This window comes from Bradyrhizobium sp. th-b2, assembly GCF_000426785.1.
In the GTDB taxonomy this organism is placed as follows: Bacteria; Pseudomonadota; Alphaproteobacteria; order Rhizobiales; family Xanthobacteraceae; genus Bradyrhizobium; species Bradyrhizobium septentrionale.
The window spans coordinates 1-180,376 of record NZ_AUGA01000016.1 but is presented as its reverse complement, the minus strand read 5'-3'; the positions used below and the strand labels follow the sequence as shown (position 1 = coordinate 180,376).

At 64.4% G+C, this 180,376-nt stretch carries 164 protein-coding genes, 3 tRNA genes and 6 pseudogenes; 83 read left to right on the top strand and 90 right to left on the bottom strand.

The genetic code is table 11. The annotated features are described in order from the left end of the window. Positions 1–249 (top strand): hypothetical protein (locus K359_RS64030; protein WP_210164111.1); only part of this gene is annotated, 249 nt, incomplete at its 5' end. Positions 250–275: 26 nt separating this feature from the next. On the opposite strand, the gene K359_RS0120610 is transcribed toward K359_RS64030, so the two are convergent. Next, positions 276–362: transfer RNA gene (locus K359_RS0120610), tRNA-Leu, on the bottom strand. A gap of 148 nt (positions 363–510) precedes the next feature. On the opposite strand from K359_RS0120610, the gene K359_RS0120605 reads away from it, so the two are divergent. Beyond that, positions 511–1,479, top strand: coding sequence for a complex I NDUFA9 subunit family protein (locus tag K359_RS0120605; protein WP_029081041.1), 969 nt, complete (start codon positions 511–513; stop codon positions 1,477–1,479). A gap of 158 nt (positions 1,480–1,637) precedes the next feature. Here the strand turns inward: K359_RS0120605 and K359_RS0120600 are convergent, their stop codons facing one another. Further along, positions 1,638–2,444, bottom strand: coding sequence for an undecaprenyl-diphosphate phosphatase (locus K359_RS0120600; RefSeq protein ID WP_029081040.1), 807 nt, complete (start codon positions 2,442–2,444; stop codon positions 1,638–1,640). Between the two features lie 263 nt (positions 2,445–2,707). Between K359_RS0120600 and K359_RS0120595 the strand changes: the two genes are divergently transcribed. From K359_RS0120595 to K359_RS0120585, 3 genes are read left to right on the top strand one after another with little or no spacing between them, the layout of a single operon-like run. Next, positions 2,708–3,400, top strand: coding sequence for a glutathione S-transferase family protein (locus K359_RS0120595; protein ID WP_029081039.1), 693 nt, complete (start codon positions 2,708–2,710; stop codon positions 3,398–3,400). After that, positions 3,349–4,539, top strand: a complete 1,191-nt coding sequence (gene queG, locus K359_RS0120590; RefSeq protein ID WP_029081038.1) for a tRNA epoxyqueuosine(34) reductase QueG — start codon at positions 3,349–3,351, stop codon at positions 4,537–4,539. The genes K359_RS0120595 and queG overlap by 52 nt, the downstream gene beginning before the upstream one ends. Before the next feature lie 34 nt (positions 4,540–4,573). Further along, positions 4,574–5,371, top strand: a complete 798-nt coding sequence (locus K359_RS0120585; RefSeq protein ID WP_029081037.1) for an acyl-CoA thioesterase domain-containing protein — start codon at positions 4,574–4,576, stop codon at positions 5,369–5,371. A gap of 109 nt (positions 5,372–5,480) precedes the next feature. Here K359_RS0120585 and K359_RS0120580 read toward each other — a convergent pair whose 3' ends face one another. Both K359_RS0120580 and K359_RS0120575 read right to left on the bottom strand, forming a co-directional pair. After that, positions 5,481–5,948: a nuclear transport factor 2 family protein gene (locus K359_RS0120580; RefSeq protein ID WP_029081036.1), complete on the bottom strand. Its 468-nt coding sequence runs from the start codon at positions 5,946–5,948 to the stop codon at positions 5,481–5,483. A 142-nt stretch (positions 5,949–6,090) separates the two neighbouring features. Beyond that, the gene (locus K359_RS0120575) at positions 6,091–6,906 is read right to left on the bottom strand and encodes a carboxylesterase (protein WP_029081035.1); all 816 of its coding nucleotides are present in this window, start codon (positions 6,904–6,906) and stop codon (positions 6,091–6,093) included. Positions 6,907–7,133: 227 nt separating this feature from the next. Here K359_RS0120575 and infC point away from each other — a divergent pair, with 227 nt between their 5' ends. The 3 genes from infC to rplT all read left to right on the top strand — a co-directional run bounded on the left by infC (position 7,134) and on the right by rplT (position 8,866). Continuing rightward, a complete protein-coding gene (gene infC, locus K359_RS0120570) occupies positions 7,134–7,673 on the top strand; it encodes a translation initiation factor IF-3 (protein ID WP_029081034.1) in 540 nt (179 codons plus the stop codon). Positions 7,674–8,230: 557 nt separating this feature from the next. Beyond that, a complete protein-coding gene (rpmI, locus tag K359_RS0120565) occupies positions 8,231–8,431 on the top strand; it encodes a 50S ribosomal protein L35 (protein WP_008539890.1) in 201 nt (66 codons plus the stop codon). Positions 8,432–8,506: 75 nt separating this feature from the next. Further along, on the top strand, positions 8,507–8,866 hold the full coding sequence (rplT, locus tag K359_RS0120560) for a 50S ribosomal protein L20 (RefSeq protein WP_029081033.1): 360 nt from the start codon (positions 8,507–8,509) through the stop codon (positions 8,864–8,866). A gap of 63 nt (positions 8,867–8,929) precedes the next feature. Here rplT and K359_RS0120555 read toward each other — a convergent pair whose 3' ends face one another. After that, the gene (locus K359_RS0120555) at positions 8,930–9,322 is read right to left on the bottom strand and encodes a hypothetical protein (protein ID WP_198031160.1); all 393 of its coding nucleotides are present in this window, start codon (positions 9,320–9,322) and stop codon (positions 8,930–8,932) included. A 260-nt stretch (positions 9,323–9,582) separates the two neighbouring features. Between K359_RS0120555 and pheS the strand changes: the two genes are divergently transcribed. The 4 genes from pheS (at position 9,583) to K359_RS52510 (ending at position 15,327) form a co-directional block, all read left to right on the top strand. Further along, complete coding sequence (gene pheS, locus K359_RS0120550) at positions 9,583–10,665, top strand: phenylalanine--tRNA ligase subunit alpha (RefSeq protein ID WP_029081031.1); 1,083 nt, start codon at positions 9,583–9,585, stop codon at positions 10,663–10,665. 280 nt (positions 10,666–10,945) lie between these two features. Then, positions 10,946–13,354, top strand: coding sequence for a phenylalanine--tRNA ligase subunit beta (gene pheT, locus K359_RS0120545; protein ID WP_029081030.1), 2,409 nt, complete (start codon positions 10,946–10,948; stop codon positions 13,352–13,354). 288 nt (positions 13,355–13,642) lie between these two features. Further along, entirely contained in the window at positions 13,643–14,419 is a 777-nt protein-coding gene (locus K359_RS0120540; protein ID WP_029081029.1) for a sulfite exporter TauE/SafE family protein, read from the top strand. 32 nt (positions 14,420–14,451) lie between these two features. Beyond that, positions 14,452–15,327, top strand: coding sequence for an MBL fold metallo-hydrolase (locus K359_RS52510; protein ID WP_245284672.1), 876 nt, complete (start codon positions 14,452–14,454; stop codon positions 15,325–15,327). Positions 15,328–15,880: 553 nt separating this feature from the next. Here the strand turns inward: K359_RS52510 and K359_RS0120530 are convergent. Beyond that, positions 15,881–17,293 carry an NAD(P)/FAD-dependent oxidoreductase gene (locus K359_RS0120530; protein ID WP_029081028.1) on the bottom strand — a complete coding sequence of 471 codons (1,413 nt, stop codon included), beginning with the start codon at positions 17,291–17,293 and terminating at the stop codon, positions 15,881–15,883. A gap of 198 nt (positions 17,294–17,491) precedes the next feature. Between K359_RS0120530 and K359_RS52505 the strand changes: the two genes are divergently transcribed. Further along, entirely contained in the window at positions 17,492–18,373 is an 882-nt protein-coding gene (locus tag K359_RS52505; protein WP_245284671.1) for a YiiX/YebB-like N1pC/P60 family cysteine hydrolase, read from the top strand. A 4-nt stretch (positions 18,374–18,377) separates the two neighbouring features. Here the strand turns inward: K359_RS52505 and K359_RS0120520 are convergent, their stop codons facing one another. Continuing rightward, positions 18,378–20,576, bottom strand: coding sequence for a TonB-dependent receptor (locus K359_RS0120520; protein ID WP_371261173.1), 2,199 nt, complete (start codon positions 20,574–20,576; stop codon positions 18,378–18,380). A 146-nt stretch (positions 20,577–20,722) separates the two neighbouring features. Between K359_RS0120520 and nikR the strand changes: the two genes are divergently transcribed. Continuing rightward, entirely contained in the window at positions 20,723–21,160 is a 438-nt protein-coding gene (gene nikR, locus K359_RS0120515; protein ID WP_029081026.1) for a nickel-responsive transcriptional regulator NikR, read from the top strand. Between the two features lie 103 nt (positions 21,161–21,263). On the opposite strand, the gene K359_RS0120510 is transcribed toward nikR, so the two are convergent. Then, a complete protein-coding gene (locus K359_RS0120510; protein ID WP_029081025.1) occupies positions 21,264–22,211 on the bottom strand; it encodes a hydroxymethylglutaryl-CoA lyase in 948 nt (315 codons plus the stop codon). Between the two features lie 7 nt (positions 22,212–22,218). Next, a complete protein-coding gene (locus K359_RS52500) occupies positions 22,219–23,388 on the bottom strand; it encodes a CaiB/BaiF CoA-transferase family protein (RefSeq protein ID WP_035976824.1) in 1,170 nt (389 codons plus the stop codon). 171 nt (positions 23,389–23,559) lie between these two features. Between K359_RS52500 and K359_RS0120500 the strand changes: the two genes are divergently transcribed. The 3 genes from K359_RS0120500 to K359_RS0120490 all read left to right on the top strand — a co-directional run bounded on the left by K359_RS0120500 (position 23,560) and on the right by K359_RS0120490 (position 26,911). Continuing rightward, on the top strand, positions 23,560–24,483 hold the full coding sequence (locus K359_RS0120500) for a LysR family transcriptional regulator (RefSeq protein ID WP_029081024.1): 924 nt from the start codon (positions 23,560–23,562) through the stop codon (positions 24,481–24,483). A 183-nt stretch (positions 24,484–24,666) separates the two neighbouring features. Beyond that, positions 24,667–26,079: an MFS transporter gene (locus K359_RS0120495; RefSeq protein ID WP_029081023.1), complete on the top strand. Its 1,413-nt coding sequence runs from the start codon at positions 24,667–24,669 to the stop codon at positions 26,077–26,079. A gap of 79 nt (positions 26,080–26,158) precedes the next feature. After that, positions 26,159–26,911, top strand: coding sequence for a sulfate transporter family protein (locus K359_RS0120490; RefSeq protein ID WP_029081022.1), 753 nt, complete (start codon positions 26,159–26,161; stop codon positions 26,909–26,911). Here K359_RS0120490 and K359_RS0120485 read toward each other — a convergent pair. The 6 genes from K359_RS0120485 to nth all read right to left on the bottom strand — a co-directional run bounded on the left by K359_RS0120485 (position 26,908) and on the right by nth (position 33,810). Beyond that, positions 26,908–28,476 carry a DHA2 family efflux MFS transporter permease subunit gene (locus tag K359_RS0120485; RefSeq protein ID WP_371261172.1) on the bottom strand — a complete coding sequence of 523 codons (1,569 nt, stop codon included), beginning with the start codon at positions 28,474–28,476 and terminating at the stop codon, positions 26,908–26,910. The two genes, K359_RS0120490 and K359_RS0120485, sit on opposite strands and share 4 nt — an antisense overlap. Beyond that, complete coding sequence (locus K359_RS0120480) at positions 28,473–28,985, bottom strand: isoprenylcysteine carboxyl methyltransferase family protein (RefSeq protein WP_029081020.1); 513 nt, start codon at positions 28,983–28,985, stop codon at positions 28,473–28,475. The genes K359_RS0120485 and K359_RS0120480 overlap by 4 nt, the downstream gene beginning before the upstream one ends. Continuing rightward, positions 28,982–30,043, bottom strand: coding sequence for a type III polyketide synthase (locus tag K359_RS0120475; RefSeq protein WP_029081019.1), 1,062 nt, complete (start codon positions 30,041–30,043; stop codon positions 28,982–28,984). The genes K359_RS0120480 and K359_RS0120475 overlap by 4 nt, the downstream gene beginning before the upstream one ends. Before the next feature lie 165 nt (positions 30,044–30,208). Then, positions 30,209–31,837 carry an MFS transporter gene (locus K359_RS0120470; protein ID WP_029081018.1) on the bottom strand — a complete coding sequence of 543 codons (1,629 nt, stop codon included), beginning with the start codon at positions 31,835–31,837 and terminating at the stop codon, positions 30,209–30,211. Beyond that, positions 31,824–32,975 (bottom strand): HlyD family secretion protein, encoded by a 1,152-nt coding sequence (locus tag K359_RS0120465; RefSeq protein ID WP_029081017.1) that lies wholly within the window; start codon positions 32,973–32,975, stop codon positions 31,824–31,826. The genes K359_RS0120470 and K359_RS0120465 overlap by 14 nt, the downstream gene beginning before the upstream one ends. A gap of 64 nt (positions 32,976–33,039) precedes the next feature. Beyond that, positions 33,040–33,810 carry an endonuclease III gene (gene nth, locus K359_RS0120460; protein WP_029081016.1) on the bottom strand — a complete coding sequence of 257 codons (771 nt, stop codon included), beginning with the start codon at positions 33,808–33,810 and terminating at the stop codon, positions 33,040–33,042. Positions 33,811–33,832: 22 nt separating this feature from the next. Here nth and K359_RS0120455 point away from each other — a divergent pair, with 22 nt between their 5' ends. Together K359_RS0120455 and K359_RS0120450 are read left to right on the top strand one after the other, a co-directional pair. Then, positions 33,833–34,408 (top strand): DUF2244 domain-containing protein, encoded by a 576-nt coding sequence (locus K359_RS0120455; protein WP_029081015.1) that lies wholly within the window; start codon positions 33,833–33,835, stop codon positions 34,406–34,408. A gap of 131 nt (positions 34,409–34,539) precedes the next feature. Continuing rightward, positions 34,540–35,436, top strand: a complete 897-nt coding sequence (locus tag K359_RS0120450) for a bifunctional helix-turn-helix domain-containing protein/methylated-DNA--[protein]-cysteine S-methyltransferase (protein ID WP_029081014.1) — start codon at positions 34,540–34,542, stop codon at positions 35,434–35,436. 139 nt (positions 35,437–35,575) lie between these two features. Here K359_RS0120450 and K359_RS0120445 read toward each other — a convergent pair whose 3' ends face one another. The 8 genes from K359_RS0120445 to dnaK all read right to left on the bottom strand — a co-directional run bounded on the left by K359_RS0120445 (position 35,576) and on the right by dnaK (position 42,755). After that, the gene (locus K359_RS0120445; protein ID WP_029081013.1) at positions 35,576–36,202 is read right to left on the bottom strand and encodes a 2,3-bisphosphoglycerate-dependent phosphoglycerate mutase; all 627 of its coding nucleotides are present in this window, start codon (positions 36,200–36,202) and stop codon (positions 35,576–35,578) included. Positions 36,203–36,248: 46 nt separating this feature from the next. Beyond that, complete coding sequence (dapB, locus tag K359_RS0120440) at positions 36,249–37,061, bottom strand: 4-hydroxy-tetrahydrodipicolinate reductase (RefSeq protein ID WP_029081012.1); 813 nt, start codon at positions 37,059–37,061, stop codon at positions 36,249–36,251. Positions 37,062–37,193: 132 nt separating this feature from the next. Next, positions 37,194–37,490 carry a DUF1330 domain-containing protein gene (locus tag K359_RS0120435; protein ID WP_029081011.1) on the bottom strand — a complete coding sequence of 99 codons (297 nt, stop codon included), beginning with the start codon at positions 37,488–37,490 and terminating at the stop codon, positions 37,194–37,196. 22 nt (positions 37,491–37,512) lie between these two features. Beyond that, positions 37,513–38,223, bottom strand: coding sequence for an orotidine-5'-phosphate decarboxylase (pyrF, locus tag K359_RS0120430; protein WP_029081010.1), 711 nt, complete (start codon positions 38,221–38,223; stop codon positions 37,513–37,515). Positions 38,224–38,229: 6 nt separating this feature from the next. After that, the gene (locus K359_RS0120425) at positions 38,230–38,808 is read right to left on the bottom strand and encodes an NADPH-dependent FMN reductase (protein WP_029081009.1); all 579 of its coding nucleotides are present in this window, start codon (positions 38,806–38,808) and stop codon (positions 38,230–38,232) included. A gap of 52 nt (positions 38,809–38,860) precedes the next feature. Continuing rightward, on the bottom strand, positions 38,861–39,463 hold the full coding sequence (locus tag K359_RS0120420) for a class I SAM-dependent methyltransferase (protein WP_029081008.1): 603 nt from the start codon (positions 39,461–39,463) through the stop codon (positions 38,861–38,863). A 95-nt stretch (positions 39,464–39,558) separates the two neighbouring features. Continuing rightward, positions 39,559–40,692 (bottom strand): molecular chaperone DnaJ, encoded by a 1,134-nt coding sequence (dnaJ, locus tag K359_RS0120415; protein ID WP_029081007.1) that lies wholly within the window; start codon positions 40,690–40,692, stop codon positions 39,559–39,561. A 161-nt stretch (positions 40,693–40,853) separates the two neighbouring features. After that, the gene (gene dnaK / locus K359_RS0120410; RefSeq protein WP_029081006.1) at positions 40,854–42,755 is read right to left on the bottom strand and encodes a molecular chaperone DnaK; all 1,902 of its coding nucleotides are present in this window, start codon (positions 42,753–42,755) and stop codon (positions 40,854–40,856) included. Between the two features lie 602 nt (positions 42,756–43,357). On the opposite strand from dnaK, the gene K359_RS0120405 reads away from it, so the two are divergent. Beyond that, entirely contained in the window at positions 43,358–44,293 is a 936-nt protein-coding gene (locus K359_RS0120405; protein ID WP_029081005.1) for a hypothetical protein, read from the top strand. 96 nt (positions 44,294–44,389) lie between these two features. Then, the gene (gene pncA / locus K359_RS0120400) at positions 44,390–45,100 is read left to right on the top strand and encodes a bifunctional nicotinamidase/pyrazinamidase (RefSeq protein ID WP_029081004.1); all 711 of its coding nucleotides are present in this window, start codon (positions 44,390–44,392) and stop codon (positions 45,098–45,100) included. Between the two features lie 9 nt (positions 45,101–45,109). On the opposite strand, the gene grpE is transcribed toward pncA, so the two are convergent. Together grpE and hrcA are read right to left on the bottom strand one after the other, a co-directional pair. Further along, positions 45,110–45,715: a nucleotide exchange factor GrpE gene (gene grpE / locus K359_RS0120395; protein WP_029081003.1), complete on the bottom strand. Its 606-nt coding sequence runs from the start codon at positions 45,713–45,715 to the stop codon at positions 45,110–45,112. 162 nt (positions 45,716–45,877) lie between these two features. Beyond that, positions 45,878–46,966, bottom strand: a complete 1,089-nt coding sequence (hrcA, locus tag K359_RS0120390) for a heat-inducible transcriptional repressor HrcA (protein ID WP_029081002.1) — start codon at positions 46,964–46,966, stop codon at positions 45,878–45,880. 170 nt (positions 46,967–47,136) lie between these two features. Here hrcA and rph point away from each other — a divergent pair, with 170 nt between their 5' ends. The 3 genes from rph to hemW are packed head-to-tail and all read left to right on the top strand — an operon-like array spanning position 47,137 to position 49,656. Continuing rightward, positions 47,137–47,850 carry a ribonuclease PH gene (gene rph / locus K359_RS0120385; RefSeq protein ID WP_021078183.1) on the top strand — a complete coding sequence of 238 codons (714 nt, stop codon included), beginning with the start codon at positions 47,137–47,139 and terminating at the stop codon, positions 47,848–47,850. Between the two features lie 11 nt (positions 47,851–47,861). Beyond that, the gene (gene rdgB / locus K359_RS0120380; protein ID WP_029081001.1) at positions 47,862–48,497 is read left to right on the top strand and encodes an RdgB/HAM1 family non-canonical purine NTP pyrophosphatase; all 636 of its coding nucleotides are present in this window, start codon (positions 47,862–47,864) and stop codon (positions 48,495–48,497) included. Next, positions 48,484–49,656: a radical SAM family heme chaperone HemW gene (gene hemW / locus K359_RS0120375; protein WP_029081000.1), complete on the top strand. Its 1,173-nt coding sequence runs from the start codon at positions 48,484–48,486 to the stop codon at positions 49,654–49,656. The genes rdgB and hemW overlap by 14 nt, the downstream gene beginning before the upstream one ends. Positions 49,657–49,848: 192 nt before the next feature. Here hemW and K359_RS0120370 read toward each other — a convergent pair whose 3' ends face one another. Beyond that, positions 49,849–51,063 carry a penicillin-binding protein activator gene (locus K359_RS0120370; protein WP_029080999.1) on the bottom strand — a complete coding sequence of 405 codons (1,215 nt, stop codon included), beginning with the start codon at positions 51,061–51,063 and terminating at the stop codon, positions 49,849–49,851. Between the two features lie 217 nt (positions 51,064–51,280). Here K359_RS0120370 and rsmI point away from each other — a divergent pair, with 217 nt between their 5' ends. The 5 genes from rsmI to K359_RS0120345 all read left to right on the top strand — a co-directional run bounded on the left by rsmI (position 51,281) and on the right by K359_RS0120345 (position 55,287). Next, complete coding sequence (gene rsmI / locus K359_RS0120365) at positions 51,281–52,234, top strand: 16S rRNA (cytidine(1402)-2'-O)-methyltransferase (RefSeq protein ID WP_029080998.1); 954 nt, start codon at positions 51,281–51,283, stop codon at positions 52,232–52,234. Beyond that, a complete protein-coding gene (locus K359_RS0120360; protein WP_029080997.1) occupies positions 52,221–52,604 on the top strand; it encodes a YraN family protein in 384 nt (127 codons plus the stop codon). Before rsmI ends, K359_RS0120360 begins: the two co-directional genes overlap by 14 nt. Before the next feature lie 30 nt (positions 52,605–52,634). Next, on the top strand, positions 52,635–53,582 hold the full coding sequence (gene gshB, locus K359_RS0120355; protein WP_029080996.1) for a glutathione synthase: 948 nt from the start codon (positions 52,635–52,637) through the stop codon (positions 53,580–53,582). Between the two features lie 285 nt (positions 53,583–53,867). Beyond that, a complete protein-coding gene (locus K359_RS0120350; protein WP_029080995.1) occupies positions 53,868–54,839 on the top strand; it encodes an MBL fold metallo-hydrolase in 972 nt (323 codons plus the stop codon). Positions 54,840–55,050: 211 nt separating this feature from the next. Further along, positions 55,051–55,287, top strand: a complete 237-nt coding sequence (locus tag K359_RS0120345) for a hypothetical protein (protein WP_029080994.1) — start codon at positions 55,051–55,053, stop codon at positions 55,285–55,287. A 54-nt stretch (positions 55,288–55,341) separates the two neighbouring features. On the opposite strand, the gene K359_RS63335 is transcribed toward K359_RS0120345, so the two are convergent. Continuing rightward, positions 55,342–55,488, bottom strand: coding sequence for a hypothetical protein (locus K359_RS63335; protein ID WP_165127004.1), 147 nt, complete (start codon positions 55,486–55,488; stop codon positions 55,342–55,344). Between the two features lie 16 nt (positions 55,489–55,504). Between K359_RS63335 and K359_RS64485 the strand changes: the two genes are divergently transcribed. Continuing rightward, on the top strand, positions 55,505–56,176 hold the full coding sequence (locus K359_RS64485; RefSeq protein ID WP_245284670.1) for a DUF3800 domain-containing protein: 672 nt from the start codon (positions 55,505–55,507) through the stop codon (positions 56,174–56,176). A gap of 537 nt (positions 56,177–56,713) precedes the next feature. After that, positions 56,714–57,361: pseudogene (locus K359_RS52495) on the top strand (magnesium chelatase domain-containing protein); the annotation flags it as partial. 189 nt (positions 57,362–57,550) lie between these two features. Here the strand turns inward: K359_RS52495 and K359_RS52490 are convergent. Further along, positions 57,551–58,741, bottom strand: a complete 1,191-nt coding sequence (locus K359_RS52490; RefSeq protein ID WP_084518460.1) for a recombinase family protein — start codon at positions 58,739–58,741, stop codon at positions 57,551–57,553. On the opposite strand from K359_RS52490, the pseudogene K359_RS52485 reads away from it, so the two are divergent. From K359_RS52485 to K359_RS0120310, 3 genes and pseudogenes are all read left to right on the top strand, one after another. Next, positions 58,699–59,610: pseudogene (locus tag K359_RS52485) on the top strand (YifB family Mg chelatase-like AAA ATPase); the annotation flags it as partial. The gene K359_RS52490 and the pseudogene K359_RS52485 sit on opposite strands and share 43 nt — an antisense overlap. Positions 59,611–59,809: 199 nt before the next feature. Further along, entirely contained in the window at positions 59,810–60,328 is a 519-nt protein-coding gene (locus K359_RS52480; protein WP_051346221.1) for a hypothetical protein, read from the top strand. A gap of 103 nt (positions 60,329–60,431) precedes the next feature. Further along, entirely contained in the window at positions 60,432–62,693 is a 2,262-nt protein-coding gene (locus K359_RS0120310; RefSeq protein WP_029080992.1) for an ATP-binding protein, read from the top strand. Between the two features lie 184 nt (positions 62,694–62,877). Here K359_RS0120310 and coaA read toward each other — a convergent pair whose 3' ends face one another. The 7 genes from coaA to hisB form a co-directional block, all read right to left on the bottom strand. Continuing rightward, the gene (coaA, locus tag K359_RS0120305) at positions 62,878–63,834 is read right to left on the bottom strand and encodes a type I pantothenate kinase (protein WP_029080991.1); all 957 of its coding nucleotides are present in this window, start codon (positions 63,832–63,834) and stop codon (positions 62,878–62,880) included. Positions 63,835–63,869: 35 nt separating this feature from the next. Then, the gene (locus K359_RS0120300) at positions 63,870–64,193 is read right to left on the bottom strand and encodes a phosphoribosyl-ATP diphosphatase (RefSeq protein ID WP_029080990.1); all 324 of its coding nucleotides are present in this window, start codon (positions 64,191–64,193) and stop codon (positions 63,870–63,872) included. Positions 64,194–64,302: 109 nt separating this feature from the next. Further along, complete coding sequence (gene hisF, locus K359_RS0120295) at positions 64,303–65,079, bottom strand: imidazole glycerol phosphate synthase subunit HisF (RefSeq protein ID WP_029080989.1); 777 nt, start codon at positions 65,077–65,079, stop codon at positions 64,303–64,305. Positions 65,080–65,090: 11 nt separating this feature from the next. Further along, entirely contained in the window at positions 65,091–65,822 is a 732-nt protein-coding gene (gene hisA, locus K359_RS0120290; protein WP_029080988.1) for a 1-(5-phosphoribosyl)-5-[(5-phosphoribosylamino)methylideneamino]imidazole-4-carboxamide isomerase, read from the bottom strand. Further along, complete coding sequence (gene hisH / locus K359_RS0120285; protein ID WP_029080987.1) at positions 65,819–66,469, bottom strand: imidazole glycerol phosphate synthase subunit HisH; 651 nt, start codon at positions 66,467–66,469, stop codon at positions 65,819–65,821. Before hisH ends, hisA begins: the two co-directional genes overlap by 4 nt. Continuing rightward, positions 66,466–66,996 (bottom strand): DUF2628 domain-containing protein, encoded by a 531-nt coding sequence (locus K359_RS0120280; protein WP_029080986.1) that lies wholly within the window; start codon positions 66,994–66,996, stop codon positions 66,466–66,468. The genes hisH and K359_RS0120280 overlap by 4 nt, the downstream gene beginning before the upstream one ends. Positions 66,997–67,083: 87 nt before the next feature. Continuing rightward, entirely contained in the window at positions 67,084–67,677 is a 594-nt protein-coding gene (gene hisB / locus K359_RS0120275) for an imidazoleglycerol-phosphate dehydratase HisB (RefSeq protein ID WP_029080985.1), read from the bottom strand. A gap of 244 nt (positions 67,678–67,921) precedes the next feature. Between hisB and hslV the strand changes: the two genes are divergently transcribed. The 5 genes and pseudogenes from hslV (at position 67,922) to K359_RS0120250 (ending at position 72,206) form a co-directional block, all read left to right on the top strand. Continuing rightward, the gene (hslV, locus tag K359_RS0120270; RefSeq protein WP_024583062.1) at positions 67,922–68,479 is read left to right on the top strand and encodes an ATP-dependent protease subunit HslV; all 558 of its coding nucleotides are present in this window, start codon (positions 67,922–67,924) and stop codon (positions 68,477–68,479) included. Positions 68,480–68,481: 2 nt separating this feature from the next. After that, a pseudogene (locus K359_RS52475) lies at positions 68,482–68,968 on the top strand (GNAT family N-acetyltransferase). Beyond that, positions 68,965–69,561, top strand: a complete 597-nt coding sequence (locus K359_RS0120260; RefSeq protein WP_029080984.1) for a DUF2585 domain-containing protein — start codon at positions 68,965–68,967, stop codon at positions 69,559–69,561. Before K359_RS52475 ends, K359_RS0120260 begins: the two are co-directional and overlap by 4 nt. Before the next feature lie 61 nt (positions 69,562–69,622). Further along, complete coding sequence (hslU, locus tag K359_RS0120255) at positions 69,623–70,927, top strand: ATP-dependent protease ATPase subunit HslU (RefSeq protein WP_029080983.1); 1,305 nt, start codon at positions 69,623–69,625, stop codon at positions 70,925–70,927. Positions 70,928–71,075: 148 nt separating this feature from the next. Continuing rightward, entirely contained in the window at positions 71,076–72,206 is a 1,131-nt protein-coding gene (locus K359_RS0120250; protein ID WP_035976805.1) for a hypothetical protein, read from the top strand. Positions 72,207–72,224: 18 nt separating this feature from the next. On the opposite strand, the gene K359_RS0120245 is transcribed toward K359_RS0120250, so the two are convergent. From K359_RS0120245 to K359_RS0120235, 3 genes are read right to left on the bottom strand one after another with little or no spacing between them, the layout of a single operon-like run. After that, complete coding sequence (locus K359_RS0120245) at positions 72,225–72,815, bottom strand: Smr/MutS family protein (protein WP_029080981.1); 591 nt, start codon at positions 72,813–72,815, stop codon at positions 72,225–72,227. Next, the gene (locus K359_RS0120240) at positions 72,812–74,428 is read right to left on the bottom strand and encodes an MltA domain-containing protein (protein ID WP_371261171.1); all 1,617 of its coding nucleotides are present in this window, start codon (positions 74,426–74,428) and stop codon (positions 72,812–72,814) included. Before K359_RS0120240 ends, K359_RS0120245 begins: the two co-directional genes overlap by 4 nt. Next, complete coding sequence (locus K359_RS0120235) at positions 74,406–75,110, bottom strand: Tim44/TimA family putative adaptor protein (RefSeq protein ID WP_029080979.1); 705 nt, start codon at positions 75,108–75,110, stop codon at positions 74,406–74,408. The genes K359_RS0120240 and K359_RS0120235 overlap by 23 nt, the downstream gene beginning before the upstream one ends. Before the next feature lie 422 nt (positions 75,111–75,532). Here K359_RS0120235 and secB point away from each other — a divergent pair, with 422 nt between their 5' ends. Beyond that, entirely contained in the window at positions 75,533–76,021 is a 489-nt protein-coding gene (secB, locus tag K359_RS0120230) for a protein-export chaperone SecB (protein ID WP_029080978.1), read from the top strand. 146 nt (positions 76,022–76,167) lie between these two features. On the opposite strand, the gene dnaQ is transcribed toward secB, so the two are convergent. Genes dnaQ through K359_RS0120210 form a run of 4 tightly spaced genes read right to left on the bottom strand, consistent with a single transcriptional unit; the run spans position 76,168 to position 79,015 of the window. Beyond that, a complete protein-coding gene (gene dnaQ, locus K359_RS0120225; RefSeq protein ID WP_029080977.1) occupies positions 76,168–76,890 on the bottom strand; it encodes a DNA polymerase III subunit epsilon in 723 nt (240 codons plus the stop codon). Between the two features lie 28 nt (positions 76,891–76,918). Further along, on the bottom strand, positions 76,919–77,518 hold the full coding sequence (gene coaE, locus K359_RS0120220) for a dephospho-CoA kinase (RefSeq protein WP_029080976.1): 600 nt from the start codon (positions 77,516–77,518) through the stop codon (positions 76,919–76,921). 41 nt (positions 77,519–77,559) lie between these two features. After that, the gene (locus tag K359_RS0120215) at positions 77,560–78,168 is read right to left on the bottom strand and encodes a Maf family protein (RefSeq protein WP_029080975.1); all 609 of its coding nucleotides are present in this window, start codon (positions 78,166–78,168) and stop codon (positions 77,560–77,562) included. Between the two features lie 10 nt (positions 78,169–78,178). Beyond that, positions 78,179–79,015 (bottom strand): pyruvate, water dikinase regulatory protein, encoded by an 837-nt coding sequence (locus K359_RS0120210; protein WP_029080974.1) that lies wholly within the window; start codon positions 79,013–79,015, stop codon positions 78,179–78,181. 457 nt (positions 79,016–79,472) lie between these two features. Here K359_RS0120210 and hemJ point away from each other — a divergent pair, with 457 nt between their 5' ends. After that, positions 79,473–79,895, top strand: coding sequence for a protoporphyrinogen oxidase HemJ (hemJ, locus tag K359_RS0120205; protein ID WP_029080973.1), 423 nt, complete (start codon positions 79,473–79,475; stop codon positions 79,893–79,895). Positions 79,896–80,145: 250 nt separating this feature from the next. Further along, complete coding sequence (gene rho, locus K359_RS0120200; protein WP_021078151.1) at positions 80,146–81,411, top strand: transcription termination factor Rho; 1,266 nt, start codon at positions 80,146–80,148, stop codon at positions 81,409–81,411. A gap of 143 nt (positions 81,412–81,554) precedes the next feature. Here rho and K359_RS0120195 read toward each other — a convergent pair whose 3' ends face one another. Beyond that, positions 81,555–81,794: a hypothetical protein gene (locus K359_RS0120195; RefSeq protein WP_245284669.1), complete on the bottom strand. Its 240-nt coding sequence runs from the start codon at positions 81,792–81,794 to the stop codon at positions 81,555–81,557. Between K359_RS0120195 and mnmE the strand changes: the two genes are divergently transcribed. The 5 genes from mnmE to K359_RS0120170 all read left to right on the top strand — a co-directional run bounded on the left by mnmE (position 81,694) and on the right by K359_RS0120170 (position 87,858). Next, on the top strand, positions 81,694–83,019 hold the full coding sequence (gene mnmE / locus K359_RS0120190) for a tRNA uridine-5-carboxymethylaminomethyl(34) synthesis GTPase MnmE (protein ID WP_029080971.1): 1,326 nt from the start codon (positions 81,694–81,696) through the stop codon (positions 83,017–83,019). The two genes, K359_RS0120195 and mnmE, sit on opposite strands and share 101 nt — an antisense overlap. 259 nt (positions 83,020–83,278) lie before the next feature. Then, the gene (gene mnmG, locus K359_RS0120185) at positions 83,279–85,189 is read left to right on the top strand and encodes a tRNA uridine-5-carboxymethylaminomethyl(34) synthesis enzyme MnmG (protein WP_029080970.1); all 1,911 of its coding nucleotides are present in this window, start codon (positions 83,279–83,281) and stop codon (positions 85,187–85,189) included. A 91-nt stretch (positions 85,190–85,280) separates the two neighbouring features. Then, positions 85,281–85,946 carry a 16S rRNA (guanine(527)-N(7))-methyltransferase RsmG gene (gene rsmG / locus K359_RS0120180; protein ID WP_029080969.1) on the top strand — a complete coding sequence of 222 codons (666 nt, stop codon included), beginning with the start codon at positions 85,281–85,283 and terminating at the stop codon, positions 85,944–85,946. Between the two features lie 31 nt (positions 85,947–85,977). After that, entirely contained in the window at positions 85,978–86,829 is an 852-nt protein-coding gene (locus K359_RS0120175; protein WP_029080968.1) for a ParA family protein, read from the top strand. 141 nt (positions 86,830–86,970) lie between these two features. Continuing rightward, entirely contained in the window at positions 86,971–87,858 is an 888-nt protein-coding gene (locus tag K359_RS0120170; protein WP_029080967.1) for a ParB/RepB/Spo0J family partition protein, read from the top strand. A gap of 123 nt (positions 87,859–87,981) precedes the next feature. Here K359_RS0120170 and holA read toward each other — a convergent pair whose 3' ends face one another. The 3 genes from holA to leuS are packed head-to-tail and all read right to left on the bottom strand — an operon-like array spanning position 87,982 to position 92,202. Beyond that, positions 87,982–89,013: a DNA polymerase III subunit delta gene (gene holA, locus K359_RS0120165; protein WP_029080966.1), complete on the bottom strand. Its 1,032-nt coding sequence runs from the start codon at positions 89,011–89,013 to the stop codon at positions 87,982–87,984. Positions 89,014–89,021: 8 nt separating this feature from the next. After that, positions 89,022–89,579 (bottom strand): LPS assembly lipoprotein LptE, encoded by a 558-nt coding sequence (lptE, locus tag K359_RS0120160; RefSeq protein WP_029080965.1) that lies wholly within the window; start codon positions 89,577–89,579, stop codon positions 89,022–89,024. Beyond that, complete coding sequence (gene leuS / locus K359_RS0120155) at positions 89,566–92,202, bottom strand: leucine--tRNA ligase (RefSeq protein ID WP_029080964.1); 2,637 nt, start codon at positions 92,200–92,202, stop codon at positions 89,566–89,568. Before leuS ends, lptE begins: the two co-directional genes overlap by 14 nt. 1,106 nt (positions 92,203–93,308) lie before the next feature. Here leuS and K359_RS0120150 point away from each other — a divergent pair. The 3 genes from K359_RS0120150 (at position 93,309) to K359_RS0120140 (ending at position 96,062) form a co-directional block, all read left to right on the top strand. After that, positions 93,309–93,809, top strand: a complete 501-nt coding sequence (locus tag K359_RS0120150; RefSeq protein ID WP_029080963.1) for a hypothetical protein — start codon at positions 93,309–93,311, stop codon at positions 93,807–93,809. A gap of 523 nt (positions 93,810–94,332) precedes the next feature. Further along, the gene (locus K359_RS0120145; protein WP_029080962.1) at positions 94,333–95,484 is read left to right on the top strand and encodes a DUF937 domain-containing protein; all 1,152 of its coding nucleotides are present in this window, start codon (positions 94,333–94,335) and stop codon (positions 95,482–95,484) included. A gap of 83 nt (positions 95,485–95,567) precedes the next feature. Beyond that, entirely contained in the window at positions 95,568–96,062 is a 495-nt protein-coding gene (locus tag K359_RS0120140) for a hypothetical protein (protein ID WP_029080961.1), read from the top strand. 61 nt (positions 96,063–96,123) lie between these two features. Here the strand turns inward: K359_RS0120140 and K359_RS57305 are convergent, their stop codons facing one another. Beyond that, positions 96,124–98,493 carry a metallophosphoesterase gene (locus tag K359_RS57305; RefSeq protein ID WP_084518457.1) on the bottom strand — a complete coding sequence of 790 codons (2,370 nt, stop codon included), beginning with the start codon at positions 98,491–98,493 and terminating at the stop codon, positions 96,124–96,126. Positions 98,494–98,890: 397 nt separating this feature from the next. Further along, positions 98,891–99,013 (bottom strand): hypothetical protein, encoded by a 123-nt coding sequence (locus K359_RS65830; protein ID WP_256375168.1) that lies wholly within the window; start codon positions 99,011–99,013, stop codon positions 98,891–98,893. Positions 99,014–99,152: 139 nt separating this feature from the next. Between K359_RS65830 and K359_RS57300 the strand changes: the two genes are divergently transcribed. From K359_RS57300 to K359_RS0120115, 3 genes are read left to right on the top strand one after another with little or no spacing between them, the layout of a single operon-like run. Beyond that, the gene (locus K359_RS57300; protein WP_051346220.1) at positions 99,153–100,259 is read left to right on the top strand and encodes a catalase; all 1,107 of its coding nucleotides are present in this window, start codon (positions 99,153–99,155) and stop codon (positions 100,257–100,259) included. Next, the gene (locus K359_RS0120120) at positions 100,207–100,968 is read left to right on the top strand and encodes a hypothetical protein (protein WP_156928575.1); all 762 of its coding nucleotides are present in this window, start codon (positions 100,207–100,209) and stop codon (positions 100,966–100,968) included. Before K359_RS57300 ends, K359_RS0120120 begins: the two co-directional genes overlap by 53 nt. Next, the gene (locus tag K359_RS0120115; protein WP_156928574.1) at positions 100,965–102,392 is read left to right on the top strand and encodes a hypothetical protein; all 1,428 of its coding nucleotides are present in this window, start codon (positions 100,965–100,967) and stop codon (positions 102,390–102,392) included. The genes K359_RS0120120 and K359_RS0120115 overlap by 4 nt, the downstream gene beginning before the upstream one ends. An 81-nt stretch (positions 102,393–102,473) precedes the next feature. Here K359_RS0120115 and K359_RS0120110 read toward each other — a convergent pair whose 3' ends face one another. Both K359_RS0120110 and K359_RS0120105 read right to left on the bottom strand, forming a co-directional pair. Further along, positions 102,474–105,794, bottom strand: a complete 3,321-nt coding sequence (locus K359_RS0120110; RefSeq protein ID WP_245284668.1) for an AAA family ATPase — start codon at positions 105,792–105,794, stop codon at positions 102,474–102,476. Between the two features lie 121 nt (positions 105,795–105,915). Continuing rightward, on the bottom strand, positions 105,916–107,607 hold the full coding sequence (locus K359_RS0120105; protein ID WP_029080956.1) for a diguanylate cyclase: 1,692 nt from the start codon (positions 107,605–107,607) through the stop codon (positions 105,916–105,918). Positions 107,608–107,715: 108 nt separating this feature from the next. On the opposite strand from K359_RS0120105, the gene K359_RS0120100 reads away from it, so the two are divergent. Then, positions 107,716–108,420, top strand: coding sequence for a YggS family pyridoxal phosphate-dependent enzyme (locus K359_RS0120100; protein WP_029080955.1), 705 nt, complete (start codon positions 107,716–107,718; stop codon positions 108,418–108,420). A 231-nt stretch (positions 108,421–108,651) separates the two neighbouring features. Here K359_RS0120100 and K359_RS52460 read toward each other — a convergent pair. Further along, a pseudogene (locus K359_RS52460) lies at positions 108,652–109,436 on the bottom strand (2-keto-4-pentenoate hydratase). 103 nt (positions 109,437–109,539) lie between these two features. Next, entirely contained in the window at positions 109,540–110,079 is a 540-nt protein-coding gene (locus tag K359_RS0120090) for a L,D-transpeptidase (RefSeq protein ID WP_029080954.1), read from the bottom strand. 240 nt (positions 110,080–110,319) lie between these two features. On the opposite strand from K359_RS0120090, the gene K359_RS0120085 reads away from it, so the two are divergent. Further along, positions 110,320–111,006: a response regulator transcription factor gene (locus tag K359_RS0120085; RefSeq protein WP_016841446.1), complete on the top strand. Its 687-nt coding sequence runs from the start codon at positions 110,320–110,322 to the stop codon at positions 111,004–111,006. A gap of 57 nt (positions 111,007–111,063) precedes the next feature. After that, on the top strand, positions 111,064–111,504 hold the full coding sequence (locus K359_RS0120080; RefSeq protein WP_029080953.1) for a Crp/Fnr family transcriptional regulator: 441 nt from the start codon (positions 111,064–111,066) through the stop codon (positions 111,502–111,504). Between the two features lie 146 nt (positions 111,505–111,650). Here K359_RS0120080 and K359_RS0120075 read toward each other — a convergent pair whose 3' ends face one another. The 4 genes from K359_RS0120075 to K359_RS0120060 form a co-directional block, all read right to left on the bottom strand. Then, positions 111,651–112,466, bottom strand: coding sequence for an exodeoxyribonuclease III (locus K359_RS0120075; RefSeq protein ID WP_029080952.1), 816 nt, complete (start codon positions 112,464–112,466; stop codon positions 111,651–111,653). Positions 112,467–112,616: 150 nt separating this feature from the next. Continuing rightward, positions 112,617–113,423 (bottom strand): outer membrane lipoprotein carrier protein LolA, encoded by an 807-nt coding sequence (locus K359_RS0120070; RefSeq protein WP_035976813.1) that lies wholly within the window; start codon positions 113,421–113,423, stop codon positions 112,617–112,619. 127 nt (positions 113,424–113,550) lie between these two features. Next, complete coding sequence (locus tag K359_RS0120065; protein WP_029080950.1) at positions 113,551–116,025, bottom strand: DNA translocase FtsK; 2,475 nt, start codon at positions 116,023–116,025, stop codon at positions 113,551–113,553. Between the two features lie 16 nt (positions 116,026–116,041). Continuing rightward, positions 116,042–117,268 (bottom strand): aminotransferase class I/II-fold pyridoxal phosphate-dependent enzyme, encoded by a 1,227-nt coding sequence (locus K359_RS0120060; RefSeq protein WP_029080949.1) that lies wholly within the window; start codon positions 117,266–117,268, stop codon positions 116,042–116,044. A gap of 180 nt (positions 117,269–117,448) precedes the next feature. Here K359_RS0120060 and K359_RS0120055 point away from each other — a divergent pair, with 180 nt between their 5' ends. Next, positions 117,449–117,922, top strand: coding sequence for an NUDIX hydrolase (locus tag K359_RS0120055; protein WP_029080948.1), 474 nt, complete (start codon positions 117,449–117,451; stop codon positions 117,920–117,922). Positions 117,923–118,253: 331 nt separating this feature from the next. Here K359_RS0120055 and K359_RS0120050 read toward each other — a convergent pair whose 3' ends face one another. The 8 genes and pseudogenes from K359_RS0120050 to K359_RS0120010 all read right to left on the bottom strand — a co-directional run bounded on the left by K359_RS0120050 (position 118,254) and on the right by K359_RS0120010 (position 124,145). Continuing rightward, positions 118,254–118,658 (bottom strand): GFA family protein, encoded by a 405-nt coding sequence (locus tag K359_RS0120050; protein ID WP_029080947.1) that lies wholly within the window; start codon positions 118,656–118,658, stop codon positions 118,254–118,256. Between the two features lie 210 nt (positions 118,659–118,868). Continuing rightward, positions 118,869–120,317 carry an ammonium transporter gene (locus K359_RS0120045; protein ID WP_029080946.1) on the bottom strand — a complete coding sequence of 483 codons (1,449 nt, stop codon included), beginning with the start codon at positions 120,315–120,317 and terminating at the stop codon, positions 118,869–118,871. A 39-nt stretch (positions 120,318–120,356) separates the two neighbouring features. Further along, entirely contained in the window at positions 120,357–120,695 is a 339-nt protein-coding gene (locus tag K359_RS0120040; RefSeq protein WP_029080945.1) for a P-II family nitrogen regulator, read from the bottom strand. Positions 120,696–121,011: 316 nt separating this feature from the next. After that, positions 121,012–121,613 (bottom strand): annotated as a pseudogene (locus K359_RS52455) (ATP-dependent Clp protease proteolytic subunit). 38 nt (positions 121,614–121,651) lie between these two features. Continuing rightward, positions 121,652–122,008: an SRPBCC domain-containing protein gene (locus K359_RS0120030; RefSeq protein WP_029080944.1), complete on the bottom strand. Its 357-nt coding sequence runs from the start codon at positions 122,006–122,008 to the stop codon at positions 121,652–121,654. Further along, positions 122,005–122,319 carry a helix-turn-helix transcriptional regulator gene (locus K359_RS0120025; protein WP_029080943.1) on the bottom strand — a complete coding sequence of 105 codons (315 nt, stop codon included), beginning with the start codon at positions 122,317–122,319 and terminating at the stop codon, positions 122,005–122,007. Before K359_RS0120025 ends, K359_RS0120030 begins: the two co-directional genes overlap by 4 nt. 66 nt (positions 122,320–122,385) lie before the next feature. Further along, positions 122,386–123,708, bottom strand: coding sequence for an ammonium transporter (locus tag K359_RS0120020; RefSeq protein ID WP_029080942.1), 1,323 nt, complete (start codon positions 123,706–123,708; stop codon positions 122,386–122,388). Positions 123,709–123,806: 98 nt separating this feature from the next. After that, entirely contained in the window at positions 123,807–124,145 is a 339-nt protein-coding gene (locus K359_RS0120010) for a P-II family nitrogen regulator (RefSeq protein WP_029080941.1), read from the bottom strand. Positions 124,146–124,474: 329 nt separating this feature from the next. Here K359_RS0120010 and K359_RS0120005 point away from each other — a divergent pair, with 329 nt between their 5' ends. Both K359_RS0120005 and K359_RS66200 read left to right on the top strand, forming a co-directional pair. Next, positions 124,475–125,365, top strand: coding sequence for a DUF4339 domain-containing protein (locus K359_RS0120005; protein WP_029080940.1), 891 nt, complete (start codon positions 124,475–124,477; stop codon positions 125,363–125,365). A gap of 126 nt (positions 125,366–125,491) precedes the next feature. After that, entirely contained in the window at positions 125,492–126,052 is a 561-nt protein-coding gene (locus K359_RS66200; RefSeq protein ID WP_029080939.1) for a GYF domain-containing protein, read from the top strand. A gap of 30 nt (positions 126,053–126,082) precedes the next feature. On the opposite strand, the gene tesB is transcribed toward K359_RS66200, so the two are convergent. After that, on the bottom strand, positions 126,083–126,943 hold the full coding sequence (gene tesB, locus K359_RS0119995; protein ID WP_029080938.1) for an acyl-CoA thioesterase II: 861 nt from the start codon (positions 126,941–126,943) through the stop codon (positions 126,083–126,085). Positions 126,944–127,134: 191 nt separating this feature from the next. On the opposite strand from tesB, the gene K359_RS0119990 reads away from it, so the two are divergent. After that, the gene (locus K359_RS0119990; protein ID WP_029080937.1) at positions 127,135–128,355 is read left to right on the top strand and encodes a ubiquinone biosynthesis hydroxylase; all 1,221 of its coding nucleotides are present in this window, start codon (positions 127,135–127,137) and stop codon (positions 128,353–128,355) included. Between the two features lie 12 nt (positions 128,356–128,367). Here K359_RS0119990 and K359_RS0119985 read toward each other — a convergent pair whose 3' ends face one another. The 3 genes from K359_RS0119985 to K359_RS0119975 form a co-directional block, all read right to left on the bottom strand. Beyond that, the gene (locus tag K359_RS0119985; protein WP_029080936.1) at positions 128,368–129,282 is read right to left on the bottom strand and encodes a S9 family peptidase; all 915 of its coding nucleotides are present in this window, start codon (positions 129,280–129,282) and stop codon (positions 128,368–128,370) included. A gap of 63 nt (positions 129,283–129,345) precedes the next feature. Continuing rightward, positions 129,346–129,543, bottom strand: a complete 198-nt coding sequence (locus tag K359_RS0119980) for a Trm112 family protein (protein ID WP_029080935.1) — start codon at positions 129,541–129,543, stop codon at positions 129,346–129,348. A gap of 106 nt (positions 129,544–129,649) precedes the next feature. After that, the gene (locus tag K359_RS0119975; RefSeq protein ID WP_029080934.1) at positions 129,650–130,186 is read right to left on the bottom strand and encodes a TetR/AcrR family transcriptional regulator; all 537 of its coding nucleotides are present in this window, start codon (positions 130,184–130,186) and stop codon (positions 129,650–129,652) included. Positions 130,187–130,279: 93 nt separating this feature from the next. On the opposite strand from K359_RS0119975, the gene K359_RS0119970 reads away from it, so the two are divergent. The 5 genes from K359_RS0119970 (at position 130,280) to K359_RS0119950 (ending at position 134,942) form a co-directional block, all read left to right on the top strand. Then, positions 130,280–130,630: a hypothetical protein gene (locus K359_RS0119970; protein ID WP_029080933.1), complete on the top strand. Its 351-nt coding sequence runs from the start codon at positions 130,280–130,282 to the stop codon at positions 130,628–130,630. Between the two features lie 123 nt (positions 130,631–130,753). Continuing rightward, on the top strand, positions 130,754–131,176 hold the full coding sequence (locus K359_RS0119965; RefSeq protein ID WP_029080932.1) for a PaaI family thioesterase: 423 nt from the start codon (positions 130,754–130,756) through the stop codon (positions 131,174–131,176). Between the two features lie 161 nt (positions 131,177–131,337). Continuing rightward, entirely contained in the window at positions 131,338–133,872 is a 2,535-nt protein-coding gene (locus tag K359_RS0119960) for an EAL domain-containing protein (RefSeq protein WP_035976811.1), read from the top strand. 220 nt (positions 133,873–134,092) lie between these two features. Further along, complete coding sequence (locus K359_RS0119955; protein WP_156928573.1) at positions 134,093–134,377, top strand: PepSY domain-containing protein; 285 nt, start codon at positions 134,093–134,095, stop codon at positions 134,375–134,377. A gap of 10 nt (positions 134,378–134,387) precedes the next feature. Further along, positions 134,388–134,942, top strand: a complete 555-nt coding sequence (locus K359_RS0119950; RefSeq protein WP_029080929.1) for a cytochrome b/b6 domain-containing protein — start codon at positions 134,388–134,390, stop codon at positions 134,940–134,942. 107 nt (positions 134,943–135,049) lie between these two features. On the opposite strand, the gene K359_RS0119945 is transcribed toward K359_RS0119950, so the two are convergent. Together K359_RS0119945 and trxA are read right to left on the bottom strand one after the other, a co-directional pair. Then, positions 135,050–135,724 carry an LON peptidase substrate-binding domain-containing protein gene (locus K359_RS0119945; protein ID WP_029080928.1) on the bottom strand — a complete coding sequence of 225 codons (675 nt, stop codon included), beginning with the start codon at positions 135,722–135,724 and terminating at the stop codon, positions 135,050–135,052. A gap of 30 nt (positions 135,725–135,754) precedes the next feature. Further along, entirely contained in the window at positions 135,755–136,675 is a 921-nt protein-coding gene (gene trxA / locus K359_RS0119940; protein ID WP_029080927.1) for a thioredoxin, read from the bottom strand. Positions 136,676–137,039: 364 nt separating this feature from the next. On the opposite strand from trxA, the gene K359_RS64475 reads away from it, so the two are divergent. The 6 genes from K359_RS64475 (at position 137,040) to K359_RS0119910 (ending at position 144,110) form a co-directional block, all read left to right on the top strand. Continuing rightward, complete coding sequence (locus K359_RS64475; RefSeq protein WP_029080926.1) at positions 137,040–137,282, top strand: hypothetical protein; 243 nt, start codon at positions 137,040–137,042, stop codon at positions 137,280–137,282. Between the two features lie 109 nt (positions 137,283–137,391). Further along, positions 137,392–137,466 (top strand) — tRNA-Gly (locus tag K359_RS0119930). Positions 137,467–137,691: 225 nt separating this feature from the next. After that, positions 137,692–138,351, top strand: a complete 660-nt coding sequence (locus K359_RS0119925) for a DUF2865 domain-containing protein (RefSeq protein WP_245284667.1) — start codon at positions 137,692–137,694, stop codon at positions 138,349–138,351. 468 nt (positions 138,352–138,819) lie between these two features. Continuing rightward, the gene (locus K359_RS0119920) at positions 138,820–141,711 is read left to right on the top strand and encodes a calcium-binding protein (protein WP_029080924.1); all 2,892 of its coding nucleotides are present in this window, start codon (positions 138,820–138,822) and stop codon (positions 141,709–141,711) included. A 352-nt stretch (positions 141,712–142,063) separates the two neighbouring features. Next, positions 142,064–143,341 carry a sorbosone dehydrogenase family protein gene (locus K359_RS0119915; RefSeq protein ID WP_029080923.1) on the top strand — a complete coding sequence of 426 codons (1,278 nt, stop codon included), beginning with the start codon at positions 142,064–142,066 and terminating at the stop codon, positions 143,339–143,341. 190 nt (positions 143,342–143,531) lie between these two features. Beyond that, entirely contained in the window at positions 143,532–144,110 is a 579-nt protein-coding gene (locus K359_RS0119910; RefSeq protein WP_029080922.1) for a cytochrome c, read from the top strand. Between the two features lie 68 nt (positions 144,111–144,178). Here the strand turns inward: K359_RS0119910 and panE are convergent, their stop codons facing one another. The 4 genes from panE to K359_RS0119890 all read right to left on the bottom strand — a co-directional run bounded on the left by panE (position 144,179) and on the right by K359_RS0119890 (position 147,944). After that, positions 144,179–145,099: a 2-dehydropantoate 2-reductase gene (gene panE, locus K359_RS0119905; RefSeq protein ID WP_029080921.1), complete on the bottom strand. Its 921-nt coding sequence runs from the start codon at positions 145,097–145,099 to the stop codon at positions 144,179–144,181. A gap of 109 nt (positions 145,100–145,208) precedes the next feature. Beyond that, on the bottom strand, positions 145,209–145,814 hold the full coding sequence (locus K359_RS0119900) for a 2-hydroxychromene-2-carboxylate isomerase (RefSeq protein WP_029080920.1): 606 nt from the start codon (positions 145,812–145,814) through the stop codon (positions 145,209–145,211). Positions 145,815–145,924: 110 nt separating this feature from the next. Continuing rightward, on the bottom strand, positions 145,925–147,229 hold the full coding sequence (locus K359_RS0119895; RefSeq protein ID WP_051346225.1) for an MATE family efflux transporter: 1,305 nt from the start codon (positions 147,227–147,229) through the stop codon (positions 145,925–145,927). Positions 147,230–147,356: 127 nt separating this feature from the next. Continuing rightward, positions 147,357–147,944 carry a DUF2239 family protein gene (locus K359_RS0119890; RefSeq protein ID WP_029080918.1) on the bottom strand — a complete coding sequence of 196 codons (588 nt, stop codon included), beginning with the start codon at positions 147,942–147,944 and terminating at the stop codon, positions 147,357–147,359. 41 nt (positions 147,945–147,985) lie between these two features. Between K359_RS0119890 and K359_RS0119885 the strand changes: the two genes are divergently transcribed. Together K359_RS0119885 and K359_RS0119880 are read left to right on the top strand one after the other, a co-directional pair. Continuing rightward, positions 147,986–148,651 (top strand): glutathione S-transferase family protein, encoded by a 666-nt coding sequence (locus K359_RS0119885; protein WP_029080917.1) that lies wholly within the window; start codon positions 147,986–147,988, stop codon positions 148,649–148,651. A 91-nt stretch (positions 148,652–148,742) separates the two neighbouring features. Then, positions 148,743–149,078, top strand: a complete 336-nt coding sequence (locus K359_RS0119880; protein WP_029080916.1) for a GIY-YIG nuclease family protein — start codon at positions 148,743–148,745, stop codon at positions 149,076–149,078. A 6-nt stretch (positions 149,079–149,084) separates the two neighbouring features. Here the strand turns inward: K359_RS0119880 and K359_RS0119875 are convergent, their stop codons facing one another. The 3 genes from K359_RS0119875 to ggt all read right to left on the bottom strand — a co-directional run bounded on the left by K359_RS0119875 (position 149,085) and on the right by ggt (position 153,380). Next, positions 149,085–149,981: an NAD(P)-dependent oxidoreductase gene (locus tag K359_RS0119875; protein WP_029080915.1), complete on the bottom strand. Its 897-nt coding sequence runs from the start codon at positions 149,979–149,981 to the stop codon at positions 149,085–149,087. 182 nt (positions 149,982–150,163) lie between these two features. After that, positions 150,164–151,462, bottom strand: a complete 1,299-nt coding sequence (locus K359_RS0119870; protein WP_029080914.1) for an MFS transporter — start codon at positions 151,460–151,462, stop codon at positions 150,164–150,166. A 172-nt stretch (positions 151,463–151,634) separates the two neighbouring features. Further along, positions 151,635–153,380, bottom strand: coding sequence for a gamma-glutamyltransferase (gene ggt / locus K359_RS0119865; protein ID WP_029080913.1), 1,746 nt, complete (start codon positions 153,378–153,380; stop codon positions 151,635–151,637). Between the two features lie 125 nt (positions 153,381–153,505). Between ggt and K359_RS0119860 the strand changes: the two genes are divergently transcribed. Continuing rightward, a complete protein-coding gene (locus tag K359_RS0119860; RefSeq protein ID WP_029080912.1) occupies positions 153,506–154,885 on the top strand; it encodes an MFS transporter in 1,380 nt (459 codons plus the stop codon). A 105-nt stretch (positions 154,886–154,990) separates the two neighbouring features. On the opposite strand, the gene purH is transcribed toward K359_RS0119860, so the two are convergent. The 3 genes from purH to K359_RS0119845 all read right to left on the bottom strand — a co-directional run bounded on the left by purH (position 154,991) and on the right by K359_RS0119845 (position 160,049). Beyond that, positions 154,991–156,583, bottom strand: a complete 1,593-nt coding sequence (gene purH / locus K359_RS0119855; protein ID WP_029080911.1) for a bifunctional phosphoribosylaminoimidazolecarboxamide formyltransferase/IMP cyclohydrolase — start codon at positions 156,581–156,583, stop codon at positions 154,991–154,993. 250 nt (positions 156,584–156,833) lie between these two features. Continuing rightward, the gene (locus K359_RS0119850; RefSeq protein WP_051346216.1) at positions 156,834–158,585 is read right to left on the bottom strand and encodes a heparinase II/III family protein; all 1,752 of its coding nucleotides are present in this window, start codon (positions 158,583–158,585) and stop codon (positions 156,834–156,836) included. 117 nt (positions 158,586–158,702) lie between these two features. Then, positions 158,703–160,049: an RsmB/NOP family class I SAM-dependent RNA methyltransferase gene (locus K359_RS0119845; protein WP_029080909.1), complete on the bottom strand. Its 1,347-nt coding sequence runs from the start codon at positions 160,047–160,049 to the stop codon at positions 158,703–158,705. Positions 160,050–160,238: 189 nt separating this feature from the next. On the opposite strand from K359_RS0119845, the gene K359_RS52450 reads away from it, so the two are divergent. Together K359_RS52450 and K359_RS52445 are read left to right on the top strand one after the other, a co-directional pair. Then, positions 160,239–160,490, top strand: coding sequence for a DUF1674 domain-containing protein (locus K359_RS52450; RefSeq protein WP_084518456.1), 252 nt, complete (start codon positions 160,239–160,241; stop codon positions 160,488–160,490). A gap of 68 nt (positions 160,491–160,558) precedes the next feature. Next, positions 160,559–161,160 (top strand): annotated as a pseudogene (locus K359_RS52445) (thermonuclease family protein). A 90-nt stretch (positions 161,161–161,250) separates the two neighbouring features. Here the strand turns inward: K359_RS52445 and K359_RS0119830 are convergent. Further along, a complete protein-coding gene (locus K359_RS0119830; RefSeq protein ID WP_029080908.1) occupies positions 161,251–161,766 on the bottom strand; it encodes a L,D-transpeptidase in 516 nt (171 codons plus the stop codon). 383 nt (positions 161,767–162,149) lie between these two features. Then, positions 162,150–164,090, bottom strand: coding sequence for an acetate--CoA ligase (acs, locus tag K359_RS0119825; RefSeq protein WP_029080907.1), 1,941 nt, complete (start codon positions 164,088–164,090; stop codon positions 162,150–162,152). Positions 164,091–164,927: 837 nt separating this feature from the next. On the opposite strand from acs, the gene K359_RS0119820 reads away from it, so the two are divergent. Continuing rightward, positions 164,928–166,100, top strand: a complete 1,173-nt coding sequence (locus tag K359_RS0119820) for a DNA topoisomerase IB (RefSeq protein ID WP_029080906.1) — start codon at positions 164,928–164,930, stop codon at positions 166,098–166,100. Between the two features lie 159 nt (positions 166,101–166,259). On the opposite strand, the gene K359_RS0119815 is transcribed toward K359_RS0119820, so the two are convergent. Then, on the bottom strand, positions 166,260–166,673 hold the full coding sequence (locus K359_RS0119815; RefSeq protein ID WP_029080905.1) for an EVE domain-containing protein: 414 nt from the start codon (positions 166,671–166,673) through the stop codon (positions 166,260–166,262). Positions 166,674–166,826: 153 nt separating this feature from the next. Continuing rightward, entirely contained in the window at positions 166,827–167,954 is a 1,128-nt protein-coding gene (locus tag K359_RS0119810; RefSeq protein ID WP_029080904.1) for an alpha/beta hydrolase, read from the bottom strand. 250 nt (positions 167,955–168,204) lie between these two features. On the opposite strand from K359_RS0119810, the gene K359_RS0119805 reads away from it, so the two are divergent. Beyond that, on the top strand, positions 168,205–168,969 hold the full coding sequence (locus K359_RS0119805) for a haloacid dehalogenase type II (RefSeq protein WP_029080903.1): 765 nt from the start codon (positions 168,205–168,207) through the stop codon (positions 168,967–168,969). Here K359_RS0119805 and K359_RS0119800 read toward each other — a convergent pair whose 3' ends face one another. After that, positions 168,970–169,950, bottom strand: coding sequence for an NAD(P)H-dependent glycerol-3-phosphate dehydrogenase (locus K359_RS0119800; RefSeq protein WP_029080902.1), 981 nt, complete (start codon positions 169,948–169,950; stop codon positions 168,970–168,972). A gap of 13 nt (positions 169,951–169,963) precedes the next feature. Next, positions 169,964–171,037, bottom strand: a complete 1,074-nt coding sequence (gene tsaD / locus K359_RS0119795; protein ID WP_029080901.1) for a tRNA (adenosine(37)-N6)-threonylcarbamoyltransferase complex transferase subunit TsaD — start codon at positions 171,035–171,037, stop codon at positions 169,964–169,966. Between the two features lie 197 nt (positions 171,038–171,234). On the opposite strand from tsaD, the gene K359_RS0119790 reads away from it, so the two are divergent. The 4 genes from K359_RS0119790 (at position 171,235) to K359_RS0119775 (ending at position 175,312) form a co-directional block, all read left to right on the top strand. Beyond that, positions 171,235–171,966, top strand: a complete 732-nt coding sequence (locus K359_RS0119790) for a uroporphyrinogen-III synthase (protein WP_029080900.1) — start codon at positions 171,235–171,237, stop codon at positions 171,964–171,966. A gap of 121 nt (positions 171,967–172,087) precedes the next feature. After that, positions 172,088–173,344, top strand: coding sequence for a COG4223 family protein (locus K359_RS0119785; protein WP_029080899.1), 1,257 nt, complete (start codon positions 172,088–172,090; stop codon positions 173,342–173,344). A gap of 20 nt (positions 173,345–173,364) precedes the next feature. Then, entirely contained in the window at positions 173,365–175,128 is a 1,764-nt protein-coding gene (locus K359_RS0119780) for a heme biosynthesis protein HemY (protein WP_029080898.1), read from the top strand. A 108-nt stretch (positions 175,129–175,236) separates the two neighbouring features. Next, a tRNA-Thr gene (locus K359_RS0119775) sits at positions 175,237–175,312 on the top strand. Positions 175,313–175,643: 331 nt separating this feature from the next. Here K359_RS0119775 and K359_RS0119770 read toward each other — a convergent pair. The 4 genes from K359_RS0119770 to K359_RS0119755 all read right to left on the bottom strand — a co-directional run bounded on the left by K359_RS0119770 (position 175,644) and on the right by K359_RS0119755 (position 179,570). Then, positions 175,644–176,552: an RES family NAD+ phosphorylase gene (locus tag K359_RS0119770; protein ID WP_245284666.1), complete on the bottom strand. Its 909-nt coding sequence runs from the start codon at positions 176,550–176,552 to the stop codon at positions 175,644–175,646. 121 nt (positions 176,553–176,673) lie between these two features. Then, on the bottom strand, positions 176,674–177,618 hold the full coding sequence (locus K359_RS0119765) for a sce7725 family protein (protein WP_029080896.1): 945 nt from the start codon (positions 177,616–177,618) through the stop codon (positions 176,674–176,676). A 6-nt stretch (positions 177,619–177,624) separates the two neighbouring features. Further along, positions 177,625–178,518, bottom strand: coding sequence for a sce7726 family protein (locus K359_RS0119760; protein ID WP_029080895.1), 894 nt, complete (start codon positions 178,516–178,518; stop codon positions 177,625–177,627). A 476-nt stretch (positions 178,519–178,994) separates the two neighbouring features. Continuing rightward, entirely contained in the window at positions 178,995–179,570 is a 576-nt protein-coding gene (locus K359_RS0119755) for a hypothetical protein (RefSeq protein ID WP_029080894.1), read from the bottom strand. Positions 179,571–179,770: 200 nt separating this feature from the next. Here K359_RS0119755 and K359_RS0119750 point away from each other — a divergent pair, with 200 nt between their 5' ends. Next, on the top strand, positions 179,771–179,992 hold the full coding sequence (locus K359_RS0119750) for a hypothetical protein (RefSeq protein ID WP_029080893.1): 222 nt from the start codon (positions 179,771–179,773) through the stop codon (positions 179,990–179,992). The last annotated feature ends 384 nt before the right edge of the window (positions 179,993–180,376 follow it).

The following is a 180,376-nucleotide window of genomic DNA, read 5'->3' as shown; positions in this document are numbered from 1 at the left end:
AGATTGATGATCTGGTCGAGCCGCGCCCGGAAAAAATCGTTCGCTCCCGTCGTTTTGTGCTTCTTCGGCCGCATCGTGCCCTCCGATGCGGACAGGGAATCATGCTTCGCCCGTCGAGGGAATCTCGAAAACGAAATTGCAAGCTTCCGATGCACAAAACACCAAAACCTTGCAATCTCAGAACGTCATTCCAGCCAAATTACGATTCCAGATCAGTCGCCTGGAAGCTTCTTAACGGGCGACTGCTGAGCGATTTCAATCGCTTAAAAAGGGGGTGGTGCCCAGGAAAGGACTCGAACCTTCACGGCCGTTAAGCCACTGGCACCTGAAGCCAGCGCGTCTACCAATTCCGCCACCTGGGCATGTGGAGCGGCTTAGTAAGGATCGGTTACGCGCTTGTCAAATTCGGGTTTGGAAATTCAAATAGCCTGTACAGGATTGGGCTGATGGCGTATCGCGAGAGGCGCTAAATGCGCTCAATCGCTCTCGAATCCGGCAGGAATTTACCTCATGGCATCGAACCTGGAAACGCTCGTCACGGTCTTCGGCGGATCGGGTTTTCTGGGACGGAACGTGGTCCGGGCGCTGTGCAAGCGCGATTACCGCGTGCGAGTCGCGGTGCGACGGCCTGAACTGGCCTTCCATCTGCAGCCGCTCGGCGGCGTCGGGCAGATTCATGCGGTCCAGGCCAACGTGCGCTACCCGGCTTCGGTCGAGGCGGCGATGCGTGATTCGCATATCGCCATCAATCTGGTCGGCATCCTGGCCGAGGGCGGCGGCCAGAGCTTTGACGCCGTGCAGGTGAAGGGCGCCGAGACCATCGCCAGGGCGGCGGCCACCGCCGGCGCCCGGATGGTCCACGTCTCGGCGATCGGGGCCGACGAGAATTCGCTGTCGGGCTATTACCGCGCCAAGGCGGCCGGCGAGACCGCGGTGCAGGCGGCCTTGCCACAGGCCACCATCATGCGGCCGTCGCTGCTGTTCGGGCCGGAGGATCAGTTCACCAACCGCTTTGCGGCGCTGGCGCGGATGTCGCCGGTCCTGCCGCTGGTCGGCGGCGGCACTGGCAAGCTGCAGCCGACCTATGTCGCCGACGTCGCCGACGCGGTGGCCGATGCCGTCGACGGCAAGGCGAAGCCGGGCGCGACCTACGAGCTCGGCGGCCCTGAGGTGCTGACCATGCGTGAGGTGATGGAGATCATCCTCCAGATCACCCAGCGCGACCGCATGCTGGCGCCGCTGCCGTTCGGCCTCGCCAAGCTGCAATCGTATGTCCTGCAATTCGCGCCGGGCCCCTTCACGCTGACGCCGGACCAGGTCGCGATGCTGCGTTCGGACAATGTGGTGTCGGATGCCGCCAAGGCCGCCGGGCTCACTTTCGCCGGCCTCGGCATCACGCCTGATTCGATGGAAGCGATCGCCCCGCAATATCTCTGGCGCTTCCGCGCGACCGGGCAGTTCCAGAAGAAGAGCGCGTAACCCTCTCTCCACACGTCGTCCCGGCCAAGCGAAGCGCGAGCCGGGACCCATAACCACGAATGTCCAAGGTGTACAGCGCTGAGGCCACAGCCCTGCGCCACTGAGCGAATGGTGGTTATGGGTGCCTGCTTTCGCAGGGACGACGAGCGGAGTTGTCCTTACCGCCCCATCGCCAGCGCGATCAGGCCGAGGGTGCCGACGATCACGCGCCACCAGGCAAAGAACGTGAAGCCGCGGCGGGTGACGAAGTTGAGGAACGCCCGCACCACGATCATCGCCGTGATGAACGACACCACGAAGCCGACCGCGATCACGCTGAGATTGTCCGACGTGAAGTCGGCGCGGTTCTTGTAGAAATCATAGGCGAACGCGCCGACCATGGTCGGGATCGCGAGGAAGAACGAGAACTCCGCCGCCGAGCGCTTGTCGGCGCCGAGCAGCATCGCGGCCACGATGCTGGCGCCGGAGCGCGACACGCCGGGGATCATCGCCAGGCACTGCGCGACGCCGATCCAGAAATACATCAACAGCGGGAACCGGGTCGCATCGTCCTCGTACACCTTGAGATCGAGCTGATCGACCCAGAGCAGGACGGCGCCGCCGACGATCAGCGTGAAGCAGACCACCCACGGATTGAACAGGAATTCCTTGATGTATTTGCCGGCGATCAGGCCGATCACGACGGCGGGCAGGAACGCCACCAGCACGCCGATCACGAAGCGGCGATCGTCGGGATTGGAGAACATGCCGAGCGCCACGCGCCACAGCTTGACGAAATACAGCGCGACGATCGCGAGGATCGCACCGAGCTGAATCAGGATCGCAAAACTCTTCCAGAAATTGCCTTCGCCGAGATTGAAGAAGCGTTCCGCGAGCAACAGGTGGCCTGTCGAGGAGACCGGCAGGAACTCTGTGACGCCCTCGACGATGCCGAGAATCACCGCTCGCAGCATATCCGTCATCATGATGTGGCCTGCCCTGTGTGGAAAACGGGATTCTTCTCGCTTATTCGCACATTGGCCGCAATCGCAAAAAATCGTCAAACAATGGGTTACCTGACCGATTTGCTGGGCTATAGCGTTTTTGTGACCCGCACCATCTGCGGGGGTGGCTACCGGTTTGCGTGCTGACGCGACATAGAGACGACCGGAGCAGGTCTGGCCAAATTGCAGGCTCAGGTCACACAGGTTGATGGTTTCTTAATCGCCGCGGAACTACCAAGGGCTTCATGTACACGCTGTATCACCATCCGTTCTGTCCGCATTCGCGATTCATTCGCCTCGTGCTCGGCGAGTACGGGCTCGATCTGCGGCTGGTGGAGGAGCGGGTGTGGGAGCGGCGCGAGGCGTATCTCGCGCTCAATCCGGCGGCAACCACGCCGGTGCTGATCGCCGAGGGCTTTCCGCCGGTTCCGGGCGCGCCTGTGATCGCCGAATATGTCGATGAGGCGCACGGCCTCGATGCCGGCGAGCGGCGGCTGCTGCCCACCTCGACCGCCGAGCGCGTCGAGGTGCGCCGGCTGATGGCGTGGTTCAACGAGAAATTCTTCGAGGAAGCCTCCAACCCGCTGGTGACCGAGCGGATCTACAAGCGCTTCATGAGCGAGGACAATGGCGGCGGCCCGCCGGCCCCCGACATCATGCGCGCCGCCAAGGTCAATGTGCGCTATCATCTGAGCTATATCGGCTGGCTCGCGAAGACCCGGAACTATCTCGCCGGCGACCGCCTCACCTACGCGGACCTCGCCGCCGCGGCGCACCTTTCGGCGATCGACTATCTGGGCGACGTGCCATGGAGCGAGGACGACGCAGCAAAGGCGTGGTACGCGCGGGTGAAATCCCGCCCGTCGTTCCGCCCGCTGCTCAGCGAATGGCTGGCGGGGGTGCCGGCGTCGCGGACCTATGTGGACCTCGACTTCTGAACCCGGCGGTCCGGCTCTCTCCTGCCGATCTCAAGGCGGCACTGACGCGCGAGGCGCTCGCGCTCGGCTTCGATGCCATCGGCTTCACCGGCCCTGACGCGACGGGCGAGGCCGGGAAATACTTCCACGAGTTCCTCAACTCCGGCGGCCATGGCGACATGGACTGGCTCGCCGCCAATCCGGAGCGGCGCGCCGATCCGCGCGTGCTGTGGGGCGGTGTGCGCTCGATCATCATGCTCGGCGTCAACTACGGGCCGGACGACAATCCGCTAAAAATTCTCGAGCGTCGATCGCATGGCGCGATCTCGGTTTACGCGCAGGGCGACGACTATCACGACGTGATCAAGAAGCGGCTGAAGACACTGGCGCGCTGGCTCGCTGCTGCGACCGGCGACGAGGTGAAAGTGTTCGTCGATACCGCCGCCGTGATGGAGAAGCCGCTGTCACAGGCCGCCGGCATCGGCTGGCAGGGCAAGCACACCAATCTGGTGTCGCGCGAGTTCGGCTCGTGGCTGTTTCTCGGCGCGATCTATTCCGCCACCGAACTGCCGAGCGACTCCAGCGAAGCCGATCATTGCGGCAGCTGCCGCGCCTGCCAGGACATCTGTCCGACCGCGGCGTTTCCGGCCCCCTACAAGCTCGATGCACGGCGCTGCATCTCGTATCTGACGATCGAGAACAAGGGCCCGATCCCGCACGAATTCCGCAAGAGCATCGGCAACCGCATCTATGGTTGCGACGATTGCCTCGCGGTGTGTCCGTGGAACAAGTTCGCGCAAGCGGGACGCGAGCAGAAGCTTGCCGCGCGTGACGCCTTGCGCGCGCCCGCGCTCGGCGAGCTGGCGCGGCTCGACGATGCCGCTTTTCGCGCGCTGTTCACGAAGTCGCCGGTCAAGCGCATCGGCCGCGACCGCTTCATCCGCAATGTGCTGATCGCGATCGGCAATTCGGGCGATGCAAACCTCGCCGGCGAGGCGCGACGCCTGCTCGACGATGCGAGCCCACTGGTGCGCGGCGCCGCAGTGTGGGCGCTGTCGCAATTGATCGCGCCCGATGCGTTCGCGGCGCTGTCGTCACGCGCCGGCGGCGAGCCCGACGTCAGCGTGCAGCAGGAGTGGCGCGCGGCAGCGGCCTCTTGATTTCATCGCGGCATTCCCATCATGGTCGACAACCATGACAAACCAGCCCTTCTTCACCAGGCACGGCGACGGCTTCATGCCGACGGCTGTTGCGAATGGACCTTGGAGCCCGGAATCGATGCATGGCCGCGTCGTGATCGGCCTGCTCGGCTTCGTCATCGAGGAGCGTCACGGCTCCGACGATTTCATCCCCGCGCGGCTCACGGTCGACATGTTCCGGCTGCCCAACATCACGACGCCGGTCGAGGTGACGACCAAACTTGTCCGCGATGGGCTCCGCATCAAGGTGATCGAGGCCGAGTTTGTCTCCGGCGGCACCAGCATGGCGCGCGCCTCCTGCCAATTGTTGCGCCGGACGGAAAATGCGCCGGGCAATGTGTGGTCGCCGCCGAACTGGACGGTGCCGGCGCCCGCGGAGATTCCGAAGCCGGCCGATCCCAGGCTCGGCATGAACGGCAAATGGGAGACGCGGCCAATTGTCGGCCATATGAGTTCACTCGGCGAGCGCCGGCTCTGGATGAGCGAGGTGCGCGAGCTCGTCGCCGGCGTGAAGATGACGCCGTTCGTCCACGTCGCGACCGGCGCGGATTTCGCGAGCCCGTTCGCCAATGCCGGCGACCAGGGGCTCGGCTACATCAACAGCGACGTCACGATCTATCTGCACCGTTTGCCGGTGACCAACTGGATCGGCTTCGAGGTCGTCAACCACCGCGCCACCGACGGCGTCGCGATCGGCGAATGCTGGCTCTATGACGAGAAGGGCCCGATCGGCACGTCGACCGTGGCGGCGCTGGCGCAGCGCAAGCCGATGACCAATCCGCCGCCGCCGTAAGCTCTCACCGCCGTCATTGCGAGCGAAGCGAAGCAATCCATGGCTCCGCTTGCTGAGGCATGGATTGCTTCGTCGCTTCGCTCCTCGCAATGACTGCTGATGGCCTGACTCAGGCCAAATGTAGCTTCATCTCCGGCCGCGCCCTCAGCGCGGCACCCTGCTTGCCGACGATCTTGGCGATACGTTCCGGCGCAAAATTCAGGTCGACGAAGGCCGGCGCGGTGTTGGCGACCTCGTGATATTCGGTGATCTTGCCGTCGTGCAGCCGCATGATCGCGACGCCCTCGAACATCGCCCGCGCCCCCTTGGCTTCCGGCAAGGTCGAGCGATAGCTGAACGTGTAGCGCGCATAGAGCGTCGCGCCGTCAGAGACGGGATCGTGCATGACCCAGCGGAAATCGGTCGCGGTCCGGTAGAACCAGTCATCGATCATCTCGGCGATTTTGGCGTGGCCCTTGAACGCGCCGTAGAACACGTCGTGATAGACGCCGTCCTCGGTGAAGAGGCTTGCAAACGCCTCGCCGTTGCGCTGCTCGACCGCGTCGCAGAACGCGCGCAGCATGTTCGTTGTGTCCATTGGCGTTTCTCCCAACCACATCTGTCATGCCCCGCGCAGGCGGGGCATCCAGTATTCCAGAGCAGTTGCCTTGAATCGAGGGGCCGCAGCGTACTGGATCATCCGCTTTCGCGGATGATGACATCGTACAAGACGCAAAACCTTAGCCGATCTCCGCCACCGCGGCGATGATCCGCGCGATGTCCTGCGGCCGCGACAGGCGGTGGTCGCCGTCCTGGATCATGGTCAGCACCACGTCCTCTGCCGGCAGGCGGTGCACGAGCGCGAAGGCGTGCTTCCACGGCACGTCGGGATCCTGCGCGCCCTGCAGGATGCGCACCGGACAGCCGACGTCGATCTTGCTGCCGAGCAGCAGATGATTGCGGCCCTCCTCGATCAGGTTGCGGGTGATCGGATAGGGCGAGCCGTCGCCATAGTCCGACGGCCGCAGCCACAGGCCCTTGGTCTCGATCTCGGCGCGAATCTCCGGCGGGAACGCCTTCCACATCAGCTCCTCGGTGAAGTCGGGCGCCGGCGCGATCAGCACGAGACCGGCGAGCGACGCACGGCCGCCGCCGCGCCTTGCAATCTCGCGGGCCAGCAGCAGCGCCATCCAGCCGCCCATCGAGGACCCGATCACGACCTGCGGCCCGCTGCAGAACTGCGAGAACACAGCAAAGCTCTCCTCGAGCCAGCGGCCGATCGTGCCGTCGGCGAAATCGCCGCCGGATTCGCCATGGCCGGAATAGTCGAACCTGGTGCAGCCGCGGCCGTGCTCGGCCGCCCATGCGTCGAGCGCGATCGCCTTGGTGCCGGTCATGTCGGACTTGAAGCCGCCGAGCCAGAACAGCCCGGGCGCGCCAATTGCGCCGCCGGGAGCGGCACCGGCACGGGCGCGGACCGCGATCCGGCGTGCTCCACTGCCCTCGCCGACCTCGATAAAGGCGGGTTCCTGCCCGGATGCGGCGGTTTGGCTCATGGTTCGGTCACTCGCGTGTCAGACATCTGCTTTTCAATCGTCGCGCGGCACCGGTCAACGGCGGCAAGCCCGCCTTGCGGAGCCGATGCACCCGCTATATCTGCCGGGCGTGGCGAAAATGCCTCGCAATTGACGGTTTTGCCGCTTAGAAAGCGAGTTCGCTTGCCCGTTGCAGCATCTTGCTTCAAAATATCCGCCTTCCCTTTCACAACTTTGGAGAGTTACCCATTCGCCGTCCCAATAGAGCCCCGCCCACAGTCGCCAAAGACGGGCCGCGCACCAATGATGAGATTCGCAACGCGCAGATCCAGCTGATCGATGCCGCCGGTGTCAACCAAGGCACCGTCGAAACCATGGTGGCCATCAAGATGGCCATGGAAGCCGGCATGGACCTCGTCGAGATTTCGCCGAATGTCAGTCCTCCGGTCTGCAAGATCATGGACTACGGCAAGTACAAATATTCCGCGCAGAAGAAGGCCGCCGAAGCCCGCAAGAAGCAGAAGGTCGTCGAGATCAAGGAGATCAAGCTCCGCCCGATGATCGACGATCACGACTATGACGTGAAGATGCGCGCCATGCAGCGCTTCTTCGAGGAAGGCGACAAGGTCAAGATCACCTTGCGCTACCGCGGTCGTGAGATGGCGCACCAGGAGATTGGCACCAAGCTTCTGGACAAGGTGAAGGCCGACGTGGCCGAGTTCGCCAAGGTCGAGCAGGACGCGAGGTTCGAGGGCCGCCAGGTCGTGATGGTGCTGGCGCCGCGCTAGTTCGAGTTAATCGATTTGTTGAAATGAAACGGCCCGTCGGGATCGCCCGGCGGGCTGTTTCGCATTTGACGGGCTTTCGTAGCCCGGATGCAGCGAAGCACAATCCGGGAGAAGTGCATCCGCGGGCGCACCGCCCCGGATTTCGCTCCGCTCCATCCGGGCTACGACGCTTTGCCCGATGGTGCCAACCTCCCCTTGAAAAGTGGAGGTCGCTTTGCTCGTCAGAGCAAAGCGGGTGGGGATCTGCTCTCTCCACGAGCGGCGGCGTCTGCGGCTGGACCCCCATCCCGGCCTTCCCCCTTTCAGGGGAAAGGAGACGATAGATTTGCCGCCAGTTCCCACCCGCCGGTTCCATCCCGCAAAACGTTGCAAAACCGCCGATCCTCTGGCATAAGCCGGGCCTTCGCCGCCCGGCTGATCAAGGGCTGCCGTGGCGACGTATCGTGCAGGTTCTTTCAATTCGGAAAAAACCATAGCACTTCCAACGCTCTAACGAGCATTTTAGCCGGCCGGACGCCTCTCGGGGCGATTTTCGTGCTGTGCAGTAGGAGAGCCAAATGCCCAAGTTGAAGACCAAGTCGGGCGCTAAAAAGCGCTTCAAGGTGACTGCCACTGGCAAAGTCATGCACGCCCAGCGCGGTAAGCGCCACGGCATGATCAAGCGGACGAAGAAGCAGATCCGTCAGCTCCGCGGCACCCGCGTGCTGTTCAAGACCGACGGCGACAACGTCAAGAAGTACTTCTTGCCGAACGCCTGATCGCTGATCCGCTTGAACCCCGCCGCAACTGTGCGGCGCCCCGTCACCTCTTCTTAGATCTCAAGGATTTCCGTCATGTCTCGCGTCAAACGCGGTGTGACCTCTCACGCCAAGCACAAGAAAGTCTTCAAGGCCGCCAAGGGCTATTACGGCCGCCGCAAGAACACGATCCGCACGGCCAAGCAGGCCGTCGAAAAGGCCGGCCAGTACGCCTTCCGCGACCGCAAGCGCAAGAAGCGCACCTTCCGCGCGCTCTGGATCCAGCGCATCAACGCCGCGGTCCGTCCGTTCGGCATGACCTACAGCGTGTTCATCAACGGCCTGTCCAAGTCGGGCGTCGTCGTCGACCGCAAGGTGCTGTCGGATCTCGCGATCCACGAGCCGGTTGCGTTCCAGGCGATCGCCGAGAAGGCCAAGGCCGCGCTGGCGGCCTGATCCGAGCATGATCCGGAAAAGTGGGTACCGGTTTTCCGATCAGATCATGCTCAAATGAAAGGCCTAGCGGGCTTTCGGGCCCGCGTTTAGCGCCTTGTGCGAATAGCGCTGGGCGACTTCCGCCCGGCAGAACGCTGTGAACGAGATGTACATGGTGCCGGATTGATTCCGGTACTCGCGGTCGCAGACCTGCATCTTGTGCTGGTACGCCCGCTTCGGCGCGCCCTTGAGGCCGGACAGGAAGTCCGCTTCGCATTTCTTCTCGACGGCGGCGCCGAGCAGGACGTCGCCGCTCGCCCCGAACTCGCAGACCCGAAACACCTTCATCGCGCCGTCACAGCTGCGCTGGGCGTTGATGGTGTCGACGATCTCGTCCTGGGTCATCGACTTGTCCATGCAAACCGCCGCCAGCACCGGTGTGGCTGATATCGACATGATGGCGGCCAAAGTGGCCATGGCAACTCGGGCAGCGGTCAGGCGGGGTCTCAAGGGCATCGGGCGGTCTCCTCACATCCCACTTGGGTAGCCTCCCCCGCGCGCGGGGTTCAACCCTGCCGGTCATATGCCCGAAATGACCGGCTTTTTGCTTGACGTTACGGCCTTCGGGCGGCGACAACCCAGCCGAATTTTTGGCGCATGGTCCGCAGTGGCGAGCACCGGTTCGGGTACCGGTTTGTCCCGCCAGATCATGCGCCGCTCAAGCGCAGGAATTGACCGTGTCCGACCTCGCAACGCTCGAAAAGTCCATTCTCGACCAGATCACCGCAGCCGGTGACGAAGCCGCCCTCGAGGCGGTGCGCGTCTCAGCCCTCGGCAAGAAGGGCTCGATCTCGGCCTTGCTCGCCACTCTTGGCAAGATGTCGCCGGAGGAGCGCAAGACCGAAGGCGCCAGGATCAACCTCGCCAAGGATGCGGTGACCCAGGCGCTCGCAGCCAGGCGCGACGTACTAAAAGCGGCCGCGCTCGATGCGCGCCTCGCCGCCGAGACCATCGACGTCACGCTGCCGCTGCGCGAGGCGCCGGCGGAGACCGGCCGTATCCATCCGCTGAGCCAGGTGTTCGAAGAGGTCAACACCATCTTCGCCGACATGGGATTCGCCATCGCCGACGGTCCCGACATCGAGACCGACGACTACAACTTCACCAAGCTGAACTTCCCGATCGGCCATCCGGCGCGCGAGATGCACGACACCTTCTTCTTCAATCCGAAGGAGGACGGCTCGCGCATGCTGCTGCGGACCCACACCTCGCCGGTGCAGGTGCGCACGATGCTGACCCAGAAGCCGCCGATCCGCGTGATCTGCCCCGGCCGCACCTATCGCATCGACTCGGACGCGACCCACACGCCGCAATTCCATCAGGTCGAGGGCCTCGTGATCGACAAGGGCTCGCATCTCGGCCACCTCAAATGGATCCTGCACGAGTTCTGCAAGGCGTTCTTCGAGGTCGACCACATCAACATGCGGTTCCGGCCGTCGTTCTTCCCGTTCACCGAGCCGTCGCTCGAGGTCGACATCCAGTGCCGCCGCGACAAGGGCGAGATCCGCTTCGGCGAGGGCGAGGACTGGATGGAGATTCTCGGCTGCGGCATGGTGCACCCGAACGTGCTGCGCGCCTGCGGCAGCGATCCCGACGTCTACCAGGGTTTTGCCTGGGGCATGGGCATCGACCGCATCACGATGCTGAAATACGGCATCGCCGATTTGCGCCAGCTGTTCGAGAACGACGTCCGCTGGCTCAACCACTACGGCTTCAAGCCGCTCGACATCCCGACGTTTGCGGGGGGATTGAGTTCGTGAGTCTCGTTCTCTTTGGCCCAGCAACGGCTCTCTCCGTTCCCTCCCCCCTTGTGGGGGAGGGTCAGGGAGAGGGGTGGCCGCGGGCGCTGAACGGACTCGCTGACCTGGACATCTCCGCGAGCTCTTTTCGCTTCGCTGCTGCAGAGGCAACCCGCAGAACGACGTCTTTCCGAGCAAGCGGCTTACCCCTCTCCCCAACCCTCCCCCGTAAGGGGGGAGGGAGCTCTGGCGCCGGCGCTAGCATCACAGTCACCACCAACAAGAACCGAGGCATGCAGCCGTGAAGTTCACCCTCTCCTGGCTGAAGGAACATCTCGAGACCGACGAGCCGCTCGACAAGCTCGCCGACAAGCTCACCATGATCGGGCTCGAGGTCGAGAACATCGAGGACAAGGCGAAGGCGCTCGCTCCGTTCACCATCGCGCGCGTGATCTCGGCCGAGCAGCATCCGAATGCCGACCGGCTGCGGGTGTGCATGGTAGACACCGGCGACGGCGGTGCGCCGGTGCAGGTGGTGTGCGGCGCGCCGAATGCGCGGGCCGGGCTGATCAGCGTGTTCTCAGCCCCCGGCACCTATATCCCGGGCAAGAACATCACGCTCGGCGTCGGTACCATCCGAGGCGTCGAGAGCCGTGGCATGCTGTGCTCGGCGGCCGAGTTGCAGATCTCCGAGGATCACGACGGCATCATGGAGCTGCCGGCCGACGCACCGCTCGGCAAGGGCTATGCCGACTGGGCAGGGCTCGGCGATCCCACCATCGAGATCAACCTGACGCCGAACCGGCAGGACTGCGCCGGCGTGCACGGCATCGCGCGCGACCTGTCCGCCGCCGACATGGGCAAGTTCAAGGACCAGGGCATCAGGCAGATCAAGGGCGAATTCCCCTGCCCCGTCCAGGTGAAGGTGGAAGACACCACGCTGTGCCCGGGCTTCGCGCTGCGGCTGGTGCGCGGGGTGAAGAACGGCCCGTCGCCGGAATGGCTGCAGAAGCGGCTGACCTCGATCGGCCTGCGTCCGATCAACGCGCTGGTCGACATCACCAACTTCATGACCTACGACCGCGCCCGCCCGCTGCACGTATTCGACGCCAAGAAGGTGACGGGCAACCTCACCGTCCGCCGCGCCAAGGACGGCGAGACGCTGCTCGCGCTCGACGGCCGGACCTACACGCTCGACAACAATGTCTGCGTGATCGCGGACGAGCACGGCGTCGAATCGCTCGCCGGCATCATGGGCGGCGAGGCATCCGGCTGCGACGACAATACCACCGACGTGCTGATCGAATCGGCGCTGTGGAACGAGATCAACATCGCGCAGACCGGCCGCAAGCTCGGCATCAATTCGGATGCGCGCTATCGCTTCGAGCGCGGCGTCGATCCGGCCTTCATGGTGCCCGGGCTCGAGCTCGCCACCAAACTGGTGCTGGAGCTGTGCGGCGGCACGCCGTCCGAGAACGTCGTGGTCGGCAAGCAGTTCGGCGAGGACCGCGTCATCGACTTCCCGCTCAGCGAGGTGAAGCGCCTTGCCGGCATCGAGGTGCCGCTGGTCGAGGTGAAGCTGATCCTCACCCGGCTCGGCTTCATGCTGGCCGGCAACGGCCCCGTGGTGAAGGTCGCGGTTCCGTCCTGGCGCACCGATGTGCACGGCAAGGCCGACATCGTCGAGGAGATCGTGCGCATCGTCGGCGTCGACAAGGTGCCGATGACGCCGTTCGAGCGTGGCGAGGAGCCGCGCAAGCCGGTGCTGACGCCGATGCAGCTGCGCACCCGCCGCGCCAAGCGCGCGCTCGGCGCGCGCGGCATGGTGGAGGCCGTGACCTGGTCGTTCATCACCAATGACGCGGCAAAGCTGTTCGGCGGCGGCCAGAGCGAGCTCGTGCTCGCCAACCCGATCGCAGCCGATCTCTCCGACATGCGGCCGAGCCTGCTGCCCGGCCTCGTCGCCGCGGTTCAGGCCAACATCAACCGCGGCTATCCCGACGTCGCGCTGTTCGAGGTCGGCCAGGTGTTCCGCGGCGACCGGCCGGAAGACCAGCTGGTGGCCGCCTCCGGCGTGCGCCATGGCTATGCCTCGACAAAGGGAGCGGGCCGTTCCTGGACCGGCTCGGCGACAGCGGACGCAATGGACGGCAAGGCCGACGCCTTCGCCGTGCTGGCGGCCGCCGGCGCGCCGATGCAGGCGCTGCAGATCGTCCCCGGCGGCCCCGCCTGGCTGCATCCAGGACGCTCCGGCACCATCCAGATCGGCCCGCAGAACGTGCTCGGCACCTTCGGCGAGCTGCATCCGCGTGCGGCCGAGGCGCTTGGCGCCGATGGTCCGATGATCGTGTTCGAGGTGATCCTCGAGCGCATCCCGGAAGGCAAGCAGAGGGCAACGCGCGCCAAGCCGCTGCTGGAGTTCTCGGCCTTCCAGCCGGTGTCGCGCGACTTCGCCTTCATCGTCGACCGCAGCGTCAAGGCGGGCGACATCGTCCGCGCGGCGCAAAATGTCGACAAGAAGCTGATCACGGCCGTCACCGTGTTCGACGTCTATGAAGGCAAGGGCATCGATCCCGACAAGAAGTCGATCGCGATCGCAGTGACGATCCAGCCGCGCGAGAAGACCATGACCGACCAGGAGATCGACGCCGTCGCCGCCAAGGTCGTCGCCGAGGTGACCAAGAAGACCGGCGGCACGCTGCGGGCGTGATGCCGCAAGGCAGGCTGCGCGACCCCCTCTCCCGCTTGCGGGGGAGGTGGATCGGGAATGTACGCGGACCTATCACCGTCACCCTGAGGAGGCCGCGTAGCGGCCGTCTCGAAGGGTCGACGGCCCGACTGTGGCCGATTCATCCTTCGAGGCTCGCTCCGCTCGCACCTCCAGCGACAAAGGCGAAGCCTTTGCGCGGGGATGACGGTTCTCACAGAGCTGAAGCTGTATTTGTATCGCTCGATGCGCGCGCAAGCCAGGCAACCGATTGTACCCCTCACGTTCCACATGACCCCCTTCACCCTCCTCCCCTCCGACATCTCGACCAGCATCGCGCTCGCGATCTGCGCGATCGCGTTCGTGTCGGGCACGGCGCGCGGCTTCTCCGGGTTCGGCTCGGCGCTGATCTTCATGCCGCTCGCAAGCAGCGTCGCGGGGCCGCGGCTGGTGGCGGCGCTCCTGCTCATCATCGATTTCGTCGCTGCCGCGCCGCTGCTGCCGAATGCCTGGACCCATGCCGACCGCAAGGCAACCGCGGTGATGGTCGCCGGCGCGCTGGTCGGCGTTCCGATCGGTACGTACTTCCTGACGGTGCTCGAGCCCGTGACCACGCGCTGGATCATCTCCGGCTTCGTCGCGGCACTGCTCGCGCTGCTGCTGTCGGGCTGGCGCTACCACGGCAAGGATCACGCCGCGCTGTCGGTCGGCGTCGGCGGCCTCTCGGGCTTTTGCAGCGGACTTGCGCAGACCGGCGGCCCGCCGATCGTCGCCTACTGGCTGGGCCGCCCGATCTCGTCGGTGATCTCCCGCGCCAACATCGTGCTGTTCTTCGGCGCCTCGGATCTCTTCTCGCTGGTGAGCTACTGGTTCACCGGACTGATCACGATCGAGTCGATCAAATTCTCGCTGATCGTCGGTCCCGTTTACGGCATCGGCGTCTGGTTCGGCGCCTCGCTGTTCGGCAAGGCAAGCGAGCAGGTGTTTCGCGCCATCTGCTACGCGCTGATCGCGGCGGCCGTCATCGTCGGCCTGCCTGCGCTTGATGGCATCTTGCGCGGCGGCTAGGCTCGAATTCAGAAAAGACCGAGGAGGAAACGATGATCGATCGCCGCAATGCATTGAAACTGGCGCTCGGCAGCGCCGCCATGCTCGCGTCGCCCGTGCGCGCGCAGGGTACAAAGCCGCACACCCGCATCGTGTTCCTCGGCACCAAGGGCGGCCCCCGCGTCGGCAACGGCGCCTCCAATCCGGCCAATCTGGTCGTCGTCAACGACACCCCGTTCGTGATCGATTGCGGCATGGGCGTCAGCCGTCAGATGGTCAGTGCCGGCGTGCCGATCCCGTCCGTGAAGTACATCTTCATCAGCCACCATCATTCCGATCACAATCTGGAATACGGCAATCTGTTCTACAACGCCTGGGCGGCCGGCCTCTCGACGCCGATCCATTCGTTCGGCCCCAAGGGCATCGAGGCGATGACCAGGCACTATTGGGAGCTGAACAAGTTCGACGTCGAGACCCGGATCGAGGACGAAGGCCGGCCCGATCCGCGAAAACTGCTGATCGCGAAAGACATCACCGACGATGGCGTGGTGCTGAAAACGCCTGATGTTACCGTCACCGCGTTCCGCACGCCGCATCCGCCGATCACGGACAATTTCGCCTACAAGTTCGAGACCCCGGACGGCACGATCGTGTTCTCCAGCGACACCGCCTACAATCCAAAGCTCGCCGAGTTCGCCAGGGGTGCCGACGTGCTGGTGCACGAATGCCTCTACATCCCCGCGGTCGATCGGCTGGTCGCCAAGACCAAAAACGGCGCGACGCTGAAGAAGCATCTGCTCGACAGCCACACCTCGACCGAAGACGTCGGCCGCATCGCAGCCGCCGCCGGCGTCAAGACGCTGGTGCTGAGCCACTCGTCCCCGGCGACGATCCGCTCGTCACCGACGACGACTGGACGCGGGACGTGACGACGAATTTCAAGGGCCGGATCGTGGTGGCAAAGGATCTGATGGAGCTGAAGCTGCCGGTGTGAAGGGCGGCCGGTGTCTCCCCGCAAAACGCGAAGGCGCTTCTGCGGGGACGGTGACAAAAAGCCAAGTCTCGCCGGGGAGAGCACGAAGTAAGCCGTAGAACCATCGCGCAGGGGAAGCCGGGTCGTTTCCGGCTACACCTGTGGTCCTACCCCCGTGCTTTTTTTGTTGCGCGGGGAACATGGGTGCGATCGGCGCCCGGCTTTCCCTGCGCCCTCTGATCGAAGAGCGGCGAAACGAGCGGCAAAACTCGGGCAAATCATGTCGCGAGGATGCGGATGTATGCTCATTCAACACATTCGCTGTCGTCCTGGCGAAAGCCAGGACCCATTACTCCAAATGAGAATAGTTGCACGATGCTGGGGCAACGATCCCGTTCATCACCAAATTCGGTGGCTATGGGTCCTGGCTTTCGCCAGGACGACACTGGTTATTGCGGCAGCTCTCTCTACTTCAACTTCCGCTCGCGATGCCTGATCTCATCGAAAGATCAATTCATCGGCCCGGCGGAGCGATGCGGCGCGCGCTTCCGCTGCTTTGGCGCCGGCGCTGCTGGCTCCGGCGCCGCATCCTTCAGTGCGCCGATCCGGCGCAGCGCGGCATCGGCGGCGCGCTCGCCGCTGTCCCAGGCGCCATCGACGGTGCCCCACAGCGTCTCATGGGTGGCTTCGCCGGCGAGATACATCGCGCCGATCGGCTCGGTCAGGATCTTGCGGGAGAACTGTGCGCCGGGCACTGCTGCCGACATCGCGCCGAGGATGAAGGGCGATGCATTCCAGCGCGTCGCGCTGGTCTGCTTCACCGCAGCGCCGACCTCGCTGCCATAGAGCTTGGTCAGCCATTCCACCGCGAACGCGGACATTGCCTTCTCGCCCTGCGCCGACAGATCGCGGCCGAAGGACCCAGCGACGTCGATCGTGCACAGCGAGGAGCCGGCGATATTGCCGTAGAGCAGCGCCGTCCTGGTCGAATTGCTCTGCTCGATAATGACGTCGTCGCGCGACAGTCCGAGCGGATTGCCAGGGAGCTGCAACGCGATGCGGTCGTAGCTGCCGAGGCTGAGCTTAGCTGCGGCATCGAGCGCACGCTTCGGGAGCTCCGGCACGAACTTGATATTGCCGCTCGCGAGCACATTGCTCGAGACGGTGACGATGGCGGCGCGCGCGGTGATCTTGCCTGTGGGCGTCTCGACCATCACGTCGCGATTGCTCCACAGCATGCGCTGCGCCGGCGTCGAGAGCACCGTCGGCAGCTGCTCGGCAAGCTTGGCGATCAGCGTGCCGAGCCCCTGTCGGCAGGCGATCGCGGTGTTGCGATCCTGCGCGCGCACCTTGTCGACGGCGGAGAGGTCCTTCAGATCCTTGCCGCTGAAATTGGCGCCAAGCAGGAATTCCGCGGTTCCGGCCCAATCGCCGAGATCCTTCGGCATCGCCGCGGCGCAGGCGATATCGGCCTTGCGCGACGCGTCGTCGACGGCGCGGTTGGCGCGCACCAGCGCCGCCAGGAATTCCTCGGTCTCGCCCGGGCGGGCGTAGCGCCGGCCGATGCGAATCTTCTGGCCTGCGGGCGCCGTGACGATGTCGAGGCCCGCGGAGCGGGCCAGCCGGATCATCGGATTGGTCTCGGGATTGTGCATCCAGCGCGCGCCACGGTCGAACGGCACGCCGAATGTCGATGCATCGGTCTGGCAGCGGCCGCCGACCTGGCCCGCCGCCTCCACCACGATCACCTTGCGGTTGGCGGCGACGATCCTCCGCGCCGCGGCAATGCCCGCGGCACCCGCGCCGATCACGACGATGTCAGCCTCGCGCGGCGGCGGCGCGGCAAGCACCCGGCCGCCCAGCACAGGCGCCAGCGCGATACCTGCGGACGCCGACAGGAAATCGCGGCGGGTCACTGTCATGACATAGCTTCTGGCATGGTTTCCGGGGACTTGCAGAAAACGGGAACGCTTCGCGAACTGTGCCGCATCTCACCGACCGCAGCAACCATCATGGTAAATCAATCATGATTGATCCGCTGATGGCATGAACTAAATTGCAACGGCTTGCGATCATGATTAGGTCAACACAAGCGGTCGTAGAACCGCTGGGGGGAATCCATGGGCTTAATGCTCGATACCGTCGGTAAATGGATCGCGGGGTACCTGCAGAAGGAAGTCCCCGGTTACGAGCCGTTCACGCCGAGCGACCCGGACCATCTGCGGGGCATCATGCAGCCCGGCGATGTGCTGCTGGTCGAAGGCAACAACCGGATTTCCGGCATCATCAAATACCTCACGCAATCGACCTGGTCGCACGCTGCACTCTTTGTCGGACCGATCGACGGTGCGTTCGAGCCTGACGGCGAGCAGCATGTGCTGATCGAGGCCAATATCGGCGAGGGCGTGACCTCGGCGCCACTGTCGAAATATCTGTCCTATCACACCCGCCTCTGCCGTCCGGTCGGCCTGTCGTTCGAGGACCGCACCACGGTGTGCCGCTACGCCATCAACCGGATCGGCTTCGGCTACGACACAAAGAACATCGTCGATCTCGCGCGCTTCCTGTTTCCGCTGCCGATCCCGCAGCGCTGGCGCCGCCGCATGATCGCGTTCGGCTCCGGCGATCCGACCAAGATCATCTGCTCGGCGCTGATCGCGCAGGCGTTCGACGCCGTGCGCTATCCGATCCTGCCCAAGATCACGCGCGCCGCCAGCCGCAAGGCGCGCCGCGAGATCCTGCATATCCGCGATTCCTCGCTCTACATGCCCCGCGACTTCGACATCTCGCCCTATTTCGAAGTCGTCAAACCCACCATCGTGCACGGTTTCGACTACACGGCCCTGCACTGGGCCGACAAGCAGAAGCCGCTCCAGGAGGTAGCGGGCGAATTCAGTGTGTTTCCAGAATCTAAGTCGCCGCCGCTTGTTCCTGAAGCGATTGACGAAGAGACGGCGCTTCCGGCTGCGGAAGTGACTGCGGCAGAGGCCGCGCCGGGGTGAGCGTTCAAAACGTCGCCGCCAGCGTCAGCCTCACGGCAAGCGGTTCGGCGGGATGCACATGGCGGTCGGCGACGCCGTCGATCGGTTCGCCCGGCAGCCGCGACAGATAGTAATATTCGATCTGGTTGGTCTGTGCGTTGAAGAGATTGAGGACGTCGAGCTGCAGCCGCATCCCGTTGTCGAATTTGTAGCCGGCGCGGGCGTTGACGATGAACGACGACAGCGAGCGGACGCGATCATCCTCGATCAGCGGGCGCGGGCCGAAATAGCGGGCGCGCAGGCTGCCGAACCAGCCGCTCTCCCGGCCGAAAGTGACGCCGCCGCTGGCGACCCATGCTGGTGCGCCGGGAATGAAATTGCCGACCGGATCGAAATCGGTAAAACGGGCGCGGGTATAGGCGAGGTCGAAATCGAGGCTCATCCACGGCGAGAGCTTGTACTGATTGGTCCACTCGACGCCGACCCGCCGGCTCGGCCGGCTCGGCTCGGTGGTGCCGGCATCGCCGACGAACAGCAGCTCGGAATCGAAGTCGAGCACGAACACCGCGAGCGACGAGGTCAGGCCTTCGATCGCCTTGGTGCGGATGCCGAGCTCGGCGCCCTTCGAGCGCACCAAAAGCGGCACGCGATCGAGCGGCGTGACCTTGTCGTTGGGATCGACCGTGATGGTCGCGCCCCTGATGTCATTGGAGTGCAGGCCGAAGCCGGCATTGCCGTAGAACTCGGTCTTGCCCCAGGGACCGAGCACGATGCCGGCCTTCGGGCTCGTCATCGCCGCCTGCGCGTTGCCGGAATTCTGCGGCGTGTCGCTCAGCACGTGGCCGGCGAAATAATCCTCGCGGATGCCGACGGTGGTGCGCAGCCAGTCGGTCCAGCGCGCGGTCGTATCGGCCCACAGCCCGACGCTGCCCTCCTGGACCTGGTCGTTGCGCACGGTGGAGAGGATCTCGCGCTGCGCGGTCTTGAACAGGCCGACATTGATGTCGTCGTAGCGGGTCTGCACCCCGACCCGCGTCTGGGTGTCGATGCCGGCGACACTGATATCAACGGCGTGGCTGGCGTCGATGCCATAGACGGTGCGCCTGTCGGTCTGGCTGAACTGGTCGCCATTGACGGGATCGTCGAGAAAATAGGTGAAGTCGTTGTAGAGCTGCAGCGAGGAGCGGATCACATAGGCGTTGAGTTTGGTCTGCCCGTACTCGCTCGCCTGCGCCCAATTGCCCGACAGGCTGAAGCGGCTGGAGGTGCCGCCGTCGGTCGGATTGAGCGAGCCGTAGCGGTCGATCAGGCCCTGGTCGATCGCGCGCTGCGCCACCTGGTCGGTCGAATTCCAGCCATTGGAATAGGCCATCGCGGTCAGCGAGAAGCCGTCGGTCGCGGTACCCCGGCTGTAGCGCAGCACGCCGTTCAGCTTGCGGATGTCGTCGGGCACGTCCCACGGGCCGTTATATTTGTTGGCCTCGAAGGCTGCGAGCATCGTGCCGTCACCGACCTTGGTCGAGCCCGCGGCCATCGCGCGCTGATAGCCGAAGCTGCCGGCGGTCAGCTCCACGATGTTCTTCGGCAGCCTGCTCAGATAGTTGATGTCGACGGCGCCGGCGGAGGCGAAGTCGCCTTTGTCGGCGTAGTACGGACCCTTGCGGACATCCATCGACTGGATCAGCTCCGGGATGAGGAAGTTGATGTCCGCGTAGCCCTGGCCGTGACCATGGGTCGGCATGTTGACCGGCATGCCGTCGACGGTGATGGCGAGATCGGTGCCGTGGTCGAGATTGAAGCCGCGCAGGAAATACTGGTTGGCTTTGCCTTCGCCGGAATGCTGGGTGACGATCAGGCCCGGCACCGCCTCCAGAACTTCGCCGACGCGCGAGACCGGCCGTGCATTCACTTCGTCGCCGCTGATCTGCCGCGCACTGGCTGCCGTCGGCTGCAGGCTGGAAGACACCGTTGCGGAGCCGCCGGTGATTCCGTTGGTCGCAGAGGTGGACTGGCTCGGTTGCGGCGCGGCTGGCACGCGGCCGCCGGCGGCGACATGGTGCGGACGCTGGGACGGCTTGGCGTGTTTGGGCTTCGCCTGATCGGGCGACGTCACCGTCACCGGTGGCAGCTGGCCGGGCGCGTCGACGGTTTGCGCTTCGGCAGCGGGCGCAAAGGCTGCAATGGATGCGGCGGCGGGAAATATCCGCCATACAGTCCGACGCAACGCCCGTGCCCCCGCATGATACCTGCTACAGTCACGCGACGACCGCACCAGCCCAACCAACCCGGCGACGCGACGCTAGCAAGCACGGTATGACGTTACAAGAAAAATGTCATACCGCCGCGGCGGCCTGCCAACACGGATAGTCCATGCAACGCATCACCATCACCATCGAGGATGATCTGCTCGCGGAGATCGACGCCGCCGCCGCGGCGCGCGGCTATCAGAACCGCTCCGAGATCATCCGCGACCTGGCGCGCGCCGGCCTGCAGCAGAGCGCGGAGGAAACGCCGTCAGGGCAATGCGTCGCGGCGCTGGTCTATGTCTATGATCACGCCGCGCGCGACCTGTCGAAGCGGCTGGTGCAGAATTTTCACGGCCATCACGACCTGTCGCTGGCGACGCTGCACGTCCATCTCGACGACGACAGCTGCCTGGAGGTGACGGCGCTGAAGGGCGCCAGCGGCGAGGTCCGGCATTTCGCCGATCACATCATCGCCGAACGCGGCGTGCGTTACGGCCACGTCGTGATGATCCCGACCGCCCCGGACAAGAAGCCGCGCAAGCGCGGGCATCGGCATGATTGAACTTCGTAGCCCGGATGGAGCGCAGCGCAATCCGGGGCCTTGCGTCCGCGGATGGACCGTCCCGGATTTCGCTTCGCTCCATCCGGGCTACGCAATGAATTTGCTACGCCGCCCTCGCCTTGGTGCCGCTCGGCAGACCGGCGCGGGCGAGGCCGCCATAGAGCGCTTCGCCCGGCATCTCGGATTTCAGGATCGCGCGCACCGCGATCAGCCGGTCGAGATCGATGCCGGTCGAAAATCCCTTGCTCTCGCAGAGGAAGACGAGATCCTCGAACACGACATTGCCGGTGGCACCCGGTGCGAACGGGCAGCCGCCGAGGCCGCCGAGCGAACCGTCGAGCACGCGGGCGCCCTCGTCGAGCGCGGCGGAGGCGTTGGCGATGCCCATGCCGCGGGTGTCGTGCAGATGGACACAGACCGGCTTCGATCCGGCGATCTTGACCGCGCCCCGCGTCAGCTCGCCGACCTGCTTCGGCCCCGCATAGCCGACGGTATCGGCGATTGCGACCATGTCGACGCCGGCCTCGTACAGCTTCTCGGTGAGGCGCAGCACCTCCCTAGGATCGACGGCACCGACGATCGAGCAGCCCAGCGCCATCGAGATCGCGGCATTGACCACGGGCTTGTGCGCGCTGGCGTCGCGCAGCTCGCAGAGCCGCTTGATGTTCTCGATCGCGGACTCGCGCGAGCGGTTGGCATTGGCCTGGCTGTGCTCCTCGGTCGCCGACGCCACGGAGGCGATCTCGGCGACGCCGGAGGCCAGCGCCTCGTTGACGCCGCGCTCGTTCAGCGCCAGCGCGACGCCGTGCGCGCCAGGCAGCGCGGCAATGGTCGTGACGACGTCGCGGACATCGACGAACTGCGGAAAGGTTTTTGCCGGCAGGAACGAACCGACCTCGAAATGCCGGACGCCCGCGGCATATTCGTCGCGCACCCAGCGCTGCTTCGCCGCGGTCGACGGGAATGTCTTGACGAGCTGCAAGCCGTCGCGCAGGCCGACTTCCCGCAAGGTTACCTTGTCGTTGGGATAGATATCGTGGACGCGGGTCATGTCAGCCTCACGCAGCGTTTCCGGTTGATGAAATCTTTTGTTGTGCGAGCTCGGCGCGGACCGCGTCGGTATCGGCGCCAAGCACCGGCACTCTCAATCCTTCGCCGATATTGCTACCGTTCCATTCGACCGGCAGCGCGGGGACGCGGAACGGCTTGTTGTCGGCGTTCACGTTGTTGACGAGGCCGCCGGGCCGCAGCACATGCGGGTCCTGCAACAAATCTTCGGGCCGGTTGATCGGCGAGAAGCAGATGTTGAGCGCGTCGAGCCTCGCCGACAGATCGGCCACGTTCCAGCCTTTGATCACCTCGGCGACACGCGGAATGATCCGGTCGCGCGCCATGATGCGGTCCGTAGTGGAGCGCAGCGTCGGATCGTCGGCGAATTCCGTCAGGCCAAACTCGCGGCAGAAGCTCTGCCAATGACCTTCGGTGACGACCCCGATGAAGATGCGATCGCCGCCGGCGGCATCGAAGATGTCGTAGATCGGCCAGGCATGCTCGCGCTCCGGCATCGAGCGCGGCTTACGCCCGGTCATCTCGTACTCGACCATGTGCTGGGCGACCAAGAACAGGCAGTTCTCGAACAGGCCGATGCGAATATCCGCGCCGTTCCTGTTGCCGCCCCGCTTCTGGTAGAGCGCGGCCAGGATCGAGATCACACCGAACATGCCGCCCATGATGTCGTTGGCGGAGGAACCGACGCGCTGCGGTTTGTCGCGTGTGCCGGTCATCGCCGCGAGGCCCGACATCATCTGCACGACCTCGTCGAGCGCCGGGCGATGATCGTAAGGGCCGGACAGAAAGCCCTTGTGGCCGGCGATGATCAGCTGCGGATATTTCGCGCGCAGCTCCTCGGCGCCAAGACCCTGCTTGTCGAGCTGGCCGTCGCGAAAATTCTCCAGGAACACGTCGGCGCCGGCGAGCAGCCGGTGCATCGTGTCGCGGTCCTCGGGCTTTGCGAAATCCAGCACGACGCTGCGCTTGCCGCGGTTGAACAGCGGGAAGAACGACACGCCCATGCCGCCAAGCGAGCGGGTCTTGTCGCCGGCGGGGGGTTCGACCTTGATCACCTCGGCGCCGAGTTGCGCAAGGATCATCCCGCAGGTCGGCCCCATCACCATGTGGGTCATCTCGACGACCCTCACGCCCTCCAGCGGCAGTCCGCTCCTGGTCATCGGTTTCTCCGTGCTCGTTGCGCTCTTGTTCTGACGCGTTTTCTTCACGCGAACCGGTGTCCACTTCGCTCGAAAACGCTTTGCTATCGGCGCAGGTTAGGCTTCCGCACGCTATCTGAAAAATATAATCTGTCGAATAGTGTATTCGCGGTTCTAGAACGCTGAGCCCTCATGGATTCGCGCCAGCTTCGCTATTTCATCGCGGTTTACGAGCAGCGCAACCTGTCGCGGGCGGCGGATCAGGCCAATGTCGCGCAATCCGCGCTGAGCCATCACATCGCCAATCTCGAGGCGGAATTCGCCACGCCGCTGTTCGAGCGCAAGCCGCGCGGCATGGAACCAACCGCGGCGGGCGAGCGGCTCTATGAGCATGCCCGCATCATCCTGCGAGCGATGGCGGCGGCCGAGCGCGAGATCAAGGAAGGCGGCAGCGCGATTGCCGGTGAGATCTCGATCGGCATGGCCAATTCCGGGATGAAGGCGATCGGCGTGCCGTTGATGCGGACGGTGCTGACGAAGTATCCGAACCTGAAGCTGGCGCTGACCGAAAGTCTCTCGGGCGCGACACTGCTGCATTTGATGAGCTCGGAGGTCGACCTGGCGCTGGTCTACAATCCGCCCTCGGAAAAGGATCTGATCGCCGAGCCGGTGCTGGAGGAGCAGATGTTCTGCGTCGGTACCGAGAAATTGATCGGCAAGAAGGGACCGATCACGTTCGAGCAGGTGGCCCAGCTGCCGCTGATCCTGCTCCGGCATGGGCTGTCGGCCCGCGCCCTGCTGGACGACCCCGTGCCGCTGAAGCGGCTGGAGGCCAACGCCATCCTGCATCTCAATTCGACCAGCGGCATGATCGGCGCCTTGACCGCGGGCCTCGGCTGCACGATCGCGACGACGCACTTCGTGCGGGAGCCGTTGCAGGCGGGGGCGCTGGTCGCACGCGAGGTGATCGAACCCAAGCTGAGCCGCACGCTCTATCTGTGCCGCCTGCGCAACCGGCCGATGACCTATGTCATGGAGGAGATGTGCCGGCTGATCCGCTCCCTGATCGCCGAACAGGTCGGGCGCGGCGCCTGGGAGGCCACGCTCCTGATCTAAAGCGCTTTCGAGAGCAGTCGGCACCGGTTCGCGTGAGGAAAGCGCGTCAGAAACAGCGCTATCGAAAATATCGAACGATTCCTTCGATATGTTCGTCTGGATTTCTGGCTTCCGGCTGCCAAACATGCGTGACCGGCACGACCTCACAAGAAGGGCGGCCGTCGACCATACGGGAGGATCATCATGAGCGCCGTCGAACTCGGCTCGGTTGCCGATCTCGCCAACACGACAGTCGGGCCCGACGAGATTTCGCGGCGGCTCGAGGTGCTGCCCACCTCCGCCTATGTCTGGCGGCTGGTGATCCTGCTCTCGCTCGGCGGCTGCTTCGAGATCTATGACCTGTTCTTCACCGGCTACATTGCGCCGGGCCTCGCCCGCAGCGGGCTGATGACCACAACGACGCAGGCCTTCTTCGGCTTCTCCGGCATCGGCGCGTTCGTCGCCGCGACCTTCGCCGGTCTCTTCATCGGCACCTTCTGCCTCGGCTTCCTCGCCGATCGTTACGGCCGCAAGGCCGTCTTCACCTATTCACTGCTGTTCTACAGCGCGGCCTCGATCATCATGGCGTGCCAGACCACGCCGGGCGGCCTGTTGCTGTGGCGCTTCGTCGCCGGAATCGGGATCGGCATCGAGATCATCACCATCGACGCCTACATCACCGAGCTGGTGCCGAGCTGGATGCGCGGCCGGGCCTTTGCGATCAACCAGGCGGTGATGCTGTCGGCGGTGCCGATCGTCGCCGCACTTGCATGGTGGCTGGTGCCGCTCACGCCTTATGGCATCGACGGCTGGCGCTGGGTCGTGCTGATCGGCGCGGCCGCCAGCATGGTGATCTGGGTGCTGCGGCTCTACGTGCCGGAAAGCCCGCTCTGGCTGGCCAGCCACGGCCGCGTTGCCGAGGCAGAGAGGATCATGCGGACGCTCGAGGCCTCATCGGGTGCGGCTGCTCCGCGCCCCGCCCCCACGGTCGCGATGGTGCCGGCACGTGCGCCGGGCAGGACCGGCTACGCCGACCTGTTCAGGCCGCCTTACGCCTCGCTCGTCGTGCTGTTCATGATCTTCAATTTCTGCCAGGCGTTCGGCGTCTACGGCTTTTCCAACTGGGTTCCGGCGCTGCTGGTCGAGAAGGGCATCAACGTCACCAAGAGCCTGCAATATTCCTTCATCATCGCCTTCGCCTATCCGCTGGCGCCGCTCTTGGCCGCGACCTTTGCCGACCGCTTCGAGCGCAAATGGATCATTTGCGGCGCGGCCGCCGCAATCTCGGTGTTCGGCCTTGCGTTCGCGCAGCTCACCGAGCCGGTGCTGCTGATCGCCAGCGGCGTGCTGGTGACGGGGGCCAACATGACGCTGTCCTACGCTTACCACGCCTATCAGACCGAGGTATTCCCGACCGCGATCCGGGCCCGCGCCGCGGGGCTGGTCTATTCGATGAGCCGGCTCAGCGCGACCTTCTCCGGCTTCATCGTGGCGTTCATGTTGAAGGAGGCCGGCGTCAGCGGGGTGTTCGGCCTGATCACCGCGGCGATGCTCATCGTGATCGTTGCTGTCGGTGTCTGGGGACCCAACGTCCGCGGCAAGCCGCTCGACGCCTGATCGCGACATAAACGGCACTTGCCGAAGCCATATTGGGTGTCTACCTCTGCGCTCGTCATTCTGCAGAGGTAACCCAGTCATGTTGGACGCCGCCGTCAAGGCGCTTTCGCAAATCCTGTCGCCGCCGATGCGCACGATCCTGTGGCGTTCGATCGGGCTTGCGCTGGTGCTGATCACCGTGCTGGCGATCGGCTTGCAGCGGCTGCTGAGCTGGTTTGCCGATACTGGCGAGCTCTGGGCCGAAGGCATACTCGGCCCCAACTTCCATTCCACGCTGCACGTGCTGTCCTGGATCATCTCGATCTCGGCAGGGCTCGGCGTCGTGCTCGGCGGCATCTTCCTGATGCCCGCGATCACCTCGCTGGTGGCGAGCCTGTTTGTCGACGGCGTCGCCGACCATGTCGAGCGCGAGCACTATCCGGCCGACCATCCCGGCACGGCGCTGCCGGTCACGGTCGCAACGATCGAGGGCGTCAAGACGGCGCTGCTGACGATTTTGGTCTACCTGGTCGCGCTGCCGTTCGTGCTGTTCGCGGGCGCGGGCTTCATCATCTTCTTCATCGCGACCGCTTGGCTGCTGGGTCGCGAATATTTCGAGCTTGCGGCGATGCGGTTCCGCTCGCCTGATGACGCCAAGGCGATGCGCAAGGAGAACGCGGCGACGGTGTTCACCGCCGGCCTGTTCATTGCGGCCTTCGTCTCGATCCCGATCGTCAATCTGGCGACACCGCTGTTCGGCATGGCGTTCATGGTGCACATGTACAAGCGGCTGTCAGGTCCCCGGCGCGAGGTGATCGAGCCGGCACGGCGAAGCAACGTGCCCTCCATCTAGGCCGCATCCGGAGGCACCTGCAGTGATGCGGGTGTCCGATCGCGCGCCAATGGCACCAGCAGCAGCCCCACGATCGCCACGCCGGCGAGCATCGCCCATGCCTCGTTGACGGTGAGCGCCAGCGATGCCCGCTCGACCAACGGCCGGATGAACGCGATTGTCGCTTCATCCGGCGGCCCCGGCAGACGGTCGATCAACAACTTCGGATCGAGCCCGATCGCCTGCGCCGCGCTGACATCGCCTGCCAGCAACCGCGCACGGAAGTCCTCGCCATAGATCGAGCTTCGCCCGTAGAGGATGGTGTCGATCAGGGCGATCCCGATCGCGCCACCCAGATTGCGCATCAGGTTGAACAGTCCGCTGGCGTCTGCGACTTCCGCCTCCGGCAGGGCGCCCAACGCAATACGCGTCGGCGGCAGCAGGCAGAACATGATCGCGACGCCGCGCACGATCTGCGGCCAGAACATCTCGTCGAAATCCGCCGTGCGGGGCTGAAACGCGCTGAGGCCGAGACCGAGCGCGAACAAGGCGAAGCCCGCGCCGGTCAACCACCGCGCGCCGATGCGGCTTTCGAGGATTGCCGCGAGCGGCGCTGCGATCAGCTGCGCAACTCCGGTGACCAGCATGATCGTGCCGATCTCGAAGGCATCATGGCGGCGGACGAAGCCGAGAAACACCGGCATCAGATAGGTCGATCCATAGAGGCCGATGCCGAGACAGAAGCTCAGGGCGCAACCGACCGCGAACGAACGCCGCTTGAATAGGGTCAATTGTGCAATCGGATACGCTGCGCGGAGCGTGCGTCGGATCAGCAGCGCCATCCCGGCAATGCTTCCGATCAGCAAGCTCACGCAAAGCATCGAGAGCCAGCCGCGTTGCGGCGCTTCCTTCAGACCGATCATGAAGCTTGCGAGCGCCGCCGCGAGCAGGACAAGCGCCCCTTCGTCCAGCCTGGAGAACGTGCGGAGCTGCATGCCCTGCTTCGGGAGCAGCAACGATGTGACCGAAGCCGCAATTATTCCGGGGACAACATTGATCAGGAACAGCCACGGCCACGACCAGGTCTGCGTGATCCAGCCGCCGACGACGGGCCCAATGGTCGGTGCAAGCACCGCGACGACGCCGCCGATCGTGGTGGCCACCGCATGAAGGCGCACCGGGAACAGCATGAACACGGCGGAGAACACCGCGGGGATCAGCACGCCGCCGGAAAATCCCTGCAGCACGCGAAATACCAGCAGCACGGCAAAGCCGCCGCTGAAGGCGCAGCCGACGGACGCGACGGTGAACAGGCTGACGGCGATGACGAACAGCCATCGCAACGACAGCGCATGCGTGAACAATCCGGTCAGCGGAATCGCGATCACCTCCGCGATCAGATAGGCGGTCTGGATCCAGCTCATCGCGGCCGGCGAGATCGCAAGCGCGCGCTGGATCGTCGGCAACGAGGTCGCGACGACCTGGATGTCGAGGATCGCCATGAACATGCCGAGGCACATCAGCAGAAAGCCGGCCCAGGTCGCAGCCGATGGGCTGTCGGTGCAGTGCTCCGCCCGGCCGCTCATGGCGTGCCTGGGCGCGGCCAGTCCGATACGAAGAGCGCGCGGCTCTCGGCGCGAATCCGGATGGCAAGCACCGCGAGATTGAGGGCGGTGAAAATCAACGCCACCACCGGCAGATGCAGCGCGAGTGGCAGCAGCGCGATTTCACCGACGACGACGGCATAGTTTGGATGCGGGAAAAGCCGATAAGGCCCGGACGCGACCAGCGGCGCGCCCGGCAGCACGATGATCCGCGTGGTCCATCGCGGCCCGAGCGCGGCTAGCACCCACAGCCGCAGACCTTGCAGCAGCAGAAAGGCCGCGAGCGCGGCCAGATTGACGTCCTGGTCGCGGCCCCAGATCCACAGCGCGATCAGCCAGCCGGCATGAAGCAGCACAATGAGCGGGTAGTGATTGGCGCCGACCTCGATCGCGCCTTGCGCCAGCAGCCGCGCCGTGTTGCGACGCGCCAGGACCAGCTCGCCGAGACGTTGCAAGGTGACCAGGACAAGGATGATCGAAGCGAAACTCACGCCGCGTGCCTGAGCGCAACGCAGCTGAGGGTGAAGCCCGGCCCGAGCGCCGTGAGCAGCGAGCGGGGCGGCAATCCCTTGGCGCGGGCGCGTTCGAGGACAAAGAGAGCCGTCGGGGCCGACATGTTGCCGCATGCGGCGATGACGTCGCGCTCGTGATCGAGGCACCCCTGATCGAGCTTCAGCGCCCGCTCCAGCGCGGCGATGACCTTGGTGCCGCCGGGATGGCAGAGGAAGCGATCGATATCGTCGGCCGTCAGCTGCATCCGCGCCAGAATTTCGGCAACGGCCGGCCCAAGGTTGTCGCGGACAAAATCCGGAATGGTGCGCTGAAAGACGACGCCGAATCCTTCCGGATCGACCGTCCAGCCCATGATGTCGAGCGTATCAGGCCACAGCTTTTCGCCGGTCGCCTCGATCCGCGTCGCCCCGCCGTCGCCGGCGCGCAGCACGATCGCGGCGGCGCCATCGCCGAACAGGCTGGCGGCCACGATATTCGCCTTGGTGAGTTCGTCGTGCCGAACCGCGAGCGTGCAGAGCTCGAGCGCGACCAGCAGCACGTTGGCACCCGGCCGCGCTTCCGCCAGCCTCGATGCGATCGACAGGCCCGACACGCCGCCGGCGCAGCCGAGGCCAAACACCGGCACGCGCGACACATCCGTTCGTAGCCCGAGCTTGCCGGCGACGCGCGCATCCAGCGTCGGCGTGGCGATGCCGGTCGAACACACCGTGACCACGATATCGATGTCGCTGCCGGTCAGGTCGGCGCGGGTGATCGCCTTGCGGGCGACGTCGACATACAGCGCCTCCGCCCCCTCGAGAAAGGCTTGCGTCCGCTCCGGCCAACTGCGCCGTTCGAGATACCATTCGATCGGCTTCACGCCATAGCGACGCTGAATGCCGGTGTTGGCGAACAGGCTGGAGAGCGTCTCGAATTCGGGATAGCGGTCGGCCAGAAGGTTTCGCGCGGCCTGCAGGACTTGTCCCTGGTGGAATCGATGTGGTGGAACCGCGGTCGCCATGGCAACAAGCGCGGCCGTCTGCAGTCTCTCGGTCATCGTGGCTCCAGTTCCCCCCGCTTGTGGAACCACGCGATTAGCAAAATATTTCATGCGCCTACGACACAGGTGGATGCACTGCATTCACTATAAATTGAACCCTGCGGCGCCATCCGCTGCGAGGTCTGCGCCGCGCTTTCGCAATCAAGACTGCGCCGACGTCGATCAGGAAGCGGCTGTGCCGAACTTGCGCATCACGTTCTTCACGAAGCCGAACGGCACCGGCGACAGCGGGCCAGGCGGTGCGCGCTTGATCAGGGCGACCAGGAACAGCGCCAGCATCGCGAGCCAGAAGCAGAGCCAGAAGCCGTCAATATAGGCGAGCGTGTTGGCCTCGCGCTGCACCAGCGCCGCGAGCGTGCCTACAGCGCGGCCCGTCGCCGCTCCGATGCCGTGGCCGGAAAATTCCTCGGTCAACCGCTGCAGCCGGTGCACGACGTCTGCATCGCCGCTCTGAACGTATTGCCCCAGATAGTTCGAGTGGATCTGCTCGCGAACCCGCAGCCAGGTGCCCATCAGCGCGATGCCGATCTCGGCGCCGCCGAGCCGGCAGATCTGGATATAGGCCGCGAACGCCGTCGCCCGTGACGGATCGGAGTTCGACAGCGCCATCATGATGATCGGCAGCAGCGTGAGCGCCTGCCCGACCGACAGCAACAGCACGATGCCGACAAAATCCTCCCGCGCCCAGACGTGGCTCAGCTGGGTGCCCCAGAGATTGGCGGCCGCGAACGCCGAGAAGCCGAGCACCACGACGACGCGCGGATCGAGGTGGCGAAGCAGGACAATCGAAACCGGCACCAGCACGAACATCGGCAGCGCGCCGTAGGTGAACAGCAGCACGCCCGACTGCTCCGGCCGCAGCGCCGTGATGGTGCCGAGAAAATTCGGCACCAGCGACGAGTTGGACAGGCTCGTCAGAGTGTACAAGATGATGACAATCAGTGAGAGCCCGATGTTGCGCGAGAATAGGATGTTGAAATGCGCCCAGGGCTGGCGTACCAATGTCTCGTTAATCATGAAGCCGACGATCAATAGCCCGCCGCCGATCAGGAGCGCCATCACGGTGCCGGACTCCAGCCAGTCCAGCCGGTTGCCCTGATCGAGCCCGGCATAGACCATCGAGACCCCGGCGCCGAGCAGCAGCATGCCGCCCCAATCGGCATCGCGCACCAGGTCACGATTGACGGGCTCGTTCGGCGTGCCGAGATAGACCATCAGGCCCATCAGCGGCGCGACCACCGCGCCCTGCCAATACAGCCATTGCCAGCCGAGGTGCTCGACATAATAGCCGACCAGCGAGCTCGACGAGTCCAGCGCGAAACCGACACGGATCGAATACATCGCGATCGCCGGCAGCCACCAGCGGATCGGCAGGTTGCGCAGGATGATCATCAGGGTCGCCGGCACGAAGGTGCCGAGCAACATGCCGTGCGCGACGCTGAGCGCGATCAACGTCGTGTAGTCGCGCACGAACGGAATGATCAGCGAGACCACGGCGTAGATCAGGCTCGGGATCCCGAGCACGCGCCGCAGCCCGAACGCGGTGGCGAGCCAGGCCACTGCGGGTGCGACGAAGATCTGCGAGCCGATCGCGGCGGTCGAGAGCCAGGCACCCTCGTCGAAGCTGAGCGAGAACGCGCCGCGCAGGTCGGGCAACCCGACTGTGGTCAGGCGGCTGTCGAAGTTCGCCAGGAACGCGCCGAGCAGCACCGCGACCACGGCGAACAGCGGATAGCGCGCGACGTCGCCCCGCGAGACCGGACCATGACCGCGGTCGTCACTTTCCGCCATTGGCGACCGCCTCGCCGGTGTTGATCCGCGTCACGACCGACATGCCCGGCAGCAGGCGCTCGAGCAATGGCTGGTTCTTCTCGAACTGGATACGCACCGGGATGCGCTGCACCACCTTGGTGAAGTTACCGGTGGCGTTGTCGGGCGGCAGCAGCGCGAATTGCGATCCGCTCGCCGGCGCGATCCGCTCGACGACGCCGCGCAACCTCTCACCGGCGAATGTATCCACGGTGACCTCGACCGGCTGCCCCGGTCTGACGTTGGTCAGCTGGGTTTCCTTGTAATTGGCGATCACGTAGACGTTCGGCAGCGGCACGACATTGATCAGATTGGTGCCGATGTTGACATAGTCGCCCGGCTGCACCTGGCGCTCGCCGGTGACGCCGTCGAACGGCGCGACGATCTTGGTGTATCCGAGCTTGAGCCTGGCCGACGCGAGCAGCGCCTTGGCGGCATCGAGATCGGCGGCGCGCTGCTTCTTGGTGCCCTGCAGGACCTCGAGCTGATGGCGCTGCGCCGCGATCACCGCGCGGCTGGCCTGCACGTCGGCCTCCGACTTGGCATAGGATGCGGTTGCCTGCTCGAGCCGCTGCCGCGTGCCGGCATCGGTTTGCGACAGCGACTGCTGACGCTCTTCCTCCTGGCGAGCCAGCGTCTGCTGCGCTTCCGCGGATAATCGCGAGGCCTCGGCCTGCGCGATGGTCGCGTATTGCAGCTCGACCTGATTGTTGAGGTTGTCGAGCGCGGCCTGCGCGCCGACCACGCCGGCCTCGGCCTGCGCTACCTGCGCCTGGTAGTCGGCGGGATCGATCTGCACCAGGAGATCGCCGGCCTTGACGCGCTGGAAATCGGAGATAGCGACGGTCAGGACTTCGCCGGACACGCGGCTGGAGAGCTGGGTCAACTCGGCCCGCACATAGGCATCATCGGTGGTCTGGATCGTGGCGCTGCCGACCCACGCGTCCCAGCGCGTGGTCGCCACCGCGACGAAGGTGAGCGCGGCGAGCACCGCAAACAGCGGAATGGCGAAGCGGCCCCAGAAACTGTTCGCCGCAGGCTGCGGCTTGGCTGGCGCCGGTACCGGTGCGGGCGCGGTCTGGCTGGCTTGCGACGGACCGCCCTGAACCTGCTCTGTCACACCTCACTCCCTCGGTTACGCCGGAACGCGAGACAACCGGTTAGCACATGATGACGATCATGGCTCAGACGGTCTTTTCCGGCCACCGGCAAAGATCATTGATCAGACATACATCGCAACGCGGCCCGCGCGCGAGGCAGGTATAGCGGCCATGCAGGATCAGCCAGTGATGGGCGTGCAGCAAGAACTCCGCCGGGATCACCTTCTCGAGTCCGAGCTCGACCTCGAGCGGCGTCTTGCCGGGCGCGAGCCCGGTGCGGTTGCCGACGCGAAACACATGGGTGTCGACCGCCATCGTGTGTTCGCCGAATGCCATGTTGAGCACGACATTCGCGGTCTTGCGACCGGCACCGGGCAATGACTCGATCTCGGCGCGCGTGCGCGGCACCTCGCTGCCGAATTCGGCGATCAACTTCTCAGAAAGCGCGATGACGTTCTTGGCCTTGTTGCGATAGAGCCCGATGGTCTTGATGTACTCGCGGACTTTGTCTTCGCCGAGCGCAAGCATCTTCTCCGGCGTGTCGGCGATCGCAAACAGCGCCCGTGTCGCCTTGTTGACGCCGGCGTCGGTCGCCTGTGCCGACAGCACCACCGCAACCAGCAGCGTGTAGGGGTTGAGATGCTCGAGCTCGCCCTTCGGCTCGGGATTGGCTTTGCGGAACCGGTCGAAGGCCTCGTAGACCTCCGCCGCCGTCCACGGCTTTGGTTTGGCGGCCTTCTTGGCCGCCGTCTTTGCCGCGCGGTTGGGCAGCGGCTTTGGCGTTTTCGCGGCCTTCTTCGGTGCGGACCGAACGCTTGATGAGCTGGCGCGTTGAGAGCGGATGATTTTGGCCATGAACGGGATATACTGATACGTCATGACCGCAGGCAACGACTTTGATCCGAGCGACGACCTCAGGGCCAGTAACGTTGAGACTGGTGACCTCGAGGCTGATGACGTCGGGGCCGAGCCAAAGCTGTTCTCGGCATTGCTGACGCCGCACCGCTCGCTGAACCGCACGGGCTTTATCGTGCTGATGTCGTTCGTCACCGTGGTCAGCTTCATCGCCGGCGTGGTGTTCTGGTGGCTGGGCGCCTGGCCGATCTTCGGCTTCTTCGGGCTCGACGTGCTGGTGATCTACTGGGCGTTCAAGGTCAATTTCCGTACCGCCAGAGCCAGCGAGGAGATCACGGTGACGCCGTCGGAACTGCGGGTCCGCCGGATCAGTCACCGCGGCCATGTGGCGGAATGGGTGCTCAATCCGCTCTGGGTGCGGTTTGAGCAGATCTCGCACCAAGAATTCGGCATCGAGCGGCTTTATCTGGTGTCCCGGGGCCGCCGGGTCAGCATCGGCAGATTCCTCAGCCCCGATGAAAAGGCTAGCTTTTCCAAAGCCTTGACGGCTGCGCTGAACACCGCGAAACGCGGCCCGACCTACAACCCCATCGCTTGAGTAAGCTCATTTGAGCATGATCCTGTCGGAAAACCGGTCCCCACTTTGCGCTAACGCGGCCGTACCGGTCCGGATCATGCTTGTCGGAAATCGGGTGGTTTGGATGCGCCATGGCTCCTAAATCAGACACCATGATGACACTCGCCATACATGACCAGCGCCTGGCCAAGCCGGGCCCCCAGAACGCCGCGCTGCGCGACTATGATTCGGTGCGGCGCGCCATCGCGTTCATCTCAGAGCACTGGCGCACACAGCCGACCATCGAAGCGATGGCCGATGCCGCCGCGGTCACGCCGGATGAATTGCACCATCTGTTCCGCCGCTGGGCCGGGCTGACGCCAAAGGCTTTCATGCAGGCGCTGACCCTGGATCACGCCAAGAACCTGCTGCGCGATTCCGCAAGCGTGCTCGACGCCGCGCTCGACTCGGGTTTGTCGGGACCGGGACGGCTGCACGATCTGTTCGTCACGCATGAGGCGATGTCGCCGGGTGAATGGAAGACCGGCGGCGGCGGCATGACGCTGCGCTACGGCTTCCATCCCTCGCCGTTCGGCACCGCGATCGTGATCGCAACGGACCGCGGGCTCGCGGGGCTTGCCTTCGCCGATCCCGGCGACGAGCAGACCTCCTTTGCCGACATGAAGCGGCGCTGGCCGAACGCGACCTTTGTCGAGGACACCGACGGCACCACCGCATTGGCGCAGCGCGTGTTCGATACAAGGTTGTGGCGGGCGGACCAGCCGCTGCGCGTCGTGCTGATCGGCACCGACTTCGAGGTGCGGGTGTGGGAAACGCTGCTCAAGGTGCCGATGGGGCGCGCGGTGAGCTATTCCGACATCGCCTGCAAGATCAGCAACCCGAAGGCCTCGCGCGCCGTCGGCGCCGCGGTCGGCCGCAACCCGGTGTCGTTCGTGGTGCCCTGCCATCGCGCACTCGGCAAGAGCGGCGCGCTGACCGGCTATCACTGGGGCATCACCCGCAAGCAGGCAATGCTCGGCTGGGAAGCCGGCCAGGTGGGGTTGCACTAAGGTAAGCCGTTCCCGGTCCCGTCACCCTGAGGAGCGCGAATCGCGTCTCGAAGGGTCGACGGCCCGACTGGTGGCCGTGCATCCTTCGCGACGCCGCTACGCGGCTCCTCAGGATGACGGGACGAGCGGATTGATCGCTTCAGCTACCCGCCAGATCGACCTTGGATGCAACGGTGGAATCGGCGTTGAGCCGATAGACCACCGGAGCGCCGGTCGCGAGCTCGCGCTTGAGGATCTGCTCCGGCGAAAGCTTCTCCAGCACCATGATCAGCGCGCGCAGCGAATTGCCGTGGGCGGCGACCAGCGTGCGCTGGCCGCGCAGCACGCCGGGCAGGATCTCCTGCACGTAATAGGGCAGCGTGCGCGCCAGCGTATCCTTCAGGCTTTCGCCGCCGGGCGGCGGCACGTCGTAGGAACGGCGCCAGATCAGGACCTGATCCTCGCCCCACTTCTTGCGGGCATCATCCTTGTTGAGGCCAGAGAGATCGCCGTAATCGCGTTCATTGAGCGCCAGATTCTCCGTGGTCGGCAGGTCGGTCTGGCCGATCTCGGCGAGCATCAGCTTCAGCGTGTGCTGCGCGCGCGTCAGGTCGGAGGTGAAGGCGACATCGAACGACAGGTCCTGCGCCTTCAGCTTGCGTCCGGCGTCCTTGGCCTCGGCGATGCCCTGCTCGGTGAGATCAGGGTCCTTCCACCCGGTGAACAGGTTCTTCAGATTCCATTCGCTCTGACCGTGACGAACGAGCACAAGAAGACGATCACTCATTTCAGATTCCGTTTCGCTAAGCTGGATTTGATCTCGTCGGGCGATCTCAGTCGCTCAACCCGAGCACGTCGGCCATCGAGTACATGCCGGGCTTCTTGCCATGCGCCCACAGCGCTGCCTTCAGCGCGCCCTGTGCGAACAGCGCGCGGTCCTCGGCATGATGCGACAGTGTGATGCGCTCCGAGGGACCGGCAAAGATCACGCTGTGATCGCCGGCCACGGTGCCGCCGCGCAACGAGGCAAAGCCGATATCGCCCGCACGCCGCGCACCGGTCAGGCCATCGCGGCCGCGCGCCCAATGCTGATCGAGCGCGATCTTGCGTCCGGCAGCGGCGGCTTCGCCGAGCATCAGGGCGGTGCCCGACGGCGCGTCGATCTTGGACTTGTGGTGCATCTCGAGAATTTCGATGTCAAAACTCTGGTCGAGCGACTGCGCGACGCGCTTGACCAGCGCGGCGAGCAGATTGACGCCGAGGCTCATATTGCCCGACTTCACGACGATGGCGCGGTTCGTGACGCTCCGGATCACCGCATCGTCGGACTGCGACATGCCGGTGGTGCCGATGACATGGACAAGGCCGCGCTCGGCCGCGATCGCGACATTGGCGATGGTCGCGGCCGGTACGGTGAAATCCAGGATGCCGTCGGCGCCCGCCGACATCGACCACAGATCGGCCGACAGCGCGACGCCATTGGCGGGAAGGCCTGCGAGCACGCCGGCGTCCTTGCCGAGCAGCTCCGAGCCCGGCGCTTCCAGCGCGCCGACCAGCACCGCCCCCGGGGTTTCGGAAATCACCCGCGTCAGCGTGCGGCCCATCCGGCCGCCCGCTCCCGCAACAATCAGACGCATGTCAGCCATGGCTCACCTCTGCAGGCCGTATAAAGCATGATCCGGAAAAGGGGAAACCGCTTTTCCGAGCCGAAATCATGGCTCCAACGGACGAATCCCACGGCTGTTCCCGGCAATCGAACCGGCGGCTTGGTGTCCGGGCTACGGGCTGTCGTGCCCCTCGATGATGATGAGGTCGGCGATCGAATGCGGCTGCCGCACCTTGAGGTTGGCCTGGTATTCCGGCGAGTTGTAGCAGGCGAGCGCGGTCTGATAATCCGCGAATTCGATCACGACGTTGCGCGAGCGGCTCTGGCCCTCGACGCCGGTGAACTTGCCGCCGCGAACAATGAACTTGCCGCCGAATTTCTGGAAGATCGCCGGGTTGGCCGCCATATAGGGCTTGTAGCCCTCCTCATTGTGAACGTCGACGCGTCCAATCCAGTATCCCTTCGCCATCTCTGTTCTCCCTCGTTGTTGTTCAGGCGAGCGCCTCGGCGATTTCGGCGTGAATGGCTTCGGCGGCGGCCTTCGGATCGGCGGCTTCCATCACCGGACGCCCGACTACCAGATAGTCAGCGCCGGCGGCGATCGCACGGGCCGGCGTCATGATGCGCTTCTGGTCGCCTGTCGCGGAGCCGGCGGGGCGGATGCCCGGCGTCACCAGGTTCATCCGATCGCCGACGATCTTGCGCAAGGCTGCGGCTTCCTCGGGCGAGCTGACAAGGCCGTCGACACCGAGCGCCTGCGCCTGCCTGGCGCGCGCTTCGACGAGATCGGAGACGCTGAGGCCGTAGCCCGCGGCCTGAAGATCGTTGTCGTCGTAGGAGGTCAGCACCGTCACCGCGAGGATCTTCAGGGTAGAGCCGGCGCGTGCCTCGACTGCCGCCTTCATGGTCTGCGGATAGGCATGCACGGTGAGGAAGGTGGCGCCGAGACCGGCGACGCTTTCGACCCCGCGCGCGACCGTATTGCCGATGTCGTGCAGCTTGAGGTCGAGAAACACCTTCTTGCCGCCGCCTGCGAGCTGCTTCGCGAGCGTGAGGCCGCCGGCATAACCGAGCTGATAACCAATCTTGTAGAACGTGACGCTGTCGCCGAGCCTGTCGATCATCGCCTCGGCGCTAGCGACGGACGGCAGATCGAGCGCCGCAATCAACCGGTCTCTTGGAGCGATCTTGGCTGGCTGCATGTCACCTCACATCATGCGTTGGGAATGGTCGACCAGCTGCCGCACCAGCGCGCGCATCGCGTCGATGTCGGCCTGGTGCTTCAGATGATCCATATCGTCATAGGCCTGCTCGGCGAATGACAGCGCGAGCTGGCTCGGGATCACGGTCGCGTGGCATGCCGTCAGGATCAGGCGCAGCGCCGCCAGCGCGCGCGTGCCGCCGAGCCGGTTACCGGATGCCGCTGCGATCGCGAAGGCGCGGCCATGGAACACCTGGCCGCGGGCCTCGTGCGGATCCTGCACGCGGCTCACCCAGTCGATCGTGTTCTTCACCAGCGCCGGCACCGAGGAATTGTATTCCGGCGTCACGATCAAGACGCCATGATGGGCGCCGATCATCCGCTTCAAATTGACGGCGTGCTGCGGCACGCCCGATTTCGCCTGCAGGTCGCCGTCGTAGATCGGCAGCGGAAAATCGCCGAGCGAGATGCGCGTGACGTCGACCCCCAGCTGCGCGAGCTCCTGCGCCAGCACGGCAGCGAGCTTCGTATTGAGCGAGCCGGATCGAAGCGATCCCGGGATCACGAGGATTTTCAGCGCGGACATTTTCGAAATCGCGGTTAGGGCGCGCGCCGCCCGGCGCGACACCGCAGGGCGATCAGCCCTTGCGATACACCCAGACCCGCGCGGGCGGAAGGTTCATCCAGATCCGCTCGGACGCCTCTGTGGACACGCCGGGCAGCGACTTCGGAATCGGGGGCACCACCGAATAGGTGAACTGCACGAAGGGCGCACCGGGGGCAAGCGCCAGGAAGGCGTCGCGGACCAGCCTGAGGCGGGTCAGCATCGGCTTGGTGACCAGCGGCAGGCCGGAGACCATCGCGGAGGCAGGAGACTTCAGCACCTCCCACAGCGTATCGCGAAGCCTGTAGGCGTCACCCTGGACCACCCTGGCCTGCGGATAGCGTTCGCGCAGCAATGCGCAGAAACCGGGATTGTATTCGACCAGCACGAGCCGCTTTTGATCGACGCCATGCTCGATCAGCGCGTTGGTGATCGCCCCGGTGCCGGGTCCGAGTTCGACCACCGGCCCTTCCGCATCAGGATCGACATATTGCGCCATGGTGCGAGCAAGCAGCCGTCCTGACGGCATCACCGCGCCCATATGCAGCGGCTTCTCGATCCATGAACGGAGAAAACGAACCTCGTCGTCGAGACGGAGGGGCTTCTTCGACGCACGCACGGACGATTGCAGGGGCATGTCGCTACCAGGCGGGACCGCACAATCGAGCGGTTGTCAGAAAACGGTCATAAAGACGTATAGATCGAAGCCGTTACGGTCAAGCGCGACGACAACTACTGGGTGGTGCGGTTTCCGAAGAAGTCCTTGACCTTAGAGAAGAAACCCGCTGCCTCCGGCTGGGTTGCACCGGACGACAGCTTTTCGAACTCCATCAGCAATTCCTGCTGCTTCTTCGTCAGATTCTGCGGCGTTTCGACCACGACCTGGACATACATATCGCCGGTCTGGCGCGAGCGGAGCACCGGCATACCCTTTGATGCGATGCGGAATCGCCGACCCGACTGGGTGCCGGAGGGCACCTTCACCTTGGTCTTGCCCTTGTCGATGGTCGGCACCTCGAACTCGCCGCCGAGTGCTGCAGTGACCATCGAGATCGGCACGCGGCAGTGCAGGTCGGCGCCATCGCGCTGGAAGAACTGATGCGTGGTCAGCGACAGGAAGATGTAGAGGTCGCCGGGCGGGCCACCGCGGACACCGGCCTCGCCTTCGCCGGCGAGACGAATGCGGGTGCCATCCTCGACTCCCGGGGGAATGTTGACCGACAGCGCGCGGTCGCGCGTCACCCGGCCGGAACCGGCGCAGGAGGTGCAGGCGTCCTCGATCATCTGACCGCGGCCCTGGCAGCCGGGGCAGGTCCGCTCCAGCGTGAAGAAGCCCTGGGCCTGCCGGATACGGCCGGCGCCACCACAATGCGAGCAGGTCTTCGGCTTGGTGCCGGCCTTGGCGCCGGTGCCCGAGCAGGATTCGCAGGTGACCGAGACCGGGATCTCGATCTGCGCGGTCTTGCCCTGGAAAGCGTCCTCGAGCGTGATCTCCATGTTGTAGCGCAGGTCGGCGCCACGCTCGCGGCCGCCGCCGCCGCGGCGTTGCCCGGCCATGCCGAACAGGTCCTCGAAAATGTCGGAGAAGGACGAGGCGAAGCCGGCGCCGAAGCCGGGACCGCCGCCGCCCATGCCCTGCTCGAAGGCGGCATGGCCGAAGCGGTCATAGGCGGCGCGCTTGTCGCCGTCCTTCAACACCTCATAGGCTTCGTTGATTTCCTTGAACCGGACCTCGCTGCTGGAGTCGCCCGGATTCTTGTCCGGATGCCACTTCATCGCGAGCTTGCGGAAAGCCGTTTTCAGCTTGGTCTCGTCCGCGTTCCGCTCGACCTCGAGGGTCTCGTAATAGCAGCGCTTGGTCGACATCCTTCAATTCCGTCCGGAGTTCATCGCCATCGCCAAGGATTGCGCCTGCAAGGATTGCGCCTGTCTGGAAGATGCAGCGATCGCCTTAAAGAAAAATGACCCCCACTCCTCCGAGACGCATCGCGTGCTCTTTGGTGCGAGGGTCATCATCTCAAACCCGCTTAAGCAGATTTCTTGTTGTTCTTGTCGTCGTCGACCTCGGTGAACTCCGCGTCGACGACGTCATCCTTGGCAGCGTCCTTGGCCGCATCGGCCTCGGCCTGCTGCTTGTACATGGCCTCGCCGAGCTTCATCGAAGCCTGCGCCAGCGTGTTGGTCTTGGCCTTGATTGCCTCGGCGTCGTCGCCCTTCAGCGCTTCCTTGAGGTCGCTGACGGCGTCCTCGATTGCGCGGCGGTCGGTGTCCGGGATCTTCGAGCCGTGCTCGGCCAAAGCCTTCTCGGTCGAATGAACCAGGCCGTCGGCATGGTTCTTGGCGTCGACTGCCTCGCGGCGCTTCTTGTCCTCGGCCGCATTGGCCTCGGCGTCCTTGACCATCTTGTCGATGTCGGCTTCGGACAGACCGCCGGATGCCTGGATCCGGATCTGCTGTTCCTTGCCGGTCGCCTTGTCCTTGGCCGAGACGTTGACGATGCCGTTGGCGTCGATGTCGAAGGTCACCTCGATCTGCGGCATGCCGCGCGGAGCCGGCGGAATGCCCATCAGGTCGAACTGGCCGAGCATCTTGTTGTCGGCCGCCATTTCACGCTCGCCCTGGAAGACGCGGATGGTGACGGCGCCCTGATTGTCTTCGGCCGTCGAGAACACCTGGCTCTTCTTGGTCGGGATCGTGGTGTTGCGGTCGATGATGCGGGTGAACACGCCGCCCAGCGTCTCGATGCCCAGCGACAGCGGGGTCACGTCGAGCAGCAGCACGTCCTTGACGTCGCCCTGCAGCACGCCAGCCTGGATCGCAGCGCCGATCGCGACGACTTCGTCGGGGTTGACGCCCTTGTGCGGCTCCTTGCCGAAGAACTGCTTCACCACTTCCTGGATCTTCGGCATGCGGGTCATGCCGCCGACCAGCACCACTTCGCCGATCTCGCCGGCGGTCAGGCCGGCATCCTTCAGCGCCTTGCGGCACGGCTCGATGGTCTTCTCGACCAGGTCGGCCACCAGCGCCTCGAACTTGGCGCGGGTCAGCTTCATCGTCAGATGCTTCGGACCGGTCTGGTCAGCCGTGATGAACGGCAGGTTGATTTCGGTCTGCGTGGTCGACGACAGCTCGATCTTGGCCTTTTCAGCGGCCTCCTTCAGGCGCTGCAAAGCGAGCTTGTCGTTGCGCAGGTTGATGCCCTGCTCCTTCTGGAACTCGTCGGCCAGATAACCAACAAGGCGCATGTCGAAATCTTCACCGCCGAGGAAGGTGTCGCCGTTGGTCGACTTCACCTCGAACACGCCGTCGCCGATCTCGAGGATCGAGACGTCGAAGGTGCCGCCGCCGAGATCGTACACGGCGATCGTGCCGGTCTTCGACTTGTCGAGACCGTAGGCGAGCGCGGCAGCGGTCGGCTCGTTGATGATGCGCAGCACTTCAAGGCCGGCGATCTTGCCGGCGTCCTTGGTGGCCTGACGCTGCGCGTCGTTGAAATAAGCGGGCACCGTGATAACGGCCTGCTCGACCTTCTGGCCGAGATGCGCCTCAGCGGTCTCCTTCATCTTCTGCAGGATGAAGGCCGAGACCTGCGAGGGCGAATAGGTCTTGCCATCGGCTTCGACCCAAGCGTCGCCGTTCGATGCCTTGACGATCTTGTAGGGAACGAGCTTCTTGTCCTTCTCGACCATCGGGTCGTCATAGCGGCGGCCGATGAGGCGCTTCACCGCAAAGAACGTACGCTCGGGATTAGTCACCGCCTGGCGCTTCGCCGGCTGGCCGACGAGGCGCTCGCCATCGTCAGTGAAAGCAACGATTGACGGCGTCGTCCGCATGCCTTCCGCGTTCTCGATCACCTTGGCGTTTTTGCCATCCATAACGGCAACGCACGAATTCGTCGTGCCGAGGTCGATCCCAATGACCTTACCCATGGTTTTGATATCCTCATTTGTTGCGGCAGGTTGGTTGGGCCCTGACGGCGCTCCGTACCGAACCCCCAGACGTTCACATACTCGCGATATTGCGACGGTGAGCCTGATATAGGAGAGAGGGTCCTGCCCGCAAGGACTGGACGCAACGTTGAGGCCTGAAAAGACTGACGTTTGAAAGATTGTGTCAGCCCGACTGCGGCGCCGGTTCAGGCCCGAAGCAAGCCCCGAGACAGGCCCAAGCTACGCCCAAGCCAAGTTAACAAATCGGCAATGATTTAGGTCGCCAACGTCCGCCGCGCGACGTCACCGCTGTTGAGTGAACACTCACAAACGTCGTATGCGAGACCGGCGCACGGCCGAGGCGCGCTGTTTGGCCGCTGGCCCGCCGCAGGCGGTGGGCTCGCGGAAACGTCGGGAAGCTGAAAAGTGCCAGCCAATCAGGGCGAAAAGCCCATGGAATCGAGCCCGCGGGCCCTGAGCGGAGATTTGGTGGCCTGTTGCAGGGTCATCAAAACCGCTAAAAGCGGTCCGACTGAAAGAGGCCACCCAGCCCTGCACCGGGCCCGTTGCGCGGCCACCAAGCAAAACCGGTAGATCCCCCCATGACGCCTTTTCGAGTTCTCGTTGCGGTTGCCTTGCTGATTGCTGCCACCTGTCGTGGCTTCGCCGCCGACGTGGTGTTTCCGCCGGGCGCGCATGTCGGAATGAAGCCGCTGGTGGGCCTCAACCGGGCCAAGTCGTTCATCGGCTTCGAGACCGAGGACCAGGGCGTGAAGGTCCTGATCGCCGACCTGCCCGCGGACGCCTACGCCGAGGTCGTGAACGCGTTCAAGGCCAATCCCGCCGGCACCGGGAATATCAAGCCCGAGAGCCTCGATACGCCGGCCGGCCTCGCCTACTACACCGTGGAGAGTGCGCGCGACGGCGCCAGCAATGTGCGGCGCTATTCCATGATCCTGCCGGGGCCGACCTTCTCCGGCTATGTCGCGGTGCAGGTGCCGGAGAACGCGAGCAAGATCTACACCGACGACGCCGTGCGGCAGATGTTCGCCACCGCCCAGATCCGCAACGAGGTGCCGGTCGACGAGCAGCTCGGCATGATGCCGTTCAAGGTCACCGAGCTCAGTGGTTTCAAGAATATCCGCATGCTGGCGCCGGGCGCGGCACTGCTGATGGCCGACGGCGACGAGAAGGCCCTCGAGACCAAGCCCTTCTTGCTGCTTGGCATCATCGGCTCGGCCCCGGCCACACCCGATGATCGCGGCCGCTTCGCCCAGCAGATCGCGACCACCATCCCCGGCGTGCGCGACGGGCGGATCACCATGTCCGAGCCGATCCGGATCGACGGCCAGGCCGGCTTCGAGACCCGGATCGACGCCGTCAGCGGCAAGGACAACACCCCGGTGACCATCGTGCAGTGGCTGCGGTTCGGCGCGCAAACCTCGATGCGCATCATCGGCAGCTCGCCGCGTACCGATTGGGAGAAGGCCTTCCCGCGCTTCCGCGCGGTGCGCGACGGCATCCAGCCGCGCGGCTGATCTCTTTCGTAGAGCCCTCCGAAAAATCGGACTTTCGCAGCTCCACGAACGGAACTAGCCTCCTCGCGCGATATCACACAAAGCGAGGAGGGCGCGATGTTGGATCGACGACGGATTGTTGCAGGCTTTGGCACGATGGCGCTCGCGACGCTGGTTCCCAGGAATCTCTGGGCCGCCGCGATCAAGCCCGACGACGGCTCCGCGCTGCTCGTGATCGACGTGCAGAACTGCTTTCTGCCCGGCGGCAGCCTCGCGGTGAAGGACGGCGAGCAGGTGGTGCCGGTGATCAACAAGATCGCCAAGAGCTTTGCCAATGTGGTGATGACGCAGGACTGGCACACGCCCGGACACGTCTCCTTTGCCTCAACCCACTCCGGCAAGAAGCCGTTCGAGACCATCGACCTCGCTTATGGCAAGCAGGTGCTGTGGCCCGATCACTGCGTGCAGGGCACCGACGGCGCCTCGCTGTCGAAGGAACTCGCGATCCCGCAGGCCGGGCTGATCATCCGCAAGGGATTTCACAAGGACGTCGACAGCTACTCCGCCTTCACCGAGGCCGACGGCAAGACCACCACCGGGCTTGGCGCCTACCTGACGGCGCGCAAGATCAATCGCGTGTTCGTCGCCGGGCTCGCCACCGATTTCTGCGTGGCCTGGACCGCGCTCGATGCGCGCAAGGCCGACTTCGAAACTTATGTGGTGGAGGATGCCTGCCGCGGCATCGACACCCAGGGATCGTTGGCCAAGGCCTGGGCCGATATGGACAAGGCCGGCGTCAAGCGGATCCAGTCGTCGGATATCGCGTGAGACATTGGATCAGGCGGTGATGTCGGCGCCTGGGGCGGCCTTGGCGCCGCCCTTGGAGACACCGACCAGTGCCGGACGCAGGATGCGCTCGCCGATCATGTAGCCGGCCTGCACGACCTGCACCACGGTGCCCGACGGCACCGACGTGTCCGGCACTTCGAACATCGCCTGCTGGAAGTTCGGATCGAACTTCTCGCCGATCGGGTCGAACTTCTTGACGCCGTTCTTTTCCAGCGTGTTGAGCAGCGAGCGCTCGGTCAGCTCGACGCCTTCGAGCAGCGCCTTCAGGCCGGGATCGGCCGCTTCCTTGGTCTCGGCCGGCACTGCGTCGAGCGCGCGCTGCAGATTGTCGGCGATGTCGAGCACGTCACGGGCGAAGCCGGTGATGCCATAGGTCTTGGCGTCGGCAACCTCGCGGCGGGTGCGCTGACGGAGGTTCTCCATCTCGGCCAGCGTGCGTAGCGTCCGGTCGCGCGCCTCGGCGAGTTCCTTGGTCAGCGCCTCGACCGATCCCACCTCGGGATCGTCAGGCATGATGTAGGGCTTCGAGACCACGGGCTCACCCGTCGGCGCCGAATTCTCGGTGTTGTCATTGGCCCGGTTCGGATCGGTCATGGCTTGCCTTCTCGAAAACTCGCGTCGGTTCAAATCTTGGGGATTGCTGCCCGGGATATCGTGCTTTGAGCGGCGAAAATCAAGCGCAACATACCGGTTAGGGCCAGCGCACCTCCACTTCGCGTCAAGAAACCCGTCAAATAAAACCGAATTTCGCTCCGATCAGCCGCCCAGCATCTTGCTGACGATGCGCGCGGCATAGTCGACGGTCGGGATCACCCGAGCATAGTTCAGCCGCGTCGGTCCGATCACGCCGAGCACGCCGACGATCCGACCCTGGGCGTCGCCGTATGGCGCGATGATGGTCGAGGAACCCGACAGTGAGAACAGCTTGTTCTCCGAACCGATGAAAATCCGCACGCCCTCGCCGCGTTCGGCGCGGCCGAGCAGATCGATCACGCCGCGCTTGGTCTCGAGATCGTCGAACAGCGACTTGATGCGCTCGAGATCGTCGAGCGCGTGCAGATCCTCGAGCAGATTGGCGTGGCCGCGCACGATCAGCTGGCGATCCTCGTTCGCGCCGCCGGACCAGCTTGCGATGCCGGCCGCGACCACCTTTTGTGTGAGCTGATCGAGCTCGGCGCGGTTTTGCGTCAACGCCGTCTCGAGCTCGAGCCGCGCTTCGGCCAGCGTCCGGCCGCGGATCCGTGCATTGAGGAAATTGGTCGCTTCGGTCAGCGCCGAAGATGGAACGCCCGGCGGCAGCGCCAGCACCCGGTTCTCGACCTGGCCGTCTTCGCCGACCAGCACGACCAGCGCCTTCTCCGGCTCCAGCCGCACGAATTCGATGTGCTTCAGCCGTGCATTCGACTTTTGCGTCAGCACCACCGCCGCGGCGCGAGTCAGCCCCGACAGCTGCGTCAGCGCTTCGCCAAGCGCCGCCTCGACGGATTGCGCACGGCCGACGGCAGCCAGCTGGGTCTGGATCGACTGACGCTCGGCCTCGGTGAGGTCGCCGACCTGCATCAGGGCGTCGACGAAGAAACGCAGGCCGAGTTCGGTCGGCAGCCGGCCCGCCGAGGTGTGCGGCGCATAGATCAGGCCGAGCTGCTCGAGGTCCGACATCACGTTGCGGACCGAGGCCGGCGACAACGGTAATGCGATCAGACGCGAAATGTTGCGCGAGCCGACCGGCTCACCGGTCGCAAGGTAGCTCTCGACGATTTGACGAAAAATATCGCGCGATCGCTCGTTGAGCTGGGCGAGCCCCGCATGCGGTGCGATCAGGCCAATCGGATCGTGATGAGTCACACTCCAGTCCCTCACAATTACTGCCTAATCTGTCGCTCCGGGAGGCCGGTGACAAGCATGCATTCAGCCCCCCGGTACCGGGCCAACCCGGGGCCGAAAACCCTTGCCGCTGCCCGTTCCCCCTCCTACAAGCACGCCCAGCCATATATCTCGGATTTTTGGAGGATTTCATGCGGCCAAGCCGCCGTGCGCCCGATGAACTGCGTCCCGTGTCGCTGGAACGCGGCGTCGTAAAATATGCCGAGGGTTCCTGCATGGTGAAATTCGGCGACACCCATGTGCTGGTGACCGCCACGCTGGAAGAGCGGCTGCCGCCCTGGCTGAAGGGTCAGGGCCGCGGCTGGGTGACCGCCGAATACGGCATGCTGCCGCGCGCCACCCTGGAACGCACCCGCCGCGAGGCCTCCGCCGGCAAGCAGGGCGGCCGCACGGTCGAGATCCAGCGGCTGATCGGCCGCTCGCTGCGCGCGGCCGTCGATCTGGAGGCGCTCGGCGAGCGCCAGATCACGGTCGATTGCGACGTCATCCAGGCCGATGGCGGCACCCGCACCGCTTCGATCACCGGTGCCTGGGTGGCACTGGCCGACTGCATCAACTGGATGAAGACCCGCAACATGCTGAAGACCAACGTGTTGCGCGATAATGTGGCGGCGATCTCCTGCGGCATCTACCAGGGCACGCCGGTGCTCGATCTCGACTATGCCGAGGACTCCGAGGCCGACACCGACGCCAATTTCGTCATGACCGGCGACGGCCGCATCATCGAGGTGCAGGGCACCGCCGAGAAGACGCCGTTCTCGCAGGACGAGTTTCTGGCGCTGATGGCGCTGGCGCGCAAAGGTGTCGCGCGTCTGGTCGACTTGCAAAAGATCGCGGTGGCGTAGTCAGATTGGTCATGCATCGCCGAATCACCGGAAGGCTCGTCATCGCCACCCATAATCCCGGCAAGCTCGCCGAGATGCGGGAACTGCTGGCGCCGCATGGCGTGGAGGCGGTGTCGGCCGGCGAGCTTGGCCTCGCCGAACCCGAGGAGACCGGCGACAGTTTTCGCACCAACGCGGCGATCAAGGCGATCGCCGCGGCGAAGGTGACCGGACTGCCGGCTTTCGCCGACGATTCCGGCCTCGTGGTCGACGCGCTCGACGGCGCACCCGGGATCTACTCGGCGCGCTGGGCCGGCGAAGGCAAGGATTTCATGGCGGCGATGACGCGGATCGAGCGCCTGCTGCAGGAGCGCGGCGCCACCGCGCCGGACCGGCGAAGTGCGCATTTCGTCTCCGCCCTGTGCGTGGCCTGGCCGGACGATCACCTCGAAGAGGTCGAGGCCCGGGTCGATGGAACCCTGGTCTGGCCGCCGCGCGGCACCGCCGGCTTCGGCTACGATCCGGCCTTCCTGCCCGACGGCTACGCGCGGACCTTTGGCGAGATGACCAGCATCGAGAAGCACGGCCTGCCGCCGCTCGGACTCGGACTGTCGCATCGCGCCCGCGCCTTCGTGAAGCTCGCGGAGATCTGCCTTGAGCCACGCTGAACGAGCAGCCCCTCAACGAAAGGCGTTTGGCGTCTACGTGCACTGGCCGTTCTGCCTGTCGAAATGCCCGTATTGCGATTTCAACAGCCACGTGCGGCATGCGCCCGTCGACGAGGAGCGCTTCGTGCGCGCCTTCGCCCGCGAGATCGAGACCACGGCCGCGCGGGCGCCGGGGCGCGAGGTCACTTCGATCTTCCTCGGCGGCGGCACGCCTTCGCTGATGCAGCCGCAGACCGTCGGCGCCGTGCTCGATGCGATCGGCAAGCACTGGTCGGTGGCGCGCGATGTCGAGGTCACGCTCGAGGCCAATCCGACCAGCGTCGAGGCGACGCGCTTTCGCGGCTATCGCGCAGCCGGCGTCAATCGCGTCTCGCTCGGCGTGCAGGCACTGGATGACGCATCGCTGAAGGCATTGGGCCGCCTGCACACCGCGCGGGAAGCGCTCGACGCGGTTGCGATCGCGCGAAGCGCGTTCGACCGTTACTCGTTCGACCTGATCTATGCGCGGCCCGACCAGACGCCGCAGATGTGGGCTGATGAGTTGAAGCAGGCGATCTCGGAAGCGGCCGAACATCTGTCGCTCTATCAGCTCACGATCGAGGAAGGCACGCCATTCTTCGGGCTGCACGCCGCCGGCAAATTGCAGACGCCGGATGAAGCGACCGCGCGCGCTCTCTACGACGTGACGCAGGAGGTCTGCGCCCGCGAGGGATTGCCGGCCTACGAGATCTCCAATCACGCCCGCGCTGGCGCGGAGTGCAAGCACAACCTCGTCTACTGGCGCGGCGAGGAATATGCCGGCATCGGCCCCGGCGCGCATGGCCGGCTCGACATCGACGGTGTCAGGCACGCGACCGCGACCGAGCGGCGCCCCGAGGCGTGGCTGTTGAATGTCGAGGAACGCGGTCACGGCGTCGTCACCGATGACGGCCTCAACAGCGAAGAGCGCGCCGACGAATTTCTGCTGATGGGGCTGCGGCTTGCCGAGGGCATCGATCCCAAGCGCTATGCGGCACTGTCCGGACGCCAGCTCGATCCGCACCGGATCGCGATGCTGCGCGAGGAAGGCGCGATCGACGTCGATGCCGACGGACGGTTGCGCGTCACGAAGTCGGGATTCCCGGTGCTCGACGCGGTCGTCGCGGATCTCGCCGCCTAGAGCCTATCCCGTTCCGATGAATCGGAACGGGGCTCTAGATTCTTGTTTTGACGCGTTTTCTTCACGCGAACCGGCATCCACTTCGCTCGAAAACGCTCTGCGTGCACGCTGCCAAAATATCGAAAACAACCCCATGCAAAGTAGCTGGCGGGTGCCGGCGCTCGACAAGGCAGCTTGGCCGCCTGACGAAAACTAAGCCCCAAAACTCTTCGGCGAGCCCGCAACCGGCGTGCCGCCGCCGGACGCCACTTTCATGACCGCAAGGCCGCGTTCATTGGTGCCGTCGGAGCGGAAGCGGAACAGGCCGTCGATGCCGGCAAAGCCGGATGGATTGGTGAGCGTCTCCGGCGCGAAGCGCTGCGCGCCTTGGGTGCGCGCCAGCGCCGCCATCAGCGCGACGGCATCATAGGCCAGCGTCGCGGTACGCACCGGCTCGCCGCCATATTTGGCACGATAACGGCCGGCGAAGCTGCGGAAGCCGGACGGATCGGGCGCGGCGTAGAGGCCGCCCTGCAGCACGGGGCTCGCGAACACCCGCGGATTGTCCCACAGTCCGGTGCCGAGCAGCTGGATGTTGCGCAGGTTGGCGCCGGCCGCGGTCAGCGCATCGGCGGTCGCGACGACCGAATCGCCATCGTCGGCGATCAGCAGCGCATCGGCCTGGCCGAGCGCCTGCGCCACGGTCCGCGTCGGCGTTGCGCGATCGGCGCCGTATTTCTCGAATGCGACGACGCGGCCGTTCTTGCGGCCGACCGCCTGCTTGAACGCGGCCTCGACCACATTGCCATAGGCGTTGTCGGGTACCATCGCAGCGAACGAGCGCTTACCGATCCCGGCGGAATAATCGACGATGCGATTGATGTCGGACTCCGGCAGGAAGCTCAGCAGATAGACGCCGCGCCCGGCCACGCTTGAATCGGTGGAGAATGCAATCACTGAGGTTCCGCGCGGCCGCGTCAGTTGCGCGACGGCTGGCACCGAGCCCGCGAACAGTGGTCCCAGAATGATCTCGGCGCCTTCGGACAGCGCCTGCTGGGCACCCTGCGCCGCGCCTTGCGAACTGCCGCCATCGTCCTTGATCAGAAGCTGAATGTTCGGGTTCTGGAATTCCGCCAGCGCCATTTCGGCGGCGTTCCGCATCGACTGGGCGGCGAGCCCGGCATTGCCGGACGCCGACAGCGGCAGGATCAGCCCGATCTTGACTTGCCCGGTACCGACGGCTTGCGGCTGTTGCTGCGGGCCGGCGGGCCCTGCATCCTGGCCGCCGCCGAACGGGCTGGAAAACTGGCTCAGGCTTTGCTGGATTCCGGAGCAGGCCGACAGCAGCGGCGCGCCCAGGATGAGGCCAAGCGCAGTCCGCCGGGTCGTGCCCGACGGCGGGGACTTGGGGTGGTGCGGGCCTTCCATCGTCTCTCTTCTCTTGACCGACCATGATCGGCCAGGACTCCATCCAGCTCTGATGAGGCGGGTGGATTCAGGCATATTGTCGGCGAATAGTTAACCGGAACAAAAGGATTATGGCCCCGCGGCGCCGTTGCCGCGACCCACATTTCCGGAGCAGCGACCTTCAAGCAACACCCCTGCGGGTGTGGCGCAAGCGCTGCCATCCCTCTAGATTGGCATTATGCGCGCAAAAGCCAGTTCCCTCCACAGTCCGGACGCCACGGCGGGCACAGCGGCCAAAACCTTTTCGATCGGCGGCCAGCTGCTGGCCGCGCCAAGCGCTACGCCCGGGCTCCATCTGGTCGCGACCCCGATCGGAAATCTCTCCGACATCACCCTGCGCGCGCTGGAGACGCTGGCGGGCGTCGACGTCATCGCCTGCGAGGACACCCGAATTACGCGCCGGCTGACCGAGCGTTACGCGATCGCGGCCGAGCTTGCGCCCTATCACGAGCACAACGCCGCGCAGGCGCGGCCGAAGATCCTGGAGCGGCTGGCGCAGGGCGCCTCGATTGCGCTGGTCTCGGACGCCGGCACGCCGCTGATCTCAGATCCCGGCTTCAAGCTGGTGCGTGAGGTCTGCGCCGCCGGGCATGCCGTCATCGCCGTGCCGGGGCCGTCGTCGGTGTTGACGGCGCTGTCGGTCGCGGCGCTGCCGACCGACCGGTTCTTCTTCGAGGGATTTTTGCCAACGAAGGAGCACGCGCGCCGCGCGCGGCTCACCGAGCTGGCGCGGATCGATGCGACGCTCGTGATGTTCGAATCGGGCAATCGCGTGCAGGACACGCTGCGTGATCTCGCCGCGATCATGGGCGGGCGCGATGCCGCAATCTGCCGCGAGCTGACCAAGCTGCATGAAGAGGTCAAGCGCGCCCCCGTCGCCGAGCTTGCGGCAGGCGCCGATGCGTTGGAGACACGCGGCGAGTTCGTGCTGGTCGTCGGACCGCCGGCCGATGATGCCGGAGTGATGGACCAGGACGCGCTCGACGATCTGCTGCGCGCCCAGCTCGCCCGCGGCAGCGTCAAGGATGCGGTCGCGCACGCGGTCGAACTGTCGGGCCGGCCGCGCCGCGAGGTCTATGCCCGCGCCCTCGAGCTTTCGAAAACCGCCGGGGGCGGCGATGGCGAAGAGTGACAGCGCCTCGCCCGAGCGCGTCGCGGCGTTCCGCACCGGCATATCGGCCGAAAGCCGCGCCGCAGCCCTTTTGATCGCCAAAGGCTATCGCATCCTGGCAAGACGCTTCCGCACCCCCTATGGCGAGATCGACCTGGTGGTGCGGCGGCGCAATCTCCTCGCGTTCGTCGAGGTCAAGGCTCGCGCCAGCCTCGATGACGCCGCCTATGCGGTGACGCCGCGCCAGCAGCAGCGCATCGTCAATGCCGCCCAGGCCTGGCTGATGGCGCATCCCGAGCATGCCGAATTTGATCTCAGATTCGACGCCGTGCTGATTGCGCCGAAGAGCTTACCGCGCCATCTGTTAGCGGCATTCGACGCCAGCCCTTAAAGTTACCTCCAGACCTCGCGGGATACGCTTATGAAATTGAAGATCGCCGTCCAGATGGATCCCATCGCGCGCATCAACATCCGCGGCGATTCCACGTTTGCGCTGCTGCTCGAAGCCCAGAAGCGCGGCCACGGCATTTCCTATTACACGCCAGATAAGCTGTCGCTGCGCGGCGAGGAGCTGGTGGCGCCGGTGCAGTCTCTCGCCGTGCGCGACGAGGTCGGCAATCACTTCACGCTGGGCGAGCCGAAGCGCGAGGCGCTCAATGGCTTCGACGTGGTGCTGCTGCGGCAGGACCCGCCGTTCGACCTCGCCTATATCACCTCGACCCATTTCCTCGAGCGCATTCATCCGAAGACGCTGGTGGTCAACGACCCGGCCAGCGTGCGCAACGCGCCGGAAAAGCTGTTCGTGATGAATTTCCCGCAGCTGATGCCGCCGACCCTGATCTCGCGCGATCTCGACGAGATCAACGCATTCCGCGATCAGCATGGCGCCGTCGTCATGAAACCGTTGCACGGCCATGGCGGCGCCGCGGTGTTCCGCGTGATGCCGCAGGACATGAATTTCGGCTCGCTGTTCGACATGTTCTCGGTCACCTTCAAGGAGCCCTGGGTGATCCAGCGCTTCCTCCCCGAGGTGAAGCATGGCGACAAGCGCATCATCCTGGTCGACGGTGAGTTCGCCGGCGCCGTCAACCGCGTGCCGGCGCCGGATGACCTCCGCTCCAATATGGTGCGTGGCGGCGCGGCCGCGGCGACCGAGCTCTCGGATCGCGAGCGCGAAATCTGCGCCACCGTCGGGCCCGCGCTGCGCGAACTTGGCCTGCTGTTCGTCGGCATCGACGTGATCGACGGCAACCTCACCGAGATCAACGTCACCTCGCCGACCGGCATCCGCGCCATTCAGCGGCTCAACGGCCCCGATGTCGCGGCCAAGGTCTGGGATGCCATCGAGAAGAAGCGCGCCGCCAAGTAACCCTCCCTTGTGCGCCGCACATGCCGGCTGAATTCTAAAGCGCGATGAGATTGAGTTGAATCATCATCGCGCTTTAGCTTCTTGTTTGAGCATGATCTTTTCGGAAAACCGCGTCACACTTTTCCGGATCATGCCTTAGCCAGCGTTCGCCCCGTAGCGTTCGCCTTATTCTTCTTGCCAGCTTGCGCGGGCGAGGGCAGCATTCTCTTGCCTGCGTCAGGTCAAGCGGCGGGTCAACGCGCGGGCAACAACGCGAAAATCTCAAAAAAATGTGGAGGAAGACGTATGACGCTCAATGTCTCACGACGATCCTTACTCGCACTCGGTGCCGGTCTCGGCGCCAGCACTCTCCTCGGCGGCACGGCAAAGGCGCGCGCTCCCAAACTCGGCACGCAGACACCCTATTGGCATCGTTTCATGCTCGGTGAAGTCGAAGTGACGGTCGTATCCGACGGCCCGCTGCCGCTCGGCGACCCCTCCGGCACCTTCACCGGCGTGCCGAAGGAAGAAGTGAAGAAGATGCTGTCCGACAACTTCCTCTCGCCCGACAATGTCGTGCTCGAGCAGAACTCGCCGATCGTCAACACCGGTGACAAGCTGATCCTGTTCGATACCGGCATGGGCACGTCGCAACTGTTCGGCAAGACCACCGGCCGGCAGCAGAAGAGCATGAAGGAAGCCGGCATCAAGCCGGAAGACATCGACGCCGTGGTGCTGTCGCACGCGCATATCGATCATATCGGCGGCATCGTCGATGCCGACAACAAGCCGCTATTCCCGAACGCGCAGTATTACATCGCTCAGAGCGATCTCGAGTTCTGGACCGACGAAGGCAAGATGGGCAGTCCGTTGAAGGACTTTATCGTGCACGCCCGCAAGAACCTGCTGCCGGTGCGCGACCGCATCGTATTCTTCAAGGATGGCCAGGAATTCCTGCCCGGCGTGCAGGCGATCGCGGCGCCCGGCCACACCGTCGGCCACACCATCTTCATGGTGAGCTCGGGCGGCAAATCCTTCGCCTTCCTCGGCGACCTCTCGCATCACGCGGTGCTGCTCCTGGAGCGACCGCGGATGGAATTCTCCTACGACACCGATCCGAAGCAGGCGGCGGCCTCGCGGGTCAAGCTGCTGGAGATGCTGGCCGCGAACAAGACCGCGGTGATGTCCTATCACTTCGCCTGGCCGGGCTACGGCCATGTCGCCAAGGTCGGCGAGGGCTTCCACTACTATCCGGAGCCGATGCAGATGATGCTGTGACGGCGGCGCATCCGGGGCGGCGCGCGTCGCCCCGGACGTTCTCTTAATGTTCTTGCGTTGGGCGGCGGAATTGTGCACTTTGCACACCCATCCCGTAGATAAGCGTGGATTTCCAGTGGCTTGAGTCAGATTCAGTTTTGCGAATTTCCGGTTCCGGATCATGAGTCCCATAGGTTGTTACAACCGAATCGGCTCAACCGGAGATTCGTAGATGGCTGGCTCAGCCCACCCTCATGACATCGTCAACCCGATAATCATCGACGACATCACGCCGTCGTCGGTCGCGGCGCTATCCGATCCTCATGCACCCGACAAAATCGTCGTCAAGTTTCAGGCCCTACCGCCGGGCGAGACCAATCTACGAACGTTTCTATTCTACGTGGATCCATTCGACGCGACGGTATTACTTGAATCACTGTCGAAGCGCCTGAAGGGGCCAGCCAGTTAGCTGCTCGGCAACAGCCGACTGCAAGACGATGGAAGGTCGCCCTTATCAGCAAAGTCATTTGCCGCGCCTTGCCTTTTTAGGCGAAGGCTTCTGCTTCGCGATCTTGCCCAGCCTCTCGTTGAATCGCTTTTCGCTGTCGTCCGATTCGAGGTCGCGGGCGGCTTGCTTAAACTTCTCGATCTGAGACTTTTTGACAGCCATGCCTAAAGTTTCCTACGTGGCGTACATTGACGAATCCGGCGACGATGGAGTCGCTAGCGTTCGTCCGATTGACCCCAATGGTGCGAGCGAATGGTTCGTTCTCTCCGCCTTAGTCGTCCGCGCGGAAGCCCAGGGCGAGACCGTTTGGGTGCGCGACATTCTAAAGCAGATTCGCCTAGAACAGCGCCGGACCCTGCATTTTCAGCCCCTAGACGATTGGCGGCGCGCAATGGTTTGCGCCAGCATCGCCAAGTTGCCAGTTCGCTGCTTTGCGGTCATCTCGAACAAAGCCAATAGGCGAGCATGGCGTCTATCCGCGCTCCGTGGAGAGCTATCGTCGGTCTCCGACCTGATGGAGAAGACTTACGCCGTCTTGAGTGCGGGCGGGTCGCCTGAGTTCGTCGCGGGTATGCACGGCTACCGGAACAAGAAGGCGGAAGCTGCTTCGGTGCTTGCTGGCCGAACCTGGTTCTACTGGTGGATTACACGGCTCCTACTGGAGCGCGTAGCCGTGATTGAGTTGGTAATAGGCGCTATGTGGCTGTTCGGTACTGTCAACCCGGCGGTTTTCGCTGTGCTGACGATTGGCCTGCCCGTACTGGCTCTGACTGTGGCTCTGCCAATAGTGTTGTTGATCCGGTCCAATCGTTCTTCAACTCAAAACAGGCCGCCCTCAAATTTGAACTAGCCACTATTGCCCGAAACAGGCCAGTACCAAAAAGTGAGGCAGGCCCCCGGACCCTGAGGACACCGCTGGTTTGTAGTCCCACCCTCAAGGTGAGGCATCCATACGGCTGTCACGCAAAGCGTGACTCGGGTTACTTCCGGCGTTGCCTGCCTCGTGATTTTGTACCAGATTCCGGCTTTTGAATCAAGTAGTTAGATAACCTATTGACCGCGAATCACTTTTCGCGCCGCGAGAAATCGAACGCTAGCTGTACGCCCTTAGCGCGCATTCGATTTCGCCCGCCTCTCCAGCTTACCGGGCCGGTGAGCGATCAGCGGCACGATACGTGAGTCGCTTGCCGGTCGCACGCCATCGGTCCCTCAATCGGGTGCCACGTCCCTCCGGCAGGATCAGCGAGAGATTGCGTGTCCTAGCGGAGCCGGATTTCGGCTCGGCGGCGCATCTGGGGACGGCGCGCGTCGCCCCCGGATGTTCCCTTAATGTTCTTGCGCTGGGCGGCCCGCTCCGCTACCTTGGGTGGCGGAAGATAGGGGCAGCATGGTCCAGCGGGTTTCTACCGTCGCTTTCGAGGGGATCGAGGCTCGCGCGGTCGACGTGCAGGTGCAGGTCGCGCCCGGACTGCCGGCCTTTGCGATCGTAGGCCTCCCCGACAAGGCGGTGTCGGAGGCGAGGGAGCGGGTGCGCTCGGCGCTGATCGCCTCTGGCCTCGCACTTCCAGCCCGCCGCATCACCGTCAACCTAGCGCCCGCCGACCTGCCCAAGGAAGGCAGCCATTACGACCTGCCGATCGCGCTCGGCCTGATGGCGGCGATCGGAGCGATCCCGCCGGATGCGCTCGGTGGCTTCACCGTGCTCGGCGAGCTCGGGCTCGACGGCTCGATCGCGCCGGTGGCGGGCGTGCTGCCTGCTGCGATCGGCGCCAATTCGCGCGACGAGGGATTGATCTGCCCGGCCGCCTGCGGCTCGGAAGCCGCCTGGGCGAGCCCGGACATCCAGATCATCGCAGCTCACTCGCTGATCCAGATCGCCAATCACTTCAAGGGCACGCAGCTGCTGTCACGCCCGCAGCCGAAGGTGCATGAGCGCGAGGAGACGCTTCTGGACCTGCGCGACATCAAGGGCCAGGAGAGTGCCAAGCGCGCGCTCGAGATCGCGGCCGCCGGCGGGCATCATCTGCTGAAGTTATAGGCAATTAACCCCCATTGATGCACACACGTACTCTTGACTGAATTGCAGTCTCGATTTCCGACTCGACCGGTCTTCGGAGAATGTATCGCGCTATGACTCTCAAAACGCTCCCCGACACAGTGTGGTCGAGCATAAAGGCCGCAAGTGGCCTGCCCGACGAAGCTCGCGAGAAAGTGGCGACGGCTATCAACAGTTACGAGCGCCCTCACCCTCAAGCCTCTTCCGCGTCTCTGCGTCTTCAGTCGCGTTTAGAATGCTTTCGAGATCGAGTTCCTGAACAAACGCGAGAAACGATGCTTCAAAGTCCTGATATCGCCACCTCGTCGCGCTGCATCCGCGGCCGCGCTGAGCATTGCTGCAGACTAGGTAGGTGCCGCCACGCGTTCCTGAACCTTTGTTTTCATATGCAACGGTCGAATGGCAATACGCGCATTGCGCCAAACCCGTGAACAGGTTTGTGTAGCCGGGTCCTTTGCGACCAGCCCCGCCGAGCTTCCGTTGTGATCGCGAATGCTGGGCCTGAAAGAAGAGCTCCTCTGAGATAATCGTAGGGTAGTAGCCCTCGATAGGCTCTCCTTCAGGGACGCGTTTGCCGTCGACTTTGATATGCGGCTGGAACTCGCCGAGGACGGCACGATTTTCCAAGGTCTTTGCGAGGTAGGATCTGTGCCAACCGTTCTTTCCTTCGAACGCCGATATGCCGGCCCTATTGAGCCGAGTAGTTATCGAGTACATCCCTAAGCCGGCCGCCGAGTCGGCAAAAATCTGCCGAACGATCTCCACCCGTTCAGGGACAAGCTCGTACGATCGGCGATCTACCGAGAGCCGAAGCCACGCAGGGCACCGGGCGGTCATGGGCTGGCCTTCGGCGGCCTTCTTCCGTTTGTTCTTCCACGCCGCGCCAACCCTCATACTTTTAGTCTTTGATTCTTCGTGGGCGCGCTCCATGATTACCAACGAGGTGATCATGTCGACGAGGTTGGTAGTCTTGGCTCGATAAACCCTGTTGTCAGCGAGCGTCACGAGGTTGATCCCCGCTTGCACGATGCTGAGAAACAGCGTGTGCGCCGGCAGGATTTCCTCCCGGCTAAGCCGGTCCAGCGACTCGACCAGTAGGTATGAGTCGCGTTCGACTGAACCCGCCCTTACAGCAGCCAGGAACTGGCCCAGGGCGCCCTCCCGAACATTCGCGCCCTTGAACGCTGAGATGCCGATATCTTCGAGCTGGGCATCGTCCGCGAGTTCTAGGCCATGCTGTTCCGCATAGGCCTTGGACGCTTCAAGCTGTCGCCGCCGGCTATCGCCCTTTGCGCTAGAATCGAGGACGGATAATTGGACATAATATCCTGATGATCGGCTCGCCCGGCGCCGGCAAATCGATGCTGGCGGCGCGGCTGCCCTCGATCCTGCCGCCGCTGTCGCCGTCGGAGCTGCTCGAAGTCTCGATGATAGCCTCCGTCGCCGGCGAGATCCGCGACGGCGCCCTGACCGCGCGGCGCCCGTTCCGCAGTCCGCATCACTCGGCCAGCATGGCGGCGCTGACCGGCGGCGGCATGCGCGCCAAGCCCGGCGAGATCTCGCTCGCCCATCAGGGCGTGCTGTTCCTCGACGAGTTGCCGGAGTTCGATCCGCGCGTGCTGGATTCGCTGCGGCAGCCGCTGGAGAACGGCGAGGTCTCGGTGAGCAGGGCCAACCATCGCGTCACCTATCCGGCGCGCTTCATGCTGGTCGCGGCCATGAACCCGTGCCGCTGCGGCCACGCCTATGAGCCCGGCTATTCCTGCAAGCGCGGCCGGCTCGACCGCTGCACCGCCGACTACCAGATGCGGATTTCCGGCCCGCTGATGGATCGCATCGATCTGCGGATCGAGGTGCCGGCGGTGACTGCGGCGGATCTGATCCTGCCGCCGCCTGCGGAGGGTTCGGCCGAGGTCGCCCGGCGCGTCGCGGCCGCACGCGACATCCAGCTCGCGCGTTACGCGGCGGCCGGCATGCCGAATGTCCGCACCAATGCGGAAGCGCCGAGCTCGCTGCTCGAGACCATCGCGCAGCCCGACGCGCATGGACAGAAGCTGCTCCGCGAGGCGGCCGACACCATGCACCTCACCGCGCGAGGCTATCACCGCGTGCTGCGGGTGGCGCGCACGCTCGCCGATCTCGACGGCGCCGAGACGATCGGCCGGCTGCACCTCGCCGAGGCGCTGTCCTATCGTGCATTGGCCGACGATTTGCGCCGCGCGGCGTAGCGTTTTCCGGCGAAGCCTGTCCCGCACTTGATGCGGGATGGGCACCGGTTCGCATGAAGAAAACGCGTCAGAACCGAAGCTCTCTCCCGTTTTCCGCCCGATGCCCGCCGCGTCAACGCGGCAGTAACCACTCTCATTTACGCTCCGCAAACCATAAGCACCGCGATCCGCGGCGCGCTTGGGTCGAGCGAGTTGTGTCATGTTGCGTTTGAAGATTCTGGCCTCGGTGGTCCCGCTTGCCGTGGCCGCGGTATTTGCCCGCGCGGAATTGCTGCCGGGTCCCCGGCCCTGCATCGAGGTCGGCGGCGCAACGATGCAGATCGCATCGATCTCCTGGCTGGCCCAGCTTCACGTCGGCTTCACCGACGATCCCGGCCTTGCCACGGTCCGAGTCCAGATCGCCGACAGCGCCGAGGCCGCCGACTTCACCGTAATCGACGACATCGACGATGCCGAGGCCGGCGCCTGCGAAAGCAACGCCGTGCCGCAGCTGATCGGGATTTCCGGCAATCCCTCGGCGAGCGATCCGGTAATCTACCTTTCGCATGACGGTCCGTCGGACTATCGCGTCTTCGTGCAGTCGAAGACGTTTTCGGCCCGCGATGCCGCGGCCCTGATCGTCAGCGCCCGCGGCGAACACCGCCGCCTCGAATCCGCGTCGCTTGCACCTCGCGCGCCCTCCGCCGCTCGGGTCCTGGCAGAGTTAACCCTCCGCTAACCCTGTTCCGAGGGCACCGCGAAACGGCCACCAACTTCAAGCACTTTGCAATGTGACCGACGCATCGTCATCGGCAGTTCAAGCACTCTCAGGGCCACCATTGATGGGGCGTTTCTTCCGGATCAAGTTGCGCCTTCGCCGCTTCCTGCGGCGCCATTCCTGGGTCGCGACGATCGTCCGGTCCTTCACGATCTTCTCCATCGCATTCGGCAGCGCCTTCGGGTTCATCTCGGGCGCCCTCTCGCAGCAAAGCGGCTATGACCCCAATGCATTCGCGATCGGGGTCAGCTTCCTGTTCGCGCTGGCCTGCCTCTGGATCGTGACGCTCGGCATCCGCCTGCGGCTGATGCGGCGGAGGTTGCGCACCATCGCCATGCACAATGAGGCGATGGCCGACCGCAACTGGGAACTGCAGGAAGCCGAACAGCGCGCCTCTACCCTGTTCGAGGCGCAGGACGATTTGATCGTGCTGCGCGACCTCGACGGCCTCATCACCTACGCCAACGACGCCTATTGCGAACTGGCGCAGTCCTCCCGCAGCGAATTGATCGGCAGCACCGCCACGCTCAAGCTGCTCGAACAGGGCGACACCGCGCTCGAAGCCAACGGTACGCGGGTCTACGACCAGAAGATCGAAGGCCCGTTTGGGCCGCGCTGGATCGCCTGGCGCGAGGGTCTTGTGCGCAACGATGCCGGCGCGCCCGCGGAGATGCAGAGCGTCGGTCGCGACGTCACCGACCGCACCGAGAGCGAGCGGGCACTGGCCGAAGCGCGCGATCAGGCTGACGCCGCCAACCGCGCCAAGTCGCGCTTCCTGGCGATGGCGAGCCACGAGATCCGCACCCCGCTGAACGGCATCATCGGCATGAGCGGATTGCTGATGGACACGCAGCTGACGCCGGAGCAGACGACCTACGTCAAGGCGGTCAAGACCTCCGGCGACGCGCTGCTGGCGCTGATCGAGGAGCTGCTCGACTATTCCAAGATCGAAGCCGGCAAGATCGATCTCGAGCACCGCGCCTTTGCGCTCTCCGGCCTGATCGAGGACATCACCGAGCTGCTGGCGCCGCGCGCGCAGGCCAAGGGCATCGAGATCGCCGCCTATGTCGACGAGCGGCTGCCGATGCAGGTGGCCGGCGACGCCGCACGGCTGCGTCAGGTGCTGCTCAATCTCGCCGGCAACGCCATCAAGTTCACCGCGAGCGGCGGCGTGGCGCTGATCGTCGAGCCCGGCATCTGGCCGAACGAGATCAGCTTCCTGGTCCGCGACACCGGCATCGGCATCGCACCGGAAGCGCAGCAGCGCATCTTCCGGGAGTTCGAGCAGGCCGACGACCGCATCGCGCGCAGCTATGGCGGCACCGGCCTCGGACTTTCGATCAGCGACCGCATCGTCAAGCGAATGGGCGGCCGCATCACGCTCGCGAGCACGCCGGGCTCGGGCTCGACCTTCGAGGTATCGATCCCGCTCGCCGCCGCCGACACCGGCGAGGCCAACAGCTTCGCCGCGCCCGACCTCGCTGGCCAGTCGATCATGCTGGTCGCGCCGCACAGCATCGAGGTCTCGCTGATCTCGCGGCGCTTGCAGCGCTGGGGTGCGCAGACCTGCATCGTGTCGGACACCGGTGTCGCCGAGGCGCTGTTGCCGGAACGAAGCTGGCACGCCGTCCTGATCGACCACACGCTCGGCGCGCCGGCGATGGAGGCGTTTGCCCGCGCGGCGCGCCTGCATGCGACCCACTGCATCGTGATGTTCACGCCGGCGACGCGGCAGGAGCTTTCGGCCTCCGAGACGGCCATGTTCACCGGCTATCTGGTCAAGCCGCTGCGCGCGGCCTCGCTCGCCACACGCTTGATCGCGTCGCCCGAGATCGCGGCACCGAGCCTTGTCGGAGATCAAAGCCTTGCGATCGAGGCGATGGCCGAGCCCGCACCCGCGGCGGCCGCACCGCCGGACAAGGGGCTCTCGATCCTGGTCGCCGAGGACAATGAGATCAACGCGCTTTTGATGCGCTCGCTGCTCACGAGGCTCGGCCACAACGTGGTCATCACCACCAATGGCGAGCAGGCGATGGAATCCTGGCTCTCGGCGACATCAGCCGGCACGCCCTATGATCTCGTGCTGATGGACATCCAGATGCCCCGCCTCAACGGCATCGAGACCACCAAGCAGATCCGCGGCCATGAGGCCGGCCAGTCCGGCCGCCGGACCCCGATCCTGGCGCTGACCGCCAACACACTGGTGGAGGACCGCTATGCCTGCTTTGAAGCCGGCATGGACGGTTTTCTGATCAAGCCGCTCGACCGCGAGAAGCTGCAAGAAGCGCTGGCGGGCCTCGCCGCCACGCGGCATATCGCGGCGTAGTCCACAAACTCCGCGTCGTCCCTGCGAAAGCAGGGACCCATAGTCACAGGTGTCTGTAATCTACAAGGCTGTGGCCGCAGCGGGTCGCAAAACCAAATTCGGTGGTAATGGGTCCCTGCTCCCGTGCGCAATTGCGCACTAGGCAGGGATGACGGCTGTGATGTGACCTGCTTACTCCGAAACACTATAGCCGGCGCAGCGCGACCGACTGCACCACGTGGTCGGCGCCCTTCTTGAGGATCAGCGTCGCGCGCGGGCGGGTCGGCAGGATGTTGTCCTCGAGATTGGCGAGGTTGGTGCGCTCCCAGATCGCGATCGCAGTCGCGGTCGCTTCCTCGTCCGACAGCGGCGCATAGCGGTGGAAATAAGACCTTGGATCGGTGAACGCGGTATCGCGCAGCGCCAGGAAGCGCTTGATGTACCACTGCCGCAGCGCGGCCTCGTCGGCGTCGATATAGACCGAGAAGTCGAAGAAGTCGGAGACGAACGGCACCGCCTTGCCGTCGCGCGGCAGCCGCCCGGTCTGCAGCACGTTGACGCCCTCGACGATCAGGATGTCCGGCTGGTCGATCTCGACCCATTTGTTCGGCACGATGTCATAGGTCAGATGCGAATAGACCGGCGCGCGCACGCGGCGCCGGCCCGCCTTGATGTCGCTGAGGAACGACAGCAGCGTCGGCAGGTCGTAGCTTTCCGGAAAGCCCTTCTTCTGCATGATGCCCTGCCGCTCGAGCACGGCATTCGGAAACAGGAAACCGTCTGTCGTGATCAGATCGACCTTCGGCCGCGGCGACCAGCGCGCCAGCAGCGCCTGCAGCACGCGGGCGGTGGTCGACTTGCCGACGGCGACCGATCCGGCGACGCCCACGATGTAGGGCATCTTGCGGTCGCGGATGTTGAGGAACTGGCGCTGCGAATAATACAGCCGCTGGGTCGCATCGACATAGATCGACAGCAATCGCGACAACGGCAGATAGATGTCCTCGACCTCCTGCAAATCGAGACGGTCGTGCATCGAACGCAGACGGTCGAATTCGCCGGGCTCGAGCGTCATCGGCGTATCGTCGCGCAGATGCGACCATTGCTGGCGCGTGAAGGTGCGATAGGGGTTGTATTGCTGATCTGGTGCCCGGATGTCCATGAGGCTGCCCCTCTCAATGCGCTCGGTCATGTGCGCTAGTCGCGCTTGCGCGACGCTTTCTCTTCCAGTCCCGACATCGAGGTGCGCTTCTCCAGCGCGGCCTCGACATCCTCCAGCTTCACGCCGCGTGATTTCAACAGAACCAGCAGGTGAAATACGAGATCGGCACTTTCCGCGATGAGATGATCGCGGTCATTCTCGACCGCGGCGATCACGGTCTCGACCGCTTCCTCGCCCAACTTCTTGGCGCAGTGCTCCGCGCCCTTGTCGAGCAGCTTGCGGGTGTAGGACGCCTCGCCGCCCGCTGCAGCGCGGGCGTCGATGGTGGCGGCCAGATCGTGGACCGTGAAACGCGACATCAACTCAACTCAAGCAAGAGCGCCGGCACCGCTTTTGTGCCATCCCTAGGTGAGGACTTAGCATTTTTGTGACAAGGAGTCCCAGATCACTCTGTTTCCGGACCACGCTCTACGGATCGAGGCGCATCGGCAGGCCGGCGCGCACCATGTGATCCTTGGCTTGGCGGATGGTAAATTCCCCGAAGTGGAAGATCGACGCGGCCAGCACGCCGGTGGCATGACCCTCGCGGACGCCATCAACCAGGTGATCGAGATTGCCGACGCCACCGGACGCGATGACCGGTACGGGAACACTGTCCGCGATCGCCCGGGTCAGCGGCAGGTCAAAGCCCTGCCTGGTGCCGTCGCGGTCCATCGAGGTCAGCAGGATTTCGCCGGCGCCGAGCGAGACGACCTCCTGGGCATATTCGATAGCCTCGATCCCGGTGGCATTACGCCCACCATGGGTGAAGATCTCCCAGCGGTCGGAGCCGCCGGCGCGCTTGACCCGCTTGGCGTCGATCGCGACCACGATGCATTGCTCGCCGTACTTCTCGGCCGCTTCCTTGACGAATTCGCGCCGGCTGACCGCCGCCGAATTGATCGAGACCTTGTCGGCGCCGGAGCGCAGCAGGGTCTTGATGTCGTCGACGGTGCGGACCCCGCCGCCGACGGTCAGCGGCATGAAGCAGGCCTCCGCCGTCCGCCGCACCACATCCAGCATGATGCCGCGGTTTTCATGGGTGGCGGTGATGTCGAGGAAGGTGAGCTCGTCGGCGCCGGCGGCGTCATAGGCGATCGCTGCCTCCACCGGATCGCCGGCGTCGCGCAAATCGACGAAGTTGACGCCCTTGACCACGCGCCCGTCCTTGACGTCGAGGCAGGGGATCACGCGAACCTTGAACATATCTCTGTCTCCTAGGCGGCCGCGCGGATCAGCTTGAGCGCGGCAGCGGGATCAAGCCGCCCGTCATAGAGCGCGCGGCCGACGATGGCGCCGGCGAGCTTTTTCGCGCGCGGCTCCAGCAGTGCCTTGACATCATCGATTGAGGCAAAGCCGCCGGAAGCAATCACCGGAATGGAAATGCGATCGGCAAGCGCGATGGTCGCCTCGAGGTTGAGGCCCTTGAGCAGGCCGTCGCGGGCGATGTCGGTGAAGATGATCGCCGCGACCCCGGCATCCTCGAAGCGCTGCGCGATCTCGAGCGCCGTCACATGCGAGGTCTCGGCCCAGCCTTCGACCGCGACCTTGCCGTCGCGTGCATCGAGGCCCACCGCGACCCGGCCGGGGAATGTCTTCGCCGCACCCTTCACGAGCTCGGGATCGCGCACCGCGGCGGTGCCGATGATAACGCGGGTGATGCCCTTGTCGAGCCAGGCCTCGATGGTCTTGAGGTCGCGGATACCGCCGCCGAGCTGCACCGGCATGGTGACGGCCTTCAGCATCGCCTCCACCGCATTCGCATTCATCGGCTTGCCGGCGAAGGCGCCGTCGAGATCGACGACGTGGAGATATTCGAAGCCCTGCGCAGCGAAGCTCGCCGCCTGCGCCGCCGGATCGAGATTGAACACGGTGGCGCGCGCCATGTCGCCCTGCTCCAGGCGCACGCACTGGCCGTTCTTCAGATCAACCGCTGGAAAAAGAATCACGGCTTCCACTTCAAGAAATTCGAGATCAAAGCGAGGCCGAAGCGCTGGCTCTTCTCGGGGTGAAACTGGGTGCCGATCGCGGTGTCCTTGCCGACGATCGCGGTCACCGGCCCGCCATAGTCGGCGCGCGCCAGCACGTCCGCCTCGCTGGCGGCGTTGAGGTGATAGGAGTGCACGAAATAGGCGTGACGCCCCTTCGGCCCGAGCGGCAGCCGCTCCAGCACCGGATGCTCGCGCACCATGTCGAGCGTATTCCAGCCCATATGCGGGACCTTCAGGCTCTCGTCGCGCGGCGCGATCTTCTCGACATCGCCTGCGATCCAGTTGAAGCCCTCGGTGATCACATGCTCCTTGCCGCGTGTCGCCATCAGCTGCATGCCGACGCAGATGCCGAAGAACGGCCGCGCCTTGACCCGCACCGCTTCGGTGAGCGCTTCCAGCATGCCGTCGACCGCGTCGACGCCGCGGCGGCAATCGGCGAACGCGCCGACACCGGGCAGCACGATACGATCGGCGCGATACACCGCATCGGGATCGCGCGTCACCTTGATGGCTTGCGGATCCTCCATGCTGCGCGCGGCGCGCTCAAACGCCTTGGCCGCCGAATGCAGATTGCCGGAGCCGTAATCGATGATTGCAACCGTCATCGCGATCCCCCTGGCTCTGGAAACAATCCGATAATGCCGCCCTGCGGCATCGGCGGCGGTTTTGAGAATGACTGGCCGGGAACGTCCCGGGTCGGCGGCGGCGCGCCGCGATCCACCGACCGCTGATCATTGACGACGCCGCGATGCCGCGCGCTCCAGCGCTCGAAGAAGCGGTGCTCGGCGGCCAACACATTGTCGGCCACGACGATGTCAAGCTGGCGCCATTTGCGCCGCGACAGGGTCCAGCGTTGCACGGTCGCGGCCTCCAGCCCGAGCAACAGCATCAGCACCAGGTCGACGAAGAAGATCGCGCCGCGGCCGACGCCAAGCTTGGCCAGGGCGAAATCGATCGCAAAGGTCAGCACGAGCCAGCCGATCAGCGCCAACCAGAGCCTGTTCCAGGCCAGCCAGATCACGCCCGCAACCGCGGCCCAGAAATGGAAGCCGTCGCGCACGAAGACGATTTTATCGGCCGCCGAAAGATCGGCGCCGTTGGCCACGGGGGCATGCACTGTATAGACCGGCATCGAACGCTCCGCCGAGGATGGACTCTACTTAACGGCATGATCTTCCGGAAAACCGGCACCACCTTTTCCGGATCATGCACCCGGAGATCAGCCGCCGAGCTGACCCTTGGTCGAGGGCACTTCGCCCTGGGCACGCGGATCGATCGCGACCGCCGTCCGGAGCGCCCTCGCCAAACCCTTGAAACAGGATTCGGCGATATGGTGGCTGTTCTCGCCATATAGGGTCTCGACGTGGAGAGTCACGCCGGCGTTCATCGCGAAGGCGTTGAACCATTCGCGCACCAACTCGGTGTCGAACTCGCCGATCTTGTCGCGGGGGAATTCGGCCTTGAACACCAGTACCGGACGGCCGGAAATGTCGATCACGACGCGCGACAGCGTCTCGTCCATCGGCATGTGGATCGAGGCGTAGCGGGTGATGCCGGCCATGTTGCCGAGCGCCTGCTTCACGGCCTGCCCGAGCGCGATCCCGACGTCTTCGGTGGTGTGGTGGTAATCGACATGGAGATCGCCGTCCGCCTTCACCGTGATGTCGATGCGCGAATGGCGGGCCAGGAGGTCGAGCATATGGTCGAAGAAGCCGATCCCGGTCGAAACCGTGGATACGCCTGCTCCGTCGAGGTTGACCGTCACCTCGATGTCGGTCTCCTTGGTCTTGCGCTTGATGGTTGCGGTGCGCATGAAGATTAAGCTTTCCCGTGCCGAAAACGCCGGTCTTTTAACAGGCTGATGTCACCTTCGCTACTGCGGGATGACCTCGAAATGCCCCAACTTCGGACCATGGTGACCCAAATTCCTTGTCGATTTAGTTCTGACGCGTTTTCTTCACGCGAACCGGGGCCCACTTCGCTCGAAAACGCTCCGATTTCGCCCGATTGTAACCCCCTGCCCGACCGCCTAAATCTGCCCGGAAGAGAGGTAACCTATGCAAGCATCCCAAAATGAGCTGCCGGTCTGGCATGGCACCACGATCTGCACGGTCCGCAAGGGCGGCAAGGTGGTGATCGGCGGCGACGGGCAGGTCTCGATCGGCCAGACCGTGATCAAGGCCAACGCCAAGAAGGTTCGCCGGATTGGCAAGGGCGACGTGATCGGCGGCTTTGCCGGGGCCACCGCCGACGCCTTTACCCTGTTCGAGCGGCTGGAAAGCAAGCTGGAGCAATATCCGGGGCAGCTGACCCGGGCGGCCGTCGAGCTCGCCAAGGACTGGCGGACCGACCGCTATCTGCGCCGGCTGGAGGCCATGATGATCGTGGCCGACAAGGACGTCTCCCTGGTGCTGACCGGTACCGGCGACGTGCTGGAGCCCGAGTCGGGCGTCATGGCGATCGGTTCCGGCGGCAATTATGCCCTCGCCGCCGCCCGCGCCCTGGTCGACACCGACAAGGATGCCGAAACCATCGTCCGCCGCGCGCTCGATATCGCCGCCGATATCTGCGTCTACACCAACCGGAACGTGACGATCGAGACGATCGGCGGCTGAGCATGGCCGGCTCCTTCAGCTTCCGACCAATGACGCGTGGACGACCTGCCGCAGATCAGGCGGTGGCTGGCGTTGCCGCATGTCCGGGAATGGTGGGGCGATCCGGCCGAGCAATATGCGCTGGTCAGCGGCGACCTCGACGAGCCGGCAATGGACCAGTTCATCGTCGCGACCGAGGAGGGCGATATCGGCTACATCCAGTGCTATGATCTGACGGCGTGGAATTCCGGCTTCGGCACGCATCCGGCCGGCACGCGCGGCATCGATCTCTTCATCGGCGAGCCGACGATGATGGTGGGCGGCCGCGGCTCGGCGCTGATCCGCGCCTTTGTCGACGAGCGACTGGCGCAAGGCGCGCCACGCATCGTCACCGATCCCGATCCGGAGAACCCGCGCGCGATCCGCGCCTATGAGAAGGCCGGCTTTCAGAAGCTGCGCATGGTCGAGACGCCTGACGGTCCGGCGCTTCTGATGGCGCGCGACGCATGACGCTCGCGCGCAACCCCGTCACCGGCATTTCAGCTTGGCAATGGCTGGCGATCGCGGCCGCGGTGCTCGCGCTGCAGGCGGCGCTGCTCCATGCGATGGGCCGCTTGCCGATCTGCGCCTGCGGCTATGTCAAACTCTGGCACGGCACGGTGCAGAGCTCGGAGAATTCGCAGCACATCGCCGATTGGTACACGCTGTCGCATGTACTGCACGGCCTGCTGTTCTACGGCCTGACCTTCCTCCTGCTGCCGCGCCTCACCTGGCCGGGGCGGCTGATTGTCGCGATGCTGATCGAGGGCAGCTGGGAGCTCGTCGAAAACTCCAACTGGATCATCGAGCGCTACCGCGCCGGCACCATCTCGCTGGACTATTATGGCGATACCATCGTCAATTCGGTATCGGACACGCTTGCGATGGTTTTAGGCTTCCTGCTGGCGCGCAAGCTGCCGATCGCCGTAACCGTCGCGCTCGGCGTCCTGTTCGAAATCGTGATGCTGCTCCACATTCGCGACAATTTGACACTGAACATCACCATGCTGATCCACCCGTTCGAGGCGATCAGGCAGTGGCAGGCAGGGCCGCCCATCCTTTAGCGGATCATGCCTTGGCAGACCGCCGCTTGCCGAGACCGCGATTTCAACCTAGCTAGAGCCAATGACCGACTTCTCCCCCCGCGAAATCGTTTCTGAACTAGACCGCTTCATCGTCGGCCAGACCGACGCCAAGCGCGCAGTGTCGATTGCGCTGCGCAACCGCTGGCGGCGTCTGCAGCTTGCCGGTTCCCTGCGCGAGGAGGTTCTGCCCAAGAACATCCTGATGATCGGGCCGACCGGCGTCGGCAAGACCGAAATCGCGCGGCGGCTGGCCAAGCTTGCCGGCGCGCCGTTCCTCAAGGTCGAGGCGACCAAGTTCACCGAGGTCGGCTATGTCGGCCGCGACGTCGAGCAGATCGTCCGCGACCTCGTCGAGGTGGCGATCGCGCAGACCCGCGAGCGCAAGCGCAAGGACGTCCAGGCCCGTGCCCAGCTGGCCGCCGAGGAGCGTGTGCTGGATGCGCTGGTCGGCCCGGGATCGAGCCCGGCGACGCGGGAGTCGTTCCGCAAGAAGCTGCGCGCCGGCGAGCTCAACGACAAGGAAATCGAGATCGAGACGCAGTCGGGTGGCAGCGGCATGCCGATGTTCGAGATCCCCGGCATGCCCGGCGCCCAGATGGGTGCAATTTCGCTCGGCGACATCTTCGGCAAGATGGGCGGCCGCAGCAAGACCCGCCGCCTGACGGTGGAAGGCTCGCACGAGATCCTCGTCAACGAAGAATCCGACAAGTTGCTCGACACCGATCAGCTGGTGCAGGAGGCGATCAGCGCGGTCGAGAACAACGGCATCGTCTTCCTCGACGAGATCGACAAGATCTGCGTGCGCGAGAACCGCCAGGGCGGCGACGTCTCGCGCGAGGGTGTGCAGCGCGACCTGTTGCCGCTGATCGAGGGCACCACGGTCTCGACCAAGCACGGCGCGGTCAAGACCGACCACATCCTGTTCATCGCCTCGGGCGCGTTCCACATCGCCAAGCCTTCGGACCTCTTGCCCGAATTGCAGGGCCGCCTGCCGATCCGCGTCGAGCTGCAGGCGCTGTCGCGCGACGACATGCGCCGGATCCTGACCGAGCCGGAAGCGTCGCTGATCAAGCAATATGTCGCGCTGTTGAAGACCGAGGGCGTCACGCTCGACATCACCGACAGCGCGATCGACGCGCTGGCCGACGTCGCGGTCGCGGTCAATTCCACGGTCGAGAACATTGGCGCGCGGCGGCTGCAGACCGTGATGGAACGGGTGCTGGACGAGATTTCCTTCACCGCGCCCGATCGCCACGGCGAGACCATCCAGGTCGACGCCGACTACGTCACCAAGCATGTCGGCGACCTCGCCAAGAACGCCGATCTGAGCCGGTTTATTTTGTAGGCAGTACAGCTAAAATCGTCGTCCCTCCGAAAGCAGGGACCCATAACCACCGGCGCCCGTTGTTGAAGCAAGCTGCAGCCCCAGCGTTCCTCAAACGCAGACTTGTGGTTATGGGTCCCGGCTCGCGCTTCGCTTGGCCGGGACGACAATGAGTTTGAACGTGGGACGGTGGCAAAACCCCTGGCGCTTGATGCTGGCCGTCAACGCGGCTGTGCTGGTCGGGGTGTTCCTGCACAAGATCGCGCTGCCGCCCTTCGTCCCCTACATCCATCTGCTGGTCGATTATCATTACGGCTTCACCAAACGCGCGCTGGTCGGCGCGATCGTCTCGCTGTTCACCGACAAGGTGCCGGTGTGGCTGGTGTTCGCGCTGGCCGGCGCGATCTGGCTGATCACGCTTGGCCTGTTCATCAGGCTGTTTCAGCGGACATTCGGCTTCGACGACGCGCATTGGCCGCTGTTCGTCTTCATTGCGGGATCGCCGTTCTTCCTGAAGAATTTCATGCACACGCTCGGCCATTTCGACATCTATGGCTGCGCGCTCGCGATCGTGCTGCTGCTGATCCCGGCACGCTCGGTCGTGTACGTGGTGATCGCGGCGCTGTTCTCGATCCTGCTGATCCTGGTCCATCACATCTTCGTCCTGATGTATGTGCCGACGATTGCCGCCATCGTTGTGCTGCGCTTCTACCTGATGCAACGCGTGACGCCGCGGAACGCCGCCATCGGACTCGTGGCGCTTGCCGCGGTCGGCATCCTGTTCCTGGTTGCGCAGTTCGCCGGCACGATCGACGTGCCCTATGACGAGTTCATCCGCCATCTGCAAAGCCGGATGGCCGATCCGTCGCGGACCGACCTGCTGGAGTTCGGCTATATCTGGTACCAGCCGCTGTCGAAAGAGTTCGCCGACACCTGGGCGCGCATGCCCTCGAACATCCTCGGCGTTCCGGTCTTTGCCCTCTTGATCGGGCTGCACGCACCGCTGTGGCGCTATTTCGCACGGCTGATCGAAGCGCTCGCGAGCGAACTGCATCGTCGGATCGTGATGTCAGCGCTCGCCGCGATCAGCGCCGGCTATTTCGTGATGTTCGTGACCGTGTTCGACTATTCGCGCTGGATCTCGAATTGGGCGGTCTGCATGTTCCTGATGCTGCACGCCGTGAAGATGCTGCCGACGGCGAAGGACGTGCCGCTGATCTCCTCAGACGATCGCAAGACGACGATGTCAGGCTGGATCGTCACGCTGATCCCGCGCGTTGGGATCGTCCGGCCGTTCTGATCTTTCCGTCGATCGTGCTCAGCGCGCGCGCCGGACGCGCACATAAAGCGCGCCTTCGCCGCCATGGCCGATATGCGCTTCCTCGAAGCCGACCACCAGCGAGCGGAATTCCGGCAGGCTGAGCCATTCCGGCACCTGGCGGCGCAGCACGCCGCGTTCGGAATCGAGCCCGCCGACCTTGCCCTTGCCGGTGATGACGAGCACGAAGGTGAGCCCGTCGCTGTGCGCGCGTTGCAGGAAAGTGAACAGCACGCGATGCGCGCGGATCTGCGTCATGCCGTGGAGATCGAGCCGGGCATCGATCTCCTGCCGGCCACGCGACAGCTTTGCCCGCTCGCGGCGGCCGATCGGTGCCAGCGGCGGCGCTTGCGGGCGCGGCGGCGGCGCAGCCTTGACTGAATTGACCGGCTTGACCGGAATGGGTTTCGCCGCGGCGTGATGGGTGGCCGGGTCAGAGGCAGCGGCATGTGCCTTGGCAGCGGCCGGTCGCTTGCGCAGCGGCTTGACCTGTTTCGCCACGCTCTCCCAGAGCGCACGCTCCTCTTCGCTCAGCGCACGCTTGCGCCGCGACGGAGCGGACAGATCGGGGATCGGCGCGGGTCGTTTCATTGATCGCGGTGATGGCGAGTGCGCCGATAGCGCCGCTTCTCCGGTTGCGGAATGTCAGGCCGGGCTACCGGCAACGGCACCGGTTCTGCCACAGGCGCCGCCTGTGCAACAGAGGTCGTTGCAGCCGGCGCCGGAGACACGGCATCTTTCGCGGCCGAGGTCTGGGCGGCATGATTGGCCGCGTCTTTCGTCGGCCCCTTGGCGAGGCCTGCCGTCGGCACATCCGCAGCCTTCGCCGCCGGCTGGTCCTTCTGCGGATCGGTCTGCGGAAACAGTTTTGCGATCCTGGCCGAGGGCCGTTCGTCCGGGATCGGCAGCTTGTGGCCGCGCGCGACGGGGTCGAGACCCCTGGGCACCAGCATGACGAACTGCATGTTGTGCCGCAGCCGGCCCGAGACCTTGCCGGCGTCGGCGCCGGCGCCGAAATAGAGATCGGCGCGCGCCGGGCCGACGATCGCCGATCCGGTGTCCTGCGCGATCATCAGCCGGTGGAACGGCGTCTTCGATTGCTCGGAATCGATCGGCAACTCGCCGGCGATGAAGAACGGCGTACCGTAGACATGCAGCGCCTTGTCGACTGCGATCGAGCGGCCCGGCGTCAGCGGCACGCCCTGCGCGCCGACGGCCTCGTCCTTGTCGGACAGCGGGACCTGCCGGAAGAACACGTAGGAGCGGTTCGACCGCCGCAGCTCGTTGGCACCGTCAGGGTTCTGCTCCATCCACTCCCTGATTTTCTGCATTGACATCTGGTCCTTCGGGATGATGCCACGATCGATCAGGGCGCGGCCGACCGCCGTATAGGGAAAGCCGTTATGCGCGTCGTAATTGATGCGCAGCGTGGTGCCGTCCTCGAACTTGATCCGCGCCGAGCCCTGGATCTGCGCGAACAGGAGATCGGTCTGGCTCTTCAGCCAGGCGAGCTCGAGCCCGCGGCCGGCGATCGCGCCATCCTCGATCTGGGCGCGGTCGTAATAGGGCACGAGCTTGCGGCGGCCGATCTTGCGGTACACCGCGCCGCCATTGGGCAGGCCAACGGAGTCCTGCGTCTTGCCGCGCACGAACAGGTTGGAGGGGCGGCGATAGACCGGAACGTTGTAGACGTCGGTCCGGGTCCGCGATCCCTCGAGCACCGGCTCGTAGTAGCCGGTGACGAAGCCGGCGTCCTCGCCGAGCCGCGAGATGCGCAGCGGGACGAAATTCTGCTCGAAGAACTCCTTGGCCTTGACGCCGTCGCCGAGCTCGAGCCCCTTGGCGATCCGGCAGGGATCGCGCAGCGAGCTGCCGAGCGCCTTGGAGTCCGCCGGCGCGCCCTGCTGGGCCGCGATCGGCTTGCAGCTGGTGCGAAACGCCTTGTAGGCGGCAAGATGGTCGTCGTCGCTCCAGCCGGAGACATTGGCCCAGGCGAGCGGCTCATACTGGCTGCCGCTGACCTGCAGCGGCAATTCCAGATTGGGATAGGGGATCGGGTGAGAATGCTCGTGCCGCGGCGGCGGGTGCCGGCTCGACCGGTAACGCGCGGCGATCGCCGCGGTAGAGCACAGCACCGCGAGCGCGCAGCACGCGACGGCGAGGCGCCCGTAGCTGAGATGTTTAGTGAGCGCTTCCAGTGCCAACCAGCTTCCAATTCGGATCGCGGGAAGTCGAGTCGCGGGCGAATGTCCAGATGTCGGTGATGTCGGCGACCTTGTCCGGGCTGCCGTCGACGATGGTGCCCGCCTTGTCGCGCGTCACCGAGATCATCTGCGACACGAAACGGACGGTGAGCTGGGTCGAGCGATCGCGCGCCTCGGCGCTGACGATCTCGGCCTTGTCGATCGAAACGAACCGCGTCTCGGTCTTCTGCTCGTGCTTCTCGCGATCCTTGATCGCGGTCTCGAAGCTTTCATAGACCTCGGTCGACAGCAGGTCGCGCAGCGCGCGGCGATCGCCATTGGCGAAGGCCAGCACGATCATTTCATAGGCCGAGCGGGCGCCTGAGAGGAAATGCTGCGGATCGAACGAGGGGTCCTGGACAGCAACAGCGTCGAGACCCTGCGCGAGCGGCGTGCCCGGTTCGGCAGTGCCCTTCCAGCGGTCGGAAGGTTCCGCCGGCTCGGCTGACGGCACCGGCGGTGGCTGGTCGATGACCGATCCCGGCATCGGCACGACGTTGTTATCCTGGCCACGCTGCAAGACGTTGGGAGCGGCGCGATCATAGGGCGGCCGCTCGCTTCCTGTGCGCTGTCCGAGAACGCTGCGCAGGCGCAGGAAGATGAACACGGCCAGCGCCAGGAAGATGATGGTGTAGATATCCACGTCGAATTCGCTTTCTGGTCTCTGCCGGCAACCGGCCGGGGGTCAAAGCGTTCCCGGTCGGGAACGGCAGAGATTACATCACCGTTTGAGTCCGCAGCATGTAGGCACGAAACTATGCCCGGCCAATGGCGCTTTTTGGCACGGGCAAGTGTAGCGCGTTTTAACCCCGGGGGGAAACCCGTTCCTTTCAGGAAATCGCGCATCTTCAATAATTTAGGAAGCTGTTAAGAGATTGGGCGGAGTTGCGCCGGCAGCGCTTTGCCAAGGAATTTGGCCGCACCCCCGCCCCGGCGCGCTCGCTCGTCCTGCTTGTGGACCGAGCCGGGCCTATGATAGCCACTCGCCCGGCATCGGCATTCCCAACACCTTAACGCGTGCCGTCGGACACTCTGTCCATCGAGCGCTGCTCCAGGAGACATTTCATGACCAATGGCAACGGCGCCCCCGTCGAACAGGCCCCTCCCCAGCTCAACGTGCTGGCGCAGTACACCAAGGACCTGTCGTTCGAGAACCCGAATGCGCCCGCCTCGCTCGGCCAGCAGCAGCAGCAGCCGGCGATCAACATTCAGATCAACGTCTCCGCCAACAACCTGTCGGAAAACGAGTACGAGGTGATCCTTTCAGTCGAGGGCAAAGCCGAGACGGCGGGCAAGGTGATGTTCAGCTTCGATCTCGCCTATGCCGGTGTGTTCCGGATCGTGAATGTGCCGAAGGAGAACCTGCACCCGCTGGTCATGATCGAGTGCCCGCGGCTGCTGTTCCCGTTCGCCCGCGAAATCGTCGCGACCTCGGTCCGCGACGGCGGCTTCCCGCCCCTTTTGCTCGACCCCGTCGATTTCCTCGGTCTCTACCGTCAGAACATGGAGCGCCAGGCCGCCGCCCAGGCCGCCTCGGGCGTCAAGCCGAGCTGATCCGGAAAGTTCGAGAGACTTACCCCGTCATCCTGAGGAGCGCGAAGCGCGTCTCGAAGGATCGACGGGCCACCGGCTGGGCCGTTCATCCTTCGAGACGCCGCTTCGCGGCTCCTCAGGATGACGGAAATCGCAGTACTGTCTGATCAAGCCGCCGGGGCTTCAGCTGGCGCTGGCGGCGGCAGATAATCATTCCAGAGCGGCTTGTCGCCGAGCGTGGCAACGAAGGCCCGATGGGCTTCCCGATCCGCGTCAGTGACGCGCGCCAGCAGCGGGGTCTCGCGCTGCCGCCGCGGCGAATCACCATGGCTGCCCGCGCGCGCATCGGAGGTTTCCGACGCCAGGATGAGCTGCGACTGCCGCGCCCCGATCAGGTCGATATAGACCTCGGCCAGCAACTCGGAGTCGAGCAACGCGCCGTGCTTGGTGCGGCGGGAATTGTCGATCTGATAGCGCGAGCAGAGGTCGTCGAGCCGGTTCGACACGCCGGGATGCTTGCGGCGCGCCAGCAGCAGCGTGTCGACCAGCCGGTCCTTCGGGATCACCTTCCGCTTGATGCGATCGAGCTCGGCATTGATGAAGCTGATGTCGAACGACGCGTTGTGGATCACCAGCGGCGTATCGCCGATGAAGGCCAGGAAATCGTCGACCACTTCGTTGAACAGCGGCTTGGAGGCCAGGAACTCGGTCGACAGCCCGTGCACGGCGAACGCTTCCGCCGGCATGTCGCGCTCGGGATTGATGTAGACGTGGTAGGTCTGACCGGTCGGCATGCGGTTGAAGATCTCGACGCAGCCGATCTCGACCAGCCGGTCGCCGCGCAGCGGATCGAGGCCGGTGGTTTCGGTATCGAGAACGATTTCGCGCATGATTTGAAGCAATCCGAAAAGCGGCGAATCAGGTGCGCCGCTTCGGCATCTTAGCAACCTCGGCCAGAATGTCGCGGATACGCGCCCGCACCGGATCAAGTCCGTGCGAGGTATCCACGATGAAATCCGCGCGCTTGCGCTTCTCAGCGTCCGGCATCTGCTTGGCGATGATGGCGTCGAGCTTGGCGGCATCCATGGTGCCGCGGGCCAGCACGCGCTCGCGCTGCAATTCCGGCGAGGTCGTCACGACCACGACGGCATCGACGCGCTTCTCGCCGCCGGTCTCGAACAGCAACGGTATGTCGACGACGACGATGGGTGCACCTGCCGCCTCAGCATCGGCAAAGAATTTCTGCCGCGACGCGCCGAGCATCGGATGCACGATCTGCTCGAGCTGCTTTATCGCTGCAGCGTCGTGCACCACGCGCGCCGACAGCTTGGCGCGGTCGACCTTGCCATTGGTGGTGGTGCCGGGAAAAGCGGCTTCGATCGCCGGCGCGGCTTCGCCTTCGTAGAGTTGATGCACGGCCGCATCGGCGTCGTAGACCGGCACGCCGGCCTCGATGAATAATTTGGCCGTGGTGGATTTCCCCATCCCGATCGAGCCGGTCAGTCCAAGAATCAGCATCGTATCAACATCGGTTCAGCATCTCTCCGTCACCATGCGCCTCACACCGCGAGCAGCTTCTCGCGGCGCAGGAACGCAAGCAGCGACAATAGCGGCAGGCCGAGAATGGTGAAATGGTCGCCATCGATCCGCTCGAACAGATGCACGCCCAGACGCTCAAGCTGGTAGGCGCCGACGCTGGTCGTCACCGACGCCCCGGCCTCGTCGAGATAGGCCTCGATTTCGCCGGCCGCGAGCCGCCGCATCGTCATGCGGGCCACGCTCACATCGTCGAACAGGGCCCTTCCGTCACGCGCCACCGCGACGGCCGAATGTAGCTCGTGGGTCTGCCCGGCGAGCAGGCCGAGCTGCTCGGCGGCCTGCGCGCGGCCGGCAGGCTTGCTGAACATCCGCTGCCCCAGTGCCAGGGTCTGATCGGCGCCGACGACATATTGGCCCGGCTTCTGCCTTGAAATGAACAGCGCCTTCTCGCGCGCGAGCAGCGATGCGATCTCGCCCGGCGCGGAAAGGCCGGAATCCTTCTGCACCGCGCGTTCGTCGATGTCGGCAGGCAGCGCCTCGAAATCGAGCCCGGCGTTTTCGAGCAGCATCTTTCGCGCGCGGCTTTGCGACGCGAGGATCAGCTGCTGGGGGCCGCGCCAAATGCTCATCGTGCTTTGATCACTCCGACGGCCGCGCGCGCTGGCGGTCGTTATAGAGTTTCATGATCGCGGCCGCCGTCTCCTCGATCGAACGCCGCGTCACGTCGAGCAGCGCCCAGTTGAATTTCGCGCTCAGCCGGCGGGCAAAGGCGACCTCGTCGGCCACCGCCTGCTTGTCGATATAGGTGTCGTTGTCACGGTCGCCCATGGTCAGCAAGCGGTTCTGCCGGACCTGGATCAGGCGCTCCGGCGTCGCATGCAGGCTGACCACCAGGGGCTTCTTCAGGGTCTCGAGCTGGTGCGGCAACGGGATGCCCGGCACCAGCGGCACATTCGCGGTGCGGATGCCGCGGTTGGCGAGATAGATCGAGGTCGGCGTCTTCGAGGTACGGGACACGCCGACCAGGACAACGTCGGCGTCCTCGAGGCCTTCGACATGCTGACCGTCGTCATGGATCATCGTGTAGTTCAGCGCGTCGATCCGGGCGAAATACTCCGCGTTGAGCACGTGCTGCGCGCCGACGCGGCCGGTCGTCGCGGCCCCCAGATACGCCTCGAACAACTGCATCACCGGCCCGATGATCGACAGGCTCGGAACGTTGATTTCCTTGCACTTGCCCTCGAGCCGGCCGACCAGGTCCTTCTCCAGCAGCGTGAACAGGACGATGCCGGGCGATTCCTCGATCTCGTCGAGCACGCGATCGAGCTGCTTCTGGCTCCGCACCAGCGGATAGACATGCTCGACCGCAGTGACGTTGGCGTATTGCGCGGCAACCGCGCGCGCCACCGTGATCAGCGTCTCGCCGGTCGAATCAGACACCAGATGCAGGTGGAAATAGTTGGAGGTCGTCGGCACCAGAGCCCCTGTCTATCCTGTGAATCCCTGTGGAGGTCGAGGAGAAGAATCCGGGTCCGCCGCCCGGCCCCTGTATATCTCGCCCCTTTCTTCACAGCACTGCCGAAAAGGACAACTTGACGTCATGGCAAGGATGATAGTGAACCGGTGTGGATTTGTCTCTTGATAAGCTGGCCACCGAGGTGCGCAACCGATTGAGGAGAGGAACAGATTCCGGATACCAGTCTCCACCGGCCGCAATGTTGAGGGATGTGAACAAGCCCGCAAGAACCGCTGGATCGCGTTGCATGAGTCAAATTCACCGCTACTTAGACTCAAACCTTAGATTCTAAACTTAATTAGTTTTAGGAAAGCCGTGTGAGCGGATATGTATCCGTTCCTCGCTTGCAGCGCATTGCTTGCAACGCTGAGCCCGCCTGAGCCCCGCCCGAGTTGTTCCCCGAAAGGCATCCCTGCGATGTACGACTGGATCAAGGCCCTGCACATCGTTGCCGTGATCTCGTGGATGGCGGGAATGCTCTATCTGCCGCGGCTGTTCGTCTATCATTGCGAAGCCGAAGCTGGCTCGAAGCAGTCCGAGACCTTCAAGGTCATGGAGCGGCGGCTTTTGAAGGCAATCATCAACCCGGCGATGATCGTGACCTGGCTGGCCGGGCTTTATCTGGCCTGGGCCGGACACTGGTACCTATCGGGCTGGTTTCACGTCAAGTTTACGCTGGTGCTCGTCATGTCGGGTATCCACGGCTTTTTGTCCCGCTGCGTGAAGGATTTCGCCGTCGACCGGAATCGACGTAGCCAGAAATTCTACCGCATTATCAACGAGGTGCCGACGCTTCTGATGATCCTGATCGTGATCATGGTGGTCGTGAAGCCGTTCTAGACATTGCGATGCCTGGGAAGCATGCTTCAGTTCTTCTTGCGAAGGACGGATCGATTTTCTATATAGGTTTTATCCCACCCCACGCAGGCGGATGTGGTCGCGTTTCGGTTCTTTTCGGGCCGGCGCCGCATCAGGTTTGAAGCCCAAACGGCACTTTCCTGGCTGAGACCTGCGGACCTTCCTTTGGCGTCCGCTTTTTCCAAGCCACCTCGCACCCCTTCCCTACCTACTTCCTCACAGGACGACCCCAATGCGGGAAATCAAACTCCAGGACCTCAAATCGAAAACGCCGGCCGAGCTCGTCTCGTTTGCGGAAGAGAACGGGGTCGAGAATGCCAGCACCATGCGCAAGCAGGAGCTGATGTTCGCAATTCTCAAGCAGCTGGCGATCGCCGAGACCGACATCATCGGTGAAGGCGTTGTCGAGGTGCTGTCCGACGGCTTCGGCTTTCTTCGTTCGCCCGATGCGAACTATCTGCCCGGCCCCGACGACATCTACGTTTCGCCGTCGCAGATCCGCCGTTTCGGCCTGCGTACCGGCGACACGATCGAAGGTCACATTCGCAGCCCGAAGGAAGGCGAACGCTATTTCGCGCTGCTGAAAGTCAACACGCTCAATTTCGAAGATCCGGAAAAGTCGAAGCACAAGGTCAATTTCGACAACCTCACGCCGCTGTTTCCCAATCAGCGTTTTCGCATGGAGCTTGAGGATTCCACCAAGAAAGACCTTTCTGCTCGCGTGATCGATATCGTCGCGCCGATCGGCAAGGGCCAGCGCGCGCTGATCGTGGCGCCGCCGCGCACCGGCAAGACGGTGCTGATGCAGAACATCGCGCACTCCATCACCGCCAATCATCCCGACTGCTATCTGATCGTGCTTCTGATCGACGAGCGTCCGGAAGAAGTCACGGACATGCAGCGCTCGGTGAAGGGCGAGGTGGTGTCGTCGACCTTCGACGAACCCGCCGTGCGTCACGTCCAGGTCGCGGAGATGGTGATCGAGAAGGCGAAGCGCCTCGTCGAGCACGGCCGCGACGTCGTGATCCTGCTCGATTCGATCACGCGCCTCGGCCGCGCCTACAACACCGTGGTGCCGTCATCCGGCAAGGTGTTGACCGGCGGTGTCGACGCCAACGCGTTGCAGCGCCCGAAGCGCTTCTTCGGTGCCGCGCGCAACATCGAGGAGGGCGGTTCGCTGACCATCATCGCGACCGCGCTGGTCGATACCGGCAGCCGCATGGACGAAGTCATTTTCGAAGAGTTCAAGGGCACCGGTAACTCCGAGCTGATCCTCGACCGCAAGGTCTCGGACAAGCGGACCTTCCCGGCGATCGATATTGCCCGCTCCGGCACCCGCAAGGAGGAACTCATCACCGATCCGCAGGTGCTGAAGAAGATGTACGTCCTGCGCCGCATCCTCAATCCGATGGGCACCATGGACGCGATCGACTTCCTGCTCGACAAGCTCCGGAACACCAAGAGCAACTCGGAATTCTTCGATTCCATGAACACCTGAGGCCGCGGCCGAAAAGGATAGGGCGCTCCGCACAAGCGGGGCGCCCTTTTTCATGCTGCGGACTTGCTGCAGCAGGGTGCAGCATAAATTGGGCCATCTTGGCGCATTCAATTTTCATGCAAATGTCTGATACAATTAATTATTTATATCATTGAGGTGTAATCTGGGCTGGCGGTTTCTGCAGCATAATTGTTGCGTGGATGCTGCAACGCAGCATTCTGCGGTATGGCGTGCGGAATCGAAGCGGCATTGCCTTTGCCGATTTGCTGGAAGAAATAGGCGATGCATCCACGCGACCAAACCATCTTCGCGTTGTCCTCGGGACGGCCACCGAGCGCGATCGCCATCGTCAGGCTGTCTGGGCCAATGGCCGAGTCGGTCATTGCTGGCCTGGCCGAGAAGAAGCCGGTTCCGCGGATGGCGACCCGGGCGTTGCTTCGCGATTCGAAGCGCCAACCGATCGATGACGCGATCGTCTTGTGGTTTCCAGGCCCGGCAAGTGCCACCGGCGAGGATGTCGCCGAATTCCATGTCCATGGAGGACGCGCGGTTTTGTCGGCGATGTTCGACGCGATCGCGGCATTCGAGAATGTGCGGCCGGCCGAGCCCGGCGAGTTCACGCGGCGGGCGTTCGAGAACGGCAAGCTCGACCTGACCGAAGCCGAAGGCCTCGACGATCTGATCCACGCCGACACCGACCGCCAGCGGCGCCAGGCACTGCGCCAGCTGAAAGGGCTGCTCGGCGATCGCGCGCGGGACTGGCGCGAGCGGATCATCGCAGCGTCGGCGCTGATCGAGGCCGGGATCGATTTCTCCGATGAAGGCGACGTGCCGGCGGAGCTGATCGCACCGGCGCTCGAGCGGATCCGGACGCTGCATGATGAAATCAAGGAAGTCCTTGCGGGGCAGGGGCAAAGCGAGCGGCTGCGCGACGGCTTGGTGGTCGCGATCACAGGCCCGCCGAACGTCGGCAAATCGACCCTGATCAATCAGCTCGCCCGGCGCGAGGTCGCGATCGTCTCGCCGCATGCCGGCACGACGCGTGATGTGATCGAGGTGCAACTCGATCTCGACGGCTATCCGGTCACGGTGATCGACACCGCAGGGATCCGCGAGACCAATGACCCGGTCGAGCAGGAGGGCGTCCGCCGTGCCCGTGCGCGGGCCGCGGAAGCGGACCTCGTGCTGTGGCTGGCCGACAGCGGCGGCGCAAAGGTCGGGCATGGCGGCACGAGGCCAACCTGGCTGGTGCGAAACAAGATCGACCTCGTCAGGGCTCCGTCGGGCGAGGGAGGCAATCACCCTGAATTCAGGATCTCGGCTGCCCGCGGCGACGGCCTCTCCGAGCTCATCGCCGCACTGGTCGGTTTCGCTCACGACTATTTTGCGACCAGCGAAGGCGGTTTGATCAGCCGGACCCGGCAGCGCGGATTGCTCCAGGAGACCGTCGAATCTCTCCAGCGCAGCATCGACGTGGTCGGGCAGGGCGAGGAACTCGCGGCCGAGGAACTCCGAAGGGCGGCCTATTCGCTGGGCCGTCTGCTCGGTCGGGTTGATGTCGAGGACATCCTGGACGTCATCTTCCGCGAATTCTGCGTAGGGAAGTAGCGACACCCGTCTGTTTCACGTGAAGCATGGTTTCGATCTGGTTAACGAACCCCCGTCCCGTTTCACGTGAAACAATCGCATGGCGTGATCGTGCTGTTTCACGTGAAACACCACCGTCCGTCATTGAGCGCGAAGCGAGTTGCCCCGCCGAAGCCTAGCGAAGGCGGAAGCAGTCCATATCTGCCCCAGCGTGGGTCTCGGCCTGACGACTCCAACTTCGTTCTTCCGGCTTTCATCACTCCGCGATAGAAGTCCCGCCATGACTCCCAGGGCAGACTCATTCGACGTCATCGTCATCGGCGGCGGCCATGCCGGCTGCGAGGCCGCGAGCGCGTCTGCCCGGATGGGCGCGAAGACCGCCCTGGTGACCCATCATTTTGCGACGATCGGCGCGATGTCCTGCAATCCGGCCATCGGCGGGCTCGGCAAGGGCCATCTGGTCCGCGAGGTCGATGCTTTGGACGGCCTGATGGGCCGGGTTGCCGACGCCGGCGGCATCCAGTTCCGCATGCTCAATCGCCGGAAGGGTCCTGCAGTCCGCGGCCCCCGGGCCCAGGCCGACCGCAAGCTCTATGCCGCCGCGATGCAGGCGGCGATCACCGAGACCGCGAACCTGGGCGTCATCGAGGGCGAGGCGGACGAACTGATCGTCGTCGATGGCCGCGTGACCGGTATCCGCCTGGGCGACGGCCGGCAGCTTTCCGCGGGTGCGGTTGTCATCACGACCGGCACCTTCCTGCGTGGCCTGATCCATCTCGGCGAGAAGAACTGGCCGGCGGGTCGGGTCGGCGAGGCGCCGGCCATGGGCCTGTCTGCCTCGTTCGAACGGGCAGGATTTGTGCTCGGCCGGCTCAAGACCGGGACGCCTCCGCGCCTCGACGGCACCACGATCGACTGGTCCGCGGTCGAAATGCAGCCCGGGGACGACCCGCCGGAGCCATTTTCGGTGATGACGGACCGGATCACGACGGCACAGATCCAGTGCGGCATCACCCGGACCACGCCGGCGACGCATGAGGTGATCCGGGCCAATGTGCATCGTTCGCCGATGCATTCCGGCCAGATCAAGAGCTCCGGACCGCGCTATTGCCCCTCGATCGAGGACAAGATCGTCCGGTTCGGCGATCGCGACGGCCATCAGATCTTCCTGGAGCCGGAAGGGCTCGACGACACCACGGTCTATCCCAACGGCATCTCGACCTCGCTGCCGGAGGAAGTCCAGCTCGCGATCCTCGCCAGCATCCCCGGCCTCGAGCGGGTGAAGATGGTCCGGCCGGGCTATGCGATCGAGTACGACCACGTCGACCCCAGGGAGCTCGATCCGACCCTGCAGACCAAGCGTCTGCGCGGGCTTTTCTTGGCCGGCCAGATCAATGGCACCACCGGTTACGAGGAGGCGGCGGGGCAGGGCATCGTCGCCGGGCTTAATGCCGCGCAGGCGGCCGGCGGTGCCGACCCGATCGTGTTCGACCGCGCCGACGGCTATCTCGGGGTGATGATCGACGACCTCGTCACCCGCGGGATCACCGAACCCTATCGCATGTTCACCTCGCGCGCCGAATACCGGCTGACGCTGCGCGCCGACAATGCCGACCAGCGGCTGACCGACAAGGGTATCGCACTCGGATGCGTCGGAACGGCGCGCGCGGAGCGTCACCGGACCAAGATGGCGGCGCTGGAGGGCGCCAAGACCTTGGCGAAGTCGCTCGCGATCACCCCCAACGAAGCGGCCAAGCACGGGCTGTCGCTCAACCGCGACGGACACCGACGCTCGGCGTTTGAGCTGCTGGCTTATCCCGACATTGAATGGCCCGCGGTCCAGGCGATCTGGCCGGAGCTGTCTGCCATTGACCCTGTTATCGCGGTGCATCTCGAGATCGATGCCAAATACGATGTCTATCTGAAGCGCCAGACCGCCGACGTCGACGCCTTCCGGCGCGACGAGGGCCTGGTCCTGACCGATGTCGACTATGCCGACGTTCCCGGGCTCTCGAACGAAGCGCGCGCCAAGCTGCAGAAGGCGCAGCCGCGGACGGTCGGGCAGGCGGGCCGGATCGACGGCATGACGCCTGCGGCGCTCGGTATATTGGCCGCCTATCTGCGGCGCGAAGCGCGACGGAAATCAGCCAAGAGCCTCGGCCTGACGTTTCACGTGAAACGTGGGCGCTGAGCGCTTATCTTTGCAGGGCGGAGGCGATTCCATCGCCTCCGAGCCCGCGGTCTACTTCCCTTTCGTTCAGACAGCCCGACCTACGCCCAGAATGGCCCCAGCCTCGCAACCCGCAGAACTCACCGTCTCCGCCAACGACAAGGCGGCAGCGCTCGCGCTCACCCCTGTTTCACGTGAAACAGAGGCGCGGCTCGACCGCTACATCGCCCTTCTCCTTGAATGGCAGGCGAAGACCAATCTCGTCGCGCCCTCCACCCTGCCAAACCTCTGGACCCGTCATATCTCCGACTCGCTGCAGCTTCTCAGCCTCGCGCCAACGGCAAAGTCCTGGGTCGATCTCGGCAGCGGCGGCGGTTTTCCCGGCGTCGTGCTGGCCTGTGCTTTGGCCGAGACATCAGGCGCTTCGATCCATCTGGTTGAGCGAATCGCCAAGAAGGCCGCATTCTTGCGCGAGGCTGTCAGAGTGACGGTGTCACCGGGGACGGTGCATCTGGCTGATATCGGGGATACTGTGGATAGAATCGCAGGGCCCATCGATTGCGTCACCGCGCGGGCGCTGGCTCCGTTACATCAACTGATCGGCTTTGCGGAGCCGTGGGTCAAAAAGGGCGCCAAGGCGCTGTTTTTGAAGGGTCAAGATGTAGAGGCCGAATTGACCGAGGCCACTAAATATTGGATTATTGAGCCAAAGCTACACGCCAGCCGTACCGGCGGACAGGGCTGGATCGTCGAACTCGGGTCAATCGAGCGGCGCTAGGGGACTCCGCAAGAGCAAATGGTATTTTGGTATGACTGTGATGGACGAGGTTTATCAAGAGGATAGGGCGACCCAGCCGTCCGGCCATCCGCGCATCCTGTCGCTCGCCAATCAGAAGGGCGGCGTCGGCAAGACAACCACGGCGATCAACCTTGGCACAGCACTCGCAGCGATTGGCGAACGGGTCCTGATCGTCGATCTCGACCCCCAGGGCAATGCCTCGACCGGCCTCGGCATCGATCGCCGCAACCGCAGCTGCTCGACCTACGACGTCCTAATCGGCGAGGCGCCGCTGCGCGATGCCGTGGTCGCGACCGCGGTGCCGCGGCTGCACATCGCCGCCTCCACCATGGATCTCTCCGGCCTCGAGCTCGAACTCGGCACCACGCCGGGCCGCGCGTTCCGGCTGCGCGATGCGATCGCCGGGCTCAACAACAACGTCTCGCCGGAAGCCGACTACACCTACGTGCTGATCGACTGCCCGCCCTCGCTCAACCTGCTCACCGTAAATGCAATGGCGGCGTCGGATGCGATCCTGGTGCCGCTGCAATGCGAGTTCTTCGCGCTCGAAGGTCTGTCGCAATTGCTGCAGACCGTGGAGCAGGTGCGCTCGACGCTCAATCCGAGCCTGTCGATCCACGGCATCGTGCTGACCATGTTCGACTCGCGCAACAACCTCTCCAACCAGGTCGTTGCCGACGTGCGCCAGTTCATGGGCGACAAGGTCTACGACACCATGATCCCGCGCAACGTGCGCATCTCGGAAGCACCGTCCTACGGCAAGCCCGTGCTGGTCTACGATCTCAAATGCGCCGGCAGCGATGCGTATCTCAAGCTCGCCACCGAAGTGATCCAGCGCGAGCGCGAGCTGCGCGCGCATTGACGGTGCGCCGGATGGGTGGAGCGCAGCGAACCCGATCTCGGCACATGACGGCAGCGATGGGCTTCGCTGCGCTCGACCCATCCACCGATTCTGAAATTCAAGTCTGGAGTACTGCGCGTGAATCCAAGGGAGCTCGCAACAATGGCCGATGAAGCGCGTTCGCGACTGGGGCGCGGGCTGGCAAGCCTGATCGGAGATGTCGGCGGCGAGGCCGCGCATGTCGAGCGGCCGCGCAACCAGCGCAAGGTGCCGATCGAATTTCTCAAGGCCAACCCGCGCAACCCGCGGCGCAGCTTCGCCGACGCCGAGCTCGGCGAGCTTGCCGATTCGATCAAGGCGCGCGGCGTGATCCAGCCGATCGTGGTGCGCGCCATCAAGGGCGTGCAGGACCGCTACGAGATCATCGCCGGCGAACGCCGCTGGCGCGCCTCGCAGCTCGCCGGGCTGCACGAAGTGCCGATCGTGCCGGTCGAGGTCTCTGATGCCGACGCGCTCGAGATCATGATCATCGAGAACGTCCAGCGCGAAGACTTGAATGCGATGGAAGAGGCGCAGGGCTATCACGCGCTCGCCGACGAGTTCAAACGCAACCAGGAAGACATCGCCAAGATCGTCGGCAAGAGCCGCAGCCACGTCGCCAACATGATGCGGCTGACCAAGCTGCCCGCCGAGGTGCAGGCACTGATCTCCAAGGGCGATCTCTCCGCCGGCCACGCCCGCGCACTGATCGGGGTGCCGGATCCGCTCGCTGCCGCGAAGCGCATCGTCGCCGAGGGCCTCAACGTCCGCCAGGCCGAGGCGCTGGCGCATGAGGAGGGCGTCCCGGAGCGCAAGCCGCAGAAGGCGCGCAGTGGCAGTGCGGCCAAGGTCGACAAGGATGCCGACACGCTGGCGCTCGAGAAGCGCGTCAGCGATGCGCTCGGCCTTGCCGTCACCGTCAGCCACCGCGATCCCGGCGGCACCGTCCAGATCAGCTACCGCAACCTCGAGCAGCTCGACGAGGTGGTGCGGCGGCTGGAGGGCGGTTAGTCCGGCGGCATCCGTCTCCGTCATTGCGAGGAGCGATAGCGACGAAGCAATCCATCCCTCTGCACGTGCGGAGCGATGGATTGCTTCGCTTCGCTCGCAATGACGTCTTCCCAATAGCGTGCTTCACCCCCGCCGCTTCGCATTGGCCGCGATCGACAGCAGCGCGCGCTGTGCGATCACGGCGGCGAGCGCGGCCTGCTTGCGCATGTCGAGCGCTGCGTTCGCGAGCTGATCGATCACATTCACCAGCCGCGGCGGAGTGAAATTGCGCAACGCGATCTCGACCATGGGCTTGCGCGAGAAGTGCAGCCGCGGAAATCCGCCTTCGAGCACGGTTGATGCCGGCGCGCCGTCCGCGATTGCGAGCGCCGATTTGTGCAGCCACGCCGCCTGGCGCTGCGCGGCCGAGATGATCACGCCGGGATAGGTGCCGGCGACCATCGCCTTGGTGAACTCGGTCTCGACCAGCGCGGCGTTGCCGGCGAAGGCGCCATCGACGATCGGATCGAGTTTCAGCTCGGAGGCGTCGGAGACCACGGTCATGACGTCGTCGAGCGTGATCTCGCCCTTGCCATGCGCGAACAGCGCAAGCTTGCGCAGCTCGTTGCGCGAGGCCATGCGGTCGCCACCGAGCAGCGACATCAGCACCGCGCGCGCATCGCCCGCGAGCCGCAGATTGGAGACGCGCAGCTCGTCCTCGATCAGCTTGGTGAGGTCGCGTTCGGTGTCGGGATAGCAGCCGATCGCAACCGCATTCTTGGCGCGCTCGCAGATCTTGCGCAGTGGCGATTCCGGCCGCAGTTCGCCGGCCTCGATCACGATGCGGCAATCCTTCAGCGCGGGGGTCTCGGTCAGCGTCTCGACGCCGCTCGAAAAATTGCGCGAGCCGGCGCGGACGCGGATGGCGCGACGGCCGCCGAATAGCGGCACGGTCATGGCTTCATCGACCAGCCGCGACGGCTCGGCGGCGAGCTCGTCGCCATCGAGCCGCACCAGCGAGAACGGATCGTTGGGATCGTCGACGGCGGAGGCCATCAGCGCGTCGGCGCGCTCGCGCACCAAGCCTAAGTCCGGACCGTAAAGCAGGATGATCGGACGGCCGGCGTCAGGCCGGGCGAGGAAGCTGTCGATCTCTTTTCCGCGAAGTGCTGCCAATGCGGCGATCAGGTTCCGGTGGCGAAGAAGGAGGCGAGCCGGGTCTGGATGTTGTCGGCGATCTCCTGCGCGGCGCGGTCCTCGGCGTCGCGGAAGGCGCGGGCGCGGGAGTAGCGCTGGTAGGAGCCCGGCATGTCATAGGACACGCGCGAGAACGTGGTGCCGGTCATCACCGACTTGTTCGACGCGATCTCGACCAGGTTGAACTGGGCGTCGATGCCGTAGTTCTCGCTGGTCGGCAGCGCGGTGGTCGGGTCGAGCATCAGCGAGGCGCGGTTGGTGGTGAAGCGCAGCACCAGCCGGTGCGTCGGCGGCACGCCGGTGGCGGTGCCGTAGAGCTTGAAGGCGAGCGCGTTGCGGACCTCGACGCCGACCCGGGCCTCGCGCGAGGCATTCGGCTTGTCGACCGGCGGAACCTCGACGGCCATCAGCTTTTCGCGCAGCGCGGACGACGACCCGTCGAGGGTGCGCTCGGCATACATCGGCTGGAAGCATCCGGCCGTCAGCGCGGCCAAGGCGGCCACGGCCACCAGCCGGGCGGCGATCCCAATCCTAGCCGACAACATTGACGATCCTCATGGGCACCACGATCACCTTGCGGACGGATTTGCCGCCCAAGGCGGCTTTTACCGCATCGAGCGCCAAAACGGCAGCCTCTATATCCGCATTTTGCGCCGCCCGTGGCACGGTAACATCACCTCGTTTTTTACCGTTGACCTGGACGACCAGGGTCACGCTGTCTTCGACCAGCAAATCGCGTTCGATTTGCGGCCAATCGGCCTCGGAAACCAGCCCTTGCTGGCCCAAAACCACCCAGCACTCCTCGGCCAGATGCGGCATCATCGGCGAGAACAGCTGGACCAGGATGGTCGCGGCCTCTTTCACCGCCCAAGAAACATCTGGAACCACGTCCGGGGCCGGCTTGTCGCCCTTCGCCAGTACCTCGGCCAGCGCATTGGCGAACTCGCGGATATGGGCGAGACACACGTTGAAATGCAGCCGTTCGATCCCGGACGACACCTTGTCGAGCGCGCCATGGGCGGCCTTGCGTAAGCCGAGAGCCTCGGGTCCGAACGTCGTCGGCCGGCTCGCCGGCGCCGTCTTGGCGATCTCGGCCGATTCGTTCACCAGCCGCCACAGCCGCTGCACGAAGCGGGCGGCGCCCTGGACGCGTTCGTCGCTCCAGATCACGTCGCGATCCGGCGGCGAGTCCGACAGCATGAACCAGCGCGCCACGTCGGCACCGTAGCTCGCGATGATGTCGTCGGGGTCGACGGTGTTCTTCTTCGACTTCGACATCTTCTCGATCGGGCCGATCTCGACGTCTTCGCCTGTCGCCAGCAGCACCGCGCGGCGGCCGTTGCCGCCAACCTCGATCTTCACCTCGGCCGGCGTCACCCAGCTGCCGTCGGCCTTCTGGTAGGTCTCGTGCACCACCATGCCCTGGGTGAACATGCCGGCGAACGGCTCGGTCATGTCGATATGGCCGGTCGCCTTCATCGCGCGGGTGAAGAAGCGGCTGTAGAGCAGGTGCAGGATCGCGTGCTCGACGCCGCCGATATACTGGTCGACCGGCATCATCCGGTTGGCGACCGCGGGCGTGGTCGGCGCCATCTCGTTCCAGGGATCGGTGAAGCGCGCGAAGTACCAGGACGAGTCCACGAAGGTATCCATCGTGTCGGTCTCGCGCACCGCCTTGCCGCCGCACTTGGGACAAGTGACGTGCTTCCAGGTCGGATGATGGTCGAGCGCGTTGCCCGGTTTGTCGAAGCTGACATCCTCCGGCAGCGTCACCGGCAGCTGGTCGTCCGGCACCGGCACCACGTCGCAGGTCGCACAGTGGATCACCGGGATCGGGCAGCCCCAATAGCGCTGGCGCGAAATGCCCCAGTCGCGCAGGCGGAAATTGACCTGCCGCTCGCCGACCGGCGCGTTGCTGCGCAGCTCGCTCTCCAGACGCTTCGCAACCTCTTCCTTGGCCTGCTCGATGGTCATGCCGTCGAGGAAGCGGGAATTGATCATGCGGCCGTCGCCGTCATAGGCGGTGTCGGTAATGAAAAACGTCTTCGGGTCCTGGCCCTCGGGGCAGACCACCGGCACATTGCCGAGGCCGTATTTATTGACGAAGTCGAGGTCGCGCTGGTCGTGCGCCGGGCAGCCGAAGATCGCGCCGGTGCCGTATTCCATCAGCACGAAGTTCGCGACATAGACCGGCAGCTTCCAGTTCGGGTCGAACGGATGCACCGCCTTGATCCCGGTGTCGAAGCCCTGCTTCTCGGCGGTGTCGATGATCGACTGCGCGGTGCCGATCTTCTTGATGTCGGCGATGAACTCGGCGAGCCTGGGATTCTTCGCGGCAGCGGCCACCGCCAGCGGATGATCCGCCGAGATCGCCATGAATTTTGCGCCGAACAGCGTGTCCGGCCGCGTGGTGAAGATCTTCAGCTCGCTCTCGCCGGCCGGCGTCGTCGCGGAATCCAGCGCAAAGCGGATCAACAGGCCCTCGGAGCGGCCGATCCAGTTGCGCTGCATCAGCCGCACCTTGTCGGGCCAGCGGTCCAGACCGTCCAGCGCCTCCAGCAGCTCCTGCGAGTATTTCGTGATCTTGAAGACCCACTGGCTCATTTCCCGTTGCTCAACAACGGCGCCCGAGCGCCAGCCGCGGCCGTCGATCACCTGCTCGTTGGCGAGCACGGTCATGTCGACCGGATCCCAGTTCAGCTTGCGCTTCTCGCGCTCGGCGAGGCCGGCGCGCAGCATGTCCAGGAACATCTTCTGCTGATGTTTGTAATAGCTGGGGTCGCAGGTCGCGAATTCCCTGCTCCAGTCGAGCGACAGCCCGATCGACCGCAGCTGCTTCTTCATCGCGGCGATGTTGTCGTAGGTCCAGGCCTTCGGCGCCACCTTGCGCTCGATCGCGGCGTTCTCCGCCGGCAGGCCGAACGCGTCCCAGCCCATCGGATGCAGCACGTTGAAGCCCTTGGAGCGCATGAAGCGCGCCAGCACGTCGCCGAGCGTGTAGTTGCGGACATGGCCGATATGGATGCGCCCCGACGGGTACGGGAACATCTCGAGCACGTAGTATTTCGGCCGCTTATCGTCGTTCTTGGAGGCGAAGATCGCCTTTTCGTCCCAGGTGGCTTGCCAGCGGGGTTCGGATTCACGGGCGTTGTAGCGTTCGGCGGTCATGAAATCGCAAGGCTTTTGGTGGCTTTGGGTGATTTTCGGGTCCCATCCGGGGACGGCGGACTAGGCCATAAAATCGCCCATGGGGTCAACGGCTTGGGCCCCGCCAAATGCTGATTGTGAGGGGTGCGGAATGCGCGTCTTGATGATGCCGGCCTGGGCGGGTGAGGGAGCTCCCGGATCCCCATCCGGTGTCGTCACCCGGCTTGACCGGGTGACCCAGTACGCCGTGGCCCATCGGCTCAGTTACGAGTGCCTCTGGAATACTGGATCGCCCGGTCGAGCCGGGCGATGACAGCGCCATAGGAGGCACGATTTCGTATCCTCGCGACACGTTTTGCCCGAGTTTTGCCGTTCGTTCCACCCTCTCCGTCAGCAGAGGGCGCAGGGAAAGTCGGGCGCCGATCGCACCCATGGGTCCGGCGCAACAAGAAGCACCGGGGTAGGGCCACAGGTGAAACCGGAAGCATCCCGGCTTTCCCTGCGCGATGGGTTACGGCTTATACGTGCTCTCCCCGGCGAGACTGGGCTTGCTTGTCACCGCCATCGCAAAACGCGTTCGCATCTTGCGAGAGGACACCTGCCTCTAGGGCGTCAGGACCACACTATTTCACCGTCCGCCTTGGCCCACGTTCGTCGCGTGCACCTCGGCGTCCACCGCATCCCACCGCAACGTTCGTGACGATCGCGAGCGCCCCTCAATCGGGTGAGACGGAGGATTCATACCACTGAGCCCTTACGATAAACCGAAATATTTTTGCTGCGGGGGCTTGCGCCGTCGGGCAACTCAGCGCTAGGGGGCTGTCCCATCCATCCGCATTCCGGGGCGTGCGAGGCACGAAGCTGGCATCCGTTGGGCCGCAGAACTAGGACACGTACTCGCAAATGAGGCGTCTGCCTTACCCATCAAGAGGCGACACAGAACCGATCTGGATGCGTGTCGGCCTTGGGTCAATTGCGATCATCAAGCAAACATTAATTTGCGCGGCCGCCATGCCCCCTTGACCTAGGTCAATACTCTCCGCCCGGGTTTACCTTGCAGGTAGCAACCAACAGTCGGAGCGACTGCACTCTTGGCCTTGTGTGCAACACCGATGAGGGAGCTGTAGATGGGTATCCTTGACGAGCTAATTGGCGGTGGGCAACGCCAGAAGGAGTACCGGGATTTCGTTGATCGATACGAACAAGGAGACCCGTCCCAAGGCTACTCCGATCAAGAGGTTCTCAAGCGGTATGGTGATGTGTCACACGCCGTGCCGCCTGACCAGTACGCGCAGGCAGCGATAGTAGCGTTGGGCAAGCTTTCGCCGGAAGAGCGGGCGGCGTTCGTGAAGATGCTGCAGGAGCGAGCCACGGCGCGCGGCGTGGCGCTACCGGGACAAGTGGCGCCTGAACCGAAGGAACTGGGCGAGGTGCTCACCGATCTGCATGGGAAGCCCGGTCAGCTCCGGGATATTCTCGTCAGTGGCGACGCCCAGCCTCAAGAGCAAGCGCAACCGTCGAACCCGATCATCGACATGCTCGCGTCCCCGCAGGCAAAGGCCGTGCTCGCGGGCATCGCGGCCATGCTGGTCAAGCGTGTCATGCAAGGTTCATCTCGAACCGCGTAGCGCACGCGTGAGGCCCACAAGAGACCCGCAGCATCTGCGTTGGGCGGAGATTGGGCCAAGGTCCGGTTGGGGTCAAAAGCCGCCCTTGGTACTAAACCGGACAGCGTTCGCTCTTCTCCAATGAGCCGACGCCACGAAGGCTAACGGGACCTTCGGCTATGGGCCATCAACGGGAGTGCACATGGGTAAGCCATACCGTCCTGCTTTCGCGCCCTGTTCCTGCTCTGGGGCCGCCAGGCCGCGATCCGTTCGTCGTGTATTCACGGCGGACAGGTTCCATTGATTTAGATCAATCGTGGCCGACACCCTCAGGGTGCACATGCGCCCCGGGGCAGGACACGGAGATGATGGCGCGGCAGCGACGCTAATCAATCTGGTGTCGACGTCCTGGTGACGACGTTCGACCCAGGTTCGCTCCTGCGCGATCTGCCTGACGCAATAGGTGCGGAGGAACGACCGGAGATTAAGCCTCAGTCCCGACTCACTTCACAACACACCTCACAATCAAAATGGAGAGAATGCCATGGCCGCAAATCTCGTTTCTGTTGTGATGCAATTCCTGGCCCCTGACATGATCGCAAAGATCGCTTCTGTCTTGGGCATCGACCGCAATGTCGCGCAAAAGGCGATTGGCGGCGCCATCCCCGCACTGCTTGCCGGCTTGGCGGACGTTACCGCCACTCCCCAGGGAGCCCGCCAACTCAGCAGCTCGTTGGCCCAGCAACAACCCGGATCGCTCGACCTTCTCAAAAGCCTGATCGGTGGTTCGGGCCAGAACGACCTCGCGGAAACCGGATCCAACATGCTCTCCGGTCTATTCGGCGGAGGAGCGCTGGACACAATCGCACAATCGATTGGCAAGTTCGCGGGAATCGACGGCCAAGCCAGCAAGTCATTGCTCGGCATGCTTGGCCCGGTGGTCCTCGGGACGTTGGGCCAGCAGCAGCGCAGCGCCGGCCTGGATACGAACGGTCTCGCCTCGCTTCTCGGCTCGCAAAAAGATCAGATCGTCGCGGCGATTCCGTCCGGCCTCGCCGACCATCTGGCCTCTGCCGGCCTCATCGACAGAGCAGCGGGAGTTGCGCGTAGCGGTGCTGCGGCAGCTTCAGCCGCCGGGAGCGGAATTGCCGGAGCCTCGGAGCGGACCATTGCCTCGGCCAGCCGGGCAGCTCAGGCCACGACAAGCGCAGCGTCGTCGCAATTGCCCTACTGGTTAGTGGCGGTGGCCATACTGGGTGCTCTCGCCTGGTATGTCTTCCAGCCAAGAACTGAAACGGTTGCCGAGTTGCCGCGTCCCGCCGCAGTGCAGCCTGGGACTGCAACCGTGGGCCTCGCTCCATCAGACCTGACGATTGGAGGCGTGAGTCTGACGAACAAGGTCAACTCGTCCGTCGGCACCTTGAGATCCGTGCTGCCCACGATCACGGACGTTGCTTCCGCCCAGGCGGCCATCCCCAAGCTCCGGGAAGCAACAGCCCAATTGAATGAAGTCAGCGACCTTGCGGGAAAGCTCAGCCCGGAAGGAAAAAGTGCTCTTGCCAAGTTGATCGCAACAGCAAAGCCGACCATCAACCAGATGTGTGACAACGTGCTGGCAGTGCCGGGTGTTGGTGACGTTGCCAAACCCACGATCGACGAGCTTCGCCGAAAGATCGAAACACTGTCGCGATCCTGATTTCGCTGATGTTGAGCCGTGTGCCCAGAAGCGTGCGCTCAACGGCGAAGGATGATTCACACATACGCATCAGGAGATGACCAATGGCAGACAAGACGAGCTTCACCAAGGATGAATGGACGCTGCTTCTGAAGAGCCCAATGATTGCGGGAATGGCCATCACGGCCGCCGAACCCAGCGGGCTGTGGGGCCTGCTCAAGGAATCATTCGCTGGCGGCGCCGCATTGAGCAAGGCTGCGACCGACTCCAACGCCAACGGCCTCGTGAAAGCGGTGGTCGCCGATTTCTCGACCAGCGAGGGGCGAAGCGCCGCTCGCGATGGCCTGCAGGCGGAATTCGCCGGCAGCAAGCCCCCGGAGATGAAGACTAAATCAATCGATTCATTGCGCCAGGTCTCGGCATTACTCGGGGCCAAGGCGCCGGGTGATGCAGCTGCGTTCAAGGATTGGCTACGTCAGATCAGCCAAAGCACCGCCGAAGCCTCGAGCGAGGGCGGCAGCCTGTTCGGTGGAGGCGTTCAGGTGAGCGACGCCGAAAAGGCAACCCTGGCCGAGATATCGAGCGCGCTCGGCGTCTAACGACAGGTCCCAATGTACCAGAAGCAAATCCCCGACACCGCGCGCTGAAGGGAAAGGGACGTCAGCCGCCTGGCGCCTTCATGTTGACGATGAATTCAACGGGCGCGTCGGGGGCCATGCCCGCGACGCCTTTGAAGGATGCGTGCAAATCCTTCCAACGGACCGGGCCGTTGGCTGCCTGCAGCGCAAAAACAACGCGCTTCCTTGAGCGTTCAACGCGCACTTCGACGAAGCTTTGGTAGAAGGGCGCATGATTGAAATCGAAGATGCCTGACAGGGTTTCGGTTGAGACGGGCCATGCGCCAAAGCGCTTGATCCAGGCCCAGACCGGTTGTTTCCATGCCGGAGTTTCGGTGTCGAGTTTGGCGCGGACGGCATCCGGACCTGGATAGAAAGCCCAGGTCTCTACCGGCAAGACATCCGGCCACCCAAGTGCGCCGCCGATGCTGAGATACGCTCCGCCGCCGCCGTTGACGAAGTGATAGATCGGGCGCACGCCGCCCGCGACGTCTTTATTCTGGACATAGAACTCGAAGGCGTGGGTGTCGCCGGCCATCACGACATCGACGGCGGCGTTCTCAAGCGTTGCAAAAAGGGCAGAGAAGACGTCGTCGCCGGTGCTGGTATCCGTACCTCCTGCATATTTTGGGTGACCTGGAATAACCATGGTGAATTTTCCGCGCGCACGCGCCAGTGCGTCGGTCAACCACGCGCGTTGCCGATCGTCTATCGTACGCAGAATGCCCGTATCGATCGCAATCAAGGCAAAGTCCGCGGTCTGAATCTCGAAGAACGGACCCCGCTGCAGGCCGTTCTGAATACCGTAGAGTTCGCGAAGTCGCTGTGCCCGATCAACCAGCCGATCGATACGATTGGTGCCGGTACTGGTGAGATTGAGGTCAGTGTCGGCACGCGCCGCCAGCGCTGCGCGCGCGGCTTGCGGCTCCAGGAAGTTGGCGTTGAAGCCTTCCAGCGCATCGAACCAGTCATGGTTGCCCGGGATCGCATAAATGGGCTTCTTGAATCCCTTGAACGGAAGGTGAAAATTCTTCTCGTAATCCGCCATGGCGCCGGCCGGATAGATGACGTCGGAAGCAATGATGAGGAACTTGACATCGTCCCGCCGTCCGATCTCCAGGTAACGCTCGATCAGTGCGTATTGCGACGCATCGCCTTCGCCGGGATCGCCGATGACGATGAAGCTGAAATCCTGATCGTCGATTCCTGGCGGAGTCACCCGAAACAGCTTGTCGATTTTCCCGCCATAGGCCGACATGACGCCGTCGACCATGCCGGCACGCCAAGTGTCGACGCGCAGTTCGGCCATCTTCTGATAGAAAGCGCTCGCCCAGCTTTCCGTGTTGAAGTACCAGGTGAATCCCCAGATCGTGTTGACGGCAACAAACAACACAGTGAGCGGCAAGCCAAGGCGGATCGTCAAACCCACGGCTGAGGAAAGTGAACTTCGGGCGTCGCGCAGCGATGCTGCGAACGACAGTCGTGCATCGGTCCACCCCCGAACCAGACGCCGCGGCAAAGCTTGCAGCTTGACATCCTGTCCGGAGAACCGCAGCCGCCATGCTATTCGCTCGAAGGGACGGGTCAGGAGCCGCCAGCCCAGGCGCAGCGGTAGTACCAACAGCGCTCCAAACAATATGGCCATCAGGACATCCCCGACGGTGGCCACGACCGGAGAGATCAGACCGAGCCAGGTATCGCTGGATTCCATGCGGGCGAGGTGCACGACAAACAGCACCGCGCCCACGACCATCAGCCACTGCAATTCGGTGCGTCCCACGATGGGCGCGCTCGATGCACGGGATGCGAGCCCTGCGGCAAACAGTTCATGGCTGCCGAGGTTAAGCCTGTTATCGGGGTGCTTATTGGTCGCATCGGATGTTTGGTCACGCTCTCGCTGCTCCGTCGGCGCCACAAGCAGGCGCCATCCCGCCGAGGCGGCATATCCGGCGACCGCTACGCCGAGCGCGATCTGCAGACCAAGTGTTTTCCATACCCAAAAGCCGATCAGAGCCAGCATGAAGCTGGACAGACCGTTTACGATCGCGACCGTTCGCGACGTGCCCGATGGAGGCCCGAAGACCGCTTGACTGGCTTTTACGACGCCGTCGACCACCAGAAACGTCAGAAATATCGTGACAACACCAGAAGCAACCAGGGACGGACTGAGATACAGGACAAGGGCGGCAGCGGTCGCAAGAATGCTGGTGACATACGAAGCCGGATGGGTCCGAAGCTGCGGACTGGCAAGCGTCTGGTAAAGGTCGGCCATCGCAACCGCCAGCATGGGAAGGCCGAGGAATTGCAGGGACCAGGTGCCAACCGCGAACGGCGCCGCCAGCGCCAGCACGCCGATTACGACGAGCCCGATGCCGGCCGTCACGCGAGTAAGATGCGCGGACCAGTGCCGCATCAGCGAATGCCCATTTGCAGCATTTTCTCGCTCGCAAGCCCACCGGATGCACCGAAAAGTCTAGTCTGAGCGACCGTTGCGCGCGGCAATCTGTCCGCAAAGGAGACCCACTAACTCGCGTCGTCTGATTGCCGTGCCCACGGCCTTCGGGCCGAGCCTAGCATATTTCTCTGCCGAGATTCCGGCCGAATCTGCTTAAACACCTCGTCGCCAGATCGGATGAAAAAACGACGGTGGTTGCAGAAGCCAACAAGATTCGACTTCCGCTTCGGGTCAAAAGGCCGGCAACGACGACCGATCCAGGCAACTACCGCTTCGGCGTCAGAAATGGACCTTCACGAGTACGTGCCCAAGCGGTGGAATGGATTCGGTTGATCCGCCCTGCGCGGCGACACAGTCAACTCGCCAGCGCCATCCCGGCTTTATCCAGCGGCTGCACGATCCCGTGCTCGATCACGGCGTTGCGGCCGCGGCGCTTGGCGTAGCCGAGCACGGCGGTGCGCGCGGTCTCGCTGATCACTCTATCGGTCCGCGCGCTGCGCCGTCGGGAGTGTCGAACCTATTCGCTTCAAATTGCGCGGATCTCTGTTCGGTACTTTGTGAACGACGTCACATATCCGGCCGGCGATCGAATGTAACATCGGTGCCAGGGGCGCAGGATGAATTCGATCGACAACGCTAACGGCACCGAGCGTCCCGACTGCACACCCTCAGCGGTCCGTGCAATGGAGCGGGGCATGGTCGATCCATCAGTAGCTAAGCAGCTCGTCGAGGTCATCATCAAGAACTTGCCGGCTCCGGTCCCCGGGCAGCGGCCGGTTCACACGCTCGGCATCGGCGTGAAGGGCAAATTCGTGGCGTCGAATGTGGCGCGCACCTATTGCACCGCGGAGCATTTCAACGGAAAGCCCGTCGACGCGTCGGTGCGATTCTCCAACGGATTGGGGGGGCCGGAGCGGCATGATGGATGGTCCGATGTCCGGGGAATGGCGACACGTTTTCACCTGTCGGACGGGACGGCGAGCGACCTGATCGCCACGACGCTTGCCGAATTCTTCGTGCGCAATGTCGAGGAATTTTTCGGATTCTCGGAGGTCGCGACGCTCGCGCCGTATCAAAGAGAGACCTGGTGGAGCAAGCTTGGCGACCTTTTGCAGCTTAAGGTGCCTCGGCGCAACCCGTACCCGAGCGAGAAAAAGAGCGTCGATGCGGGAGCACTGCATTACGCCGACCAGCACCGGTTTGCACAGCTGGGAATATTTCAGGTCGGCCTGATCGGCGCGCCGGTGAGCTATGCCCGCGCGGCCTATCACGCCGTCCACACCTTCTGGGTGACGGCACCCAATGGCGTTCGCCGCCCCGTTCGCTTTTCCTGGCAGCCGGTCGCAGGCGTTTGCAACACCGATCCCCTCGCCGCGCCGCGCGACGACTATCTGCGCGCGGAGCTGCGAGACCGCCTGCGGCGGTGGCCGGCCCGATTCATGTTGATGATGACGATCGGCGAGGCGGGCGATGAGCTCAACGATCCCACAAAGCCCTGGCCGGGGACACGAATCCGGATCGCCATGGGGACCCTGACCCTGATCGAGGTGGCCGAAGATCAGGAAAAGGCCGGCGAACGCATCAGCTTCAATCCCAACCGTCTCGCGCCCGGCATCGAACCCTCCGAGGATCCGATCCTCAAGGCCCGCCTGGGCGCCTATGAAGCCTCGCGTGAAATGCGCGGCGGGTGTCCCTTCAAGTGGAGGCCGGATGATGCCAAGTGATGCAGGTGTGCTCGATCGTTTTGTGGACTGGTTGCCCACGACCCTCTTCTTCAAGCGCGCGGCGTCATGGATCCTGGTGCCCTACTGGGCGCGAAAAACGCCGGTGAAGCCCCTGCCCGGTGGTCCCCACGCGTCGTTCCAGCACGGTGACAATGTCCAGTGCATGATGAATCTGATCATGCCGCTCAAGGTCAAGTCGCCGATCGGACGAGCGGAAGCCGCGCTGGCGATCGCGCAAAACAAGGATGCGATCTATGCCGGATTGAACAATGTCGGCACGGTGCACTTTGCCCGTTTCGTCATCGTCGGCGACAACATTTGCATGTTCTCCGTCTATGACGGGGATTTCACCAATTACATTCGTGACTTCATCGCCACGATCGGCAGCGTGTTCGATGCCGTGGTCGGGCTCGTCGAAGGCGGAGATGATGTGATCCCTTGCGAGAAGAATGTCGACGCGTTCATCCAATGGGTGCACGAGCGCGACCTGTACCAGGTGCCGGACACCGCCACCGATTTTCTGAGGGATCAGGAAGCCTTGAATGGAGACAGGGCCGTATCACCCGTCAATGACGATCTGACCCTGCTGCCGCGCAAACTGGTGCTGCAGCTTCGCGCCAATCCGAACGTTTCGCTCGGCAGCGGCTACCGGGCCTATCCCGGATTTTCGGCGGCTCAGGTCCGCGAACGATTGGAGCTAGGCTGGTGAGCGCCATGATCAACTTGGCTGATCTGCAGGGCAACATCTTGCGTGGCTACACCAAGAAGCCGTACGTGCGCTACCTCATCCTGGAAGTCGCCGATCGCGTGGCGGCCAGGCGCTGGCTCGCCGCCTCGACGTCCGGGCGCAGCGATGGTGTTCCGCAGATCACGAGCGGAGACTGGGGGGCAAGCAAGCCGGACACCTGTTTCAACATCGGTCTGACCTACGAGGGATTGCGCGCCCTCGGCACGCCGAGCGCTTCGCTTGAAATGTTCCCGAACGAGTTCATCGAGGGCATGACCGCCCGCGCCTTGAAGCTCGGCGATGTCGGACCGAGCGCGCCGGAAACCTGGCCGAAACCCTTCAACGAGCCCAAGCGGATCCATCTCATCGCGACGATCTACGCCGAGAAGGCCGAGCAGCTGGACGACGTCCAGAAGCGCGCCCTCGCCGACACAAGCGCCGTCACGCTGGTCGGCACCCGCGAGGGCTGCAGCTTCCCCGATGACCGCGTTCACTTCGGCTACCGCGACAACATCATGCAACCAAGGTTCGAGGGCATTCATGACTCGGATCGCTATGACGACGGACAACCCAGGGCTCCGCTCGGCACCGTATTGCTGGGGCATCGGACCAACCTGGAAGGTTTGATGTGGCGGGTTCCTCAGCCCGAAGAGTTGGGACACAACGGCACCTTCAACGCCTTTCGCGTGCTGAAGCAGGACGTCGCAGGCTTCGAGGAATATCTCGATCAGGCCGCCGACGAATTGCTCAAGGACACGCGGGCCGTCGGCGAATTGCTGCCGCCCGGCGCTGAAGCGAAAATCGGCCAAATCCTCTCGATCGAAGGCCTGACGCCTCACGGTGCCTTGCGCGAGATCGTCGCCGCCAACCTGTGCGGCCGATGGCGCGATGGCACGCCGCTGGCCCTCTCGGCGGACTTGCCTGATCCCAAACTGGTCAAGGAGAAGTTCGACTACGTGGGCGAGTCCCGTTGCCCCTACGGAGCCCATATCCGCCGGAGCAACCCGCGGGGCGGACAAATCGTGCAACGGGTGGCGAACAACAGCCGGCGCCTTGTCCGGCGAGGCGTGCCTTACGGGCCAGCCTATGATCGGACGCAGCCGCGCAAACCCGAACCGGAGCGAGGCCTGCTGGGCAACTTCATAGGGGCAAACCTCGGCGCCCAGTTCGAGGCCATGTCCTGCGATTGGCTCAACCTCGGCCTGCAGGATCCGCGCATCACCGGATCCAACGATCCGGTCACGGGCGCGAACGATCCGGCCGCCAGCTGGTTCGACTTGCCGCTCAAATCCGGCAGCACGATCCGGCTGCGGGGTTTGCCGCGATTCGTCAGTACCCAGGGCGGCGCCTACGCGTTTCTGCCGAGCCTCCGGGCGATCCGCCATTTGGGATCGCTGACGACGTAAGTCGCCCAAACAGGCCGAAGGCCATTCGGCTGCCTGTCCGCAGCAGAGTGTCGACGCATGACTTCGTCAGCGAGGGATTGGCTAGCTCAGCGTTCTCACCAGGTCATCAGCCTCACGCAGATCGCGGGACGTCTCCGCGGATGCAAATTTCGCTCGGGTCGAGATCAGCAGGTCTCGTGCCTCGGCGCGTCTGGATGCGCTCTCGCTGGCGCCGAGCAAGCGCGCGATGCTGATCGCCGTCCGCAATTCCCAGCCGACAGCCCCGAGCTTCCTGGCAGAGGTAAGCGAGCGTTTGAACAGGCGCATGGCAGCCCGGTCGTCTCGCAATGGTTCCTGGCACAACAGCGAGCCGTGGATCCGATCGATCTCGGGAGCAGCCCAGCGCTCGCCGGTTTGCTTCACCAGGGACGCAGCCGAAGCCGCGAAGCTTCGAGCCCTTTCGATCTGCCCGATCCGTCCGAATTCGGTGGCGAGCAGAATCCGATAGAGCGGCATCTGAATGCACCGATCCTCGACGGGTAGTTTTTCCAGCAGGCCGCACAGTTGCTCGAGCACAACAGGCGCAGAGCCTCGTGCAGCCAGCGCAGAGGTCGCCCATAAGGGACCGATGACCCGGTACATTGGATAGCCAAACTCATCAGCGACCTTCAGGCCGCGTTCGACGCTGGCAAGGTTGGCTGCAAGATCGCCTTCATACCAGTGATCGGACACGCCAAGAATGGAGGCGAATGCCAGCATGAAAGGATGCCCGATCTCATTGGCGAGCTGCCGCGCCGTCTCACAGCACTCTCTGGCGCGACCGGGCCGGCCCAACAGCCATTCGATGTGTCCGGAATAGACCAGCGACACGATCAATGGATCATGCTGATAGATCTGGACCAGCTTGCCGTGATCACGAGAATTGTAACGGGCGCTGATCAGAGCGGCGAGCTTGCTCGCCTGCTCCAGACGACCGAGAAAGAAATTGGCGATCAGGGCGGCGGTGTACGCCATGAGGGCGGCCTCGTCGTCGCGCCACTCCTCGGCCCTCCGGACAAAATCCTCCGCGTGCTCGAGGCCCTTGGTGAGCTCGCAGTTGACCAGCTTCGCTATGGCACTTCCCCACAGCACCGTCGCCTTCTCACGCGTGGTGCCATGGCTCGCGCAAAGCTTGAGTGCGCGACTGTAGGATCCATAGACGTGCGGATCGGACCACCCTGCGTTCGCGGTGTAGGCCATCGCCAGGTTGGATTGCAGCGCGATTTCAGCTTCGAAGCGCTGCTGTGAAGCAGGCAGCCGCGGAATCAGCGAGAGGCCTTCGCGCAGATGGGCCACGGCCTCCTTGGTGGCTGATCGGCGGAGCGCCGATTTGCCGGCCTGAAGCCAGGCCTCGATCGCTTCCGGAATATTGCCTGCGCGCGCATAGTGATAGCCGAGCACGGCGGGCTGACTGCTCTCCCGGATCGCGGCCTCCTGAAGCATCCATGACGCGACGCGCGCATGGAGCTCGCGGCGCTCCTCCTTGAGCAGCGAGGAGTAGGCGGCCTCCTGTATCATCGCGTGCCTGAACGCGAAGATGGCGCCTTGGGACTGCTCGACGCGATACACGATCTCTGCGCTCTCCAGCGCCCGCAACGCGAATTGCAGCGTTTGGTCTCTGCCTGGAAGGACGTTGAAAATACCTTCATAACTGAATTGCCTCCCGAACACGGAGGCGATCTGGGCGACACGCTTGGCCGGACCAAGGCGATCAAGGCGCTCCATCAGCGAGTCCTGAATACTCGACGGCACCAACGTTTCGGGCAATTTCCTGCTCAGCGTCAAACCGTCAGCAGTGCGCTCGACCGTGCGGGCATCGATCACGGCCCGCGTAAACTCCTCGATGAAAAGTGGCACGCCATCCGTTCTTGCAACGATCTGGCTGGTGATCCGGCGTGAGACGACATCGCCGCCTGCAACGGCTGCCACCATTTGCTCGCATTCGTGCGGTGCCAGCTTTTGCAGGGCAATCCGTCGAACTGCCGAGCCCGGCAACCAGTCTGCCTGGTAGTCATCGCGATGTGTGATCAGGATCATCACCCGCTCGCCGGAACAGCGAGCTGTTATTCGTCCCACCAGTTCGATGGTGGTTGGGTCGATCCACTGGACGTCCTCCGCGACAATCAGGATGGGCCGCTTGCGCGAGGCCGCGATGAGAACATCGATGAACGCCTGAAAAGCCCGGTCGCGCTCAAAGGGAGACCCGAGATCCACGGGTTCGTATTCCGAGCAGGCGGGTATCGACAGGACAGCCCCGTAGTAGCTCAGCGCGTTCGTGACGTTGGGGGCTTCTCTTGCCAAAAACGAGCGTAATTTTGCCAATGCGAGTTCTGCGTCGTCGGCCTCCTGGATGCCGGTCACGCGCCTGAGCCGCTCGATTTCCGGGGCAAGCGGCGTGTTGATGTGGAACGGCGAGCATTGCAGCGACACAACACCGCGGCGCGACGCATCAAGGGAGCTGCGGAACTGGCGGATCAGGCGCGACTTGCCGATACCGGGCTCGCCGGAAATGAGGCCGACGCGTCCTGCGCCCGCGACCGTCTGCTGCCACATCTCGGCAAGCAGCGCGCTTTCGCTGGCTCGGCTGATCATCGGAGCAAGAGGCAACCTCTGCGCCCTGTCGAACCGGCTCTCGCTGGGCGCAAGAGCTTCCGCACTCCAGGCGTCGACCGGCTCCTCCACGCCCTTGAGCGGTCGTCTGCCAAGCGGCACGTAGTTGAATGTTCCGCGGGTCAGCTCGTAAGTGCTCGCCCCGACCACGACACCATTCTCGCCGGCGAGCCCTTGCAGGCGGGCCGCGACATGTGCGGAGCTGCCGAACACTTCCCGCCGTTCGGGGGGCTCGCCGGGCACGCTGCCGACGACGACCACCCCGGTATTCACCCCGATCCGCACACCAAGGCGGACGAAGCTGCCATCCGACAGCGGAAACTGGTGGTCCTTGATCGCCGCGGCGACCGCCAGCGAAGCGCGCACCGCGCGTTCGGGATCGTTTTCATGGGCTTGTGGCACGCCAAAATAGGCCAGCAATCCGTCGCCAATCAGTCTGGCGATGTGACCGCCATAGCGCTTGATCTCCTCGTCGCAGATATCGCGGTAGGTTTTGATAATCGCAAAGAATTCTTCGGGATCGATGCGCTCACTCAGGGGTGTCGAGCCGACGATGTCGACAAATGCCACAGTCAGCTGCCGGCGCTCGGCATGCGCAGCCTCGCTCCCGACATTCGTCGGCAACCGGGTCCACTGAAGGTCGCCCGCCTGATCCGGATTCGGCAGGCTGTTCATGACGCCACCATGTTCTGTTTCCGCCGTACCTGCCAAGGCCAGATAGACGGCAAGTCCCCGTTGTCGCTGCCAATCCTGCGCCCAGGCAGCCGGTTCCACGGATAGAACACCATGTGCTCGCAGTCGTACAGCTGATTTTGCGCCGGAAAACGCTGCTTTGGAACGGCGATGCTTCCGCTTCTCTTGAGGGCGGGTCCATCACCGCTGCACGGCGATACAGTCAGCTCGCCAGCGCCATGCCGGCTTCGTCCAGCGTCTGCAAGAATCCGTGCTCGATCACGGCGTTGCGGCCGCGGCGCTTGGCGGCGTAGAGGGCGGCGTCGGCGGCTTCGATCAGGTCGCCGGGGCGCTGGGTGTCGTTCGGTTTTGTGGTCGCGACGCCGACGCTGACCGTCACAACGCAGTAGCTGGACGGTGCATGCGGCACGGCGAGGCCGAGCACGGCGGTGCGCACGGTCTCGCCGATCGCGAGGGCATGCGCGGCGTCGGTATTCGGCAGCAGCAGGCAGAATTCCTCGCCGCCATAGCGGCCGGCAAAGCCCATGGTGTCGGCGGCGATCCCGGCCAGCGTTTCGCCGATCCTGGTCAGGCAGACGTCGCCCTCGGGATGGCCGTAGGTGTCGTTGTAGAGCTTGAAGTGATCGACATCGATCATCAGGAGCGACAGCTCGCAATCATATTGCTGCGCCCGCATCCATTCGAAATCCAGCCGGCTCTGGAAGCCGCGGCGATTGGCGAGGCCGGACAGCGCGTCGATCGAGGCCATCACGGTGAGACGGTCATTGGACGCCACGAGCTCGCGCTCGCGCTGGCTGAGCTGCGCCGCCATCGCGTTGAAAGCGCGCGCCAGCGGGACGAATTCCGCCGGCAGCCTGTGCTTGGCGACGCGCGCCGACCAGTCACCCTCGCCGAATCGCCGCGCCATGCTGGTCATCAATTCGATCGGATGGATCACGAGCCGTTCCGCGCCGACGAGGGCACCCAACAAAACGAAAAGACAGACGAAGCCGAGCTGCAGATAGGCGGTGCGGATCTCGCGGCTGATCGCCGCCGTGACCTTGGCCTCGTCCATGCTGACGATCAGCCGCGACTGCGTTCCGGTGATGCGGGCGAAGCTCAGCGTGCGCTGGCCGCCGTCGGCTGCGGTGAACGACACCGAGCCTGATGGATCGTCATAGCTCAGCGCCTTCTCGGCAATCGCCGCCATCAACGGGATGGTGTCGAGCGAGCGGCCGATCAGGCTCGCATGATCCGCCGGTGCCGCGATCACGACGCCGGTCGAGTCGACCAGCACCGCCGACATGCCGGGCTGGCCGCCGAGATTGGCCATGATCTGGGACAGCCAGTCGATGTTGATGCCGGCGACCACGACGGCATCCTGCTCGGGATTGATCGCGGCCACCGGATAGGCCGCCATCATCATCGCCCGGCCATTGGTCCTGCCGCGCAGATAGTCGCTGAACACGAAGCCGCGGTTGTCTTGCGCCTTCTTGAAATACTCGCGGTCGCCGATATTCATCCCGACCTGGCTGTTGAGGGTCGAGCACTGCACCAGCCCGTCCCTGGAGACGAACATGATGCTGCGGATCCAGGGCAGCACCGTCGGCAGGCTGGCGCGCAGCACCTCGCAGCTCTGTGCGATGCCGCCGGAGGCACGGATATAGGCGGCGGATTTCAGCATGGTCTCGACCGAGGAGACCACCTCGCGCTGGGTTTCGGCGGCGTGCGCGGTCAAATTGGCATAGCCGGCGGCGGCCTGCGCGATCTGCGTTGTGCGGAAATTCTCCAGCGTGCGGACGCGATCGAGCATCAAGGGCGCGACCAGCATCAGCGCAAGCAAGGCCAGCCGGGTGCGAATTCCCAGAACCTTCTTGAGTTTGACGCGGTTGCGGTTGAAATTGACGCCCGACATTCTATTCCCTTGCCCGTGCGCAAGGTAAAATGAAGGGCTTCAAAAGCCTTTCCCGAATTTGGTAAAATTCGAGCCAACCCCCGCATCCTGTCAGAGAACGGCACAAGCATGACGCAAAGCCCGACCACGCCGTTATCGGCCGATTCACCACACGGCCTCGCCGCCGTGGAGCGGGAGATCGCGCATGCCTGCAAGGAAGCGCGGCGCGACCGCGCATCGGTGACGCTGATCGCGGTGTCGAAGACCTTTGCTGCCGACGCAATTTTGCCGATTATCGGCGCGGGTCAGCGCGCATTTGGCGAAAATCGCGTGCAGGAAGCCAAGGGCAAGTGGCCGGAGTTAATCCAGGTTAGTCCAGGATTGAAGCTGCATCTGATCGGGCCGCTGCAGTCGAACAAGGCCAAGGAGGCGGTCGCGCTGTTCGACGCGATCCATTCGGTGGATCGCACCAGCATTTGCGAAGCGTTAGCCAAGGAAATCAAAAATCAGCAGAAGCACCCGGACCTGTTCGTCCAGATCAATACCGGGGAGGAGCCGCAGAAGGCCGGCGTCGCGCCGCAGGACGCCGATAGCTTCATCGCCGCGTGCCGCGACAAATATGGCCTGCCGATCTCGGGGCTGATGTGCATCCCCCCTGTCGACCAGGCGCCGGCGCCGCACTTCGCGCTGTGCGCCAAGATCGCCGCGCGCAACGGGCTGAAGAATTTGTCGATGGGGATGAGCGCGGATTTTGCCGTGGCGATCCAGATGGGCGCCACCCATGTGCGGGTGGGCTCGGCGATTTTTGGGACGCGGACGGTGGCGCACGCGTAGTGTTGCAGGGCGGTTCGCTGGGATCACACCGAGATTAAACCCGTCATCCTGAGGAGCCGCGAAGCGGCGTCTCGAAGGATCGACGGCCACCAGCCGGGCCGTGCACCCTTCGAGGCTCGCTCCGCTCGCACCTCAGGATGACGGTGTTGGCTCGGCTGTTGGAAGAATGTCTGATGGCCGCGGTCCCGGCCTTCGCAGGGACGACGGCGGAGTGTGTGGCGCGTGCGCCGCCTACGCGAACTTCACCGACACTTTTCCGATCGCGCCGAAATCCGCCTGGAAATGATCGCCGGCTGCGATCGGCAGCGGCGGGTGGCAGGTGCCTGTGGTGACGACCTGCCCTGCCCGCAAGGTCAGCCCGAGCGCGCACAGCTCGTTGGCGCACCAGGTAAGTGCTATCAGGGGATCGCCGAGCACGTTCTTGCCGTGGCCGGTGTAGCGCTCGCCGCGCAGTGTAATGAGCGGGCGTTCTTCGACAAGATCGATCGCACGCCAGTCCGCTGACGTCGCAGGTCCGAGCACGAACAGATGCGCGCAGGCATTGTCGGCGATCAGCTGCGCTTCGCCGGCGGAGACGAAATCCGCGAAGCGCGAATCCGGAATCTCGATCGCCGGATGCAGCGTGCCGACTGCCTCCAACACCTCCTGCACGCTGTAGGGCGTCGTGCGCGGCACGAGATCGCGCGCCATGCGGAAGGCGTATTCCGGTTCGCCGACGCGCATCTCGTTGCCCTTCATCGACGCCGTGCCGCCATCAGCGATCAGCGTCTCGGCGAGGATGCGTCCGGCGAGCGGTCCCGCGACATTGATGTGCTTCTGGCCGGCCTCGCTGGTCGCCGCGATCTTCCAGCCGAACAGTTTTTCGCGCGACGTCTTTTCTAGCTGAGCCTGCACCGCATAGCCTCGGCGCGATCGCGCGGCCGCATCGCGCCGTCGAGCGCGCCGAGTTTTGTTCCGGCGTGCCAGTGATCGTGCAGGACTTTTGCGGCGGCCGCGATCTCGTTGTTGTCGAGCATGGTTCTTCGCTCCCGCGGGAATATTTTTGTGTTGCGCGCAATCTCACCACAAACGCGTCGCGCTTGTCGCGTGGGAAAACCGATGCTCAGCTATTGCAACACCCTACCCGATGACGATCCTGGTCTGCGAAGACATCCGTCGCAACAGCCGCAGCATCGAGGTCTTCGTCATCGAGACGCAGCCCGCGGTCGGCGCAAAATTCGGCCGCGCCAGATGCAGGAATACGGCGCTGCCGCGACCGGCGACGCGGGGTGCGGCGTTGTGATCGATCTCGACAATAAAGTCGTAGAGATGATCCGCGCGGGTCAGGCGGTCGCCGCCCTGCTCCCGATCGAGCCTGATCGGCCGGTTGTAGTGGCGATCTCTGGGGTCCTCGCACCAGGCATCCTCGCGGCGGATCGGCCGGGCCGGCAGCAAGGTCTTTGGCTGCCGGTGCCGGTCGGCGCGCCACCAGAGTTGCCTCGGATGGAAGATGCCGCGCGGGGTGCCGCCGTCGCCTTCGCGCTTGTTGGCGAGAATTCCGCCGCGCCCGAGCGCCACCGGCACGGTCCAACCGTCGGCCGAAAGCCAGCCGCGGCGCGGGTCGCCGGCGGCACGCCGGACTTCGATGAGCGAGAGCGGATGATCACGTTTATCTGTCATATAAGTGATTGAAATAGCTGATGTTCCTTTAAGAATCGTTCCAAACTAAACTTGCCTTGGACGAGCAGATCATTCTATCTCCCGGCATTACAGGACATTCACGTCCTGCCCCGCCGGATTTGAGGTAAGCTGCGTTGCCTTGTGAATCGGTAATGATCGCCTACCTGAGAGCGTATGTAGCCTACCTACGGCCGTAAGCGCTGCCCGCTTCTGACCGCCCCGCCCCCGAAGGATGACCATATGGCCAATGCCCGCAAGATCTTGATCGTGGATGACGATACCGATCTGCGCGATACGCTGGTCGAGCAGCTGTCACTGCACGAGGAATTCGAAGCCTCCGCAGTCGACACCGGCGCCAAGGGCGCCACTGCCGCCAAAGCCAATTCCCCCGATCTGGTCTTGATGGATGTCGGCCTGCCCGACACCGACGGCCGCGAAGTGGTCCGCAGCTTGCGCAAGGGCGGCTTCAAGGCTCCGATCATCATGCTGACCGGCCACGACACCGATTCCGACACCATCCTCGGCCTGGAAAGCGGCGCCAACGACTATGTGGCCAAGCCGTTCCGCTTCGCGGTGCTGCTGGCCCGGATCAGGGCGCAGCTGCGCCAGCACGAGGCCAGCGAGGACGCGGTATTCTCGGTCGGCCCCTACTCGTTCCGCCCCGGCTCGAAGATGCTGACCGGCGCCAATGCCAGGAAGGTGCGGCTGACCGAGAAGGAAACCGCGATCCTGCGCTTCCTCTACCGCGCCGGCCAGATGCCGGTGTCGCGCGAGACTCTGCTCCAGGAAGTCTGGGGCTACAATTCCGGTGTCACCACCCACACGCTGGAAACCCACATCTACCGCCTCCGCCAGAAGATCGAGAAGGACGCCGCCAACCCGGAAATCCTGGTGACGGAAGCCGGTGGCTACAAGCTGGTGCCGTGATACGCTTCGCGCTCGACGATTCGTGAAATCGAGGCGCACCGCGGTTACCGGCCCTGAATGTCGATCGATGATGACGTAGCCCTGCTTGAGCGGGTCCCGACGATGCGTCTGTTGGGCGAGAGTTCCTTGCGCATGCTAGCGATCGGCTCCGAGCAACGTGATTTCAATGCAGGCGAGGTGCTGTTCAAGGTCGGCGACGCCGCCGATGCCGGCTATGTCGTGCAGCGCGGCACCTTTCGGGTCGAGGAAGGTGGCGCCGAAATCATCGCCGGCCCCGGCGCGCTGATCGGCGAGCTCGCATTGATCGTCGCGATGAAGCGGCCGTCGACCGCCACCGCACTGGAGCGCGGCTCCGTGATCCGCATCGCGCGCAGCCTGTTCCAGCGCGTGTTGGAAAGCGACCCCGGCGCGGCCCGCCGGCTGCGCGACGAACTCGCGCTGCGCACCAGCCAGCTCGCGAGCGATATTCTGATCGCAGGCGGGAAGCTGAGCACGTAACCGTCGTCGTTCTACAATCCGTCATCTGAGGAGGCCGCAGCGCGGCCGTCTCGAAGGATGAACGGCCCCGCTGGTGGCCGTCGACCCTTCGAGACGCGCGCAAGAGCGCGCTCCTTAGGGTGACGGGTCAGGGTTTGACGTCAGCCTTAAACCTCCATCACCGCCGTCACCGGCACGTGGTCCGACGGGCGCTCCCAGCCGCGGGCGTCGCGGGTGATCTTGAAGTCGCTGACGTGATCCTTCAGCGCGCGCGAGACCCAGATGTGATCGAGCCGGCGGCCGCGGTCGCCGGCGGTCCAATCGGCGGCGCGGTAGCTCCACCAGGTGTAGACCTTTTCCGACATCGGGATCCGCTCGCGCGCGATGTCGAACCATTCGCCATGCGCCTGCGCCGCGAGCAGTTTCTCGGTCTCGATAGGCGTGTGCGAGACCACCTTCAACAGCTGCTTGTGCGACCAGACGTCGTGCTCATGCGGCGCGACGTTGAGGTCGCCGACCAGGATGTGGCGGGCGTCACCGCGCGGATGCAGCGGCTCGCACGCCTTCATCTCGTCGAGGAATTGCAGCTTGTGCTCGAACTTCGGATTAAGCGCGGGATCGGGAATGTCGCCACCGGCCGGCACGTAGAAATTATGCAGCACCACAGGCTTTGCGAGCTGCGCCTTTTCTCCGAAGGACACCGAAATGTGCCGCGAATCGATCTTGTCGCAGAACGTCCGGATGTCGGTCGTCTCGAACGGCAGGCGCGAGACGATGGCGACGCCGTGATAGCCCTTCTGTCCGTTCAGGGCGACGTGCTCATAGCCGAGCCGCTTGAAGCGCTTCAGCGGAAACGCATCGTCGATGCATTTGGTCTCCTGCAGGCACAGCACATCCGGCCGCGCGCTCTTCAGGAATTTGGCGACGATGTCGATGCGCAGGCGCACCGAGTTGATGTTCCAGGTGGTGACGGAGAACCGCATGAGAGCTGCGTCTTAGCACGGTTCTCGCGGCGGATTGGCGCGTTGTCCACAAGCAAGGATCGTAGGGCGGGTTAGCCGTAGGCGTAACCCGCCGTCCATCCGCGCAAGTGCGGCGGGTTACGCTGCGCTAACCCGCCCTACGCATCTCGCCTAGCCCGGCGACGAGCCCGGATAGGTCGTGAAGTCGATCTTGAACAGCCCCGGATCGGGCTTCTGCGTCGCGTCGAGATTGTAGACCGCAACTGTGGTGTCGTAGCCTTGCGGGTCGGTGACGGTCCACTGCTTGAGCTTGCCGTCCTTGGCGCCGACCATCAGCAGGAAGCGGCTGGTGCCGACCAGCGCCTGCTTCTCCTCGATGGTGATGCTGACGAACACGTCATCGGCGGTGACGCTGATGACGTTGGTGTCCTTCATCAGGTCGATGCGGTCCGACAGCAGATAGCGCAGCGGGGTCTGCGACAGTGGATAGACGTCCTGGGTAGCGAGCCTGCGGTCGCGCACCGCGACCGACGAGCCGTCGGCGATCACCTCGATCGGGCTCGGATCGTCATATTCGAAGCGCAGCTTGCCGGGCTTCTGGATGTAGAAGTCGCCCTTGGTCTTGCTGCCGTCGGGGCCGACCTGGACGAAATTCCCGACCAGCGTCTGCAGCGACGACAGATAGGCCGAGACCTTGGCGGCCTGCGCCTTCTGATTGGCGTCGAAGGTCTGGAAGATGTTGGCGGGGACGTTGCGGCGCGGATCGGGAATCACCGGGTTCGGCGGTGCCTGGGTGGCGCCGGTGGTGGTCGGGCCCTTGTCCGCATTGGTCTGCGCGCCGGCATCCTTCGCAGCGTCCCTGGCCTTCGGCGCAGCCTTCGGTGCCGCGTTGGGTGCGGGCTTCGGCGCCGGCGTGTTCTGCGCGGTTGCGGCGCCGGCGATCGCGGCGGCGGCGAGAACAGCCAGCGCGGTGCGCATGCCGCGGTCAATGAGGTGATTTGCCATCAGATATGTCAGGTCTCTGTTCGACGCTCGTCCCGCTTGGTCGGATTTTATCCCGCCTCTTCCGAGGGAGATATGGTTTTTCCGTGATGATCGCCCCCGATCAGAACTGGCCTTCTTCTTCCCCGACCAGGATTTCGCGCTTTCCGGCGTGATTCGCCGGGCCGACAATGCCCTCAAGTTCCATCCGCTCCATCAGCGAGGCGGCGCGGTTATAGCCGATCTGCAGGCGGCGCTGGATGTAGGAGGTCGACGCCTTGCGGTCGCGCTTGACGATCGCAACCGCCTGCGTGAACAGATCGCCGCCGCCGTCGCCACCCATGCCGGTGGCGTCGAACACGGCGCCGTCCTCGTCGGTCGGCTCTTCCGCGGTAACGGCTTCGAGGTATTCGGGTTGGCCTTGCGTCTTGAGGTGACGCACCACCTTCTCGACTTCCTCGTCGGATGCGAACGGGCCATGGACGCGGCTGATGCGGCCGCCGCCTGCCATATAGAGCATGTCGCCCTGGCCGAGCAGCTGCTCGGCGCCCATCTCGCCCAGGATGGTGCGGCTGTCGATCTTCGACGTCACCTGGAAGGCGATGCGGGTCGGGAAGTTCGCCTTGATCGTGCCGGTAATGACGTCGACCGACGGACGCTGCGTGGCGAGGATCACATGCAACCCGGCGGCGCGCGCCATCTGCGCGAGGCGCTGCACCGCGCCTTCGATGTCCTTGCCGGCGACCATCATCAGGTCGGCCATTTCGTCGACGATGATGACGATGTAGGGCAGCGGCTCGAGGTCGAGCTTCTCTTCCTCGTAGATCGCCTTACCGCTCTCCTTGTCGAAGCCGGTGTGCACGGTGCGGGTCAGCTCCTCGCCCTTGCCCTTGGCTTCGACGAGACGCTGGTTGTAGCCGTCGATGTTGCGCACGCCGAGCTTGGCCATGCGCTTGTAGCGCTCTTCCATCTCGCGCACGGCCCATTTCAGCGCCACCACCGCCTTCTTCGGATCGGTGACGACGGGCGTCAACAGATGCGGGATGCCGTCATAGACGGAGAGTTCGAGCATCTTCGGGTCGACCATGATCAGGCGGCACTGATCCGGGCGCAGCCGGTAGACCAGGCTGAGGATCATGGTGTTGATCGCGACCGATTTGCCCGAGCCGGTGGTGCCGGCGATCAGCATGTGCGGTGTGCGCGCAAGGTCGATGATGACGGGATCGCCGCCGATCGTCTTGCCGAGGCACAGCGGCAGTTTTGCCACCGAATCGACGCTCTCCTTGGCGACCAGCAGTTCGCGCAGATAGACCTTCTCGCGATGCGCGTTCGGCAGCTCGATGCCGATCGCATTGCGGCCGGCGACGACGGCGACGCGAGCCGACAGCGCGCTCATCGAACGCGCGATGTCGTCGGACAGCCCGATCACGCGCGACGACTTGATGCCAGGCGCGGGCTCGAGCTCGTACAGCGTGACGACCGGGCCAGGATTGGCCTTGACGATCTCGCCGCGCACGCCGAAGTCCTGCAGCACGCCTTCGAGCGCACGCGAATTGGTTTCCAGCTCGGCCTTGCTCAGTGGCTGGCGGTCGCTCGCCTTCGGCGCACTGAGCACGGAGACCGACGGCAGCTCGAACTTGTCGGAATTCTTCTTCTTCGGCTTCGGCTCGGCCTTCTTGCGCGGGGCGCGGGCGGCGGGAGCTTCCTCCTCGTCGTCTTCTTCCTCGTCGTCGAAGGCTTCGTCCTCGTCATGATCGTCGTCTTCGGCGGCGGGCGCGATCGACGGCGCGGTGCGGCCGGCGCCGATATTGGGCTCCTGGCGCTCGAACGCCGCCGTGCGACCCTGCGCTCCGCTCGACACCAGCGATCTGTAGGCGGTGGTGAACAACCAGCCGAGCCGGGCCTTGGTACTCATCACCGCGTGAAACAGCCAGCCCAGCGAGACCGAGCTGCGGTCGCTGTCTTCCTCCTCGACGAACGGCTCGTCGTCATCGGTGATCGGCGTCAGCTCGTCGTCTTGCTCCTGGGCGCCCCAGCCGCAGGCGAACAGGAAGGCCGCCGCCATCGCGACGAACAACACCAGGCCGAGCACGACGCGATAGATGAAGCCGGGCGGGCCGAACACCACGGCGGGTGCGCGCAGCAGCGCGTCGCCGACGACGCCGCCGAGCCCTGTCGGCAGCGGCCATGAAGTGTTGTGTGGCCAGCAGCTGGCAAAGCCGGCCGCGATCACCGTGCACAGGATCCAGCAGCCGAGCCGCAAGGCCTCGCGGTCGAACGGACGGTGCGTCAGCATCCGCCAGCCCCAGACAGCCACCGGCAGCAGCAGCATGATCGCGCCGAGCCCGAGGATCTGCATCAGGAGGTCGGCGCCGATCGCGCCGGGATAGCCGAGCACGTTGCGGATCGCGCGCGAGGTGGCGTGGCTCAGCGACGGATCCTGCACCGACCAGGTCATCAGCGCGGCAGTGATGGCGCCGGACAGCGCGATCAGGCCGAGCCCGGTCAGTTCGCGCAGCCGTCGCGCCAGCGCCTCGCGCAACGAGAGCGGCAGATGGCCGACCAGGGGGATGACACGTTCGATCGCTGGCATACTCAATCTTCGCGCTTCGCGATTAACCCAGGGTTTCGACCAGGCGATGCATCGCCTCGGCCGTCGATTCACTGTCGGAGACCAGCGCAAGGCGGATATAGCCCGCGCCCGGATTGGAACCGTCGTTCTGTTCGCGCGCCAGATAACTGCCGGGAATCACGCGGACGCCGGCGTCGCGATAGAGCCTGACCGCCGCGGCCTCGTCGCCGCCGCGTTCCGAGACGTCGAGCCAGACGCAGAAGCCGCCGGCGGGACGCTTGTACCCGTAGCGGTTGCCGAGGATCTGGTCGGCGAAATCGAACTTGATGCGATAGAGCCTGCGATTCTCTTCGACATGCGCCTCGTCGCTATAGGCGGCGACCGCGACATGCTGCAGCGGCACCGGCACCTGCGGTGCGGCGACATTGCGCAGCTCGTGGAACGCGGCCAGGAACTTTCGATCGCCGGCGGCGAAGCCGACGCGCATGCCCGGCAGGTTCGAGCGCTTCGACAGCGACTGGAACGCGACGACATTGGTAAAGTCGGGACCGCCACATTCCAGAATGCTGCCCGGCGCCTCGCGGGTGTAGATCTCCGAATAGCACTCGTCGCTCAGGATGATGAAGCCATGGCGATCGGCGAGCTGCTTCAGCCGCGTGAAATAGGCGCGCGAGGCGACCGAGCCTTGCGGATTGGCGGGCGAGGCGATGAAGAACGCCACGGTGCGCGCCAGCGTCGCCTCATCGATCGAATCGAGGTCGGGCAGAAAACCGTTGGCGAGCGTGGTCGGCAGATAGATCTGCTCGCAGTCGGCGGCGCGGGCGCCGGCGCCATAGGCCGGATAGAACGGGTTCGGCATCAGGATCGCCGGCCGGCCCTTGCGCTGTGAGACGTAGCGCGACGCAGTGATTGCGGCGAAGAACAGCCCCTCGCGGCTGCCGTTCAGCACCATCACCTCGCTCTCCGGATCGACCGGCCGCGCCAGTTGGAACCGGCTTCCCAGCCAGGTCGCGACTGCGCGGCGGAACGGCTCGATGCCCTTGGCGATCGGGTAGCGGCCGAACTCGGCGGTGTGCTTGGCGAGCACCGGCCCGACGAATTCCGGCACCGGGTGCTGCGGTTCGCCTAATGACAGCGTAATCAAGGGCTTGGCGGGTTGATACGGCGCCAGCAACTCGGTCGTACGCAAGAACGGGGAACGCTCGGCCTGGCCGGCGGAGGCGACATCGCCGGCGCCCTGCGCCAGGCCGGATGAGGCGGTCATTGCCATGGTTGAAATGCCAGCACTTTCACTGCGGTCGGGGGTGAGGGGGACCCGACCGTAAACCGATCAAATCACCATAGATAGGGCGAGGTTAAGACGCGATTAACCATCGGCGCCGCGGCACGATGTGCCGGCGCGTGATATCAGCGCTGGCCGCGCAGAACCGCACCGAAATTGCACCGAGACATGATTCACCGCCGCGCCATCAGGGCCCTCATCATCACGGGCGAACGCGAGGTCCTGCTGATGCGGATTCGCCCGCCGCACGGCGGCGACAGTTTTTGGATCGCACCGGGCGGCGGCATCGAGGGCGACGAGACGCCGGAAGCGACCTTGAAGCGGGAACTGGCCGAGGAATTGGGGCTGACCGAATTCGCGCCAGGCCCCGCCGTCTGGCGGCGTCACCACACCTTCAATTGGGGCGGCCGTCGGATATCCCAGAAGGAAGAATACCGGATTGTTCACGCTGACAGATTCGCGCCTGTGATGGCCGACAAGGTCGAGGCGAAAGTGCTGGATTGCTTTCGCTGGTGGCCGATCGCTGATCTGTCCGAAGCGCGTGAGCGGCTCACACCGCTTTCACTCGCCGGTATCCTTGAAAGATATCTGCGCGATGGAGCACCCGGCGAGCTGCCGGCCGAAGAAGTCCTGATCGACTGAAACGCCCGCCGGATACTGTCGCGGCTTCGAGCTATCCACGGTCCTTCGCGCCGGCGAGTCACGGTCCGTCCTCTCCTTCCCCCTGCAAGGGGGAAGGTCGGGATGGGGTCAGCCGCAGGCGACCGTGTAGGTGGAGAGAGCAGATCCCCACCCGCTTTGCTCTGACGAGCAAAGCGACCTCCCCTTTTCAAAGGGAGGTTAGCTGCGGGCGCTCGTCATGCCCGGGCTTGACCGGGCATCCATCAATTAGGCAAGAGTCTTGGGAAGCGGGATGGATGGCCGGGTCAAGCCCGGCCATGACGACCGCAGGAACATCGGCACAGCGCGCGCCTTAGCGCGCCGGCAGCTTCTCGAATGACGGCTTGCCGTCGGGCACATGGTGGAAGGTCTGCTTGTCGCAGGTGTAGATCGTCATCTGCGGCGTGAACACACTGGGGTCGTCGAAGGTGCCGACCTTCAGGATCGTGGCGGGCAGTCCGGGCACCTTGGTCACGAGATGCGTGCCGCATTCGGGACAGAACTCGCGCGTCACGGCGCGCTCGAGGTCCTTGCGGGTAAACTGCTTGGGCTCGCTGGCGGTGTATTTGAAGCCGGTGGTCGGCATCGCCAAGAACATGTTCGGTCCGCCACCGGTGATGTACTGGCATTCGCGGCACAGGCATTGCGCCGCCATCATCGGTTCGCCCTCGGCCTCATAGCGCACGTTGCCGCAATAACACCTGCCTTGCACCTTCATGACGTCCTCCGGTCTTTGTTGTCTGTTTTGTTGTCCGTAGCCTGTCTTTCCACAATGGCAGGCAATTCCGACATTATTTTCTCAATGGACGTAAAAAGAAAGGGGCTCCAACTTGCGCTGGAGCCCCTCAACGGTCCGGACATTGCCGGGTATGTGCCCGAACCGTAGTTCTGGGAACGACCGCTTGGGGAGGTCGCGCCCCGGGAGAACTCACATGTTGTAGGCGCGCTCCGTGTGCTCGGTGATGTCGAGGCCTTCACGCTCGGTCTCGACGTTGGCGCGCAGGCCGACGATCACGTCGACGATCTTGTAGAGGACCGCCGAGCCGATGCCCGACCACACCAGCGTGGTGGAGACGCCCCAAACCTGGGAGATCATCTGCGCCGCGAAGTCGTAATCGGCAACCTTCGGCGGGATCGCGGTGTAGTCGATGATCCCTGCACCGCCGAGCGCCGGGTTGACCAGGATGCCGGTGCCGAGCGCGCCGATGATGCCGCCGACGCAGTGGACGCCGAACACATCGAGCGAGTCGTCATAGCCGAGCGCGTTCTTCACGACCGTGCAGAAGAACAGGCAGACCACGCCGACCACGAGGCCGAGCACGATGGCACCCATCGGACCGGCGTAACCGGCCGCCGGGGTCACCGCGACGAGGCCCGCGACCGCGCCCGAGAGCGCGCCGAGCAGCGAGGGATGGCCCTTGATGATCCATTCCGCGAACATCCAGGCCAGCGCCGCCGCGGCAGTCGCCACGAAGGAGTTGGTCATGGCGAGCGCAGCACCACCATTGGCTTCGAGGTTCGAACCGGCGTTGAAGCCGAACCAGCCGACCCAGAGCAGCGAGGCGCCGATCATGGTCATGGTCAGCGAGTGCGGAGCCATCAGCTCCTTGCCGTAGCCGGTGCGCTTGCCGATCAGCAGCGCGCCGACGAGACCGGCGATGCCGGCGTTGATGTGCACGACGGTTCCGCCCGCGAAGTCGATCGCACCCTTCTTGAAGATCCAGCCGGCATCGGCGTTGACCGCGTCGAGCTTGGCCTGCGCCGCGGTCTTGGCCGCACCGTCAGCCGCAGCGGCGAGCGCCTTGGCGGCATCCTGGATCGCGTCCGGGCCAGCCCAGTACCAGACCATGTGCGCGATCGGGAAGTAGATCACGGTGACCCAGATCGGGATGAACAACGCGATCGCCGCGAACTTCATGCGCTCGGCAAAGGCGCCGACGATGAGGGCCGGCGTGATCGCCGCGAAGGTCATCTGGAAGCAAACGTAGACCAGCTCCGAGATGTTGGCGTCGACCGAGAAGGTCGCAGCCTTGGAGTCCGGAGTGACGCCCATCAGGAAGGCCTTGGAGAAGCCGCCGATGAAGTCGGATCCGCCGGTGAAGGCGAGGCTGTAGCCGTAGAGGGCCCAGAGCACGGTGACGATGCAGACGGTGTAGAACACCTGGGCCAGCACCGAGAGCATGTTCTTGGAGCGGACCAGACCGCCATAGAACAGCGCGAGGCCGGGGATGGTCATCAACAGCACGAGCACCGTCGAGGTCAGCATCCAGGCGTTGTCGCCCTTGTTGACGGTTGGCTCGGCGTAGGCGGCGGTCGCGGCGAAGAGGCCGACTGCGAGGGCCGCCAGTCCCGCGCCATAGGGACGCTTGAACGTCATGTTATTTCACTCCTGAGGTCTTAAGGTTTGAGCGCGAAATCAGAGGGCCGCGGCATCGGCCTCGCCGGTGCGGATGCGCACGGCGTGCTCGAGGCTGATGACGAAGATCTTGCCGTCACCGATCTGTCCGGTCTTGGCGGCGGAGGTGATGGCGTCGATGGTCTTGTCGACCTGATCGGAGGCGACTGCGACCTCGATCTTGATCTTGGGCAGGAAGCTCACGGCATATTCGGCGCCCCGATATATTTCCGTGTGCCCCTTCTGGCGGCCGTAGCCTTTGACTTCCGTCACCGTGAGACCGTGAACGCCAATGGCGGTCAGGGCGTCACGGACCTCTTCCAGCTTGAATGGCTTAATGATCGCCATAACAATTTTCATGAGTCCTATCCCCGCTTGGGCCCGGCGCGAACGAACGCCGGGAGTTTCGACTGAGGTTCACCACGCGGAGGACATTCACTACGCGGGCACAGCCAGGACCCTTAGAATCAAATGCCGTGCCAAACGGCGGGGGTTCGCTAATGGATTATGAATCAGGACCTTTTCCCGCTTTGCCGGGGGAATGTGCCCCTGCGCTATTCCGTCGCGCCTAAAATATAATCAGGTCTGTCTAATTCGGAAGCAGGTCAGGGTCTGGACACAATTCTGCCCAGCGGCGGGGCAGGGTTAGGTATTTAAATAAGGTATTGCCGGGCCATTAGGCGGCGTCCCGCGCTGCAAAGACCTTGTCGATCAGCCCCCATTCGAGCGCCTGCTCCGCCGACATGAAGTGATCGCGGTCCAGCGTTCGTTCCACATCGGCCTCGGAGCGCCCGCAATGCTGCGCATAAAGCCGGATGATGCGCCGCTTGGTCGCCTGCATCTCGGTGGCATGGATCAGGATGTCGGACGCCTGACCCTGGAAGCCGCGAGCGGCTGATGGACGTGGAGGCTGGCGTTCGGCAGCGCCGCGCGGTGACCGGGTTCGCCGGACATCAGCAGGAACGATCCCATGGAACGCGCGGTGCCCATGCACAGCGTGTGCACCGGCGCCTTGATGAACTGCATGGTGTCGTACATCGCAAGGCCGCTGGTGACCACACCGCCATACGAGTTGATGTAGAGGTTGATCGGCTTGTTCGGGTTGTCGGCCTCGAGGAACAGAAGCTGGGCGCAGACCAGTCCGGACATCGCATCATTGACCTCGCCGTTGAGGAAGATGATGCGTTCGCGCAGGAGCCTGGAATAGATGTCGAAGGACCGTTCGCCGCGCGCCGACTGCTCGACGACCATAGGGACGAGTTGCATCATGTCGCGCATCGGCGACCTCCCATGTCAGTAGATGATAAAGCTTGTGATCAGGCCGCGCGCATCAGGCAGCGGCCGTTGCTGTTGGCTGCGCGCGGCCGCCTATCGCTGACGTCGCAGGCTTCCTGAATGATGCGAAACCGGGTGCCGCCGGCCTCGTTCGGCTCGATCCGGAAGGTGACATGGCTTTCGCGAAACGGCGGCCTGGAATCGCGCAGGCGATAGCGCACTTCTTCACCTGCCACCGACGATTCGGGTTCGGCTCCTGACAGATCGCAATCGGGCAGCCAGCGTTCGCGCAGCGCTGGAATGGTTACCGCGCGCCATACCTTTTCGGGCGGCGCATCGAGTTGGTATTCGAGGACAAGGGCGGCGTCGGCGTGCTCAGGCTCAGCTGTGTCGCTCATTGATCCATGTCCTTCAACAGGTCGGAGAGCGCTTCGATGCGCTTCGGCCAATAGGCGCGGTAGCGGGCAAGCCAGGTCCCGATGCTGGCGATCCCGTCCGGGTCGACTTCATAATTCACGAAGCGGCCCTGCCGCTGTTCACGCACCAACCCCGCCGCGCGCAGCACCGCCAGGTGCTGCGACATCGCCGGCTGGCTGATCTGAAGTCCGTCGCGCAAGGCGCTGGCATTCAGACTGCCGCCTGCCAGCTTCTCGAAGACCTTGCGGCGGGTCGGATCGGCCAGCGCCTTGAAGATATCGGTGTCGACCATGACAACACATAAGCACATACTTATGTGTCGTGCAAGCCTGAACTGGCTGAACCGGGCGCCGGACGCCTACTGCAGCGCCTCGCCGTGCTGCGAGATGTCGAGGCCCTCGAGCTCCTGCTGCATCGAGACCCGCAAGGGGACGAAGGCGCTGACCAGTTTGAGCAGCACGAAGGTGACGCCGCCGCACCAGACCAGCGTGGCGACGACTCCGTAGAGCTGGATCAGGAGCTGGTTCGGATTGCCCTCGAGCAGGCCGGCCGTGCCGCCGATCGCCGACGCTGCGAAAACGCCGGCGAGTAGGGTGCCGGTCAGGCCACCGATGCCGTGGACGCCGAACACGTCGAGCGAATCGTCATACTGGAAGCGATGCTTCAGCCAGGTGCAGGCCCAGAAGCAGACCAGGCCGGCGATGATGCCGATGATGATGCCGTGCCACGGCGCGACGAAACCGGATGCCGGGGTGATGGTGCCGAGCCCTGCGACCGCACCCGAGATCATGCCGAGCACCGAGGGCTTGCGACGCGTCGCCCATTCGATCGCGCCCCAGGTCAGCGCGCCCGCACAGGCCGCAAGGTGGGTGGCGGTGATCGCCATCACCGCGCGCGAATTGGCGGCGAGTGCCGAGCCGCCATTGAAGCCGAACCAGCCGACCCAGAGCAGGCCGGTGCCCATCACAGCGAGCGAGAGATCGAACGGCGACAGATTATCGCTGCCATAGCCGTGCCGCTTGCCCATCACCTTGGCCGCGACCAGGCCGCTGATTCCAGCGGACAGATGCACGACGAGGCCGCCGGCAAAATCCAGCACGCCGATCTGCGCGAGGACGCCGCCGCCCCACACCCAATGCGCCAGCGGCACATAGGCGAAGACGAACCAGCCGATCGAGAACAGCACATAGGCGGAGAACCGCATGCGGTCGGCGACCGAGCCTGCGACCAGCGCCACGGTGATGATCGCAAACGTCATCTGGTACAGCATGAACAGCGCTTCGGGGATGGTCTTCGCCGCCGGATTGACGCTGTCGATGGTGATGCCGGCCATAAACCAGCGGTCGAGCGAGCCGAGCCATGGACCGTCGCCGACGAAGCTCAGCGAATAGCCGAAGGTGACCCAGAGGATCGAGACGATCGCAACGGCCGTGAGGCTCTGCGCCATCGTCGCCAGCACGTTCTTCTTGCGCACCATGCCGGAATAGAACAGCGCAAGCCCCGGGATCGTCATCATCAGCACCAGCGCGGTGGCGACGATCATCCAGGCGGTGTCGGCGCGGTTGATGCCGGAGGCGTTGGCGCCGGGATCCTGCGCGAAGGCCGGCGTGGCCCATGCGAACAGGATTGCAGCATTGATCGGCGCAGCGGATATCGCTGCACGAAGAGCTCGTGCCCCCATCATCATTCCCCGGCGTGTCGTGGTTTCTTGACGTGATTTATTGGCGTGTGGATTTGGCGCGCGCCGGCATCGTTGCCGGCGGCGATCTCGATTGAGCTTCAGAGCGCGTCGTTGTCGGTCTCGCCGGTGCGGATGCGCAGAGCGTGGTCGATCGGCGTCACGAAGATCTTGCCGTCGCCGATCTGGCCGGTGCGGGCGTTCTGGGTGATGACGCTGACCGCCTTTTCGGCGAGCTCGGTATCGACGGCGATCTCGATCCGGAGCTTTGGCAGGAAATTCACGACATATTCGGCGCCGCGATAGATCTCGGTATGGCCCTTCTGGCGGCCATAGCCCTTCACCTCGGTCACCGTCATGCCATGCACGCCGATCGCGGTCAGCGCCTGGCGTACCTCATCGAGCTTGAACGGTTTGATGATCGCGACGACGAGTTTCATGGCTCAGGCCTTCATTCCCTTGAGGTTTTCCGTGCGCGCCCGTCCCCGAGCCGGCGCGTGCCGTACCCGTGGGCTTGCACGTGCCGCCGCCCGGAGCGGCAAATTGCCATCCCGGGCCGGCATTTCGCGTCCGCCAAATCTGGCAGCTTTCTGGGCAAATGGCATAAAAAAGTTGCAGGTTGAAGCGGAAAACATGCGCAGCGGGTGAGCGCCGTCACTGTACGGAATGGAAACGCTCGGCCACAATGTGGCTTTCCCGCCCCGGCCAGCGGTCCTTGCTGGCCCGTTCTCGCCACAGCGCGTGCACTCGCGCCCCGAGGAAACAGAAAATGTCGAACCGAAACTGGTTTTATGCATCCGAAGGCCAGCAGAAGGGCCCTTTGCCTGAAGCTCAGCTCCGCGACCTGATCACCCGTGGCATGGTGGGGGCCGATACCCTGGTGTGGACCGAGGGCATGGCCGGCTGGCAGAAGGCCGGAGAGATCCCGGGCCTGGTTCCGAGCGTGGCGGGCGCGCCGCCGGCGTTTCCGCAGGCCGGACCGCCGCCGGTGGTGGCATCCGGAAGCTACAGCGGAGGCGCGCTGTCGGCCGACTTCCCGATCTGGGGCCTGTTCGGACGCAGCCTCCTGATGTTCATCGGCCAGATTTTCGTGATCCCCGCGCCGTGGACCGCGACCGCCCTGTATCGCTGGTCCATTCCCCACATCCGCGTGCCGGGCCGGCCGAATCTCGGCTTCACCGGGCAGCCGCTCGATATTTGGTACGTCTTTATCATCCTCGGCTTGCTGACCTACTCCAGCGCGGCCAACAGCACGATCGTTTCGCTGCTTTCCCTGGCGGTGCAGGGCTTCCTGAGCTGGATGATCGTCCGCTGGATCACAGGCCGTCTCAGCTCGAACGGCCAGGAGCTGCCGATCTCTTTCAAGGGCAGCCCGGCCGTCTATGTTGGCTGGTATGTGCTGATGGTGATCTCGGCCATCACCATCATCGGCTGGGCCTGGGTGATGACCGCCTGGATGCGCTGGATCTGCCGCAACATCGAAGGCACCCGCCGCGAGGTCACCTTCAATGCGACCGGGCTCGAGGTGCTGTGGCGAACCATCGTGTTCGCGGTCGGCTGCAGCTTCCTGATCCCGATTCCGTGGGTGCTGCGCTGGTACGCGAACTGGATCATCTCGCAATTCGCGCTGACCGAGCGCGGCGCCTACGCCAACACGTAAGCTCGCAGGGCGCTCCCTCTCTTCGTCCTTGCGGGGAGAGGGGCGCTCGCGAAATGCCGACTTTCTCACCCCCGCCAACGGTCCCGCTGGCCTGTTTCCGCTGGTGCGCCGCCTCGAGGAAACGAAATGTCGAACCGATCCTGGTTTTATGCATCCGAAGGCCAGCAAAAGGGCCCGTGTTCGGACGCCGAACTCCGCAACCTCTTCGCCAGGCGAAAGGTGAGCGCGGATACGCTGGTCTGGAGCGAAGGGATGTCGAGCTGGACCAAAGCCGGTGACGTCCCCGGCCTCCTGAACAACGCGCCACAGCCAACGAAGGCCTTCGGTCAAGGCGCGGCCCGGCTGGATCCATCATTCGGCAATGGCGACGCCCCGCTCGGCCAAACCCTGGGAACGGGGAAAATCCAGGAACTGGACATCACCCTCGGGAGATTGCTGAAGTTCTACTGGCTGTTTCTTTGGCGGTCGTTTCTCGGATCAGTCGTGATCGGCTTTGTGCTCGGATTCTTCATCGGCTTTGGGTTGAGGCTGTTCGGTGCGCCGCCATCCCTGACAAAAACCATGAGCAGCCTGGCCGGCGCCGTCGTTGGCGTGGTCTGGTCGATTGTCTGCCTGCGGATGGCGTTCGAAAAGAAATACAGCGACTTTCGAATCGCATTTGTGCCGCGCGACACCGGGCACGATTGATCGCGCGGACGAGGCGGCGTGGCGCAATCTCTATTTGCGTTCGCGCACCGAGCCCTCTTGCGCGACGGACGCCACCAGCGTGCCGTCGGGCTTGAAGATCAAGCCGCGGGTCAGGCCGCGGCCTGACTGCGCGCTCGGCGAATCCTGCGCGTAGAGCAGCCATTCGTCGGCGCGGAACGGGCGGTGAAACCACATCGCGTGGTCGAGGCTTGCCGGCATCATGCGCCGGTCGAACAGCGTGCGGCCGTAGCGCGCCATCACGGCATCAAGCAGCGAGAAATCCGACGCATAGGCCAGCGCGCACAGATGCAGCGCCGGATCGTCGGGCAGTTTCGCCGCGGTGCGGATCCAGACATGGATGCGGCCGTCGTCGATCTGCTGGCCGAAATAGCGGCCGAGCTCGACCGGGCGCAGCTCGATCGGCCGGTCGCTCTCGTAGTAGCGGCGGATGAACTCCGGCATCTCCTTGAACATCGGCTGCTTCGAGACTTCCTCCGCGGTCAGCTTCTCCGGCGGCGGCACGTCGGGCATCTTCTCCTGATGATTGAAGTTGCTCTCCTCGTCGGCATGGAACGACACCATGATGGAGAAGATCGCGTTGCCGTGCTGGATCGCGGTGACGCGGCGCGTGGTGTAGCTCTTGCCGTCGCGCAGCCGCTCGACCTGGTAGATGATCGGGATCTGCGGATCGCCGGGCAGGATGAAATAGCAATGGATCGAATGCGGCAGGCGCCCCTCAACGGTGCGGCAGGCCGCCACCATCGCCTGGCCGATCACCTGGCCGCCGAACACGCGCTGCCAGCTCGTCTTCGGGCTGTTGCCGCGGAACAAATTCACCTCGAGCTGCTCGAGATCGAGGATGGACAATAGGTCGATCAGGCTCTTGGACATGGGGGCTTTCGTTGTCGTCTCGGCGTCATTCCGGGGCGATGCGCCAGCATCGAACCCGGAATCCCGAGATTCCGGGTTCTCGCTTCGCGAGCCCCGGAATGACCGTCGGGCTTGTTTCTGCCCCCTGTTTCGCCCAGCTATTATCAGGTAGCAAGCACAGTCTGAGAGCGCAGCGCGCGTAAAGGAACGGCATGCCGGCACAACGTAGTATTGTCATCTGCGGGGGCGCATTTGCTGGGTTGGCGCTGGCCGTGGCGTTGCGCCAGGGACTTGGGCCGGACATCCCGGTCGTTGTGGCCGATCCGGCGCTCAGCCAGCGCCCGAGCCGCGATCCGCGCGCGACCGCGATCGTGGCGGCCTGCCGGCGGCTGTTCGAGACCCTTGGCGTCTGGGGGCAGGTCGCGCCCACCGCGCAGCCGATCACGGACATGGTCGTGACCGACTCCAAGCTGGAGGATGCGACGCGTCCGGTGTTCTTGACCTTTGCCGGCAATGTCGAGCCCGGCGAGCCGTTCGCCCATATGGTCGAGAACCGCTATCTGATCGATGCGCTGGCGACCCGCGCCGAGGCCGAGGGCGTCGAGCTGCGTGCCACCGCGGTGTCGTCGTTCGAATCACGGCCCGATGGCGTCACCGTGACACTGGCCGATGGCACCGTGATCGATGCGAGCCTGCTGGTTGCAGCCGACGGCGCGCGGTCGAAGCTGCGTGAGCGCGCCGGGATTGCGACCCATGGCTGGGACTATGATCAATCCGGCATCGTCGTCACCGTCGGGCATGAGCGCGCGCATCACGGCCGCGCCGAGGAGCATTTCCTGCCCGCCGGCCCGTTCGCGATCCTGCCGCTGACCGGCAATCGCTCGTCGCTGGTGTGGACCGAGACCCGCAAGGACGCCGCGCGGATCATTGCGTTGAACGACGAGGAATTCCACGCCGAGCTCGAGCAGCGCTTCGGCCTGCATCTCGGCGAGATCAAGGCGCTCGACAAGCCGCGTGCGTTCCCGCTCGGCTATTTCGTCGCGCGTTCCTTCATCGGCGAACGGCTGGCGCTGATCGGCGACGCCGCGCATGTGATCCACCCGATCGCGGGGCAGGGGCTCAACATGGGCCTGAAGGACGTCGCGGCGCTGGCCGAGGTCGTGGTCGATGCGGCGCGGCTCGGCATCGATCTCGGACAGGCCGACGTGCTCGAGCGCTATCAGCGCTGGCGGCGCTTCGACACGATGGCGATGGGCGTCGCCACCAATTCGCTGAACTTCCTGTTCTCCAACGAATCGACCCTGCTGCGCACCGTCCGCGACATCGGATTGGGCCTCGTCGACCGTGCGCCGCCGTTGAAGGAGATGTTCATCCGTCAGGCGGCGGGGCTGTCCGGCGAGGTGCCGCGGCTGTTGAAGGGCGAGGCGCTGTAGCGCCTGAGGCAATCATTTCTGTGAAATGAATCCCGCCACCGCGTCGATCAGGTCGGGGTCGAGCGGCCGCTCCGGCTGATTGTAGCTCGCCACATCGTCGGTCGCGTCGGTGACGTCGACCAGCACGTGATTCATATCCGGCAGCCACAATGATTTGGCCGCGACGTCGGCGGTGGTGAGCGCGAGGAAGTCGAGCCGCGCCAGCTGATGATCGCGGCCGCCGGCGATGATCAGTGTCGGCCCGGTGATCTTTCGCATCGGATCGATCGGATCCTCGGTGAAGCCGGATGCGATCGCGGGCTGCATCGCGGGCGCGATCGCAAGCCCCGCCGGCGGCGGGTCGACGATCCGCCCGGCCATGATGTCATCGATGGCCTTTCCGATCGGCGCGAATTTGTCCGGCGGCAGCCGCTTCTCGAGCTGCGCCTTCAACAGGTCGCCCTGCTTGCGCGCCGCCGTTGCCAGCAGCACCAGCCGGTCGACCGGCCCGCGCTGTGCGGCGAGGATCGCGACCATGCCGCCTTCGCTGTGCCCGACCACCGCAACACGAGAGAATCGGCCGCTGCCGCGCAGATAGTCGATCAGCGCCGCCGCGTCGCCGACGAAGTCCTTGAAGCGAAAGTCCTCGGGACGACCGAATTCCTTCTTCCACTCGCTGGCGCCACGCTTGTCGTAGCGCAGTGTCGCGATGCCGCGCGCGACCAGCTGCTCGGAGAGTTTTTTCAGCGTTGCCGGCTTGAGCTGCGGCCCGTTGCCGTCGTGATCAGTCGAGCCGGAGCCGGCGATCAATAACGCCACCGGCGGCTTTGCGATGTCAGGCGGGACCGTCAGCACCGCGTCAATGGGGCCGATGCGCAGCCTGCTCTCGTCAGCTGCGGCGCTCGCCAGCGAGACGAGCAGCAGCAGCCATGTGACGAGGATGCGCATTTGGTCCTCTTATCGGAGCATGATCTTTTCGGAAAACCGCTTCACACTTTTCCGGATCATGCTCTAGTCGATCTTGCGCGCCTCTTCCGGCAGCATGATCGGGATGCCGTCGCGGATCGGATAGGCGAGTTTTGCGGACCGCGAGATCAGTTCCTGCCGCGCGGCGTCGAATTCCAGCGGCCCCTTGGTGATCGGGCACACCAGGATTTCGAGCAGCTTCGGGTCGGCGGTGCTGTCGAGATGGTCGGTCGTGGAATTCATTGCGGTCTCCGACTGGAGCGTTTTCGAGCGAAGTGGGCACCGGTTCGCGTGAAGAAAACGCGTCAGAATAAACTAGCCATCGTGTAGCACAGGCAAATACCGGCTGTCAGCGCTTGGCCATGCGCAACAGCTCGTCGATCGCGGCCTGCTGCCGCGCCTTCGGCAGCGCCTGCTCGGACAGCGCATAGCCGATGAATGCCCAGTAGAAGATCTGCGCGCGGCCGCGCGCCACGTCGTCGGGGAAGCCGGCCTGCCGGAGCAGGGTTTCGATGTAGCCGATCCGGCGCTGGTCGACCTCCAGCACGGCGGCGCGCGCTTCGCCATCGACGGTGGCCCAGCTGCGGACCGCGCGTTCCAGCGCCAGCCGCGCCGAGAAGGCGCGGCGCAGCAACAGCGCCAGCGCCTCGTCGCCTTTCGGGATGGTCTCCAACTCGGCGATCACCTGCTCGGCGGCGACCTCACGCCAATGGTTGAGGATCGCGCTGCGGTAGGCGGCGATGTCGGCGAAATGCCAGTAGAAGCTGCCGCGCGAGACGCCCATGACCTTGGCCAGCGGCTCGGCCTTCAGCGCCGTGAAGCCGGTCCTTGCCAATGTCTTCAGGCCCTGATCGAGCCAGTCCTTGGCTGAAAGCTGTTCCGTCATGGTTCCCCGTCCGCCCCGTCGACCATACACAACTGTATTGACAGGCGCCAGCGGCCGGTGTCATATCCATACAGTTCTGTATGGAGACATCCGATGCGTGATCTCTTGCTTCAGGGTGCCGGCGTCGTCGCCATTGTGGTCAGCCTGATCCATGGCGTGCTCGGCGAGACCAAGGTGTTCGCGCGCGCCACGATCGAGCCGCCGCGGCTGCGCTTCCTGCTCCGCCTGGTCTATCAGGCCGGCACTGTGGCCTGGATCGGCGGCGGCGTGCTGCTGGTCGTAGCGCCTACGATGGCGTCGGATGCCGCGCGGCACTGGATCGTGGCGACGCTCGCCGTCGTGTTCGGCTTCGCCGCGCTGGCAAATGCGCTGGCGACGCGCGGCCGGCATTTCGGCTGGATGGCGATGAGCGCGGTCGTCGCGCTCGCGGCCGCCGGCTATTAGAGCGTTTTCGAGCGAAGTGGACCCCGGTTCGCGTGAAGAAAACGCGTCAAAACAAAAAGCTAGAGCTTCGGTTCTGATTCAATCAGAACCGAAAATGCTCTAGCGAGCGCAATGGAGCTTTGCGTGACCACTGGTCCGGGATTCGATCTCGAACGTCTCATTGCGACCAATGCATCGGCGGCCTTCAACCGGCTGGCCGGTTTCGAAGTGGTCTCCGCCGGTGCCGGCGCGGTGGAACTGCGCATGTCCTGGCGCGACGATCTCACCCAATATGCCGGACATCTGCACGCAGGCATGATCGCGGCCCTGCTTGACACCGCCTGCGGCTTTGCCGCGGCGTCGATCGCGGGTTCCGTCACCGCATCGCATTTCTCGATGAATTGTCTCAAACCTGCCGTGGGCCGCCGCTTCATCGCCAAGGGCACCACGCTACGCGCGGGACGCAGGCAGGTCTTTGCGCGCGCGGAACTGCTTGCGGAGAACGAGCTGGACGAGATGTCGCTGGTCGCAACCGGTGAAACCGTGTTGGTTCCGCTGGACGGTTGAGGTGTCCGGTTGCCGTATGGGTGCGAAATTGATGGAGCTATCAATTTCGGTGGGGAATCGGCTTACGCGCGGATAACCATGCTACCGAAAGTTGAGAAAAATTATCGAGATAGACATTCAATCGGCCTAGCGTGTCTGCGCGGACAACCATGGACCGATGCATGTTTCGTGTTCTTACGTGTCTTTCAGGTGAGCATGACTGGGGGCTCGTCCTGCTCGCCGGACTGGTCTGTTTCGTTGCCAGCATCGTTGCGGTCAACATCTTCCATCGTGCAATCGCCACGCAGGCGAGGACGCGCCTGATCTGGATTGCGATCGCAGGTGCTGCGATCGGCTATGGCATCTGGGCAACGCATTTCATCGCGATGCTCGCCTACGAGCCGGGCGTGCCGACCGGCTACGGTATCGTCCTGACCGCACTGTCACTCGCTGCGGCGATGATGCTGACGTCGTGCGGCCTTGGCCTTGCCGCCAGCGACCCCAGCCGGTGGCGTGCGCCGGTCGGCGGCGCGGTGATCGGCGCCGGCATCGCCAGCATGCACTATCTGGGAATGTGGGCGCTCGAAGTGCCGGGCCATGTGGTCTGGTCGCTCGACCTCGTGGCGGCCTCCGTCGTGCTCGGCATGCTGTTCGGCTATGCCGCGCTGGCGATCGCGGTCCGCCATCAGGACCGCTGGATGTCGCTCGCTGCGGCGCTGTTGCTGACGCTTGCGATCGTGTCGCATCATTTCACCGCGATGGGCGCGGTCGAGATCGTTCCGGATCCGCTGCAGGCCCCCGCCGGGCTGTCGCTCTCTCCCGCTTTCCTCTCCATCGTGATCGCGGGCGTGGCGCTTTCGGTGCTCGGGATGAGCCTGGTCGGCGTGCTCGCGGATCGCCGCCTGGCGCTGCGCACCCGCCGCTTCGAGGAGATCATCAGCCAGCTTTCGCTGGCGCGGCAGCAGGTCGAGGCGTCGCAGAAGGAGCTGGAGGAACACAGGTTCCGGCTGGATACGGCGATCAACCACATGGGCGAAGGTCTCTGCATGTTCGATGCGGAGAAGCGCCTCGTCGTCTGCAATGACCGTTACGCCAAGATGTACCGGCTGCCGCCGGAACTGCTGCTGCCCGGCACGGCGCATCGCGAGATCATCACGCATCGGATCGCCAACGGCATCCTCAAGGGCGAGACCAGCGACAGCGCCGCGACGCAGGTGCTCGCGACATTGAATGCCCTGCCGGCGGGCGAGATCAGCAGCCGGGTCGACGAGCTTGCCGACGGCCGGCTGATCTGCGTGACGCGGCAGCCGATGACCGGCGGCGGCTGGGTGGCGACGCATCGCGACGTCACCGAGCAACGGCGCTCCGAGGCCAAGATCACCCACATGGCGCAGCACGACGCATTGACCGATCTGCCGAATCGCGTGCTGCTCAAGGAATGGATGGAACAGGCGCTCTCCGGCGCCCGGTGCGGCGGACCGAGCCTCGCGGTGCTGATGCTCAATCTCGACCGCTTCAAGGACGTCAACGACACGCTCGGGCATCCGGCGGGCGACGCGCTGCTCAAATCGGTGGCCGCGCGGCTGCACAGATGCGTCAGCGAAACCACACTGATCGCGCGGCTCGGCGGCGACGAGTTCGCAGTGATCGACTACGTCACCGATCCGGTCGCGGAAGCGGGCTTGCTCGCCGAGAAGATCAGAAAGGCGCTCAGCGAGCCGATCGATCTCGGCGATCATCGGGTCACCACCACGACCAGCATCGGCATTGCAATCGCACCGCGCGACGGTACCGATTCCGACGAGGTCCTGCGCAGCGCCGATCTTGCGCTCTACTCGGCCAAGAGTGGCGGCCGCGGCTCATTCCGCTTCTTCGAGCCGGAGCTCGATCGGCTGTTGCAGGCACGGCGCAGCCTCGAGCGCGACATGCGCAGCGCGCTCGTCAACGGCGAGTTCGAGTTGCACTATCAGCCGTTCATCAATGTCGCGAGCGGGGAGACCTGCGGCTTCGAAGCGCTGTTGCGGTGGCATCACCCGCAGCGCGGCATGATATCCCCGATGCAGTTCATTCCGCTGGCGGAAGAGACCGGCCTGATCGTGCCGCTCGGCGAATGGGTGCTGCGGGCCGCTTGCGCCGAGGCCGCCAAATGGCCCGAAGATCTCAAGATCGCGATCAATCTGTCGCCGGTGCAGTTCAGGAGCCCGGACCTCGTTCCGGTGATCGTGCGCGCGCTGGCGAACGCGGGAGTTTCGCCTGACAGGCTCGAGCTCGAAGTCACCGAAACGGCGATCATCCAGGACAGCGAGGCGGTGTTCGCGGCACTCAGCCAGCTGCACGATCTCGGGGTGCGGATTGCGCTCGATGATTTCGGCACCGGTTACTCGTCGCTGAGCTTTCTGCAGAAGTTTCCGTTCGACAAGGTCAAGATCGACCGCAGCTTCGTGTCCGAACTCGCCGGCGCAACCGACGAGTCGCGCAGGATCGCGCGCGCGATCGTTCGATTTGCCGTCAGCCTCGGCAAGACCACGACGGCCGAAGGCGTCGAGACCAGGGAGCAGTTCGACATCCTCCGCGCGGACGCCTGCGTGGAAGTGCAGGGCTTCCACTTCAGCCCGCCAGTGCAAAGCGAGAAGGTCGCGCAAATGATCGGTGGGCGGATCATGGCATCCGCGCAACGCCCGGCAGTTCGATTGGCAATGGCGGGCGCCGCCTCCTGACTGCCGGACCGCGGCAGCGAACCGGGTCCGTGAGGCGTAAGGCCGCAGCAGGCGATCAAAACCGGATTGCGCGTGGAGACCAAAGCGGTTTTCGCGACCGTTAGAATACCTCTAAAGCCAGCCCGCAAACGCGCTTGCTTGACTTGGCAATCACCTCAGTTTTGTTCACGCATGTGCTCCGCGCGAGGGCGTTGCGGGCATGATCGAAAACGGAGGGGAGATGCGCGTGAAAGTGATTTTGAGTGCGGTGCTCGCAGCTTGTGTTCTGGGGCTGATGGGATCGGCGGCACTCGCCGACGGCTACAAGAATTGCACCAAGCTCGACAAGGCGTCGTGGAAGCCGGCAAGCGATGCCGAAGCCAAGGCCAAGGCTGCCGGCTACGAGGTGCGGCGCTCGAAGGTCGAGGGCTCCTGCTACGAGGTATACGGCGTCAAGGAAGGCAAGCTCTACGAGCTGTTCTACAGCCCGGAGGATCTCAGCCTGAAGCACACGATCGCGAAGTGAAGCAGGCGCGATGATCGAGGCGGCGTCCGGTGCGCGCAGCGCGACCAGCGTGCAGGTCTGGGACCTGCCGCTGCGGCTCTGGCACTGGGCGCTCGCCATCCTCGTCCTCGTCGCATGGGTGACGCCCAGCGCCTATGACCGGCTTCACCGGCTGGCGGGCTATGCCGTGATCGGACTACTGGCGTTCCGGCTGATCTGGGGCTTTGCCGGCACCCGCTACGCGCGCTTCGGCAGGCTTGGCGTCCGGCTGCGCGCCGCGCCGCGCTACATCTGGAATCTCCGCCGCGGCATCACCGGGCGCTATATCGGGCTCAATCCCGCGGGCACCGTGATGCTGGTGACGCTGCTGCTCCTGCTCGCGGTCTCGGCGATCACGGGCGCGATGGAGGTCACCGTCACCTTCTTCGGCGTCTGGTGGGTCGAGGACACCCACGCCTATGCCTCCGATGCCGTCCTCATCCTGGTCGCCCTGCACGTGCTCGGCGTCATCGTGGTGGGGCTGCTGCAGCGTCAGAACCTGGTGCGCGCGATGTTCACCGGACGCAAGCAGCTTCGCAATCGCTGACGTGGAAGGCTGCCGGGACCAAGGCTCGTTGTTTGAGCATGATCTCCGCGCAAGCGCGGCGCGCTTGCCGCGAGGGAAAACCGCTTCGCACTTTTCCGGATCGTGCTCTATTGCACCGGCGGATCGCCGCTGGTGCGCTTCTTGGCGAGATCCATCTCGGTGACGGCGATCAGGATTTCGGCGCGGGTCTTCAGGTCGGGCGCCTCCAGCATGGCCTGCTTCTCGGCCGGGCCATAGGGCGACATCATCGCCAGCGCGTTGACCAGCGCCTCGTTGGGCGCGGACTCGATGCCCTCCCAGTCGACCTTCAGATTGTTGGCTTCGAGGAAATCGGCGAGCACCTCGAGCAGCGCCTTGCGGTCGACGGCGTCCTCGCCCTTGCGCGCGGTGAAGTCGCCGGTGAAGGAGAAGAAGTCGACCTTGCACTGCCGGTACGGCGTCTGCACGGACAGCTCCTCGACCACCTTGAAGCGCGCGACGCCGGTCAGTTCGAGGATGTAGCGGCCGTCGCCGGATTCGGCGAGCTGGGTGATGCGGCCGACGCAGCCGATCCGGAACAGCACCGGCCTCGCCTCTTTGTGCGAATGCGCCACGTCGGGCTGGATCATGCCGATCAGGCGGTGGCCGTCGCGCAGCGCGTCGTCGATCATCGCGAGGTAGCGCGGCTCGAAGATGTTGAGCGGCATCTGGCCGCGCGGCAAAAGCAGCGCGCCAGGCAGCGGGAACACCGGGATGATCTCCGGGAGCTCGCCGGGCCCGCGATATTCGGCATTGATCGGCATCTGCGGTCCCGCTGCTGTGACGGGCGTGCGTTACGAGAACAGGATCGTCGACAACCGCTTGCGCCCCTCGACGGTTGCCTCATCGGTGCCGCCCCACGCCTCGAAGAACTGCACCAGCTGCTTGCGCGCGCCGTCGTCGTTCCACTTGCGGTCACGCTTGACGATCGCGAGCAGTTGCTCGGTCGCCTCGGAGCGCTTGCCCGCCGCATTGAGCGCGGTCGCGAGATCGAATCGAGCCTGATGATCGAGCGGGTTTGCGGCGACTTTCTGTTCCAGCTCCGCGATCGGTCCGACCGACTGCGCCTGCTCGGCGAGATCGATCGCCGCCTGCACCGCCTTCACCGCGGCATCGTTGCGCTTGGATTCCGGCACCATCGCCAGCGTCTGCTTGGCCTGCTCGACCGCGCCGGTCGTCATGTAGCATTTGGCGAGGCCGGCCAGCGCCGCGATGTTGGTGGCGTCATGCGCCAGCACCTCGGCATAGATCTGCGCCGCCGCTTCGGCGTCGCCCTCGGCGAGCACGGCGTCGGCCTCGGCCAGAATCTCCGCGAGATTCGGCTCGCCGGCGGCGGGCACGCCCTTGGTGATCTTGTCGATGAAGGCGTTGACCTGGCTCTCCGGCACCGCGCCCATGAAGCCATCGGCGGGCTGGCCGTTAACGAAAGCGATCACGGCCGGGATCGACTGGATGCCCATCTGGCCGGGGATCTGCGGATGCTCATCGATGTTCATCTTGACCAGCTTGACCCGGCCCTTGGCGTTGCGGACCGCCTTTTCCAGCATCGGCGTGAGCTGACGGCAGGGACCGCACCAGGGCGCCCAGAAGTCGATCATAACCGGCTGGCGGCGCGACTCCTCGATGACGTCCTTGACAAAGGTCTGGGTCGTCGTCTCCTTGATCAAATCGGGCGCTGCCTGGGGCGTGGGGCCGCCCTGCTCCATTATCGTCACGTTGTCCTCACCTGGTCTTCTGAGGTCGGAAATCCGGGGGCGTTCTAGCACGCTCCGCACGGCACGTTCAGCCGTTCTGTCAGGCTAGAGCATGATCCCGGAAAAGTGGGAACCGGTTTTCCGAAGATCATGCCCATAAATGGCGGTCGGCCAGCAAAATTCAATCGCTTGGCGTCCGTCCTGTTCCATCGGAGATCGGGTGGGTTCGCGCTCCGGCCAGGCCGATCATGGCAACCCTTCAGGGCAACGGGGGGCGCCCATGGCAAAGGCCTATTACAGCACCGTGTTCGAGTAGCCGGCCGGCGAGGTCTGGAAAATCATCCGCGATTTCAACAATTACCCGGTCTGGGCCCACGGCGAGGGGGTGAGCGAGATCGAGCAGGGCAAGTCCGGCGATACGGTCGACGGCGATCGCGCCTTTATCGAATGGTCGGCGGTGTTCGATTGCGACGCCGACCGCCGCGCTGGCCCGGACGCTGGCCGGCTGGTTCGAGAGCTGGCTCGAATTTCTCCGCGACAGGACGGCGGTCTGAGACCGGTTCCCGCCAATACGCGAAGAATTTATCGCGCCGGCCGGGTTTTCGGCCGATTCGAGCTCAATTTTTAAGGAAACCGTGCGATTTCGTGAGGTCCGGACTGCGCTCTTGTGTTGCATTCACAGACAGCATTTGGCATAGGTCTGCCGTTGTCGGCGAGCGATCGCCGCCAGTTCGGATGCGGGTGTAGCTCAGTGGTAGAGCACGACCTTGCCAAGGTCGGGGTCGAGGGTTCGAGCCCCTTCGCCCGCTCCAAACTTTCTCGCTGACCGAGCTGACAGCCTGATGAAGCCCGCCCGTCACAGCGGGCTTTTTGCTTGTCAGGCGGTGCCGGCGCGCGAGGTTTTGCGCCGACATCGCGCCGCTCCGGCGGGCCCGTCATTAACCGTCAAACGATGCATTCTCAAAACTGATAGAAATCTGTGGTTGTGTCGGCGTTGAAATGGCTGCCGCTCGCCTTCCGATGCGGCAAGCAAGTGCATGATGTCGATCAGCCGGACGCCAGATCCCGTCTTCAACCGCCGCCTGGCACGCGCAAGCGTGGCAGTGCTGGTCGCGCTCGTCGGCAATTGGGCATCGTCGCCGGTTTCGGCACAGCAATTGCCGAGCGACTCGGCGTATACCGCGGCGTCCAGCTTTGCTGCCGCGCCGGAATTTGAGCCCGCCGAAGAACGCCGGCGGCCGCGGGTGTACATCACGACGCGATCAGGCGGCGGCCGGCAGAACTTCTGCGTCAGGACCTGCGACGGCCGCTTCTTCCCGCTGCCGCGCGTGAGCGAGGCGGCCAATGTCGGGGCATGCGAGGCGGCCTGTCCCGCCGCCGAGGTGAAGCTGTATTCCGGCTCCGACATCGACAGCGCCATGACCGAGCAGGGCGAGACCTACAAGACGCTCGCAAACGCATTTCGATTTCAGCGCGAGATCGTGCCGCAATGCTCATGCCGCACCGGCGCAACGCTTGGCCTCTCGCCGATTGCGATCGAGAACGATTTGACGCTTCGCACCGGCGACATCATCGCCGCCGATGACGGCTTCAAGATCGCGGCGATCTCCAGCGGGCAGAAGCGCAGCGTGCTGTTCAGGCCGTTGTCGAAAGCGAACGCGCAGGCGCTCGGCCTGGCGCGGATCTCGTCGCGATAGAACGGTCGCGAGCGTTGGCGTCGTTTGAATATTGCGTGCAGTGCAGAACGGCTGCAGGACAGTCGGCTTTCGTTCGCACGTTCCCAAGGAATTGTTGCAATCAACAGCTTTGACATCTTTAGAAACGACAGCGGCTGTTGACTTGCCCAAAATCCCTCGCTTAGATTGCTTCCAGATTATTTTAGTATTTTTCTAATCATTGCATAAGGGGTGGGACATTTCGCATTTCCTTGCCGCTCCAATCCGCCTGAACGGCCCCGATTGGATTTCCGTCACCTGATCAGCTCGACGCACTGACTGAGCCCGGCAGCTTTTCCGCTGCTGTATGGCTTTCGCATTTTTTTGCTCTCGAGCGGTTCGTTTCGGCTGATCTCGCCGATTTCGCACGCCGATTTCGTCTGCTGATTTCTGAAGTCTGCCGACTACTCGCATTGCACAGCAACAATTGATCACGCGAAGGGGGTTACTATGGGAACATTCTCCGGCACATCTGGCAACGACACGGTTACCGGCACGCCTAACGGTTCGAACACCAACGACACGCTATCCGGGCTTGGCGGCAATGACACGCTGATCGGCGGCGATGGCGCCGATTCCCTGGACGGCGGCACCGGACAAGACTTCGCGTCCTACATCGACTCGGGCACCGCGGTTGTAGCAAGCTTGGCGAACCCGGCTGTCAATACGGGTTTCGCGGCCGGGGACACCTACACCTCGATCGAAGGCCTGATCGGCAGCAACTTCAACGACACGCTGACTGGCAACGGAAACACCTCTTACCTGCAGGGCGGATTGGGAGCCGACTCGATCATCGGCGGTTCTGCCAACGACTACGCCGACTACGCCAACGCAAGCGCCGGACTTGAGGTCGACCTCGCCGATCCCACCCAGAACACCGGGGAAGCCACAGGCGACACATATGTCAACATCGCCAAGATCAGAGGCTCGGCGTTCAACGACACGCTGATCGGTGACGCCAACGGTAATACGTTGCGTGGCGGCGCCGGCGCCGACGTGCTCAACGGCGGCGGCGGCTTCGACTTTGCGTCCTATTCCGACTCGGGCGTTGGGATCACGGCAGACCTGGCAGACTCGTCCCAAAATACGGGCGAAGCCGCCGGCGACACGTACATCTCCATCGAGGGCCTGCGTGGCAGCGACTTCAATGATCATCTGATCGGTGACGGCAACATCAACCTTCTGCAAGGCGGTCTCGGTGCCGATACGCTGGATGGCGGTGCAGGCTTCGACTACGCCGACTATTTCAACGCCACATCCGGCGTCGTTGCTGATCTGGCCAACTCCTCCCTGAATACGGGGGAAGCCGCCGGCGACGTCTACATCTCGATTGAAGCGATCAGAGGAACCGCATTCAACGATACGCTGATCGGCGATGCCAACACCAATTTCCTGCGCGGTGGCACCGGCGCGGACTCGCTCGACGGCGGCGCAGGCTACGACTATGCCGACTATGGCAATGCGACCACAGGCGTTCTCGTCAATCTGGCAAACCCCGCGGCCAACACCGGCGAAGCAGCCGGCGATACGTTCACCTCGATCGAAGGCATTCAGGGCGGTGCCTTCAACGATACCCTGATTGGCGACGGAGGTAACAATAACCTGCGCGGCCAGGCCGGCGCCGATTCGCTCGACGGCGGCGCAGGCTTTGACTTCGCGGATTACGGTAATGCTGCGACGGGAGTGGTTGCAAGTCTCGCAACTCCGGGCGTCAACACCGGCGACGCCGCGGGCGATACCTATACCTCGATCGAAGGTATCATTGGCTCGGCGTTCAACGACACCCTGACGGGCGATGGGGGAGACAACAATCTGCGCGGCGGTGCTGGTGCCGACGTGCTGGACGGCGGAGCCGGCAATGACGTTGCGGAATATGTCAACGCCACCGTCGGCGTGCTCGCCAGCCTCGCGAACCCGGCCTCAAACACGGGCGAGGCTGCCGGGGACACCTACACCTCGATCGAGGGACTGAGAGGGTCGAATTTCAACGATACCCTGATCGGCGACGGCGGCGACAATCTGCTCGACGGCATCGGCGGCGCCGATTCGCTCGTCGGCGGTTTGGGCAACGACATCTACATTCTCGACAATGCCCTCGACGTCATCACCGAGAATCCGGGAGAGGGCATCGACACCGCGGTCGTCACCGGCGCCTTCAACTACACGCTGGCTGCCAACGTCGATAACCTCGCGATTTCGACCTCTGCCAATGTTTCGGGCACCGGCAACGGGCTCGCAAATTTCATGACTGGCGGCTCGGGCAACAACACCCTGGACGGCGGAATTGGCGCCGACACCATGGCCGGCGGGCTCGGCAACGACACCTATTACGTCGACAATGCCGGCGATGTGGTGACCGAGAACAGCGGCGAAGGCACCGACACCGTTCACACCACCATCACCTATGGCCTGACCGCAAACGTCGAGAATCTGATCCTGGACGGATCCGGTAATCTCACTGGCAGCGGCAACGCATTGAACAATGTTTTGACGGGCAATGCCGGCAACAATTCCCTCTATGGCAACGACGGCAACGATACCGCCTACGGAGGTGCCGGAGCTGACGTCCTCGTTCTCGGCAACGGCGATGACTATGGCGATGCCGGCGATGGCAACGACTACATCTACGCCGGCGCGGGCAACGACGTTCTGATTGGCGGCACCGGACTCGACGTTTTGCTCGGCGAGGACGGCAATGACGTGATGTATGGCGGTGCCGGCTTCAACTATCTGTTTGGCGGTGCCGGCACCGACACCTTGATCGGCTCGGGAGGCACCGGTGGAAGCGACGTCAATGTGATGTTTGGCGGAGACGGCACCGACTTCCTCTATGGCGGGAACAGCACCAACTACTTCTACGGCGGCACCGGCGTCGACACGATGTACGGCGGCTCGGGCCTGAATATCTTCATCTCGTCGGGCGAGACCGACGGCAACCTCATCTACGGCGGTTCGGGCCAGAACTACGTCTATGGCTCCAACGGCGGCGATACGGTGACCGGCGGCAGCGGCGTCGACGTGTTCCTGATGGGCACCGGGGCCGACAACATCAGCGGCGGCGGCGGCGTTGACTATGCCTGGGGTGGCGGTGGCGCTGATACATTCAACATCAGCGACACCAGCCAGGAGGTCATGGTCGTCCAGGACTTCAATACGGGCGGAGTAAATGACTTCGTCAACTTCGCGGGTACATCGCTGCATTCGTTCGCCGATGTTCAGGCCGCAGAGACCTACGTTGCCGGGATCAACACCACGATCATTACCGACGCGGCCGGCAGTGCGGTTTGGCTGATCGGTGTCGCGCCGGGACAGCTCGACGCCAGCATGTTCAAGTTCAGCTGAGGGCTTTTGCCCTGATCCGTTGAGCTTGACGGCCACACGCAAGAAAGAAGGCCGCCCCTCGAGGCGGCCTTCTTGATTCCGGATGCGATCGCGATCGCCGCTCACGAGCGTTAGGTTCGTTCGAATATTACGCTGCAGTGCGGAATGCCTTGTTCTCAGGCAGCCGGCGCAGGAAAATTTCGTCTCAATTTGTTTTGACCGCAGTGCACCCTGATCCATGCGCTTTTCAGCGTCGTTGGATGTGCTACCATTTTGCGGTCTGACCTACCTCACAGACCGCCACCATCATCTCTCAGGGCGTTCAAAATCAATAACAGGCAAGCTGCAACGGCTTGCATAGGGGAGTGACGCGATGAAATCGGCTTTCAATCGATCAGTTCTTGCGTTCGCGGCGATTGCGCTGCTGGCGGGGACAACCTTCGCTGGTGCACAGCAACAAACCGACAAGAACCGTGCGTTGAAGAAGTACGAATCCGGCACCAAGGAATTCTGGACCCATCCGCCGGATGACTGGTTCCTCGGCGACGAGACCGAAGCGCAGAAGGGCCTGGCCCCGCCGTCCGGTCCGCCGACCGGCGCCTCCGATGCCGAACTCGCGGCGATGATGAAGAAGATCAAGCTGCCGCCGGGCTTCAAGATCGAGGTCTATGCCTCGAACGTGCTGGCCGCGCGCCAGATGGCCTGGGGCGACAAGGGCACGCTGTTCGTCGGCTCGTTCGGCCTCGGCAACGTCTATGCGATCAAGGACAACAACGGCAAGAAAGAGGTCAAGACCATCCTCAAGGGCCTCAACATGCCGACCGGCCTGGCCTTCCAGGATGGCTCGCTCTACGTCATCGCGGTCGACAAGCTGATCAAGTATGAGAACGCCGAGGCAAATCTCGACAAGCTTGGCAGCGGCAAGGTGGTGTATGACGACATGCCGTCCTACGCGGCGCATGGCTGGAAATACATCGCCGTCGACAAGGAAGGCTGGTTCTTCATTCCGTTCGGCCCGCCCTTCAACATCGGCGTCCCGCCGACCTCGGTGTCGCAGATCCGCCGCGTCGATCCGAAGACCGGCAACGCGGAAATCTATGCGCTCGGCGTGCGTAACTCGGTCGGCGGCGACGTCGATCCGCGCACCGGCAAGTACTGGTTCACCGAAAATGCCCGCGACTGGATCAGCGACGATCTGCCGAGCGACAAGCTCAACATGATCTCGAAGATCGGCGAGCATTTCGGCTATCCCTATTGCCACCAGGGCAACCTGCCCGACACCAAGTTCGCGATGGGCCACAAGTGCTCGGAGTTCACCCCGCCGGTCTACAATCTCGGCGCGCATGTGGCTCCGCTTGGCATGAAGTTCTATACCGGCAGCCAATTCCCGGCCGAGTACAAGAACAGCATCCTGATCGCCGAGCACGGCTCCTGGAACCGGCATAAGTACCAGGGCGGCCGCATCGTGCGGATCACCGCGAGCCCCGACGGCAAGAACGCCAAGCAGGAGATCTTCGCCGACGGCTGGATCCAGGGTGACCAGGGCTATCTCGGCCGTCCCGCCGATATTCTGCTCGACAAGGATGGCTCCATCCTCGTCGCCGACGACTGGGCCGGTGCGATCTATCGCATCAGCTACAGCAAGAAGTAGCGGTTGAACCAATGCGGGGCTGCGGTGGCCGATCAGGCGGCCGCAGCCCCGTTCACGTGATTCGGCAAGCCAATGACGGAACAGACCCGTCATGCCCGGACTTGATCCGGGCATCCATCCAACAAGAATCCTCAAGCAAGCACGATGGATCGCCGGGTCGAGCCCGGCGATGACAGCCGGAGAAACTGACATGCGAGTTGCGTCGTTTGGAGTTGTAGCAGCGGCGATTCTCCTGATCTCGTCCGCCCAGGCCGCCGACGTTGCCGCCGGCAAGGAGAAGGCCGAGATTTGCGCCGGCTGTCACGGCGACAACGGCATCTCGCAGACCGAGAACATTCCCTCGCTGGCCGGCCAGCTCGACCAGTACATTCAATGGCAGCTTGTGTTCTTCCGCGCCGGCGCGCGCAAGAACGAGCAGATGCAGCCGATCGTCGAGCAGCTCAACAACGAGGACATCCGCAATCTCGGCGCCTATTTCGCCTCGCTGACGCCGTTCAAGGGTAGCAAGGACGACAATCCGGAATTGTCCGAAAAGGGCAAGCAGGCCGCTGCCGGCCGTCGCTGCGCCTCATGCCACACCGACACCTATGTCGGCACCAAGGCGGTCGCCCGCATCGCCGGCCAGCGCGAGGAATATCTCGTCAAGGCGCTGCACGATTACAAGTCGGGCGTACGCTCCGGCGGGGCGCAGGCCGCGATGGCCGACGTGGCGTATCCGCTGAGCGACGAAGAGATCACCGCGCTTGCGCATTATCTGGCGCATTTGTAGTCCAAGTATCGGTGTCGTCCCTGCTCCCGTGCGCAATTGCGCACTGGGCAGGGACGACACCAGTTGTGTTACGCCTGCCGCTGCTTCTCATACGCCTTGAGATGCGTGTAGGCGGTGCGCAGCTTCGGCACCGGGATCTTGGCGGCATCGGCGCGGACGATCAGGTCGCCGATCACGTGATCGGCCTCGACCGGCAGCCCCGCCTTGATGTCGCGGAACATCGATGCGGTCATCGGCGATCCCTCGGTCGTCAGAAGCCCGCGGGTGCGCTGGAAGAACGGGCCGCCAGGCCCATGGCCGGCGTCGGCCGCGATCGCGCTGCATTCGTCGAGGATGCCGAGCAGGAAATCCTGGCCGCCGGGCGCCGCCAGGATGTTGCCGACCGAGGTCCGCATCAGGCTGGTGGAGGCGGCGAGCGACGCCAGGAACACCCACTTCTCCCACATGTCCTGCATCACGTGCTCGCTGGCGCTGGCGCCATTGATCGCGGAGAAGCTCTCCGCGATCGCGCGCACCCGGTCCGAGATGCCGCCCGCGCGTTCGCCGAAACCCAGCGACTGCATCGGCTGCAACTGCACCACCTCGCGCTTCTCGTTCAATGTCGCCGCGATCGCACAGAGCCCGCCGAGCACATGGGACGCGCCGAACTTCTTGTCGAGCGCATCGAGATGCAGCATGCCGTTGAGCAGCGGGATGATGGCGGTCTTGTCGCCCACGGCGGGCGCAAACGACTTGATCGCATCCTCGAGATCGAACGCCTTGCAGCTCAGCAGCACGACGTCGAATTTGTTCGAGAGCTTGTCGGCCTGCACGGTCGGCGGATTGTTCAGCGTGACATCGCCGTTCGGACTCTTGATCACGAGTCCGGCCGAGGCGAGCTCGGAGGCGCGGCTGGGGCGGACGAGAAAAGTGACGTCGCGGCCGGCCTGAAGCATCCGGCCGCCGAAGTAACCGCCGATCGCACCGGCGCCGACCACGAGAACACGCATGGGAATTTGTCCTTCTTTGTTGTTGCCCGGGGTAGGGGCGAATAGCTGACGGGGTGTGGCGAATAGATAGGGCCGCTATTCGCTACCCGCTATTGTTCGTCCGCTCATCTCACTTTCCCGACACCAATTCCTCGACTTCGCGCAGCTGTTCCTTGCCGAAGAAGATCTCGTTGCCGACGAAGAAGGTCGGCGAACCGAACGCGCCGCGCTCGACGGCGGCCTGGGTGTTGGCGATCAGCTTGGCCTTGACGTCCGCGTCCTGCGCGCGGGCAAGCAGCTTGGCGCCATCGAGGCCTGAGGACGTGAGGGCTTTGGCGGCGATCTCAAGGTCGTCCATCTTCTTCGGCTCGACCCACATATGATGGAAGGCGGCCTCGATGTACTTCTCGAACACGCCTTCGAGCTGGGCGGCGACCGCCGCGCGCATCAAATTCAGCGTGTTGACCGGGAAAAACGGGTTCCAGGTGTAGGGCTTGACCTTGAAGCGCTTGAGGAAGCGTTCGGTTTCGATCTGCTGGAACTCCGGCTTGTTCTTGACGCCCGCCAGCGTCTCGGCCGGCGACTTGTTGTTGGTGGCCTTGAAGATGCCGCCAAGCAGGATCGGGACATATTCGAATTTGACGCCGGTGCGCTGCTCGATCGCCGGGATCGCCTCATGGCTGAGGAAAGCGTTGGGGCTGCCGAAATCGAACAGGAATTGTGGATTTGGGCTCACGGCGGTCTCTCCCACGACGTGTCTAGTTTGGGCTTGTTTAGCATGAGCCCGCTGTCGCAGGCTCCGCCGGTAGAATATGATACTCATCATGTGAGCCGCAGCGCGCGATGTCAAATCAGACGCGTGATGGTTTGCTTGCGCCATACCAGGACGTAATAGGCCATCTGCAGCACGAACATGGTTGCGAAGGTGACGGGATAGGCGATCCAGATGCCGCTGATGCCGACGGCGCGGCTGAGCAGGATCGCAACCGGCACCTCGACCAGCGTTATGGCCAGGATCGAGATGAACAGCGGTATCCACACCGTGCCGCCGGCGCGCATCGCGCCCGAAAACACTGTCGCCATGCCGAACAGCACCATGCTCCACAGCACGATGTACAAAAGCTGCTGCGCGAGCGCGAGCACCGCGCCATCGACGATGAAGAAGCCCATCAGCGGCCGCGCAAATAGATAGCCGAGCACGACCAGTCCGCCCGTCAGTGCGAGGTTCATCTCGATCCCGGTCCTGACGATGGCGCCGACCCGGCCGGAATCGCCGCGGCCGATCGCCTGCGCGCCGAAGATCGACACTGATATTGCGATCGAGATCGCCGGAAACTGCACATAGCCGATCACCTGGTTGACCGCGCCATAGGCTGCGGTGGCGTCCGAGCCGAAACCGTTGACGAGGCCGAGCAGGACCAGCTCGGCGAGCGAGACCACCACCATGCCGATCGCGGTCGGAATGCCGAGCCGCAGCACGATGCGCAGCAGCGCGCCATTGGGCCGCACGGCACGCAGGAACGCCGCATCGAAGGCGAGAGGGTGTCGGTGCCGCAACATGTGGACATGCAGCCACAGCAGCGTGACGACGCCCGAGACGGCAGAAGCGACGGCGGCGCTCGCCACGCCGAGCATCGGCAGGCCGAGCCAGCCGCGGATCAGCGCCGGCGTCACCACGAGACCGACGATCGTCGACACCGCCAGGGCGAGCAGTGGCGTCACGGTGTCACCGACGCCGCGCATCATGGCCGCGAGCAGCAGGAATGCGAAAGTCACGGCCATCGTGATCATCATGATCCGTGCATAGGACACCGCGGCATCCAGAACGTCCGGCGGCGTGGCGAGCGCGATTAGCAGCGGCCGCGCGAACAGGCCGCCTGATATCGCGATCGCGATCGCGAGCGCCAGCAACAGCGTCACGGTCATGGTCGTACCGGCGACCGCCTTCACCCGGCCGGGCTCGCGGGCGCCCCAGGCCTGGCCGATCATGACGGAGGCGCCGGCGCTCAGGCCGATCACGAAGGAGATGAAGAAGAACATCACCGGGAAGAACACCGACGCAGCGGCGAGCGCGTCGACCCCGATCATCTGGCCGAGATAGACGCCGTTGATGGTGCCGAACAGCGACTGCAGCACGTTGCTCAGCAGCATCGGCGCGAGGAACGACACGAAGGCTTTGCGTAAGGAGGGAGGCTTGGACACTTTCAACTTCCAAAGAATTGGAACAATCACGAATCGCCGATCCGCCGAGTGCCTGTTATTCTCGCGCGAAAACGCGCTAGTGCGCTTGATCGCTATAGGCGAGCCTGACCGCGTGATCGCGGATGTCGGCCGGCCAGTCCGCGATCAGCGTCGCAAAGCGGCGCCGGTCGTGGGCGAACAGGGCGCGGATCGCGTCCTCGTAATGCGGCCGGTTGCCGGCCATGACAGTCATGAAGCGATAGGCGGCATCCTGCGCGCTGCGGGTCCGGTCCTTGTCGCCGCTGGAGCGCCGCGCCTCGTCGATCAATTTGCGGATCGCAACCGACGCGCCGCCCTTCTGCTGGGCGAGCCAGTCCCAGTGCCGCGGCAACAGCGTGATCTCGCGCGCGACGACGCCAAGCTTCGGACGTCCCGGGCCGCGCGGCGCGACCGGTGCGGGCGGCTCCTCGTCGAGCGGAGGCGCCGGCTTCGGCAGCCGCGCCAGCACATCGTCGATCGAGCCGCGGAAATCGATGTCGATCAGCGCCGAGGTGCGGCCGTTGAACACCAGGACAGCGGCGTCCTTGCGCCGATCGAGCAATTGCTTGGCGGCGCGTGCAACCTCGGGGAGGTCACCGGCCCCGATGCGACGCTCGCCTTCGAAGGCGACATAGGCAGGATTCATGGTAGACCTCTCCGATTGCACTGTTATTTCAGAGGACGCTCATGCTGACGGTTCATCATCTCAACAATTCCCGCTCGCAGCGCGTGCTGTGGCTGCTCGAGGAGTTGGGGGTGCCTTACGAGATCGTGCGCTACCAGCGGCAGCCCGACATGCGGGCGCCGAAGGAGCTGCGCGCGATCCATCCGCTCGGCAAGTCGCCCGTCGTCACCGACAATGGCAACACGATCGCGGAATCCGGTGCGATCCTCGAATACATCATCGCGACCTACGGCAATGGCCGCCTGATCCCGCAAGCCGATACGCCGGAGCGGCTGCGCTACACCTATTGGCTGCACTATGCCGAGGGCTCGGCGATGACGCCGCTGCTCTTGAAGCTGCTGTTCACGCTGATGCCGAAGCGCGCGCCGGCGCTGTTGCGGCCGCTGGTGCGCAAGGTGTCCAATACGGCGCTGTCCACGCTGGTCAATCCGCAGATCAAGCAGCACATGGCCTATTGGGAAGGCGAACTCGGCAAGAGCGAGTGGTTCGCCGGCAGCGAATTCTCCGGCGCCGACATCCAGATGAGTTTTCCGCTGGAAGCCGCCGCGGCGCGCGGCGGGCTCGAGGACGGCCACCCCCGGTGCGTTGCATTCCTCGAGCGCATCCACGCGCGCCCGGCCTATGCGCGGGCGCTGGAAAAGGGCGGGCCGTACCAGGTCGGTCGATAAATCCGCGGTCATGGCGATGTTTTATCCGGGTGTAATTGCTTTGTCAATAACACCCGGGTATAACCAGTCTGTCGATACGACAGGAGCCGCCATGAAGACCGAGGACCGCAAGCTCGCCATCGCCGACTACAAGAAGCGCGCCGCTATCGCCGGCGTGTTCGCGATCCGCTGCCGCGCGACCGGCGAAGTCTGGGTCGGGCAGGCGCTCGATCTGGAGAAAATCCAGAACCGCATCTGGTTCACGCTGCGGATGGGGAGCCACCGCAATGCGGAGCTGCAGCGCGCCTGGGCGGCGCATGGCGCTGACAATCTCTCGCTCGAAACGCTGGAGCGGATCGAGGACGAGGAGCTCGCCTATGTGCGCGAGACGCTGCTCAAGGAGCGCGTGCAGCACTGGCGCGCGCAGCTCAAGGCGTCCGCGGTCTAGCCGCGTTTAGCGCGATGTCTGCGCGCCGCCGGCTGACGGCAGTGCCTGCACGGTGACGCCCGGCGGCGGCACGTCGTCGTCGGGCACGAAGAAGTCCGACATCAGCGGCACCGAGGGATCGACGCGGTAGCGTTCGAAATCGCGCACGCCGTTAGCGTAAAGCACCTTGTCGTCGATGCAGAAATGGCCGGTGAATTCGCGCGACGGCCGCGTGACGATCGCATAGGCCGCATCGCCCATGATCTCGGGCGTCCGGCTGGCGCGCATCATGGCGTCGCCGCCGAGCAGATTGCCGACCGCGGCGGTTGCGATCGTGGTGCGCGGCCACAATGCATTGACGGCGACGCCTGAAGATTTCAGCTCGCCGGCCAGCCCGAGCACGCACATGCTCATGCCGAATTTCGCCATCGTGTAGGCGGTCGAGTGCTCGAACCATTTGGTCTTCATGTCGAGCGGCGGCGACAGCATCAGGATGTGCGGGTTCTCCGCCTTCTTCAGATGCGGGATGCAGTATTTCGACACCATGAAGGTGCCGCGGGTATTGATTCCCATCATCAGGTCGAACCGCTTCATGTCGGTCGCCTGCGAGGTGGTCAGGCTGATGGCGCTGGCATTGTTGATGCAGATGTCGATGCCGCCGAATTCGCGGACCGTCTGCTCGATCGCGTCAATCACCTGCGCCTCGTCCCTGATGTCGCAGAGCACCGGCAGTGCCTTGCCGCCGGCGGCGCGGACGTCGTCGGCGGCGGTGTAGATCGTGCCTTTCAGCTTCGGATGCGGCTCGGCGGTCTTCGCCGCGATGGCGACATTGGCGCCGTCACGCGCGGCGCGAAGCGCGATCGCCAGCCCGATGCCGCGGCTCGCACCCGAGATGAACAGCGTCTTGCCTTTGAGCGATGTCATGAGAATGGCCTCCAGTTAGGGACGCACACTATCAGGGCTCCCTCCCCCCTTGCGGGGGAGGGTTGGGGAGAGGGGTAAGCCACACACACCGTCTTTGCGGCCACCCCTCTCCCTAGCCCTCCCCCGCAGGGGGGGAGGGAACGACGGAGCAAGCGGCAAGGCCATCGCGTCACCTCATTACGCTACCCACCCGCATGCAGCACACGCCCGCGCGTTTCCGGCAGCGCGTAGGCGGCGATGAAGAACACGCCGTAGGCGGCCACCGCGAAGATCGCGATCGCGTTGGCGAGCGTCGTCGTGGTCGAAAGCGCGCCGACCAGGAACGGGAACAGCGCGCCGATGCCGCGGCCGAAATTGTAGCAAAAGCCCTGGCCGGAGCCCCGCAGCCGGGTCGGATACAGCTCGGTCAGGAACGCGCCCATGCCGGAGAAATAGCCCGACGCAAAGAAACCGAGCGGGAAACCCAGCACCCACAGCACCTCGTTGGAGATCGGCAGCTGAGTATAGAGCAGCACGATCGCGATGGCGCCGATCGAGAAGATCAGGAACAGGTTGCGGCGGCCAATGCGGTCGGCGAGCCAGGCGCCCACCAGATAGCCGATAAACGAGCCGATGATCAGGGTTGCGAGATAGCCGGTCGAGCCGACCACCGAGAGCTTGCGCTCGGTGGTAAGGAAGCGCGGCACCCAGAAGGTGACGGCGTAGTAGCCGCCCTGCATCCCGGTGCCGACCAGCGAGGCCAGCAGCGTGGTCTTCAGGATCGGCCCGTGAAAGATCTCCCACAATGCAGCGGGTTTGCTGCCAGTCGCCTGCTGCTGCGCCATTGTCGCGGCCGAGATCTCGGGCTCGGTGACGTAGCGGCGCAGATAGAACACCAGCAGCGCCGGCAGCGCGCCGATCGCGAACATCCAGCGCCAGGCGTTTTCTGCAGGGAGGACCGAAAACAGGATCGCCTGCGCCAGCACCGCAAGGCCCCAGCCGATCGCCCAGCCCGACTGCACCGAGCCGACCGCGCGTCCCCGATATTGCGGCCGGATCGCTTCGCCGATCAGCACCGCGCCGGCCGCCCATTCGCCGCCGAAGCCGAGGCCGAGCAGCGCGCGGGCGATCAGCAGCTGGTCGAAATTCTGCACCACGGCGCAGACCAACGAGAAGAACGAGAACCAGATGATGGTGAGCTGCAGCGTCTTCACCCGGCCGATCCGGTCGGAGAGATAGCCGCCGAGCCAGCCGCCGACCGCGGACGCCAGCAGCGTCACGGTGCCGGCGAGGCCTGCGGTGCCGGGATCGACCTTCCACAGCGTGATGATGGTGCCGATCACGAGCGGATAGATCATGAAATCCATGCCGTCGAGCGTCCAGCCCGAGGCGCAGGCCCAGAACGTGCGCCGCTCCTGCAGGTTCATGTCGCGATAGAAGGCGAGGAGGCTGGTGTCCTCGATCTCTGCGACTTCCATCGATTTGGATTCGGCCGTGCTCATGCGCGTTCCCCGGAGAAATCTTTCACCGGCTCTTTGCATCCGCGGCCGGACTTGCGCGGATCGCCAATCTATCGCGATGTTGCCGGCCGGGCAAAGCCGCGTTTGCGTTAGCTTTTTGTTTTGACGCGTTTTCTTCGCGCGAACCGGTGTCCGCTTCGCTCGAAAACGCTCTCTAGTACCCCGCGGCCTCCGAGCCGCGCGTGCGCGGGTCCGGGGCGCCGAGCAGACCATTGGTCGTGACCACGATCGAGTTCGCGGAGGAGTAGCCGAGCGGCTCGACCGGTTTGTGGCCCTTGGCCTTCAACTCGGCCAGCACCTCGTCGGGGAAGCCTTTCTCGATCCGGACCTCGTCGGGCAGCCATTGGTGATGCATCCGCGGCGCGGCGACCGCGGCTGCGATATCCATCCTGTAGTCGATCACGTCGACGATGATCTGCGTCACAGCCGAAATGATCCGGCTGCCGCCGGGCGATCCCGTTACCAGCACCGGCTTACCGTCCTTCAGCACGATGGTCGGCGCCATCGACGACAGCGGGCGCTTGCCGGGTCCCGGCAGATTGGCCTCGAAGCCGACCAGGCCGAAGGCGTTGGAGGCGCCGGGCGCCGCGGTGAAATCGTCGAGCTCGTTGTTGAGCAGCACGCCGGTGCCGTCGGCGACAAGGCCGACCCCATAGGGGAAGTTCAGCGTGTAGGTGTTGCTGACGGCGTTGCCGCCGGCATCGACGACGGAATAATGCGTGGTGTTGTCGCCCTCGTGCGGCTGCTTCGCGTTGCGCACGTCGGTCCAGGGCGTGGCATGGGCGAGGTCGATGGTCGCGCGTTGCCTGGCGGCATAGGCCTTGTCGATCAGCAGCTGCGTCGGCGCGTCGACGAAGGCGGGATCGCCGAGATAGCGGGCGCGATCGGCATAGGCGCGCTTCATCGCCTCGATCATCACATGCAGCGAGGCGGCCGAGCCCTGCTTCATGTCGGACATCGGAAAGCCCTCGAGGATGTTGAGGATCTCCAGCAGCACGACGCCGCCGGAGGACGGCTGCGGCATCGAGACGATGTCGTAGCCGCGATAGCTGCCGCGGATCGGCGTGCGGATCACCGGCTGATAGGATTTCAGATCCTCGAGGCTGAAGATGCCGCCGGCATTCCTGATTCCTGCGACAAGCTTCTCGGCGACCGCGCCTTCGTAGAAGCCGCGCGGCCCCTGTCCGGCAATCGCCGTCAACGTTGCCGCGAGATCGCCCTGGATCAGGCGGTCGCCTTCACGCAGCGGCGTCCCGTCGGCATGCGAGAATGTCTTGGCCGAATTCGGCCAGCGCGACATGCGGCGATACATGTCACCCAGCGTGTCCGACGTGTCGTCGGTGACGATGAAGCCGTCGCGGGCGAGATCGATGGCGGGCTTGATGATCTGCGCCAGCGTGAACTTGCCGGAGCCGTATTTGTCCAGCGCCAGCGCGAGGCCTGCGACCGTGCCGGGCACGCCGATCGCGAGCGCGGAGTTGCGCGACTTGTCGGGATCGGGCTTGCCCTCAGCGTTCAGGAACATGTCGCGGGTTGCGGCCTGCGGCGCGGTCTCGCGATAGTCGATCGCGACTTCTTCATTGCGCCCGGCGAGATGGATCACCATGAAGCCGCCGCCGCCGATATTGCCAGCGCGCGGATAGGTCACCGCCATCGCAAAGCCGGTGGCGACCGCAGCGTCGACTGCATTGCCGCCCTGCCGCAGAATGTCGGCGCCAACCCGCGCCGCAAGCTTCTCCTGCGCCACCACCATGCCGTGTTCGGTGCGAATGCTTTGAATCGCATCGGTGGCCGAAGGCTCGTAGGCGCGACGCTGCACCTGGCCGAGGGCCGGCATCGCGATGCCAATTACCAGGAGAACGGCAAACAGCCGTCGCGACATCGTTGCCGTCAGCGCCATCGAAATGTCCTGCCCTGTTCATCGCGGTATCAGCAAACCGGCTCATGCTATATGGGAACGGATTGAAGCGGCAAAAGCCTGCCTGCGGTTCGACTTGAGGAATATGTTTCGCGATGACGGCAACAATGCAGACGGGCGCTGACGATGCGAAGGCCTACACCAAGGTCTATCCGGGCCGCGCAGCCGTCATCAGCTGGATCTTCTTCGACTGGGCTGCGCAGCCCTATTTCACGCTGATCACGACCTTCGTGTTCGCGCCATACTTCGCGAGCTTCGTCGCTCCTGATCCCGCAAGCGGGCAGGCGCTGTGGGGGTTTGCCACGGCAGCCGCAGGGCTTGCGATCGCGCTGCTGTCGCCGGTGTTAGGGGCGATCGCCGACGCCAGCGGACGCCGCAAGCCGTGGATCGCGGGCTTCGGCGCGCTGCTGGTGATCGGCGCCAGCGCGATGTGGATCGGCGAGCCCGGCAATCCCGACATCATCCCCGCGCTGCTGCTGGCCTATGCGATCGCGAGCGTCGGCGTCGAGTTCGCGACCGTCTTCAACAATGCGATGATGCCTACGCTGGTACCGCCCGACAGGATCGGGCGTCTGTCCGGCACCGGCTGGGCCACCGGTTATGTCGGCGGCATCCTGAGCCTCGTGCTGGTGCTCGGCTTCCTCGCCGCCAATGCCGAGACCGGCCGCACGCTGTTCGACTTCACGCCGCTGTTCGGTCTCGATCCCGTCATGCATGAGGGCGACCGCATCACCGGGCCGCTGACCGGGCTGTGGTTCATCATCTTCGTGACGCCGATGTTCCTGTTCACGCCGGACTATCCGGCGAAACGGCCGTTGCGCGAGGCGGTCGGCGCAGGCCTGCGCGGGCTCAGGGGGTCATTGACGAGCCTGCCCAAGCAGAAATCCTTGGCGCGGTTTCTGCTGGCGAACATGATCTACACCGACGGGCTGGTCTCGCTGTTCGCCTTCGGCGGCATCTATGCCGCCGGCACGTTCGGTTGGGACACGATCCGGATCGGCACCTTCGGCATCATCCTGGCGGTGGCCGGCACCTTCGGCGGCTGGCTCGGGGGCAAGCTCGACGATGCGTTCGGGCCGAAGCGCGTGATTACCTGCAGTCTTGTGATCCTGCTGTTTGCGATCGTCGTGATTCTGACCGTGAACAAGGATTCCATCCTGTTCATTCCAGTCGCGCCACCGGTGCCCGGTGGCCCGCTGTTCGCGGGCGCTGCCGAGCGCGCCTATATCGTGCTGGGCTGCCTGATCGGCGCCACCGGCGCGCCGCTGCAGGCGGCCTCGCGCTCGCTTCTGATCCGCCTCGCGCCGCAGGATCGCATCGCGCAGTATTTTGGCTTGTTCGCGCTCACCGGAAAGGTGACGTCGTTCATCGGCCCGCTGCTGATCGGCGCGATCACCGCGGCGACCGCGAGCCAGAAGGCCGGCATGGCCGTGCTGGTGGGGTTTTTCGTGGTGGGGTTGGTGTTGCTGGCGAAGGTGCGGGAATAGGTTGCTTCGTCATGCCCGGGCTTGACCCGGGCATCCATCGCCCTTCACGAATTTTTTCTTCAGGAGATGGATTGCCGGGTCAAGCCCGGCAATGACGATGCTGCGTCAGTGCCGGAAGTGCCGCACGCCGGTGAACACCATCGCGATGCCGTGTTCGTCCGCGGCCTTGATCACCTCGTCGTCGCGCATCGAGCCGCCGGGCTGGATCACCGCAGTCGCACCGGCCTCGATGCAGGCGAGCATGCCGTCGGCGAACGGAAAGAACGCGTCGGAGGCGACCACCGACCCCTTGGTCAGCGGCTCGGCGAGCTTCAGCTCGGCCGCCGCATCCAGCGCCTTGCGCGCGGCGATACGTGCGGAATCGACCCGGCTCATCTGGCCGGCGCCGATGCCGACGGTGGCGAGGTCCTTGGCATAGATGATGGTGTTCGACTTGACGTGCTTGGCGACGCGGAAGGCGAATTTGAGATCGCGCAGCTCGGCGTCGGTCGGCGCGCGCCTGGTCGCGACCTTCAGGTTCATGTCCTCGACCACCGCGTTGTCACGGCTCTGCACCAGGAGGCCGCCGGCGACGGTCTTGGCGGTGAGGCCGAGTGCGCGCGGATCGGGCAGCGCGCCCGCAAGCAGCAGGCGCAGATTGCGCCGGCCGGCGATGATCGAGATCGCCTCCTCGGTCGCGTCGGGCGCGATGATCACCTCGGTGAAGATGCCGATGATGGCGCGCGCCGCGTCCGCGTCGAGCTTGCGGTTGACCGCGATGATGCCGCCATAGGCCGAGGTGGAATCGCAGGCGAGCGCGCGGGCATAGGCGGTGGCGAGATCGGGACCCTCGGCGACGCCGCAGGGATTGGCGTGCTTGACGATCACGCAGGCCGCGGTGCGCTGCGGATCGAACTCGCCGACGCATTCATAGGCCGCGTCGGTGTCGTTGATGTTGTTGTAGGACAGTTCCTTGCCCTGCAGCTGGCGTGCGGTCGCAACGCCCGGCCGCTTCTCCGGCGTGGCATAGAACGCCGCGGTCTGGTGCGGGTTCTCGCCATAGCGCAGCGACTGGATCAGCTTGCCGCCGAAGGCGCGGAAGTCCGGCGCCCTGGTGTCGAGCTGCACGGCAAACCAGTTCGAGATCGCGGCGTCATAGGCTCCGGTGCGGGCATAGGCCTTGGCGGCGAGCCGGCGGCGCAGGCCGAGCGAGGTCGCGCCCTTGTGCGCGGCGAGCTCGTCGAGCACCGCCTGGTAATCCTGCGCCTCGACCACCACGGCGACGTCGTCATGGTTCTTCGCCGCGGCGCGGATCATCGCGGGGCCGCCGATGTCGATGTTCTCGATGCACTCCTCGAAGCCGGCGCCTTTGTCGACGGTGGCCTCGAACGGATAAAGGTTGACGACCAGAAGGTCGATCGGGGCGATGCCGTGCGAGGCCATCGCCGCGGCATGTTCCTTGTTGTCGCGGATCGCGAGCAGGCCGCCATGCACCTTCGGATGCAGTGTCTTGACCCGGCCATCCATCATCTCCGGGAAACCGGTGAGCTCGGAGACGTCCTTGACCTTCAGCCCCGCCGCCGCGATCGCCTTGGCGGTGCCGCCGGTCGACACCAGCTCGACGCCATGGTCGGCCAACGCCCTGGCGAAATCGATCAGTCCGGTCTTGTCGGAAACGGACAACAGAGCGCGGGTCACGCGGCGAAGCTGTTCGGTCATTCTAGGAAATCCCTGGCTGTTAAGGCAGCCGGGTAGCATGGTTTGGTGCCCTACGAAACCGGTCTCCGGGGCCGATTCCCCCGAAATTGCGGATGATTGGGGCGAAATCGCTCGGCCCTGTCTAACCGTCACCCTGAGGAGCGCGGAGCGTGTCTCGAAGGGTCGACGGCCACCAGCCGGGCCGTGCATCCTTCGAGACGCGGCGTAAGCGCCGCTCCTCAGGACGACGGTCGGGAGTCGTTCGGTCGCCCTACAGCGGCAGTTCCGGCTCGCGGCGGGCGTTGCGGCGCGCGTTGGTGGCGGTGGCCGAGGTCGAGGAGCGCACGAAGCTCCAGCGGATGGTGGCGGCCTGCCTTGCGTCCTGCCGGATCACGATCTGGGAGGTGCGGCGCGGGCCATCATTGCCGGCCAGGAACACGCTGTCCTCGAGGTCGACCTTGTCGTCCAACGCCTCGAAGGTCCAGACGTCGCGGTTCGGCAGCACCAGCATCACGCCGCGGGCATCCGACAGCCGGCTCGCCTTCACCGAAGGGTGCAGATGGAAGCGCAGCGCGAAATCGGCCTCGCTGCCCTTGATGCGGCCGCCCGGCGCCGGCGACAGCGAGTCCTCGCCTTCGAGCCGGGTGCCATCCTGGGAGACCATCAGCACGCGGCGGTGGATCACACCGAAGCGCGAGAGATAGCCGTCATGCGAGGCGGTGAGCACGTCGCCGTCGGCGACCGCTTCGCGGTAGCTCTCGACATTGTTGGGGCCGCTGGTGATCGGCGCGCCGCGCAACAGCCGCTTCATCGCCGACAGCTCGACGAACTGGCACGACGAGGTGTCGCGATAGGTCAGCGTCGAATGCGCGGCGGTGGAACGTGCGAACGGCCGCCAATTGTCGCGCCCGGTCGACGGCATGCCGCAATTGACGACGATGCGGCTCGGCCCCGAGGAGAGCTCGAACGACAGGCAGCCGGCATGCGCATCCTGGCTGACGCTCGGCGGCGGCGGGGCGCCGGTGTCGATGATCAACGCCGTGCTGCCGGCATCGAGCCGTTGGAAGCCGCTATGCGGCATGCTCGCCATCGGCACGCCGCGGGTGTCGTCATAGGCGAGCAGCGTCGCGACCAGATCGGACGGCGCGGTCGACATGCCGTTGAACAGCGCGAAGCTGCCGTCGCCGTGACGGAAGAAGCGCAGCATCGGCATCATGCGGTCGATGGCGTTGAGCAGCGCCGGCGGCGGCGCGATATTCCGTGCAGCAAAGGTCTGGCGCAGCGGCAACAGATCGCTCAGCAGCTCGACCAGCGCGCCGGGATTGCGCGAGATGTGGCCGCCATCGGGCAGGATCTGGCGCTGCAATTCGTCCGACAGCTTGCGCGTGGTCGTCTTGATATTGCGCGCCTGGTTGGCGAGGCAGAGCGAGGCATAGCACAGCGCGATCAGGACCTGCAGGCGCGGCACGCCGTCATTGTCGAGGATGGAGTAGCGCAGATAGCGGATCTCGCGCGCCAGCCCGCGCAGATATTTGCGGTAGAATTTTCCGTCGGTATCGCCGAGCACCAGCGGTGCCTGCGACAACAGCGAGATCACGCGCCGCGCGCGGACATCGGCGCGGCGCTCCAGCGGCCGCCTGCGCGCCTGGTTGGAGATCCAGTCGTCGACCAGCGAGCGGGCATTGGCGCGGGTCAGCGCGGTGTCGGCGGCGCGCAGATGGCGCAGCCAGCCGAAGCCGAGCAGGGCGGCTTCCCAATCCTCCGACGGCGGCTCGAGGTCGAAGATCGAGCGGCCGTGGCAGGTGACGATCTTGCCGGCGAAGACGAATCGCCCGGCATAGATCTCGGCGGCGCGGGTGGCGTCGGCGGTCCTCAGATCATGCGGGGCGATGATCAGCCGGTCGGTGCGGCCGGGCCACAGCCGCGACAGCGCAACCGTGCTCCCGCTGGCGCGCGCGATCACGCTGCGCGCGAAGCGGCCAGCAATCAGCGTCGAGATGCGTCTGCTTTGAGCGACCGACACGCCTAACCTTGCGGGGAGGGAATTTTCAACGAATCCTTATTTAATCCGGAAATGCGGCCAAGACACCCTCTTGATACCGCACGAATCACTTCGAGCTTAGAAGTCTGAAGTTTAAAATCAGGACTTAACCAGCCTGGCGGCGTAAAACCCGTCCAGCCCGCCCAGCCGTGGGTCGGCGTTGGGCAGATGGCAGGGCAGGGTGCGCAGATCGCCGTCGGCGGTAATGATGTCGTCGAGGCCGGCGACCTCGTCCTTCTCGACCGGCGCACGGCGCAGGCCTGATTCGCTCGCCAGCAGCGCGGCGATCGCCTGCTCGCCTTCTTCCGGCTCCAGCGAGCAGGTGCAGTAGACCAGCGTGCCGCCCGGCTTCAGCAGATTGGTGGCCTTTTGCAGCAGCCGCTTCTGCAGGGCCGATAGCGCCGCGATATCGCCTTCCTGGCGCAGCCAGGCGACGTCGGGATGGCGGCGGATGGTTCCGGTCGAGCTGCAGGGTGCGTCGACCAGAATACCGTCGAAGCTTCCGGCCGCCGCGGGCCATTCGGCGGCGTCGGCGACGATCGTCTCGGCCTCCAAGGCCAGCCGCGTGAGATTGTCGCGCAGCCGCGCGACCCGCGCCGGCGAGCGGTCGATCGCGGTGACGTGTGCGCCTGCAAGCGCGAGCTGGGCGGTCTTGCCGCCGGGCGCCGCGCAGAGGTCGGCGATCGTCTTGTCCTTGATGTCGCCAAACAGGCGCACCGGCAGCGCGGCGGCGGCGTCCTGCACCCACCAATGGCCTTCGGCAAAACCCGGCAGCATCGTGACGGAACCCTGCAGCAGCGTGCGCACGGTTCCCGTCGGCAGCGTCTCGCCATGCAGACGGCTCGCCCATTGCGGCGCGTCCGACTTCACCGTGAGGTCGAGCGACGGCTCATGGCCGAGCGCCAGCGCCATGTCGCGCGCGGTGGCTTCGCCGTAATGCGCGTTCCAGCGCGCCAGCATCCATTGCGGCAGGTCCAGCGTCTGCGCGCTGGTCTCATCGATCAGGCCCTGGCCCTCGCGCGCGCAGCGGCGCAGCACGGCGTTGACGAGCCCGGCATATTTCGCCGCACGCCGGTCCGACTGCACCAGCCGCACCGAGAGATCGACCGCGGCGTGATCCGGCACATCCATCCAGAGAATCTGCGCGGCGCCGATCAGCAGCGCGCTCTGCGCACGCGGCGCATCGGTCGGGATGCCGCGATCGAGCAGGCGCGACAGCAGATGGCCGAGCGTGCCGAGTTTACGCAGTATGGTCGAGACCAGCCGGCGCATCAGCGCGCGATCGCGATCGGCGAGCGATTTCAGGCCGGGATGCGCGCCGGCGCCGTCGAGCTGATCGTCGAGCGTGCGGTGCTTGTGCAGCACGCCGTCGAGGATGTCGGCCGCGATACGGCGTGCCGCGAGACCGGGGACTTCGGCAGGAACTGCAAATCTTGAAGGGGGCATGAAGCGGAGATATCTCGAAGGTGCTGGAGTTACATTCGGCTCATGCCCATCAACTCGAGAACACCTCTGGCATGCGAATATGCCAAATGTAAGAATCACCCTGCGGGATTTCGCGATCGTGATGTCGTCACTGAGCCAACACAGAGATACGAAAACCGCAGGCAGAAAGTTTTGCCAAGAAAGTCTGCCATGTCTGAGAAATCTGCGTCTGAGAAATCTGCGTCCGAGAAATCTGCATCGTCGCCGGAACCCGCGACGCACAAGCCGCTGACGCCGGCGGCGCAGCGCGCGCTCGCCGAGGCCGAAGCGCGGCGCAAGGCTGCCGAGAAGCTAGCCGCGCAGGAAGCGGCCGCACGGCCGAAGGAATACCAGGGTCCGAAGGGGCCGGAACCGACGCGTTACGGCGATTGGGAGACCAAGGGCATCGCCTCGGACTTCTGAGAGCCGGACTTCTTAAGGGTTTTGCGGAGAGTCTTGCCCGGCGTCTCGACTCAGGCCAGTCTGGGAATATGTCCCCATACGAGAGAATAAATCCTTATCGTGGGACGGGACGTCCGCCCTTCCGACGGTCGCCTTGGGGCCGGCGCGTCTCGGCGGCGCTGCCCTGGGTGTTCGTGCTCGGCATCGCCGTCGGCAGCATGCTTCCGATCCGCCAATGGGTGCCTCAATGGGTACCGTCGCATTGGCCGTTGAACCGGTCGCACGATACTGACGTGATCTGGCAACGTGCCGGTGCGCCTGACGTCAGGCACAGCATTGATGTCATCAGGACGATCGATGGCGACACCTTCGAGGCGCGGGTGCATCTCGCGCCGGGGCCTTATCTTACACACGGGTCCGGTTGCGCGGCATCGACGCGCCGGAGCTGAAGGCATCCTGTCAGCGCGAACTGCAAATGGCGGAAGCGGCAACTGTCGCGCTGCGCGATCTGCTCGGCCAGGGCGATGTCGCGATCTACAATATCGGTCCCGACAAATATCAGGGACGCGTTGTCGCCGACGTTGCGACGAAGAAGACCGAAAACGTCTCGGCTGCGCTGCTCGCATCCGGCCATGCGCGCGCCTACAATGGTGGCCACCGCTTCGGCTGGTGCGGAAATTTGATCCGCTAAGCGACAGCGGTCACCGCTGCCACGGTACCGGATCGGCAAACAAAAAGCCGCGCGGATGCGCGGCTTTTTCCTCGCGAGCTTTTGCGGAAATCAGCGGGTGACGACGACCGTCGTGCCGACCGAGACGCGCGAATAGAGATCGGTAATGTCGTCGTTCAGCATGCGGATGCAGCCGTAGGACACGAAGCCGCCGACCGAGCCCGGCCTGTTGGTGCCGTGGATGGCATATTCGCCGCCGGTCAGCGTCATCGCGGCCACGCCCATCGGATTGGCCGGCGAACCGCCTGCGATCACGTTCGGGATGCTCGGCTTGTCGCGCTTGACCTCTGCGGGCGGCGACCAGGCCGGGTAGCGATACTTGCCGTCGATCCGTGTGGTGCCGGCCCACTGCTTGCCGGACCTGCCGACGCCGACCGGATAGCGCACCGCGTGGCCGGAATCGAGAATGAGATACAGCCGCCGCTCGTTGGTCCTCACCACGATGGTGCCCGGCTCATAGGCATCGCCGTGCATTCCCACCATTTCCGGCCGCGCTTCGGCCGTCTGCGACATCGAAACAACAGCACCAAGGGTGGCAGCCAGCGCCACCGCAATCTTCAACGACATCAACCTCTCCACTTCCCAACGGCCCCGACGAGGGGGCCAAAAACGAAGGTGCAGAGCCCTGAAAAAACCGGGCTCGCTGGTCTCGCGCACGCAATATTAACCGCGTGTCTTAACCGGATGGTTTTCATCGCGGCCGCGAGACACGTCCTGATGGCCGGAGAGAAGAAAAAGTTCGGATTAAAGTAAATGACCTGAAAACAACACTTGGCCGCAAACGCGCCTCGGTGCCGCCTTGCCTCTGACAATCCCGTGAAATGGCCGATGCCAGAGTGTGATGAGATTACGTTGGATGGCGGTCGCGAGCGCTGCTCCAGCAAAGCGAAAGGCCGCGGCGGTGATCGCGCGCGGCCCTTCCTTGATGTCCCGATGGTGCTGTAACCGGATTACTTCTTGTTCTGCCGGTTCTCGACGAGGTCCTCGACCACGGCGGGATCGGCCAGCGTCGAGGTGTCGCCGAGGCTCGACGGCTCGTCCTCGGCGATCTTGCGGAGGATACGGCGCATGATCTTGCCGGAGCGCGTCTTCGGCAGGCCCGGCGCGAACTGGATCAGATCCGGCGAGGCGATCGGGCCGATGTCCTTGCGGACCCAGGCGACCAGCTCCTTGCGCAGCGCTTCGGTCGGCTCGGTGCCCTTCATCAGCGTGACATAGGCGTAGATGCCCTGGCCCTTGATGTCGTGCGGATAGCCGACCACCGCGGCCTCCGACACCGCCTCATGCGCGACCAGCGAGCTCTCGACTTCGGCGGTGCCCATGCGGTGGCCGGAGACGTTGATGACGTCGTCGACGCGGCCGGTGATCCAGTAATAGCCGTCGGCGTCGCGCCGGCAGCCGTCGCCGGTGAAATACTTGTTCTTGTAGGTCGAGAAATAGGTCTGCTCGAACCGCGCATGGTCGCCATAGACCGTGCGCATCTGGCCCGGCCATGATTTGATCAGGCAGAGATTGCCCGAGGTCTCGCCCTCCAGCGTCTTGCCGTCGGCGTCGACGATCTCCGGCACCACGCCGAAGAACGGCCGCGTCGCCGATCCCGGCTTCAGCTTGGTGGCGCCGGGCAGCGGCGTGATCAAAATGCCGCCGGTCTCGGTCTGCCACCAGGTGTCGACGATCGGGCAGCGGTCGTCGCCGACCACGCGGTAGTACCACTCCCAGGCCTCCGGATTGATCGGCTCGCCGACCGAGCCGAGCAGGCGCAGCGATTTGCGCGAGGTCTTCTTTACCGGTTCGTCGCCGCCCTGCATCAGCGCGCGGATCGCGGTCGGCGCGGTGTAGAAGATGTTGACCTTGTGCTTGTCGACCACGTTCCAGAAGCGCGAATTGTCCGGATAGTTCGGCACGCCCTCGAACATCAGCGTGGTCGCGCCGTTACAGAGCGGTCCGTAGAGGATGTAGCTGTGGCCGGTGACCCAGCCGACGTCGGCGGTGCACCAGTAGATGTCGCCGTCGTGATAGTCGAACACGTATTGATGCGTCATCGAGGCGAATACGAGATAGCCGCCGGAGGTGTGCAGCACGCCCTTCGGCGTGCCGGTCGAGCCCGAGGTGTAGAGGATGAACAGCGGGTCCTCGGCGTGCATGTGCTCGGCCGGGCATTCCGTCGTCACCATCTCGGCGGCCTCGTGATACCAGAGGTCGCGGGTCGGGTTCATGTCGATCGCACCGCCGGTGCGCTTCACCACCACGACCCAATCGACGCCGCCGGTCTTGGCGATCGCGGCATCGACATTGGCCTTCAGCGGCACCTTCTTGCCGCCGCGCAGGCCTTCGTCCGCGGTGATGACCACCTTGGAATCGCAGTCCTTGATGCGCTGGGCGAGGCTGTCGGGCGAGAAGCCGCCGAACACCACCGAGTGGATCGCGCCGATCCGCGCGCAGGCCAGCATGGCGTAGGCCGCTTCCGGAATCATCGGCAGATAGATCGTGACGCGATCGCCCTTCTTGACGTTCCGGGTGCGCAGGATGTTGGCCATCTTGCAGACTTCGTCGTGCAGCTGGCGGTAGGTGATGTGCTTGGATTCGGAGGGGTCGTCGCCCTCCCAGATGATCGCGGTCTGGTCGCCGCGCTTCTCGAGGTGGCGGTCGATGCAATTCCAGGCGACGTTCAGCACGCCGTCCTCGAACCATTTGATCGAGATGTTGCCGGGCGCGAAGGAGACGTTCTCGACCTTGCTGAAGGGCTTGATCCAGTCGACCCGCTTGCCGTGCTCGGCCCAGAAGCCGTTGGGGTCCTTGACCGAGTGCGCGTACATCTCGCGATATTTGGCGTCGTTGACGTAAGCGCGCTTGGCCCAATCGGCCGACACGTCATAGATCTTCTCGGACATCGCTTTCCTCCACTCATTGCCGATCGCACACGACGCGACGGCAAGCCGTCTTGATCATTGCCGCGATTATGCGTTGCCGCATTCCGGCCCGGCAAGGAAAAAGGACTGTCACTTTCGTCGCGGGGAAGCCGCCGGACATTCCGCCGGCCTCCGCATCTGATCGGGCGGTTTACCGCGCCTCGTTGACGAGCGAAACCTATGCGCGATCGCGTGCTCCGCGTCGCTGGTCTCTTGGTCGTAGTGATGTCGCGCTCTGTGCAGCTCGCGGTCACAGCAGCAGTGTAGCGCACGATGACGACCCGCCGGCGCCGACTTGGCTCGACGGCTTCAGGCAGAGTTGAACGAAGTGTCGGACGCCGCCGCGATGATCGACGCCGACAATTGCTCCGCCGGCGACCGGCATGGCCTGATGGCCCGTGAGCTACGAATTTGTCGAGGCGACGCCGGTTCGTGACCCCCGCAAACCCTGCCCGCGGGCCAGCGGTTCGGCCAGCCGTGGGCCGTCCGCATCAGGCGGCGTGCGAGCGCGGAATTGCGCACGAAGGGGCACGATCTCCGACCTGGTCTGCGCGGTCCGGCCCGGCCTGCTCGGCCCTCCCAAAGCCAGTTCCGGGCATTGATCCCGCCATTTTGACCGGTCCCGGACAGGCCAAAATCAAGGTTACGGGCGAATGGCACCCATGAAAGGTAATTAGAAACCGTCAATAACTGATTCGCGACTCGCAATGTCGGCCCCGACGCCCTAAATCGCCAATCCGAGGCCGGACGGCCCCACCGGAACGAAGCCCGAAGCAACGGCATTACCGGGAGAACAGCGGAACAAGGCGTCTTGGAAGTATGATGGATCAGCAGAACATCGCGGCTGTGCGGCCCATGTCCGCCGATCCCGCTGTCGCCCTGGCGAAGGCGCTGGGCCAATGGCCCAAGCGGCCGCAGGCAAGGTTGCAGCCACCGCGAGCCAAGCTCAACCTCGACGCGCCCATCAAGACCTCCGTTGAGGATCTGGCGCGCGATCTGGGCCTGCGACTCGGCGACCAGAACGAGCTGACCATCCGCCGCATCAAGCGCGGCAAGAACTATTCATTCGTCCGTGCCAATGGCTCGCGCGTCCGCGATGCGCGGACGATCCGCCGGCTGCACGCGATGGCGGTTCCACCGGCCTACCGCCAGGTACGCTATTCCAACGATCCGAGCTCGCATTTGCAGGCGGTCGGCCGCGATGCCGCAGGTCGTTTGCAATACCGTTATCACGCCGATTGGGAGAAGGTCCGCGAGCAGCGCAAGGCGCATCGGCTGGCCAAGCTCGTGGCGGCGCTGCCGAAGATCCGGCGCAAGGTCTCGGCGTTCCTGTCCGGCGACGAGCCGACGCGCGAATTCGCGCTGTCGGCGGTGATCGAGCTGATCGCGCGCACCGCGATCCGGCCCGGCAACGAATCCTATGCCCGCCTCAATGGCACCCGCGGCGCCACCACGCTTTTGAAGTCCAACGTCACGCTTGAAGACGATTCTCTGGTGCTGACCTTCAAGGCCAAGGGCGGCAAGGCCGTGCGTAAGGAATGCGACGCGGCCAAGCTGGTGCGGGCGATCGGCATTCTGCGCGGTGTCCCGGGCAAGCGCATGTTCCAGTATCACGACCGCTCCGGCGTCGTTCGCGCCGCCTCGACCACCGCGGTCAACGCGTTCCTGCGCGAGATCGCCGGCATCAAGATCTCGCTGAAGGATTTCCGCACGCTGATGGCGTCGGCCGTCGTCGTGGAGTCGCTGTCGCGGATCACGCCGGCGACCAGCCAGCGCGGCCGCAAGCGCCAGGTGCTGGATGCGATCCGCGCCGCCGCCGACCAGCTCTCCAACACGCCGGCGATCTGCCGCAAGAGCTATGTCCACGACACCATCGTCACCGCCTTCGAGGACGGCATCCTCGAACGCTTCGCCGCGACGATGGGAGGCTACCGCACCCAGTCCAAGCGCGAGCAGTTGCTGGCGCAGGTGGTGATGGCGGCGGGAGCGTAAGCTCGGCTTCCCTTAATCGTCGTCCCGGCGAAGGCCGGGACCCATTACCCCAAATGTTGATTGCGGAAACAAGCCGGAGCCACGGCGCGCTCTAATAATGCTCGCCTGTGGTTATGGGTCCCGGCCTGCGCCGGGACGACGGTGGAGTTCGTTGGAACGCTAAAGCCCACCCATCTTGCAGACGTACTTCCATTCCTCCGCCGTCACCGGCTGCACCGAGAGCCGCGAATACTTCACCAGCGCCATGTCGGCGAGCTTCTTGTCGGCCTTGATCGCGGCCATCGTCACCGGCGTCTTCAGCGGCTTGTCGGCCTTGATGTCGACGCAGACGAACTTGCCGGTCTTGTCGGTCGGATCCGGATAGGCTTCCTTGATGATCTCGGCGATGCCGACGATCTCCTTGCCCTCGTTGGAATGATAGAAGAACGCCTTGTCGCCCTTCTTCATGTTGACGAGATTTTGCCGCGCCGTGAAGTTGCGCACGCCGGTCCAGGCTTCGCCCTTCGCGCCCTTGGCGACCTGCTGGTCCCACGACCAGGTCGACGGCTCGGATTTCACCAGCCAGTAGTTCATCGCAACTCACCCCGTTCCAAAGCGCCGATTGCGCGGCAATCTACAGGCACACAGATGCCCGCGACAAGCGCAGGCATCCGATCAGCGCGCTTTCGCGCGACGTGGGTACCGGTTCGCGTGAAGAAAGCGCCTCAAATGAAGAAACCATCACGCTCACTGTTTCATATATCGATCGAAGAATTTGGCGATGTCGGTGAACGCCTCTCTCGTCTCGGGCGCGTCGACGTTCATCTGGTACTGGGCGTGCGACTGCCCCTCATAGACATTGAGATCGGCAATCACGCCGGCGCGCCGCAATTTGCGGTGCGTGCGAACCGTGTTGCTGAGGAACAGGTCGCGCGTGCCTGATGTCAGGATGGTCGGCGGAAAGCCCTTGAAGTCACCGTAGATCGGCGAAATGTAGGGGTTCTTCAGGCTGGTCCCGTTTGCATAAAGCTTCGCCGCGCGGCCGAGCCAGCCGTCCCAGGTCACCAGCTCATTGTCGACCCACTCATTGCTCGCATAGCTGTCGCCGATCCTGTCGATGTCGGACCATGGCGTGCCCGGCGCGATCGCGGCCGGCAGCGGCAGCTTCTCGTCCCTGGCGCGCAACACCATCGCGAGTGTCATCGCGCCACCGGTCGAGGTGCCGAAGATCGCGAGCCGGTGGCGCTCATGCGACCTCAAGACCTCCTTCCAGACCGCCATCGCATCGTCCAGCGCGGCTGGATAGGGGGAGTCCGGCGGCATCCGGTAGTCGACCGAGATCACCTTGAAGCCGCCAAAGCCGGCCATCATGATGGCTTCCGGCAACGCTGCCTCGCCGGGGCCGAACACGTAACCGCCGCCATGCACATGGATCAGCAGGCGGCGCCGGTTCTCGAGCGCGATCTTGTTCGGCGTGACGATGAAGCAGTGTACGCCGGCAATCTTGGTTTCCTCGACCTTGACGCCGAGCTTCGCCTTCATCGCCGGAAGACCCGCGACCAAGAGCTTGGCACGGCGATCGATCAGCTCCTTCCATTCCGCTGATGTCTTCGGGTCAGCGTTGAAATGCGTCGGATAGGGCGCGCCGATGATCGCCTGCATTTCAGGGGAGACGTCGCTGGTGGGATTGCCGATCGATTTGAGCGGCGCGACCCGCTTGCCGTTCTCGGCGTTGGCTGTGGCCTCGCTCCTGGCAAGGTCGTCGTATGAGGCTGCAGTCTGGGCGTGGACCGTGGCGGACGAGGCGGCGAGGGCGAGTGCAAGGCTGAGCGAAACAAGGCTGAGCGAAACGGTGGCGCGTTGCGGTTGACGCATGTGTTTTTCCCTTGGGATCCGCCTTTCGATTGTTAGACCGGGATCCGACGGTTCGCCGCCACGCTAGTACAGCGCCTTCAGGCCGTGAAGGGCGGCTTGCGAGACCCTTTGGAGCGCATTTTTCCGGCCTGCAGGGTCGCGCCAGCAGGCGTCGATTGTTCTGAAATCTGGAATGGTCTCTGTCGTAATCCGGCGATTGTACCAGTACGCTTTTTCTGTGAACGGTCGCCGCTCGTTCGACGGAGATCACATGCTTCTCAATCGCCGCACGTTCACGGCCATGACCGCAGTTTCGGTCGCGACGGCGGCAGTGCTGCCGTCCCAGGTGCGCGCCGCAGGGCGCTCGTCATTCAAGGCGATCGCCTTCGACGGTTTTCCGATCATCGATCCGCGTCCGGTATTCGCGCGCGTGGAGGAAATGTTTCCGGGCAAAGGTGCCGAGTTGAGCGCCTTGTGGCGCACGCGGCAGTTCGAGTATGGCTGGCTCAGGACGCTTGGTGGGCACTACGCCGATTTCTGGCGCGTCACCGAGGACGCGCTGGTCTTCGCGGCCAAGGCGATGAAGATCGATCTGTTGGCGGAGCAGCGCGACCGCCTGATGCAGACCTATCTGGAGCTGAAGGCGTGGCCTGACGTCGGGCCGGCGCTGCGACAGCTGCGTGACGCAGGCCTTCGCATGGCGTTCCTGTCGAATCTCACCGCGCCGATGCTCGATGCCGCCATCAAGAACTCCGGGCTTGAGGAGCTGTTGGAGCCTCACCTCTCAACCGACAGGGTTCAAGCCTTCAAGCCCGACGCCCGCGCCTACCAGATGGGCGTCGATGCGTTCGGGCTACCGAAAGAAGAGATTGTCTTTGCGGCGTTCGCCGGCTGGGATGTCGCCGGGGCGAAGTGGTTCGGCTATCCGACCTTCTGGGTCAACCGCGCCAACGCGGCGGTCGAGGAGCTTGGTGTCGCGCCTGACGGAATGGGATCGGGATTGAACGACCTCGTCGCCTTCGCGACGGTGCGCTGACTAACCCTCGGCCTTGAACGGACGTGTCAGCAGGCCTTCGATCGCCGCATCGATGGTCAGCCGGTTGCTCAGGATCGCGGCGACCGCGTTCGATACGGGCATGTCGACCTTTCGCGAAGCGGCGAGCTCACACAGCACTGGCGCAGTGAACGCGCCTTCGGCGAGCTTGCCGACCGGTGCTGCTTCACCGCGCCCGAGCGCGAGGCCGAGCGCGAAATTGCGCGATTGCGCGGTCGAGCAGCTGAGCAGCAGATCGCCCAATCCCGATAGGCCGGCGAGGGTTTCAGCGCGCGCGCCGCAGGCGCGGCCCAATCGTGCGAGCTCGCTGAAGCCGCGCGTGGTCAGCGCCGCAAGCGCGGAGGCGCCGAGATTCCTGCCGACCACGATGCCGGCGGCGATCGCCAGCACGTTCTTGGCCGCGCCGCCGATCTCGACGCCGCGCACATCGGTGGTGTGATAGGGCCGGAAGGTCGCCGAGCCGAGGGCCTGCACCAGTGCGCCCGCCAGCGCCTCGTCCCTGGCGGCCAGCGTCACCGCGGTCGGCAAGCCGCGCGCGACGTCGTCGGCGAAGCTCGGTCCCGACAGGATCGCGGGCACGGCGCCAGGCGCTGCTTCCGCGATCACCTCGGTCATGAATTTGTGCGTGCCGTGCTCGATGCCCTTGGCGCAGGCGATGACAGGCGTATCAGGTTTGAGATGCGGTGCGATATGCCCGACCGCGGCACGCAAATGCTGCGCCGGGGTCACGGCCAGGATGATGTCGGCGCTGGCGGCAGTAGCGATGTCAGACGTCACGACGATGCCGGGGTCGAGCTGGATGCCAGCCAGCTTCGGATTGATCCGCGTCGCCTGGATCCGCGCCGCGTGTTCGGCATTGCGCGCGTACAGCGTCACCTCGCGTCCGGCGCGCGCTGCGACTTCGGCCAATGCCGTGCCCCAGGCGCCGGCACCGATCACGCTGACTGACTTATGCGCGGGCATCAAAACCCTCGGTTCAATGTCCGGCGCGGCTATTGGCGTAGCCGGCCGGCGCCTTGGCGTTGGCATCAAGCAGCCAGCGGGCGCGCGGCGGCGCTTCCATCGTGTCGGTCAGGCCGAGCGCCAGCCGCTCGGCGCCGGCCCAGGCGATCATCGCGCCATTGTCGGTGCAGAGCGCCGGCGGCGGGATGATCAGCGTGGTCTGCGCCGCTGCCGCGACATCCTGCAGCGCGCTGCGGATCGCGTGGTTGGCAGCAACGCCGCCAGCCGCAACCAGCGCACGCGGCGTGCCGAACCGCTCCTCGAACAGTTTCAAGCCAACGCTCAGGCGGTCCGCGGTCGATTCCAGCACCGCCGCCTGGAAGCTCGCACAGAGATCGCTGATGTCCTGCGGTTCGAGCGGCTCCAGCCGGCTCGCTTCGTTGCGCACCGCGGTCTTCAGTCCCGACAGCGAGAAATTCGCATCGGGGCGGCCGAGCATCGGGCGCGGAAAGGCAAACCGCGTCGGGTCGCCGCCGGCAGCCGCGCGCTCGACCTCCGGCCCGCCCGGATAGGGCAGCGACAGCATTTTCGCCACCTTGTCGAACGCCTCGCCCATCGCGTCATCGACCGTGGTGCCGAGCCGCACATAGTCTCCGACGCCGACCACGGCGACGATCTGGGTGTGGCCGCCCGAGGCGAGGAACAGGCAATAGGGAAACGCCAGCGCGCAGGTCAGCCGTGGCGTCAGCGCGTGCGCCTCGAGATGGTTCACCGCGATCAGCGGCGTATCGTGCACCATCGCGATCGCCTTCGCGGTGGTGAGACCGACGATCACGCCGCCGATCAGGCCGGGTCCGGCGGCCGCCGCAACCGCCGACAATTGGGCATAACTGACGCCGGCCTCCTTCATCGCGGAGGCGACGATGCCGTCGAGCAGGTCGACATGGGCGCGCGCCGCGATCTCCGGCACCACGCCGCCGAAGCGGGCGTGCTCGTCGGTCTGTGAGCGCACGACGTTGGAGAGGATCTTCGCCTGCCCGTCGGCCTGCCGCTCGACCACGGCGGCCGCGGTTTCATCGCAGGTGGTCTCGATCCCCAACACCAGCATCGGTGGTTCGTGTCCCAATTTCGGCCCTTGTGCTACGAGCATGATCCGGACGGGCCGGAACCGGGTTCCGGCCCGATCTGCTCACTAGAAATGTTCCCTCCGGGGTAGCATTGCGAGGTCTTGAAGTGCAATCGGTCGGCAAGGTCCATTTTCCAAGGTCCAATCCAAGGTCCAATCCAAGGCTGGAGGCCTGAACCGTGACGATCCTAGTCACGCGGCCGCATCCGGACAGTGACGCGACGCTCGCGACGCTGCGGGGACGCGGCTTTGACGCCCTCGCGGCGCCGGTGTTGCGCTTCGAGCCGTTGCCGTTCCATGACGATGACGATTCAGATTATGACGCCATTATCCTGACCAGCGCCAATGCGCTGCGCGCGGTCGATCTCACGGCCAGCCGGCTGTTGCCTCTGCCGCTGTTTGCGGTCGGGGCGCACACCGCCGATGCCGCGCGCGCTGCGGGCTTCGACAGGGTGATCGTGGCCAAGGGCGATGCCAGCAGCTTGCGCGATCTCGTGCTGGCGCGGGTTAAGGCCGGTGAACTCGAGGCCTCGGCGACGCTGCTCCATCTCGCCGGCGCCGACCTCTCGCGCGATCTGGCGGGCGAACTGGGCGAAAAGGGGCTGACCGTCGTCACCCATACGACCTACCGGATGGCGCCGGTAGCCGCCTTTCCCAGGGAGGTCAGCGACGCCTTCATGGCGAACCGGATCACCGCGGTGCTGCATTATTCCCGCCGCAGCGCGCAGGCGTTCCTGGACACAATACGGGCCGATGGCGTGGAGATCTCGGCCCTCGCTTTGCCGCAATGCTGCATTTCGGCGGCGGTTGCCGCAGTGCTCCGTGACGCCGGCGCGACCAAGCTGGTGGTGGCGGCACAGCCCGACGAAAACGCCCTGCTCGAGGCACTCAGCCGCACCCTGCGGCCGTGAGCGGTATAATTCTTTCGTCTGGACATGATGTTAGGCGGTGCCCGGTTTTTCGGATCGTGCTCTAAGAACTTCGGCCGATTCTGATAGAATGTGCGGCCAATAGTTTTGAGGACCCCCTGCGATGGCTGAAGAAAGGCCCGACGACCCAGGACCTTCGCCGGATTCCCGGCCCAAGCGCGCGCCGCCGACCATCGATCTTCAGGCGACCGAGGTCTCCAGCGAGCCGCCCAAGACGGAGGGAGCCGAGGAGGCTCCCAAGGAAGCTGTCAACGAGGCTGCCGAGGCGGACGCGACCGCGGCTGAAGCCGAGCGCCAGCCCGAAGCTGCGCCGGAGGCGGAGCCGCAGCCCGAGACCGCCTCCGTGGCGCGGGACACTGAGCCGGCGCGGCCGGTGTCGCCCTGGGTGGTGGCGCCGGTATCGGGCGCCGTCGCGGCGGCGCTGGTGATCGGGGTCGGCTGGCTGCTCGGCTGGCCCGCGGTGCAGACGGCCTCGGCGCCGCAGCCCGGCGCGGTAACGATCGACGACCTCGGCACGCGCCTGACCGCGCTCGAAGCAAAGGCCAGCCGGCCGGCCACGGCGGCTGCCGATCCTGCGGCGACGGCGCGGCTGGAGGCGCTCGACAAATCGATCGCCGCGCTGCGCACCGAGCTTGCCGCAACACGGGCGCAATCCGACAAGCTTGCGGCCGCGGTCAACGACGCGAAAGCCGCGCCGCGCGATGGCGTAGCTGCGCCTGACATCTCCGGCATCACGGCGCGCATCGACAAGGTCGAGGGCGCGGTGAAGGCGCAGGGCGCCGCGATCGCCAGACAGGACAGCAAGATCGCCGACACCAAGGCCGAGGCGAAGGCGGACGATGCGCCGCTGCGCCGCGTGGTCGCGGCATCGCTGCTCGACGTCGCGGTTCGTCATGGCGATCCCTTTGCCTCCGCGCTCGAGACCGCGAAAACGCTCGCCGACGATCCCGCGATGCTGAAGCCGCTCGAGACGTTCGCGACGTCAGGTGTGCCGAGCCCGAACGCGCTGTGCCGCGAGCTGATCGAGATCGTGCCGCAACTGGCGCCGCCGGCGCCGGAAGCGGCGACGGCGAATGCCGGGCTGGTCGATCGTTTGCAGGCCGGCGCCTCCAAGCTGATCCGCATCGAGCGGACCGATGGCACGGGGACCGATCGCGGCAGCATCGTCGCGCGCGTGACATCGGCCGCCGTGCATAATGACCTCGCATTGACCGAGCGTGAGTTGAAGTCGTTGCCGCCGGCCGATCGCACTGCGGCGCAAGCCTGGCTCAACAAGGTGGACGCGCGCCGCGCCGCGCTCGACGCGTCGCGTAAATTTGCCGACAACGCCATGGCGGCGCTCGCCACGGTCAACCAGTAAGTCTTTGCAATAGGTTCTCGATGATCCGCATCATTCTGTTCCTGCTGCTGATCGCGCTCGCTGCAGCGGGCGCGGCCTGGATGGCCGATCAGCCCGGCGATCTCGTGATGTCATGGGGCGGCTTCCGCCTGACCTCCAAGCAGCCGATGTACCTGCTCGGCCTCGTCGTCGTCGCCTCGATGGTGGCGGGCGTGATCTTGCGCGGGCTGTGGAAGGTCCCCGGCCACATCCGCCGTGGCCGGCGCGAACGGCGTCACGCCCGCGGCCGTCATGCCATCACGCAAGGCCTGCTCGCGATCGGGCACGGCGATTCCGCAGGCGCCCGCGCGCATGCCGAAGTGGCGCGGCGCCATGCCGCGGGCGATCCGCTGGCGCTGTTGCTGCACGCGCAATCGGCGCAGCTCGATGGCGACCGCGACGGCGCGCAGCGCGCCTTCCGCGCCATGGCCGAGCGTCCGGACACACGATTGCTCGGCCTGCGCGGTCTGTTCATCGAGGCGCAGCGCGCCGACGATCCGGTGGCGGCCGTGATGATCGCCGAGGAGGCGCTGAAAATGTCGCCGTCCTCGTCATGGGCCTCGCATGCGGTGCTCGGCTTCTGCTGTGCCAAGGGCGATTGGGCCGGCGCGCTCTCGATCATCGACAACAACCAGACCGCCGGACTGATCGACAAGGCGACCTATCGGCGGCAGCGCGGCGTGCTGCTGACGGCGCGCGCGCTGGAGTTCGAGACTGTCGATCGCGACCTGTCGCGCTCGAGCGCGCTGGAGGCGGTCAAGCTGGCGCCGACCTTGATTCCAGCTGCCGTGCTATCAGCCAAATTCGAGAGCGAGGCGCATCAGGTGCGCCGTGCGATGCGCATCGTCGAGACCGCATGGCTGGCGCAACCGCATCCGGATCTCGCCGATGCCTATTCCCATGTCCGGCTCGGCGATGCCGCGCGCCAGCGCCTGGTGCGCGTCGAGACGCTGGCGGCGAAGACTCCGGGCCATATCGAAGGCGCATTGGCGATCGCGCGTGCTGCGATCGATGCGTCCGAATTCGCCAAGGCGCGTGCGGCGCTGGAGCCGTTCATTGCGGCGCCGACGCAGCGTGTCGCGCTGCTGATGGCGGAGATCGAGCGCACCGAGCACGGCGACAGCGGCCGGGCGCGGGCCTGGACGTTGCGCGCGGTGCGCGCGCTGCACGATCCGGTGTGGACCGCCGACGGCTATGTCTCGGATCGCTGGCGCCCGGTGTCGCCGGTCACCGGGCGTCTCGATGCCTTCCAGTGGCAGACGCCGGTGGCGGCGCTGCCGTCCGACAAGGGCCATGCGATCGAGCCCTCGCCCTTCGAGGAGGCGATGCTGGCGCCGCGGCGGGTCGAGCCGCCCAAGGAGGTGGCCGATGAGCCGCCAGCGGCAAAGCCGGTTGAGCCGGTCGAGGCCAGGCCGGTCGAGATGAAGCCCGTGGAGGAGCCGGCCGCGCCGCCCGTGCAGGATAACGCCCCGCTGCCGGCCGCCATCGAGGCCGAGCCGGCCCCTGCCGAAGCCGCCGCACCGGAGCCGGCCCCGCCGCCGGCGGCCGAACCGGCGCCCACGGCCCCGGCTCCCCTGTTCCGCTCCCGGACCGACCTGCCCAAGGCCGCGCCGGCGCCAATCCCCGCCGTGATCCCGATCATCCGGGCTCCCGACGACCCCGGGGTCGACGAGGACGGCGCCGTGGACGAATTTGCGGAACAAATCGGCCCGCCCAAGGCCCAGATCGGCGGCTGGCGTGGATTTCTGGCGCGTTTGGGTAGCTAATTCGCGGTTAGGTAACGGCTGTGCGGTTAAATAACCGCATCTTCTTGCCAATCGGGGTCATGCCCGATATCAGGTGGCGCGAATTATCAGGCCGTTGCCGAACGGTTCGCCGCAATAGCTCAGTTGGTAGAGCACGTCATTCGTAATGACGGGGTCGGGGGTTCGAATCCCTCTTGCGGCACCATTTATCTCTCTGATTTAGCATAGCTTTCTGTGCGCGCTGTTTCTAGGTTCGTCCCGGCGCCTCGGCAAGGAACCACCGCGTAACCACCAAAGCCCCGGACCTCACAAATGAGCGTGGCGCCTCCGTCACGCTCTTCTCCCAAACGATCCAAGCGCGTCCCCGGTGGCGGCAGATGCCTTTTGCGTCGAGCCGGCCCTTCACCACGGGAGCACGCTTAATGAATTGCGCGTGCCAGCGTGCGCGGCGCCCTAGTCTGTTGCGGGGATTCTCAATGTCCATGGCCGCGATTGCCGGGCCGATGGCGTGCGCTGTCGAGGATGATCCGGTGTCATCAGCCCGGCTCAACGTCCACGTGGACCCGCGCGATATTGTAGAGATTCACCGTTCCGCCGGTCGCTTTGCTTGGATCGAAAAGAGCGAGGTTTATGCCGTCGCTCACCGAGCTGCGATACACCACCCCGTCGAAGCCCCGCTTTTTGATGAACTCACACAGATATTGGCTCGCGATATAATCGATCGCCGCACGTTGCGGAACAACCGGCCGTGTTAGCTCATCGCCTAGCCGTTCAAGGAAAGGAAGATCGGCCCGAAGCTGACCAATTTGACTCGCATCCGAGAGAATGAATGGCGAGACGAGTTTCCGCGGATCGCGTAAATCGACTGCGGTAAGCGCTGGAATGGTGAAGTCCGCCACACAAGCGACATCTCCGGTGTGTGGTCGAATCTCGGCGGAGGCCGTTTCGGGTTTCGAGCCAAGATAGAGATAAGGAATCCCCGCGGGGTTGGCGCGTCCATGCGAAGCCAAATGCTTTGGCGGAGCATTCATTTCATCGATAGCATAAGTCCTATCGCCAGTTCGTATGCGTGCCCGAAACCATCTCGGCGGCAAGTTTCTAATTATGAGCATCCCTAACAGGTCGGCCAAGCGCTCCTTATCGATCTCCATATCAAGAAACCAGCGGTTCTTGTGCATCATTTCATCACGCAGCGTCTCCCACTTGGCAAGACCCTCGCTCTTATAGCTTGACGACGGTGAGAATGTTTGGCGCACAATCTCTCCGTCATCGAGAATTTCGCCAAGCAATTCCTTTGCGTGAGCAACATCCATTCTCGGATGAGAGAAGAGTTTCCAATCTTCCTTCATCCATTCGACGAGCGATTGTCCATCCGGATCGCGCTCGTAGACGTTGGAGAGCATTTCGAAAACAGTGCCTAGCGCTTCGGGCTCAACGAGCTGCACATTCTTGCTGCCGCAAAAGTCACAAGCCCCATTGCTCGAGCCTAGCGATGGGAAAATACTAGTCCGCAACCCGTGATCATCAAAGCACTCTGGGCAGCACCGCCGCTTGGCCATGCGAGAATCAACCGAAATATTTGGCCAGTGTCTCGATGTGGTGCTTCATCGAGAGCTTTTTCACATAGCCAAGGCCCGGAAAATGACCTTTAGCATGAAGTTCTCGAAACTCTTTGATCGCGTCTGTCTCGAATAACTTCGAATTTCCAGTGTTGAGCTTATCAATTAGCTTTTTGAGTGCTTGCGCGAACTTTCCTGCGGGATCGGTGGGAGTATCGTTCGTCGTCGAAACGAAGTGGTAGATGTACATGACATCGTCCTTTTCAGGATCGATGAACGTGAGGTGGATGGCAACCGCATAGGCTGGGCCACCGGTCTCAGAATAGCTGTCGCCGACGATAAGGAAATCGCCGAATCCCTGCATATTCAGATCACTACTGTAGGTGAGGTGCAGTTCTGAGAATTCTTCGAATTCTATCTTGGCATATTCGGCGTTCTTTCGCCGCTTGAAGCCATCGCGCACAAGGACCCGTGTGCTACCGTCGAAGTGCTTGCGATAGAGCGTATTCGCGTGATCTTCGATGAACACGTGCCTCGACGCCGCGAGTCCACCGCCAAGATAATCAGCAAGCGATTTCTGCGCCGTGAAACCGGCATGAACAAACGTTGGATTATGGTCCGCGTGCGTCTCGTACTTCTCGGTCGCGTCGGCAAGGGCCATGTCGCTCCGCAGGAGAATGCCCGCCGAGATCGCGTCGTTGCCGATGTAGCCGCCTTGAAGCAGATTTGTGATGCTCGCGCCGTCCTCCTGATGATCTCCATGGTACGGATTCACGATCACGATCGCCCGGCCGCCCGCTTCGCAAATCGCCTTAAGGGCTTTTTCCAGACCGCTTAAAGATTCGCGCACCGGCTCAATGATCGGCACGAACCCCATGGCGGCGAGCGTTGGCGCGGTCTCACGTACCGCAATCAGTTCGAATTGCTTGCCGCGGAAATATGGGTGGTACATCCGGCGCTATGCCCACGCCTTTGCAATATCGAGCGGCGTGCAGACAGCTTCGACGATCCGGCCATGATCGGCCCTGCGCACCGAAATTGACAGCGCGGCGGCCTGCAATGACCGCGGCAACTGATCAACAAGCTCGCTGAGCGGTGCGAGATTTCGGGTGTGCTTGAGCGTACGCACCATCTCGCCGTGCAACTCGGCTGGATCGAGGGACTCGAACAGTTTCCTCATCGCTGCATGACGCTGCGTGTTCGGCACGACGGGCACTGGCACGTTCAACGCCTTTAGGATCGTGGCGGCCTCGGCGCCCCGCAATGATTCGAATACTGTCACCGGGCAGATTCGCTCTGGAGAATCGACCGCATCTCGCACGGTTGAAATCCGGTAGCGTTTCGAAAGGCACATCACGCCGACGTCTTCGGGCACCACGGCGAACACGCCTGCGACATGCCCTTCGCTGGCGATCACGTTCACCGAGGCGAATACGCGCTTGTAATTCTCAACCTGATTGGCCAGACGCGCGAGCGAGTCCCGCTCGGACTTGATCTCGTAGACGGTCGCCGTGCCGTTGAGAATGACGATGTCCGCCTTGCATGCACCGGCCCGAAATTCGTTGAGCATCGAGGCCGTGCGCAGCGAGTGCCGGCCCATAAGGATTTTGTGGGCGAGCGCCGCGCGATAGATGTACTCGTCCCGCTGGCCTGCCTGTTGTAAGACCGCGAAGGCCGCGTCAAAGGCATCGGCCACGGTTGCCCGTCGGCCGCACTTGTCGGCGACCTCGGTCTGCCCAAGAAGCCGGCCCAACAATGCCGAACGTCCCTTCTTCGCCATCTCGCGGAACACGGCAGCGGAGAAGAAGCGAGTCAGCACGGAGAGTTCGGTTGCAGTAGGTTTCACGGACATCCTCGGCGCCCCCACGAGGCAATCTCGTAAAGGAATAGCTGATTCTAGCAGAAGTTCCGCCAACCGAAAGCGCAATCCACGCCCTCGGCGACCAGAACGATAGCCTCATAGCGCTCGGGAAGATCACGGGTCCTTCCTGCGGCCGCCGCCGGGTCGGGTTTGAGCAAAGCGTGGTGCAACGGCTGCCGGCCCACAAGTCGCAATTCTATCGACGGTCGACGCGCGTAGAGCACCAAGCAACGCCCAATTCGTGATGCTGGAGCACACTAGCCCGTCTGCTTACCCTCATAACAGGCTTAGCTGGTCGCTTCGTTCCGATCCGGTTCTAGGGCCTATGGCAGCCTCGCCAGTCGCTCATTTCCAACGCGGCCGGCTCCACTGGCGGGCACCACCGGAGGATGCTCTATGAGGCTGCCATAATGTCGCAAGTCCGTCGCTCAGCACTTCTGCTATCAATGGTAGGCGACGGACATGCGTCACGCTCCAACCTGAATCGCCGCACACCATGATGCTGGTGATCGTTCAGCAAAAACAGATGCCCGAATCTCCACCATCGCACGGTCCGACAGCCCGAGCGCTTTAAACTGCTCGAACAGCGCTCGATTTAACTCTGCATCCGTCATTCGCGCGAATGCTCCGGACTGGTCAATCTCATGTCTGTGCACAAGAAGTCCCGCAATCTTCGCGGCCAGCTTCAACCCGCTTATGGCAGCATCCAGATTGGGCTTGAAGATCCCAGTCGCGTCGCCGTCCCGGTCGTAAACCGGAAGCCCGCGGATAGATAAATCAATTACATGCTTTAGTCGGAGAATGATCCACTCTTCCGTAAGTGCGGCACGCTGTACGCCGATTTCTCTTGCCTTCGCCTCACTATGGGCGCGCTCCTCTACGATCTCTCGCACTCGGGCTTCAATCGACGGTCGTCTGCAAAGCCTACTCGCATTCGCGGGCTTGTAGACGTAGCCGGCCGCCCGGTACGCCTCGGCTTGGCTCTTACCGGAGGCAAGTGCATTGGCGACAATTTCGTGCTTCGGCTTTTGCAGTGTCGGCACGATTGGCCCCGTTGGTGTTATCTAGCCTTATCACAAATTTATCCGTTTAATCGGGCGGGCCTTTTCCTGTTTGCCCAGCGCCGCAGCGTATCGGCCCCGGCGCTCCTACCGCGCCTGCGTCTCGCATGAAACGGTTGTCCCCCCGTGCTATAAGTGGAACTTGGTGTAGTTGCGCCAGTGAACTGCTGAGGGCTGGAACAATGCCAATCAATCAGCTGCTGAAAGGCTGCGAACGCACGCCTGAGGAAATCGAACTTCTGAACAGGGCCTTCGATCACGCCCTACACTTACTAGGCGTGCTTGACCGTGACGACCCACTTTGCAGGATGGTGGCTCGCGACGTTATCGACATCTGCGCAGCAGGCACCAACGATCCGCGTAAGATCGCGAAAATCGCCGTAGAGCGGATGGGCCTCCGGTGAGTCGAGCGCTCCCCTCAGCGCCACCAAGCATTCATTCAGCTTGGGGGCGTTGTTTGATTCGGTGGCCTATTTCGCGTCTGCGAGTGGCAAATAGAAAATCCCAGCGCTCCGGGGTGAAGGCGCTGGGACTTTAAGGGTGAATGGAACGGGGCTGGGAAAAGTTCATCCACCCGATTGTCCAATTTCCCTGACCCGGATTCGTTCCTGCACAGTGGCCTGTTTTGATTTGGCGAGTGGGACGCTATTCGTTCTTTCCAAATCAACGAGTGGAGCGACAAAGGATTCAGCGTTCACCCCATGAAATGGGACGGGATAACGATAGCCGGTTGCGCCTCAATCGCACTTTCCGTGCTGGTTCTGATTGTCCTCTTCACGATGTAGGGC

Coding starts and splice junctions, on each gene's coding strand:
- K359_RS0120605 (WP_029081041.1), top strand. CDS start 511: ATGGCATCGAACCTGGAAACGCTCGTCACGGTCTTCGGCGGATCGGGT.
- K359_RS0120600 (WP_029081040.1), bottom strand. CDS start 2,444: ATGATGACGGATATGCTGCGAGCGGTGATTCTCGGCATCGTCGAGGGC.
- K359_RS0120595 (WP_029081039.1), top strand. CDS start 2,708: ATGTACACGCTGTATCACCATCCGTTCTGTCCGCATTCGCGATTCATT.
- queG (WP_029081038.1), top strand. CDS start 3,349: ATGGCTGGCGGGGGTGCCGGCGTCGCGGACCTATGTGGACCTCGACTT.
- K359_RS0120585 (WP_029081037.1), top strand. CDS start 4,574: ATGACAAACCAGCCCTTCTTCACCAGGCACGGCGACGGCTTCATGCCG.
- K359_RS0120580 (WP_029081036.1), bottom strand. CDS start 5,948: ATGGACACAACGAACATGCTGCGCGCGTTCTGCGACGCGGTCGAGCAG.
- K359_RS0120575 (WP_029081035.1), bottom strand. CDS start 6,906: ATGAGCCAAACCGCCGCATCCGGGCAGGAACCCGCCTTTATCGAGGTC.
- rpmI (WP_008539890.1), top strand. CDS start 8,231: ATGCCCAAGTTGAAGACCAAGTCGGGCGCTAAAAAGCGCTTCAAGGTG.
- rplT (WP_029081033.1), top strand. CDS start 8,507: ATGTCTCGCGTCAAACGCGGTGTGACCTCTCACGCCAAGCACAAGAAA.
- K359_RS0120555 (WP_198031160.1), bottom strand. CDS start 9,322: ATGGCCACTTTGGCCGCCATCATGTCGATATCAGCCACACCGGTGCTG.
- K359_RS0120540 (WP_029081029.1), top strand. CDS start 13,643: ATGACCCCCTTCACCCTCCTCCCCTCCGACATCTCGACCAGCATCGCG.
- K359_RS52510 (WP_245284672.1), top strand. CDS start 14,452: ATGATCGATCGCCGCAATGCATTGAAACTGGCGCTCGGCAGCGCCGCC.
- K359_RS0120530 (WP_029081028.1), bottom strand. CDS start 17,293: ATGACAGTGACCCGCCGCGATTTCCTGTCGGCGTCCGCAGGTATCGCG.
- K359_RS52505 (WP_245284671.1), top strand. CDS start 17,492: ATGGGCTTAATGCTCGATACCGTCGGTAAATGGATCGCGGGGTACCTG.
- nikR (WP_029081026.1), top strand. CDS start 20,723: ATGCAACGCATCACCATCACCATCGAGGATGATCTGCTCGCGGAGATC.
- K359_RS0120510 (WP_029081025.1), bottom strand. CDS start 22,211: ATGACCCGCGTCCACGATATCTATCCCAACGACAAGGTAACCTTGCGG.
- K359_RS52500 (WP_035976824.1), bottom strand. CDS start 23,388: ATGACCAGGAGCGGACTGCCGCTGGAGGGCGTGAGGGTCGTCGAGATG.
- K359_RS0120500 (WP_029081024.1), top strand. CDS start 23,560: ATGGATTCGCGCCAGCTTCGCTATTTCATCGCGGTTTACGAGCAGCGC.
- K359_RS0120495 (WP_029081023.1), top strand. CDS start 24,667: ATGAGCGCCGTCGAACTCGGCTCGGTTGCCGATCTCGCCAACACGACA.
- K359_RS0120490 (WP_029081022.1), top strand. CDS start 26,159: ATGTTGGACGCCGCCGTCAAGGCGCTTTCGCAAATCCTGTCGCCGCCG.
- K359_RS0120485 (WP_371261172.1), bottom strand. CDS start 28,476: ATGAGCGGCCGGGCGGAGCACTGCACCGACAGCCCATCGGCTGCGACC.
- K359_RS0120475 (WP_029081019.1), bottom strand. CDS start 30,043: ATGACCGAGAGACTGCAGACGGCCGCGCTTGTTGCCATGGCGACCGCG.
- K359_RS0120470 (WP_029081018.1), bottom strand. CDS start 31,837: ATGGCGGAAAGTGACGACCGCGGTCATGGTCCGGTCTCGCGGGGCGAC.
- nth (WP_029081016.1), bottom strand. CDS start 33,810: ATGGCCAAAATCATCCGCTCTCAACGCGCCAGCTCATCAAGCGTTCGG.
- K359_RS0120455 (WP_029081015.1), top strand. CDS start 33,833: ATGACCGCAGGCAACGACTTTGATCCGAGCGACGACCTCAGGGCCAGT.
- K359_RS0120450 (WP_029081014.1), top strand. CDS start 34,540: ATGATGACACTCGCCATACATGACCAGCGCCTGGCCAAGCCGGGCCCC.
- K359_RS0120445 (WP_029081013.1), bottom strand. CDS start 36,202: ATGAGTGATCGTCTTCTTGTGCTCGTTCGTCACGGTCAGAGCGAATGG.
- dapB (WP_029081012.1), bottom strand. CDS start 37,061: ATGGCTGACATGCGTCTGATTGTTGCGGGAGCGGGCGGCCGGATGGGC.
- K359_RS0120435 (WP_029081011.1), bottom strand. CDS start 37,490: ATGGCGAAGGGATACTGGATTGGACGCGTCGACGTTCACAATGAGGAG.
- pyrF (WP_029081010.1), bottom strand. CDS start 38,223: ATGCAGCCAGCCAAGATCGCTCCAAGAGACCGGTTGATTGCGGCGCTC.
- K359_RS0120425 (WP_029081009.1), bottom strand. CDS start 38,808: ATGTCCGCGCTGAAAATCCTCGTGATCCCGGGATCGCTTCGATCCGGC.
- K359_RS0120420 (WP_029081008.1), bottom strand. CDS start 39,463: ATGCCCCTGCAATCGTCCGTGCGTGCGTCGAAGAAGCCCCTCCGTCTC.
- dnaJ (WP_029081007.1), bottom strand. CDS start 40,692: ATGTCGACCAAGCGCTGCTATTACGAGACCCTCGAGGTCGAGCGGAAC.
- dnaK (WP_029081006.1), bottom strand. CDS start 42,755: ATGGGTAAGGTCATTGGGATCGACCTCGGCACGACGAATTCGTGCGTT.
- K359_RS0120405 (WP_029081005.1), top strand. CDS start 43,358: ATGACGCCTTTTCGAGTTCTCGTTGCGGTTGCCTTGCTGATTGCTGCC.
- pncA (WP_029081004.1), top strand. CDS start 44,390: ATGTTGGATCGACGACGGATTGTTGCAGGCTTTGGCACGATGGCGCTC.
- grpE (WP_029081003.1), bottom strand. CDS start 45,715: ATGACCGATCCGAACCGGGCCAATGACAACACCGAGAATTCGGCGCCG.
- rph (WP_021078183.1), top strand. CDS start 47,137: ATGCGGCCAAGCCGCCGTGCGCCCGATGAACTGCGTCCCGTGTCGCTG.
- rdgB (WP_029081001.1), top strand. CDS start 47,862: ATGCATCGCCGAATCACCGGAAGGCTCGTCATCGCCACCCATAATCCC.
- K359_RS0120370 (WP_029080999.1), bottom strand. CDS start 51,063: ATGGAAGGCCCGCACCACCCCAAGTCCCCGCCGTCGGGCACGACCCGG.
- rsmI (WP_029080998.1), top strand. CDS start 51,281: ATGCGCGCAAAAGCCAGTTCCCTCCACAGTCCGGACGCCACGGCGGGC.
- K359_RS0120360 (WP_029080997.1), top strand. CDS start 52,221: ATGGCGAAGAGTGACAGCGCCTCGCCCGAGCGCGTCGCGGCGTTCCGC.
- gshB (WP_029080996.1), top strand. CDS start 52,635: ATGAAATTGAAGATCGCCGTCCAGATGGATCCCATCGCGCGCATCAAC.
- K359_RS0120350 (WP_029080995.1), top strand. CDS start 53,868: ATGACGCTCAATGTCTCACGACGATCCTTACTCGCACTCGGTGCCGGT.
- K359_RS0120345 (WP_029080994.1), top strand. CDS start 55,051: ATGGCTGGCTCAGCCCACCCTCATGACATCGTCAACCCGATAATCATC.
- K359_RS63335 (WP_165127004.1), bottom strand. CDS start 55,488: ATGGCTGTCAAAAAGTCTCAGATCGAGAAGTTTAAGCAAGCCGCCCGC.
- K359_RS52480 (WP_051346221.1), top strand. CDS start 59,810: ATGTTGCGTTTGAAGATTCTGGCCTCGGTGGTCCCGCTTGCCGTGGCC.
- K359_RS0120310 (WP_029080992.1), top strand. CDS start 60,432: ATGGGGCGTTTCTTCCGGATCAAGTTGCGCCTTCGCCGCTTCCTGCGG.
- coaA (WP_029080991.1), bottom strand. CDS start 63,834: ATGGACATCCGGGCACCAGATCAGCAATACAACCCCTATCGCACCTTC.
- K359_RS0120300 (WP_029080990.1), bottom strand. CDS start 64,193: ATGTCGCGTTTCACGGTCCACGATCTGGCCGCCACCATCGACGCCCGC.
- hisF (WP_029080989.1), bottom strand. CDS start 65,079: ATGTTCAAGGTTCGCGTGATCCCCTGCCTCGACGTCAAGGACGGGCGC.
- hisH (WP_029080987.1), bottom strand. CDS start 66,469: ATGACGGTTGCAATCATCGATTACGGCTCCGGCAATCTGCATTCGGCG.
- K359_RS0120280 (WP_029080986.1), bottom strand. CDS start 66,996: ATGCCGGTCTATACAGTGCATGCCCCCGTGGCCAACGGCGCCGATCTT.
- hisB (WP_029080985.1), bottom strand. CDS start 67,677: ATGCGCACCGCAACCATCAAGCGCAAGACCAAGGAGACCGACATCGAG.
- hslV (WP_024583062.1), top strand. CDS start 67,922: ATGCAAGCATCCCAAAATGAGCTGCCGGTCTGGCATGGCACCACGATC.
- K359_RS0120260 (WP_029080984.1), top strand. CDS start 68,965: ATGACGCTCGCGCGCAACCCCGTCACCGGCATTTCAGCTTGGCAATGG.
- hslU (WP_029080983.1), top strand. CDS start 69,623: ATGACCGACTTCTCCCCCCGCGAAATCGTTTCTGAACTAGACCGCTTC.
- K359_RS0120250 (WP_035976805.1), top strand. CDS start 71,076: ATGAGTTTGAACGTGGGACGGTGGCAAAACCCCTGGCGCTTGATGCTG.
- K359_RS0120245 (WP_029080981.1), bottom strand. CDS start 72,815: ATGAAACGACCCGCGCCGATCCCCGATCTGTCCGCTCCGTCGCGGCGC.
- secB (WP_029080978.1), top strand. CDS start 75,533: ATGACCAATGGCAACGGCGCCCCCGTCGAACAGGCCCCTCCCCAGCTC.
- dnaQ (WP_029080977.1), bottom strand. CDS start 76,890: ATGCGCGAAATCGTTCTCGATACCGAAACCACCGGCCTCGATCCGCTG.
- coaE (WP_029080976.1), bottom strand. CDS start 77,518: ATGCTGATTCTTGGACTGACCGGCTCGATCGGGATGGGGAAATCCACC.
- K359_RS0120215 (WP_029080975.1), bottom strand. CDS start 78,168: ATGAGCATTTGGCGCGGCCCCCAGCAGCTGATCCTCGCGTCGCAAAGC.
- hemJ (WP_029080973.1), top strand. CDS start 79,473: ATGTACGACTGGATCAAGGCCCTGCACATCGTTGCCGTGATCTCGTGG.
- rho (WP_021078151.1), top strand. CDS start 80,146: ATGCGGGAAATCAAACTCCAGGACCTCAAATCGAAAACGCCGGCCGAG.
- mnmE (WP_029080971.1), top strand. CDS start 81,694: ATGCATCCACGCGACCAAACCATCTTCGCGTTGTCCTCGGGACGGCCA.
- K359_RS0120195 (WP_245284669.1), bottom strand. CDS start 81,794: ATGACCGACTCGGCCATTGGCCCAGACAGCCTGACGATGGCGATCGCG.
- mnmG (WP_029080970.1), top strand. CDS start 83,279: ATGACTCCCAGGGCAGACTCATTCGACGTCATCGTCATCGGCGGCGGC.
- rsmG (WP_029080969.1), top strand. CDS start 85,281: ATGGCCCCAGCCTCGCAACCCGCAGAACTCACCGTCTCCGCCAACGAC.
- K359_RS0120175 (WP_029080968.1), top strand. CDS start 85,978: ATGACTGTGATGGACGAGGTTTATCAAGAGGATAGGGCGACCCAGCCG.
- K359_RS0120170 (WP_029080967.1), top strand. CDS start 86,971: ATGGCCGATGAAGCGCGTTCGCGACTGGGGCGCGGGCTGGCAAGCCTG.
- lptE (WP_029080965.1), bottom strand. CDS start 89,579: ATGTTGTCGGCTAGGATTGGGATCGCCGCCCGGCTGGTGGCCGTGGCC.
- leuS (WP_029080964.1), bottom strand. CDS start 92,202: ATGACCGCCGAACGCTACAACGCCCGTGAATCCGAACCCCGCTGGCAA.
- K359_RS0120150 (WP_029080963.1), top strand. CDS start 93,309: ATGGGTATCCTTGACGAGCTAATTGGCGGTGGGCAACGCCAGAAGGAG.
- K359_RS0120145 (WP_029080962.1), top strand. CDS start 94,333: ATGGCCGCAAATCTCGTTTCTGTTGTGATGCAATTCCTGGCCCCTGAC.
- K359_RS0120140 (WP_029080961.1), top strand. CDS start 95,568: ATGGCAGACAAGACGAGCTTCACCAAGGATGAATGGACGCTGCTTCTG.
- K359_RS57305 (WP_084518457.1), bottom strand. CDS start 98,493: ATGCGGCACTGGTCCGCGCATCTTACTCGCGTGACGGCCGGCATCGGG.
- K359_RS57300 (WP_051346220.1), top strand. CDS start 99,153: ATGAATTCGATCGACAACGCTAACGGCACCGAGCGTCCCGACTGCACA.
- K359_RS0120105 (WP_029080956.1), bottom strand. CDS start 107,607: ATGTCGGGCGTCAATTTCAACCGCAACCGCGTCAAACTCAAGAAGGTT.
- K359_RS0120100 (WP_029080955.1), top strand. CDS start 107,716: ATGACGCAAAGCCCGACCACGCCGTTATCGGCCGATTCACCACACGGC.
- K359_RS0120090 (WP_029080954.1), bottom strand. CDS start 110,079: ATGACAGATAAACGTGATCATCCGCTCTCGCTCATCGAAGTCCGGCGT.
- K359_RS0120085 (WP_016841446.1), top strand. CDS start 110,320: ATGGCCAATGCCCGCAAGATCTTGATCGTGGATGACGATACCGATCTG.
- K359_RS0120080 (WP_029080953.1), top strand. CDS start 111,064: ATGTCGATCGATGATGACGTAGCCCTGCTTGAGCGGGTCCCGACGATG.
- K359_RS0120075 (WP_029080952.1), bottom strand. CDS start 112,466: ATGCGGTTCTCCGTCACCACCTGGAACATCAACTCGGTGCGCCTGCGC.
- K359_RS0120070 (WP_035976813.1), bottom strand. CDS start 113,423: ATGCGCACCGCGCTGGCTGTTCTCGCCGCCGCCGCGATCGCCGGCGCC.
- K359_RS0120060 (WP_029080949.1), bottom strand. CDS start 117,268: ATGGCAATGACCGCCTCATCCGGCCTGGCGCAGGGCGCCGGCGATGTC.
- K359_RS0120055 (WP_029080948.1), top strand. CDS start 117,449: ATGATTCACCGCCGCGCCATCAGGGCCCTCATCATCACGGGCGAACGC.
- K359_RS0120050 (WP_029080947.1), bottom strand. CDS start 118,658: ATGAAGGTGCAAGGCAGGTGTTATTGCGGCAACGTGCGCTATGAGGCC.
- K359_RS0120045 (WP_029080946.1), bottom strand. CDS start 120,317: ATGACGTTCAAGCGTCCCTATGGCGCGGGACTGGCGGCCCTCGCAGTC.
- K359_RS0120040 (WP_029080945.1), bottom strand. CDS start 120,695: ATGAAAATTGTTATGGCGATCATTAAGCCATTCAAGCTGGAAGAGGTC.
- K359_RS0120030 (WP_029080944.1), bottom strand. CDS start 122,008: ATGAGCGACACAGCTGAGCCTGAGCACGCCGACGCCGCCCTTGTCCTC.
- K359_RS0120025 (WP_029080943.1), bottom strand. CDS start 122,319: ATGGTCGACACCGATATCTTCAAGGCGCTGGCCGATCCGACCCGCCGC.
- K359_RS0120020 (WP_029080942.1), bottom strand. CDS start 123,708: ATGGGGGCACGAGCTCTTCGTGCAGCGATATCCGCTGCGCCGATCAAT.
- K359_RS0120010 (WP_029080941.1), bottom strand. CDS start 124,145: ATGAAACTCGTCGTCGCGATCATCAAACCGTTCAAGCTCGATGAGGTA.
- K359_RS0120005 (WP_029080940.1), top strand. CDS start 124,475: ATGTCGAACCGAAACTGGTTTTATGCATCCGAAGGCCAGCAGAAGGGC.
- K359_RS66200 (WP_029080939.1), top strand. CDS start 125,492: ATGTCGAACCGATCCTGGTTTTATGCATCCGAAGGCCAGCAAAAGGGC.
- tesB (WP_029080938.1), bottom strand. CDS start 126,943: ATGTCCAAGAGCCTGATCGACCTATTGTCCATCCTCGATCTCGAGCAG.
- K359_RS0119990 (WP_029080937.1), top strand. CDS start 127,135: ATGCCGGCACAACGTAGTATTGTCATCTGCGGGGGCGCATTTGCTGGG.
- K359_RS0119985 (WP_029080936.1), bottom strand. CDS start 129,282: ATGCGCATCCTCGTCACATGGCTGCTGCTGCTCGTCTCGCTGGCGAGC.
- K359_RS0119980 (WP_029080935.1), bottom strand. CDS start 129,543: ATGAATTCCACGACCGACCATCTCGACAGCACCGCCGACCCGAAGCTG.
- K359_RS0119975 (WP_029080934.1), bottom strand. CDS start 130,186: ATGACGGAACAGCTTTCAGCCAAGGACTGGCTCGATCAGGGCCTGAAG.
- K359_RS0119970 (WP_029080933.1), top strand. CDS start 130,280: ATGCGTGATCTCTTGCTTCAGGGTGCCGGCGTCGTCGCCATTGTGGTC.
- K359_RS0119960 (WP_035976811.1), top strand. CDS start 131,338: ATGTTTCGTGTTCTTACGTGTCTTTCAGGTGAGCATGACTGGGGGCTC.
- K359_RS0119955 (WP_156928573.1), top strand. CDS start 134,093: ATGCGCGTGAAAGTGATTTTGAGTGCGGTGCTCGCAGCTTGTGTTCTG.
- K359_RS0119950 (WP_029080929.1), top strand. CDS start 134,388: ATGATCGAGGCGGCGTCCGGTGCGCGCAGCGCGACCAGCGTGCAGGTC.
- K359_RS0119945 (WP_029080928.1), bottom strand. CDS start 135,724: ATGCCGATCAATGCCGAATATCGCGGGCCCGGCGAGCTCCCGGAGATC.
- K359_RS0119925 (WP_245284667.1), top strand. CDS start 137,692: ATGATGTCGATCAGCCGGACGCCAGATCCCGTCTTCAACCGCCGCCTG.
- K359_RS0119920 (WP_029080924.1), top strand. CDS start 138,820: ATGGGAACATTCTCCGGCACATCTGGCAACGACACGGTTACCGGCACG.
- K359_RS0119915 (WP_029080923.1), top strand. CDS start 142,064: ATGAAATCGGCTTTCAATCGATCAGTTCTTGCGTTCGCGGCGATTGCG.
- K359_RS0119910 (WP_029080922.1), top strand. CDS start 143,532: ATGCGAGTTGCGTCGTTTGGAGTTGTAGCAGCGGCGATTCTCCTGATC.
- panE (WP_029080921.1), bottom strand. CDS start 145,099: ATGCGTGTTCTCGTGGTCGGCGCCGGTGCGATCGGCGGTTACTTCGGC.
- K359_RS0119895 (WP_051346225.1), bottom strand. CDS start 147,229: ATGCTGCTGAGCAACGTGCTGCAGTCGCTGTTCGGCACCATCAACGGC.
- K359_RS0119890 (WP_029080918.1), bottom strand. CDS start 147,944: ATGAATCCTGCCTATGTCGCCTTCGAAGGCGAGCGTCGCATCGGGGCC.
- K359_RS0119885 (WP_029080917.1), top strand. CDS start 147,986: ATGCTGACGGTTCATCATCTCAACAATTCCCGCTCGCAGCGCGTGCTG.
- K359_RS0119880 (WP_029080916.1), top strand. CDS start 148,743: ATGAAGACCGAGGACCGCAAGCTCGCCATCGCCGACTACAAGAAGCGC.
- K359_RS0119875 (WP_029080915.1), bottom strand. CDS start 149,981: ATGACATCGCTCAAAGGCAAGACGCTGTTCATCTCGGGTGCGAGCCGC.
- K359_RS0119870 (WP_029080914.1), bottom strand. CDS start 151,462: ATGAGCACGGCCGAATCCAAATCGATGGAAGTCGCAGAGATCGAGGAC.
- ggt (WP_029080913.1), bottom strand. CDS start 153,380: ATGGCGCTGACGGCAACGATGTCGCGACGGCTGTTTGCCGTTCTCCTG.
- K359_RS0119860 (WP_029080912.1), top strand. CDS start 153,506: ATGCAGACGGGCGCTGACGATGCGAAGGCCTACACCAAGGTCTATCCG.
- purH (WP_029080911.1), bottom strand. CDS start 156,583: ATGACCGAACAGCTTCGCCGCGTGACCCGCGCTCTGTTGTCCGTTTCC.
- K359_RS0119845 (WP_029080909.1), bottom strand. CDS start 160,049: ATGCCCCCTTCAAGATTTGCAGTTCCTGCCGAAGTCCCCGGTCTCGCG.
- K359_RS52450 (WP_084518456.1), top strand. CDS start 160,239: ATGTCTGAGAAATCTGCGTCTGAGAAATCTGCGTCCGAGAAATCTGCA.
- K359_RS0119830 (WP_029080908.1), bottom strand. CDS start 161,766: ATGTCGTTGAAGATTGCGGTGGCGCTGGCTGCCACCCTTGGTGCTGTT.
- acs (WP_029080907.1), bottom strand. CDS start 164,090: ATGTCCGAGAAGATCTATGACGTGTCGGCCGATTGGGCCAAGCGCGCT.
- K359_RS0119820 (WP_029080906.1), top strand. CDS start 164,928: ATGATGGATCAGCAGAACATCGCGGCTGTGCGGCCCATGTCCGCCGAT.
- K359_RS0119815 (WP_029080905.1), bottom strand. CDS start 166,673: ATGAACTACTGGCTGGTGAAATCCGAGCCGTCGACCTGGTCGTGGGAC.
- K359_RS0119810 (WP_029080904.1), bottom strand. CDS start 167,954: ATGCGTCAACCGCAACGCGCCACCGTTTCGCTCAGCCTTGTTTCGCTC.
- K359_RS0119805 (WP_029080903.1), top strand. CDS start 168,205: ATGCTTCTCAATCGCCGCACGTTCACGGCCATGACCGCAGTTTCGGTC.
- K359_RS0119800 (WP_029080902.1), bottom strand. CDS start 169,950: ATGCCCGCGCATAAGTCAGTCAGCGTGATCGGTGCCGGCGCCTGGGGC.
- tsaD (WP_029080901.1), bottom strand. CDS start 171,037: ATGCTGGTGTTGGGGATCGAGACCACCTGCGATGAAACCGCGGCCGCC.
- K359_RS0119785 (WP_029080899.1), top strand. CDS start 172,088: ATGGCTGAAGAAAGGCCCGACGACCCAGGACCTTCGCCGGATTCCCGG.
- K359_RS0119780 (WP_029080898.1), top strand. CDS start 173,365: ATGATCCGCATCATTCTGTTCCTGCTGCTGATCGCGCTCGCTGCAGCG.
- K359_RS0119765 (WP_029080896.1), bottom strand. CDS start 177,618: ATGTACCACCCATATTTCCGCGGCAAGCAATTCGAACTGATTGCGGTA.
- K359_RS0119760 (WP_029080895.1), bottom strand. CDS start 178,518: ATGTCCGTGAAACCTACTGCAACCGAACTCTCCGTGCTGACTCGCTTC.
- K359_RS0119750 (WP_029080893.1), top strand. CDS start 179,771: ATGCCAATCAATCAGCTGCTGAAAGGCTGCGAACGCACGCCTGAGGAA.